This is a genomic window from Thalassospira sp. MIT121401 (assembly GCF_047125595.1).
GTDB classification, from domain to species: Bacteria; Pseudomonadota; Alphaproteobacteria; order Rhodospirillales; family Thalassospiraceae; genus Thalassospira; species Thalassospira povalilytica.
In genome coordinates, this window is sequence record NZ_CP138926.1 from 3,232,400 (window position 1) to 3,432,500 (window position 200,101).

The window sequence follows — 200,101 nt, forward strand, 5'->3', positions numbered from 1 at the left end:
GCAGCAAAAACAATGCGATCGCAAGTCTTGCGAGTTTTTGAAAACCCGAAGACAACGAAGCAGATCGCACATGGGAATATGTGTTTGCATGCGGTGAATTCATCTGTCGTGCTTGTGCCTGGTTACCCTGCCAAAGGTGAGATAGTCGCTTATAGCAATGCGTTGGTTAACGGGCAATTGACCAAAGCAAGAAGTTCCAAAGACGCGTTTTGCCGCCTTTGTCCCATCCCGTTAAATCGCCAACCGGGCAAAAACATCGCGTTTTCATGGATTTGCCCGCATTTAATCGCCAAAGGCGAAACTGCGCGGAATTCTTCGCCTTTTGACGGATCACTGTCAGAAAGTCGTCATATGATGCAACAAAACTGTTTGTCGCAGGCGAATAAACCGGATATGTTGCACCCGAGATTCCTATGCTTTGTGGTATGAAACTTAAACGCCACCAGGCTGAGGACGCGACTAGACCAGTTCTTACGGTCGGTGTCTCGGTGACGCGGCAATTCCCGCTCCCGATAGAGCCCTCCTGAAAAAGGCTGCCTTGGCGCGCTCGAAAATACGCAACCTATTTTTGTTTCAACATCAAAACCAGGTCCGAACCGGAAGAGCAGCCGACACGCGATGAACCAGAGACATACAGGACATATCGCGACCCTATTGGACGGCGCCTCCGGTCACGCCGGTTTGTTTGCATATCAGCGCAGCAATGCGCGTAGCATTGAACTGGCGGGGCCTCCAGGAACAGGTTCCGAATGGTTAAACGCATGCTTATCGATGCAACGCACGCGGAAGAAAGCCGCGTCGTTGTTATTAATGGAAATCGCCTAGAAGAATACGACGTCGAGACATCGACCAAAAAACAGATCAAGGGTAACATCTATCTCGCCAAAGTGACGCGAGTAGAACCGTCGTTGCAGGCGGCCTTTGTTGACTATGGCGGAAACCGCCACGGTTTTCTTGCCTTCAGTGAAATCCATTCCGACTATTACCAGATCCCGGTTGCCGACCGCGAAGCCCTGAGCCAGGGTGGCGCACAGGTCAAGGACGCCGAAATTGTCGAAGACAATATTGGCGAAACCGACGACAGCCCGAAAAAAGAAAAGAAATCGACCCGTTCGCGTTCGCGCCGCAAACCGCGCGCAAAGGACAAGGACGAAACCCAGGACGCATCAGAATCAGATGCGACTGATGGGGAAACCGTGGTTGATGCCGATGCAGCCAATCCGACGGATGGCGCATCTGAGGGCTTGGTTTCTTCTGATGAAGAAGAAACCAAGCCGCGCCGCCGTCGCACGCGCAACCGTCGCAAAAAATCCGACGATGCCGACGCACAGGCAAGCGATGCGTCTTCTGACGAAGCAGCATCGGGTGATGCCAATGCAGACGCCGATGGCGGTTCTGATGACGACAATTCCCCGTCGGGTGGCAATGCTGCCATGTCGGCGGACGTCGCAGAACTGAGCGTTGATGTCGACGCCGACGGTGACGACAACGAAGAAGACGCACCGTCTGCTGATGCCGGCACCGAAGAAGAAGAGATCGAAGATCTTGGCGGTGACGACACCGACGAATTCGTTGAGTCGCACAGCCGTCAGCTTCAGAAACGCTACAAAATTCAGGAAGTCATCAAACGCCGCCAGATCATTCTGGTTCAGGTCGTCAAGGAAGAGCGCGGCAACAAGGGTGCTGCCCTGTCGACCTTCCTGTCGCTGGCTGGCCGTTATTGCGTTCTGATGCCCAACACCCCGCGTGGTGGCGGCATCTCGCGCAAGATCACCAACGCCAAGGACCGCAAACGTCTGAAATCGATTCTGGCCGAGCTGGAGATTCCGGACGGCATGGCCGTGATCGTTCGTACCGCCGGTGCCGAACGGACCAAGGCCGAGATCAAGCGCGACTTCGATTATCTGATGCGCCTGTGGGATCGTATTCGCGAAACCACCCTTCAGAGCCAGGCACCTTGCCTGATCTACGAAGAAGCCGATCTGATCAAACGTTCGATCCGCGACCTTTATGCGCGTGATGTGGATGAAGTTCTGGTCGAAGGCGACGACGGTTACCGGGTCGCCAAAGACTTCATGAAAATGCTGATGCCGTCGCATGCCAAGCGTGTGCAGCCCTATAAGGATCAGGGCGTGCCGCTGTTCCACCGTTTCCAGGTGGAAAGCCAGCTTGATGCGATGCTCAATCCGGTCGTACAGCTTAAATCCGGTGGCTATATCGTCATCAACCCGACCGAAGCACTGGTCGCGATTGACGTGAACTCCGGCCGTTCGACCCGCGAACGCAATATCGAAGAAACCGCTTACAAGACCAACCTTGAAGCAGCCGAAGAACTGGCGCGCCAGTTGCGCCTGCGTGACCTTGCCGGTCTGATTGTTGTCGACTTTATCGACATGGAAGACCACCGCAACCAGGCATCGGTCGAGCGCAAGCTGAAAGAAGCCATGCGCAATGACCGTGCGCGTCTTCAGATCGGCCGTATCAGCCCGTTTGGTCTGCTTGAAATGTCGCGTCAGCGCCTGCGTCCGTCGCTTGTTGAAAGCGCGTTCGAGGTTTGCTCGCATTGTCGTGGTGTCGGCCTTGTCCGTTCGATCGAAAGTGCAGCTCTGCATCTGCTGCGCGTGATCGAGGAAGAAGGCATGCGTCGCCGGTCCGGTGCGCTTACCGTTCATGTCGCAAGCGAAGTTGCGCTTTATATCCTGAACCGCAAACGTGATTCGCTGGCCGAAATCGAACAGCGTTACGGCTTTACCGTCATGATCTTTGGCGATGACAGCCTGATTTCGCCAGATCACCGCATTGAACGCACCCGTGCGAAAAAAGGTGACGAACAGGAAGAAGCTGCACCGGTTCTCAATACCGACAGTGTTTCCCTGACGGCGATTGAAAGCCCGGTTGAAGCCGACGACGAAGAAGAAGAAACCGTCCGCGGTGACGATGACGATCAGGGTGGCAAACGCCGCCGCCGCCGTCGCCGCCGTCGTGGTCGTAACGATGATCGTGATGATCGCACCGAAAACCAGCAGGACGCCGCAGATAGCGAGGCCGAAGATGCTGATGGTTCGGATCGCAACGGATCTGATGATGATGACGAAGACAGCAACCGCAAACGCCGCCGTCGCGGCAAGCGTGGGGGTCGTCGCCGGTCGCGTCGTCAGGACTTTGACGGTAACCGTACCCGGTCGCCCAATGATGATCCGGCCCTGACGGCAGCACGCCGCAACCGTGATCACGAAGCACCGGACGGTTCCGAAGAAAACACCGTGATCGACGCCGAAAGCGAAGGTCAGGATGCTGACAGCTTTGATCAGGAAGGTGTCCGCGCCGGTCGTACCCGCAGCACCACCGCCCCGGCCCCGGCCCGTCCGCGCCGCGATCGTAACGACAACCGTCGTAACCGTCGTGACCGCAACAGCCGTCCGGAACGTGGCGAAGGTAGCAACGAGCGCGGCGATGTCAAAAACATCCCGATCCAGACCGGCCCGGCACCCGAAGCGGTTGCTGAAAGCAAACCGGACGTCGCAGCGGCCACGGCCAGCGCACCGGCAGAAGTAACCGCACCGGCCCCGAAAACCGAGGCACCAAAGGTTGAAGCCCCGGCTGAAAAGCCGGCAGCACCGAAACCGGTCGAACCGGCCAAAACCGAGGCACCGGCTCCTGCGCCCGCCCCGGCCCCGGAAGCTGCCCCGGCGGCTGAACCGGCCAAGGACGAAAAGCCGAAGCCGAAAAAACGCGGCTGGTGGAGCCTTGGTCGCTAAGACCTTAGCTACAGACAAATAAAAAGGGCTGCCCATCAGGCAGCCCTTTTTCGTTACAGGCGTTATGCGGTTAACGTTTCCAGTTCTGCAACGCCTTGACCGCACCAATCATGGTTACTTCGCTGTGCGCAAACGAGAAGCGCACATAGCCCTTGCCGCGCATCCGGTCGAAATCGGTGCCCGGTGTGGTGGCGACGCCGGTTTCTTCGAGCATCTGGCGACAGAATACTTCGCTGTCTTTGGTCAGTTCGCGCACATCGGCATAAAGATAGAACGCACCATCCGCCGGGGCGAATTTGGTGAAACCGGCCTTGGGCAGACCATCAAGCAGGATTTCACGGTTGCGCGCATAGGCCGCGATATTGGCCTGAAGTTCGTCTTCGCAATCAAAGGCCGCGACAGCCGCGATCTGAGACAATGCAGGGGCTGAAATAAACAGGTTCTGCTGCAAGCATTCGACTGCCCGCATCAGGTCCGGCGGCACAATCGCCCAGCCCAGACGCCAGCCGGTCATGGAAAAGTATTTCGAGAAGCTGTTGATGATGATCGCCTCATCCCCGAATTCAAGGGCGGTACATTCGGCAACATCGCCAAATGAAATGCCCTGATAGATCTCGTCACTGATCAGGCGAATGCCGTTTTCGCGGCAATAGGCCGCCAGTTCGCGATAGGTTTCAACATCAATCATGCTGCCAGCCGGATTGGACGGGCTGGCAACGATCAGACCATCAATCGGCTCGTCGAGATCACGCAGCATCTGCACGGTCGGCTGATAATGGGTTTCCGGTCCTGCGGGCAGATTGACTGTTTCAATGCCAAGCGCGCTTAGGATGTTGTGATAGGCCGGATAGCCCGGCGCGGCCATCGCCACCCGATCCCCGGCATCAAACGCCGCAAGGAAGGCTAGAACAAAGATTGATGACGATCCGCTGGCAACGCATACACGCGATGGATCAACCGACACGCCGAATTTGGTTTTGTAATGCCCGGCGATGGCTTCGCGCAGGGGATCAATGCCCATCGCATTGGTATAACCGATCAGATCGGCATCAAGTGCCCTGGCGGCTGCTTCGCGTACCTTGCGTGGTGCGGGTGTCCCGGGCTGGCCGACTTCAAGATGGTAAACAGCTTTTCCTTCGGTTTCGCGCGCATTGGCGGCACGCATCACATCCATAACAATAAAGGGCGAAATTGCCCCGCGCTGTGATTGTTTCAAAGCCATTATGTGGGGTCCTGGATATTGATCAAAAGCCACAGGGCAGGATGACCCTGCCCTGTGGAAATGGTGTGGTTAGCGCACGCCCGCCATACCGCCGCCGGCGGGATCGGCAACAAACTGGCAGCTTTCGGGATGGGGTGGCACCCCTTCAAGACAACGAATGACATTGACCGACGATGTGCCACTGGAATTCAGCGCAACACCCGATGCAGCACCGGCACCGATCAGGTCTTCTGCCATGGTGGCAATCTGTTTGGTTGCACCGGCAGGCGTCCCGGTTCCGGCAATGCCGTAATAATATTCCCAGACAAAGGGGTTCACCATCAAAGCCGGCCCCATCAGCGGCGTTGCCGCCTGTGCCGCATCACCGGCAGCAAGGTTCAAGCCAAAGGCATCGGCACCAAGTCCGGCACCAAACGGCGTGTTCATGGTGGTCATGCAGGCCACGGCATTGGCCGCGCGGTCAACAACGACAAAGCCGCTGCGACCCGACATCGGCTGTCCGGCCATGTTTCCGGCATCAATATCGGCAAGATAACGATTAAGGATATCGGCCACATCACTGCCACCTGAAATCACCGCCGGTGCCGTCGCCGCACGTGGCGGATAGGCCAGATACAGGATTTCGTTACCGTGTTTGACCTCGGTCGCCGATTTCCATTCCGGGCGATAGTTACGCAAATCATCAGCCGTCAGCGTACCACCGGCATTCTGGACCGCCGCGGCAATATCGGCACCAAGCGCCCCGTTATAGAAATCCCCCGGCCCCTTGACCCGAAGCGACGTCAGCAGGGCCGCAAGGTTCACAGACCGGATGCGATCACCAACTTCGAGCAATTTACCATTCGGCATAAAGGTTTCGCGCAAGGCCGGGCTTGCTTCGATGCGGTCGCGATTGGCTTCGATGTCATTGACCAGCGACCGTGAAACCGGCACGCCAAGGCGGGCATATTGTTCCGCCGCACTCAAAAGCGACGCCCATTGCAAACGCCCGAAACGCGCACTAAGCGCATAAAGACCGCGCGGCACGGCCGGGATCGTCGTTGCGGTCTGGCCTGCACTGGTGCGCGTGCCCGGACGGGGCCAGAAATCAAGAACTTCGACTTTTTTGGCTTCGCGTTCATGCACGACACATACCCCGCCACCGCCGATCCCGGCGACCGACGGTTTGGTCACGGTCATGGTTGCGTAAAGCGCAACAGAGGCATCCGCCGCCGTCCCGCCAGCCGACAGAACATCCCGTGCAACCCGGACGGCGCGTGGCTCATCTGCGACCACACCACCGAAATATCCGGTCACTGCCCCTATTTGACCAAGATTTTCTGTATTAGTACTACTGCAGGCAGCAAGACCGGCAGTCATTGCGATTGCGAACGCGATCCGCCATGATGGCTTGCGCGTCGGCATTGAACCGACATCAGTCGAACGAAAACATGGAACGCACATTTTGCTCAGACGCATTATTACTCTCACTGCCATTTTCCTTGTTGCCCTGCCTAGCACGGTTTTGGCGCAGGGTCGTTCTTTTATCCGCGATACCGAGATCGAGGAAACCCTTCGTCTCTATGCTACGCCAATCTTCAAAGCGGCGGGGCTCGATCCGAATGGTGTGTCCATTTATATCGTTTCTGACAACAGCTTGAACGCATTTGTTGCCGGTGGCCAAAAGCTTTTTATCAATACTGGGCTGTTGTTAAAAGCAGAGACTCCCGAACAGGTTATCGGGGTGATGGCCCACGAAACCGGTCACATTACCGGCGGGCACCTTTCGCGGGTACATGATCAGTTGCGCAACGCATCGGCAATTTCAATCCTTTCGACCATTGCGGGCGTTGCTGCCGGTGTGGCCGCAGGCCGGTCTGATGTCGGTACCGCAGCGATTCTGGGTGGACAGAATATCGCCACCCGAAACTTTTTGGCATATTCGCGAACCCAGGAAAGCAGTGCTGATCAGGCCGGTGTCAAATATCTGACGGCGGCGGGTATTTCCGCGCGCGGCATGATGGAATTCATGGAAACGCTTGAAGGTCAGGAATTGCTGAGTACGGCAAGCCAGGACCCCTATATGCGAAGCCACCCGCTGACCACGGAACGTGTCGAGTTTCTCGAAAACTATGTTGCGAATTCAACGCTGAAAGACGCCAAGGTCAGTGACGATCTGTATGAACGTCATGCACGGATGCGCGCCAAGCTTTATGCCTTTACCAATCAAAAGCAAAATACGTTGCGCACCTATCCCGAAAGCGACACCAGCGTCGCCGGGCAATATGCACGTGCCATTGCCTATTACCAGAATTCCGAACTGGCCCCTGCCCTTGAGATCATCGAAAACCTGATCGCGGTTGAACCGAACAACCCGTATTTCGAAGAACTTAAAGGTCAGGTTCTGCTGGAATTTGGCAAGGCGCAGGAAGCCATTGCCCCGCTTGAAAAATCAACAGAACTGTCAAACGGTGCGCCTTTGATCCGTCTGTTGCTGGCGCATGCGATGATTGAAACCGGCGATAACAGCTATCTCGAAGCTGCCAAAACCAACCTGATGGGCGTGTTGTCACGTGAACGCGGCAATGCATCGGCATGGCGTTTCCGCGCCATTGTCGAAAACCGTCTTGGCAATGAAGGTGAAGCATCGCTGTCGCAGGCCGAATACAGCCTTCTGACCGGCGATCGCCAGGCGGCAAGCTATCACGCCGTTCAGGCCGACCGTAAACTCGACAAGGGGTCGGCCGCCTGGTTGCGTGCACAGGATATCTTGCAGGCTACCAATCCGGACGGAAAACCCGGCAAGGACGCACCGAAGTGATCGGGCCTTGGCCGCATTTCGCGCCAATGTCCGCAATCTTCAAAACATTTCCGGTTCTCAAACGCTTTTTGGGCGTTTGGGTACTGGTGATGGCAACAAGCCAGATCACGGCCTGTGCCCTTCCGGGGGCCGGGGTTGATGTTGGTGGTGATCTGAAACTTCTATACGCGCCCTTTTCGCTTGATCATCCGCCGCGCTACTGGACCGTTGATCAGAAACCCTACGCAAGCCAGGATTTGAGCCGGCCATCGACGTCAGCGTCAGATCTACCATTGCAATGGACTGACAAGGATGGCCAGATCGCGCTGGCTGCCCGTCCGGGGCTTGGATCGTTTGAATTCGGGCGTCGGACCAATGTTATCGTTCTGGCCTCGCCATATCTGTCATTTGACTGGCAATTCAACAGCACGGCCCAGATTGGCGATGTGGAACTGGAACTCGGATTTCGCCGACAAAGCCAGGGAAGCTGGCGGGAAAATGATCTTGGATCGGGCAAACCGGCAATTGACCAGCTTGTCCGCATTCCCGTTGGACAGCCATCAGTTCAATATGGTGAATGGCAGCGCGAATATTTTGATCTTTCGACCCTTTATCGCCGGTACTGGCCAGAAGCCAGAAGCGACGAGGTTCGCCTTGTCTGGATCGGGATTGTTCCGGGTCGCGACCATAAACCTTCTGTGAGTGGGATCACCTATCTAACGCATATTTTACTTTCCCGTTAGCGGCCTGATCCCGTATCACAGAACCAACTCTTAACCGTCAGGCCATAAGCGGCCACAGTCACAGAAGGACACCCGATGAATTCCAAGATTGTAAAACGCTTCCTTGGCTGCAGCGCGATTGCCACGACCATGCTGTTTGGTGCTTCGCTTGCGCAGGCCGATGAAACGCTGAGCGATGGACAAAAAGCCGCCGTCGAAAGCCTGATTGAAGACTATCTGTTGAAAAACCCGGATGTGCTGTTGCGCGCCATCCAGAATGTTCAGGTCTGGCAGGCCACCGAAAAGGCCCGTCAGCAGGCAGAAGCCATCACCCCGGTCTGGGATGCCCTGGTGGCTGACAGCTCGGTTCCATCTTTGGGTCCGGTTGATGCCCCGGTCACTGTGATCGAGTTTTTTGACTATCATTGCGGCTACTGCAAGCGTGCCTTTGATGGCGTGATGGATATCGCCAAGGAACATGACGGCAAAGTCAGGACCATCTTTGTTGAATTCCCGATCCTGCGTGAAGAAAGTGCCACGGCCGCACGCGCCGCACTGGCCGCCGACAAGCAGGGCAAATATATGGAAATCCACGAAGCCTTCATGGCCAACCGTGGCCTTCTTGATGACACCCGCATTGACGAGCTTGCCGCGTCTGCCGGTGTCGATGTTGCCAAAATGCGCGAAGATATGCAGTCGCCCGAAATCGGCGGCATGATCGCCCAATATGCGGCAATGGCCCGCACCGTCGGCATCAGCGGAACGCCTGCCTTTATCATCAATGGCACCATGGTATCGGGCGCGGATATGGACCGCGTCAATGCGCTGGTGAAAACCGGGCTTGAAGAAGCATCCTGATTTTTGGCCCCTGCGCCATTGTGACAACATTTGCAGTCACACCGTTGCGCAGTCCGAACAAAACGACAAAGGCCCGTTTCGAAATCGAAACGGGCCTTTATTTTACGCAAATGGCATGCAGATCAGATGATCCCGGCCAGCGGGGATGACGGATCGGCATATTTCTTTTTGGGCATGCGACCGGCCAGGAAGGATTCGCGTCCGGCAATGATGGCATGCTTCATCGCGCGCGCCATGCGGATCGGGTCCTTTGCCCCGGCAATCGCGGTATTCATCAAAACCCCGTCACAGCCAAGCTCCATGGCAACGGCCGCATCGGATGCCGTCCCGACGCCGGCATCAACCAGGACCGGCACATTGGCATTTTCCTTGATCAGGGCAATATTGACGGGGTTAAGGATCCCCATGCCCGACCCGATCAACGATCCCAGCGGCATGATGGCACAGCATCCCATATCTTCGAGCATCTTGGCCTGAATGGGATCGTCGCTGCAATAGACCATGACGTCAAAGCCGTCCTTGATCAGGGCTTCGGCCGCCTTGAGCGTTTCGGGCATATTGGGATAAAGCGTCGCCTGATCCCCCAATACTTCAAGTTTCACCAGGTTCCAGCCCCCGGCTTCGCGGGCAAGGCGCAGGGTCCGCACCGCATCATCGGCGGTAAAGCACCCCGCGGTGTTTGGCAGATAGGTATATTTTTTCGGATCGACATAATCGACCAGCATCGGCTGGTTGGGATCGGTCAGATTGACGCGACGCACAGCAACAGTGACGATTTCTGCCCCGGATGCCTCGATCGCGATTTTGGTTTCCTCGAAATCCTTGTATTTGCCGGTTCCGACCAGCAAACGCGACGAGAATTTTTTACCGGCAACGACAAAACCGTCATCATCAGCGGCCGCCAGATCAGCTTCGCCCGAACCGCCACCGATGAAATGGACGATCTCAAGCTTGTCACCATCGGCAAGTGCCGTTTGCCCATAGGCTGTCTTGGGCACGATTTCGAGATTTCGCTCAACCGCGACCTTGGTTGCGGCAATGCCCAACTGGCCCAGCAGTTCTTCTACATTTGCGGCATTCTCGATAGTCCGGTCTTCACCGTTGATCGTCAGAAGCATCTTTTTCGTTCAATCCCTGTGGTATCAAAATCTTCATGATTGCCGCGCAGTATGCGCAGCTGCCCTGCCCGAGGCAAGCTGTCTTGTGATGAGCAGAGCCGGTTATGACCAGTTATGGACAAAGCCCGGCTTTGTCCATGCAGACATCCGAAGCCCCGGAAGTCATCGCAACAGCGTTCGATAATGACAAAGCAGCGATGCAATGCTGCATTGCCGATGCTTATTGCAACGTTGCGTCAGACTTTGGTCGTGTTATAAACGCAGCACCAAAAGTTGGGCGTATGGTCGGAAAACGGCCCTTGAAACGCCTGAATGGATGTCTGGGGTAAGATGACATTGCACGTGATCAAGGATCGATGTGAAGTCAATGACACGGCTGTTTGCCTTCGGGCCATCTGCCATGAAGACAACAACAAAGGTGAACTGGTTGACTGGTTTCAGGAAACCCGACAAGAAGATTCTGGCATTCTTTGCGATGCTGGGGCATATACGCACACATCGGTTGCGATCCTCGATGCGATTGGGGCATCAGATTTGCCGATGATCGAGGTCCATCTGTCCAATATTCAAAAGCGGGACGCCATAAGACTTTTGTCAAACGTCTCAAACGCTGCAAACGGTATGATCTATGGCTTTGGCGACCAGAGTTATAACCACGCCCTGGATGCCATGCGCGGATTGATCCACACACCATCATAAAAGATATCGAAATGAGCAAGTTCAACATCGACAATGACGCCATTCGCCAGCTCGCAGAGCTGCTGGACGACACCAATCTGACCGAAATTGAAGTTGCCGCTGGTGACAACCGCATTCGTGTTGCCCGCCAGGGCACCATGGTTGCAGCAGCCCCTGCTGCACCGGTTGCGGCGGCTCCGGCACCGGTTGCTGCCGCTGCTGCGGCGCCGTCTGATGCGGCATCCCATCCGGGCGCAGTGAAATCACCGATGGTCGGTGTTGTTTACTTTGCACCGGAACCGGGTGCGGCTCCGTTCATCTCGGTCGGGTCGACCGTTGCCGAAGGTCAGACCCTGATGCTGATCGAAGCAATGAAGACCTTCAACCCGATCCGTGCGCCGAAATCGGGCAAAGTGACCCAGATTCTTGCGACCGACGGCCATCCGGTCGAATATGACGAACCGCTGATCATTATTGAATAAGCCGGGGTAAGAACCGCATGTTCGACAAAATCCTGATTGCCAACCGCGGCGAAATCGCGCTTCGTATTCAGCGCGCCTGCCGTGAAATGGGCATCAAAACTGTCGCGGTGCATTCCACCGCCGATGCGGACGCCATGCATGTGCGTCTGGCCGACGAATCGGTCTGCATCGGCCCGGCAGCATCCAAAGACAGCTATCTGAATATTCCGGCCATCCTGTCGGCAGCTGAAATCACCGGCGCCGAAGCCATCCATCCGGGGTATGGCTTCCTGTCGGAAAATGCCGATTTCGCAGCTATGGTCGAAGAACACGGCTTTGTCTTTATCGGCCCGACCGCGGAACATATCCGCATGATGGGCGATAAGATCACCGCAAAGCAGACGGCCGAAAAACTTGGCATTCCGTGCGTTCCGGGTTCCGATGGCGAAATTGCCACCGTTGACGAAGCCCGCAAATGCGCCAAGGAAATCGGTTATCCGGTCCTGATCAAGGCATCGGGTGGCGGCGGCGGTCGCGGCATGAAAGTCGTTGAACGCGAAGAAGACCTTGCCGAAGCATTTTCCATGACCCGTAAGGAAGCATTGCAGAACTTCGGCAATGCTGCAGTTTATATGGAAAAATATCTGGGCAAGCCGCGCCACATCGAATTGCAGGTCATCGGCGACAGCCACGGTAACGCCGTTCACCTGTTTGAACGTGATTGCTCCTTGCAGCGTCGTCACCAGAAGGTTCTTGAAGAAGCACCGTCTCCGACCCTGACACCGGAAGAACGTGAACGCATCGGTTCGACCGTTGCCAATGCCATGATCGGCATGGGCTATCGCAATGCCGGCACGATCGAGTTCCTGTATGAAAATGGCGAGTTCTATTTCATCGAAATGAACACCCGTCTTCAGGTGGAACACCCGGTGACGGAAATGATTTCCGGTGTTGACCTTGTGCGTGAACAGATCCGCGTTGCAGCAGGTCTTGAACTGTCATTCAAGCAGGAAGACCTTGAAATTCATGGTCATGCCATTGAATGCCGTATCAACGCAGAAGATCCCAAGACCTTTGTCCCGTCGCCGGGCAAGATCAAGGAATATCACGCACCGGGCGGCCTTGGCGTGCGCGTCGATAGCGGTATCTATACCGGCTATTCGATCCCGCCCTATTACGACAGCATGATTGCCAAGCTGATCGTACATGGCCGTGATCGTGAAGAATGCATGATGCGCCTGCGCCGTGCACTGGCCGAATATGCGATTGGCGGTATCAAAACCACCATTCCGCTGCACCAGACGCTTCTGGCGAACCCGGACATCCAGAAAGGGGATTATGACATCCACTGGCTGGAAAAGTTCATGGGCATGAAGAAAACTCTGTGATCGATCCGGATACAAGCATCAAACGGGAACCTTCGGGTTCCCGTTTTTTTATGGCGCGATTTCAGATCACCCGGCATTAAATAATTAATCTTGCGCCGATAAACTTGACCATGGATCCCGTCATGTTTGATATGACACCTTGTCTGAAATGACGGCGTTCTCATATGTATTTTGACGTCAGATAGACAGGACAAAAACAATTATCACTGCGATCATGTCGAACCAGCTGACCCCTGATCTGTTGATCCGCGCCTATTCCGTCGGTCTGTTTCCCATGGCTGAAAGTCATGATGATCCAACCCTTTACTGGATCGACCCGGAATGGCGGGGTGTATTGCCGCTTGAGGGCTTCCACGTCCCGCGCAGCCTGAAAAAGGCCGTGCGCAAAGGCATCTATAAAATCCATGTCGACCGCGCCTTTCCCGACGTTATCCGTGCATGTGCCGAACAGACCGATACCCGCGACGATACCTGGATCAATGACAATATCCTTGAAGCCTATTGCGCGCTTCACAAGATGGGCTGTGCCCATTCGATCGAGGCCTGGAAAGATGGCGAACTGGTCGGCGGGCTTTATGGCGTCAGCCTTGGCAAGGCATTCTTTGGCGAAAGCATGTTTTCGCGTGCCACCAATGCATCAAAGGTCGCCCTGGTTCATCTGGTTGCCCTGATGCGCCAGGGGGGCTTCAGCCTTCTGGATACGCAGTTTGTGAATGATCATCTCAAACAGTTTGGCGTTCTGGAAATCCCGCGCGAACGATATCGCAATGAACTGGCCAAGGCATTGGCCGGACGCGCAAATCTTCCGTTCGAGGTCGAACCGGAATTTCTTGAACAAACGCTTTCGGGCGGCGATAGTTAGGGTCAGAACCCAGCGGTTCCGGATTTACCCGCCCACCACGCCACCGAACGAGCCATCAGATGAATATCCGCCTCGCAACCGAGCAAGACATCCCCGCCATTCTTGATATCGTCGCCCCGACATTACGGTCCGGGGAAACCTATGCCATCGACAGTGATCTGAGCGACGATGACGTCATCAAATACTGGATGGCCCCGGACAAGGTGACGCTGGTCGCCGAAGAAGACGGCAATGTTGTTGGCACCTATTACATCCGGCAAAATCAGGGCGGCGGCGGATCGCATGTCTGTAATTGCGGCTATATGACATCCCCGAAGGCCAGCGGCCGCGGCATCGCGCGCCGCATGTGCGAGGATTCGCTTGCCCGCGCCAAGGAGCTTGGCTATCGCGCCATGCAATTCAATTTCGTCATCGCCAGCAACGCGGCGGCTGTTCATTTATGGCCGAAACTCGGCTTTGAAATTGTCGGCCGTCTGCCCGGTGCCTTCATGCACCCGACCCTTGGCGAAACCGATGCATTGGTGATGTATCGCAAACTCTAGAGCAGGTTCTGTTCAGATTGAAATTTCCCCGGGAGTTTTCCCAAGACAGAAAAAGGGCGGGCACCATATGGCACCCGCCCCTTTTGTTTGAAATCTGATCGATGCCCGATCAGAACCTGATCAGAACAGGAAACGCACGCGCAGCGTACCGTCGATGGCAGCAAGTTCCTTGCGCACGCCGGCACCCGGTTTGATTTCCTCGTCAACTTCGACGACGACATAGCCAACGCCGCCTTCAGAACGCAGATACTGGCCGCTGATATTGATGCCACGCGATGCAAAGACATCGTTGATTTTCAACAGCACGCCCGGAACGTTGCGGTGAATATGCAGGAAACGGGTGTGGGAACGATCCTTGACCGGAAGCGATACTTCCGGGAAGTTGACCGCGCCAAGGGTCGAACCGTTATCGGAATACGTGATCAGCTTGTCGGCCACTTCGATCCCGATATTTTCCTGTGCTTCCTGGGTGGAGCCACCGATATGCGGGGTCAGGATGACGTTATCCATACCACGCAGCGGGCTTTCGAATTCTTCGTCCTTGCCAGCCGGTTCAACCGGGAACACGTCAAGTGCCGCACCCGCCAGATGACCGCTTTCAAGAGCAGCCGCCAGATCTTCGATCACGATCACGTTGCCACGTGCCGCGTTGATCAGGTGCGCGCCCTTTTTCATTTTGGCGATCTCAGTCGCCGTGATCATGTTTTTGGTCTGCTCATTTGCCGGAACATGAAGCGACACCACATCGGATTTCGCCAGCAGTTCGTCCATCGATGCACAGGCCGTCGCATTGCCCATGGCAAGTTTGTTGATCACGTCAAAATAAATGACGTTCATGCCAAGTGATTCGGCCAGAACCGACAGCTGCGACCCGATATGGCCATAGCCGATAATACCAAGCGTCTTGCCGCGGGCTTCGAACGATCCCTTGGCGTTTTTAAGCCAGCCACCGTTATGAGCCGCCGCGTTGCGCTGCGGGATACCACGCAGCAGCATGATGATCTGGCCCAGAACGAGTTCTGCCACCGAACGGGTGTTCGAATACGGCGCATTGAAGACCGGAATACCGCGCATCGCAGCAGCAGTCAGGTCAACCTGGTTGGTGCCGATACAGAAACAGCCGATCGAGGTCAGCTTGGAGGCGGAATCGATGATTTCTTCGGTCAGTTTGGTGCGGGAACGGATGCCCAGGAAGTGCGCATCGGAGACGACGGACTTCAGTTCGTCTGCGTCGAGCGCAGCAGGGTAATGGTCGACATTAGAGTAGCCGGCCTCTTTGAACATCTTTACAGCGTTTTCATGGATACCTTCGAGCAGGACGATCTTGATCTTGTCCTTCTCCAACGAAAGTTTGCTGTTCACGGCGCACCATCCTTTTCTTCGCGAGGGCGACACGGGATAATCCCCGAGCCGTTTATCAGGCCGTTCCATAACGGCCCGTGGACCAATGAAATAGGGCCTTGAAGCGCGTCCGTCAAAGGCTTTCCCTTGCGTAAATGTGCATTGCCCCTATCTTCTGAACGCATATACCGGCTAATGCGTACAAAAACAAAGACCCGCACGGGTCACCAACCGCATGACAGCCTGATCAGGGGATAAAGAATTGCCTGCCGAAATCAAAACCGTCACCGATATCCACACCATCGGCCAAGCCCAGTGGGATAAATGTGCTGGTACGGACAATCCGTTTGTCAGCTTTGCCTTTTTGTCGGCGATGGAAGACAGCGCATCAACAAATGCGCAAACCGGCTGGCAGCCGTTTCATCTGGTATTGAATGATGAAGCAGGCCGGGCGATCGGCATTGTGCCGCTTTATATCAAAGCCCATTCTTACGGCGAATATGTGTTCGACTGGAGCTGGGCCGAGGCCTATGAACGGGCGGGCGGGAAATATTATCCCAAACTGCAATCAGCCGTGCCGTTTTCCCCGGTTCCGGGGCCTAGATTGCTGGTAGCCAATGACCATCCCGATCCGGATTCCGTACGGCGCATCCTGATTGACGGGTTGGCAATGCTGCCCGAAAAGCTTGGCATGGCGACCCTGCATGTGACGTTTTGTCACGATGATGAAAGCCGCCTGATGGAAGACGCAGGTTTCCTGCGACGCAGCGGCATCCAGTATCACTGGCATAATCGCGACTATCAGAATTTTGATGACTTTCTTGCCGCACTGAATTCGCGCAAACGCAAGAACCTGCGCAAGGAACGCAAGCAGGTTCTTGAAGCCGGATACCGGTTTGAATCACTTCGCGGTGATGATCTTAAACCCCATCACTGGGACCGGTTTTACCATTTCTATCGCGATACATCCGATCGCAAATGGGGACAGGCCTATCTGACCCGGACGTTTTTTGATCTTCTGCATGAAAGATTGCGCGACCGCACGGTTCTGGTGGCGGCTTTTCGCGATGATGAAATGGTTGCCGGTGCACTTAATCTGATTGGCAACGATACGCTTTATGGCCGCAACTGGGGCACGATCGACCGCACGCCGCTTCTGCATTTCGAGACCTGCTATTATCAGGCAATCGATATCGCCATTGCCCATGGCCTTAAAACGGTGGAGGCCGGCGCACAGGGTGAACATAAAATCCAGCGCGGCTATGAGCCGGTCATTACCCACTCGGCACATCTGATTGCCGATCCGGGGCTTCGGCGCGCTGTCGCGCAGTTCCTGAGACAGGAACAAACCCATATCGCGCAGGACCGGGACTATATCCTTGCCGAACATAGCCCCTATCGCAAGGTTCAGGCCCCCGACTAATTGACGCCGGCTAATTCACGCCGACTAATTCGCGCTGATTAAATCACGCTTCCCAAATCACGCGGACCAATCCCCGCGGGCATAAGCATGCCGCCAAGAGCAGAAACGCCAAAACGAAAAAGGCGCAAGGTTGCCCTTGCGCCTTTTGAATGATCATTTTCAAGCAGGCCTAGACAGTCCGGACATCGTCCAGGAAGCCGTTGACATGTGTGCGCAACTCATCGTTGGCAGCGGCAAGTTTGCCAACACTGTCGAGCTGTCCGTTCGACAAATCACCGCTTTCCGTGGTCGCCACTGCAACGCTTTTAACCGCGTTGGAAATGGCGATATTGCCGTTTGCAGCACCTTCGACACTGCGCGAGATTTCCTCGGTCGCGGCCCCCTGCTCTTCGACGGCACTGGCGACAACCGACATCAGTTCGTCGATCTTCTGGATCGTGTCGGCAAATCCGCGCACGGCTTCGGCCGCGGCACCGGATTCACTTTGCATTTCAACGATCTTTGCCGTGATTTGCTCGGTCGCCTTGACGGTCTGGGATGCCAGGTTTTTGACTTCGCCCGCCACAACGGCAAAGCCTTTGCCCGCCTCGCCGGCGCGCGCCGATTCAATCGTTGCGTTCAGGGCCAGAAGGTTGGTCTGATCGGCGATGTCACTGATCAGATTGACGACTTCACCAACACTTTGGGCGGCTTCGTTGAGTTTTTCCACCCGTTCATTGGTCCGTTCGGTTTCACCGACCGCAATCTGGGTGATTTCGGTAACCCGGGCAATCTGCGACGAGATTTCCGAAATCGACGCCGAAAGCTGTGCGGTTGCCGATGCCACCGTTTCGATATTGGTGGATGATTCTTCGGCCTGTTCGGCCACGTTCTGGGCATCCTGATTGGCCCGAACCGCATGTGACGTCAGGATTTCGGATGCAGAACGGACTTCATCAAGGGCCGCATTCACCGAACTCAGGACATCCTGAATTTTTTCGTCAAATCCTTTGGTCAGGACACCCATTTTCTTGGTGCGGGCGACCTGGCGTTCGGCTTCGACTTTTTCCTGTTCGGCCATGCGGGCACGTTCGCGGGCATTCTCCTTGAAGACTTCAAGCGACTTGGCCATTGCACCGACCTCGTCATTGCGCTTCATATCAAGCGTTTCGATATCGAGGTTGCCCGATGCAAGACTGCCCATGGCTTCGGTCATTTTGCGGATTGGCGTTGCAATCATCCGCGACAGCGTCCCACCGAACAAGGCGGCCATCGCAATCAGCAGCACAACACCGACACCCAGTGTAACCTGGAAAATCTGCATGGCCTGATCGACCTTGCTTTCGACATCAAGCACAAGCTGGTCAATCGCCTTGGCCAGATCACCGGCAATCATGCTGACGCGATCGGACAGTTCACGCGGTTCACCCGATGCTTCGATCGCGCGAGCATGGTTCACCGTCAGATAGTGACGCATCAGCTTCGCCTGTTCGCCGGCAATCTCTTCCCAGCGGTCAATTGCGCCATCCATTTCCTCGATCAAGGTCGCGATATCGGCATTGATCGAGCTATAACCCTTAAGCACGTCGGTGCGGGTGTCGATTTCCTCAAGCGACTTCTGATAGCTGAGCAACCCTTCGCGGTCGCCGGTGGTCAGGAAATAGATCAGTTCCTGGCGGGCCATCAGATAGGCGCGGTCAAGGTTGCGATAATCACGTTCAAAGGTGGAAAGATAATCGCGCTGTTCATTGGCGTTTTTGACCTGCATGGTCGCAAACATGCCCGCGGCGGCAACCATCAGGATCACGGCAATCATGATCGCAAAACAGGTTGTCAGTTTGGCGGGGATGGAAAGATCCTTAAAGAAATTCATGGCGTTTCTCCCTACTGACTGCCGCGCCGCACGAGTTCATTCAAATTGACCTCAATGGTCACAGCGCCAATCGCCTGCTGGTTTTCGTCGCTCATGGTCATGTTGAGCTGGGAACGCCAGGAATCAGACTCTTCGTTATATTCTGCTTCGTCGATAAAGACGGCATTGGGCCCCTTGGGGAAAGTATTCTGGAACTTGCCCTCGTCGCCCTGCCAGAAGTCCGACGTGATCGAACTCTGTCCGACATTCAGTCCGACCGCATCCATGACGAAAATTTCGGCATAAAGACCGCCGGAACGGGCCTGCACCTGGGTCAGGTAACTGGAAAGCGGATTGGTAAGAATTGCCGCCACAAGGGGCTGATCATCGGCTTCGCGTTCGGCGCGCCATTGTTTGTCCGCGGCGTCAATCTGATCCTGCGTCATGTCTTTTCGCAGACGGTTCTGGGAATTGATCGACAAAGCCACGACCGGGTTTGCCAACCATCCCCGGATATCCTTGATAAGCGCATCTGTAATCAGATCATTCGGATTGCCTGGCAGCTCTGCCTTGGCCATGGCAGCCTGCGGCACAGCAAATATCGCTGCCGCAAGTATCCCTGTCAGGACCATACTTCTCGTAGACTTCATCGGTTTCCCTCCCACAGCTTTGTTTGCAGCCAAGAAAGCACTAACTAAAAGTATAGGTATTTATACCAAAGGAAAAGCATCCATACAACTTTTTGTTAGAAACAAGGCATTAGCGGAAGCGCACGGGTAGACTTCCACACGATTCAATATGTGGATTGCGGGCACATCGACAAGAGTACCAGTTACAAGCTTTTGAAATCCGGGAAAGAAAAAAGCGGCGGAAAAACCGCCGCTGAGTTTGGTTGGGACACGAGCAAACTGCAGAAGATTACGTTGTTCCAGGCGCGAAACGCGCCCCTGCAAAGAACAACTGTCCGACATGACATAAGCAGGAAGCGTGCCAACTTTTTAAATCCGTGAAAAATCGCAATTTTTAGGGATTTTTCATCGAAACCGAACCTGACCATCTGAACAGGTTTAAATGATCTTTGCATTTCAAAATGCAAAGATTGCAAAATGCAACAATCAATCTTTGCATTTTGCAAATTGCAATTCCAAAACACGCAACAGGTCCGACTTTCACCGGGCAATCAGCGGCGGCGCTTTTTCTTCTGCGCCCCGAAATTCAGCAAGGCCGGTGCTTTTTCAATGATTTCTTCAAGAATGGATTTGGCCGTTTCCAGATCATCGCGCGCGGATTCATCAAGCTGACTGATATAGCGCGGATCAGAGATCATGCGTTCTGCCTCGTATAAAGTGCGCAACTCGCTCTGAAACATTTCGCGCGCGCCAAGCGGCAGGTTTTCCTTGGCACTCATGACAAAGAAGAACTTCAGACTGGTCTTGATCACCAGACGCAGCATCAGGACCTGAAGCTTATGAAACTGGCCCTCCAGTTCTTCTTTTTTCGGATGCGACTCAAGCTTGTTCATCCGCTCTTTGATCACCAGCGACAAAGCCTTGAAGTTATCGACCTCCTCGCGGAAGGGTCGATACCCGGTAACATCCATCTTGTCGGTGGTTTTTTCCAGATTGTCGGCCAACGCAATCAGCTTGCGCGCACGCAATTCCAGCCGGGAAAGGAATTCCTCGACCTCTGTTCGATATTTTCTTTGTGCAGCCTGGCTCATCGTGTTCTGGCGTTCTTATTTTAAAATTGTGCCCGGGAACCAACATCCCGGGCACAATTTAACCGCCAATGATTAACAACACACCAAGTCCGGGTGTCGTTTTACCCTTCAACCATTTCCGGGTTCTTTTTGACGTGTTTCTTGTCATCGCCATCTTCCGGATAGCGGAAGATGACCGCATCGTCTTCAATATCGACAAGCACTGCCCCGCCTTTGGACAGCTTGCCAAACAGAAGCTCCTCGGCCAGCGGCTTTTTGACATGCTCCTGGATCACACGACCCAACGGACGCGCACCAAAGGCAACATCATAGCCACGTTCCGCCAGCCAGCTTCTTGCGGCTTCGGTTAGTTCGATCGACACATTCCGATCCGCAAGCTGGACTTCAAGCTGTAGGATGAATTTGTCGACCACCATCTTGACCACTTCGGGCTGCAGATTGGCGAACGGAATAACCGCATCCAGACGGTTACGGAATTCCGGCGAGAAGGTGCGCTTGATCGCCTCTTCATCTTCGCCGATCCGCATTTCGCGCTTGAAGCCGATGGGCGGCTTGGCCATGTCCGATGCGCCGGCATTGGTGGTCATGACCAGAACGACATTGCGGAAATCAACGGTTTTGCCGTTATTGTCCGTCAGTTTGCCGTGATCCATGACCTGAAGCAGGATGTTGAACAGGTCCGGGTGGGCCTTTTCAATTTCATCAAGCAGCACCACCGCATGCGGGTGCTGATCAACAGCATCGGTCAGAAGACCGCCCTGATCAAACCCGACATAGCCCGGCGGTGCACCGATCAGGCGCGACACACTGTGTCGTTCCATATATTCCGACATGTCAAAGCGGATGAATTCAATCCCCATGACAGTTGCCAGCTGTTTGGTGACTTCGGTCTTGCCAACCCCGGTCGGCCCCGAGAACAGATAGCTGCCAATCGGTTTTTCAGGTTCGCGCAAGCCCGCACGCGCAAGCTTGATCGCGCTTGCCACCGCCTCGATCGCCTTATCCTGGCCAAAGACAACAGTTTTCAAATCACGTTCAAGATTTGCCAATGCCTTGCGGTCATCGGTCGAAACCGATTTTGGCGGGATGCGGGCAATTTTCGCAACGATTTCTTCGACGTCGCGCTTACCCACCGTGCGCTTGCGCTTGCTTGGTGCCATCAACATCCGCGATGCACCGACCTCATCGATCACATCAATCGCACTATCAGGACGCTTGCGGTCATTGATATAGCGTGATGCCAGTTCCACCGCCGAACGCAGGGCTTCGTTGGTGTATTTGACCTTGTGATGATCCTCGTAATAGGGCTTCAGCCCCTTGAGGATCTTGACGGTATCTTCTTCGGAAGGTTCTTCGACATCGATTTTCTGGAAACGACGAACAAGGGCGCGGTCCTTTTCAAAATGACCACGGAATTCCTTGTAGGTCGTCGACCCGATGCAGCGCAGCGAACCGCTGGCCAAGGCCGGCTTGAGCAAGTTGGACGCATCCATTGCCCCGCCCGATGTTGCCCCGGCACCGATCACGGTGTGGATTTCATCGATGAACAGGACCGCACCTTCGTATTCTTCGAGTTCCTTGACGACCGCTTTCAGGCGTTCCTCAAAGTCCCCGCGATACCGGGTCCCGGCCAGCAACGCGCCCATATCAAGAGCAAAGATCGTGGCATCCGCCAGAACTTCGGGCACATCACCATCATTGATCCGACGCGCCAGCCCCTCGGCGATGGCGGTTTTGCCAACACCCGGGTCGCCCACATAAAGCGGGTTGTTTTTGGTACGACGGCACAGGACCTGAATGGTGCGCTCGATCTCGCTTTGGCGACCGATCAACGGGTCAATCTTGCCCTTCTGGGCTTTGACATTCAGGTTGACGCAATACGCCTTAAGAGCTTCACCCTCGGCCGGGCTGCTGTCGTCGCCTTCTGGCGGCATACCGGCAACCGGCTCTTCATCCGCACCGCGCGGGATGCGACGTTCATTAAGCTCGGACGCCTTGGCAATGCCGTGGGAAATGTAATTCACCGCATCAAGACGGGTCATATCCTGAAGCTGCAGGTAATAAACCGCGTGCGATTCCCGTTCCGAGAACAAGGCGACCAGCACGTTTGCACCGGTTACTTCCTCGCGCCCGGATGACTGGACATGAATGGCTGCCCTCTGGATAACGCGCTGGAACCCGGCAGTCGGTTTCGGGTCGATCAGCCGGGCGCTGATCAGGCCGGAAAGTTCGCTGTCTGCGAATTCCAGAAGGTCTGAGCGCAAGCGATCAATATCGACCCGGCATGCCTTGAGCACGGCGAGCGCATCCTGATCTTCGGTCAGAGACAGAAGAAGATGTTCTAGAGTGGCATATTCGTGGCGGCGCTCCGACGCATATGCGAGCGCACGATGCAGGCTTTCTTCAAGATTGCGCGATAGCATATGTCACTCCTTCTCTAAGGTACACTGCAGCGGATGCTGATTCTGGCGGGCCAGATCCATGACCTGGTTAACCTTGGTCTCCGCAATTTCGTACGTAAACACACCACATACTCCAACGCCCTTGCGGTGAACCTGAAGCATGATTTCGGTGGCCTCTTCCCGGCCTTTCTCGAAAAACCGTTCCAACACGTGCACAACGAACTCCATCGGAGTGTAATCGTCGTTTAGCAACAGCACCTTGTACATGGACGGCTTTTTCGTCTTGGGCCGTGTCTTTGTTACGATCCCCGTGTTTGGCAGATCAGTGCCGTCATTATCCTGTTCAGTCATCGTCTACTTACCGGAACCCTTATTTCCTGCATGAACTTCATGATAGGTCATTGCCAGGCTCTTTCAAAGGCCGCAGCTTAAAATCGTGTCACTAAATTATCGTCTATCTTCAATTCATTTAGGCTGAGAATGACACGCTGCAAGATCACCCGATAAACTTCATGCAAACCCGGCTGTCGGCACGGCCCGAAAACGGCGACAAATCACGCAAGCCCAAAAGAAAACGGGCATGACGCGATGTCATGCCCGCCTTGATCTTCATTGCAGAATACGGAAACCCGAACGTTTTGGGATCATTTCATCACGGCATTTGCTGCTTTTGACATTGCGGTGATGCTGTCGGTCATGGCCGCAAACATGATTTCCTGAACCTTTTCGGTTTCGGCAACGCTGCTATCGACATAACGCTTAAGGATTTTTGCCTGCAAATCCTGAATATCAGACAGGCTTTCGGCCTTGGCCAGGGCGTCGATATCGGCTTGTGATGCTTCGATTTCACGCTGCATCCATCCGGCAAGTTCCGTTCCGATCCCCCCGGTCTTTTCAAACAGGGCCATGGACGCCTGCAATGCCTCGCCAATGTTTTTCTGTTGTGCTTCGATGATTTCTTCGCACTGGGCCGCCATGCGCGATCCTGCACCGGAAAACACGTCCGACTGACCGGTCATGGTATCGAAAAGCTTGCTGAATGCTTCGTTGGCGACAGAAATGCTTTCCTCGATCGCATCGCTTCCTGCGGTCATGATGGCATCCATTTCTGGTGCCTTCCACAGGGCGAGATAGCTTTCCATGGCATCCTGATCCATGAACATCGCACCAAAACCGAACACATCATCATTTTTCGCTGATGGCGCAGGCGTTGCTGCGGCTTTGGCGGTATCGGTTGGTGCTGCCACGATTTTAGGGGCTGCTGGTTTTGCAACAGGCTTGCTGGCAGGCTTTGCTGCGACCGCGGCAGCGGCCTTTTTGGGGGCTGCTGCTTTTTTCGGGGCTGCGGAGGAAGTGGCTTTTTTGGCTGCTGGCGCAAACTTGCTTGTCGTACTCACGGTACTCGCCCTTTCAGTATCAGAAGAGGTAACTGGCGCGCTTGACTGTTCGGGGGCCTTGGCAACCGATCGCGGTTTTGCCTCTGCCCCGGGTTTTGCTGACGCGGATGGGGATGGCGTGGCGGATGAAGCAGACTTTTTCGGCTTCTTCACATTAGCCGACGCCGACTTTTTCGACGCCGGGGATGCCACCGGCTTGGTCTGTTTAGGGACCTCACTCTGTTTTGAGGATGGAGTCGCCGGTTGTGCCGCCGTATTTTTCACCACCGGCGCTTTTGCAGGTTCTGCGGCTTTTTCCGAACCGGATATTTCGGCTTCGGATGGCGTTTTTGATGCCTCTGCCACCGGCTTTTCCGGGGTCGCGGCGGGGGACGCAGACGAGGAATCTGATGACGTGCTTGCAGTCACCTCTGATTTTGAAACAGCAGGCTTTGCGTCAGCCTGCTTTGCGGCCGCTTCGATTTCAGATGACGTCATCACGACACGCTTTACGGCACCCTCAGACGCCACCGCTGGCTTTGAAACAGTTGTGGATTTTTTGGCGCTGCCCGACGCAGCAGGTGCCGCCTTGGCAGCAGCCGAGACCTTTTTGCCAGATCTCGCAGAGGTCTTTTGTTTTGAAACAGCCATTGCTTCTAACCTCGTTCTTGCCGGGGCAGATGCCCCAAATTCATGTTGCATTGCAACATAACCCTAGATGGAATTACCCACAAAGGTCAAGAACAGTTTGGTGACAAAACCGCGACGCAAAGCACAGCTGCCCTGATAAAATCAGCACATCACACCTGACCGACGAATTGCAGGCGATCAAAAGCACAAACCAAACAAGCATCTAACAGCTTGCACTGCGCGCACTTGTCCCACCGGGCTCACCAAAAAAATAACGGGGACGTTTTCCCAAACATCCCCGTCATCGTGATCGCATTCTGAATTTTATGGCTTAGCGCAGCATGTTTCCGCGCACCGTCCGATAAAATGTCCCGGACTCGTTATTTTGAATGGTTTGAACCTGTGCAGCGGATTGAGACCGCGCATTTTCCTTTGCCGGCGGTTCCAGCAACTTGCGGTCGATGCTTGAAAGCTCGGTCAAAACTTCCGGGAATTGGAGTGCACGCAGATCGTCAACACCCGACATCCAGGTCGCAAGCGTCACATATCCCGATGAACATCCAAGCGCGACCCAGTAATAGTCATCGGAATAAAGCCGGATACCGTCGCGATCTTTCTGGGTGCCGAATCCGTCCTGTTGCAGGGCATCGGTGATCGCGATGTAATCATCACGCCCGATCACATCGGTTGCGTGTTCCCCGCCAAACGCACCAAGGGGCGCGTTGATTTCGACATTGATTTCCTTGACCTGTGCCGGGCCGAAAACGCGAGTTGTCAGGTCAAATTGCTGATTACCGGCATGCGGATCAAGCTCGAAGACGCGTACTTCGTCGTAATAATCCGCATTATAGATGATGCGAATCCGTCCTTCTGCATCGCCAGCAGAACATGCCGTGCGCAGATCATCGGCGTTCAGATAGGAAAACCAGGCTGACTTTCTGACCAGCGGGTTGCTGATGTCGCTGTTTTGCGTATAGGAGCAACCCGCAAGCCCGATTGCAGCAACCGACAAAACAGCCAAACTGTTCAAACCGGCGCGACGCATACCTATCTTATTGAGAAATGGGGCGATTAATTTAACCATTCGATCCTCGATTTTTTGCCGATCAGGAGATATAAAAGTGACGTTCGCGCAGAAAGATGGTCACAGAATGGCCGCGTTTAGAAAAGCCGAAAAATTGACGCTCTTAAACATTTGTTTAAGGCTGGGATGCGAAACTGGTCTTATTTAGTTCTTGGGGACTACCGAAAGCCGAGCCCGAATAATGCGTTTAACGACCCCTTCCGGGCCAAATGCGTTGGCCAAGACACCGCTTGTGACACGCAACAGTTTCTTGCGTGCCTGTTTGGCTGCGTTTTTGTGTCTGACAGCAATCATGCTTTCTGCGACCCTTGTCCCGAACAAGGCCATCGCACGAACCTATACCGCCATGGTCATCGATGGTGACACTGGTGATGTGCTTCATGAATACCGTGCAGACCATAAAGTGTACCCTGCGTCACTGACCAAGATCATGACGCTCTATATGCTTTTTGACGCGCTTGATAATGGCAAGGTATCACTTTCAACCCCGATGAAAGTATCCAAACGCGCCTGGGGCCAAGCCCCGTCGAAGCTTGGTCTTCAACCTGGCGAGACCATTACGGTCAAGGACGCGATCCTCGCACTGGTAACAAAATCGGCCAATGACGTTGCGGTGGTTGTGGCAGAACATCTTGGCGGCACCGAAATCAAATTTGCCCAGATGATGACCGCCGAGGCCCGCCGCCTTGGCATGAAGCGCACGACATTTCGCAATGCATCGGGCCTTCCCAATCGCGGGCAGATGACAACAGCACGCGACATGATCACGCTTGCCGTTGCGCTTCGTAAGAATTTTGGCAGCTATTATCATTATTTCTCGACCCAGAAGTTCCGTTTTGGCAACCGTACCTATGGCAACCACAACAACCTTCTGGCGTCCTATTACGGGACAGACGGGATCAAGACCGGCTACATCAACGCATCGGGCTTTAACCTTGTGGCATCGGTCAACCGGAACGGAAAACGGTTGATTGGCGTTGTGTTTGGCGGCCGCACAGCCCGCACCCGCGATGACCAGATGAAGAAACTTCTGGATCGCGCCTATGTCGAACTGACCAAGGAAGGCGAAATTCGCGTTCCCCGGCCCCGCATCAGCCCGGAAGACAAAATTCTGCCTGCCGATGCACAGTTGCTGATGGCAAAGCGTGAAACATTGCGCGAAGTCGAAGAACCGGGCCGCATTGATACCCAAACCGTTGTGACCCGTCTGAAACCGGAAACCAATAGCGGCTGGGCAATCCAGGTTGGTGCCTTCAGCGATCAGCGCCGCGCCCAGGAAGCCGTTCTTGCCGCCGCCCGTACCGCGCCAGATGTCCTGCGCCTGACCCGTGCCGCGGTTGAGCAACAGGCCAGTGGCACCGGCGTTGTCTATCGTGCGCGTCTTCTTGGTTTTGATGGCGAGAATGAAGCACGGGCAGCCTGTGCGGCCCTGCGTCGTGAAAACCTTGCCTGTATCCCGGTCAATTCCGGTGACGCGGGCTAAGCTCCGACCAAACCCCTGATACGAAAAAAGGCTGTCAGATTTACCTGACAGCCTTTTTCTTTTGGATCGCAGTCCCGAACATTCAGATCAGGGCTTGATCGCATATTTGGTTGGATCAGAAACCTAGTGCCCGGCACCCGGCGCAAAGAAATCATCCGATTTCAGTCCGCTTTTTACCAGCTGGTCGGTGACCTGGGCCTTAAGCCGTGCGAGACCGGCATCATCACCCGCTTCACAGCGCGCAACAATTGCCGGCTGGGTGTTGGACGCCCGCAGCAACCACCAGCCGTCGTCTGTGCTGACACGAACGCCGTCAATGCCACTGACTTCGGCACCGGTTTCAGCCAGGCGTGAACGTACTTCTTCGATCAGGGCAAATTTGCGATCATCGGGGCATTCAATACGTGTTTCGGGCGTATTGACCGCAACCGGCATTGCTTCACGCCATTCCGCCAAGCTTTTGCCGCTTTGGACCAGAATGCGATACAGACGCACGGCGGCATAAGTTGCATCATCATAGCCGTAATAGCGTTCGGCAAAGAAGATATGCCCGCTCATTTCACCGGCGATCGGTGCTTTTGCCTCGATCATCTTTGTCTTGATCAATGAATGACCGGTTTTCCACATGATGGCATTGCCACCAAGGCGGTTTACCTCGTCAAACAGGGTCTGGCTGGCTTTGACATCGGCAATGATCGCTGCACCGGGTTTGCGTTCCAGCACATCAGCCGCATAGATCTGCAACAGCTGATCACCCCAAAGAACATTGCCCTTGCCATCAATCACGCCGATCCGGTCACCGTCACCATCAAAGGCAACACCCCAGTCCGCGTTATGCTTGGCAACGGCGGCCTTCAGATCAACCAGATTGGCTTCGACTGTCGGGTCCGGATGGTGATTGGGGAAAGTACCATCGACCTCGTCAAACAGCAGATGATGGGTTCCCGGCAATTGTGCGGTCAATTTGCGCACAACATCACCAGCAGCACCATTGCCGCAATCCCAGACGATCGTCATCGGGTTGGGCACATCACAATCAAGCTCCGCCAAAAGACGCGTAACAAAACGGTCTTCGACGTCGATGTCACTTACCGTGCCCTGCCCGGTTTCGAAATCACCGGCCGCGGCAATTTTGCCCAGCTCCTGGATCGCGTCACCAAAAACCGACTTCCCGGCATTGAGCATCTTGAACCCGTTATAGTTTGACGGGTTGTGAGACCCGGTCACCATGATGCCTGCATCGGTTTTTTCGTCATAAACCGTAAAATACAGCATCGGGGTCGGACCGCGACCGATACGCACAACGTCGCAACCGGTCGAAAGCAGCCCTTCTGTCAGGGCTTCGGCAAGTTCCGGGGAACTTAACCGTCCATCCCGTCCCAGGGCGACGCGCTTGCCACCGGAACGGCGCACCATGGTCCCAAAAGCCTTGCCCAATGCATGCGCATCGGCAGCATGAAGGGTCTGTCCGACCACACCACGCACGTCGTATTCACGCAAAACGGAACTGTCAAACTTGTATCCGGCGGAATTCGTCATAGCTTGGATTAGCCTCCAACAGTTGCACGTCCGACACAGGAATAGCTGAAACCGTTTTCTGCCATTTCGGTCGGATCATAAACATTTCGAAGATCGACAACGATCGGGTGCGCAAGCGCATCCTTGATACGATCAAGGTCCATACCGCGGAATTCGTTCCACTCGGTCAGGACAACCATCGCATCTGCGCCGTCGATCGCGTCATACGCACCATCGCAATATTCGATCCCGTCCAGAAGCTTCTGCGCTTCTTCCATTGCTTCGGGATCGAATGCCTTGATCCTGGCACCAGCAGCCGTCAGCGCCGGTATGATATCAAGGCTCGGTGCGTCACGCATGTCATCGGTATTGGGCTTGAACGCCAGACCAAGGATGCCAATCGTTTTGCCCTCAACCGAACCGCCACATGCTGCGATTACACGATCTGCCATCGATTTTTTGCGTTTTGCATTCACATCGACCACAGTTTCAATAATGCGCAGCGGGCTGCCATGTTCCTGGGCGGTACGCACCAGCGCCAGCGTATCTTTCGGGAAGCAGGACCCGCCATAGCCCGGTCCAGGATGCAGGAACTTCTTGCCGATACGCCCATCAAGACCGATGCCACGCGCAACGTCATGCACATCTGCACCAACTTTTTCACACAGATCGGCGATCTCGTTGATGAAGGTGATCTTGGCTGCCAAGAAAGTGTTGGCTGCGTATTTGATCATTTCCGATGTTTCACGCGTGGTGAAAACAATCGGCGTTTCAATCAGATACAGTGGACGATAAAGATCGGACATGACTTCGCGGGCCCGCTCGTCACTTGTACCGATGACAACGCGGTCCGGGCGCATGAAATCGCCAATCGCCGAGCCTTCACGCAGGAATTCCGGATTGGACACCACGGCAAAATCGGCATCCGGGCGTTTTTCCCGGATAATACGTTCCACTTCACGTCCGGTCCCGACCGGCACCGTCGATTTGGTAACGATCACGGTAAAGCCGTCCATTGCCTCGGCGATTTCTTCGGCCGCGGCATAAACATAGCTCAGGTCGGCATGTCCATCACCACGACGGGTCGGAGTCCCGACGGCGATGAACACCGCATCAGCATCCTTCACACCTTCTTTAAGATCAGTGGTAAAAGTCAGGCGCCCTGCTTTTACGTTATTTTCGACCAGAACATCCAGACCGGGCTCGTAGATTGGCATGATACCGTCTTCAAGACGGGCGATTTTTTCCACATCCTTGTCGACACAAACCACGTCTGTACCGAACTCGGAGAAACAGGCACCGGAAACAAGTCCAACATATCCGGTCCCGATCATTGCTACGCGCATGGATGTTTATTCCCAATTTAGAACGAACTGACCGAAACAGTTGTTGCCCGTTCCGGTCAGTTCTTGTTGAAATTCAATAATTATTCTGCTGCTTCGCCTTCGGCGAATTCATGAATGAGTTCGCGAACATCGTCGCGCATATCATCGCGCGCAAGCGCAAATGACATGGTCGCCTTAAGAAAGCCGATCTTGTTGCCGCAATCAAAGCGACGGCCCTCAAAACGGTATCCATAGAACGGAACGTGACCGATCATGGCTGCCAGTGCGTCGGTAAGCTGGATTTCATTGCCAGCCCCGCGCGGGATGTTTTCGAGAACTTCGAAAATACCCGGATCAAGGATATAGCGCCCGATTGCCGACAAGGTTGATGGCGCATCTTCGGGTTTCGGTTTTTCAACCATGCCGCATGCGCTGACCAGACGGCCATTGGTGCCTTCGACTTCCAGAACGCCATAGCGCTGGGTTTCTTCGCGCGGCACGTCCATTACGGCAACCATGTTGCCACCGGTCCGGCCATAACTTTCGACCATCTGCTTCATGCATGGCGTTTTGGCCTGGATAAGGTCATCTGCCAGAAGAACCACAAACGGCTCGTCCCCGACCAGAGACTTGGCACACAGAACCGCATGACCAAGACCAAGCGGATTACCCTGACGGGTATAGGTCACACGACCGTTTTCCGGGATCATGGCAAGTGCTGTTTCCAGCGCGTCGGTTTTGCCGCGTTCGGTCAGAATGGCTTCGAGTTCGGCGGAACGGTCAAAATGGTCTTCAATTGCCGTTTTACCGCGACCGGTCACAAAGATGAATTCTTCAATGCCTGCGGCGATGGCCTCTTCAACAGCGTATTGGATAAGGGGCTTATCAACAACCGGCAGCATTTCCTTGGGCATGGCCTTGGTTGCTGGCAAAAAACGGGTTCCCATACCTGCAACCGGGAAAACAGCCTTCTTGATCTTTCTCGACATTCACAACTTCCCTTTTCAACCGCTGCACGCCCCTTCGTTCAGAAAGTACAGGCAAATATGCTTCTGCCACATTTCAAGAACATCTATCAAGCGAGCGCACCAATAATTCACGCTAATCTTTACATAGCCGTAACAAAAGGCTTCGCGCGGTGTTGATTTGTGCAGCCAGATAGTCTGATCCCCCATGATCGGGGTGGACCGCCTTGATCTGGATCTTGTAAGCCCGATTAATTTCCGCGCGGGTGGCATTGGCCCCCACACCAAGGATTCGTCGAGCTTCATCTGCAGTCATGTCCGCCGTGCTGGCACTTTCGTTATTGCCCTGGCTTCTTTTGCCATTGTTGCGGTCGTTTCCCCTGAAATGCGCATCGTGATCGCCATGATCTCTCTGTGGCCATTCACGCCAACCCGAACAATCGGGCCGACGATCAAAATAGGCTTCCAGAACCGTCCGGCTTTGGTCCGTTGCACGACAACAGTCAACAAAAAGCAACTGCAGGTCGTCAACCCCCAAGCTGTCTAAATCTTTTCCGGCAAAGGATCCGGTCAGCACCGTTCCCTTCATTTGTCCGGTTTCAAGATCAAGCAGCATATGCAAAATTTCCGTGCGAATTTCAGATATTCCACCAACACCACCGGTGCTGGCAGATCCTCCGCCCATCTGTCCCGGACGCGCCCGGCGCCGGTAATGGGCAAAGACCCGACGAAACAATGGCCATAAAAAACCGAGTTTCATCATCCGCACCAAAAATGGCATTGTTACGGCCAAAGCTGCTGACATTGCGGCAATTTTACCGGTCAAAAGTAGCCAGATTGCAAGCAAGACCAGAAGCCCTACAATCAGGAACAGACCAATTTTGCGGACATCTTTCGGCTCGGCCTCAGCCAGCCAGCGGATCAGAAACCCGACAGCAACAAAGACCGCAATGCCGATTAAAACCCACTGCATCAGGAACGTTTCCGCAATTGATGGCCAAGCATCAGGACATCATCAGATCCGGTTTTCTTCTGATACAAAGACAAACCATCGTGCCCGCCGACCGCATAGCTTGCCACCGCGCCAAGCAATTTGCGAAGCTTTGCAGCAGAATGCGCATCAAACTGCATGAAGGCGCCACCCGTAATACGGGCAATTTCACCAAAGGCGAAACTGGCATCGCGGTCATTTCCTTCCTGGAACATGAAGGCCTTTACCCCCTTTAACGCCAGACGCCCGGCAATCGGCGCCAAATGGTCCGGGTTTTCTTCGATGCAGTCACCGACATAAATCAGGGCATTTATTTTGTGGGTGTCGGCTTCACGTTCGACATGGGCAAGTACACGTTCGATCTGGGTATGACCGGCATGGCAGCTGACCTTTGAAATGTAGTTGCGCAGTGTGCCGGCATTGCGACACCACCCGCTTGCCTTGCATTCAGACAGACCGCGAAAGAACACAAGCTGAATATCAAGTGCGCCGATGCCATCCACCGCGTCGAACATTTCGGCCTGAATTTCCGCCGCCCGGTCCCAGCTTGGCTGGCGGCTGGCAGTTGCATCCATGGCAAAGATCAGTCGCCCCTGCGACGGACCCGATGCCGGTGCATGCACAGCAAGATCACGCGCATTCTTAAGGAAGTCATCGACTTCCCCGCTGCTTGACGTGTCAGGGATAATATCTTTGCGGCTCACGGTGACCTGCCTGCTTTATATGTCGGTTGGACTGTGTCGGGTCCATCAAGATATAGGCCGCAGGTGGTCAGATCGGCAACTCTTCGCCCTCTGCCGGTTTGAAGCCGATCACTTCGAGCAACGATCGCACTTCCTGACGGGCAGCCATATGGGACATGCTCATCGGGATACCGACACCTTTTTCCCGCAGGTCCAGCAATGTCAGCCCCTTGAGAAACAGCTCGCGGTAAATGACACGTTCCCCGAAGCCCGGCGCCTGACGGAACCGGATGCGGTCGGCAAGCTTTTCGACAATTTCGGCGATATCGCGCTTGTTACGGGCATCAAGATGGGACAAACGGTTGCGCATGACGATCCAGTCAATGGTCCCGCCATCAATAGCCGCCCGGCGTTTGCGCGCATCCCACACCATTTCGGCATAGATGCTGGGCCCCTTGATCGCCAGACTGTCCGGATCAATCCGCGCAAGCATGTCCAGATCGATGAAGCTGTCATTGATCGGTGTAATCAATGTGTCGGCACAGGCATGGGCAAGACGCGACAGATAATTGTCACTACCCGGGCAATCCATGACCACGAAATTGCAGCTCAGAACCATTTCGCCCAACGCGGTCGTAAAGCGTTCGCGTTCGTCAAGCTTGGCCTCGTTGGCATCAGGAAGTTCGCTGCGATAGATCGGGCGATGATCGGGCACCGGAAGCTTCAGACGCTTTTTCTCGTTGAATGCCGTGCGGTTTTCGACATAACGCGTCAGGGTCCCCTGACGGGCATCGATATCAAGCGATCCAACCTTGAACCCCATCTTCATCAGGGAAACAATCAGATGCATCGCCGTGGTCGACTTGCCTGATCCCCCTTTTTCGTTCCCGATCACGATCACATGGGCGCGGTTGGACTGCGGTTGTTTGTCCGTCGCAGTCTGTTGGCCTGCGCTGTCCCCGTTGGCGCTGGTCTCTTGCACCGTCATGAATGTCTGCTCCGTTATTCAGGCTTATTGGTTGTGTCCCCAATGACCAATCACCCCAATGAGCCACTTTATCAGTAAAAATCAAGGTAAAAGAAACTCATCTCGACAATGTCGAACGACTGACCACTAGCCAATCCTTATGCACAAAGGTAAAGATAAGGGTAGCACAGCGCAAAAATGCGCCTGAAAACAAAATGAAAGGACGCGATGTGAGGTATCGGGCGGCGGTGTTTGGCGCCATATTTGCCAGCTTGGCGATTTCTGTGCCGCATGTGGCATCAGCCCAACAGGCCGGTGCATTTGAACAGATTCCCGCCGATCAAAGCCCAGTTAACTTCACAACACAGCTGGATGGGCAGACAGCCTTCCTGCGTCAGTATCGCGACAACAGCACGGTTTTTGTGGGTCGATGGTTCGCACCGCGCACCCCGAACGAGCCGCAAACAGCGGCAAGCGACCTTTATCTCGAAACCGTTTACACGACATCCGCACCCGGTTTCCGGTTCAGCACCGCCATGGCACCGGACCGTCTGCTTGACATGTTTGACGCGCTAAAGGATCGCACCGCCATCAATGGCAAGGGCTTTGTCCAGGATACGCGCTATGGTCCGGTTGCCCTGACGCCGTTTGTCCGTCAGGGGTCACAATGCGTGGCCTTTGTCGGTCAGTGGGATCCGCAAACCCAGACACAGCGTGGCAGCCGTATTCTTGGCTATTACTGCACCCCCGGCCTTGTCCAGGCCCAGGCAGGCGTGGTTTCACCGCAAAATGCATTGCCGATGATCGACGCCCAGCAATTCGCCGCCGCGTTCTTTGGCAGACTGATGATCGAACTTCCGGAAAACTCGCCAGCCACTGCCGAAGTGGCCCCGTCCGTTGATGCCGATCAGCCGGCCGGAACCACGACACCGCCACCGACAGATGGCATCCGGATCACAACCAACTGGCAAGGCGTTCGTGGCACAGGCATGCTGCGTTTTGATCAGCCATCCGGCGAAGGCACCATGATCCTTGATGACGACCAGCGCCATTGCGAAGGTATCTGGCGCCACGAAGGCGGCGCATATCAGACCGGAACTTTGCCGTTCGGCAGCTGGTATGTTTACTGCAATGACAGCAGCTTTGCCCGCGGACATTACACCAGTGAAAGTGCGGCGACCGTTACCGGTGACGGACAGGACAACCAGGGACAGGCTGTTTATTTCCGTCAGGCAAACTGACCAGACACACCATCATTACTCACCATCATTCAAATTTCCGCCCCAACGAAACGACAGAATATGACCGCAGATATCCAAACAATCGTCATTGGCGCCGGCGTCGTCGGACTGGCTTGCGCCCGTTCTCTTGCCAATACCGGCCGTGAAGTTCTGATCATTGAACAGCATGATGCAATCGGGACGGAAACAAGTGCGCGCAACAGCGAAGTCGTCCATGCCGGGATCTATTACCCGAAGGGCAGCCTGAAAGCCAAACTGTGCATTTCCGGCAAGGAAATGCTGTATCGCTACTGCGCGGAAAATGGCATCGATCACAAACGCACAGGAAAACTGATCGTCGCCACCGCCAAGGACCAGCTTGATGCGCTTGGCGGAATTGAAAAAAAGGCCCGTGAAAATGGCGTGATGGACCTTGTCTGGCTTAGTCAGGAAGAAGCCCTTGAACGTGAACCCGCCCTGAATTGCGTCGGCGCCCTTCACAGCCCGTCCACCGGCATCGTTGATTCGCATCAGCTGATGGTGACGTTGCTGGGCGAAGCGGAAAATAACGGTGCCACGCTAGCCCTCAATACAAAGGTCACATCAGTTGATCACGCAAACGGGCTTTACACGGTGACGACCCGTGATGCCGATGGCGAAGAAATGAGCCTGACCTGCGCCGAACTGGTGGTGGCGGGCGGATTGCACAGCCAGACGGTTGGTCGCAACTTTGCCGGTTTGCCATCCGACACCGTTCCGCCGCAACATTATGCGCGTGGATGCTACTTTACCCTGTCGGGCAAGGCCCCCTTTTCCACCCTGATCTATCCGGCACCGGAACAGGCCGGGCTTGGTATTCATCTGACACTTGATCTGGGTGGACAGGCGCGGTTTGGTCCGGATGTCACCTGGGTTGATCAGCCAAATTACGATGTCCCCGAGGAACGCCGGTCTGCCTTTGCCGAGGCCATCCGCAAATATTATCCTGATCTCAATGAAGATGCCCTTCAGACCGGTTATGCCGGGGTTCGCCCCAAAATTCAGGCCCCCGGCGAAGCCGCCCGCGACTTCATGATCGCCGATGAAAAGGTCCATGGTCTTAATGGACTTGTAATGCTCTATGGTATTGAATCACCCGGACTGACTGCGTCACTTGCGATCGGCGCCCGGGTAACCGACCTGATGACACAAAAAGGCGACCTCCAAGCGGCATCGTGAAGCCATTTTGGGCAACCAGCGACGGGTAAAGAATGGGAAAAGCACGCCAGAAAAATTCGGTTCGCACACAGGACAGGGCATTGCTGCCAGATGGCCCGCATCCTTCATCCACCATGTCGCGACGCCGTTTTCTTGCAAGAAGCATGTTGGGACTTGGCAGCGCCTTGATGGCGTCAAGCCCGCTTGCCCTTCATGCCCAGCAACTTGAACCATTTACCATTGCCCCGAACAGTCTCAGTTCCGGCCGCGGATCCGGGATTGATACCGGAAAGCCGAAAGTCGAATTCACCGACGAGATGCGTGACTATGTGATTGCCATCAGTCGTTGGGCAAAAAGCTATCGCAGCGACTTTTCGATTGTCGCGATGAACGGGCTTGAGCTGACCGAATATCTGGAAACCACCCTGTTTGCCGCCCGCGGCACCGCAGAACCCGCACGCGATTATTTGCGCGCCCTTGACGGCATCCTGACCGAAGCACCGTTTTTCGGTTATGACAATTACGGCGAACCGACCGAGGACGAGGAAAGCAAATATATCCTCGGCTACCTTGAACGGCTGAAATATGAAGGCCTGAAATATCTGGTCGTTGATTATACCGACAAACTCGGTGATATGCAGACCGCACGCCAACGGCTTTCGGGGTTGGACGCCCTTTATTATGCAGCCCCGCCACCGGGCATGCAGCTTTCAAGTCTTGCGAAGGTCCCAAGCACGCCGATCAATTCCAACCCGCATGTGGTCGACAATCTGCGTCAGGCCAAAAACTTTGCCATGGTTCTGGACAGTTCGCCATATGGCACCAAAGACGCCTATATCAATGCGCTGGCCCAGACCAATTACGATACGCTGATCATTGATCCGTTCCATCGGGGCACCATCCCGCTGACCTATGATGACATGAAGCGCCTGCGCTACAAAAAGACCGGCACACCGCGCACCATCATGGCCTATATCAATGTCGCGACGGCGGAAACATATCGCTATTACTGGCAAAGCAACTGGCGCGCCGGTTCCCCGGACTTTGTCGGCGAAGGCAACCTTCTGGCCCGCTGGGGTCAGGAACATCACGTCTATTACTGGAAACGTGAATGGCAAAGCCTGATTTATGGCAGCGAGAACAGTTATCTTGGCGGCATCATGAAGCTGGGCTTTGACGGCGCCCTGCTTGGGGGTCTTGATGAATATGCCTGGTGGCTTGATTACTGATCCCGTTCTACCGAAAAACGACCTTCACGCATAAATGATCGTATCGTCGTGCCTTCGCGACGACTGGCATTTGACGTCCTTGGCGGGCTTGGGCACTGTAGGGCATTGATAAAATATAATCTGCCTTGCAGAAACAGGAGGCCAACTTGTCCGAACCGATCATCCATTACTTTTTCGTCCAGTCGCCCTGGTCGTTTTTCGGTTTTCGCCGTGCCGTCGACATTGCCAAAAAACATGGCGTCGACATCATTCACAAGCCCTGCCGTGCGGCAGATGTCTGGGAACATGGTGGCGGCGTGCCCTTGGCAAAACGCCCGAAACCGCGTCAGGAATACCGTTTGGTAGAACTTAAACGCTGGTCGGAATTTCTTGATCTTCCCATCAATCTGCATCCCAAATTCTTCCCGGTCGACGAAACCCTGGCCGCGCGGACCATCATTGCAGTCCAGGAAGACGGCAAGGATGTCGCAGACCTGACCGAAACCCTTATGGGCGACATCTGGCTTCGTGAACGCGACGTTACCGATCCGGCGGTTATTCGCGATGCGCTTTCGGCAAGCGGACTGTCACTGGAGTATCTTGAGAATGCCGACCTTCCGGAAATTGCCCGGATTTACGATGACAATTGCCAGACCGCGCGCGATCGCAACATCTTTGGTGTTCCGACCTATTTCGTGGGCAATGAAATGTTCTGGGGACAGGACCGGCTTGATTTCGTTGACCGCGCCCTTGGCTAAGTCCCGGGCTTGATCGCCTGCAAAAACATCATCCACAAACGAACGGGGCGGGAAATTTTCCCGCCCCGTTCGTTTGGTTTTTGATCAGATCAGCAACCAGATTTCTTGTCCCCTCAGACAAGGCGTTTGACGTGATCGACAACAAATCCGTCAGACGACGGATAGGTGTTTTCGATCATGGCAAGGGCCTTCATCTCGTCGCAGGCTGCAACTTCACGGGTTTGCACATCCGCCCAGCGGTCGTCAAAGATATCGTGGGAACGGTTTTCCTTGACGCATTCGCGAACGGCCTGGTTGTGCAATTCAACTTCGAAAACGGTCTGGCGATGGTCTGTGAATGCAGACATTTCCGCCGATCTCCTTACTTTTTTGTCCGGCGGCGCCGCCCAGACGCCGTCGTGTCCTGAACCGGGAATCTCAACCACAAGATACCCAACCATCAGCTTACGTTTCGTGCCTTAACGAGCCGTAAATTGTCCGGTTAATTCGTATTTCACGGTTAATTGCTCCGGTTTCAAGTGCGATTTTGTCATAGCTGCATCTCCGTCAAACGCCCGGTCAGCGGTGATCAGCGCGCATAGCACGCAAAAAATCGAGACTGGAAAATTGATTGCCACAAATGCAGCTACAATACCGACCGGATCGCGTTTTTTGTGCGCGATTTCCGATCAAAAAGAATCATATTCCGCCCCCAAATGGGTCACTTCCGCGCGCCGACAACATGCTGCAGCGCACAGGTCGCGAAATAATATTTCAAAGCAAATGCGCAATGATCATAAAATTCCACGCCATCATCACGCCCCAACCGAAACGTTCTTTTTTGGCTGTTCGATGAATTTGAAATTGATCGGATCGGCAATGCATCAAACATAAAAGAATAAGCAGGCATCAGCCTGCACCAGAACAATGATGCTGCCAGGAGGCTGCAATAGGATGAACGTCTTTTCCGATACCGCATTTGATGGCCATGAACAGGTCGTGTTTGCCAGTGACGAAACCACTGGCCTGAAAACCATCATTGCCGTCCACAATACCAATCTTGGTCCGTCGCTTGGCGGTTGCCGCATGTGGCCCTATGCCAGCGAACAGGAAGCCATTCATGATGTGCTTCGCCTGTCGCGCGGCATGACGTACAAGTCAGCCCTTGCCAACCTTCCGCTTGGCGGCGGCAAATCCGTGATCATTGGCGACCCGCGCAGCCAGAAGACACCGGAACTGTTCCGCGCCATGGGCCGCGCTGTTGAACAGGTGGGCGGGCGTTATATCGTCGCCGAAGACGTCGGCACCAGCCCCGAAGACATGGAACAGATCGCAAGCCAGACCAAACATGTCGGCGGCATCAATGACGGCTCCGACCCGGCCCGCACCGGTGATCCATCCCCGTTCACGGCCTATGGCGTGTTCATTGGCTTGAAAGAAGCCGCGCGCTTCAAATTCGGCAGCGATGATCTGACCGGATTGCGGGTTGCCGTTCAGGGTCTTGGCCATGTCGGCTATCACCTGTGTCAGATGCTCCATGATGCGGGGGCCAAGCTGATTGTCGCAGACCTGAACAATAACAGCGTCACCGCCGCAGTTAATGCCTTTGGCGCCACCGCTGTTTCGGTCGACGATATCCTTGCCACCGAGGCCGATATTCTTGCGCCCTGTGCGCTGGGCGGGGTGATCAATGACAAGACCATCGAAAAATTGCGGATCGGCATCATTGCCGGTGCCGCAAATAATCAGCTCGAACATGATCGCCATGGCGACATGTTGCGCGAAGCCGGCATTCTTTATGCTCCTGATTACGTCATCAATGCCGGCGGCGTGGTAGAAGTCCACTATTGCCGCGAAGGCAAACCGGTGGCCGAAACCAACAAACATATCGAAGGCATCGCCAGCACCGTGCGCGAAATCTTTGAACGCGCCAAACAGCAAAACCTGTCGACCGGCTTTGTCGCCGACCGCCTGGCAGAAGAACGTTTTGGTCTGACCCGCAAGGCGGCCTGATCGTCAGAATCAGCAATCAAAAAGGCGGGGGAATATCCCCCGCCTTTTTTGTAACCGTATGTCGTCGCCATCGGCCCGTCATGAAGGCCCGTGTGCCTGCCCGAACAACGCGATCAGACCATCGGCAAGCGCCCCCCGCCAAACCAGATAATCATGCCCCCCGGCATATTCCCGATAGGTCACGTCATATTCTTTGGCCAGCAACACATCGCGCAGATGCCTGTTGCTTTCGAGAATACCCGCGACATCGCCACGTCCGGTTTCAAACAGCCCCGCCATCATGAAAATACGCACCGGACGTTTGTCGGTACGGGCAAGATGGTATGACACATATTCGTTCTGATCGGCCGGTGTTCCGTCTGGCGACCACCAGAATGATCCCGACATTGATAATACATTTCCGAACAATTCAGGATGGCGCATTGCGATGGTCATTGACGCCAATCCACCATAACTTGAACCGCCAATGACGATGCGATTTGATGCAAAGTTTGTCCCGAACCGCTCAAACACGACCGGCATCAGATCATTTGCCAGCACATCGGCAAAAACAGGATTTCCCGGCAATTCGCGGCCGCGCGCATCCCCGTCGGGATTGGCAATGAAAGCAACCGAAACCGGGGGTAAAACGCCCTGTTCGATCAGATTGTCAAGAATTGCCGGTGTCGGAACGGTTTCCCGATATTCACGGGAATCAAAAAGCACAAGCAGCACATTCTTTTCATTGCCCGGATCAAACCCGTAGGGACGGTAAAGCGTGATCGTCCGCTTGTTGCCCAAAACCGGACTATCAAATTCGAACTCCCACAAGGTGCCCTTGTTTGATGCGTTTCCGGCCATGCCGGGTTGCTCTGACGCATGATCAAGTTCGATCACCGATTTCTGATTGTAGATGTCAGGCGCATCGTCCGGCCACACATTCGGATTAAGCGGATCGGCCTGTGCCGTGGCAAGGATCGCGACCCGGCGTGCGCGCGCATCAGCATCAAATTCCGGAATGTCGCGGGCGATCTTGTAGGAAAGCCTTGTACTGTCTGGCACCACAAAGCTTTTGAACCAAATGTCACTATCCCCCAAACGTTCAAGGAATTCGTGATCATTGCTTGGCGCACCGAGGATACGACCATTGCGTTCAAGGCCACGGGCAACGAATGTCAGGACAACATTGCTATCCGTGCGGGGCTCGACAAGTGGTGCGCCCTGTTGCGAAACCAGCGCCCAAAAGGCGTCCGTCCCCGCTCCTGCTGCAATCGCCTTTGCCGCATTGGCAATCATCGAGCTTTGATATTCACGGGCGGGCGGGATCTGGTCTTTGCGTTCAACCAGATGGTCGAACGTCATTGTGAATGCGACACCGCTGGTGCTCTCGGCAGTGATCCGCACTTTGGGATGATCGGTTGGTGCCACAAAGAAAAACCGTATCTGACCAGAAGCATTACGCGCCAGTTCACGCATAACCTTTTCATCGGCATCCAAAAGTTCGACCGTGACCGGATCATGATCACTGTCAACCAGCCCGGCCACATAACCGCCCGAACCAATCCGGACGGCGATGTCAGTAGCTTCACCACGAGAAGCAAGCTGTCCGTGCACAGACAGTTGTTTTTCGTCAGGACCGGCATGAAGCGCCCCGGAAAATGCAAGGGTCATCAATCCCATCCCCATCAAAAATTCAAATATCCGCACACGAACAGCATTCTTCATCGGACTTACCAGTTATAGCGCAGTGTTGCAGTAACCGTACGGCCCGGACCATACCAACATGCCCAGGCAGCTCGCGTACAGGAAGCCACATAGGTGTCATCAAGCAGATTGTTGGCATTCAATTGCAATTCCATCCCGTCGAACCGGTGCGACAAGGCACCAAGATCATAGGACAGCATTGCATCAAACAAGGTATAGTCAGGAACTTCTACCGCGTTCACAGAGTCCGTCGAGACACCGGTGTAACGAACACCACCGCCGACAGCAAGACCATCAAACGTTCCGCCATCGAAGCTGTATTTCGACCACAGGGTCGCCTGTTCTTCGGGCATGTTGGCAACCTTGAGACCGATATTCGCGGCCTTGGCATCGTCAGTGATTTTGGTGTTGTTGCGCGAATAGCTTGCCAGAACACTCAGTTGCGGGGTGACTTCCGCCTGGACTTCAAATTCAAAGCCGCGACCCCGAATTTCACCGATCTGACGTTTGGTACTGGAATCATCATAGGTCACGATGTTTTCCTGGGTCAGCTGGTAAACAGTTGCCGTGACCGAAATCCGTCCATCATCAGGAGCATATTTGATGCCGCCTTCATATTGTTCGGCCTCGACCGGATCAAATGCATTGCCGTCACTGTCCGTACCCGATGCCGGTTCAAACGATGTGCTGTAACTGGCAAATGGCGAAATGCCATTGTCAAAGTTGTAAATGACACCGGCACGCCCCGTCAGGGCATGATCGCGCTGTTCTTCGGTGGTGTTGGTTTTGCGTTTGGAAATCGAACTTTCAGCCCAGTCGTGACGCAATCCCAGAACAACATTCAGACGATCAATCTTGATCTGGTCTTGCAGGTAAAGACCGGTTTGCGACGATTCTGTTTCCTGGTTGGTGCCGTCAGAAAGCGCCACATTGCCGATATAGCGCGTCAGATTACGCCAGTCCTCGTCACCAAGATTGTAGTTTCCGTAATATTCTTCATAGAGCTGATATTTGTAATCCAGACCACCGAGCACCTTGTGTTCAACGATGCCGGTGTCGAAATTGAATTCGGCCTGGTTATCAACGACATACTGATTAAGGTTGTCATCGGAATGGGTCGCAAGACGGTTGATCTGGGTGCCGCCGGCCTTGATCGAGTTCAGAATAACCTGATCAAGCGTGCTTTCGATGTCGTTATAGCGCGCATTCTGACGCAGGGTTACGACGTCATTGACCGCATGTTCAAGGCTGTAGCCAAATGAAAACTGGGTGCGTTCGTGCTTGTCGAAATCATATGCACCGGCCCAGAAATCACGCGGGAAATAGCCATATGGCGTCGGGTAAAGGGTCCCCTGCCCGGCAAGGAACGGCCGCAACCCGCCATCGGGATCGTTTTGATAGCTGGCATTGACCACAAGCATGGTGTCTTCGTTTGGTGTCCAGCTGACCGACGGTGCGATGGCGATGCGGTTCTGTTCCATTTCACCGCCGAATTCATCCTTGGTCAGGCCCTTGGCGACCACGCGGTAATCAATTCCCTTATCTGCCAAAAGCACGCCGCTGATGTCGCCACCAACCGAATAAAGGTTGTCCGTACCGACCGAAACTTCGACTTCACGCTTTGTCTCGCCAGTCGGGCGTTTGGTCGTCAGATTGACGACACCGCCCGGGTTGGCCTGCCCAAACAGGACAGAAGACGGCCCGCGCAGAAGTTCAACACGTTCAAGCAAATAAGGATCGATCTGCCCCAATGATGTCAGGCCATAATTCAAGCCATCGACATAGCGCGGCACATAGGAAAAGCCGCGTACAAACATTTCGTCATGCAGGTTCGACGTCCCGCGATATTCGGTCAGCACGCCCGGGGTATAGCGCATTGCCTCGGCAACGGACCCGGCAGCCTGGTCTTCAATCTGGTCGGCTGTGACCACACTGATCGATTGCGGGATTTCCTTGAGCGCCGTGTTGGTTTTGGTTCCACTTATCGAGCGTTTGGCGACATATCCTTCGACCGGACCGGTCGCGCTTTCGATACGCGATTCAATAACCACCGGTGCTGTCTGCGTACCGTCACTGGCCCCGGTTGCCTGATCATAGATCGTGACACTACCATCTGCGCCGCGCTGATGGGCAAGGCCGGTACCCGCCAGCAACCGGGTCAGCGCATCATCAATCAGATACGTCCCGTTAAGGCCGCTTACGGTTTTGCCAGCGGTCAGCGCGCTGGGGTAAACAATTTCAAGATTGGCCTGTCTGCCAAATGTCAGCAATGCGTTTTCCAGCGCCCCCCCGGGCACCGCAAACGTCACTTTCGCCGCGTTTTGTGTTTGCGCAGTTGCATAGCCAATTGGCGCCGCCACCATCAAGGCTGTCATCGAGACGCCTGTAATCATCAATGCCGCCAGCCCCGACCGCGCGGCAGTTCCCACCTTAGAACGATGCATTCTATTCCCCACTTCAGGATTGTTTCTGTTCAGAGCGCATCTCGTTTTGGATGCGCCTGCCCTGTAAGAGCGGGAATTCGAAAACCTCCTGACGTGCGAATGAGAATATTTTTCAATTAATTTTCATCAACAATGGTCAGAAGGCCGGTTGCGCGGGTAATTTTGATCGGCAATCTGGCCTCAAGCGATCGCAGCGCCTTATCCGGATCATTCAAATCAAAGATGCCGCTTACCTTTTGTTCGCCAGCCCGCTGGCTGATCAAAACAATGCTGCCGACCTGATATTGGTCGAGTGTTTCAAGAACCTGCCGCAACGGCTGATTTGAAAAAACAAGCTTGCCGTCACGCCAGGCGGTTTCCCGGCCTGTATCAACCTTGTGAATTGCAAGGGTGCCCTGTTCCGTTACCTTGGCGGCCTCCCCGGCCTGAAGTGTCGCAATATCATTGCCATTGCGCACCTCGACGGTGCCTTCTTCGACCTGGACATCGGGTTGATGGGAATCCGGATCAGTGTGCACGCCATAACGCGTGCCAAGCGCACGCGCACTTAACCCGTCATCCTTAACGATAAATGGGCGACCGGGATCGGGTGTGACTTCAAAAAATGCTTCGCCGCGCAAAAGTTCGATTTCACGGGCATCATCCCGATAGGAAACCCTGATTGCCGTATCGCTGTTAAGGGCCACAACCGATCCGTCAGACAGCGTGATCTGCGCAGTCTTGCCAGTCGGGGTATAATAATCTGCCTGCATCCGGTCGATTGCGCCAAGCTTCTGCGCCCCGGTCAGGCCCAGCCCAAGCACCCCGACAATCACAATCGATACACGCCGGACCGTCCGTTTTCGGGCAATCTGCCGAAGCGTATCGTCGCCCAGCGGCACATCGCGCAAATCGGACCACAATTGATCAAACTCTGCATAGGCAACCGGATGTCTGGAATCCCGTTCAAGCCATCCTTCAAACCGTTTTTGGTCATCTGTGGTGGCATCGGCCGACTGCATGCGCGCAGCCCAGCGCGCGGCTTCCCTGATCATGCTTTCCGGAAGCTGCTGCAAATCTGATTGGGCGCCCAACGTCATCGTGCTGCCCGTCCATCGACCGGACCTGACAGCAATGCGGCATCCGGTTCTTCGACAGCCAGTTTCGCACGCACCGCACGACAGGTGATAAGTGCGCGCATGATGTGCTTTTCAACCATATTGCGGCTGATCCCCAGGCGTTGCGCAATGTCACCATTGGCAAGGCCATGCAAACGGCTGAAGATGAAAACTTCCTGGCATCTTGCCGGCAGGCTTTCGATTGCCCGGGCCATGATCATCAAATATTCGCGGGCCGCGACAATGCGTTCCTGACAAGGTGCATCTTCTGCGAACTGGTCAAGTTCGTGCTCGGTTGTCATCATCTGCCGGTCAGCATGAAGACGCGCACCATTCCGGCAAGCAACAGAATTGGCAATTTTGAAAAGATATGCCTGCGGATTTTCAATTCTGGTCTTGGGTGAAAGACCAAGCCAGCGGGCAAAGGTTTCCTGGGTTGCATCCAGCGCGTCATCCTGATTGCGCAGACGTCTTGTGAAGAAGCGCTTCAAACGCCCCTCTTCCTGACGATGCAACTCTTCAAAAAGAACCTGCCTCATTGCTGCCCCGAACCGCACTACCCCAAAGGCTGTTTGGCGTCAGCCTTGCGCTTTCACACAGCAATATCGATATTGATAATGAATTGCAATATCAAAATGGAAATCATCCCGTCCCCGCCACTCGTGGCTTGATCATGACATCGGCCAAAAACCGGAAAGCAGGCATGAAAAAAGGCGATGCCCAATGGTATCGCCTTGTCAGCCGTCATTGATGTTGCTGCTTACCCGTACTGGATTACTCCGCCGCGATCGGTGCGACGTTCGCGGTTACGGCTGCTGCATCATCGCAATCACAATTGCCGCATGTTTTTGCCTGCAACAATTCGGCGCGCATATGACAGGCGCATTTGCCGCATTGTGGGGCACAGCCATGAAAACGGAAAACTTCTGCCGGACGCGAAGCACCGCCTTCTTCGGCGGCACGGCGGACGTCTTTTTCCCTTAGAGCGTTGCAGATGCAGACATACATAAGTGCGATTGCAATCAGTTATTAATTACGTGCACTCACATCTAAGGTAACTGCGAATAGTTTTCAAACACTTTCGCAAGTTTCAGCGACAAAAAAATTCCCCGCAGGGTTTAATCTCTGCGGGGAATTTTCGAAAAACTGTTTACTTACAGTAAGATCAGGCAACGCTTACATGGCTGACCACGCGCGATACACCTTTGATGCGGCGCACGATCGAAAGCACCTTATTGAGCTCCTCATCGGTCTGCGCTTCGCCCATGATATAGACGACATTCTGCACGGCCTGCCAACGATAGTTGACGGAACTCACACCTTTTTCGGCCAATAACAATGCCTTAATCTGGCCTTCGATCCAGACATCGGAAACGGACTGGGTGGCCGAATCCGCCGGCACGGCATTTTTGCCATACTCGTCTTCGGCGCGGTGATAGGCATCGATGGTTTCCTGATCGGCAATCACCAGATGATCATAGACCGTCTTGATGCGGTTATCCTGTTTGACCAGCGACATCACATCGTAATATTTGCCCTTTGAATCAACCATGCCGGTGACCATGACATTCTGTTTCCAGATGTCGATATTCACATCCATCAGATAGGTGTGATCCACTTTGGAAAACTCGCCAAGGATGCCTGACTTGATCTGGGTATCAAGCCATTGGTCGTTACCCGTGCGGTCTTCAAGCGGCATTTGAAGCGGTCCACAAGCAGCAAGCGGCGCTGCCAAAACTGCACAGACCGAAAGCGTCTTCATCACACTGCGCCAGCCTCGGTTAACCTTGATCATCAATGTTCTCCTTTTCATGCCTGCCCGGCATGGGTTCAAAAATATCGGGCGATCCGAATGTGTCGCGATCCCTCATCCATTCTGAACAAACGCGACAAATCATGATCTGTTCCTGTTTTAAAAGCCTGCTGCATCAAATCTGGTTCACCTTGCCTGGCTTCAGTCGGCCGGTTTTCCAGTGGTTCACACCGCCGGTCCGACCTTGCCCCTGCTGGCCTTCGTTTGATTTCGAACAGGGGCCGATACCGTGCAAAGTGGATCAGAATTAACGCAACGTGCTTTTGGCTCTTTCATCTATTGCAGTGAATTTTGACAAAAAAAAGCCCGCCGCAAATGCGCAGGGCCGCATAGTACATAAAATAAAATGAATGAAAGAAAAATGGACCGGAATTTTCATCCCGGTCCATGAATCTGCCACCATCGCAGGTGGATCAGTTTTCATCCATCGACATCAGCGACGCGTTACCACCGGCCGCCGTTGTATTGATGGTGATGGTCTTTTCCGTGGCAAAGCGATGCAGGAAGGCTTCATCAGGAAGCGCACCGTCATCTTCGGCACCGCTATCGGAAATCAGCGACAGAATCGCGCCATCGCGCTTTGCCAGAAGCTGTTTGAAGGCCGTAACCCGATCCAGCGGCGCGACACAGGACACACCGGCAATCGCCCCGTCATACATCGCGCCAAGACCGGTATTGGTACCAACCGATTTGACCAGCTTGTCAGGCAATCCGGCATCGACCACCAGGGCCGGAATATCGCCAAGCCACTTCTGATCACCGGCCAGAATAACCGCGTTACCAGCGGCGAGTGCGGCACCAAGATGGCGGATCACGCGGGCGGGTTCGGCATTTTTGTCGACCTGTACCAGATAGACACCGCGACCAAGGCAATAAAGGTCGTTGGTTTCACCGGTCGGGCCGGGCATCCGTTTGGGTGCGACGAAACCGTTTTCGGAAACCGCCGCGAAATTGGCGATGTGATGCGCACCAGCGACAAGTTCGGCCTTACCCGAAGCCGTGAGCTTTGCCGCAAGCTTTTCAAGAATGCGCACCCGTTCGTTACCATCAACAGCCTGCCAGGTTTCCTGCGCACCCAGCATGGCGGCATATTCGTCAGACGGAATGACATCCTTGACGATGATCGGTGAACGGTCATCAAAACCGGCTTCCTGATCGGCATTCCCGGTGACGGCAATCGGCTTGGCAAAGCGTTCGACATAGTGCGGACCACCGGCCTTGGGCCCGGTTCCGGATTTGCCCTGCCCGCCGAACGGCTGAACACCAACCACCGCGCCGATCATGTTGCGGTTCACATAGCAGTTGCCAACCCGCAATTTCTGCGAAATCTGACGCACGGTACCGTCAATACGGGAATGGATCCCCATGGTCAGGCCATAGCCCGATGCATTGATCTGATCGAGAACCTTGTCAAGATCACGCGCCTTGTATCGGATCACATGCACGACCGGACCAAAGACTTCGCGTTCAAGAACATCAAGTGACGGAATTTCAAAGCAATGCGGGGCAAAGAACGTGCCGTCCTTGCATTCCGGCAGAACATCACAGGCATGAAGCAGCTTGGCTTCCTTTTTCATGCGTTCGGCATGCGCATCAAGGGTCTTGCGCGATTTTTCATCAATCACCGGACCGACATCGATATCAAGGAATTTCGGATCGCCGACCCGCAATTCCTTCATCGCGCCAACCAGCATGTGGCACAGCTTGTCTGCGATATCTTCCTGAACAAACAGGACACGCAGGGCCGAGCAACGCTGCCCCGCTGACTGGAAGCCGGAAATGATCGCGTCCTGCACCACCTGTTCGGGCAAAGCGGTCGAATCAACGATCATCGCATTCTGACCACCGGTTTCTGCAATCAGCGGCAATGGAACGCCCGGACGTTTGGCAAGCGCCTGATTGATCACCTGTGCGGTTTCGGTCGACCCGGTAAAGGCCACACCGGCAATACGCGGATCATTGATCAGCTGGTTACCAATGACACGTCCCGGCCCGGGAAGCAGATTGAATGCGGCACCCGGAATACCGGCCTCAAGAATCAGCTCTGCGGCACGGGCCGCAACCAGCGATGTCTGTTCAGCCGGCTTGGCAATAACCGCATTCCCCGCGGCAAGGGCCGCAGTCACCTGCCCAAGGAAGATCGCAAGCGGGAAATTCCACGGGCTGATACAGACGAACACACCGCGCCCTTCAAGAACCGTTCCCTCGCGGAAGGTTTCCTCGGCCCGGTTTGCGTAGTAGCGGCAGAAATCAACTGCTTCGCGCACTTCGGCAACGCCATCGGAATAAAGCTTGCCTGCTTCGCGCTGACACAGGGCGATGAACTCGTCCATATTGTCTTCAAGCAGATCACCCAGACGACGCAACGCATTCGCCCGCTCAGATGCCGGGGTCTTGTTCCAGATTTCATAGCCCTTGACCGCCACCGCAACAGCGGCATCAACATCGGCTTCGGTTGCCTGAACAAGATCACCGACCTTTTCGCCAAGTTTTGCCGGATTGACGACATCAATCGGCGTTCCCGCGACCAGCTTGCCATCAATCAACGGCGCAGCCGACCAAGTCTTGCGCTGGAATTCTGCAAGCTTGGCATTGAGCGGAAGCAGCTTGTTGGTATCGGTCAGATCAATACCGCGCGAATTGACGCGGCCCGCCCCATAAAGATCAACCGGTGCGGGGATCTTCGGATGGGTCTTGCGCGGAAGTGCCGCCATCTTTTCGATCGGGTCGGCGATCATTTCCTCGATCGGAAGCTGCTCGTCCTGGATACGGTTGACGAAGCTTGTATTTGCACCGTTTTCAAGCAGACGACGCACCAGATAGGCCAGAAGGTCTTCGTGGGTACCGACCGGGGCATAAACACGGCACGGGACGTTTTCGCCGTCCTTGTCGACAATCTGCTCATAAAGGGCTTCGCCCATGCCATGCAGACGCTGGAATTCAAAGGTGCGGTCATTGCCCGCCATTTCCAGGATCGAGGCAACGGTATGGGCATTGTGGCTTGCGAACTGGCAATAGAATGCATCACGACGCGACAGCATCAGCTTTGCACAGGCCAGATAGGAAACGTCGGTTGATGCCTTGCGCGTGAAGCACGGATAGCCTTCAAACCCGTTTTCCTGACTGAATTTGACTTCGGTATCCCAATAGGCGCCCTTCACCAGGCGCACCATCATTTTGCGGCCCACCTTGACCGACAGATCAGCAAGCCATTCCAGAACGTAATAGGCCCGTTTCTGATAGGCCTGCACGGCAAGACCATATCCTTCCCAGCCGTCCAGTTCCGGATCGGCAAACACCGCCCCGATCACATCAAGCGACAGGTCAAGACGGTTGGCTTCCTCGGCATCGACGGTAAAGCCGATGTCATATTTCTTGGCCAGCAACGCCAGTTGTTTCAGGCGCGGCGTCAATTCATTCATGACTCGGTCATAATTGGCAAAATCATAGCGCGGGTGGATCGCCGAAAGCTTTACCGAAATACCCGGGCTGTCGATCGGGCCGCGCCCATTGGCAACCCGACCGATATCATTGATCGCGTCTTCATATGCCTTGTAGTACCGATCGGCGTCTTCCATGGTGCGGGCCGCTTCGCCCAGCATGTCATAGGAATAGCGATAGCCCTTTTCCTCGTTCGCCTTGGCACGTTCGGCGGCCTCATCAATGGTGCGGCCCATCACGAACTGGCGGCCCATGATGCGCATGGCCTGATTAAAGGCCTTGCGAATGACCGGTTCGCCCGATCGTGCGATCATGCGTTTAAGCAGCCGGCCCGGATCGGCCTTTTCCGCCTTGCCGAATTTGATGACCTTCCCGGTCAGCATCAGCCCCCAGGTCGACGCATTGACAAAGAAACTGTCGGAATGGCCCAGATGGCTTTGCCAATCCGCATCAAACAGTTTGTCCTGAATAAGCTTATCGGCGGTAACGGCATCTGGCACGCGCAGCAATGCTTCGGCCAGACACATCAGAATGACGCCTTCCTTGCTCGACAATTCATATTCATGGAGCAACGCATCAATGCCGCTTTTACCATTGTCGGCCTTGCGAACATTGGCGACCAGCTGATAGGCGCGTGACTGAACGCGCGCGGTCTGTTCGGGGGACAGGCGCGCCTTTTCGATCAGACGTTCGACGGCGGCTTCTTCGTCCGCGCGATACGCATCACGGATCTGCTGGCGGATATCGTTGGGTTGGGGCAATTCAGCGCGGAACATGTCGTTCGACCTCTCCCTGGTATTATTGACTTTGACGGGTCGCAAAACAGCACAAAGCACTGCTTTTTGAGCCTGATGGCACCTCTATGGCCTCAGACATTAGTATTTCACCCTAAAAATGTGCTGCCATTTTTCCGTAAAATACGATATATCATCCAAACAATTCGCCTTTGTGCAGTCACAAACACTGGTAAGACATTCGATATGCAGAAGAACCAAAAGAGTCTCGACAAGATCGACAAGCAGATCCTGCGTGAACTTCAAAATGACGGACGCATGTCCAATGTCGAGCTGTCCCGTCGCGTCAATCTTAGCCCGACACCGTGTCTTGAACGCGTGCGCCGCCTTGAACAGCACGGGTTTATCACCGGCTATATGGCAACGCTTGACCCGCGCAAGCTGAACCAGTCGCTGGTTGTGTTCGTCGAAATCACCCTGGACCGCACAACCCCGGATGTTTTTGATGTCTTTGCCACAGCCATCCGCAAGCTGCCGGAAATCGAGGAATGCCACATGGTGGCGGGCGGATTTGATTATCTTGCCAAACTTCGGGTTGAAGACATGTATGCCTATCGCGAGTTCCTTGAACGGCTGTCCTCGGTTCAGGGCGTCAGCCAGACTCATACATATGTCGTGATGGAAGAAGTAAAAGTCCGCCCGGGCATCACGATCCCCTGATCTGCTGTTTTTTGGTTGCTTTGCAATAGCTTAATGCCGCACTATCGAATAAAGACAAACAGGATGAAAACCTGTTTGGGTTGGTTATTGCCCAAAACAAAGCAAACAGATCAGGTGCAGGAATATGTCCGAAGTCAGCTTCTATTTCGATTTCTCCTCACCCTATGGTTACCTCGCTGCCGAGCGGATGGAAGAATTCGAATCGCGGGTTGGCGTTACGGTCATCTGGCGCCCCTTCATGATCGGTGCTGCGTTTAAGCAAACCGGGCAAAGTCCGCTTCTGAGCCAGCCGATTCGTGGCAAATATTTCCGCCATGACATGGAACGCTGTGCACGCCTGCAAGGCACACCGTTCAACATTCCGCAAAACTTCCCCTATTCCGCGCTGGTACCGACGCGTGCGTTTTACTGGCTTGAATCACGTTCACCGTCACTGGCGCGCCGCTTTGCCAAGGATATCTATCGCGGCTATTTCGCCGACGGGCTTGATATGGCAAATCCGGAAAATGTCTTTGCCGCAGCCACCCGCCATTCAATTAATCCCGGTGAAATGCGCCAGGCCGTCGAATCGCCGCGCTGGAAACAGCGCACCCGCGAAATAACCGACGAAGCCATCGTCATGGGGGCGTTCGGCTCCCCCTTCTTCTTCTATGAGGACGAGCCGTTCTTCGGAAATGATCGTCTCGATCAGCTTGAACAGTGGATTTCACTGCGCCGAAGCACGAGCGACAGTTAATCCAGCCCACCCGAATTTCCCAATTTAAAATTGGCCCCGTCACCACTGGATTTTGCAAAATCCGGAGCAACATTGATATGGCGGACCAAACTTCATCATTGCAGCGCAATGTAATGACAAACCCAAAACCCGCAGAAAACTGCGGATAACCGGTGTACGTATTGTATATATACAATTCCGGTACTAAAATACCGATTTAATATTGACGCTTACGTAAACTTACCCCATAACAACCTCATGAACGCCAACCCATCGGGCGACGGATTGCCCATAACAAACGGTGCAGACGGACAATGACGGTACTGAAATCTGCGGTGAATTCCCGCTCGGAAGAATTCCGCAACAATGCCGAACACATGGAAAAACTGGTGGCTGACCTGCGTGAACAGATCGCCGCAGTCAAACTTGGCGGCGGGGAACGCGCGCGCGAACGTCATACCAGCCGCGGAAAGCTTTTGCCGCGTGAACGCATTCGCCAGCTTCTTGATATCGGATCGCCATTTCTTGAACTTTCCCAACTTGCCGCACATGGCATGTATGGGGACGAGGATGTACCGGCTGCCGGCATCATTACCGGCATTGGCCGGGTGTCGGGGGTTGAATGCGTCATTGTCGCCAACGATGCCACGGTCAAGGGGGGCTCCTATTACCCGATGACCGTCAAAAAGCACCTTCGCGCCCAGGAAATTGCACTCGAAAACAATCTGCCCTGCATCTATCTGGTCGATAGCGGCGGCGCCAACCTGCCCCGTCAGGATGATGTATTCCCCGATCGCGATCATTTCGGGCGCATCTTCTTTAACCAGGCCACCATGTCCTCCAAGGGCATCCCGCAGATCGCCGTCGTCATGGGGTCCTGCACGGCGGGCGGTGCCTATGTCCCCGCCATGTCCGATGAAAGCGTCATCGTTCGCAAACAGGGTACGATTTTCCTGGGTGGTCCGCCGCTGGTGAAGGCCGCGACCGGCGAAGTCGTTTCGGCCGAAGACCTTGGCGGTGCAGACGTTCATTGCAAAACATCGGGTGTTACCGACCATTACGCACAGGACGACAATCACGCGCTTTCGATTGCGCGCGACATTGTCAAAAACCTGAACTGGACAAAGAACCCCGGCCTGACCTTGACCGAGCCGCGCGCCCCGGCCTACGACCCGCGCGAAATTTATGGCGTTGTGCCGACCGACACCAAGAAACCCTATGACGTGCGCGAAATCATCGCGCGCATCGTCGACGGTTCGGAATTTGATGAATTCAAGGCCCAGTACGGCACCACCCTTGTGACCGGCTTTGCCCGTATCTTTGGCTATCCGGTCGGGATCATTGCCAATAACGGCATCCTGTTTTCCGAAAGCGCCCTTAAGGGTGCGCATTTCATCGAACTGTGCGCTCAGCGCGGCATTCCGCTGGTGTTCCTGCAAAACATCACCGGCTTTATGATCGGCCGCAAATATGAAAGCGGCGGCATTGCCAAGGATGGGGCAAAGCTTGTGACCGCCGTTGCCACCGCCAATGTGCCGAAATTCACCGTCCTGATCGGTGGATCGTTCGGGGCTGGCAACTATGGCATGTGCGGGCGCGCCTATAGCCCGCGCTTCCTGTGGATGTGGCCAAATGCCCGCATCTCGGTCATGGGCGGCGAACAGGCGGCAAATGTTCTGACCCAAATTCGTGCCGATGCCGCCGAAAAGCGCGGTGAAACCTGGCCCGAAGCAGAACAGGAAGCCTTCAAGGCGCCGATCCGCGACCAATACGAAGAACAGGGCCACCCCTATTACGCATCTGCGCGTCTGTGGGATGATGGCGTGATTGATCCGGCTGATACCCGCATGGTTCTTGGCCTTGGCCTGTCGGCAGCCCTTAACAAACCGGTCGAAGAAACCCGGTTTGGCGTCTTCAGAATGTGAGGCCGTCATGACCAATGTAAACAGCAATAACATGACTGATGCCGCCATCTGCGAAATTGCGCCAAACGGTGTCGCGACCATCACGTTGAACCGCCCGGACATACACAATGCGTTTGATGATGTTCTGATCGCGGACCTGACCGGCAAGATCGAAACCCTTGATGCCGATCCGCTTGTCCGCGTCATCATTCTGACCGGGGCTGGCAAAAGCTTTTCGGCCGGGGCGGACCTGAACTGGATGAAGCGCATGGCGGGATATAGCCACGGCGAAAACCTTGCCGACTCACGTGCGCTTGCCAAACTGATGAAGGTTTTGAACTTTGCGTCAAAACCAACCATCGCGCTGGTCAACGGGGCTGCCTTTGGCGGCGGGGTTGGCCTTGCTGCGTGCTGTGACATCGTGATTGCATCTGATCGGGCAAGTTTCTGCCTGTCCGAGGTCAAGCTTGGCCTGATCCCGGCGGTTATTTCACCCTATGTGGTCGAGGCCATCGGGGTTAATCAGGCCCGCCGTTATTTCCTGAGTGCCGAACGGTTCAACGCCGAAACCGCCAAACAGATCGGACTGGTTCATGAAATCGTTGCGGGTGATGAACTGGCTGCGCGCGGCGATGAAATGGCAAATATTCTGCTGGCCAATGGGCCCGCAGCCATGCACGCCGCCAAGGACCTGATCTATGCGGTTGCCAACAAGCCGATTTCGGACGCCGTCATTGACGATACCGCGCACCGCATCGCCGATCAGCGTGCCAGCGATGAAGGCCGCGAAGGCGTTGGTGCCTTTCTGGAAAAACGTCCCGCGAACTGGAGCAAGAAATAATGCCGCGTAAATTACTGATCGCCAACCGCGGTGAAATTGCCTGCCGCGTGATCAAGACCGCCCGTCGCATGGGTATTGCAACCGTTGCCGTTTATTCCGACGCGGACGCCAATGCGTTGCATGTCAAACATGCTGACGAGGCCTATCACATTGGCGCACCGGCCCCGAAGGACAGCTATCTGCGCACCGACCGTCTGCTTGAAGTCATTGCGCAATCAGGTGCCGATGCGGTTCATCCGGGCTATGGGTTCCTGTCGGAAAATGCCGGTTTTGCCGACGCGCTTGAAAAAGCCGGTTGCGTCTTTGTTGGACCACCGGCAAGTGCGATCCGTGCAATGGGCTCCAAATCCGAAGCCAAGAAAATCATGGACAAGGCCGGTGTGCCGCTTGTCCCCGGCTATCACGGTGAAGATCAGGACCCCGACCTTTTGGCCGCGGAGGCCGACAAAATCGGTTATCCGGTTCTGATCAAGGCATCGGCCGGTGGAGGTGGTAAGGGCATGCGCGCCGTTGAAAAGGCGTCCGATTTCAAGGATGCCCTGATCAGCTGCAAACGCGAAGCCGCCAGCAGCTTTGGCGATGACCATTGCCTGATTGAAAAGCTGATTGTCAAACCGCGCCATGTCGAAATTCAGGTCTTTGCCGACAGCCACGGCAACGCGGTTTACCTGTTTGAACGTGACTGTTCGCTTCAGCGTCGCCACCAGAAAGTGATCGAAGAAGCCCCTGCGCCGGGCATGAGCCAGGAACTCCGCGCCCAGATGGGTCAGGCTGCCGTCGATGCAGCCAAGGCCATCGGTTATCAGGGGGCCGGTACGGTTGAATTCCTTCTTGATGCATCGGGCAGTTTCTATTTCATGGAAATGAACACCCGCCTTCAGGTCGAACATCCGGTGACCGAAAAAATCACCGGCGAGGATCTGGTGGAATGGCAGCTTCGCGTTGCTGATGGTGAAAAACTGCCCAAGGCACAGGAAGAACTGTCGATCAACGGCCATTCGTTCGAAGTTCGCATCTATGCCGAAGACCCTCAGAACGATTTCCTTCCGGCCACCGGCAAGCTTGTGCATATGCGCATGCCGCGCGAAACCGACCATGTGCGCGTCGATACCGGCGTGTATGAAGGTGGCGAAGTTTCGATCCATTATGATCCGATGATCGCCAAGCTGATCACCTGGGATGTTGATCGCAAATCGGCGCTGCGCCGTATGGCATCGGCCCTTGATGATGTTCAGATCGTCGGAGTCACCACCAATACCGGTTTCCTTGGCAATATTGCCCGTCATCCGGCCTTTGAACGTGGCGAAGTCGAAACCGGCTTTATCCCGCATTATCAGGATGATCTGATCCCGGCACCGGCAACACCCGACAACGAGGCCCTGGCATTTGCCGCCCTTGATATCCTGCTGACCCGCGATGCCGAGGCCGCAGCACATGCAGCCCAAAGCAACGATCCCTATTCGCCCTGGAACAGCACGGCCGGTTTCCGTCTGAATGACGATAACCACCATGACCTGATCCTGCGTCACGAAGGATCGGACATCGCGGTCAAAGTCCATTACCGCGACAGCGGTTATGTCATTGATATGCCCGATGGTAGCGCTATCATCGCGTCTGCCGATTATGATGAAAACGGCGCGATTGTTGCCAAACTTGATAATGTCCGCAAAAGGGCAACCGTCCTGCGCGATGGCAATCGTATGACAATATTCCGCACTGGTCGCGTTGATCGCCTTGATATCTTTGATCCGCTGGCAGCAGCCGGTGGCAACGAAGGTGCCGGTGGCGGTCTGACCGCCCCGATGCCCGGTAAAATCATCGCCGTGATGGCCGAACCCGGCCAGACCGTAACCGCCGGGGACAAGCTTGTCGTCATGGAAGCGATGAAAATGGAACACACCATTTCCGCCCCCGTTTCGGGCACGGTCAAGGAAGTGTTCTTTGCCGTCGGCGATCAGGTTGATGATGGTGCCGAACTGATCGCGATTGAGGAGGCCCAGTAATGGCCGCGATTTCCGATCTGCCAAACCGGGTTAAAATCGTTGAAGTCGGTCCGCGCGACGGGCTTCAGAACGAAAAGACCATGGTTGCGACCGCCACCAAGGTTGAACTGATCAACCGGCTGAATGATGCCGGACTATCGGTGATCGAGGCCACCGCCTTTGTCAGCCCGAAATGGGTGCCGCAAATGGCCGATGCGTCCGAGGTCATGGCACAGATCACCCGCAAGCATGGCGTGACCTATCCGGTGCTGGCCCCGAACCTTAAGGGGCTGGAAGCCGCCATCGCCAGCGGCGCAACCGAGGTGGCGGTATTTGGCGCAGCATCGGAAAGTTTCTCGCAAAAGAATATCAATTGTTCGATTGCCGAAAGCCTCGATCGTTTTCGCCCGGTAACGGATGCCGCCCGCGCGGCCGGCCTTGCCGTCCGCGGCTATGTGTCCTGCGTTTTGGGTTGCCCGTATGAAGGCGATATCGCCCCTCCAAAAGTCGCCGAGGTTTCCAAGGCCCTTTATGACATGGGGTGCTATGAAATCAGTCTGGGCGACACCATTGGAGCGGGCACCCCGACCAAGGCACAGGCGATGATCGACGCCGTTGCCAAACATGTGCCGGTCGAAAAACTGGCCGCGCATTTCCATGACACCTATGGTCAGGCACTGGCCAACTTGCTGGCGGTTCTTCAGATGGGCGTTGCCACCATCGACAGTTCGGTGGCCGGTCTTGGCGGCTGCCCCTATGCCAAGGGGGCCAGTGGCAATGTCGCGACCGAAGACGTTGTCTATATGCTGAACGGCCTTGGGATTGAGACCGGTATCGATCTTGAAAAGCTTGCCGAGACAGGAAGCTGGATTTGTGATCAGATAGGAAGATCAAGTGCTTCGAAGGTCAATCTGGCCTTTGCGGCAAAGCGGCAAACTTCCGGGGAATAATGAATGGGCCCGTCAAATTACAGCTTCCGACGGGCCACCCCAAATGATCTGCCAATGATTGGACGCTGGTTGCATGTCCCCGAAGTCATTCGCTGGTGGGGCAATCCGGCCGAACAGATTGAACTGATTTCCGAAGATGTCGAACTGGCCGAAATGGCAACGCTGATTGTGTCATACCGCAATCGGCCCTTTGCCTTTGCCCAGCATTACGATGCCCATCAATGGCCACAGGCGCATTTTGATCCCCTGCCCGCACAGACACGCTGTCTGGATGCGTTTATCGGGGTGCCTGACATGATGGGATGCGGGCATGGCCAGATGTTTTTGAAAACGCTGGCCCGCATGCTGTTTGAACGCGGTGCGCCAATGATCGGCATTGACCCGGATCCCGAAAACGAACGCGCCATCCGGTGTTATGAAGCCATCGGTTTCAAGGCCGGGCGGGAATATGAAACGGCGAAGGGCCCCTGTCTTTTGATGACCCTTACGCCGTCTGATCTTGCCTAGGCTGCCCGTACAGAATTCAGGAACTGCTCGACCTTGCTGCGCAGGTTTTCAGATTCCTTGGACAATTCTGCTGCGGCACTGAGAACCTGCTCGGCCGCGGTACCGGTTGAATCGGCTGCTTCATTCACGCTGACAATATTGGTGGTGACTTCGGATGTCCCAACCGATGCCTCCTGGACGTTTCGGGTGATCTCAAGGGTCGCAGCCCCCTGTTGTTCGACCGCACTTGCAATTGCTGCCGAGATTTCGCTGATCTCGGCAATCGTCGTCGAAATCGAGGCAATCGCATTCACCGCACCATTGGTTTCATTCTGAATGCCGGTGATCTGGGCTGTGATATCCTCGGTCGCGCGCGATGTTGCGGTCGCAAGGTTTTTGACCTCTGCGGCGACCACCGCAAAACCCTTGCCCGCATCGCCGGCACGGGCGGCCTCGATCGTGGCGTTCAACGCCAGAAGATTGGTCTGTTCCGCGATGTCGCTGATCAGACCGACAACATCGCCGATCTTCTGGGCGGCTTCGGCAAGACCGCGGACCTGTGCGTTGGTTTTTTCCGCATCCTCGACCGCGCGATGGGCCACTGCCGTGGACTGATTGACCTGCTGATTGATTTCAGCAATCGACGCGCTGAGTTCTTCGGTGGCACTGGCTACGGTCTGAACATTGGTTGATGCCTGTTCGGCAGCCGCGGCAACAATACCCGACTGGCGACTGGTTTCTTCGGCCGTGCTGCTCATGCCGGTTGCGGTTGCCTGCATTTCGGTCGCAGCCGACGCCAGCGTTTTCAGAACCACCGAGATATCCGCATCAAAGCCGGTGGTCAGTTCACTGATTTTCCGGGCGCGCTGTTCGCGGACCTTGACGGCCTCGGCCTCCTGGGCGGCCAGTTCATCAGCCCGGATCATGTTCTGTTTAAAGACCAGAACCGCCTTGGACATATTGCCGATTTCGTCGCTGCGATCCTGACCGGGAATTTCAACCTGCTTGTTGCCACCGGCAAGATCATTCATCGCATCGGTGATCTTGCGGATCGGACCCGAGATGCCCGCACCGATGAACCATGCCGCCGCAATCCCGAGTATGATGGCAAATCCCGAAAGGACTTCGCTGATGATGACCGACTGTTCGGCGGCCGCTGTTGCACGCGGTCCGATTTCATCCTGTTCGGCTTTGACATCAAGTTTCAGTTCTTCAAGTTCCTTGGCGACAATCGGACCAATACGATCAAGAGTATTGGTCACGATATCTGCGCGCGCCGGATCGCCAGCCGGCAATGCCACCAGCCTGTCAAACGCTTCGGAATAGATTTTAAGGTTCTCGCCCGCCAGACGCGCATCTTCCTTGCGGTCATCTTCGGTCAAAAGCGCCGCCAGCTCATCATTGAGTGCGGAAGTCGCGGCAAGGCGGTCCTTGACCCGCTGGGCGGACTGGGCATTTCCGGTCAACAGGTAATCTTTTACAGCAACCCGTGCTTCGAGAAGGTTGGCCTGCACACGACCGGCCTGGTTGGATTGCAATGCGACCTGTCGATAGCGCACAAAATCATCCCCCACACTGCCAATCGACAGCACCCCGATCATGGAGACGCCCGCCAAAAGGACAAGGATGACCCCAAAGCCACCAAACACCTTTGCCGATATTTTCAGATTGTTAAATGCCGCGATCATGAAGCGCTCCTATCGCCAAGTCGCCCGACATAGACTGGGCTTATTTAAATATAAGAAAAGCAAAGGCTTGCGTCGGATTTTGTGTGAACAATGTCACATATTACAGGTTGTATCCGCATGGCAAGCTGCAATCGATTAAATGATCCAGCTACCTAACCACCAGACATAAAAGAACAAAAAGAAAGGGCACCCGATCGGGTGCCCTTGCGCCAGAGCCACACGGCCCTGTCTTTTCGGTATGATTATCGGGCCACAGGGCCCGAAATCATGATGCTTTCTGATCCAGCGCAGCGCGACGACGTTCGCGCAGGGACTGGGCGGTGACGCGGCCGTCACCGGTCGGCTGATAATAGACCGTCATTTCCTTCAATGCGGCGCGGACCTTGGTCAAGGCGGTTTCGCCATCGACATTGAGTTCATAGGAATCAAAGCCGCAACGGTGCATATAAAGGATCTGGTCACGCAGGACGTCGCCAATGGCGCGCAATTCGCCCTTGAACCCCATCCGTTCGCGCAGAACGCGGCCATATGAATAACCGCGACCGTCGGTATAGGCCGGGAAATTGACCGTAATGATCGACAGGCGGTCAAGATCATCCGCCAGATCTTCGGGTGCGTCACCGGGGTTAAGCTGTACGCCCAAACCGCCATTGCGTCCCAAAAGGCTGTCGCGTTCTTCCTTGAACCGTGCCAGCGGCACGATCAGGTTTTCATCGCTGGATGGCAGATCGCCTTCGGCATCAACGGTGATCCATTCCTGTTCGATCACGCTGTCATTCTTAACGATCGCCATAAAGCACCTCCTTGAACGGGTCCATGCCGACACGACGATAGGTGTCGATGAAACGTTCGCCGCTTTCGCGGATTTCGATATACTTGGTCACCAGACTTTCGATGGCATCGACCACTTCGGCCTCGGAGAAACCGGCACCGGCGATCTTGCCGATCGATGCATCCTGGCTGGCATCGCCGCCCAGGGTGATCTGATAGAATTCCTTGCCGCGCTTATCGAGACCAAGAATACCGATATGGCCGACATGGTGATGCCCGCAGGCATTGATGCAGCCGGAAATCTTGATCTTGAGTTCGCCAATGTCATGCTGGCGTTCCAGATCGCCGAAACGTTCTGAAATGCGCTGCGACAGCGGGATCGAACGTGCGGTCGCCAGCGCGCAATAATCAAGCCCCGGGCAGGAAATAATATCGGTGACATAACCAAGGTTTGCCGTCCCCAGCCCCGCCGCATCAAGGGCGGTCCAAAGGGCAAACAGATCGGCCTTTTTCACATGCGGCAGAACAAGGTTCTGTTCATGGGTCACACGGACATCGCCAAAGCTGTATTTTTCCGAAAGATCGGCAACCAGTTCCATCTGGGTATCGGTTGCATCGCCCGGAATGCCGCCAATCGGTTTCAGCGACACGTTGGCAATGGCATAGCCCGGCTGCTTGTGCGCAACCACGTTCGAACGCACCCAGTTGAAGAAGCCGCGATTTTCCGCCTTGTGGCGTTCAAATTCGGCATCGTCATCAGACAGGTCTTCGAATGCAGGCGGTGCGAATTGCGCAATGTAATGTGCAATTTCTTCATCGCCGACACGCAGGGAACCGTCCTTGATCTGTTCCCATTCTTCCTCGACAAGACGGCGGACTTCCTCGACACCAAGCTCATGAACCAGGATCTTGATACGGGCCTTGTACTTGTTATCGCGACGGCCAAAGCGGTTATAAACACGCAGGATGGCCTCAAGATACGAAAACAGGTCGTTCTTGCCGATGAAGTCACGGACGGTTTTGCCAACAAATGGCGTACGGCCAAGACCACCGCCAACGATGACTTCAAAGCCGGTTTCGCCTGCGTCGTTCTGATGCATGCGAAGGCCGATATCGTGAACCTTGACCGCGGCACGGTCATTGGGCGAACCGGTCACGGCGATTTTGAACTTGCGCGGCAAGTAGGTGAATTCCGGGTGGAATGTCGACCACTGGCGGATCAGTTCGCAATAGGGACGCGGGTCTTCGATTTCATCGGCCGCGGCACCGGCATACTGGTCGGTCGTGGTATTACGAATGCAGTTGCCAGACGTCTGGATGGCATGCATCTCGACATTGGCAAGATCAAGCAATGCGTCGGGAATTTCATCAAGCTTCGGCCAGTTATACTGGATATTCTGGCGCGTGGTGAAATGGCCATAGCCCTTGTCATATTTGCGGGCAATCATGCCAAGCTGACGCAGCTGATCAGCGCGCAGCGTGCCATAGGGAATGGCAACGCGCAGCATATAGGCGTGCAACTGAAGATACACACCATTCATCAAACGCAGCGGACGGAACTGTTCTTCGGTAATGTCACCGGCCAGACGGCGTTTTACCTGTTCACGGAACTGCTCGGTGCGTTCCTGAACAAGCTGGCGGTCAAAATCGTCGTAACGATACATCGGGTCTCTCCTTATACCGCCTGATAGCCAAGGTCTTCACGGACACTCGGGCCTTTGGTGCGCAGAACTTCGCGGTATTTTGTCGGAACCAGTCCACCGTCCTGCTGTTCGACATCAATCAGATACGGCCCGACGATAACCACGTCGAGTTCGGGGGCGCTTGCTTCGGCAAGCATCGCCTCGGCGGCATCTTTTCCGTCGGCAACGCGGGCGTCATTGATGTTTTCGCTCCAACCGCCTTGTGCGGTCAAAAACACCACCAACCCATCACCAAGACGGTTTGCCGTGACAACTTGCAGGGACATTCGGTTCTCTCAGCCTGTAAATCTCTCGGGTTTGGTCCATTGATCGGACCTTTTCTGCACAAGAATTTGTCTGATTAACCAAAATTGGTCAAGTTTTTTTGTGAAATAGACTTAAATACACAAATTTATGTGTTTTATTAATCCGTCCTTGACCCCTGATCGTAGGGGTTCTAGGTCAGAACGCGGAACATATCCCTGCGACAAAACGCCCCAAAAGAAGATCACGAAATGCCACTGCATATCATCAAACTCAGCGTCGGCACGGAAACCCCGGAAGGACTGCGGGAATGGCAGACATGGTTTCAGGAAAACTATGGCCGGATTTTCCACACCACGCGCATGACGCCCAAACGCCGCGACGAGATTCTGGATGGTGGTTCGATCTATTGGGTGATCAAAGGGGCCATTCGCTGTCGCCAGCGCGTCATTGATCTTGAAGAATTCGTCAATGAAGAAGGCACCAAATATTGCCGTATCGTTCTTGATCCCGAACTGATCGAAACCCGCCCCTATCCGCATCGTGCCTTTCAGGGATGGCGTTACCTGACCGAAGACAAATGCCCGCCCGATGACAAACAGGGCGGCGGTACTGAAACGCTGCCCGATGACATGGCCGATGAGTTACGCGATCTTGGCTTGATCTGATCCGGGAACCGGCCGGGGCAGTTGCCCCGACGGCCTGATCAATCGGGTGCCATCGCACCATCTTCGTCAATTTCACGCAACGTCTGGGCAACCTCGCCCTTTAGCCAGTTCACAAACGCCTGCACCCGCGGCCGTCTGAGATGTTCTTCCGGGTAAACCAGGTAATAGGCCCCGTTTGACGCAACGGTTTGCGGAAACGGCCGCACCAGGTTCCCGGCCTTGAGATCAAGGGCAGCAAGACTGGTGCGCGCCATGCCAAGCCCCTGCCCCATAAGGGCCGCCTGAATGACCATATCACCGGAATTGAATCGCAAACCGCGACTGACATCGACGCCGCAGACACCAACACCATCAAGCCAGAATTCCCAGTCCGCTGCATGGGGATGATCCATGATCGCAGTTGCATCATGAAGCAACTGGTGACCGGCAATATCCCTAGGTGTATTCAGGGCCGGGCTGTTTGCCAGATATGCCGGACTGCACACCGGAAATGATTCGTCACGCATCAGCATTTCGCAATTCAGGTTGGGATATTTACCACTGCCAAACCGCACGGCAAGATCGATCCCCTCGGTACGCAGATCAACCATGCGGTCATCTGCATGAATGCGCACATCAATGTCGGGATAGGCTTCCCGAAAATATCCCAGACGCGGCACCAGCCATTTAACCGCAAAGCTTTGCAGAACACTGACGGTGACAACACCGGCCTCCTCGACCAGCATCAGACGTTCTATTTCATCCGATATGCGGGAAAACCCCGCAGTGGTCGCATGGGCAAGCTGGGCCCCCTCCTCGGTCAGGTAAATCTGGCGCGGCAGACGATGAAACAGCTTGAACCCAAGGTATTCTTCGAGCTGACGCACCTGCTGACTGATCGCCCCCTGGGTAACGAAAAGTTCCTCGGCCGCCTTGGTGAAACTCAGATGTCGGGCGGCGGCATCAAAGGCGCGCAAGGATTGCAGGGGTGGCAGCCGCATCGGGTTTCTCCGGTTATGGATTAGATGAACTAATCCAATTGATCAGAAATAGTCGTTTGTCGATCGCCAATCATAGCCGCAATATGGGTTTCACAGCAAACATTGCATTAGCAATATTAACCCATGGAGAAGATCATGGCTTACACGGCTTGCCCTGCTCCGACATCCCAGGAGCCACAACAAACCACCCGGCACGCGCTTTCGACCATCACCATCACCATCACGCGGCGTTTGCACCACATCCCGGGCCTGATCAACATATTGGCAGATCGTTATGCGCGTTTCGTCGCCATTCGTCGTCAACGCCGGACACTTTTGTCCCTGACGGATGCGCAACTCCTTGATATCGGCCTGACACGTGCCGATGCCGAAGAAGAATACCGGCGCTCTTTCAATCTGCTTTGATCACATCTGATCATTAAGGAACCTGTTTTGGTGCCGCCCCACGGCTTTCAAAGCCAAAACAGGCTCCCCCTTCGCGTCACCTGCACAACTTGCAATCCGCCTGCCCGACCGATCCCCCATCGGTCGGGCATTTTTATCATCGGGTCGAATTGATCCAGTTCATTGCAAATGATTGATTAATCTCGCACTGTTTCCAACATACCCTTCATACAGTGTGAAAGTTTGACAATGAATGCGGGCAAAAAATCATCCGGAAAAAAAAAGAACGGCACGTCTGAACTGCTGACAAAGGCCACACGCCGCACAGGCAAGAGCCGGTCGGCAGCCAACAGGTCATCGGCGCTGTCACAACTTGATACCGAGACCAAGGACCGGTTCTTGCTGGATTCCGAAAACATGACCATGGACTGTCTGGATGACCAGCCATCGGATCGTAACGGGATCGCCAATGCCATCGCCTATGATTTACCGCCTGACATCAATCCCGATCCCGCGGCACGGGCAAAAAAGATGCGCGGGAAGCAATATCTTGAACTGATCGCGCCGCTTCATATCGAACTTTTGAAATTGCAAAACTGGATCAAGGCCGAAAATCTGAAATCCCTGATCATTTTTGAAGGCCGCGATGCTGCCGGCAAAGGTGGCACCATCAAACGGTTTACCGAACATCTTAATCCGCGTGGCGCACGGATTGTTGCTTTGGGCAAACCCAATGATCGCGAACTGACCCAGTGGTATTTCCAGCGTTACATCGAACATCTGCCAAGCGGCGGTGAAATCGCACTGTTTGACCGGTCCTGGTATAACCGCGCCATGGTCGAACGGGTCATGGGATTTTGCAGCATGTTCGAAGTCAGCGAATTTCTGCAATCGGTTCCCGAACTCGAAAGAATGCTGATCCGGTCAAACATCCACATGACCAAGTTCTATTTCTCGGTCAGCAAAAAGGAACAGGCAAGACGCTTTCAACAGCGCAAGAATGATCCGCTCAAACAATGGAAACTCAGCCCGGTCGATCTGGCATCCCAAAACCTTTGGGACTCCTATACCGAGGCCAAACGCGACATGTTTTTCCATACGTCAACCACCGACAGCCCATGGGTCATTGTTAAGTCCGATGACAAGAAACGCGCGCGCATCAACGCCATGCGTTTTTATCTGTCGCAGTTTGATTATCCCGGGAAACGGCCGGAAATTCTGATTTATGACCGCCGCATCATCCACAGCGTCGCCGAAGAACTCGACGAAGACTAACCCCGTAAAATGACGCTGGTCTTCCAGATCGTGAAAACATTGTCGTGGTGACATTTGCCTTCATTGACATTGCCCGTCCCGCAACCTTTACTGGTGTCCATCTGTATCTGGGAGGCAAACAATGGCCAAATGTGCATTTATCGGTCTCGGTGTCATGGGATACCCGATGGCCGGTCACCTGCAAAAAGCAGGTCACGACGTAACTGTTTATAACCGTACGGCTGCCAAGGCCGAAAAATGGGTTTCCGAATATGGCGGATCGTCTGCCCCGACCCCGGCCGAAGCGGCCAAGGGGGCGGAATTCGTATTTTCGTGCGTTGGCAATGATGATGATCTTCGCAGTGTCATGCTTGGCGATGGCGGCATGTTTGCCGGCATGGACAAGGGTGCGATCCTGATCGACAACACCACCGCATCGGCAGATGTCGCACGCGAACTTTATGCTGCGGCCAAGGCACAAGGCATTTCCTTTATTGATGCGCCGGTATCTGGCGGTCAGGCCGGGGCGGAAAACGGCGTTCTTACCGTCATGTGTGGTGGCGATCAGGATGCATTTGATCGCGCAGCGCCGGTGATTGATGCCTTTGCACGCTCCTGCCAGCTGATGGGCGAAAGTGGTGCTGGTCAGTTGACCAAAATGGTCAACCAGATTTGCATCGCCGGTCTGGTCCAAGGTCTTTCCGAAGGTGTCAATTTCGGCGTCAAGGCCGGCCTTGATATGGAAAAGGTTCTTGATGTCATTTCCAAGGGTGCGGCTGGCAGCTGGCAGATGGAAAACCGTGGCAGCACGATGGTTCAGAACAAGTTTGATTTCGGCTTTGCCGTTGACTGGATGCGCAAGGACCTTGGCATTTGCCTTGAAGAATCCAAACGCAATGGCGCCCGCCTGCCGGTCACCGCACTTGTCGATCAGTTCTATGCCCAGGTGCAGGAACGCGGCGGCAATCGCTGGGATACTTCAAGCCTGATTGATCTGCTTGCCCGCGGGTAACAGCATCCGACCAAACAAGAAAAAAGCGCGACCTGCATTGGTCGCGCTTTTTTTTGTTTTCTATACGGTATCTGGTCCTACAGACCGGCACGCAACAGCGGTTCGACCTGATTGCGATATGCGGCAAGCGGACCATCATTGAAATACCCGACAGCACATTCCAGAACAGAATCCCGATAAGGATTGTCAGCGCCTTCTGTCTGGTCTTCGAGATTGTCCCGGCTGCTTTTGCCAAGGCGGGTTATTTCGATGTCCTGTTCACAGCTTTTGGCATCAAGCTTTGCCAGCGACTGACGCGGATCGCGTCGGCGGGCGGGCAAGGCATTGGCGAGATCGATTTCGCGTTCGAATTCTTCGGCATCGGCACGATTGACTTCGATGTCCGGGATCACGCCATTGCCCTGAACAATATGGTTTTCCGGCGTGGTGTAATAGCCGGTGGTGATTTTAAGTCCACCGCCCGACGTCAGCGGCATGATCCGCTGCATCGACCCCTTTCCGAATGAACGTTCCCCGATAATCACACCGCGCCCGTTTTCACGAAGGGCAGCTGCCATCAGCTCCGCACCGGAAGCCGACCCTCGATCCAGCAGAATGGCCATCGGGACCTTGTCAAAGAAATCCGCCCGGTCTGCTTCATAGCTGCGCAATTTGCGCTCTCCACGGCCTTCGGTGGCAACGATCAGCCCATCGGTCAGGAATTGATCGGCAATGTCCGCCGCACTATCAAGCAACCCGCCCGGGTTTCGTCGCAAATCAACAATTATGCCGCGCGGCTTGGCGATCTTGTCTTCCAGTTCAGACAGGTATTCCTGTGTCTGGTCCAGGGTGGTCGCATCAAACCGCGATACCCGGATGTAACCGATATCCTGGTCAATGATCGCGGCACTGACCGACGGGACTTCGATCCGTGCACGTTTGACAGTTACATCAAAACTGTCTTCGACGCGCATGATGGTCAGTGTAACCGGATCACCAACCCGTCCGCGCATTCTGCGGACCGCCTCGGAAATCGGTTCGCCTTTCATCTGATACCCGTCGATATGAGTGATGCGGTCATCGGGGCGCAAACCGGCGCGCGCGGCCGGCGTGTCATCGATCGGGGAAACAATCCGGATACGCTTGTCATCATCAAGGGCGATCACAATGCCGACACCAGCAAAACTTCCTTCGGTGCTTTCCTGAAGACGACGGAACATGTCATCTGTCATATAGGCGCTGTGCGGATCCAGGTTGTGCAAACTGTCATCAAGAACCGCCCCGACAATGCCGGTCGGCGATTTGTCTTCGGTGTCGATTTCATCAAGCATCGCGATGCTGTTTTCGACAAAGGCAGCACGGTCGATTTTCTCGACATAGGTTTCGGAAAGAACCTGAAGTGCTTCGACATACAGTTTGTCGGCATGGGCAAATTGTTCGTCAGTCGCACCAGCCGTCACGCTGTCACGATAAGCATCAAGGAATCTGCGTTCTTCGTCACTTGGCCAGGCGGGCCCGGCACAGGCGACCAACCTTGTTCCGGCAAACGAAATCAGCACCGCAAACAAAATTGGCAACAATCCTTTACGCAGCAAAAGCCCACTCCTGTCCTGTTAACTTGTCTTTCGGATACAATTCACATGCATGTCTGGCGACTATAGGTATTCCATATTGCCAATATTGCAATGCGAATGCGTCTCGACTGGGGCAAGTCTAGCCTGCCTTTATACGCTTGGCGACCCCTCGAGACCGAATTACCCGAGGATTCAGCGCACATCGCGATCAATCCCGATCAATATAGGGTGAATTCTCATATCGGAAGCATTTTGTCCATTTGCCAGTGGCAAACGCATTTCGCCCTTAAACCAATGTCGAAGTCAGAAAACAGATAGCCGTGCTGAAACAGACTCGATCTTGGTGCAATGCACCGTTATGCTGTTCCCAACAATCAAAGTCGGCAAAAAGCCGACTGTTCCGAGCGGGCGGCTCACATTTCAGGGAGACGTCTTTTTTCATGAGCGATTTTACGCCACCGGTTTCCGATTTCCGGTTTCTCATCCACGATGTCATCGGTCTTGAAACCGTTGCCGGATTACCGGCCTTTTCCGAAACAAATGCCGATCTTGTTGATGCCATTCTCGAAGAAGCTGCCAAATTTGCGGCATCAGTACTTGCGCCGTTAAATCGCACCGGCGATCAGGAAGGTGCCAAGCTTCTTGCCAATGGCAAAGTCCAAACCGCTTCTGGCTGGACGGATGCCTATAGCCAGTTCTGTGAAGGCGGATGGCAAGGCATATCTGCCCCGGAATCAGAAGGCGGCATGGGGCTTCCGATCCTGCTAGGCGCGGCTGTCGCAGAGATGTGGCAGGCATCAAATATGGCATTTGCGCTATGCCCGATGCTGACTGCCGGTGCGATCGAGGCACTTATTGCGCACGGATCGGATGCCCAGCGATCGCTTTACCTGTCACGCATGATCAGCGGCGAATGGACCGGGACGATGAACCTGACCGAACCGCAGGCGGGTTCCGATCTTTCGAAAGTGCGCAGTATCGCCGTTCCCAATGACGACGGCAGTTATGCCATTAGCGGACAAAAGATTTTTATTACCTATGGCGATCACGAGATGACGGAAAATATCGTTCATCTTGTTCTGGCGCGCACACCCGATGCCCCCGCCGGGGTCAAGGGCATCTCGCTTTTCATTGTTCCCAAGTTTCTGGTTAGCGAGACCGGTGAAATCGGCACGCGCAACGATGTTCATTGTGTATCCCTTGAACACAAGCTTGGCATCCATGCCAGCCCGACGGCGGTTCTGTCATTTGGCGACAATGGTGGTGCAACCGGCTATCTTGTTGGCGAAGAAGGCAAGGGTCTTGCCTATATGTTCACCATGATGAACAACGCGCGTCTGGCAGTTGGACAGCAAGGTGTCGCGATCTCGGAACGTGCCTATCAGCAGGCACTTGATTATGCCCTGACCCGCAAACAGGGGCGCGATCCGAAAACCGGCGAAGATGCACCGATTATTGTTCATGGCGATGTCCAGCGCATGCTGATGCGCATGAGATCCTCGACCGAAGCAGCACGTGCATTGTCACTTTATGCCGCTGTCCAGCTTGATCTGGCCCATCACCTTGACGACCCGACAGCCAAAGCTGCCGCGCAGGCGCGGGCAGATCTGCTGATCCCGCTGGTCAAGGCATGGTCGACGGATCTTGGGGTCGATAATGCGTCGCTCGGCGTTCAGGTTCACGGCGGCATGGGTTTTATCGAGGAAACCGGCGCAGCCCAGCATCTTCGTGACGCCCGCATCGCACCGATCTATGAAGGTACGAACGGCATTCAGGCACTCGATTTCATCGGGCGCAAGGTCTTGCGCGACAACGCGGCTGCACTTGCTGCGCTGATAACCGATATCCGGAAAACCATTTCTGAAACTCGCAATTCCGGCTCCGAAAGCGGCAATGACGTTCGAGATGCGGCAACGGCCCTTGAACATGCAATCAAGGCGCTTGAGCTCAGCACCGCAACAATCATTGAGCGGTGCGGCACCGATGACCGGATGATGCAGGTTCTGGCAACACCTTATTTGCGACAGGCGGCACTTTGTGTATCGGGCTGGCTGATGCTCAGATCCATGACGGCTGCGGCCAAAGCAGATATTTCTTCCGATTTCGGCGCACGCAAGATCGCTACATGCCGGTTCTTCTTTGAACAGTTGCTTCCTGAAGCAGCATTTATGGCAACCCAGATTGAAAATAGTCGCCGGGCAGACTTGCACGAAACCCAGCCACTATTTTGACAAACTCTTTGCCGAGATTGTGCTGCGCCATCGTTGCCATAAGACGACGATGGCGCAGACATTTCTAATACACGCCCTGCCCCACAGCTTTGATGCTTCTGCAAACGCCAACATTCGGAAATTCCGTACGGTTTGTCCCAATTTGGCGATAATTTCCTGTTTCGGTTTTTGATTGCTTCTCTATAATCCGCCCGATGAATCGCTTAACCCGATATATGCTTAAACAGCAGCTGATTATGATGGTGTTTGTGACACTGGGGCTTCTCTGTGTCATTTGGCTGTCGCAAAGCCTGCGTTTTGTCGAAATGATTGTGAACCGGGGTCTGTCGATCTCGGTGTTTTTGCAGCTGACATCTTTGCTGCTGCCGAGCTTTTTGACGATCATCATTCCGATTTCGTTGTTTTTCGTTATTGTCTTTACCTACAACAAACTTATCCAGGATCGCGAACTGATCATTATGCGATCGGCCGGCCTTAACCAATGGGCGCTGGCAAAGCCGGCACTGATTGTTGCGCTGCTGTCGACGGGTGTTTGTTATTTCCTGACATTGTTTTACCTTCCCTACAGCTATCAGCAGTTCAAGGAACTGCAATTCTCAATCCGAAATGACTTTTCGTCGGTGTTGTTGCAGGAGGGAAGCTTTACCGATCTTGATGGTCTGACCGTTTATGTGCGCGAAGTTGGTCGCGACAACGAGTTGCTTGGTATTCTGGTCCACGATTCCCGCGACCCCGACCAGCAGACAACAATGATGGCAAAGCACGGCGCGCTGTTGCGAACCGATGAAGGGCCGCGCATTGTGCTGCTTGATGGCAACCGGCAGGAAGTCAACGCCGAAGACGGCACGATGTCGATCCTGTATTTTGACCGCTATGCCGTTGATATCGCCCATAGTGCAGAAGACCCTACATTGCGTTATCGCGAGGCCCGTGAACGCAGTGTATTCAACCTTCTTACAGGCACGCCACCAGACATTGCATCAAACGATATCGGGGCCTTCCGGGCCGAAGGGCATGACAGGTTGATTTCGCCTCTTAACGCGATTGCATTTGCAAGCATTGCGCTTGCTGTTCTGGTATCAAGCAGTTTCTCGCGGCGGGGCCAGACCGGCCGTCTGTTGATTGCGATTGGCGTCATGGTTCTTTGTCAGGCGCTTGGCATTGCGATGAAAAACCTTGCGGCCAAGAATTCCGCCTTGATCCCGCTGATGTATGCCAACGCGTTTCTGCCGATTATTTTGGGCTTGTACTGGACATTCCGCGGGCCTCAGATCCGTGCCAAACGGGCGATCGCTGAAGAGGCAGAAGCATGAGACTGTCACCGACCCTTACATGGTATTTCGGAAAGCATGTTCTGTTTTCTATTCTGGCAGTTCTGGCACTCTTGATCGGTTTGATCCTGATTGGTGATACGATCGAACTTCTCAGACGTGCCGGCGGCAAACCCGACGCCACTGTCGGCATTGTTGTTCAGATGGCGACCAGCAGAATTCCCTTCATGACAGAAAAGGTTCTGCCATTTGCGGTTTTGTTCGGATCGATGTTCTCGTTCTGGAAACTGACGGGGAATCAGGAACTGGTCGTCACGCGTGCAGCCGGCGTTTCTGCATGGCAATTCTTGCTGCCCCCCATTCTTTGCGCACTGATCCTTGGCTCTATTCAGGTTGCGGCCCTTAATCCGTTATCTTCAATCCTGTTGCAGCGATACGAAATGCTCGAAGCGCGCTATTTGCAGAACAATGTCAGCGTGATGAATTTGTCTTCAAGCGGGCTTTGGTTGCGCCAGGGCACCCAGGATGGGCAGGCTGTCATTTATGCACGCGCGGTGCGCAGCCAGCAGGATGACCAGATTGACCTTCGCAATGTAACAATCTTCCGCTTTCAGAATTCCGATGATTTCACCACCCGGATCGACGCTGCGCGTGCCGTTCTTGAACCGGGCACCTGGCATTTTTATGATGCCTGGACCTTTACACCCGGTCAGGCCAGCCAGTTTACCGAAAGCATGAAGCTTCCGACCAACCTGACGGCGCGCAAAATCCAGGACAGCTTTGCCTCACCTGAAACCATGTCGTTCTGGGATCTCAAGCCATTCATCAATTTGCTTGAACGTGCGGGTTTCAACGCCACACGCCACCGCATTCACTTCCATAGCCTGCTGTCGCGCCCGCTTTTACTGTGTGCGATGGTTCTCATTGCGGCGGCGTTCTGTCTTAAATTTTCTCGACGCAGACGGGCATCCCTTGTTATCGGTGGTGGGGTGACAACCGGATTCATCTTGTATTTCTGTACCGACGTCATTTCGGCTTTGGGCGTTTCTGGCGGAATTCCACCAATTTTGTCAGCCTGGGCACCCGCCGGTATTTCTTTGTTACTCGGGGTTTCAACATTGCTACATCTTGAGGATGGCTAGTCAGATGGCCAGTGCGGGGGGAATGATAAAAAGACTGGCAACCGGTACCATACTGGGATGTGGCATTGTGCTTTTTGGGGGCCAGTTCGGTATTCCGTCGGCACAAGCCCAGGATGTGAATGCACAACAACCGGATCAGGACGCACCTGCTATCCTGTTTAGCGCCGATGAAGTTGATTATAACCGTGAGCTGCAAACTGTTACTGCGCGCGGTAATGTCGAAATTTCACGCGAGGGACGCATCCTTCTTGCCGATACGGTCAGTTATGATCGCAGTCAGGACGTTCTGACGGCTTCTGGCAATGTCAGTATTACAGAGCCGACCGGTGAAGTAACTTTTGCCAGCTATGTCGAGCTCAGTGGCGATTTCAAGAACGGCATTGTCAAAGATATCTATGTTCTTCTTGATGAAAATACCCGCCTGGCTGGTACCGGTGCGCGACGCAGTGCCGGTAATTTTACGGAAATCGCCAAAGCGGTCTATTCCCCGTGCAAGGTTTGCGAGGATGATGACGGCACGGCAGGAACACCATTATGGCGTATCCGTGCGGCCCGTGTGCTTCACGATGCCGAAAACAAGACCGTTGAATACGAAGACGCCAGACTTGAATTCGCTGGCGTTCCAGTGTTTTACACCCCCTACATGCAACATCCGGACCCTACTGTAAAACGGCAATCGGGACTTCTGGCGCCATCCTTTGGCAGCACAAGCTATGTCGGATCCTATTTCAGTCAGCCCTATTACTGGGCGATTGACAAAAGCAAGGATATGACCTTCACACCGACCTACACACTGGATGAAGGTGCCCTGCTGGCAACCGAGTATCGCCAGCGCTTTGATGCGGGCGAACTCGAAGCAATTGGAAGCATTACCCAGGACAGCAATGATGACTGGCAAGGTCACATTGACGCCGAAGGCCGTTTTGACATCGACCCGACCTGGCGCTGGGGCTTTGACGCCGAGCAGGCCAGTGAGAAAACATATCTGTCACGCTATGGGTTTGACTCGCCTTCAGTGCTTACCTCAAACCTGTTTACGGAGGGTTTCCGGGGCGCAAGCTACACCCGTGTTGATGGATATTATTTCCAGGGCCTTAAATCTGGTGATGACAGGGATACAACACCGATCGTCCTGCCGCATATGCAATTCCATGGGCAAACAGCCCCTGCCAAATATGGAAGCATCACGACGCTTGATGTTGACGGTCTTTCCCTGACACGCGAAGACGGGGCTGACTCGCACCGCGCTTCAGCAAAGGTCGGTTGGGAACTTCCGCATGTTGGCACATTGGGTGATGTGACAAAGCTCAGCCTGTCTGTGCGCGGCGACAGCTATATGGTCTCTGACGTGGAACGTGACAACAAAGACGACTATAGCGGATACACAGGACGGATGCTTCCATTGGCCGCGATTGACTGGCGCATGCCCTTTGTCAGCGATCAAGGGGCATATCATCAGGTCATCACGCCAGTTGCGATGGCGGCCTGGTCACCGAATGGCGGCAACCCGGAAGAGATTCCCAACGAGGATTCCCAGTCCTTCGAGCTTGATGACATCAATCTGTTTGCCCATGACCGGTTTGGTGGCATTGACCGCGCCGAAGACGGCTTTCGCGCCAGTTATGGTCTCGAATGGGGGCTCTACGGGCCGACCGGTGGCTACACAAGTGCAATGTTCGGGCAAAGTTACCGTGCAGCCGAAAATGATACATTCGCAGAAGGATCGGGACTTGACGAACAGCTCTCGGACTATGTTGGCCGCCTGACTGTTGCCCCAAACCGATACATTGACCTGACATATCGTTACAGACTGGATAAAGATGATTTCTCAGCCCACAGAAATCAGGTCGCTCTGACAGCTGGTTCAGTTGACACACTTCGCGTAAACACCACGTATGTTCACTTCACAGACGACGCTGGCAGTGAAGAATTCAACGAACGTGAAGAGCTCTATTTCCAAGCAGAACGTCGTTTTTCTGACTACTGGTCGGGCATGGCATATAGCCGCTACGACATAGATCAGTCGGACCCCTTGGAATATGGTGTCGGCTTTGTGTATGAAGATGAATGCTTTATCTTTGATGGACGGATACGTCGCACCTTCTATCAGGACCAGGATCTTGGTGAATCAGACGAATTCCTGTTCCGCCTGGTCTTCAAAACGCTGGGTGAAGTTGCCTCCGCAGCCGGATTGTAAGAAAACATGATTTCAAAAGTTTCGATTTTCAAAATATCAAATATCTGCGCTGTCGTTGGCGCGATTGCCCTGTTGGCAATGGCGGCCCCGGCAAAGGCGCAATCGCCGGTCGGCGTCGCTGCGGTCGTGAATGATGATCCGATTTCAATCATTGATCTGGTTGAACGTATCAAGCTTGTTGCGGTTTCATCCAACATCCGGATGACCCCGGAAAAAAGCAACGAGATCGCGCCGCAAATTCTGCAGCAATTGATCAACGAAACCTTGCAATTGCAGGAAGCGGAGCGCCGCGGCATCGAAGTAACCGAGGCCGATATCACCCGTGGCAAAACACTGATCGAGCAAAATGCAGGCCTGCCCGACGGGACGCTTGATGCATTTCTCGAGCAGCGCGGCATCGCGCCGGGCACAATTGAAAACCAGATCCGTCCGCAGGTTGCCTGGCAACGGCTGTTGGGTTCCATGCGCAGTCAAGTTGAGATTTCCGAAGCAGAAATTGACGAAAACCTTCAGCGCATTATCAACAACCAGGGAAAGCCGCGAAATCGCGTTCAGGAAATCTTTCTTCCGGTAGACAATCCGCAAGACAGTACACGCGTTTATCAAACCGCCCAGGAAGTTCTGGGCGCGTTGCAGCAAGGAGCTGATTTCAGTGCCCTGGCGCGTCAGTTTTCGGCGAGTGCCAGTGCGGCAAATGGTGGTGATCTTGGCTGGTTATATGCCGGCGAACTCGCAGGTGATCTGCAGCAGGCTGTAAACCAGCTTGAACCGGGCAATGTCAGTGCCCCGATCCAGACCATTCGCGGATATTATATCATCAAGCTTCTCGACCGTCGTGTCGGTGATGCAGGGGCAATTACCGATGTAAGGCTCGACCTTTATCAGTTGTTTGTTCCCTTGTCTCAGTCCATGCCAAAAGAGCAGATTGACGCCAAAGTCGCCGTTCTGCGCAACACGCAGGAAACCGCAAACAGTTGTCAGGCATTGGCAAATGTCGCTGTTGACCTTGGCTCCGAGATGAGCGGCGAAATGAAGGGCATTTCCCCCAACGAACTGTCCGGACCGGTTGCCCAGGCGATCACCAATCTTCAACCTGGTCAGCCATCCAATATTGTTCAGGTCGATGGCGGTGCCCTGCTGGTGATGATTTGCAATAAAACCGAAGAAAGCAATCTGCCCGATCGCAAGGACATCGAAAACCGTCTCATGATGGAACGTCTTGATATCCTGGCACGCCGCAAGCTGCGTGAATTGCGTCGACAGGCCTTTATCGACATCCGTATGTGATCGTGCAAAGGCAGGAACAGAATGAGCAAAATCGCACCGATTGCACTTACCATCGGTGAGCCTGGCGGCATCGGGCCAGAGCTTTGCCTCAAGGCATGGCTGCGTCGCAAGGATGAAAGCCTGTCACCATTCTGTGTCCTGTCACCGATCACGATTCTTGATCATGCGGTAAAGCAGCTGGGTGAAAATGTTCCGATCAAAGTTGTTTCGGACATCTCGGAAGCAATCACCGTTTTTGACAATGCCCTGCCCGTTCTCGCACTTGATGAATGCGATGCCATGCCGATATCGGGTACTGCATCGGCAAATACAGCCAAAGTGGTGATCGAGAGCATCACCCGCGCGGTAAAGCTGTGTGAAGATGGTTCGGTCTGTGGCGTTGTAACCAATCCTATTCAGAAAAGTGCGCTCTATGAAGCCGGGTTCAAACATCCCGGTCATACGGAATTCCTTGCCGAACTGGCAGGACCGGGAACCGTTCCGGTCATGATGCTGGCCAATTCAAAGCTTCGCGTTGTTCCACTGACCATCCATATCGCGCTGAGCGACGTCCCCAAACAACTGACGTCGGATAGCATCATTGAACAATGCGAGATTACAGCAACGGCCTTGCAACGGGATTTCGGCATTGCAATGCCGCGTCTGGCAATTGCCGGGCTTAACCCGCATGCCGGTGAAAACGGATCAATGGGCAGCGAAGAACAAACAATTATCGAGCCGGCCATCAACGCATTGCGCAAGAAGGGATTGGACGTTATTGGCCCCCTGCCCGCAGATACCATGTTCCATGATGAAGCCCGCGAGAATTATGACGTTGCATTGTGCCCCTACCATGATCAGGCCCTGATCCCGGTCAAGACACTTGATTTTCATGGTGGTGTAAATGTCACGCTGGGATTGCCATTTATCAGAACATCGCCAGATCACGGCACAGCGTTGGACATCGCCGGGAAAGGCATCGCCCGCCCCGATAGCCTGATAGCAGCCCTTAAAATGGCTGCGGACATGGCACATAAACGCCTGACAGGAGCCTGACCCACGTGTCAGAAGATAACGATACTACTGGAAAACTGGCCAATGACGGCCTGCCGCCGCTTCGTGAAGTCATTGCAACGCATGGCTTGTCGGCACAAAAGAAATTCGGGCAGAACTTCCTGTTTGACTTGAACCTGACCGGGCGTATTGCCCGTGCAGCGGCCCCGCTTGAAGACGTAACCGTCATTGAAATCGGTCCGGGGCCAGGTGGCCTGACACGTGCGTTGCTGTTCCATGGCGCAAAAAATCTGACCGTAATTGAACGCGATCCGCGTTGCCAACCGGTTCTGGAGCAAATCAGCAACCACTATCCCGGCGCCCTGCACGTCATTGATGGTGACGCACTGGACGTTGACGTCACCAAGCTTGGCCCGGCCCCGCGCAAAATTGTCGCCAACCTGCCATACAATGTTGGCACACAGCTTTTGCTGGGCTGGCTCATGCAGATCGACCAATTCGCCAGCCTGACCCTGATGTTCCAGAAGGAAGTCGCCGAACGCGTTGTCGCGGGCCCCAAAAGCAAGGCCTATGGCCGGTTGTCGGTCCTGTGCCAATATCTCTGTGACTGTGACATCCTGTTTGATGTTCATCGCAGTGCATTCACACCACCGCCCAAGGTTACATCCGCCGTCGTGCAACTGCGCCCCAAAGCCGACCGGGGGGCTGAAATCAACCTTACAAGTCTTGCCAAAATCACCCAGGCCGCATTTGGCCAGCGCCGTAAAATGCTGCGCGCCAGCCTGAAAACCCTGAACATCAATGTTGGTGAATTGCTCGACAAGGCCGGAATCACGGAAACTGCCCGGGCCGAAGAACTCAGCGTCGCGGATTTTGTCCGCCTGACACAGGTCCATGATGAAATGGCCGCTTCGTAAAGCGGCCATTTTTCATTTGCGATATCAGTCGATCAATCGGTCAGAAGCTTTTTGACGAAGCTTGGCAAGCCGGTTTGACGGCCGCGTTTGATCCGCTCGGCACCGATAATATGCTGCACATCGGCAAGACAACGTTCCAGATCATCATTGATCAGGACATAGTCGAATTCTTCCCAATGACTGATTTCTGCGCCCGCCTTGGCCATGCGCTTCATGATGACATCGTCGGCATCCTGTCCGCGATCACGCAAACGGCGTTCAAGCTCGGCCGAAGACGGCGGAAGGATAAAGACCGAAACCACGTCCGCACCGCCCTTGTCACGCAGCTGGCGCGCACCTTGCCAGTCGATATCAAACAGCACGTCATGCCCGTCAGAAAGAGCCTTTTCGACCGGGGCCTTCGGGGTACCGTAATAATTGCCGAACACTTCCGCCCATTCCAGCAATTCATCATCAGCAATCATATGCTTGAAGGCATCAACCGACTTGAAGAAATAATGCTTTCCTTCCTCTTCGCCCGGACGGGCGTCGCGCGTGGTTGCAGATACCGAAAGCGAGATCCGGTCATCTTTTTCAAGCAGCTGACGGGTAATGGTTGTCTTGCCTGCACCGGATGGGGCACAGAAAACCAGCATCACACCACGACGGTTATGTGGATCGGTCATTTTGAATTCCTTCCCTGCCCGCTTATTCGACGTTCTGGACCTGCTCGCGGAGCTGATCAATGATCACTTTCAGCTCCATGCCGCAATTGGTCAGTTCGATATCATTGGCCTTTGAGCAAAGCGTATTGGCTTCGCGGTTGAATTCCTGACACAGGAAGTCAAGCTTGCGCCCGATAGAACCGCCTTTGGTCAGCATGTCACGTGCTGCCGAAATATGTGCTTTCAGACGATCGATCTCTTCGCGGATATCGGCCTTGGTCGCAAGCAGAGCTGCTTCCTGATGCAGGCGTTCGGGTTCGAACTTTCCGGCATCGAGCAATTCTTCAACCTGTCGCTTGAGACGTTCACGAATGGCGTCCCCCCGTGCAGCTGCACAGCTTTCCGCCCGCGTCACCGTGGCTTCGATATTGTCGACATGTCCGCGCAGCATGGCATCAAGTTTTTCGCCTTCTTCCGCACGATGGGCTACCATCTGATCAATTGCATCGGCAAGGCTTGAAAGCACGGCATCGTCGCGCGCGTCGCGGGTTGCCTCGTCTTCCTGTGGTTCGATTGCCTCAAGAACACCACGCACATTCATCAGATCGGCGATGGTTCCGGCCGACAGGCTGCTGGTATTGTCGAACTCTTCGGCGATGGCGATTAATTCGGCAAGAAGTTCACGGTTTACGGCATAGGACCCGCTATCCGATGCCCGAACGACATTAAGGGTCACACCAATATTGCCGCGCTTGAAACGTTTGGACACCGCATCGCGCACCTTGGCTTCAAGCCGTTCAAACCCGCCATTCAAACGGACACGTACATCAAGGCCCTTGCCATTGACGCTGCGCAATTCCCAGGTCCAGCCGAAACCTTCCGCTGCACCGTCGGTGCGGGCAAAGCCGGTCATGCTTGATACGGTCATATTCCCATCCAGTATGATTTCATGTTTGCGCGTTTATAACGTTTGCCCTTTACCGCGCCAAGGGCCAAGGTTTCAAGGCACGTTGATAACTGCAATATGGGATCAAAATGCCCGTATTTCATAATGCTGCCCTATTGCTGCATCATGGTCCGCAAAATTCGACAAACTGTATTTCAGAACCGCATACGAGCAACCATGTCCTTTCAGTATCACGCCATTCTGATTACCGGTGCCAGTTCCGGCATCGGTGCCGCACTTGCCAGACAATTTGCCCGCACCGGCGTAACCCTGTTTATCAGCGGTCGGGATGAAACGCGCTTGCGGCTTGTTGAAAACGAATGTCGCGCAGCCGGGGCCAATGTTTATGCCGATGTTCTTGATGTCACCAATCGTGAAACCATGACCGCCTATGTCACGCATTGTGATGAGCTGGCCCCGCTCAGCCTTGTCATCGCCAATGCCGGGATTTCAGCAGGGACCGGCGGTCTTGGTGAAAGCCCCGAACAGGTCAGAGACATCTTTGCCACCAATGTTGCCGGGGTTCTCAACACCATTGATCCGGCGATTGACGTCATGCGCGTTCGCGGACGCGGTCAGATCGCATTGGTCGCTTCCCAGGCGTCCTGGCGCGGGTTGCCATCAGCCCCGGCCTATTGCGCCAGCAAAGCCGCAATCCGTGTCTATGGCGAAGGATTGCGCGGGGCACTTGCGCCAACCGGCATCAAGGTAAATGTCATTTGTCCGGGCTTTGTCAAAAGCCGCATCACCGATGCCAATGACTTTCCGATGCCGTTCTTCATGCAGGCCGACAAAGCCGCACGAAAGATCGCACGCGGGCTTGAACGAAACCGTGGGATGATTGCCTTCCCCTGGCAGATGAACATCATCATCGGCCTTCTGAAAATGACACCGCAATGGCTGATGGATTTGGTGGCCAACCGTGTGCCGCGCAAGGCATCCGCACCAGATCAGAACGCTACCAGCGAATAACACCTGCACCCCATCGAAACACAAAAGGTTGCCAATGATTTGGCAGCCTTTTCACTTATCCGTTACGTTTGACCTCTAGCGCAGGCACCCAGCCCTATTGGGCATCGCGGATACGCCGCCATTTCGCGACATTGCGATTATGTTCCTTAAGGGTATGGGCAAATGCATGGCCCCCGGTGCCATCGGCAACAAAGTAAAGTTCCTTTGTCTCTGCCGGATGCAGGACCGCATAAAACGCTTCACGTCCGGGATTGGTGATCGGTGATGGCGGCAGTCCCCCGGTAACATAGGTGTTATAGGGGCTTTCAAACCGAAGATCCTGACGCGTCAGGGCGCGTTCCAGACGTTTGTCTGGGCTGATGGCATAGGCAACCGTCGGATCGGACTGCAACCGCATATTGATGCGCAACCGATTGACAAACACCCCCGCAACCCGGGCGCGTTCGGCGGCTACCCCGGTTTCCCGTTCAACAATGGATGCAAGAACCAGTGCCTCTTCGACCGTATCAAACGGCAAGTCGGGGTCACGCCCCGGCCACAGCTGTTCGACCATTTCGTCATGAGCTGCGCGCATGCGATCAAGGATGCTCTGTTTGGTATCCCCGTAAGAGAACTGATAGGTCTCGGGCAGAAGGGTACCGTCGCTGGGTATGTCGGTGATTTCGCCGGTCAGGCCATCCACCAGATTGATACGTTCAACAATCTCGCCGGACCGAAGGCCTTCGGGAATGGTTACAAACCGTTTGACGGTTTCACCCGAAGCAAGGATTTCGGCCGCCTGACGCGGACTGACCCGTTCGGGGAAATGATATTCGCCAGCACGTAATGACCGGTCCAGCCCGCTGACGCGCACCCCCGCCAGAAAGATCAGCGGTTCATCAACAATATGTTCGCGACGGAAAATTTCGGCGATACCGCGCACACCGGTCCCCTGCGGGATAATGATGTCGCGGCCTTGTGCCAGTTTGCTTGGCGATGTGTATTGCACATAAACATACACCGCCGCCCCACCAATGGTGAGCGCGGCGGTGATGATAAGCAAGCCAAGTAAAAGCAGAAAACGCTTCAAGGGAAAACTCCCGAGGCTCGGCTATTTAAACGCCTTGAAAACCAGCGAGGCATTGGTGCCACCAAAGCCGAACGAGTTCGACAGGGCAACATTGACCTTGCGCTGTTTGGCTTCAAGCGGAACCAGATCGATCCCCTTGCAGGCTTCGGACGGATTACGCAGGTTCAGGGTCGGCGGAACGACACCTTCATGGATCGCAAGGATCGAGAACACTGCTTCAATCGCACCCGCAGCCCCCAGAAGGTGGCCGGTTGCCGATTTGGTCGAAGACATGGACAGCTTGGTTGCGTGATCACCAAACAGGCGCTTGACCGCACCCAGTTCAATTTCATCACCCAGCGGAGTCGACGTACCATGTGCGTTGACATAGTCGACGTCTTCCGGGTTCACACCAGCGTTGCGAAGCGCATTACGCATGGAGCGGAAACCACCATTGCCGTCTTCTGCCGGTGCGGTGATGTGATATGCATCGCCGGACATGCCATAGCCGCCAACTTCTGCATAAATCTTCGCACCACGTGCTTTGGCATGTTCGTATTCTTCAAGAACGACACAGCCGGCACCTTCGCCCATGACAAAACCGTCACGGCCTTCATCCCACGGACGGGATGCTTCGGTCGGGGTGTCGTTGTAACCGGTCGAAAGTGCACGGGCAGCAGCAAAACCAGCCATACCAAGACGGCAAACAGCAGCTTCTGCACCACCGGCCACCATGACGTCGGCATCGCCAAGCATGATCATGCGCGATGCATCGCCAATGGCGTGCGCACCGGTCGAACATGCGGTTACGACAGCATGGTTCGGGCCTTTAAGACCGTGTTTGATCGAAACCTGACCAGAAACCAGGTTGATCAGGCAGGACGGAATGAAGAACGGACTGACACGGCGGGTCTTGCCGTTATTCACAAGATCCGAAGCATCCGCAATTTTCGGCAGACCACCGATACCTGACCCAATCAGAACGCCGGTGGCTTCCTGATCTTCGTCGGTTTCCGGTTTCCAGCCCGAGTCAGCGAGTGCCTGATCTGCTGCGGCAATACCATAGACGATGAAATCGTCCATTTTCTTCATGTCTTTGATCGAGACATGATCTTCCGCGTTGAACAGTCCTTCACCCTCACCGCGCGGCACGAGGCCTGCGATTTTGGCAGGGATATCGGACACATCGAAAGTATCGATGCCCTTGATGCCGGATTGGCTGTTCAGCAGTTTCTGCCAAGTGATCTGAGCACCGCTAGCAAGCGGCGTTACAGCACCAAGTCCGGTAACAACTACGCGTCTCATCCCGCATTACGCCTTTATTTTATGAATCCAGCAAAGACGAAAAGGGCGCCTGAGGATGCCCTCCGGCGCCCATGTCTCACGGCAAGATTAGCCGTTCGCCTTTTCGATGAAGTCGATCGCGTCTTTGACGGTCAGAATCTTTTCAGCCGCGTCGTCCGGAATCTCGCAACCGAATTCTTCTTCAAACGCCATAACCAGCTCGACGGTGTCCAGGCTATCTGCGCCAAGATCGTCGATGAAGCTTGCGTTTTCAGTGACCTTGTCTTCTTCAACACCGAGGTGCTCGACAACGATCTTCTTCACGCGATCTGCGACATCACTCATAGCTCAAATCCTTCAATAGGTTTTCTGTCAGTTAGTGTTCACGTGGTGCCCGTTTACTCCCCCTATTGAAGGACCTCCCGGGAACCGGAAACCGACAACATACAATTGCCGATTTCAATATTTGGTATAGCGGCCCCTTTTAAACAGAAAAGAAGGCAACCCGCAACGGGTTAAATCATCGCCATTCCGCCGTTCACATGCAAGGTCTGTCCCGTGACATAAGCTGCTTCGTCACTTGCGAGATACAGAACCGCTGCTGCGATCTCTTTGCTGTCGCCCATGCGACCTGCCGGAATGCCACCCAAAAGCTTCTCTTTCTGGGCGTCTCCGAGTTCTTCGGTCATTGCCGTGGTAATGAAACCAGGTGCAACACAGTTTACCGTGATCCCGCGCGCGGCAACTTCCTGTGCCAGCGACTTCGACCAGCCGATCATGCCGGCCTTGGCAGCGGCATAGTTGGTCTGCCCCGGGTTACCGGTAACACCAACAATCGAGGTGATGTTGATGATACGGCCGTGACGGCGTTTCATCATGCCCCGCAGCGAATTGCGCGCAAGCTTGAAAGCAGACGTCAGGTTGACATCAAGAACCGCCTGCCAGTCTTCGTCCTTCAGACGCATGGCAAGCTGGTCGCGCGTGATGCCCGCATTATTGACCAGAATATCAAGCTGACCACCAAGGGCCTCTTCGGCATTCTTGATCAGACCATCAACAGATGCGGAATCCGAAAGGTTCGCCGGAACCACAACAGCATTGTCGCCGATCTCAGATGCGACTGCTTCGAGGCGTTCCTGACGGGTGCCCGACAAGGCAACTTTTGCACCGGCAGCTGCCAGAACCTTGGCGATTTCACCACCGATACCGCCGGTCGCACCGGTTACCAGTGCTGTTTTGCCTGCAAGATCAAACATTAACTTTCTTTCCCTTTTGGGTTCGTCTTTTCCCGGAACGCGATCAAAGCGCGCCGAGGAATGCTTCGATATCTGCCGGACCATTGACGGCAGTGCCGCTCAGATCACGATCAATACGACGGACCATGCCAGTCAGAACCTTGCCTGCGCCGATCTCGACCAGCTCGGTAATGCCCTGTTCTTTCATGTAAAGAACCGACTCACGCCAACGCACTGTGCCGCAAACCTGCTCCACAAGGAGTTTACGAATGGTTTCCGGATTGTCAGTTTTTTCTGCTGTGACGTTTGCAACAACCGGTTTTGCCGGTGCATTCATCGCCACAGTTCCAAGCGCCTCGGCCATACGATCCGCGGCCGGCTGCATCAGCGGGCAATGGAACGGTGCGGAAACCGGCAGCAGGACGGCGCGTTTTGCACCCTTTTCCTTGGCGATTTCAATAGCGCGTTCAACCGCGGCCTTGTGGCCCGACACAACGACCTGACCATTTGCATTGTCGTTTGCCGCCGTGCAGACATCACCCTGTGCGGCTTCTTCGGCAACGGCAACAGCATCAGCATAATCAAGGCCCAGAAGGGCCGCCATCGCACCAACACCGACCGGCACGGCAGCCTGCATGGCCTGGCCACGGATTTTCAGAAGACGGGCCGCATCCGCAATGGCAAAGGTGCCCGCAGCAGCAAGGGCGGAATATTCACCAAGCGAATGACCGGCAACCAGATCGCACTTGTCGGTCAGCGTAAAACCGCCTTCCTTTTCAAGAACACGGGTAACGGCAAGGCTGACAGCCATCAGGGCCGGCTGCGCGTTCTCCGTCAGGGTCAGTTCGTTTTCCGGCCCTTCGAACATCAATGCGCTGAGCTTCTGTGAAAGCGCGTCATCAACTTCCTGGAAAACTTCGCGGGCAACCGGAAATGCATCTGCCAGTTCCTTGCCCATACCTACCGCTTGCGACCCCTGACCGGGGAAAACGAGTGCGCGTGTCATTATCTCAAATATACCTTTGTAAGCTTATGCGAAGGCTGCGCCGTATGTCGGCCCCTCAAAATCGAGCCACCCTTGATAGCGTGCCCGCCTCCACTGTCAAGAACAGATACGGTTTTTTACTCATCGCGTGCGAACCTCGCCAACAAGGTGGCACGGAAATTCATGATTTCAAGTCAAAAGGCAGCAACCATGTATGACATGTTTGCTGCCTTTCTTGAAGGATTGCCTATCATGCATTGCACAATCGCAGCTGCGACCGCCAGGGCCTAGCCGATATAGTGCTGCATGCTCGACACCACGCTATCGGCGATGTGGGATTTCGTGATCACGCCGCAAACATCATCCTGGCGGGGGACGCCACGACATGGTTTGACCACAACTGCGGCCCGGGCCTTGCGGCGTTCCATGCGCTTGATGACGTCATACATGTTCATGTCATCGACCACGACAACAAAGTCCTCACCGATCAGCTCCTTGAGCGCCTTGTTGCCCTTGTCACCGGCCACCGAAAACAGCGCGGTCACATCCGGAATCACACCGGCGATCCGGTCCCCTTCGATGACAATCATCGGGTTGGGTTCCGGCGACGGACCGACCTTGTCGATAACTTCCGAAACCCGAAGTGCGGCATCGGCATAAAGCTGTTTGGTGGTCATGACCTCGCGCACCGGATGGACCATGAACATGTTGCTGTGGCGTTCCTTGGGAATATGACGTCCGCGCAGCACCAGTTTCGACGTATAGATCGTCTCGCTAATGATCATGCGACGGAAACCAAGCGCGATCGCCACCGCCACAATCAGCGGCACTATTATATTATAGTCACGCGTCATCTCGAAAATCATGATGATCGCCGTCATCGCCGCACCGGTCCCCGCGGCAACAACACCGCCCATGCCAACCAGGGCAAACTCGACCGGGGTAATCCCCGCATCGGGGAAAATCATGTTACCGACAACACCGCATGCCGCACCAAGGGTCGCGCCGACAAACAGGGACGGCGAAAACACCCCGCCCGATGCACCGGAACCGATACTGACCGATGTCGCGTACAGCTTGGCAAAGAACAGAACCACCAGCAGCGGCAAGGATGTCATTGTCCCGCGCAGGATATGCTGGATCGTGCCATAGCCGACACCGTCGATATAATAGTTGCCGCCCGTCAGCAGCAGCACATACATCAGAATGCCGACCGACAGCATCCCGACCGCATGACGGGTATAGTCATTGCCCGGCATCTTTTTAAAGAACGCCCCGGTAATCAGCATCGAACGGATCAGCATCCAGGCGGCAATGCCGCACAACACACCAAGAATGACATAGACAACAAGTGCCTGAAGATCGATTGCCGAAACTTGCGGAACAGCGGCAAGCGGCACCTCAAAGGCCGGCGCCAACCCGAACGAGATCCGCCCGATATAGGTCGCAGCCCCGGTCGCAATCACCACCGGAAGGAAGGTCCGCGTCGAAACTTCGGGCATCATCAGTTCAATCGCAAACAGCACCGCCCCAAGTGGCGTGTTGAAGGTTGCGGCAATCCCGGCCCCGGCCCCGGCAGCAAGAAGGGTGATGCGCTGCCCGGTCTGAAGCTTGAACATCTGCGCGATACTTGATCCAAGCGCCGAGCCGACCTGAATGATCGGACCTTCGCGCCCGACAGACGCCCCGGTCCCGATCGACAGCGAAGATGCAACCGACTTGACCAACGCCACCGTCGGGCGAATACGGCCCTGTTCGAAATAAATGGCGTTCATCACCTCGGGCACACCGTGACCTTTGGCCTCGGGCGCGAAGTTATTCACAAGAAACACAACCAGCATACCGCCAAGAACCGGCACCAGAATGACCAACGGGCCCCAGTTGCTCGGCTCGGTCAGAAGGTTCGCGTCGTAATCGATCGAAAAGACACCGAAAAAGGCGATGTTATGGATCAGCGCTACCAGTGCGCGAAAGGCAACGGCACCATATCCGGTGACAATTCCGACGCACAGCGCCAGCAAACATAAATTGAGCAACGATGCACGGCGTGAAGACGCCGCATCAATAGAAGGTTCTACCATCACTAACCACAAGTCTTGAGACAAGGTTCACGAACCGGCATTCAAGGAGTGCGTCACGCGCCCCGAACAGATCGACCATCCCTGTGGTTGAACAGAAATGACCAACAGGTCGCGCGGGTTACCGGCCCGACATATGTCAAAAGGCCTACTCTCTTGAACTTTTTGTTTCAAGTGTGAACCAGTTCACGCATATCGGCCCTCAGGAAAGCGCAACACTGGCGCAACACCCGCGAACGGGTCCGGGCCAAGACAATTCAACGCGCCGCACCGATTTCGGCACCCATACGCCCGACTGTGGAAAACTTGCATTTGGCGTTGCACTAATGGGCGAAAAGTGTATATTCCGCCGTCTCACGGCTCCTTGCCGGGATTGCCCGGCTATGCCTGCATGACATGAGGTCATGTCAGGAAGAGATAAGCCACAAGGAGTGATTAGGAGTATTATGAGCAAGTACGAAAGCGTGTTTATCGCACGTCAGGACTTCTCGACTGCACAGGTCGAAAGCCTGAACGAAAAGCTGACCCAGACCATCGAAGGTCTCGGTGGCAAGATCGCTAAAACCGAATATTGGGGTCTGCGTTCCCTGGCATACCGTGTCAAAAAGAACCGCAAAGGCCACTATACTCTCTTCCAGATCGAAGCTGAAAAAGATGTGATCGCGGAATATGAGCGTCAGATGCGCCTGAACGAAGACGTTCTGCGTCAGATGACTGTCAAGGTTGACGAGTTCGAAGAAGAACAGTCTGCCATTCTGCGTAACCGCGACGAGCGCGGCGGTCGTGGCGGTAATCGCCGTGGCGGTCCCCGTCAGCACGGCTAACAGATAGCGAGGAGATATAATCATGGCTGGACGTCGTCTGTTTTTCCGTCGTCGCAAAACCTGCCCGTTCTCGGGTGATGATGCGCCGAAGATCGACTACAAAGATGTCAAACTGCTGCAGCGTTTCGTTTCCGAACGCGGCAAAATCGTTCCGAGCCGTATCACTGCGGTTTCGGCCAAGAAGCAGCGCGAACTGGCAAAAGCCATCAAACGTGCACGCTTCCTGGCGCTGCTGCCTTACGCAGACCAGGTCTGAGGCAGTCGGCAAGAGACCCTTTTGCGGTCTCGGCCGGGAGTAAATGATGCAACGTGATACCCTCATAGCAATTGGTTCAGGACTTGGCAGTGCCGTTCTGTTCCTGTTGGTCCTATCAGGAAATCCGCTTGCTCTTTTGCTCTCATATTTCGGGCATTTGCCTTTGTTCCTGACGGGACTTTGGCAGGGACCCAAACGCCTGCTGGTTGCGGCAATTGCCGCATGCAGTGCCCTTGTTCTTTTTGGGGGACTGTTGCCTTTCACGGTCTTTGTGATCGTGTTTGCCGGACCGGCGATGTTGTTGACCCGCATGGCGCTGGTCATCCGGAAAGATGAAAATGGCAATCTTGCCTTTCTGCCGTCCGGAATTGTCGTCAGTGCCATGGCCGTCATGGTCGCAACGGTAATGATCTTCATTACCGGGACCCTGTCGGCGGAAGGTCTGGACATTCAGGATCTTATCGCAAGGTTCCTGAGCCAGATGTACTCGGAAATGGGTGTCCCTATGACATCCGATGTTCAGGGTCTGATTGGCATGTTCCAGGTTTACTTCCCGGCGATTGCTGCGGTGAGCTGGCTTTTGATGTTGTTCGCCAATGCTGCAATCGCACAGGCAATTCTGGTGCGCGCAGGCAAAAACCTGCGTCCGACACCGAAAATGGCGTCTTTCGCCTTGCCTGGCTGGTCACTGTTTGCGTTCGCCCTGGCCGGGTTTACGGTCGGCTTTGCCGATGGATCCCTGGCCTATGTGGCGCGAAACGTCGCGGTGGTGCTGGCAGTGCCGTTCCTGTTTCAGGGATTGGCGCTGGTGCATGGGCAGGCAGCCCGATGGCCGCAAAAACGTATGATACTGACGGTGTTTTACATCGTCGCGGTTCTGTCCAGCTGGTCGTTTATTGCGATCACCGGACTTGGAATTGTTGAGCATTTAATCAGGCTGCGGGGGAAAGAACCGATGACCCGTAGCAATGAGGAGGATCGGTGATGGAAGTTATTCTGCTCCAGCGGGTAGAAAAACTCGGTCAGATGGGTGACGTAGTCTCCGTCAAGCCGGGCCACGCCCGCAACCGCTTGCTGCCGCAGGGCATGGCCCTTCGTGCAACCAAAGCAAACCTTTCTGTGTTCGAAGCACAGAAAGCACAGCTCGAAGCTGACAACCTGGAACGCCGCAAAGAAGCCGAAGCGGTTGCCGAGAAGATGGGTGAACTTGCTGTTACCCTCGTTCGTCAGGCATCCGACGTCGGTCAGCTTTACGGTTCGGTTACCGCACGCGACATCGCGACCGCAGTTACCGAAGCTGGTTTCACTGTTGCCCGTACCCAGGTCGTTCTTGATCAGCCGATCAAGACCCTTGGTCTGCACCAGGTTAAAATCAACCTGCACCCGGAAGTTGCTATCGAAGTAACCGCCAACGTTGCACGTTCCGAAGAAGATGCAGAAGAGCAGCTCCGTAAAGGCGCCGCTGTTCTTGGCACCATCGAGGAAGCAGAAGCAGAAGAAGCTCTGGAAGCTGCAGAAGAACTCTTCGAAGAAGAAGTTCCGGCTGAGCTTGCTGACGAAGCTGCTGAAGGCGAAGAAGAAACCAACGCTTAATTGCGGGTTTTCTTCCAAGACCATTCGGGAAACGGCATGTCCGCAAGGACGTGCCGTTTTCTTTTGGTCCCCTTATGCCGCGACAGCGCCCGGACCGGATTTTGAGTGCACTTTCAAAAACCTGTCGGATGTGCGACCTCTGCGCTTGCGGAATACCGGCTATGAGTTATACCGATTAACTCTTTGCGACCAACCGGATGACTGATACCTTTTCCGCCCATGACAGATCCCAATCTTGATGCCCTTTTTGCTCCTCTGGATATGAACCACGGCGACGACGCCGATATGGTGCTCGAACGTATGGCTCCCCATAACTTCGAGGCAGAGGCCGCCCTTCTTGGCGCAATCCTGAACAACAACGCCGCCTATGAGCGCGTGTCGGATATCCTGCGCCCGGAACATTTCGCAGACGGGCGCCATGGCCGCATTTTCGAGGCCTGTGGCAAACTGATCGAACGTGGTCAGCTTGCCAACCCGGTTACGCTCAAGGCCTATTTCAAACAGGACGAGGAACTGGCAGAAATCGGCGGCGCGCAATATCTGGCCGAACTGTCAAACAACCTTGTTTCCGTGATCAATGCCGGGGATTACGGCAAACTGATCTATGACCTGTATCTGCGCCGCGAGCTGATCGAGCTTGGCGAAGATGTGGTCAATGAGGCCTATAAATACGAACTCGATACCGACGCCACCACCCAGATCGAAAAAGCCGAACAGAAACTGTTCTCGCTGGCGACTGCTGGGGCCGCAGAATCGGGCTTTGTTGCCTTCGGCCCGGCCCTTGCCAAGGCCTATGAGAATATCGATCACGCCTATAAGAACGCCGGGCGCGTTGTTGGTGTGACCACGGGCTTGCGCGACATTGACCGCAAGCTTGGCGGTTTGCACCCGTCCGACTTGCTGATCCTTGCCGGTCGTCCGTCGATGGGTAAAACCGCCCTTGCCATGAACGTGGCCTTCAACGCGGCGATTGCATCCCATCAGAACCGGCTGGCGGGCGAAGACACCCGCGATGAAACCCGTACCGGTGCGGTTGCCGTGTTTTCCCTTGAGATGGCGGCAGAACAGCTGGCCGGTCGTCTGCTGTCGCAGGCAGCCGAAGTCTCGGGCGATAACATGCGCCGTGGTGACCTTAACGAACAGGATTTCGAACGACTGCTTCTGGCGACCCAGGAACTCAATACCGTTCCGCTTTATATCGACGATACGCCGGCCCTGCCGGTATCGACACTTAGAACCCGTTGCCGCCGCCTGAAGCGTCAGCACGGCCTTGCCATGATCGTCGTCGATTACCTTCAGCTTCTGGCACCGCCGACCAACTTCCGCGGCGATGGCCGTGTGCAGGAGGTCTCGGAAATTACCCGTATGCTCAAGGCCATCGCCAAGGAGCTTGAAGTTCCGGTCCTGGCCCTGTCACAGCTTTCGCGTGCAGTTGAACAGCGTGACGACAAACGCCCGCAGCTTTCTGACTTGCGTGAATCCGGCTCGATCGAGCAGGACGCCGACGTCGTGATGTTCATTTACCGCGAACAATATTATCTCGAACGTGCCGAACCGGCCCAACGCCCGGAAGAAGCCACCGACAAGTTCGGTGAACGCTATGCGCAGTGGCAGGAACGTTTGAACCATGTTTACAACACCGCAGAGGTAATCGTTGCCAAACAGCGTCACGGCCCGGTGGGCAACGTGCGCCTGTTCTTTGACGGGAACTACACCAAGTTTGGCGATCTTGATCACACTGAAGAAGAATATGAATAGGGTTTGGGCCAGCGCCCATCCGTAAACGGATTCCACGGGGTATTACGAATGACCGTTCTTCCCGCCGTCGGCCGTGCTGCCGAGTGCGCGGAACTGCAGATCAATTTGAAAGCAGTTGCCGACAACTATCAACGTCTGACCAAACGCTATACTGGGCGCACCTGTGGTGCCGTGGTAAAGGCGGATGCCTATGGTCTTGGCGCCAACACCATCGTTCCGGTCCTGAAAAAACAGGGATGCCGATTGTTCTTCGTGGCACAGGCCAACGAAGCAGCCGAACTGTTCCCGGTTCTGCGCGGCGGTGGACGGATTGCCGTTCTGAACGGTGTGTTGCCCGGTGACGAAGAATTCTTCATCGAAAATGACGTGATCCCGGTGCTCAATGATCTCGAACAGATCGAACGCTGGTCCAATCTGTGCCGGGAATATGAACGTCCGGCCCCGGCATTCATCCATCTTGATACCGGCATGAGCCGCCTTGGCCTGACGCCGCTTGATGTCAGCCATCTGGTCGATCGTTATTCATCGCTTCTGTACGGGTTTGAAAAAGCCGGTTACATGACCCATCCGGTCGCCGCCGACGAGGCCGGAAACCCGATCACCAAGGAACAGTATGACCTGTTCATGAAATGGTATCGTCGCCTGCCCCCGGCACCGCGCGGTTTCTGCAATTCATCGGCGATCTTCCGTGACAATGAATATCACCTTGAATTCTGCCGTCCGGGCTTTGCACTTTGGGGCGGCAACCCGACGCCGGAAACCACCAACCCGATGCGCTCAGTGGTCACCCTTAAGGCCAAGGTCTTGCAGGTGCGTGACATTGATGAACCGCAAACCGTCGGTTACGGCGCATCCTGGCAGGCAAAACGCAAAACCAAAATCGCCACCATTGCCGTCGGTTATGCCGATGGCTGGCTACGGTCGCTTTCGAATTCCGGCAAACTTCTGATCAAGGGACATGCCGTTCCCTATGTCGGGCGGGTTTCGATGGATGCGATCACGGTTGATATCACCGACCTTCCGGGCAAGCCGCTTAAGGCTGGTGACATGGTATCGCTTCTTGATGACAAGATGACGGTTGACGATGTCGCATCTGCTGCTGGTACAATCGGTTATGAAATTCTAACTTCGCTTGGACATCGCTATCGGCGGGTTTATACAGAAAGCTGATCCATAAAAACTGGCCGAACCACCGGACAATACAATCTTGGCGGGCCGATAACAGGGGACTTCGAAGTACAGATGCCGATCTTTGCGCCGGTTGGGCAGATCTTTTTGACCTTTTTGGCCCTTGTTGGTCGCGTGACGGTGTTTGCAGGTCGGACAATTGGCCACATGGTCACCCCGCCGATCTATTTTCGCCTGATCTTCAAACAGATGCGCGAAATCGGCTATTTCTCTTTGCCGGTTGTCGCCATGACCACCCTGTTTGCCGGGATGGTTCTTGCCCTGCAATCCTATTCGGGGTTCTCGCGCTTTTCAGCCGAAAGTGCGGTTGCCACCGTGGTTGTCATTTCCATGACCCGCGAACTGGGACCGGTTCTGGCCGGTCTGATGGTGGCGGGCCGTGTTGGTGCGGCGATTGCTGCTGAAATCGGCACCATGCGCGTTACCGAACAGATCGACGCATTGGTCACGCTTTCGACCAATCCGTTCAAATATCTGGTGGTTCCGCGCGTTGTTGCGGGTCTGGTTACCCTGCCCGTGCTTGTTCTGATCGGCGATATCATCGGCGTACTTGGCGGCTATCTGGTCGGGGTCAACAAACTTGGCTTTAATGACGGCTCCTATATCCGCAATACGTTCCAGTATCTTGAACAGCTTGATGTGATTTCCGGTCTGGTGAAGGCCGCCGTATTCGGCTTTATCATCACGCTGATGGGCTGTTATCACGGCTATCATTCGCGTGGCGGAGCACAGGGTGTCGGTCAGGCCACCACCAATGCGGTTGTTTCAAGCTCCATCCTGATCCTGATTTCGAACTATATCGTCACCGAACTGTTCTTTACGCGTTAAGGGCCGGACCGCATCATGAGCAATCCCGCCAAGATATCACTGCGTAATGTCCACAAGGCATTCGGCCCGAAAAAGGTTCTTCAGGGCGTCGATCTTGACGTTGCCCCGGGGGAATCGGTTGCCATTATCGGCGGATCGGGCACCGGAAAGTCGGTAACGCTGAAATGTGTTCTGGGCCTTCTGACCCCGGACCAGGGATCGATCACGGTCGATGGCATTGATATGACCAATGCCAGTCAGGCCGAACGCGATGCGATGCTTGCCAAAACCGGGATGCTGTTTCAGGGCGCCGCCCTTTTTGATTCCCTGTCAGTCTGGGAAAATGTGGCCTTTGGCCTGATCGAAGGTCGTGGCATGAAGCCGCGCGATGCGCGCGATGTCGCCATTGCCCGTCTCGAAGATGTCGGACTGGGATCAGACGTCGCCAATATGTCCCCGGCATCGCTTTCGGGCGGCATGCAAAAGCGCGTCGGACTGGCGCGTGCCATCGCGACAGAACCGGAAATCCTGTTCTTTGACGAACCCACGACCGGCATCGATCCGATCATGGGGGATGTGATCAATGATCTGATCGTCAAATGCACCCGCGAACTGGGCGCCAGTGCGATGACCATTACCCATGATATGGCAAGTGCGCGCAAAATTGCCGACCGGGTCGCGATGCTTTATCAGGGCAAGATCATCTGGGACGGCCCGGTTTCGGAAATCGACGCTGCCGATAACCCCTATTTGCAACAATTCGTTGCCGGTGATATCGAAGGTCCGCTTGAACTTGATCTCAAGCATCTTTGATCCTGTCGCACGCGACAGCAATCGCCGTTACAGACATTTCTTTTCTTTGATCTGCGGAGCATTCTGTGGCCAAAACCCAAAGCCGTTTCATCTGTCAGAACTGTGGTGCGGAATACCGCAAATGGACCGGTCGTTGTGACGGATGCGGGGAATGGAACAGCATCGAAGAAGAACGCGTCGAAAGCGGCCCAAAGGCAGCAGGCGGCATTGCCGGCGGTGCCAAGGGCAAGACCATCGAATTCGTCGCCCTTGAAGGCGAAAGTGCCAGCCCCAAACGCATCATAAGCGGCATTGCCGAACTTGATCGCGCCTGTGGCGGGGGGCTTGTTCCGGGATCGGCCCTTTTGGTTGGCGGGGATCCGGGGATTGGCAAATCCACCATCCTGCTTCAGGCCGTCGGTGCGATGGCTGCCAAAAACAAATGTGCCTATATCTCGGGCGAGGAAGCGGTCGATCAGGTCCGCATGCGCGCCGCCCGTCTGGGGCTTGAAAAGTCCAAGGTCGATTTTGCTGCCGCCACCAGTTTGCGCGATATCATCACAACCCTTGAAGCCAGCAGCCATGACGTCGTGGTCATTGACTCGATCCAGACCATGTATGCCGACACCCTTGATAGTGCGCCCGGCACCGTGTCACAGGTTCGCGCCTGCGCGCTTGAACTGATCCGCCTTGCCAAGCGTAAAGGATTTGCGGTCCTTCTGGTCGGTCACGTCACCAAGGAAGGCCAGATCGCAGGCCCTCGTGTTCTTGAACATATGGTCGATACGGTTCTGTATTTCGAAGGCGAACGCGGCCATCAGTTCCGCATCCTGCGCGCGGTCAAAAACCGTTTTGGCGCAACCGATGAAATCGGCGTGTTTGAAATGGGTGATGCCGGCCTTGTCGAAGTGCCCAACCCGTCTGCACTTTTCCTTGCCGACCGCGAAGCGCCGGTCAGTGGTACGGCGGTGTTTGCCGGTCTTGAAGGCACCCGCCCGATGCTGGTCGAAATCCAGGCCCTTGTCGCCCAATCGGCCCTTGCGACACCGCGTCGTGCGGTTGTTGGCTGGGATTCTGCACGCATGAACATGATCCTTGCCGTGCTGGATGCGCGGTGCGGCCTGCCGCTTAGTCAGTTTGACGTTTATCTGAACGTTGCCGGTGGTTTGCGGGTTGGTGAACCGGCCGCTGACATGGCGGTTGCTGCCGCCCTGATTTCGGCTGTTGCCGATGCACCGGTTCCGGCCGAAACGGTTATTGTCGGGGAAATCGGGCTTTCGGGTGAAGTGCGCCCGGTCGGGCAGCTCGAATCGCGATTGAAAGAAGCCACCAAACTTGGCTTTGGCAATGCCTATACCCCCAAGAACGGCACCCAGGGCAAGAAGAAGCTGTCGATCAAGGGCCTGAACCAGACTGAAATCGGTCATCTTCAGGATTTGGTAAACCTATTCGGCGACGATGTCCGCGACAAGGTGCGCCCGCGCGAAGGCATGTATTAAACGCACTTTGCGATATGTGACCTGATCCCGAACACACCCGGACCGACTGACTTACAAGGTTTACGAACTGATGGATTTCTCTGCCCTCCCCGATCTTGGCGCACGCGATGTGTTTGACCTGATTGTTGTCGGTATCCTGCTTGTGTCGGGGGTGTTTGCGTTTTTCCGTGGTTTCATCCACGAAATCCTGTCGATGATGGGATGGTTGGGTGCGGGTTTGTGCGCGCTTTATGGCTATCCAATTGCGCGGCCCTATGTCCGTGATCTGATCCCGTCCGAACTGATTGCCGATCTGGCGACCGGGGTTGGTCTTTTTCTGATTACGTTTCTGATTTTCTCGTTCCTGAGCGGCCGCATCGGACGGGCTGTTCAGAATTCCGGCCTTGATAGTCTTGATAGCACCCTTGGCTTTGTATTCGGTCTGTTGCGCGGCGCGTTGATCGTTTGTATCGGCTTTTTGGCCCTGTCCTGGCTGCTGCCCGCAGATTCGCAACCCGACTGGGTCCGCGATGCCCGGACCCGCCCGGTTCTGGAAGAAGGCGCGTTCCTTATTATGCGCATGGCTCCTGACGAAATTTTCGATACCACCGCCCAAGAGCTTGAGCGCGCACAGCGTCGGGCCGATGCAAACGAGCAAACCTATCGTCAACTTCTTGGTCCGGAACCAAAAGGGACTGGACCCGCGCCCCTAAACGGGTATACAAGGCCCTCGCGCGATGATTTGGATCGCCTGATCGAGGCGACCACTAACGAGTGAGGCGTGTGGGTTTCGTAAAATTACGTTGTCCGTGCGCCACCGGCGAGAGAGCGGAACCCACTCATGCTGACCACCAATCCATTTGATGACGACAAGCTACGTGAAGAATGTGGCGTCTTTGGCGTTTTTGGTACCCCGGATGCTGCTGCACTGACGGCCCTTGGCCTTCATGCATTGCAACACCGCGGACAGGAAGCCGCCGGTATTGTTTCCTATGACGGCGAAGATTTTCCCGCTCATCGGGCCTCGGGCCAGGTTGGCGATATCTTTGGCTCCGAAGATGTGATCAAAAGCCTTCCCGGCCACCGTGCTGTTGGCCATGTCCGCTATTCGACAGCTGGCGGCAAGGGGCTTCGCAACGTGCAGCCGCTTTTTGCCGATTTCGAATTCGGTGGATTGGCGATTGCCCATAACGGCAACCTGACCAACTCGCTTGCGGTGCGTGATCGTCTGGTCAAGCGCGGTTCGATCTTCCAGTCGACCTCGGATACGGAAACCTTCATTCATCTGATTGCCACCAGCCTGTACGAGAAGATCGTCGATCGTTTGATCGATGCGGTCCGTCAGGTCGAAGGTGCCTATTCGCTGGTCGTCATGACCCAGAAGAAACTGATCGGTGTCCGTGACCCGCTTGGTGTCCGTCCGCTGGTTCTGGGCAAGCTCAATGATGCCTATATCCTGTCGTCGGAGACGGTTGGCCTTGATATCGTTGGCGCGGAATTCATCCGCGACGTCGAACCGGGCGAAATCGTTGAAATTACCGAAGACGGCCTGCGGTCGATCAAGCCGTTCAAACCGGTCAAATCGCGCTTCTGCATTTTCGAGCATGTCTATTTCGCCCGCCCCGACAGCATCGTCGAAGGCACAAGCGTCTATGACGTGCGCAAGAATATCGGTCGTGAACTGGCCCGTGAGTCCGCAATCGAGGCCGACGTTGTCGTGCCGATCCCGGATTCCGGTGTTCCGTCCGCATTGGGGTACGCCGAGGAAAGCGGTATTCCGTTCGAACTGGGCATCATCCGTAACCATTATGTCGGCCGTACCTTTATCGAACCGACCGATCAGATCCGCCATCTTGGCGTGAAGCTGAAACATAACGCCAACCCCGGCAAGCTTAAGGGCAAGCGCGTTATTCTGGTCGATGACTCGATCGTTCGTGGTACGACTTCGACCAAGATCGTTGATCTGGTCCGTCAGGCCGGTGCGGCAGAGGTGCATATGCGCATCACAAGCCCGCCCACGACCAACCCGTGCTTCTATGGTGTCGATACCCCGTCCAAAGACAAACTGATGGCGGCAAATCACGACATCGAAAGCATGGCCAAGATCATCGGCGTCGACAGCCTTGCCTTTGTCACCATTGACGGTCTGTATCGTGCGACCGGTCTTCCGGGCCGTGACAATGACAGCCCGGCATTCTGTGATGCGTGCTTTACCGGCGATTATCCGATCCGGCTTACCGATCACAATGCCGAAAACAAGGACCGCAAGCTGAGCCAGCTGGTCGAAAGGCAGTCTGCATGACCGATACAAAGCGCCTAGAAGGACGCGTAGCACTGATTACCGGTGCCTCGCACGGGATCGGTTACGCGGTTGCCAAACGTTTCGCTGCCGAAGGCGCACAGGTCATTGCGATTGGTCGCAATGTCGGCGCGCTTGAAGAACTCAGCGATGAAATCACCGATGCCGGCGGCAAGATCAGCTTGCTGCCGCTTGATCTGACCATGTTCGAAAAGGTCGATGCCATCGGCCCGACCATTTATGAACGGTTCGGCAAGCTTGATATCGTGGTTGGCAATGCGGGCCTTCTGGGCGAAATCGCCCCGGTCGGCCACATCGATACCCAGGTTTTCGACAATACGGTCGCAACCAACGTTACGTCGAATTTCCGCCTTATCCGCACGGTCGACAAGCTGTTGCAGCTTTCTGATGCCGGGCGTGCGATTTTCGTGACCTCGAACGCCTCGGCCAAGGGTCGTGCCTTCTGGGGGCTTTATGCCGCCACCAAGGCCGCGCTTGAAGCCCTTGTGCTGTCCTATGCCCAAGAGCTTGAGGAAAGCAAGGTCCGCGTCAATCTGATCAATCCCGGTCGTATCCGCACCAAAATGCGTGCCGAAGCCTATCCGGGCGAAGATCCCGAAACGCTGCCCACCCCCGACAGAATCACCGATGTGTTTGTCGATCTGGCAGAGGCCAGCTGCACCAAACATGGCGAAGTGGTCAACGCGTATTAAGCATTCCACATACCGCACCGACAAAGGGCCTCGAACAGGCCCTTTTTTGTGTTCCTGTTGCGGAATGCAGATTTTCAAAACAATTTTTATGTCCACGACATCAAGCCATTGCGCTTGAGTACCAAGGACCGATAGCATGTGCCCCCAGCAGACACTTATCTGACATAGGGACGCCGATGACACAGGCCTTGAATTTCCGCTTTATTCCATCCTTGGGCACTGTTGCGATTGCCGTTGCCATCGGGGCTGTCATCACCATCAGCACCGTCGATGATGCGCGCGCAACCGACCGTAATGGCGCGTCCATTACATTGCCTGAAATGAATGCGGCACGCGGCAAGGACCTGTTTGCCGAACGCGGCTGTGTTGTCTGTCATTCCGTCAACAGTGTCGGCGGAAATATCGGCCCAAGTCTTGATGCGTCGAACATGAATATCGCACGTGAGCCGTTTGAATTTTTTGCCAGCATGTGGCGCGGGGCCGAGCAGATGCTTCATCTTCAACAGGCAGATCTCGGATATCAGATTGATTTTTCCGGTCAGGACATTGCCGATATTTTTGCCTTTGTTCAGGACGGCGAAATCCAGGAACGCTTTACCGAGGATGACCTGCCCGACCATATCCGTGACATCATTGATAACGGCCCGTCGATCCCGCAAAACTGATCAGACAGGGCAGATGCATCAAACCGCATGACGCCCGCCAAAAACGTAGCAAAAAGCCGCCCCTGATGATCAAGGGCGGCTTTGGTCGTTCTGGGACAAGAAATCAGGAAACTAGCGTTTCTTTTTCTTGTTGGCGTATGGGTTGTCACTGCTGCGCAGATAGATACGGATCGGAACGCCCGGCATATCGAAATCTTCGCGCAGACCATTGATCAGATAACGCGTATAGCTTTCGGGCAATTCGGCCGCCTTGGAGCAGTTGATAAAGAAGCTTGGCGGACGCGATTTCGCCTGGGTCATGTAACGCAGACGGATACGACGCCCGGAAATGACCGGCGGCAAATGGCGTTCGGTGGTTGCTTCAAGCCAGCGGTTCAGCTGTGACGTCGGGATGCGGCGGCTCCAGATATCGTGGATATCAAGAACTGTCGGCATCAGACGATCGGTACCACGCCCGGTCAGCGCCGAGAAGGTCAGGACCGGAATGCCTTTGGCCTGGGCAAAGGACACGTCAAGCTTGTCACGCAGTTCCTGCATGACGCCTGCCTTGTCCTTGATCGCATCCCACTTGTTGACCGCAATGATCAATGCACGGCCTTCTTCAAGCACCATGCGCGCAATCGTCAGGTCCTGCTTATCAAGCGTGTTGGTCGCATCAAGCATCAAAACAACGACCTGTGCATAGCGGATCACGCGAAGGGTATCGGCAACCGACAGCTTTTCAACGCGGTCATCAATCTTCTTCTTGCGGCGCATCCCGGCGGTATCGACCAGACGGATCGGACGCCCTTCATAGGACCAGTCGACCGCGATCGAGTCACGGGTCAAACCTGCCTGCGGGCCGGTCATGACGCGCTCTTCACCCAGCAACTGGTTCAGAAGGGTCGATTTACCGGCATTCGGGCGGCCGACGATGGCCAGCTGGATTTTGGAGTTATCGCGTGCCCCTTCGACGATCAGTTCGCCATCTTCGTCTTCGTCATCTTCGCTGAATTCGATTTCATAGGACGGGAATACTTCGCCCTCGTCATCGGCAAAGCCATCGGGATCAATCAGATCATCGACATCGTCATCAGCTTCCTGTGCGGCATCTTCCAGTGCCTCGATCGCAGCATCGCGGGCATGTTGCTTGGCAACGCGCTGACGGTGTTTCCATTCGTCCCAATGCGGTTCAAGAATGTCATACAGAAGCTCGATCCCGAGACCATGCTCGGCCGAGATCGGGGCGACATCGCCAAGACCAAGGCCATAGGCCTCGTAAAGGCCGGGATCCTGATCCTTGCCTTCGTGTTTGTTGGCAATGACGTAAACCGGCTTGTGGCGTTTGCGCAGCCAGTCGGCAAAGTGGTTGTCAAGCGGGGTCAGTCCCGCACGCGCATCAATCAGGAACAGCGCGACATCGCATTCCTCGAACGCCTTTTCACTTTGCTGGCGCATCATGCCTTCGACGGAATCATCGAATGCTTCTTCCAGACCGGCGGTATCAATCACGTCAAAAGACATATCGCCCAGACGTGCCTTGCCATAGCGGCGGTCACGGGTGACCCCGGGCTGATCGTCCACCAGGGCCAGCTTTTTGCCGACCAGACGGTTAAACAGGGTCGACTTCCCGACATTGGGGCGACCGATAATGGCAACTTTAAGCGACATCTGACTTTCAGACTCTCGTTATAAAAGGCGTTATGCGCCGACGGCTTTCACTGCCCTCGGCGCATCGCAAATCCTGCAAGGAAACCTTGCCTAATGTTCGAACTGACTGATCAGCGATATGCGATTAGATCGGCATCCGCAGTCAGGAAGTAAAGGCTGTCACCCGCAACCGAAGGCGGCAATGTGATCGGCCCGGAAAGTTCATCCTTGCCGAGAATGTCACCGCTATAAGGGGAAACAGTCATTACTTCGCCCTGCTCGTTACCTACGATCAACCTGTCACCGACCAGTACCGGACCTGTCCAGACAATCGGCTCTTCCTGGTCTTCGGGATCGACAAAACGTGGCAGAACCGTCACCCATTTAACCTGTCCGGTCTTCCGACGCAAGGCAATCAGATCATTTGTATTGGTTAGCAGGTATACGTAATCGCCGGCCACCCATGGTGACTGGATGCCACCGGCCTCAAGTTCCCAGACGCGATAGCCGGTCCGAAGGTCAATCGCAACCGTCAGGCCCGAGTTGCTTGTGGCAATCACAAGGTCATTATCAATCACCGGAAGACCGCGGATATCAGCGATTGCCGAAACGGCATCGGTGCGCCCGGCCCCGGCAAGAGCATCAGACCAGATCACCTGACCGTTTTCCACACGCAGCGCATACATCTCGCCGGTCGAATAGGCCGAAATCACAACGCCCTGATCCACCGCCGGGCTGGCACCACCGATAAAGGCCGCACCCTCGGCTGCACCGCGATGGTTCCAAAGCGTTTCCCCGGTCAAGGCATTGAGCGCGATGGTCTGGTTATCAACAGTGATGGCAAAGACACGACCACCACGGACGGTCGGCGCAGACCGCATCGGGGCGCTGACCTGGGTGCGCCACAGAACCGTGGCACTTGGCGCATCAATGGCAATGATTTCGGCAAAGCCGGTGGTGGCATAGATAATACCGCCCTCATAGGCCAGACCGCCGCCCAGAAGCGTGCTGTCTTCTTCGTCTTCCGGTGCCAGTTCAAGCGACCAGATTCGTTTTCCCGAATTGGCCGCAAAGGCACGGACTTCCGCACTGGCATCAATGGTAAAGATCACGCCACGTGCAATGATTGCCTGATTAAGCAGAAGGTTGTCATCCATCGAACCTTCGCCGATATCAATCGACCAGTCCTGCTTAAGAACATCATTATCCAGACCGACATGGTGCAAGGCATGGCTTGGAATGCCACCATTCTGAGGCCAGTCGACCATCGGTTCGGGTTCCGGAAGAACAACACGCTGATCAGACAGATCGATATCAGGTTGAACCGTGCTTTGCAGGGCCAGAACCGAAATGCGTTCCCCGGGCAATGGCGGCTCTTCGGTGCCGCCAAGCCAACCCGAACACCCGGCCAAAAGGCCCGTCATCCCCATAACGCACAGAAGTGACTTAATACCGCGTGTGGTCAAAACCGTTTCCCCTGATTCAAGCTGTCATCACGGTGGCCGGGAAACCCGGCCAACCTTGCTGGTCGCAGTTAGGCACCAACGGCCTTGAGAAGTTCACTTGCCCGTGCGCGCATGCCCGACGGTGCTTCGTTATCGTCGGCAATTTCGGTCAGAAGCGGCTTGGCCGCATCGATTTCACCCGCGGCAATATGCAGCAGCGCAATCATTTCGCGCGCCGAGTAATACCAGGTGTTTTCCGGAACCGCGATCGGCTCAAGCCGGGTGATCAGTTCCTGGGCATTGGTTTCATTGGCGCTGTTCATGGCAATCTGAACAACGGCTAGGTCACGATAAACCTGATCGATGTCGGAATTGCCGGCAACCGCTTCAAGTTCGGTCACAGCCGACGGGGTCGCACCAGCGCGCAGATAAACAGCCGCTTTCTGGAAATGGCCCAATGCAACAAAACCGGCATTGCCTTCGGCGATGATCGCATCAAGCGCCTCAAGGGCGGCATCCTGTTTGTCTTCACCGGCATTTGCCAGTTCAACAGCATTGGCAAGGCGGGTACCATTTTCGATGCTGGTGCTGTGCTCATAGGTTTTCCAGCCTTCACGCCCGGCAACACCCAAAACAATCACAGCAGCAGTGCCGATGACATATTTCCCGTATTTGCGCCACAGCTCTTCTGTGCGTTCGCGCTTCAGGTCTTCTTCGACTTCCTGGAAAATATCAACCACGAAAACGGCTCCAATCCGGTCACAATAAAGCGGGCAACCTGCCCGCTTATCTGAATTAATTCTGGCAAGGATTTAACGCGCCAGCACGCAAGGGGTCAAGTCTGCACAAAGCCAATCCGGGCATTCGGTCGATTATTTTGCCCCATTGCCGTTTTTCAACCCGATCCGGGCGTCTTTGTCAGCCCCGTGATCGGGTAACAAAGACTGAATTTGCGGCAAAAACGCGGCGCGGTTTCAATTTCATTCCCTAAAGCGGTAAGAATTGCCTGCCAGCGCCATTATTCCCACGCATCGGCACGATATCGCCGCTCTTGCGCCGATGTGCGCGAATGCTTGACCGCACGCCGGATCCTGCATATCGCGCAGCAATGCAGGCAAAAGCCCCTGAAAACAAACCCGCCACCGCCCATATGACAAAAATGATCCTTCCTTTGGGCAATTCGGCACAGTGATTGCTTTGATAAATCCAAGGGAACAGATTTCACACTGTCACCGGTCAAATTTGCCCGGTGGATGGACGGAGACACCATGAAACGTCGTCAAAAGGTTCAAAACCGACAGGATGCCAAGCGCGTCATTCGACAGCGCATACTGGCCGGGCTGTTTGCCACTTTGCTTGGAACCGGGGTATCAGGCTGTAGCACCACCATGTCCGATGTTGTCGGGACCAGCCTGTTTACCGGCGGGGAATGGTATCTTGCCTTTGACGTTGTCAGCATCATCAACACCGACAAAACCCTGATTGACCATATGGTTTCGCTTTCAACCGGTCAGGATTGCTCAACCATTCGCAAAATTGACGGCAAGTCCTATTGCAAAAAGGACCCGGTACCGGAAACGCCGCTTTATTGCTATCGCACCCTGGCCGCTGTCAGTTGCTATCGTACGCCCGATCCCTATAACACCGGGGCACAAACCGTTGACTGGCCGCCGACCCGTTCGCGCAGCCTCTAGGGCATAATTCACTGAATTATCTGGGATAATCAAACCGGTCACAAATAGTGTGAACCGGTTTTTGTCCATTGCAACTTGAGACGCAAGGCAATCCACGCTACCGTGTCATATGGCTGTCATTTTCCGTTCCCGGATTGTAACAGCCAGACGACCACATTGCCGGAGAATCACATGGGAACACTGTTCGATTTGGCAAAATACCGCAAAGCCAAAAGCTTTGTGCATTTTGACCGGTCCGAACTGATGCGGCTCATGAATACCTATTCCCGTCAGGTTGCAAGCGGCGCCTGGCGCGATTATGCGATCGACCATCTGGACGGGATGGCAATGTTTTCGATCTTTCGTTCCACACACGAAACACCGCTTTTCACCGTGATCAAGCTGGGCAGCGAACACAAGAATGCCGGCCAGTATCTCGCGCTTCACAGTGGCGAGCGGATCAAACAAAGTTCCGATATCAGCAACGTGCTAGAGGCCATCGAAAAGCGTGCGCGCAAGGTCGTTCCGCTGTTTAAAAACAATTCCTGACACCCTTCTTCATAACAGCGGACAAAGATAAGAACGTGCGTCCTTCTGCCTTGAAGCTGGTCAGACGGCTGATGATTGCGGCCCTGATCGGCATAAGCTTTGCGGCCATCCCCCACCCCGGACAGGCGCGCCAAATGAGCCGCGACTACCAGACCGGCTATTATGCCTATCGGTCCGGTGATTTTGAACAGGCCCAAGACTACTGGCGATCGGCCGCGCAAAAGGATGATCCCTATGCGCAATATGCGCTGGGATTGCTGTATTATCGCGGGGATCTGGGCCAACCCGACTATCAGAACGCGGCAAAGTGGTTCAAAAAGGCCGCACGCACCAATCATGGGGGCGCGATCTATTATATCGGGCTTCTCTATTTTAACGGCCACGGCCTGCATTATGACCAGTTTCGTGCCACCGAATATTTCAAACGCGCGCTGAAAACCGATCCGGAAAACGGCGATGCGGCCTATTTGATCGGCACACAATATTTCCATGGGCGCGGCGCACGGCAAAACTTCATCGAAGCCGCCCACTATTTTGAAATCGGCGCCAAGGCCAACAATCACGCCGCCCAGTTCATGTATGGCGCATTGCTTGAACGTGGCTGGGGTGTGCCACAAAATCTTGCCGATGCCTATTACTGGCTGCGCCGTTCCGCAAACGGGCCGATGACCTTTCCCGAAGGCGCCAACGAGGCCGAACCACTTGATCCCCAGTCGGCCATAGACGCATTGGAACCAAGATTAAGCATCGACGAAATTCAGCAGGTCGAAAAACGCCTTGCCGGTGAAGTGCCCTGGTAAGTGATCAGCTTGGACTTGCCGGCACATAAGAAACGGGCACCTGCAAAACAGGTGCCCGCGTGATCCTATTTCGGAAGCTTGTAGGCAATCACATAATCGCCCGGCTTGGTGCCAATCGAACCATGACCACCGGCAACGATCAGCACATATTGCGTGCCATCATCGGTTTCATAGGTCATCGGTGTTGACTGACCGCCCGCCGGAAGACGGGCTTCCCAGAGCTGATTGCCATTGGTGGCATCATAGGCACGGAAATAGTTGTCAACCGCGGCCCCAAGGAAGGCAACACCACCCTTGGTCAGGATCGGACCACCAATCCCCGGCACACCAACTTCGAACGGCAAGGGTAGCGGGGTCATGTCTTCGACCGTGCCGTTTTTATGCTTATAGGCAATCTCGCCCGTGCGCAGATCAGCACCGGCCACATAACCCCACGGCGGTGCCTGACACGGAATACCAAGCGGTGACAGGAACGGTCCCATTTCCACGGCATAAGGGGCACCTTCATTTCGGTTAATGCCCATTTCACTGGCCTTTTCGCTGCCGCGCGGCGGAACGGCATCACGCGGGATCAGGCGCGATGTAAAGGCAAGATAGGTCGGCATGCCGAACATGATCTGGCGTTCGGGATCAACGGCGACACTGCCCCAGTTGAATGTTCCGAAATTGCCGGGATAGACAAGCGTCCCTTCCAGCGACGGCGGCGTATAGCGCCCTTCATATTTCAAACGATGGAACGCAATACGACATGCCAGCTGATCAAACAGGGTAATGCCCCACATATCCTTGCCCGTAAGCGGTTCGGGCATGAATGTCAGCCCCGATACCGGTTGGGTCGGTGCTGTGTGATCTTCGGGAATGGCCCCACCAGGTGCCGGCACCTCGGTTACCGGAATGATCGGATCGCCGGTACGACGATCAAGAACATAGATATCGCCCTGTTTGGTCGGCCCGACCAGTGCGGGAACGGTTTCCCCGTCTGGTGTCGTGATATCAAGCAAGGCCGGCTGTGCAGGCACATCCATGTCCCAAAGATCATGATGCACCGTCTGGCGCACCCACTGCACCTGCCCCGTTTCAAGGCTGAGCGCCACAATCGACGATGAATAGGTTTCCACATTTTCATCGCGGTTCATGCCCAACTGATCGGGAACCTTGTTCCCCAGCGGCACATAGATCATGCCAAGTTTCTCGTCCGCACTTGAAACAGACCAGCTGTTTGGTGAATTGGCGGTATAGGTCTGATCATCCGGGATCGGTTCGGTTTGTTCCGGATTTCCGGAATCCCAGTTCCAGACCAACGCGCCGGTATTGATGTCATATGCGCGAATGACGCCCGATTGCGATTTGGTCGAATAATTGTCATTCACAGCCCCGCCAATGATGATTTTGCCATCAGCAGCAACCGGCGGCGACGTCGAATAATAATACCCCGCCGGGTTATAGGGCATATTGGTTTCCAGATGCACGGTCCCTTCATCGCCAAATGACGGGCAAACTTCGCCCGACCGGGCATCAAGCGCAATCAGACGCGCATCCGATGTCGGCAGGAACACCCGTTCGGTACAAGGACCGGTTTCGGTCGTGGCCGGATCCTTGTAATAGGTCACCCCGCGACAGGTCTGATGCTGCCGGTCGGGATTTTCCGGAACACCCGGATCAAATTTCCATTTTTCCTGTCCGGTTTTAGCGTCAATCGCAATCGCCCAGCTATGCGGGGTGCAAAGATAAAGCGTCTCGCCCACCTTAAGCGGGGTCACCTGATAGGTTGTTTCAGGCACATCACTTTCGCGTTTTAAATCGCCAGTCTGATAAACCCAGGCCTGTTCGAGTGATGCAACATTCTCGGTCGTGATCTGATCAAGCGGGGAATAACGCTGCCCATACGGGGTACGACCATATTGATGCCAGTCACCATCGGGGACCCCACCGCCAAATTGCGGATTTTCCGCCACCACATCTGACGGAAGATTGCCTTCGATTTCGTTGGGATTGTTCAGCATGGAATAGACCGCAACGATAACAGCAATCACGATGCTGCCTTCAAGGACAAAGGAACGCTTCGCATTTGTTTCCGGCGATCCATTGTCCTTTGGCGCAGCAACAAGTGTTTTGCGAAACACCGGCGTTATCAGCCAAAGACCAATCACGACAATCAGCCCGCCACGCGGGGCCAGTTGCCACCAGTCAAACCCGGTTTCCCAAACAGCCCAGGCCAGACTTGCCAATAAAAACGCACCATAAAACGGCAACAGAACCGGTTTACGGGCAAAGGACAAATACGCAGCCAACAGGAATGCCAACCCGGCAAGCGCGTAATACCAACTCCCTCCGACTGCAATCAGCCAGGCACCACCAACGGAAAGTGCCAGACCGATCAGAGCCAGAAGGCCTGATGTCAGAAGATTAATCATGAGATAGCCCTCGGCTGAATGAGTTCGCCAACTGCCACAACAGACAGTGGCCGGACTGCGGGGTTTAAAAGGGGTTTAGGGATAAACGCCTGCGAACCTTACAAGTTCCTTCGCGTGACCAAATGCCCGCCATCAGCCGAGAAACGGCGGGTTTGCTTCATAACGCTGCGGTCAGAATTTTAGTGATGGGTCTCGATGATGGTGCCGGTCTTGACGACTTCGGTGATGGTCACGCCCAGGTTTTCGTCAACCACGACAAGTTCGCCGCGCGCAACAAGCCGGTTATTGACATAGATATCAACCGGCTCCCCGACCCTGCGATCAAGTTCAAGCACCGCACCACGGGTCAGACGCATCAATTGCGCAACCTGGATCTGGCTTTTGCCAATCACGGTCGAAACGCGCACCGGCACGTCATAGGCCGCACCGATTTCAGATGCACCATGTCGTGTGGAAAACGGATCTTTGTCGTCATCAGCCATGATTTTCGGGCCATCCAGTCAGGTCGGAAGAATCGGGAACCTTGTATCCTAGAGGTTAGCTTTGAAAAAAGTGTTAGCAAGCCCAATCTCCTAAAAAACTGGTGATTGCAGAAATGTATCGACACAATTTCACTGTAGTTTTTTGTATTATAATCCCCTACACAGATGCCCATTGCCGATCCGCACAGGTCGAAACCACGTGATTCAACAGATGTCAGGAACCAACATGACATATGACCGCCAATGGGTGGCAGACGCCATCAGCATGATCGAAGCTGATTTCAATCGTTCTGCCGATACACATCTGATCCGTCTTGATTTGCCAAAACTTGATGGCATCGGGCTGTATCTGAAAGATGAATCGACCCACCCGTCGGGCAGCCTGAAACATCGTCTGGCGCGGTCGCTGTTTCTGTATGGATTGTGCAATGGCTGGATCACCCGGGACACCCCGATTATCGAGGCATCAAGCGGGTCAACCGCCGTATCAGAAGCCTATTTTGCCCGTCTGCTTGGCTTGCGCTTCATTGCCGTGATGCCGAAATCGACCTCGCAGCAAAAGATCGATCAGATCGCCTTTTATGGTGGCGAAAGTCATCTGGTTGATCACAGCGGCCAGATTTACGAAGAGTCCCAGCGTCTGGCCCGTGAACTTGACGGTCACTACATGGATCAGTTCACCTTTGCCGAACGGGCTACCGACTGGCGCGGCAATAACAACATCGCCGAAAGCATCTTTGACCAGCTCAAACGCGAACCCCATCCGGTGCCGCGCTGGGTTGTGGTCGGGGCCGGCACGGGCGGCACATCATCGACCATCGGCCGTTATATCCGGTATGGGCGCACATTGGGCCAGGGGTGCGAGCTCTGCGTCGCCGATCCTGAAAACTCGGTCTTTTATGATGCGTATGAAACGGGGGACTGCTCGGTCACCGGAACGACAGGGTCACGGGTCGAAGGCATTGGCCGCCCGCGCGTCGAACCCAGCTTCAACCCGACCGTGGTTGACCGGATGTATCGCATTCCAGATGCCGCAAGTTTTGCCGCACTTTATTATCTGGAACGGCATCTTGGCCGACGCTGCGGCGGATCGACCGGCACCAACCTGATTGCGACCCTGTCACTAATCACTGAAATGAAAAAGGCCGGGCAAACCGGGTCGGTTGTGACCTTGCTGTGCGATGGCGGGGATCGTTATCGCGACACATACTACAACCCGGACTGGATCAAGGCGCAGAATATCGACCTCGCCCCATGGATATCGGCCCTTGAACAGTTTGATGCGACCGGACTTTTTGAAATGCCGCTCGATCACAAGATCGGTTATAGCAAAACCGGATAAGCACACGCTTACAAGCGACATCACATTTCCAAGGCCGGGTTGATCACGAACCCGGCCTTTTGCTTTTGCCCGAACCGGTTCGCCGGTTTCTCACAGTTTCATTGTCTCTCCGTCGGAATGCATCGCACTGAATCAAACGAGGCATGTCATGACAACAGAGAAAATTGGCGGCATAGAGCTTTATATCGAGAATGTGGACCTCGAAAATTCCGGCCGGACACAAAAGGTTTACGGGACGAATTGCGCGGATGATTTCTGGGCTTTGCTGTCAAATGAACGCTCTGCATTTGCCTATGTCGACTATCTTTGGGTGCCGCCGGACCTCAAACGCAACACATCCCAAAGCAACCGGGCCCTGTATGCATGGCGCGGAGATACACGAAGCCCCGACGAGATTTTTGGTCATGGCTTTTCACGCCGCGGCACATCCCCGGCAACGCCTGCCATTGTCTATCGCAAAGGCGATCAGGATCTTGCGCATTACACGGCCGTGTGCCTTTCGGGGACGCATGAAATCGGCGCCCTTTTCCCGCCCAAGGTTCCCGGTCAGGCGGAACCGGCTGCCGAAACTTGGGTTTATTGTGTACGATTGCAGGGATACTGGTGCCCGACTTTTTCGATCCAGCAGAACGTCTTTAACGATGCCGCTAGGTTCGGGGCAACCGAACGCCAGATGGCGCGACAGAACCTTTATGCCCGTGAACTTGCGGTTCTTAATGTCCCCTATAAGGACGTCGTTGCCGCCATACGGGTTCGCCGTGATTGGGCTGGTGCGGGATATGATGCAGGCGGCACTTTTACCTATCTCGAACTCAGAAAGAACCAGTGGGCAACAACGGAAAACAAGGCCTTTGCCGACCGCATCGGGAACTGGTTGACGAACAACCACTTGCTCAACACCCAAAGGGCGCTGCCTACCCCGTGACTAAAAACATGGCGGGTCCGGGCAATGCTGTCCGGTCCCGCCAGAAAGAATGTAACACCGGATCAGGATGCGACCAGCGCACCGGATGCAAGGGTGTCTTCAAATCCTTCGACCGATTGCTCATAGCCGCTATCGGTCTTGTTTGTACCGACCAGCTTTCCCGATAGGTCTTTGAGACTGGATAAAAGTGTCTGATCACGTGCCTGCTGTTCTTCGGCCTTCTTGCGCAGTTCTGTCTGATTGACAGCAGCCTGCCGTGCGATCCAGGCCGCATCATCCTTGGCAAGCTTTTTAGCCGTCGCCTCGCCGATGATGATCGCGCCGGAAATTTCGCTTTGCGCGACGGACACCTCTTTGCCACCTGTTTCGACTGCGGTGCAGCTTTGTGCGACACGACTGGCAATGGCGCAAAGCTGATCGGTCTGCGTTTCGGTTCGAAAAGATGCAAGATCGGCCTTATACGCCGTCGCATAATCATTGGCCAGATCGCCAAGTGTGCTGCTCATCTCAGGGTCTCCTTTGATAGTGTGAATACACCAGAAGACGGGCAGCCCGGTCACCATGTGAGGAGCCGGATAAAAAAAGACGGGCGGTAAAAACCGCCCGTCAGGCAACACAGGGAAAGCTTCTCAGGGAGGAGAGACAACACTTAGCCGCTGACAGTAATCTTGCGCGGCTCGGGTTTCTGTTCCGCTACTTTGGGGAGAGTAAGGACCAGAACACCGTTCTTGAATGATGCGGTAATGTTATCAACATCAATCGTATCATTCAGGCGGAACGACCGTTTGAAGCTGCCATAGCTGCGTTCGATGACGCGGGCACCTTCGTTTGATTCACGGGTGGATTTCTTTTCACCGGTGATGGTCAGAACACCTTCAAGGACCGACACATCAACATCATCCTGTTCCACACCGGGAAGTTCGGCGGACAGTTCGATATGATCATCGGTTTCGTGAACATCGATACGCGGGTTCAAAAGGGTTTTCGCGGCTTCGTTGTCATCGGCAAAAGCCTGTGACGCGGTTACGCGATCCCCAAAGATCGAACCGATCATGCGATCAAAATCACGGGAAATAAGCGAGAAAGGATCACCATAGGTCGGTGCAGATGCAAGACGACGTGCGGATCCATTAAGAGTCTGAAGACCAGTCATAATTACCCTCCGTTACAGACGAGTATTCTTGCGCCATCAGTCCAGACCAGGCTGCAACCTTGACGCGTATCGGGGCACCATGCCCCTTTGCAAACTTGAGATAGAGCACAGGAAATTTTCCGCAAGTGGGCCGGCACATTTTTTTGATATTTTTTGCAGCCCGCCCTGATCGCGCCCCCTGTATCATCCCCGATCGCTTCCACCTAACCCGTTAAACAGCCTGTCATTTTTGACAAAATCCAAAACAGAGACTGGCACTCCCGTGTCTGGCGGATTAGCTTCTTTGCATTGTTTGTCGGTCCGAAGACCGACCTCCCTGATAAGGATGATCCATGAGTACTCTTTTTTCACCGCTGTCACTTGGCAAGCTGGCCCTTGATAACCGCGTAATCATCGCACCGATGTGCCAGTATTCCGCAGATAACGGCAAAACCACCGACTGGCACCCGATGCATCTGGGCAACCTTGCCCAGTCCGGTGCGGGATTGCTGATCATTGAAGCAACTGCTGTCGAACCGGAAGGCCGGATTACCTATGGCGATGTCGGACTTTGGGATGACGAAACCGAAGCCGCCCTTGCCAAAACCATTTCCGCTGTGCGCAGCCATTCCGACATGCCGATTGCCATTCAGTTGGCCCATGCCGGGCGCAAGGCATCCTGTGAAAAGCCGTGGCTTGGTGGACATGCCATTGATCCCGATCATGCCAATGGCTGGCAGGTTTGCGCACCGTCGGCTGTTCCGTTCCGTGATGGTGACCCGATCCCCGAAGCTCTGAGCAAATCGCGGATTTCCGAAATCGTGCAGGCATTTGTCGAAAGCGCCAAGCGTGCTATTCGCATCGGCTTTGACGCGATTGAAATTCACGCGGCACACGGATATCTGCTGCATCAGTTTTTGTCACCGCACGCCAACAAGCGTGACGACGAATATGGTGGATCGTTTGAAAACCGCACCCGCCTTGTTCTTGAAGTCTATGACGCCCTTCGCGCTGAAGTCGGTACCGACTATCCGCTTGGCATCCGTATTTCGGCAACCGACTGGGTTGATGGTGGCTGGGATATCGATCAAAGCGTCGAACTGGCAAAGCTTCTTGAAGTACGCGGATGCGACTTTATCGATGTGTCTTCCGGTGGCCTGCATATTGATCAGAAAATCCCGCTTGGCCCGAACTATCAGGTCCCGTTTGCGGCCCGCATCAAGGCCGAAACCGGCATGACCACCATCGCTGTCGGCCTGATTACCGAAGCAGAACAGGCCGAAGCCATCATCTTTACCGGTCAGGCCGATGCCATCGCCCTTGCGCGCGGTATTCTCTATGATCCGCGCTGGCCATGGCATGCCGCGGCAACCCTTGGCGCCGAAGTCAAAGCAGCCCCGCAATATCTGCGCTGCCAGCCACGCAGCCTGAAGAAACTGTTCGGCTGATCCCCGTCGGGTAAAGCCCCATCCGCAAAAACTAGACGATCGGATAGGTTTTCTTGATGTAGGTCAAGGCTACCTATCCGACCTTTCCCCTACTTTGGCAACATTCTGAAATCATTCAAAACAGCGCGCCTTTTACACGGTGCCTGCCAATTTCTGCCAAGGACCGGGAACGTGAAATCTGTATTGCGCGCACTTGTTATCGCCTGTTGCATGACGCTGACTGTCACTGGCGCGCGCAGTGCCGAAATCCTGATTTCGACCGAAAACACTGCCGATCATTTCCAGACCATTTTCCTTCAGAAATTTGCCGCAACCCTGAATTCCGAGATATCCGAACACAGGTTTCGGGTCATTCATTCGGCCCAGGCCTTCAAGGACCGCGACGTCGCCGAGGCATTATCGACCGGACGGATCGCAATGGCCGCCCCGGGCATCTGGCACCTTGGTCGATTTTCGGCCGACCTCAATGCGCTTTTATTGCCCAGCTTCATGGGGCTCGGCTCTGCCGATGTGCGCAAGATTGTCGATGGCGATTTCGGAACGCGATTGAACCAGTCCCTTGAAAAGAACCTTAATGTCCGGGTTCTGGGAAGGTGGCTTGATCTGGGACCGGCCCATATTTTTACCCGCAACGTCGCGGTCAATCATTTCGGGGACCTTCGCGGATTGCGCATCCGTTATGCCGGGGGCGAAGGCAATGCCTTGCGGCTTAAGGCCATGGGGGCCATTCCTGTGTTGATCCCCTGGCCCAACGTTCCCGACGCCCTTGATCGCAAGGAAATAGACGGTCTTCTGACCACCACCAGCACCGTGGTCAGCGCCGCCCTTTGGAAGCACGGCATTGCCCATGCGTTTCTGAGCTATTCCTATTATCCGTTTTATGTGCCGCTGATTTCCCATGATGTCTGGGCGCGGCTGAAACCGGCAACGCGTGATATCATCTTGCAGGTCTGGGAAGATATGGTTGATGGCGGCCGGAAACTGGCGGTCACGCACCAACAGGCATCCCTGATTACCGCGGCACAAAACAATATCGACATTGCCGACCCGGGTCTGGCTGAACGCCAGAAGCAGCGCCTTGTACTGCTTGCCCATCAGGGGGAACTCGCCGCGACCGCAGGCATATCGCAATCTGCCGTTCGCACCCTGACCCAGATCGCGGGACAACCGTAATGCCGGCAAAAACCACATATCCCGGCTGGCGGCGCATCCTTGACGAACAGTTCCTGAGCGTCTTTTTGTCGATCGGATTGCTTCTTGGCGTGTTGTTCCTGATGGCCTGGCAGACGGTCTCAGAACGGCAAACCGCCCGTCAGCGTGCGATCGATACCACCGGCTTTGCCATCACCACCTATGGCGACAATCTTTCAAGCATCCTGATCAAGGCTGACAACACCGCCCTGATGGCGGCACGCGAAGCAGTGATTGTTCCCGATTTTGATCTTGAACGTCATCTGTCAACCATGATCAAGGATGACAACAATCTGGTCGGGTATATCCTGCTTGATGCGGCGGGCAGGATTGCCCATGACTTCACATTTTTTGATTTTGATAAAACCGTCCTTCCGGTTTCGGAAATCATTGCACGCCATCGCGATGACTGGATCGAACCGGCCTTTCGCGCCACATCGACCCTTGGCCTGAAATCTGGATATCTTGCTGTTGAACGCGGCATCTGGTCGCCGAACGGTACGTTTCTTGGCGTGATAGTGATCTTTCTGGCGATTGAAAACCCGTATGAGGACACGCCGCTTGAACGGTTCCTTGCCGGCTCACGGATGCGGGTTGCGACCCTCAATACCGATGATCTTCTGGCCGAAGTCCAGTCACCCCATATCGGAACCACCGACTGGTTTTCCGCCCGTCAGGAAGAAGCATTCTGGGATCTGAATGCCGACAGCGACAAGATCGATATGGGGGGTGTTGCCCTGTTTGGGGATTTTGTGCTTGCGCGCAAGAACCTTGATGGTCTTCCGATCACCATTTACATGCAGGTGCCGATCAACAGTTTCATGGGTAACTATGACACCACCCGTCAGACCGCGCTGATTGCATCGGGCGTGGTGATTGCCGTGACCCTGTTTCTGTTTTTGCAAATCCGCATTGACCGCAAGACCAAACGCCGCAATGAACGCAAGCGCCTTGAACTCGACAAGCGGCTGCAATTCGCCCTTGATAGCACCGGTCAGGGTCTTTGGGACTGGGATTTCGCCAAGCAGCAGGGATACTATTCCGATAACCTGTACCGGTTGATGGAAATCCATCACGGCGAAGTCTGCCTGACTTTTGACAGCTTCAAGGACCGCATTCACGCCGATGACCGCAAACAGTTCGATGCAGCCATCGCCGAACATATCAGCGGCAACAAACCGGCCTTTGAAATAGAAGTCCGCATGCATGTCGGATCGGAAGATCAGTGGAACTGGTTCCATCACAGCGGGTCGGTCATTGAATGGGACCGCAATCGCAAACCCAAACGGATGATCGGCCTGCTCAAGAACATCCACCATCAGAAACTCAAACGGATCGATCTTGAATTCAAGGCCCGCCATGATCCGCTAACCGGGCTTTTGAACCGCACCGCGTTCGGAGATTACGCCCGCCGTGTTCATGCCTTGTCCCTGCGCACGAACCGGCCTTATTGCATGGTGATGCTCGATATTGATCACTTCAAAAAGGTCAATGACACGTTCGGACATGATTGCGGGGATATTGTTCTGAAACGGATATGCGACATCACGTCACGCGCCCTGCGGTTTGAAGAGGAAAAGCTGTTCTTCCGGCTTGGCGGCGAAGAATTCGTGATCTTGCTGTCGCAAAATGATTGCGCTGCCGGGGCTGCTGTGGCCGAACGTATCCGGAAAAATGTTTGCGCCGAACCGATCCTGGCGGATGGCCATCACATCGACATCACCATCAGCGCCGGTGTTGCTGCCCATCGCGACAGCGAACTTCCCGACATCACGCTAAGACGTGCCGACTGGGCCCTTTATCAGGCCAAGAATACCGGCCGCAACCGGGTATGTCGCGCGCCGGGTACCACCGATGTCAGCTTCCCGGATCCCGAGACCATGCGCAACACGGTGTAGTGATCTGTTGACCTGAGCAAACGGGATTTTCCCGCCCTATAGCAAACGTCCCCTTGAACAGGTCCGTCCCCCCCCCACCCGACCAGATACTGCTTGCTGGCCCGGCATCACGCGCCGCGTTTCATACGCCTGTCTTGTCGCGAATATATGAAATTCCCCAACAAAAAAGGGCCCCGCAAATGCGGAGCCCTTCCTGTAGTGCAAGGTCGGTAGGTGTAAGGCTTAGAAGCCCATGCCACCCATGCCGCCCATACCACCCATGCCACCCATGTCAGGTGCGCCGCCAGCCGACTTGTCTTCCGGCTTTTCAGCGATCATGCATTCGGTGGTGATCAGCAGACCAGCGACCGATGCTGCGTCCTGCAGGGCAGTACGAACAACTTTGGCCGGGTCGATGATGCCAGCTTTGATCAGGTTGGTGTATTCGCCTTTCTGGGCGTCATAACCGAACTCGACGTCGTCCTGCTCAAGCAGTTTGCCAGCAACAACCGCGCCGTCTACGCCAGCGTTGGTTGCGATCTGACGAACCGGTGCCTGAAGGGCACGGCGAACGATGTCAACACCGATGGTCTGGTCATGGTTTTCACCTTCGAGACCTTCGAGCGCCTTGACCGAGTACAGCAGAGCCGTACCACCACCAGCAACGATGCCTTCTTCGACAGCCGCGCGGGTTGCGTGCAGAGCATCGTCAACACGGTCTTTACGTTCTTTAACTTCGATTTCCGAAGCGCCGCCGATTTTGATCACTGCAACGCCGCCAGCGAGTTTCGCGAGACGTTCCTGCAGTTTTTCACGATCGTAATCAGAGGTGGTTTCTTCGATCTGGGCGCGGATCTGACCAACACGTGCTTCGATCTGTGCTTTCTCACCGGCACCATCAACGATGGTGGTTTCTTCTTTGGTGATGGTGACAGATTTCGCGGTGCCGAGCATATCAAGCGAAACGTTTTCCAGCTTGATGCCGAGATCTTCGGAGACAACCTGACCACCGGTAAGGATGGCGATGTCTTCGAGCATTGCTTTACGACGGTCACCGAAGCCCGGAGCTTTGACAGCAGCGATTTTCAGGCCACCGCGCAGCTTGTTGACAACCAGGGTTGCCAGAGCTTCGCCTTCGATGTCTTCAGCAATGATCAGAAGCGGCTTGCCGGACTGAACGACCGACTCAAGCAGCGGAAGGATCGGCTGAAGCGAGGAGATTTTCTTGTCGAACAGCAGGATGTACGGAGCATCCATTTCTGCGACCATTTTCTCCGGGTTGGTCACGAAGTACGGCGACAGGTAACCACGGTCGAACTGCATGCCTTCGACAACGTCGAGTTCGGTGTGCAGGCCTTTGGCTTCCTCAACGGTGATAACACCTTCGTTGCCAACTTTTTCCATGGCTTCGGCGATCATTTCGCCAACTTCACGGTCACCGTTTGCAGAGATGTTACCAACCTGTGCGATTTCGTCGCGACCGGCAACTTTACGTGCACGGCTCTGGATGGATTCGATGACTTTTGCGGTTGCAAGGTCGATACCGCGTTTCAGGTCCATCGGGTTCATGCCGGCAGCAACGGACTTGTTGCCTTCACGAACGATTGCCTGTGCCAGAACGGTTGCGGTCGTGGTGCCGTCACCAGCCAGATCGGCGGTTTTCGACGCGACTTCGCGAACCATCTGTGCGCCCATGTTTTCGAACTTGTCGGTCAGTTCGATTTCTTTGGCGACCGAAACACCGTCCTTGGTTACGCGCGGCGCGCCAAAGGATTTTTCGATAACAACGTTACGACCTTTCGGGCCGAGCGTCACTTTGACGGCATCAGCGAGAATGTCGACACCGCGCAGCATTTTGGAACGTGCGTCGGTGGAGAATTTTACTTCTTTAGCAGCCATAATATTCTTTCCTCTCTATGAGACGGATGAACGTGGACTTAAGTCACCCAAAGGGCTGACTTATTCCATGATGCCCATAATGTCGGACTCTTTCATGATCAGCAGCTCTTCGCCGTCGACCTTGACTTCGGTGCCCGACCATTTGCCAAACAGGACTTTGTCACCTGCTTTGACGTCGAGGGCTACGACCGAGCCATCATCTTTGCGAACGCCAGAACCAACAGCGACGATTTCGCCTTCCTGCGGTTTTTCTTTGGCGGTATCCGGAATAATGATGCCACCGGCAGTCTTGGTGTCGGACTCGACACGACGTACCAGTACTCGATCATGCAGCGGACGGAACTTCATTTTAGACAACTCCGTGTTAAAGCTAAGGCTCGTTTAAAACTACGACTAACCGGGATGAGCCCGTATTAGCACTCACCCCCGGCGAGTGCTAACAGCATTTATTGAAGTGCCTGTTCAAAGTCAATAGGAAGATGCAAAAAGACGCAGAACTGTCACGATTTTTGCGCAATTATGGCCGCTTCGGGCGCGCGAAAAACCGCCATGTACGACGGGGTGGTGATCACAACATTTTCCGATCACCGACACAACCCCTTGCCGAAAAATAATGCGGGCCCATCCGATCACAATGGGCAACAGCAGAATCGCTGAAAAATATTTTTGCCTCCCTGATCAGGGTTCCCGGCGGCCTATCATTCGGGTGTGCCCTCACGTCCGGCACCGGGATCGGTCATTTCAGGTCGAAATAGCGTCCAAGCAATTCCGGCTCGTCAAAATGGCGTCGACCGACAAAGGCCGTTGCATGATGCCCCCACTGGCGCATGGCGCCGGGCTTATCAATCCCCAACGGCCACAAGATAAACCGTTCCAACCGTTCGGTGCCGGGCACAAAACCGTCTTCGTCATACAGGCTGGCAAACCCTGTCCCATCGCCAAGTGCAAGACTGCCAAGCTGCTGCTCTGCCACAAGGGCGGAGGCAACGGTGTGATGTGCCTCATATTGATCACGGGCCGTCACCGCCATCAGATAGTGACTGACGGCATCGATCCACAGAATCGGCCGGGCCAATACCGATGATGCCACCACACCAGCCGGACTTTCCGCCGTTTCGCGGATGTCGCCATCTTCGGGGGCTTCAATCCGGTGCAAAGACGGGCTTGGGAAAAACAGGTGATAACAACCACAGCCATGAATGGTATCGGCAATTAATGGCGCCCCCTTCTCATCAAGGGTCACCCGCCAGATCAGGGCATCAAGATGCCCGGCAAGAATGTCAAACATGCCCTGTGCCGGGCGCTCCGGGAACCAGACGGTATAGATGATTTGCGGATACCATTGATCATTGAACCAGGTGTGACCAAGCCGATAGAAAATCGATGGCCGATCAATATCGACATGCGCAACCGCCCCTTTGGCCGATAAGGACGGATGCCCGATCCGGTCGCTGTCAGACTGTACCCGGACGCGAAATTCCGGCGCATAGGCCCGGGCGATATTTTCAAGCTCCACCGCGGTTGGAACCAGCCGGCCAAATGCGTCCTTTCTGATGTCCTCTATGGCAAGGGTCGCGGCCCCGCCATCGTTTAGGCTGGACAGTTGATAGCTTTCCCATGCGCCAAGCCCAATCAACGCATCCGGTCCAAGGCCAAAACTGCCCAGATTGTCGCGCTTCCATCTCTCGTAACCAAAATGGGCCGCAAAAGCCGTCAACGGGTAAAACCCGGCGATCCGCTGAAAATCAAGATAGTCGTCCGGAACGAAAACCGACTTCGACAAAGCCTGATAATCAGCCATATCCAGTTGTGCTGCCATCTGATCTGCGCACTCTTCAAGACGCGCAAGTGATGACATCGACGCATCGCCAAGATTACGAAATTCCGATGCCCGCGCCGCACGATCAAGCCCGCGCATTTGCGCTACCCAGTCGGCAAAAAGCACATCAGCCGCCTGCCCGCCTGCGACCGCAGCGCCAACCTGTTTGCCCATCAGCACCGAATTACGATTTGCGCGCAAGAACGGGAACGCTGCCACTTTGCTGGTGGACGCGTTTCTTGTGCCGTAACTGGCGACAGCGTGATCAAAATCAGAAAGTTGTTGTGCGCAAACAGGTACGGATGTTGCAACATCACCCTTTTGCTGGCTTGCACATGCGCAAAGCAAGCTCAGAAGCACAATGCTCATATAGTGCGAACGAAACTTCATTTGTTTCTCCGTCACTGTTGTTGCCCACCCATTTGCGTGCCTGACCATTGGTGCGCATGAACAGGCTTGTTTTAAGGGTGTTACTTTTTCTCTTTTATACCTGATGGCAATATCAGCATGAACAGTATCTTTATCATAATGCGCAAATGCGATAAGCCATTTCGTCTGTTACGCGTCATCCGAATTGTTGCTGAATTCTGTATAAGGCCCAGTCCATGAAGTTTGAAGCCCTTGAAATTCCGGATGTAAAGGTTCTTTACCCCAAGCAGTTTGGTGACGAACGCGGGTTCTTTTCGGAAACTTATAGCCAAAATGCTTTCCGTGCTGCGGGAATTGAGGAAGTTTTTGTCCAGGACAATCACTCTTTGTCACGTGACACAGGGGTGCTGCGGGGTCTGCATTATCAGTGTCCGCCCTTCGCACAAGACAAACTGGTTCGTGTTGTGCGTGGTCGTATTCTTGATGTTTCCGTTGATATTCGCGCGCACTCAAAAACGTTCGGCAGATGGGTTGCGGTTGAAATCAGTGCGAAAAAATGGAACCAGATTTTCGTGCCAAAAGGATTTGCCCATGGCTTCGTAACGTTGGAACCTGATACGGAAGTTACCTATAAAGTATCTGCACCCTATGCACCTGAGGCAGAACGTGCCATCAAATGGAACGATATCGACCTTGCGATCAAATGGCCATTTGATGCCAGCGAAGTGATGCTTTCCACCAGAGACGCAGAAGCAATGACATTTGCTGAATATAGAAATGATCCAGCCTTTTAGGGCCGATCAAATTTGATCGAGTGTCTTGAGAACCGTCTGCAAATAGGTTTTGTAAGAGCTTACACCATAATATCCGATCAACTTCTCGAACTGATCGACCGATATCAAGCCGCTGCGTAGTGCTATTTCTTCCGGGCATGCAATCTTGAGGCTCTGACGGTTTTCTACCGTGCGGACAAAGTTTGCCGCATCAAGCATTGCACCATGCGTTCCCGTATCAAGCCAGGCATAGCCGCGCCCCATTTTCTCCACGCGAAGCTGACCACGTTCGAGATACGCCTTGTTCACGTCTGTGATTTCAAGTTCACCGCGTGCAGATGGCTTCACGGAACGCGCGATATCAACAACATCCTGATCGTAGAAATAAAGCCCGGTAACAGCATAATTGGACTTTGGCTCTGCCGGTTTTTCCTCGATATCCAGGGCAACGCCATTCCGGTCAAACTCGACAACACCGTAACGCTCGGGGTCCTGCACAAAATATGCAAAAACGGTTGCCCCTTCTTTCTGTGCCATCGCATTGGCGAGCAAATCCGTAAGCCCGTGACCAAAATAGATATTGTCGCCAAGAATAAGGCAACAATCATCATTTCCAATGAAGTCTGCGCCGACAATAAAGGCATCAGCCAAACCGCGCGGTTCAGTTTGCACCGCGTAATCCAGCTTCAATCCCCATTGGCTTCCGTCACCCAACAGTTCCTTAAATAGCGGCACATCACGAGGAGTACTGATGACAAGAATTTCTCTGATCCCCGCCAACATCAGGGTAGTCAGCGGATAATAAATCATCGGCTTGTCAAAAACCGGCTGCAGTTGCTTTGAAACCACAAGCGTTGAAGGATGCAAACGGGTTCCGGTACCACCAGCCAGAATGATCCCCTTACGCATGAAGGTTACCCTTCTCAAGATCGGTCAGCACCCGTCCGAGGCTTTCATCCAAAGACGGGAAATCGACACCAAAGACTTCTTTGACCTTCCTGTTTGACAGGGCGGAATAGGCCGGCCGCTTGGCCGCACTCGGAAATTCATCCGAACTGACTGGCGTCATCTGGCAATCAATCCCTGGCCAGTCAAATCCGAAAACATCCGCGCCGATGATCTGAATGCGACGGGCAAATGCGCACCAGCTTATTGGCTCGTCCGAAACCACATGGTAGGTGCCAGGTGTCTGAAATGCGTCTGCAACTGCAACCGGTAAAACCTGCAAGACTATGCGTGCAAGATCATATGCGCTGGTCGGGCATCCTATTTGATCATCGACAACCTTGACCTCATCGGTCTCTGCCAACAGGCGACACATCGTTTTGACGAAATTCTTGCCAAACGGGCTATAGAGCCACGACGTTCTGAAAATCAGATGTTTTGGGTTCAGATCACGAACCGCTTGTTCCCCGGCAAATTTTGTTTGTCCATATACGCTCAACGGTGCAATGCGATCCGTCTCGATATAGGGTTCTGTGGCATTTCCATCAAAAACATAGTCCGTCGAAAAATGAATGACCGGAATTGCCTGTTTTGCTGTCGTTTCCGAAATCACCCTTACAGCTGTCTCATTGACCGCAATTGCACGATCATGATCGCTTTCGGCAAGATCAACCCCGGTATAGGCGGCTGCGTTGATGACCAGATCAGGACGTATTTTGTCGATGGCGGCGGCAATGCCTGATGGACATTCAAGGTCGCAGATACGACGCCCGATGAAGATCAGTTCAATATCTGCGACTTTGGCCTGTTCTTGCGCCAGACACTTTGCCAATTGGCCGTTCTCTCCGAACACAAGTGCCCTAATCATCGCGTACCTCCACACCAAGGCCGGATCGATCAAGCGCATTTTGACGTTTTATAAACGGTTCCCACCAGGATTGATGATCGACATACCACCTCACCGTCTGACGTAATCCGGTCTCAAAACTGTATTTGGGGCTCCAGCCCAGTTCATCGCGCATTTTGCTCGGATCAATTGCATATCGCCAATCGTGCCCCGGTCGATCTTCGACGAATTCCACGACATCCTCAAACGCGACACGCGCATCGGATTGCTTGAGCTGGCTAACCGTTTCAAAAACGGTGCGAACAAGATCGAGATTTCTGATCTCGTTGCATCCACCTATATTGTATTTCTCTCCGACCCTGCCTCGGGTCAGGATGGTGAATAGTGCTTCGGCATGGTCATCGACATGCAACCAGTCACGTATATTCAATCCCTTCCCGTAAATTGGCAGCTTCTCGCCCTGCAACGCCTTGATGGTCATCAGAGGAATAAGCTTTTCCGGGAATTGATAAGGACCAAAATTGTTTGAGCAATTACTGATCAGGACCGGCAATCCATATGTCTGATACCAGGCGTACACCAAATGATCAGAACTTGCCTTACTTGCCGAATAGGGTGAGCTCGGTGCATAGGCGGTTTCTTCGGTGAAGTAACCTTCATCCCCCAGAGCACCGTAAACTTCGTCTGTGGATACATGATGGAATCGGAACGCGTTCTGCTCGGATCGCGTCAATCCTTCAAAATATGCGCGTGCCACTTCAAGCAGGGTGAAAGTGCCGACGATATTGGTCTGTATAAACGCGGCCGGGCCATCGATGGAGCGATCGACATGACTTTCAGCAGCGAGATGCATAACGGCGGTTGGTCTAAAATCCGCAAACAGTTTTTCAATTGCGCCTTTGTTGCAAATATCTTCTTTGCGGAAGCGATAATTTCCCTGTTCGGACACTGCTTCAAGGCCGCACAGATCGGCGGCGTAGGTCAACTTATCGATATTGAGAATGTCACAGTCATTGCGACCGGCCAGAAACCGACAGACCGCTGAACCGATGAACCCGGCACCGCCTGTTACAATAATCCTCATTGTGAACTCTTTGTCTGCAAGCTGCGTGTCATTCTGTGCAAGACACTGCAATCATTTATGAAATGCTTGCCAAATGTATTGCGGGGTCAATCCGTCAATTTGATGGCGCTTTCCAACGCATTCATGCCATTTTTCACGTGCAACAGCGCATTGATCAGTTTGCCGACCGAAAAGCGGCATAATAAAAAAGCCGGACGCATGAGCACCCGGCTTGATGATTCTTGTTAGTGAAAGTCGGCTTACTCAACCGTCACCGATTTCGCAAGGTTGCGGGGTTGATCGACGTCCGTGCCCTTATGGACGGCAACGTGATAGGCCAGCATTTGAACCGGGATGGTATAAAGGATCGGGGCGACGAAATCGGCGACCTTTGGCAGCTCAACCGTTGCCGATGCCATATCGCCAAGCTTGGAAAGCCCCGGCCCGTCCGAGATAAAGATCACCCGTCCACCACGTGCAGCAGCTTCCTGCATGTTTGATGCGGTTTTTTCAAACAGCTCGTCAGACGGGGCAATAACAATGATCGGAACCGACTGGTCGATCAGGGCAATCGGTCCGTGCTTCATCTCGCCTGCGGCGTAGCCTTCGGCGTGGATATAGGAAATTTCCTTGAGCTTGAGCGCTCCTTCCATCGCAATCGGATAGCCAAGCCCGCGACCGAGATACAAAACGTCCCGGGCATCGGCGATATCAAGTGCGAGCTTCTTAAGCGCCTCGTCATGATGCAGGACTTCGGCGGCATGTTTCGGCACTTCGGTCAGTGCATTGACGATGGCGGCTTCTTCGTCCTTGGCAAGGGTGCCATTTTCACGGCCAATGGTCACGGCAAGACATGCCAGAACCGTAAGCTGTGTGGTAAATGCCTTGGTCGAGGCAACGCCGATTTCCGGACCGGCATAGGTCAGAAGAACCACGTCACTTTCGCGTGCAATCGTGCTTTCAGGCACATTGACGATGGAAACGATTTTCTGGCCTTTGGATTTCGCATAGCGAAGGGCTGCCAGCGTATCAAGCGTCTCGCCAGACTGCGAAATAAACAGGGCAACACCACCCTTTGGCAGCGGCGGACAGCGATAGCGGAACTCGGATGCTACATCAACATCAACGCCAAGACCGGCATACCGTTCGATCCAGTGTTTTGCCACCAGACCGGCATAGAATGACGTGCCACAGGCAACAATCGTCAAACGGGTCGCATCGGCAAAGGAAAACGGCATATCAGGCAGCTTGATCGTCTGGGTCGCCGGGTTGATGAAGGCATGCAGGGTATCGCCAATCACGGCTGGCTGTTCGAAGATTTCCTTCTGCATGAAGTGATTGTAATTACCCTTGCCCATCATGGCGCCAGATACGGCCGACAGCTTGGTCTCGCGGGTGACATCAACATCATTTTCGTCGCGGACCTGAACGCTGTCACGGGTCATTTCGACCCAGTCGCCTTCTTCAAGGTAAATCAGCTTGTTGGTCAGATGCGACAGCGCCATGGCATCCGATCCCAGATACATCTCGCCTTCGCCCAAACCAACCGCAAGCGGCGTTCCACGACGTGCGCCAAAGATCACATCATGATGCCCGGCAATCATGATCACCAGCGCAAAGGCACCTTCGATCCGGTGCAGGGTTGCGGCAACCGCATCACGCGGTGATTTGCCCTGATCAAGGAAATCGGACACCAGATGCACGACAACCTCGGTATCGGTTTCGGTGGCAAAGACACGGCCCTTTGCCGACAGTTCCGCCTTGATATCCTGATAGTTTTCAATGATGCCGTTGTGAACAACCGCAACCTTGCCGTCGGTGTGTGGATGGGCGTTATTTTCGGTCGGCACACCGTGGGTTGCCCAACGGGTATGACCGATCCCGACATCACCGGCAAGCGGGCTTTGTTCCAGGCGGTTGGCAAGATTGATCAGCTTGCCTTCCGCACGGCGGCGTTCGATATCGCCATTGACCAGCGTTGCAATCCCGGCACTGTCATAGCCGCGATATTCAAGGCGTTTGAGGCCTTCCAGAATACGTTCGCTGACGCTGTCCTTGCCGATAATCCCGATAATGCCGCACATTTTTGTTACGTTCCTGCTTCAAATCGCTTGTCATATCATATGCACCGGTTGCACCGGCGCACGACACATTCAAATTCTGTCTGCCGGTCTATTTCTTGCCGGTCAGGGCGCGCATCTTTTCGCGAAACTTCGCAGCCCATCCGGCCTTTTCAATCCGCTCTGCCCGGGTCAGGGTCAGGGCATCTGCCTCAACCTTGCCGGTAATCGTGCTGCCCGCGCCAACAATCGCGCCATCGCCAATTTCAACCGGCGCCACAAGGGCCGAGTTTGACCCGATAAACGCACCGGCCCCGATATCGGTATGCTGTTTGCGGTAACCGTCATAATTGCACGTGATTGTCCCGGCCCCGATATTGGCCTTGGCCCCGACACGGGCATCACCGATATAGCTCAGGTGATTGACCTTGGCCCCGTCTTCGACAACCGCCTTCTTGATCTCGACAAAGTTGCCAACCTTGGCACCCGAACCGATTTCCGCCCCCGGACGCAATCGCGCATAAGGCCCGATATCAGCAGCATCGCCCACGACACAGCTTTCAAGATGACTGAACGCCCTGATCACGACGTTATCGCCAACCGTCACCCCCGGACCGAAAACCACATTCGGCTCAACAATCACATCACGGCCAAGCTTGGTATCGGCACACAGGAAAACCGACGCCGGATCAATCAGGGTCGCCCCATCATCCATCGCGGCCTTGCGCAGGCGATCCTGCATGATGGCCTCGGCAACCGAAAGCTGCGCACGAGAATTGACGCCAAGTGTTTCTTCCTCGTCGACCTCAACCGCGACACAGCGATGCCCGTTTTCACGGGCCACCGCCACCGCATCGGTCAGGTAATATTCACCCTTGGCATTGGCGTTATCAATCGCCTCAAGGGTCGCAAGCATGTCTTCGGCGCGGAAACACATCACACCGGAATTGCAGAAATTGATCGCACGCTGATCGGCGTCACATTCCTTGTCTTCGACAATCGCCAGAAGTTCACCCGATGTTGCGTCCGTCACCAAACGGCCATAGCCGGTCGGATCTTCGGGACGGAAACCAAGTACTGCTACCGCGTGATCACCTGCTTCGCGTGCGGCAACAAGCCGTTCAAGCGTTTCAGCCGTAAAAAGCGGACTGTCGGCATAAAGAACAAGAACATTGCCCGAAAGCCCAGCCAAGGCATCGCGCGCAGCCAGGACGGCATGGGCCGTTCCCAAGCGGTCTGTCTGCTCGAAAGTCGGATGCGGGGCGACCGTTTCGACCAGTTTGGGCATGTCCGGCCCGACCACAACCATGGTTTTACCGGCATTGAGCTTTGCCGCCGTATCAATCACGTGATTGACCATCGGTTTGCCGGCAACCTTGTGCATGACTTTGGGCAATGCGCTTTTCATGCGCGTTCCCATACCGGCGGCCAGAACGACAACACTTAACTCAAGTGACATTTATCAATCCGCTTGCTGCATTTTTGGTGCAGCATCCCCTGTTCGTGCTGCGCGCAGATCGCTTGTGACTGCGCGGCTATCTGATTTGCAGCAAGTCTTAGAACATATTCCATCCGGGCAAAAGCCCATAAAGAATCACGTTTTGTTACCGCCTGTTAGCGGATGTTACCGTTTGTTAATGGCATCAACTCGGTTAAGGTCCTCTGAATCTGTCGCCACAATGTCATCCCCTCGTATCGGAGCCCCAATCCAATGGCAAAATTCATTATGTTTGATCTCGACGGAACCCTGATTGACGGGGTCGATGATCTTTTGGTTGCAATGAATGGACTGCTTGATGCCCACGGGCTTGATGCACTTGGCCGTCACGATCTTGAAGCCATGCTCGGTGATGGCACATGGATGCTGACCAAGCGCGCCTTTGCCGCACGCGGTCAAACGCCGGATGACGCGACACTTGATGAACTCAATATCGACTTCAACAACCGCTATGTTGAAACCGATTACGCCTATACCCGTCTTTACGAAAATGCCCAAACCGTGCTGCGCCAACTCAAAGCAGATGGCTGGACCATCGCGCTGGCATCCAACAAGCCCGAAGGCCCGTGCAAGGCGATCCTGGCCAAACTTGGCGTCGCCGATCTGTTTACGGTCATCGCCGGTGGCAATTCATTTGAAGTCAAAAAGCCCGACGGACGCTTCCTTGAATTTGTTCTGGACAAACTCGGTTTTGACCGCTCCTCTGATACCGCCATCATGGTCGGCGACCATGCCAACGACGTCAACGCCGCCCGCGCGGCTGATATCCATGCCATCGCCGTTGCCTTCGAAGTCGATGCTACCCGTGCGAATTCACTGAGTGCCGATGCGGTGGTTACGGCTTATGAAAATCTGCCCAGCGCCATCAAATCCATCACCGGGCTTAAAGTTGCCTGAAACACCCAAGCATCAAGCTTCTTGGAGCATCCCCCATGCATTCATTCCAGCGCGTCGGGCGTTTCTGTCTGCTGATCTGTGCGGTCTTGGCATTTTCCCCGGCCGCACTTGCCCAGAAACCTGATCAGGGAAACGCGGACACGGACGGACTTGTACTGGATGGGGCATCCAGTCGCCAGGGGCAAGTTCCGGATCAAACCGTCGCGGTTGCAAACACCCCGTACCAATGGGAACTTCGCACCAGACAGGGCACCCAGACCCTGTTCATTCGCGACCGGAATAGTGGCGATGAAATTGCCGAGGAACTTGGTTGCTTCATGTGCGAAGGCGACGATGACAATTGCAATCAGGACGGCATCTTTGTTCTGACGGAACCCGGTATCAAAGACACAACCGCCTTCTTGCTGGTGTGTCATCAAGGCGCGCATTCACAACGCGCCCGACTGATTGCCCCGGCACAGCAATCCACCCCCGTCATTGATGTGACCGGTGCCTATTTCGTGGATTGGGAACTTGTCGACGGCACGCTCCTGATCACCCATGACGGTGAAGCGCCCAACAGCATCATCTGGCCATTGCCGTAATCTTAAAAGAAAACCCGGTCGACCTTTGGGCCGACCGGGCTTTGATTATCAGGGGAATTGAACCCCATGATGCCTAGTGACTGTCTTTGGGGATTTCCTTGCCACGATGACCGACAAGGAAGTCGAAGTCGGCACCGCGGTCGGCACCGATGACTGACTTGTAATACAGTGATGCATAGCCGCTTTGGGGAACCGGAATGGTGTTTTTCCATTCCTTAAGGCGCTTGGCCAGTTCCTCGTCGCTGATATCAAGATGCAGACGGCGGTTGGGCACATCAAGTTCGATCATGTCGCCATTTTGCACAACGGCAAGCGGCCCGCCTGCTGCGGCCTCGGGCGAAGTATGAAGGACCACCGTGCCATAGGCCGTGCCGCTCATGCGCGCATCAGAGATACGCACCATATCGGTGATCCCCTTACGGAGGACCTTGGGCGGCAGCCCCATATTGCCGACTTCGGCCATACCCGGATAGCCTTTGGGACCGCAGTTTTTCAGAACCATGACGCAGGTTTCATCGATATCAAGGTTCTCGTCATAGATCTTGGCCTTGTAATCATCGATGTCTTCAAACACCACCGCACGCCCACGATGGGTCAGAAGCGCCGGCGTTGCCGCAGACGGTTTAAGCACAGCCCCATTCGGGGCAAGGTTGCCCTTGACCACGGCAATACCACCGCTTTCGGTCAGCGCCTTGTCAAACGGGCGGATCACATCATCGTTCCAGTTACGGACATCCTTGACCTGATCCCACATGGTTTCGCCCGACACCGTCAGGGCATCATTGTGAAGCATCCCCGCCTCGCCCAAGGCCTTGATCACAACCGGCAAACCACCGGCATAGAAGAATTCCTCCATCAGGTATTTGCCCGATGGCTGAAGGTTCACAATGGTTGGGATATCACGGCCAAGGCGATCCCAGTCATCAAGGGTAAGGTCAATGCCGACACGTCCGGCAATGGCGAGCAAATGAATCACCGCATTGGTTGATCCGCCAATCGCGCCATTGACACGAATGGCGTTTTCAAACGCTTCCTTGGTCATGACGTCGGACGGTTTAAGATCATCCTTGACCATCTGAACGATGCGACGTCCGGTGATATGCGCCATCACGCGGCGGCGGCTGTCGACAGCCGGAATGGCCGCGTTCCCCGAAAGCGCCATGCCAAGAGCCTCGGCCATGCTGGCCATGGTCGATGCCGTTCCCATGGTGTTGCACGATCCTGGCGAACGCGACATGGCGATTTCGGCTTCAAGGAAGTCTTCGGTGCTGATCTTGCCGGCCTTGCGGTCCTCCGACAGCTGCCAAAGCGACGTCCCCGAACCGATATCCTGACCGCGCCATTTGCCATTCAGCATCGGCCCGCCGGTCACAACAATCGCCGGGATATCAACACTGGCTGCCCCCATCAGAAGCGACGGCGTCGTCTTGTCACAGCCAACCATCAGAACCACACCGTCAAGCGGCGTGCCACGCAGGGCTTCCTCGACATCCATGGCCGCAAGGTTACGGAACATCATTGCCGTCGGACGCAGCGTGCTTTCACCGGCTGAAAATACCGGGAATTCAAGCGGCAGGCCGCCTGCTTCGTAAATGCCGTGTTTGACCCGTTCGGCAAGATCGCGCAGATGGGCATTGCACGGGGTCAATTGCGACCAGGTATTGCAAATCCCGATGACCGGGCGACCATCAAACAGGTCCGAGGGCAGACCCTGGTTCTTCATCCAGCTGCGGTGATAGATATTGTCCTTGCTGGTTCCGCCGAACCAACCTTCTTGTGACCGCAAAACGCGCGGCCATGGTGCCGGTTTGAACTTCGTCATGCCCGAATTCCTTTTTGACTTATTATCGAGACGGGTCCGAAAACATGCGGCCGGGAAAACCGCATCGGGGACAAAGAACGACACATTCTGGCAACCAGCCGGCCTTGCTGGCAGATATGATCCAGAAATATGCCGTTCCGCGTCATCGTATTGTTAGGCCTTGTTCTTGTTGTAGACATCAAAGATCACAGCGGCGAGAAGCACCAGACCCTTGATCACCTGTTGCCAGTCAATACCGACACCGATGATCGACATGCCGTTATTCATGACACCCATGATCAGTGCACCAACCACAGCCCCGATCACCTTGCCAACACCGCCCGACATTGACGCGCCACCAATAAAGACCGCGGCAATAACATCAAGCTCGAATGCAAGACCGGCTTTCGGTGTTGCCGTATTCAGGCGCGCGGCAAAGACCAGCCCGGCAAGGGCGGCCAGCATGCCCATATTGGCAAAGGTAAAGAAGGTCAGGCGTTTGGTATTGATACCCGAAAGCTTTGCCGCCTTTTCATTGCCACCCAGCGCATAGATGCGACGCCCCAGGGTCGTTGAATTGGTGATAAAGGTGAAAATCGCGATCAGAAGCGCCATGATGATCAGAATGTTGGGCAAACCGCGATAGGTCGACAGCAGATAGGTAACAAACAGGATGGCCAAACCCGCAACTGCGTGTTTGACAATAAAGAATGCCATCGGTTCATCCACCGCAGCAAACTTTGCCTGTTTGGCGCGTGCACGCAGACCAAGGATCGGCAACAACGCCGCCAGCACCACACCGATGGTCATCGAAAAGACGTTAAAGCGGCCTTCGATAAACCCGTCAAAAATATCAGGCAGGAAGCCCGAAGACATTGCCTGGAATTCGGACGGGAACGGACCGACCGAAGCCCCGCCAAGCAGGGCCAGTGTCAGGCCCTTGAATACCAGCATCCCGGCAAGGGTAACGATAAAGGACGGGATGCGCCAATAGGCCACCCAGTAGCCTTGGGCGGCACCAATGATCGCCCCAACCACCAGACAGGCCGGAATGACAAAGGCCGTCGGCAGGTCCCAGTTCACAATCATCACCGCGGCAAGTGCGCCGACAAAGCCGACAACCGAGCCGACCGAAAGGTCAATATGCCCGCCGACAATCACCAGCAACATGCCAACAGCCATGATGATGATATAGCTGTTTTGCAGGAACAGGTTGGTCAGGTTGACCGGTTTGAGCATGATGCCGTCGGTCAGAACCTGGAAGAAGGCAAGAATGGCAACCAGCGCAACAACCATTCCATATTCGCGAATATGGGTGCGCAAATAGTAGCCGATTGATTTGTTATCCGTATCCGTCATTGTCCGTTCCTCACGCTTTCAGGATCATGCGCATGATTGCTTCCTGGCTTGCATCCTTTGCTGCAAGCTGCCCTTTGATCTCACCTTCGTTCATCACATAGATGCGATCGCACATGCCCAGAAGCTCCGGCATTTCCGACGAGATCATGATGACCCCCTTACCGTCGGCTGCCAGCTGGTTGATAATCGTATAAATTTCGTATTTCGCACCGACATCGATGCCGCGCGTCGGTTCGTCCAGAATCAGGACTTCGGGGGCGGCAAACAGCCATTTTGACAAAACGACCTTCTGCTGGTTCCCGCCTGAAAGATTGACGACCTTCTGCCCGACATTCGGCGTGCGAATATTGATTTTCTTGCGGTAATCCTCGGCAACGGATCGTTCGGCCCCGTCATTGAGCACCCCCCGTTCCGACACCCCGCCCAGATTGGCCAGTGTGATATTGGTGGTGATGCTTTCATCAAGGATAAGACCCATTTCCTTGCGGTCTTCGGTCACATAAGCAAGCCCCGATGCAATCGCCTTTTCAACGGTCGATACATCAACAGGTTTGCCCTTGATCAGAACGTCGCCCGAAATGTCGGTACCATAGGATTTGCCAAAGATGCTCATGGCAAGTTCGGTACGCCCTGCCCCCATCAGCCCGGCAATCCCGACAACCTCGCCTGCGGCAACATCAATGCTGACATTATCGACGACCTTGCGTTCGGGATGCAGCGGATGGGTTGCCGACCAGTTGCGGACCTCCATCAGTTTTTCCGTGCTGATATTTGGCGTCCGTTCGGGATAGCGGTGCGCCATATCGCGCCCGACCATGTCCTTGACGATATCGTCTTCGGTAATGGTGCCGGCCCGCGCATCAAGGGTTGAAATCGATTTGCCATCGCGAATGATCGTGATGCGGTCGGCAACGCGATTGATCTCATTCAGCTTGTGCGAAATCAGGATCGATGTGATGCCCTGCGCCTTGAATTCCAGCAACAGATCGAGAAGCTTCTGGCTGTCATTTTCCTGCAAGCTGGCGGTCGGCTCGTCAAGGATCAGAAGCTTGACCTTTTTGGACAGCGCCTTGGCAATTTCAACCAGCTGCTGTTTGCCAACACCGATATTGGTGACCAGCGTTGCCGGATTTTCCTTAAGCCCGACCTTGGCAAGAAGTTCGCCCGTGCGCGCAAAGGTCGCAGGCCAGTTGACCACGCCATTTTCGGCAATTTCGTTGCCCAGAAAGATGTTTTCGGCAATCGACAGCAACGGCACCAGGGCCAGTTCCTGGTGAATGATGATGATGCCGCGTTCTTCGCTGTCGCGAATATCCTTGAATGCCTGAACGCTGCCATCATAAAGAATGTCGCCTTCATAGGTCCCATGCGGATAAACCCCGCTCAGAACCTTCATCAGGGTCGATTTGCCCGCGCCGTTTTCGCCGCAAAGCGCGTGGATTTCACCACGTTCAACCTTGATGCTGACATCATCCAGCGCCTTCACACCCGGAAAGGTCTTGGTGATGTTCTTCATTTCCAGGATGGTATCCATCCGGTCCTCCCACTGCTGTCACGGGACTGACAGCACCTTTATCTACTTGGTCTTTGTTGTCCTGGATTTCAGGAAAATTCCCGGGCCCTTAAAAGGCCAGCCTTATGGGCAATCGTCCATTGAAACAGGCCGCCCGGCCACATTGCAAAGACAGTCTTTCAGACGATGGAACCCGGCGGGATGCCATCGGCACCACACCGGGTTCGACCGAAATTTTCAGACTTATTTTACTTCGTCTTCGGTGTAATAGCCCGAACCAACCAGGATTTCTTTCCAGTTGGACTTGTCGACCATCACCGGCTCAAGCAGATAGGAAGGAACAACCTTGACGCCGTTGTCATAGGTTTTGGTGTCATTGATGGTCGGCTCACGACCGGCAAGAACATCATCAACCATCGAAACGGTCACACGTGCAAGTTCACGGGTATCCTTGAAAATGGTGGAATACTGTTCGCCTGCCAGGATCGATTTGACCGACGGCAGTTCGGCATCCTGACCGGAAACGACCGGCATTTTCATATCGCCCGAACCGTAACCGACACCTTTGAGCGACGACAGAATACCGATCGACAGACCGTCATAGGGCGACAGAACGCCATCAATCTGTTCATCGGTATAATAAGCCGACAGAAGGTTATCCATGCGGGCCTGTGCAACCGCACCGTCCCAACGCAGGGTGCCAACCTTATCCATGCCCATCTGGCCGGATTTGATCACGATATCGCCGCTGTCGATCAGCGGCTGAAGAACCGACATCGCACCGTTATAGAAGAAGTAGGCATTGTTATCATCGGGCGATCCGCCGAACAGTTCGACATTATAGGGCGGCTCACCCGCAGCGGCCAGACCATCGACCAGCGAGGTTGCCTGCTGAACGCCGACCTTGAAGTTGTCAAACGTGGAATAGTAATCGACATTGGCACTTTCGCGGATCAGACGGTCATAGGCAAAGACCTTGATCCCTGCTGCTTTGGCATTTTCCAGCGCATTCGAAAGAGTGGTACCGTCGATCGCCGCAATCACCAGAACATCAACGCCTTTGACGATCATGTTTTCGATCTGGGAAAGCTGGTTCGGAATGTCGTCTTCGGCATATTGAAGGTCGGTTTTATAGCCAGCGGCTTCAAACTGTTCGACCATGGAATTGCCATCAGAAATCCAACGTGCCGAAGATTTGGTCGGCATTGCGATCCCGACATAGCCTTTGTCAGCAGCATGTGCATAGCCGCCGGAAATCATCGGGCTCATCATTGCGGCCGCGCCAAAGGCGACCCCTGCCATTACGGCACTGAGACGTTTCATTGCTATCCTCCCTACAAGACACAGCATATCAGCCATTTTTTTGTGCCCGACTTTCCCAGGCAGATTTCGCCCGAATATGTCGTGTCTTTGTTTTCAATTGATAATGCATCCCATTTCCCAAAGGACACGGCGACATTATTCAGACCCTCAACATAACAATCAAATAAGTAATTTCGAAACTTGCATATCAAAATTGATATACTAAAATCCCGGCACAGAGGGGGTGCATCATGACCGAGTTTCGCAATAACCAGCCGCTAAGTTCGGCCAAATCCTTGCTTTTCAGGTCCGGGAACCTGTTTCAGCGCGGCCTGAAACTCAGCCACCTGCGCATGATCGTCGCGATGGAGGAAACCGGACAAATCAGTCTGGCGGCCGACATGCTCAAAACATCCCAGCCCGCGGCATCACGGTTGCTGTCGGAAATGGAAACCATCCTTGAAGCCCGGCTGTGCGTGCGCAGCCCGCGGGGCATCGAAATGACCAATGCGGGGCGCGCTCTTGCGCGGCGTGCACGCAGCATGCTGATTGAAATCCGCGAAGCCGAACGCGAAATCGAAGACATCAAACATGGCGGCGGCACCGTTTTTGTCGGGGCGGTGACGGCCGCGGCTGTCGATCTGGTTGTGCCCGCCATTCGCAGTGTCCAGTCGGTCAATTCCCTGTTGGAAGCCCATGTCAGCGTTGGTCCGTCAAATTTGCTGATCAAGGATCTTCTGGCCGGTGATCATGATTTTGTCATCGGGCGTGTCCCCGAAGATATGGACCCGCGCCAGTTCAATATCCGCGAAATCCGAAGCGAGAAAATCCGCCTGATGGTGCGGACCGGTCATCCGTTACTGGATGCAACAACCCCGATCACATTGGCCCGGCTTGCCAAATTTGAATGGATATTGCCCCCGCCGGGCAACCTGATGCGGCGCACGATCGAGGATGTGTTTATTTCGCGCCATCTGCCACTGCCTCATTCAAGTCTGAACTCGGCATCATTGCTGGTGACGCTTGCGACCCTTGCCGATACGGATGCCATTGCACCAATGGCCGAAGAAGTCACAAGCCTGCTTTCAAGCGGCGGCCTGATTACCGAATTGCCATTTGACGGCATGATCGAAATCAAACCCTATAGCCTGATCACGGCGCGCGGCCACCGGTTATCCCCGTCGGCCCAGCTTGTTTCCGATCATGTGCTGGCCCGGATCGAAAAGCCGAACAGTTAAACCAATATTGTCACCCGCCCCAATCAGCGCGATATATCAACACGGCGATTGTGGTTAATGGCTGTGCGGATGTGTCAAAGTCGCGTAAACTCCTGTCACACAACAAGATACGTTCTGATCGAGAAGCATAGATGCTGCGCATTACACGAAATCCCGGGGCCCTGATCGCAATCTGCGCTGCACTTGTTGCATCGCCGGTTCTTGCATCAGGCAATGAGGAGCCGCAATCAGACGGTCCGGCCTTTGCCCTGATGGATTTGCGCGGCACAACGGCATGGGCGATCAGTACCTATCAGTGGCTTGAACCGAGCGAGGATGCACTTGATGCCGTAATCGGTTCGGTTGGCAAAGGCCCAATGCGGCTTGATCTCGTCATGGACAATATTGTCCCGTCCTATTGTGAAATGCGCCCCGATCCGCAAATCTGCGACGGGCCGGGAAATCCGGTTTCTTGGCTTGAAGATGTTCCGCAAACCATCTGCATGGAAATTCCGTCGCCGGTTCGCGCCCGTCACCGGGGGATACTGGCAAACGCCAGCCAGCTCTGTCTTGAACCGACCAACAACCTTGCCTTTCCCAAGGACTGGCCCGAAGGCACATCCTGGTCACAAATCCATCTGCATCAAACCGTGATCCCGACAAAAATCACTGTCGAACAGGATACGGCAACAATCGAACTTGTGATCTCAGATGCGATTGCCACCCGTCTGGCAACCCTGTCCGAACAGGGATACGGCCCGGTTCAGATCGGCTGGGATCAGGCAACATTGCGCAAGACCCTTGGTCCGCAACTTGATCAGTTCATTGCCGGTGACGATGAAAATTGCGCCTTCCTTCAGCGCAATCTTGATCCGTCGGGGCTTGGCTATCTGGTGCTTGATGGCAAGCTTGTGCGTGTTTCGCTTTATGCGGATGAATATGATGTGGCCACCAGTCTTGTGCGCACGTCCCAGGGCGTTTCACTGGGATCGACCCGCGAAGACGTTCATGCCGCCTTTGGCAATGCCGAACTGGTCGAAGAAGAACACGAATATCTGGGTGCGGATGCGCGCTATGTCACATGGTGGACCGATGCTGCAAAATCACGGGGCATCCGGTTTGAATTCAACGAAGACGGGGTTGTAACCGCAATCCATGCCGGGAACGAAGCCATCACCCTGGTCGAAGGCTGCTCCTGACTTTTTCAAAGGCGGCACTGGCCGACTGCCCGAAGACCCGTCATTGTTTTCCCCACCCCTAATTCATTGAAAGATCGACGCTTTTCCTTTGGCGTTGACAAGCATCCCCAACGCCGTCAAAAGCGCATTCCGCACGGCTCCTGTGCGGATCAAAAACCAACAACAATATTGCCATCACCTCGCCGCAAAGCATGACCAAAAGGCTTGCTCGCGGAGACAAACACGAATGCAAACGCCGATAACGTCCAACCTTGTTGTCATTACCGGGGGTCCCGGTTCTGGCAAGTCCACCCTGATCGAATATCTTCATGCACAGGGCTATGATATCTGCCCTGATGTGGCGCGCCCGCTGATTGCCGAACAGCGCGAACGCGGCGGCAATGCCGTGCCCGGCGAAGATGATGATGCCTTTGCCGGATTGATGACCCGGCGGGCCATTCGCGCCTGGCAGAACGGCATGGAATGCCACCCGCGCACCGTTTTCTGTGACGGCGCACTTCCCGATATTCTGGCCCATCGCCGGCTGGCAAAACTGCCCGATGATGCCGCCCTGATGCGGACGATCAAGATGTATCGCTATCGGCGCTGTGTCTTTGTCCTGCCGCCATGGTCGGAAATTTATCATACCGATGAAATCCGGACACAGGACTTCGCCAGAAGCGTCAAAACATATGTCCGCCTGTGCCAGGCCTATATCGAATGCGGTCATGAATTGATCGAAATTCGCAAAGGTCCGGTTCAACAGCGCGCCGCCCAAATTCTGTCCCGACTGAAACTCTAAGCGATATCTGATGACCAAATCCCGCCTTTACCCTGCCCTGAAGATCAACCACATCCCTGCTATCATCGGCATGACCACAATGATCGCAACCACCCTGCTCGCCCCAATGGCACAGGCTGCGTGCTATGACTGGCCTTTGCGGGAATACCGTGGTGAATTTGCCTATGACGGTGACACCATCTATGTCGCCATTCCGGGTCTTCCGGGCGAAATTGCCAATATGTCGGTGCGCGTGCGCGGGGTTGATACGCCCGAAATTCGCGGCAAATGCGAAAGTGAAAAACAACTGGCCCAGCAGGCCCGCGATTATGCGCGCAAGCGCCTGAAAACCGCCAAGGCCGTTGAATTCTGCGAACCGGAATGGGGACGCTATGGCGGGCGCGTGGTGGCATCGGTCCGCATTGATGGCAGCCCGCTTGATCTTGAACTGATCGATAACGGACTTGCCCGCCCCTATGACGGCAAAACCAAACGCCAGCCATGGTGTCAGGGCTAAGTCCAATTTGGCCTGTCAGACCGTCACATTGGTGTGAAGCCACTGGACAATCGCGATAATCCGACCATCTTTGGGGACAAGAAATCAAACATCCCGACGACCAAAGATGTGAAGTGACCGAATATGAGCAAATATCACAAAGACCCGGATGCGATTGCCGATCTGTCCCCGGAACAATATCACGTGACACAGGAAAACGGCACCGAACCGCCGTTTCGCAATGATTTCTGGGATCACAAGGAAGACGGGCTTTATGTCGATATCGTATCGGGCGAACCGCTTTTCACATCGCGCGACAAGTTCGATAGCGGCTGTGGCTGGCCCAGCTTTGTGAAACCGGTCGAAAGCGACCATATCGTCGCGCGCGAAGACAACACCCACGGCATGCGCCGCATCGAAGTCCGGTCAAAACATGGCGACAGCCATCTGGGTCATGTCTTCCCCGATGGGCCACGTGATCGTGGCGGATTGCGATATTGCATCAATTCGGCGTCGCTTCGCTTTATCGCAATCGACGATCTTGAGGCCGAAGGATATGGCGATTACCGCCATCTGTTCGAATAATCAGACAAAAAAGACCGGTGCAAAGCCGGTCTTTTTATTTGTATGATAAATAGCTCGCCCGGTTAAAAATCACCCGGCGCACATTGCAGGCATGTCAGGCCCATATCGCGCCATTTATCAACAACGCGCCTGCGATCATCCACCACCAGCCACGGATTGAACCCATCGGCAATGATTTGGGCCAGAAGGTCTTCCTTGACCTCCTCATCACTGCGATGATCGGCATCGATGGGGCGCAGATACATGCCGTCAAACGGGATATTATGGGCACGAAGCCAGGCTTCGGACCGGTGTTGCCAGCCCGCCGGGCGGCCAGAACAGATCACGATCGCATGCCCGGAAGCATGAAGAATGCGCAACAGCCGTTCGATATTTTCAATCGGTTTGGCATGGTCCATCGCATCGAAAAACGCATCCCACTGTTTTTCCACACCATGAACCAGATGCCCCAATTCATCGGCATCGAAATGCGCCAGTGTTCCATCCATGTCAAACACCACCGCATCGCGCAGATCGGCTGAATTCGGGCGGGTTTGATGCGCATCGGCCTGTGCCATATTCACGCGGAGATCTCCTTGATCAGGGTTTCGGTCAGATTTTCATATTCCCATCCGGACTTGACCGGACGGAACAGGATCGGGGTGGCATTGGGCACGCGTGGCCCGTCGGCCTCAAACCCGGTCATGTAAAGGATGCAGCGCGCCACCCCGGAATGGGCAACAATCACCGTGAGCTCGTCGCTGACTTCTGCCAGTGCCTGTTGCATGGCAAATGAAACACGCTGACACATGGCATCAAATCCTTCGCCATTGGGCGGGGTGTCAAAGCGCGGGCACAGCTCGGCAATCGGGCGACCTTCAAGATCGCCCCAATGACGTTCGCGCAAACCGTCAAGCACCCTGGCCTCGTAATCAGGCAGAACAAGGTTGGCGGTTGTGCGTGCACGGTCTTGCGGGCTGACATAAACTGCGCGCCAGCTTGCCTGTGCCATCAATGGCGCAATGGCAAGAGCCTGTTCGCGGCCGGTTTCATTGAGCGGCGGCTCGTTCGATCCGGCAATGATCCCTGCGCGGTTGGCATCGGTTTCTCCGTGCCGGATGAACACAAACGGCAATTTCGGAAAATCGAACTTTTCAGCAGCATAAATCATGATCAGGCATCACCCGTTTGAACGTCGAAATGGATCGCAACCCATTACAAATAGAACCGATCAGCAAGCTGTAGCCGCCCGTCGAACCCGTCGACAAGACCAAAATCCTCGGGACAGCTGGTAAAAAGCGGCACGACCTGCATGGCGTGGCACTGATTGGCAAGCTCGATCACGTGCCCGGCCAATGGATGCACGTTCCAGCGCCGGAAATGCGCATGGCCCTTTTCAACCATCTTGCGGGCCTCGATCGGCATGAACCCGGTAAAGATCACATGCGCACTTGATCCCAGCCGTCCAGCATCACGCCATTTGTCAATCAGTTCACGCGCCTTGCCAAATGTCGCGCACGGCGCATGACACAACAGCAATCTGGCATCCGGATTGAAATGCTTTGCCTTGTCCTTAAGCGCGCGCAAACGGCGGATCGCATCGCCATTCACATAGTCCGAACCATGGGTATCAAGCACCTGCTTGACCTGCCCGTAACACCGATCATCCATCGACCAGTCGGTCAGACCGTGGCTTTCAAACAGCAAGGCCATTTCGGCGGCCCGGCCGCTGGGCGGTACGGGAAACAGGATCTGCCCGTCAAGCTTGGTCATGGTGGTCAGAAGACTGTCGATGCGGACCTGCTGGGTCAGTTGTTCCATGCCATAGGATGCATCAAGCATCACGGTCGCCGCATCGGGCGGCGTGTCATACAGGAAATAATCGGACTCATGGCAGAAATCGCCGGAATACAGCACCCCGCCGCCCAGTTCGAAATGCAGCCACACCCCGCCAAATGAATGGCCGGTGCGCCCGGTGGTGACGGTAACCCCATCAACCTGGATTTCCCCGCATGGCGGCAATGGAATGACTTTCGCGCCCTTTGGCAGGGAACGCGCGGTGACTTCGGTACAATAGATCGGCAGTCCCGCCGCGACTATTTCTTCGGCCGCACCGATATGATCGATATGGTCATGGGTGATGAAAACGGCGTTAACTTTATTAAGCCAGGCCGGATCAAATCCCTGATCACTTTCGGGACCAACCCCGCAATCAAGCATCCAGCGCCGGTTAAAGAATTCCAGTCGCAAACAAGCCGGGCCCTTTTCACCAAGACCCGAAAGAACACGCATCCGGGCTGACATCAGGCGACCTCACCGGCAAGGCGGTCAAAGACCCAGCCATCGGCAACCTTGAGCCCGACCGGCTCCCCGACCCGTGCCCGACGATTGGCATATACCGGCAGGGTATGCTCATCATCAATGCGCACCGAAAGCCGGAACCGCCCGCCCAGATAAACGCAATCCTCGACCTTGCCGCGCAAGGGGGCCTCATCTTCGACCCAGACATCTTCGGGACGCAGGCAAAGGCCCGCCTGCCCGTTGATATGCCCGCTACTGGCCAGTTTCGGGCATACGCGTGCGGCAATGCGGGTATCGCCAAGCTTCACCGAACATGTGCCACCATTTTCGACCTCAACCCCGGTGATCGGCAAAACCGACCCGGCGCCGACAAAACCCGCAACCATGCGATCGGCCGGTTCGCGATACAGGGTTTCGGGGGCGGCCATCTGGCGAATATGGCCCTTGTCCATCACCGCGATCCGGTCAGCCATTGCCATGGCTTCGGCCTGATCATGGGTGACGTAAATCATCGTTGCCCCGGTACGGCGATGGAAATCAAGAAACGCCTGCTGCATGGTTTCGCGCAAATGAACATCAAGGTTCGCAAGCGGCTCATCAAGCAACACCGCACGCGGTTCCATCACCAGACAACGTGCCAATGCCACACGCTGACGCTGCCCGCCGGAAAGTTCGGCGGGGCTGCGATCCGCAAACGGGCCAAGGGCCACGATATCAAGTGCCTCGGCAATGCGGCGATCGCGATCTGCGCGGTTCATGCCACGTACTTCAAGCGGATATCCGACATTGCGCGCAACCGACATATGCGGCCACAGGGCATAGGATTGAAACACGATGCCAAGATTGCGGTCCTCGGGACTGACCATCACGCCCTTGGCCGGATCGGCAACCACCTGCCCGCCGATTGATATCTGCCCCTCGCCCGGTTCTTCAAATCCGGCCAGCAATCGCAATAACGTGGTCTTGCCACAGCCCGATGGCCCCAGAAGGGCAACAAATTCCCCATCCGAAATATCAAGCGATACCTGATTAAGCGCACGATAATCGCCAAAGCATTTGGTAATGCGCGAAAGATTTATGTCTGCCATGGCACAACTCCCTTGGGCAAACGACGCGATGCAAGCTGAAAACAGCTCATCAACGCGATCACAACCAGCACGACCAGTACCGCCACGGCGGATGCCAGAACGGTGTCGCCACTGTCATCAAGATTGAAAATCAAAACCCCCAGCGTCTCGTTGCCTGCCGACCACAAAAGGGCCGAAACAGTCAGTTCGTTAAACGCAGTGAGGAAAACCAGCAAAGCCCCGGCTGCTGCGCTTGGAGCGGCCAAGGGCAACAACACATCGCGCAAGCGACGGCCAAGACCGGCACCGCAGGCTTGCGCTGCTTCTTCAAGGGCCGGGTCAAGCTGGGTAAAACTGTTCATCACCGGGCGCAACGCAATCACAAGAAAGCGCGCCAGATAAGCGATGAAAATAATGCCAAGCGTGCCATACAGGCTGATTTCAATCACCGGGATCTTGATGAACAGCAGGATGCAAGCAATCGCCAGAACCACACCGGGCAACGCATAAGGCACTTCGATCAGAAGGTTGATCAGCTTGGTCAGTTTCGATGGTTTGCGCACCATCACATAGGCCAGCGGCAAGCACACCAGAACAAGCATCACCGCCGCGCCCACCGACAACAGGAAACTGTTATGGAATGCGCGGATGGTTGATGGCTGCACAAACAGCACCTGGTTAAAGGCATCAAAGCTGAAATTGGTGAAATCAAGCTTCACGCCAAAGGCCGGCACCAGTGAGGTTGCAATCAACGCCATCAACGGCACGACAAGAATTGCAATCAGAACCGCCCACAGGATGGTTTCAACCAACGAACGGCGCGCCCCCAGACGGATATCAAGCGGACGTCCGACCATCCCCATCAAACGGTAATCGCGGTTGGCAAGCAGCCGGTGATGGATGGCCACACCGCAAATGGCAATCGCGCCAATCAGCATGGCAAGAACCGATACCTCGCCCAGAACCGACGGCCCGAACCCGGCCAGTTTCTGATAAATCAGGGTCGGCAATGTCGGGTAATTGGCCGGAATGCCCAGCATCGCCGGGATACCAAAATTGCCAAGTGCCGTGACAAAGGCCATCGCCGTTCCGGCAATCAACCCGGGGCTGGTCAGTGGCAGGATGATCTGCCACCACAAACGCCCGCCGCGCGCACCGGCAAGCCGGGCTGCTTCGATCTGTTCACGCGGGATCATACGCAGATTGGCGCGAAGGGTCAGAAAAACGATCGATGCGTGCTGGATACCCAGCAAAAGCGCAATGCCCTCGGCGGAATAAAGCGGCTGTGGCGATCCCATGGGGGGTGCCATGCCAAAGGCATTTAAAAGCGCACTGCTTGGCCCGGTCAGTTGCACCCAGCTAAGGGCGGTGATCTGTGGGGGGATCATCATCGGGATCATGAAACAGAAAACCAGTGCGGCCTTGGCGCGCACATCGGTCAGTGCGACCAGAAAGGCAAACGCCCCCCCGATCAAAAGCGAAATGATCGTTCCAAGCCCTGCGGTATAAAGGCTATTGGCGGTTGCCTGCCATGTTGCGCCCGATCCCAGAACATCGCGGAAATAATCAAGCGACGGCACGCCACCGACAAACACGCCTTCAAATGCCAGGCGGACAATCGGCAGAATGGAAATCACGAATACCGGCAACAGCAACCAGTAAAGCAACCGGTCCGAAGACCGGTTGCCTGTGGATCTGGTCATGATGCCAGGCAGAGCGCCGCGAAGGCGACCTGTTGCCTGCATTACTCAGCCCCGAAGATATCAGCGAATTTCTTTTTGTTCGCTTCGGCCTGTTCAAGGGCGATGGCCGGGTTGAAGTCCATCAGTTTGATGTCCTTACGCGCCGGGAAACCTTCCGGCAGGGCCATGTCGTTACGGGCCGGGATATAACCCATATCAAGAACAAGTTTCTGACCGGCATCGGACAGAACGAAATCAACGAACTTGTGCGCGGCATCAACGTTCTTGGCGTCTTTCATGATCGCGACCGGCTCGGTCACATAGGTCACACCTTCTTTCGGGAAGACAAAATCAACCGGCGACCCTTTGGCTTTGCCACGGATGGCAAGGAAATCAACAACCACGCCGTACGGCTTTTCACCCGATGCAACCGCCTTGAAGACACCACCGTTACCGCCCTGAGCGCGGGCTTCGTTGGCGGCCAGTGCCTGATAGTAATCCCAGCCCAGATCCTTGTTCTCGGTCAGGGTCGAAAGATGGATCAGGGCCGCACCGGAATAAAGCGGGCTTGGCATGACAATCTGGTTTTTCGCCGATGCATCCGAAAGATCCTTCCAGGAGCTCGGTGCCTTGGCTGCGGTATTGTAAACAATGCCGGTCGTGATCAGCTTGGTCGAATAGTAATAGCCTTCGGCATCATAAAGCGCGCCTTCATAGGCCTTGGCTTCCGGCGATTTGTACGCTTGCAGCAGGCCTTCCTGCTTCATACCTTCCAGCGTTACCGTATCGGCAATCAGAAGAACATCCGGGCGCGGGTCGCCAGCGGCGATCTCGGCGCGCAGTTTCGCCATCAGTTTGGTGGTGCCGTCACGGACCCACTCAACTTCGATATCCGGGTTGGCAGCCATAAAGGCATCAACAGTGGTCTGGGCATCCTGGTTGGGCTGGCTGGTATAGACAACAAGCTTTTCCGCAGCCTGGCCAACAACCGGCAGCATCATCGCCGCAGTCGCGACAGCAGCAAGAAGAACGTTACGCATGATCGGCATCCCCTAGTCGGAAAGAAGGTTTCGTTCGAAAACATTTCGATCCGGAAGCTATATGGATTTCGATAACAGTTGTGTGACAACACCAAGAATTAAATGTTTCAACAGGAAAACCGGGCTTTTCAGTTACAATCCGGCCTGTCTATACTCGGAACACAAACGAAACCATGCCTTTCGAACGAAAGAAATAAACGTGTCCGAGATCCCAGATCCTGTTCCGCTTGACCGTCGTCGTGACCGTATCGTCGCCCTTGTGAAATCCTGTGGCTTCATGGCCGTCGAAGAACTTGCACGCCGGTTCAATGTATCGGTCCAGACCATCCGCACCGATCTGCGCGATCTTCAGGAACAGGGGCGCGTGTTTCGCCGTCATGGCCTTGCAGGCCCCGCACCTGATCCGGATAACTCTGCCTATGAAAAGCGTGAAGTCTGGAACCGGTCGGGCAAGATGGCGATTGCTGCCAAGATCGCCGAACTGATCCCTGAGGGCTGCACGATTGCGATTGGCACCGGCACCACCGCCGAACTCGCCGCTCAGCATCTTTCATCGCATCGCAATTTGACCGTACTGACCAACAACCTGCATGTGGTGCTGACCCTGCAAAATGCGCCCAATGTCACGCTTAGGCTTGCCGGTGGCACGGTGCGTACCCGCGATCTTGATATTATCGGGGCCGATAGTGCTGATTTCTTTGGCGGGCTTCGCGCCGATTACGGAATTGTCAGTGTCGGCGGCATGACCGATGACGGCGACCTGCTTGATTTCAACATGGATGAAGTCCGCGCAAGGCGCGCACTTGTCGGCTGTTGCGACCACGCGATCCTGATGATCGACGAAAAAAAGGTCGGCCGCAAAGCCCTTTGTCGTGACGGCCACGCCAGCGATTTTCAGACGGTGCTTCTCAACAGCGCCCCCGGCGATGCCCTGCAACGCGCGCTGGTCAAGGCGCGGTCTCAGATTGTCGTGGTAAACTGACGCCGAAACAAAGTTGCTTTATTGGCACGCCATGGTTGCTTCCTCGCTCACCACCAGATCACCTTCGACATGAAGGGTATGGTTCGGTGCGACAGCGGCCCAGCTTTCAGTATCGGTATCAAGCGGTTCGGATACGACAATCACGTGGTCGTCGCGTTTGCGCCAGTAAAGGGATGGCGGTTTGTCGTCGCTGGCGTGGCGGATGGCGCAGACGCTTTTACCGTTTGACAGGCAAGCGGTGAAACGGAACGGGGCGCTTGCGCCGCGTGCCTTCATTTCATTTTCGACGACTTCGATGGTGCGACGGATCGCGCGGTGCGGGTCTTCTTTCAGGCCAAGTGTCAGCATCAGGCAAAAGATCAGCTCGCTATCGGTGGATCCCTGCCGACCGGCATAGAATTCATCCTCGATCATGTTTTCAAGCGATCGGCGCACCAGCGGGTAATCGCCGATCTGGCCATTATGCATGAACAGATATTTGTCATGGGCAAAGGGATGGCAATTGGTGCGGCTGGTATGCGTGCCGGTCGAAGCCCGGACATGGGCGAAAAACAGCCCCGATTTGATGTGATGGGCAAGCGACCGCAGGTTCGGATCATTCCAGGCCGGAAGAATTTCACGATAAAGCCCCGGGGTCGGACGTTCGTCATACCAGCCAATGCCAAACCCGTCGCCATTGGTCGGCGTTTTGGCCTGTTCGGCATGAAGGCTTTGTTCAACAAGGGAATGGCGCGGCTCGAACACCAGCTTTTCAAGATAAACCGGATCACCAACATAGCTGAGCCAACGACACATAACCTGCCCCCAAAGCATGAATTCCAACAGCACGCATCTAAGCCGCATAATTACAGTACGGTCAATGTGATATTATCTATTGCCGGTTTGATTTTAAGGCATGGCTGCGCCCGAAAGGCTTGTTGGGAAAAAGAACAATAAAGCACTTGCCAAGCTTGGTGATTGTCCGTATTTTCCGCGCCACAAAATGAATCGTGCTGGTGTAGCTCAGCTGGTAGAGCGGCGCATTCGTAATGCGTAGGTCGTAGGTTCAAATCCTATCACCAGCACCATTTTGTAAAACCCAAGACCCGCCAAGGTACAGCTTGCTGCACTTTCGGCGGGTTTTGTGTTTTTCGGGCCTGAAAAAGCTTGCGACATTCGTGAATTTTCGCGGTCTTTTGCACACGGGATTTGCGCCTCAAAGGCCCGTATCGCCCCATTGTACAGAGGCAATATTTTCACATTCCCGCCCTTTGAACGTCTGAATGCACGGAACCGTTTAAATCCTTGTGGTCAATTCGGCCGCCATTTCGGCCGCAAAATCCACCACAAGGGCAACACTGGGGAATGCATGCATGACAGACAGTGACGCGCCCAAACCAGATCCGGCCAAATCCGCATCAAGCCCGTCTGATGGCAGCAGCAATCTGCACGAAGCAGGCCCCGCCGCGGCAGAAAAAGGCTTAAAAGAGCCCACCGAGGCCTCTTTTGCGCCCCAGCCCGGCCCATTGAACGAGCCGCAGGCCGCACTCGATATCATGACCGCCCTTTGTCAGGAATTCGGCCTGATCGACAGCCCCGCGATCAACAGTCCCGGCGGATCATCGCGGCCAGCCAACCCGAAAAGTGGCCAAATCAGCGAGCCCGGTGAAACCGCCTTTGAAATCATCCAGCGTTTTCTGTTCGACGGGCCGGGTACGCCCCGTTCAGGCGCGCCAAAACCGAATTTCAACAGCGCCATACCCGATCCGACCCACGTCATCGCCCAAGCAGCACAAAGCCCCCGGACGACCGGCAGAACAGGAAACAGCGAGGCCTCCGCAATGAGCAGCTCCTTCTTTGACAGCACAACTTCTTCTGAAAGCACCTCGCAAGCGCAGTGGGGGGTCACCATCATCAATAAGGATGGGAGCAAAACCGATCTTCAGGGGGCCGTAATCGCCGATGACATGTTCAGAACTGCCATGCCCAGTCTGCACGGGAATGCCAGCAGCGATGCCGACACCCCGGACTGGACCATCACAATGGCACAGGGATACCCGATGTCATCGGGCCGCACGACCGCCCAGACCGCGATCGGTGCACGGTTGATTGCCGATGAAAGCCCCGAAAGCCTCAAAAGCTGGAAATTGCATGTCGGCCCGTCTGCCGATGCGCAATCCGAACTGTCGGTCTCGGTGCCGACATCAGTACCCTCACAATTGCGCGCGCTTTTGTTTGACAGCTCCGCACAGGATGACACCCTGCCACAAACATCGGAAGTCCCGGTCTATAGCGGCGGCCCCTATGCCCTACATCTCGAACAGGCCGTCGGTTCAATCCCCGGTGACGCTGCCCCCAACCTTGCGCTGATCCGGTTGATCTTTGCCGACCGTGCGCCGATCCCGGTGCAGTTTGAATATACCGGAACCTTGCCAAGCCCGATTGTCGGGGGAAACATCCTGGCCGGGCCGAACTATACCATTCCGTTCTGGGTCCAGATCACCCCGCCCAGCGAAGGCGACAAGGGCGCAAGCCTTGTCACCCTTGTGCGCTATGACCAGGAAACAAGTTTCAATGTCACTGCACAGCTTCTGACCGATACGCGCAGCTGCACGCCGACCGCCATCCTGACATGCGCGGCACAAAGCGATAATGCCGCCTGCAAGGCTGCAAGCATGGTGTCTAACAACAATGGACGCCTTGAAACCAGCCTGACCGGTGTTGCCGCAAGCCCGACCGAGGATGATCTGGCGACGTATGGCTTTGTTCTGCCGTCCAGCACCGATGACACCACACCGGCAAAACCGGCCTCCGCCAAAACCGGCGGAACCAAAGCCGGTGGCGCAAGCTCCGATGGATCGGCCGATCAGGATGCCCCGGCATCCGGTGAGGATACCGGATCGGACGGTTCGGCATCGACCAAGGGATCGTCGCGCACCACCAAAGGCAGCACCCCGAACAATTCCACCAAGGGAGGCACCTGATGTCTGGTCAGGCGCATAAGGATGTTACCACCGCCAGCGATCGCAAGGATGCTGTGCGCAAGGCATTCAATCAGGAATATCTGGCCACCCAGAAAGCCATGACCCAGGCCGCCGAGCGCGCCCGCGAGCAGGTTCTTGATCAGCGATACACGATTTCCAATCACGCCGAACAGGTCAAATCGGGCGTGACCGCCCCGCTGCCCCCGCGTCCGGGCAGCGGGCACCCAACAGGTTATCCAGCACAAGGTGCTCCGCAAATGACATCATCGGCAAACCACCATGGCGATCAGCAGATCATGTTCGATATCGCCACGGAAATTCGCAACATCATCACACGCGAAATCGATCTCAGGATGCAGTTGCTTTCCGACAAGGTCGAAACGGCACTTGCCAATGCTTTTCCCGCACAGGATTCAAACGAGCCGGCGCCACCGGCCGGGGACAAGGAAAGCCCCAGGAATTCACAGCCTGCAAAAACAGGTTGATCCGGCACAGGTCGGGAACCGCCATGGGCATCTGCCCATCGCATCCTGACCGAACCGGCACGCGTACGGATCAAAGCAAAGATCCCGAAAAACAACAGCACAGTCAGAAAAACTACGTGCACGACTACTCTCTTGGCCCGAATGAAGCAGGCTGTGAAGATACGCGCCGTGATGCAACTTAAAATTGTGCAATAACTTTTATTCACAATCACTTAGAAATCACGTCATAATAAACGTCGCACAACTTAATCAGCCTATGGTTGCAATCTATCAACTGGAGGGGTCCATAGTGCAGAACGAAAAAAACAACCAACAGGAAGAGGCGGGCCTGACAGAGGCCGAGCTGCATTTCGTTCAAAGCCTTGATCAAACTCTTAGCCAGGCGATGGAAGATGGCGATAACGTCACTTCCATCTGGTCGCGATTGAAACCCGACCAGCGCGCCCGCATTGCCGAAGATTATCTTAGCAGGCTTGCGGTTACCGACGCGTTGCTCGGCACAAACAGCGAAGCCGGGACCCGAAATCCGGCCCCGCCCGACCGCAACCTTTCAGACAGTTCAGGCACCCCTTCCCTGGCACTGGATGCGGCGTCAATCATTCAGCACGCAGCCCACATTTCCACTGATCTTGCGGCCCCGTCCGAACGGCCGGGGGAAAACCGGTCCGACCTTTCAAACGGACAAACCCCGCCCCCACAATCGCACAATGCCCAGTCCGATGCGCCGCAACCGGCAGCATCCGCCCAGCCCACCAACCGATACAGCCCGCCACCAGGCTATCCGGCGGACTTCAATCCGCTTGCCGGTTTCCCGGGGCTCGAACCATCACGCAACGGCCCGCGCCCGGAAGATATTATCGCAGGCGCCCTGCCGGGTTTTGGCAACACGTCCGGCCTGTCCCCGATGGATGTCTTGCACGGCATTTTACCGACATCCCCGGAAAGCACGGATCTGCGCCAGCCGGTTCCGGGCATGCGCGATATGCCGCAAGCCCCGGACACCCCGACCTACCCCCCTGCCCAAGACATCCCGTCAGAAGATGCCGGCAACGCCGCCTGGCCCAACCCGACCCGTGCGCATGAAACCGCACTTGATCCCCAAACGGGCCCCGCGGCACCGAATTTCTGGCCGCTGTGGATCGATCAGCAAGACAGTCTTTTGAAGCAATGCCTGAAACTGATGTCCGGCAATATGGATGACGCCCAGGACGCCCTGTCCGAGGCAATGGTCAAGGCATCGACAAAATTCGAAGATTCCATGGACGAAATCCGCAACCATCGCGCATGGCTGTCGCGTATTGTCCATAACGCCTGCATCGATCTGCATCGTCAGAACCGGCGCAAGGCGGAATATCGCGAAGAAACCCACGGCAGTGCCGATACCCCGGCATCCCCGATGACCGCCCCGGTCATTCCAAGCCCCGAAGAATCATTCCTTGCTGGCGAACAGCTTGACCAGCTTGAAACAGCCTTGATGGCAATGCAGGAAAAACTGCGCAAACCGCTTTTGATGCGGTGCGTCCAGGATCGCAGTTACGACGAAATTGCCGAGGCATTGGGACTAAGCAATTGCGCCGTGCGCAAACGTGTCCAGTTGGCGCGCGAACATCTCAGAGGGGCAGGCATCCAGTAATCGGCCTGCCTGTCCTGGCCCGGACTGCGCCATCAAGGCACAGCCGGGCATCCCCTGGTATCCCCGGGCATCATCGAATGCAAAAAACAACAGATAAAATGAAAAGACGCGTCACAACCCAATATGGCCAACGTCTTTAGACTGAATACGGGACGGCGAAACCCCGTCAGATCACAACAGCAAGCAGCACACAGCACAAGCACACGAAGGAGACTTTACAATGGCGATTCCGACCCCGGTCAATGGTCAGATCACTGATGCAGTCACCCAGGCTAACGTGAAAGTTCTGGGCGACGCCCCGGCAATGGCAATGGGCTCGATCTTCCAGTCCCTCGCACATTCCACCGGCATTCTTTATGAAAACGCCGTCAGCGCACAGCAGCAGATCGGCATCACCTCGCAGGCCGCCACCAACCAGGGCGTCATCCAGATCTATTCGGTCGATACGATGGCAGATTCGGTTGCGACCTCCAAGATTGCCAAAAGCGATGTTCCCGACAACATGCTTTCGCTTCTGACCGCGCTTCAGGCCGTCAAAAGCTGATATCTAATCCCTGTATCCCCAAGCAGGTCTTCATTAAATCGGGCGGTTGCAACCATCAGCGACCGCCCGATTTAGGTTGGGGATCCAGGCCGGCCCGACCCGTCAAGTTTTTCTGCGCTTTGCGTCACAACACCCCGCGGCCCCCGTCAAAAGTCTGACCGCAAGACATGCGGAAAGGGCCGGTTGCGAGGGTCAATTTCCTTCCGGCACTTCTTTAGGCAACCAGGAGATACACAATGGCTGATAACACTCCGGTCAATGGCATGATTACCGACTCAGTCACCCAGGCCAACGTAAAGGTTCTGGGCGATGCGCCGGCAATGGCCATGGGCTCGCTTTACCAGTCGCTGGCGCATTCTCATGGCATTCTCTACGAGAACGCCGTCAGTACCCAGCAACAGGTCGGCATCTCTTCCCAGGCAGCCACCAATCAGGGCGTCATTCAGGTTTATTCTGTCGACACCATGGCTGGTGCGGTTGCAACTTCGAAACTGGCCGCAAGCGACGTGCCCGACAACATGCTGTCGCTTTTGACGGCACTCAAAGCAACGACCGGAACATCCGTGTCGTAATTCCATATTGGTTTCGCCGCCGACCCCGCCCGGCATGCGCAAGCTTGCCGGGCTTTTTCTGTCACAAAGTCGGCGTTCGCACGTCATACCGGTAAGTACAAATTACGCCAGCCAAGGAGACGGACATGCCAGCGACACCATCTGCGCAAGACGACGACAGTTCACAGCAGACCCAAGCGGCTGCTGCGGATGAACAGCATCTCTGCGCTGTTTCTGATCAGATCACGGACTGTGTCGCGCTGACCAATGTTGCAACATTGGGGGCCGGGCCGGGTTATGCCGCCCTGCAATCGATGCTTGGTCAGACCCAGTCACAGAACATTTTGATGGCGAACATGGTTTCCGCCCAAAAGCAAAACGCAATGATCGGCATGACCACCATGACCCAAAGCGTGATGCAGATGATGAATCGTCGTAACCAGTAAGGATCACCGTGATGAGCACTCCCAACGAAGTCGACGAACAGATTACCGACAGCGTCACCCAGACCAATACCTCGGTCATTGCCAATGGTCCAGCAATGGGGGCAATGCAATCCTATCTGTCGCAGGCCCAGGCACAGGGCATCCTGTTTGCCAATATGGTCAATGAACAGCAACAGCTTGCCGTTGCCAGCCTTGCAACCACGATGGAGTGCGCCAAGGCCACCCTGTCCGTACAGGACAGCAAACCAAATTTTTTTACACAGGCGCTTCAGGGCAAGGGCCCGAACCCCAACAACAAAAGCTGAGTGGGGAAAGCCCGCTGCCGCCGCCTGAGCAACAGGGCGTCGCGTCCAAGAAAAGCGCGTTCTGGGATGACGAAACCGACTGGGGTGATCTTGACCGGATGTTTCTTGGCAACGGCACCCAGGACGGGGAAGACGGTTCGGACGATACAAACGAACAGTCCCAGGAGTCCGGTGAATAAAAAGAGGACGTACCATGAGTGATATCGTCAATCCGCAAATCACCGATGCCATTACCCAGACCAACGTCAAGGTTCTGGGCGAAAGCCCGGCACAGGCGGTTTCCATTGCCCTGCAATCGCATTCGCATGCAACCGGTCTTGCGATGGAAAACGCCACCCTGACCCAGGGAAACATGCAACAGGTCGTCAATACCGCCACATCGAAACTGGTGGCGCTGATTACCGCCCAGGCCGGCTAACCGACATTTCGCAAGCCCCCCTTTTAAAAAGGCTTTCGAACCCGGTCACAAAACTTCGCATTACGCGTCTAAAGATGTGCGGTCACCCGGACCGCCTTTTCGGAGGATATCATGGCTATTCCAACCCCGGTGAACGGTCAGATTACCGACGCAGTTACCCAAAGCTCGGTCAGTGTTCTTGGATCTGCACCCGCCAATGCGATGGGCTCGATCTATCAAAGTGCCGCACATTCGACTTCGATCCTGTTCCAGAATGCGGTGCAGGCCCAGCAACAGGCATCGATCTGTTCGCAGGCCGCCACCAATCAGGGCGTGATGCAGCTTTATTCGGTCAATACCATGGCCGGCGCCCAGGCCACCGCCAAACTTGGCCGGTCTGACAACGCCGACGCCTTGTTGACTCTTCTGGTTATTTTGGCAGCAACCCGCCGCTAGGCACCTGACCAGCCCGGTCTTTCTGCGGCCAGGCAACGGTCCAAACATGAGGGCGTGAAATGGCAGACAACACCCCTGTAAATGCACAAATCACGGACGCCGTGACACAGACCAACGTCAAGGTCCTTGGCGAGGCGCCCGCACAGGCCATGGGCCTTGTGTATCAGACGATGGCCCATTCCATCAGTCTGTCGATGCAAAACGCCATGCAAACCCAGGGCGGGCTGCAACAGATTGGCAATGCCGTCACATCAAGCGCGTGTCGCATGATCCTTGACAGTACCGGCGGCGGCATGGGCGGCAAAGGTGGCGGCGGCACCTGATCGGTGCCCGCAGGATCTGATGCCCACGGTTAGTGACAACAACGGCGCATTCATTCGCCCCGCAAGAGGTTCATGATGGCAGACGACGACAACACAAATCCCGACGCATCCAAAACCACAGATGCCGACAAAAACGCCGATACCGGTCAGGACAGCCAAAAGGACGGAAATCCGCCCGCCGGCGAAAATGGCGGCACAAAGGCCGCCGGTGACACATCCGCAGGCGACAAGTCCGCAGACGGCGGATCGGGCGATGATGGTGACAGCTCTGACAAGGGCGGTTCAGGGGGCACAAACAACACCCCACCGCTGAGTACCGCACTCAATCCCCAGATCGTTCAGGCAGTGGGCACCACAAACCATGCGGTTCTGAACGGTGCATTTCCCGGTGCAAACGGCGTTGCCTATCAGAAAGTCGCCCAGGCCGCGGCCTATGCGGTTCAGGATTCCACCGATTATCTGCGCAACATCATGTCGATGGCATCCGCGACGACCGGTGTCGCCATGCAACAGATGCTGGTCAAAAAGGAAGTGTCGCCCTATGCCGATATCATCAAGGCTGCGACACAGGCGGTAACTGATGCCCAAAAGACATTTTCCAATGTCGGCGAATCAGCAAGCAGCGTTGTCAAGGATTTCGACAGTCTTGCCTGACAACGTTCCATCCGGGGAAAAAGACAAAGGCCAGTTCATCACGCGGATGTACCGGCCTTTTTCATGTTCGCATTCGGGCGGGCCTAGCCCGCGCGCATCAATTCGATCCGGTGGCAGGCTTCGGCGAAATCCGGGGCAAACAGCTTGACGCTGACACCGGTTCCTTGCAGTTCATAAGCCCCCATTTCCTGTGTCGGACAGGAAATGAACCGCGCGACGGTCTGACTGACCAGAACACGTTTGCCAAGCTGCTTGGTCAGTTGTTCGATCCGGGCGGCTTCGTTGGCGGCCTGCCCGACCACGGTGAAATCAACACGTTCGGACACACCGACATTGCCGTAAATCACATCACCGACATGCATGCCCAGTCCGTAATCAAAGGGCGGCTTGCCTTCTTCTTCGCGCTTGGCATTCAGGGTATCGATATTGATCTGGGCTTCGGCGGCGGCATAAAGGGCCGCAAGACAGGCTGTTTCAAGATTGTTTTCATCATCGCCGATCGGGAAAATCGCCAAGGTCGCATCCCCGATATAGCGCAACACCTGCCCGCCATGTTTAAGCACCGCCCCCGCCGTTGCGGAAAAGAAATCATTCATTTCACCCAGAAAGGCATCATCGCCAACATGGGTGGCAATCGAGGTCGAATTGCGCATGTCCGAGAACCAGATCACCGCCCGGGTTTTGGTGCTGTCACCCAGTTTGATCTGACCGTTGCGCACCCGCGCACCGGCATCAGATCCCAGATAGGTTTCAAGAATGGTGCTGGTTTCTTCGTGGTTGATCCGCATTTTGCACGACACGGCAAAGCGGCGCTGGATACCCGACAAAATTGCCAGATCCTCGTCCGAGAAACCGCTGGGTCGACGCGTAAGATAGGTCATGAAGATACGGTTGCTATCAAGCGTGCTGTCGCGGTCTGTGACAAACGGGGTCATCAGTGCGTAATAGTCCGTGCCGCGATTGCGGCGGAAACTTTCAAGAACCGGGAAATCGATCACCGAACTTGGCCCGATCAGATGGCGACGCATGAAGCTGACATCGTTATCAAGCATCCATTTCATCGGGCTTTCGGCCCAGTCCTGATCCTGATCGCCCACCCCCATATGGGTTGAGCGTTCGACCTGACCGCTTTCCTTGTTCCAGATATAGGAAACCCCTTCGTAAAGGGGATGAAGCGTTTTGAAAGCAACCATGACACGGTCAATCGGAATGCCCGATGCGACAAGGCGACTGACCATCCCAGCAAGAAGTTCGCTGATGTCGGTATCATCAAGCGCGCATTCCATCAGCCAGTCATTGACCGAACGCACAAAACCGCGCGCGGCCTGGGCCGAATTGGTCCCTGGCAGCGACGTCACGACCGCTGAATCCTGCTGGTTATTGTTCATTGTTCGCTCCGTCCGTTTACACGCTTATTTTTGCATCGCCAGGGTTGCACTTCATCCAAAGGCCAGATTGATCGCCAAACTGTTTGATCCGACCTGCTTGAAACCTGTCGGCCGTCAAAGCCGTGTTTTGCCCGGATGCATCGGTTTTATCGCGGGCACGAACAGCATCCTATCATCTTTTGACGGCTCTGACGTCATCTTTGCCATTGGATCAAGTGCAAACCCTACATAGAACAGCAATGCCAATTCGCAATTATTGATTTGGAAACAATCTATTTCCCGGCACACAAATGACTATTGGTCATTAAAAACGCAAGGGCAAATTGTCAAAAATTCTTAACCCTCTGAAACCACTTGGATTACCGGCTGCCCGATTGTGATTTACACCCCGGTTTCGGTTCGCGCCGGTGGCAGATAGATACGGGCCAGAAGCCCACCTTTTGGCGCATCTTCAAGATATATCTCCCCGCCATGGGCCCGGATCGCTGTTCGCGCGATTGCCAGACCAAGCCCGATACCGCCAGTGTCACGATTGCGTGATTCTTCAAGCCGGAAGAACGGTTCAAACACCTGTTCGCGTTTTTCGACCGGAATGCCCGGTCCGTCATCGGCAATTTCAATCCATAAGCCGCCATCATCGGCATCACACACGGTCACTTCGACATGCTTGCCAAATCGCAGGGCATTGGACACCAGATTGCCAAAGGCCCGTTTGACCGATAGCGGCCGACAGGGATAAACCCGTGGCGCCCCATCCCCGACAAACGAAATCGCCCGCCCGGTTTCGGCCAGATCTTCGACCGCGGATTCCACAAGTGCGGTCATATCGATCTTGCGGGTGTCCTCGTTTGCCGTTTCCTCGCGGGCAAAGGCCATCGCGGCTTCGACCATTTGCTCCATCTCATCAAGCGTTTCGATGATCCGCGCCCGGTTTTCAGGATCGTCGACGAATTCGGCCCGCAATCGAAGCGACGTGATCGGTGTACGCAAATCATGTGAAATCGCCGCAAGCATGCGTGTGCGATCCTCGACAAAGCGTTTGAGACGCGCTGTCATACGATTGAAGGCCTTGGCCGCCCGCCGGATTTCAATCGGTCCGGTTTCAGGCACCGGTTCGGGATAATCGCCGCGCCCCACCCGATCGGCTGCACGCGCCAGAAGCGCCCAGGACCGGGAAATCCGCCGGGTGATAAAGAATGTGATCACGGCAATAACAAGGGCCGACAAGGCAACCCGCAACACATTGTCAAAAACGAACCAGGGCGGAGGCATCACCCCGCCAATCATCGCTTCAAGCCAGACTTGCGGCCGGGCGTTATCCGAACGGTTTTGCGAAGGTACGATTGTGGTCGGGGCATCATCAATCATACCGTCTTCCGACGTTGATCCGACCGCGGTGAAAATCGGCACGGCGATCTGCATCACCGGTGCGACATGGCAGTCAAACCGTTCCATATAGCGCAATTCCCAAGGGGCCGCGCGGTCGTCATGGAAATGATAATCGCCATTCTTGCCCGATGGGCGTGCCGGGTTCTGATCGCGTTTCTGATCAAGAAAGGCTTCCTTGGCGTTGCGCAATGTTTTGCGTTCACGCCAGCATTCGTCTTCGGTCAGGATTTCCACCTGGGCGGGTACAGGTGCCTGCGTTCCCGAACCGGTGGCAAGGAATTCATTCAACCGGCTGGTCAGGCTGTCGGGAATGTGCCCGTCCGAGGCCACAACCCCGGTCTCATCAACCAGCCGCAAACGGGTTTGCGGTGACTGGGCAACCCGCAGCACATCACGCCAGTTTTCATGCGGCGTGGTGGTCAGAATGCGCGAAATCGCCGCCACACGCGACAGCGCATTGCCCCGGCGTTCGGATGCCAGCGCATCACGACGTTCATCGGCCAGCATCACGCCCAGCACGATATGGGTCAGAATGATCGCACCCAGCAACAGACAGACAAGCTGTGCCGTCAGGCTTTGCGGCCAAAGACGTTTAAGCAGGCGGCGCTTGGTCATTTTTCGACCACCTCGCAGGTGAACATATAACCGCCACCCCACACCGTTTTGATCAGGGTCGGATTTTTTGCATCTGCCTCGATTTTCTTGCGCAGGCGACTGACCTGATTATCGATGCTGCGATCAAACGGTACGGCTTCGCGCCCGCGCGTCAGATCCAGCAACTGATCCCGGTTAAGCACCATGTTGGGATGTTCGACAAAGGCGCACAGCAACCCGAATTCCCCGGCACTCAGCGGCAGCACCACGTCATTGGCATCGCGCAATTCGTGCCGTGTACGATCCAGAACCCAGCGGTCAAACCGTACTTCACCGCCCGGAAGCGGCCCCTTGCGCCCGACAGGAAGACTTTGCGCCCGGCGCATCACCGCCTTGATCCGGGCTAACAATTCACGCGGGTTGAACGGCTTTGCCAGATAATCATCCGCCCCCATTTCAAGCCCGATGATCCGGTCGGTTTCTTCGCCAAGTGCCGTCAGCATCACCACCGGCACATCATAATTTTCACGCAGCCAGCGGCACAGGCTAAGCCCGTCTTCCCCCGGCATCATCAGATCAAGAACAATCAGATCAGGCGAAACATCATCAGCCATCATCTTGCGCAACTCGCGCCCGTCCGATGCCAGCGACACCCGGTATTCGTGCTGACGCAAATAACGCCCCAGCAAATCGCGAATATCGCGGTGGTCATCGACAACAAGAATGTGGGGCTGGTCGCTCATATGCGGTCCTGTTATTGCAACGGTTCTCTCAGCTTACCTTAGCGCGTTGGCATTTAGGGCAAAAACGCCAATTTGTATCAAATTGTCGCATTTCCCGGTTTTGGCAAATCTTGCGACCAATTTGATGTTTACCGGGGATCATTTCGCGACAATCATCGGTGATAACGGACCTCAGCAAACGATCCCCCAACGACACGAGGTTTACGATGAAACGTAACAACAAACTCAAACTTGCAGCCGTCCTGATCGCATCTGGTGTGATCGCAACCCCGGTTGCCGCCGCCCAGGCTGGTCAGGGTGGCCATGGTGGCCCGGGTGAATGGTCCATGTTTGGTGGTGATCATCATGGTGGCAAATTTGATGGCGACCGCGGTGATCATCGCAAAGGCGGAAAATTCGACCGCGAAAATCGCGAACGCGCAGTTCCCCTGACCCCGGCCGAGGCGCGCATTCTGATTGATGCCATGCTGCTTAAAACCGGCACGATTGATCTTAAGACCGGTGATGCCCTGATGGCAGAAGAACCGGGCAAGATCGACGTCCTTGTAGTCAATGCACAAGGCGGCGTGGTCGAAGTGGTCAAGTTTGATGCCAAAACCGGGCGCATGGACCGTGATGAACGTCATGATTTGCGCAAACTGTTGCCGCGCCCGGACAAGGCCGAACGTTACAATCGCAAATTCACCGCCGATCAAATGAACCTTCTGGCCAGTGCCATGGTGATCCGGTTTGGCAATGGTGAACTGAAACTGGGCGGTCTGGCTGAAACACCGCGCGGCACCTATACCGCGACCGTAACCAATCAGGCCGGCGACATCGTTCGTGAAATGGAACTCAGCAGCGTGACCGGCCGCCCGATCAGCTAAGCCGTACGCAGATAACGACCCCACCCCGGTCCGGGGCCTTCATTCCCAACCGATGCTCCGGACTTCCCCAGCGCCCCCAAGGTTTCCCCCTTGGGGGCGTTTCCTTTTTTACATTGATCTGTAACGGTTTTGCATTTGACCGCCATTGATAACGCCCCCATTGTTGCCAATTAGAAACTGCGCCCCGAAAGAACCACCATGACAACCACGACCCAAACAACCCAAACACCCGCCCCCGCAGCCAACCCCAAAGCCGCCCCGAGAACCGCAACACTGGAAGACATTCCCGCCCTTACGCAGCTTTGGCAGGATACCGGGCTTTATCGCCCCTATAACCCGCCGGCATGGGATGTGCGATTTGCGATCGAGGCAACGGACGCGACACTTTTCGTCTGGGAAGATAACAGCAATAACATCATCGGTTCGGTAATGGCCGGTCATGATGGTCATCGTGGCTGGGTATATTATCTGGCGGTTGCCCCGTCCGTTCAGAAATCGGGACTTGGCCGCAAATTGATGGATATCGGCGAAGGCTGGTTGCGCGATCAGGACGTCTGGCGCATGCAATTGATGGTGCGTTCGGAAAACAGCAGGACACAGGATTTCTATCGCCATCTTGGCTATCGCGCGCTTGATGTCACGGTGATGCAAAAGGACATCGACACCCCGCCGATCGAACGCCCGGAACTGTAACCGGGCGGTTTGACCCGACCAAACCGTGATCAGAATGTTTCAGGCAATGTGACCGTTGGCGGTGATTGCCCATCATCGCCAGCAGCCTTATGTCCGTCGAGCCCCGAAATCGTGACATGGGCGATGCGGCATGCCCGCTGAAACAGCCGGTTGATCCGTTCAACCAGTGCGACATTGATGCGATAACACCGGATATCGACATCGCGCGGCCCGATCGCATCGCTGATCCGGTGCAATGTCACTTCCATCTTTGCGCCAAATTCCTGATCACGGGCCAAAACCGCCCTTGCAGTTTCCATATCGTCACCCGAATAGGCAGTCAGCGCCTGTTTCAGGCAATTTTCGGCAATTTCGAACAGTTCCGTGATCTGGGCCCGGCGTTCTTCGGACGGAATCTGGCGCAAATCCATCAGTTCGGACACCAGTTCGACCATTTCCTCGGCGACAAGATCGCCAACCGCTTCAAGATGGTTGCTGACTTCAAGCTCGTTCTGAAGCCGGTCAAGTTCACCGGGCAAAAGTTCGGATCGGCGCATTTTGCTGGCAAACAGGGCAATCGCGTCCTGCAGGCTGTCCACCCCGTCGTCAAGTTCGGCAATTCTTTGCAATTTCTTGCTGGTCGGCTTGCGCATGTTTTCGCGCCCGCGTCGCACCACATCGGTCACGATATCGCCCATATGGATGACCTCGTTGCGCAATAGTGCAATCGCGGCGGCCGGTGTATTGGTGACTTCTGCCATCAGATATTTCGGGCTGGGATCAAGGGGCGGATCAATCACCGTTTCCGGTGGCACGATCTTTTCGATCAGACGGGCGATCCATGGCACAAAGGCGATCATAAGGATCACATTGGCGATATTGAAAATGCTGTGCGCATTGGCGATTTCGCGTGCGATGTCGGTTTGCCCGCCATTGGTCGCAAATGAAATATCCGTCACAAATTCGGACAATTGCGCAATAAACGGAAGCCACAAGAAAACACCGCCGAAATTGAACAGAACATGGCCGATGGCGGTACGCAGGGCATCGCGCCCCTTGCCGATTGTCACCAGAAGTGCCGTAACACAGGTGCCGATATTCGCCCCGAAAATAAGGGCAATGCCGCCATCAAGTGTCACAAGTCCCTGCCCGGCAAGAACGATGATAATGCCGGTCGTCGCCGCACTGGATTGAACAAGGGCGGTAAAGAACGCCGCAACAATGATTGCCAGAACCGGGTTTTGCATCTCGGCCATCAGATCGATGAAGGGCCCATAGGTGCGAAGCGGTTCCATCGCATCGCTCATCATGCCCATGCCGAAAAACAGCATCCCGGTGCCAAGGATCGCCTTGCCCGCCATCGCAACGCGTTTGCGGGTTGCCATCATGGTCAGTCCAAACCCGATGGCCATCACCAGCGGCGCAATCGCATCAACCCGAAAGGCAATGATTTGCGCGGTCAGGGTGCTGCCGACATTGGCCCCCATGATCACGGCAATCGACTGGGCAAAGGGCATCAGGCCCGCGGACACAAAGCCCACTACCAAAACCGTGGTCACACTTGACGACTGAACAAGACCGGTAACCAGTGCACCCGAAAGCACCGCCATAAAGCGGTTGCGCGTCATTTTCGACAGGATAAATCGCAACCGCGCCCCAGCAAGGGTCTTGAGCGCGCTTGCCAGATGGTCCATCCCGTACAGAAAAAGTGCCAGCCCGCCAACCAGCCCGACCATCATTGCCCCGGTTTCCAGCGGCACAAAATCGGCTGCGGCCTGTGCGACCGGAATGGTCAAAAGAAGCAGGATCGCACTTGCGATAACGGGTTTGAACAATGCTGTCATCAGGGGACCGGTCAAGGTAATCGGTTGAAAACAAACCGACCATACAGCAGATTATTCACACTGTCAGGTGCCAGCACGACCAGTGAAGACATGCCCAACGCGATGTGCACGCACAATCCCGAACAAAGGAAAACCATGCGCAATATCGGTCCAACATCGTCACGTGAACTGCGCGAAATCGGGATTGAAAACCGCGATCAGCTTATCGCGACCGGCATCGTCGAAGTCACGCGCCGCCTGCTGTTTCGCTTTGGCAGTGAAAGGAAAATCAGCCTGAACTACCTTTATGCGCTTGAAGGTGCGATCCATGACCGGGACTGGCGGGATATCAAGCCTGCCCGCAAACAGGTATTGCGCGCGTTGCTCGACACATTGCGTGAAGAACTGTCAAACGCGCAGTCCTGATATCCGCCTTTGAAGCCCGTCCTATTCGGCTGCGACCGACTTGGGATCGGCGTCAATCTGTGCCAGACGGTTTTCAAGCGCGGCAATCTGTTCGGAAGACAGACGCAGGCCAAGTTTGGACCGCCGCCAGATCAGGTCATCAATCTTGCGCACCCATTCATGATCAATCAGATAGCGCAATTCGGCTTCATACAGGTCATGGCCGTAACAGACACCAAGATCATCGATCTTTGTCGCAGTACCGATGATCATCTCGATGCGTGTGCCATATGCGCGCAGCAGGCGCTTTAACAAACCGTGATCCATCCAGTCATATCGTTTGGCATAATGGGCAAATGCATCATCAAAGGATGCATTGGGGAAATCCCCGCCCGGAAGCGGTTCTTTGGCCGTCCAGGGCGCATCGCGGGTGCCAAGCTGGCGGGTAATGATCTGAAGCGCATGTTCGGCAAGCTTGCGATAGGTGGTGATTTTGCCGCCAAAAACATGCAAGGCCGGGGCCGCACCACTATCGGCTTCGAGTTTCAGGGTATAGTCACGCGACACCTTGGACGCATTTTCACTTTCGCCATTGCCGGCATAAAGCGGCCTTACCCCGGAATAGGTCCAGACAACATCGTCGGATGCCACCTGCTTTTTGAAATAGCCGCTGGCCAGTTTGCACAGATAATCGATTTCGTTCTGATCAATTTTGACCTTGGCCGGATCGCCGGTGAAATCAACATCGGTGGTGCCAATCAGGGTAAAATCATCCTGATAGGGAATGGCAAAGACAATGCGCCCGTCGCCATTCTGGAAAATATAGCAATAATCATGATCAAACAGCTTGGGCACCACAATGTGACTGCCCTTGACCAAGCGGATATTGGCGCTGGTTTTTGATTGCACCACACCATTGTCCGGATTGATCAGGTCGGCACACCACGGGCCCGCCGCATTGACCAGCATCCGCCCGGAAACCTGGCGTTCCTGACCGCTTTGCTGATCACGCAGGGAAACCTGCCAGTGCCCGTCGGTCTGTTTTGCGCCGACACATTCGGTCCGCGTCAGGATTTCAGCCCCGCAATTTTTGGCATCAATGGCATTGAGAACCACCAGACGCGCATCATCAACCCAGCAATCGGAATAGACAAAACCCTTGGTCATCCCGTCCCGCAGCGGTGCACCGGAAACGTGATTGGCAAATGAAATGCCTTCGGACGCCGGAAGTTTTTTACGGCCGCCAAGATGGTCATACAGGAACAAGCCAAGGCGGATCATCCAGGCCGGACGCAAATCATCGCGATGGGGCAGAACAAAGCGCAACGGCCAGATGATATGCGGCGCATTGCCAAGCAACACTTCACGTTCGGTCAACGCCTCGCGCACCAGACGGAATTCATAATGTTCGAGATAGCGCAACCCGCCATGGATCAGCTTGGTGCTGGCCGATGATGTTGCACTGGCAAGATCATCCTTTTCACACAGCAAAACCTTAAGCCCGCGCCCCGCCGCATCACGCGCAATACCGGCACCGTTGATGCCGCCACCAATAATGATCAGATCGTAATGTGCAGTCTCAGCCATGCGGGGCCTCTTTCAGCAAAAAGGAATCTCTTTCCCGCTAAAATATTTCATTTTCGAAAATTTTCAAGTTTCGAATTGTGACATTTATTCGACGCAGCCATGTTCGAGAAACATGACACCGCCACATTGCCCGGGACAGCCAATGCAAAATGATCAAAAGTTCATTTTTGAAACAAATTGAAAAACCCCGCCTGAAATTCAGGCGGGGCGTTCATCAAAGATTGGATACGGGATGCGGGAAATGATCGTTCGATCAGGCCAGCCAGCGTTTCTGCCAGTCAGACAGCATGGAGATCGTCCAAAGCTGATGGCCCCAGTTGCGCTTGCCGCTCATATGTTCCTGCTGCAATTTTTCGATCTGGCGACGATCAAGGCCGAAATCGTTATAAAGCGCGTCATTGGCCAAAAGATCGCCCATCCATTCGCGCAACGGCCCGCGAAGCCACTGTGCCAGCGGCACACCAAAACCGGTTTTCGGCCGGTCGATCATTTCGCGCGGCACATATTTATACAGGATCTGACGCAAGGCATGCTTGCCCACCGATCCGTTCATTTTAAGCCGTGCGGGCAACCGCCAGCCAAATTCAATCACGCGATGATCGATAAACGGTACGCGGACCTCAAGCGAATTGGCCATTGATGCCCGGTCCACCTTGGTCAGGACATCATCGACCATATACATCATCGTATCCATGACCTGCATGGACGAGACATAATCAAGATTGCGGTTGCGACAGAATTTTTCGCCCGGCACGCGGAATTTCTTACGGGTGGAACGGCTGCCCAGAAGTTTGTCGGTATCAAACAATGACAACAGCGCATGATAGCGATCAATATCATCACGGATCGCCAAAAGCGGTGCCGCCTTGTGGATTTTATCGCCAATCGCGCTGGTCGAAAGTTTGCCGGGCACCAGCCCGACCAGATTGTCCCACTGTTCGGGCGACAGCATGGTCAGCCCGCGCGACACCAGCGATGCCCCGAACGGAATACTGCCCGCCGCCGCACTAAGCTGTTTGGCCCAAAGATAGCGCGTATAACCGCCAAATGTTTCATCGCCGCCATCACCCGACAGGGCAACCGTGACTTCCTTGCGCGTCAGGGCCGAAATCAGATAGGTCGGGATCGCCGAACTGTCAAAGAACGGCTCGTCATAGGTTTCCGAAAGTTTCGGCACCAGATCCAGCGCATCCTGGGGCGTGACATAAAGTTCCGTGTGATCGGTCTTGAGATGGCGCGCCACTTCCCCGGCAAAGGCCGCCTCGTTAAAGGCTTCGTCCTCGAACCCGACCGAAAATGTTTTAACCGGTCGATCCGAGACCGACTGCATCAGGGCAACGATGGTCGATGAGTCAATCCCGCCGGACAAAAACGCGCCAAGCGGCACATCGGCCACCATGCGACGCTGAACCGCATCGCGCAGCAAATCTTCAAGTGCATCGATCGCACTTTGATCATCGCCGCTCCAGGCATGCTTCTGCCCGTTCAGAACGGCGTCTTCGACCGACCAATAGGCAAATTCGGTTGCCTGATCATGCGATGACACTTCCAGAATGTGACCGGGTTTGAGCATCTTGGCATGCGAATAGACCGAAAGCCCCGACGGCACATAGCCAAACCGAAGGTAGGCTTCCAACCCCGAACGATTGACTTCGCGTGAAATCGCATTGCCCGCCAGAAGCGCCTTTACCTCGGATGCAAAACCGATATTGCCTTCATAGCGCGACCAGTAAAGCGGCTTGATGCCAAGCCGGTCGCGCACAAGGGTCAGCTTTCTGGTTTGTTTGTCCCAAAGTGCGATGGCAAACATGCCAATCAGGCGTTTGACCGTATCGCGCACCCCCCAATGGGCAATGCATTCAAGGATTACTTCGGTATCCGAATGCCCGCGCCAGGCGACCTGGATATTGGCAGCGGCAAGTTTTTCACGCAGTTCGGGCGCGTTATAAATTTCGCCGTTATAGACCATGACATAACGGCCATTGGCCGAATGCATCGGCTGTTTGCCGGCATCGGAAAGATCAATGATTGCAAGACGGCGCTGCCCCAAGGCCAGCCCGTTTTCCTGATCAACCCAGACATCGCCGCCATCGGGACCACGATGATGCAACGCAGTGTTCATGCGCGATACAGCATCGCCCAATCCGCTTGCGTCACTCTGTCCAGACAGCCATAAACCGGCAATTCCACACATAAAACAATCCTGTAAAACCCTGCCGATACTTAAAACAATAACGGCCCATTCTACAATCAAAACATTTGGATATTGACCGGAAATGATCGGTCAAAACCGTTTTTGCCATTGCCTCCTATTCCACAGGGTGAAAACGGCAAAACAGACTGTGCAATGACGACGCAGAGTTATGATATCGTCACCGGACCTACAACCAATAATATACTGCCATCCAAACGCACGCGGTCACGTCGACATAGAATTGAAGCCTGAAAAAAAAAGATGACCCGGCAGAGATAGCAGATCATGGAGTAACGTCCGGATGAACGCTTCGAAGAAACAGGTGTCGCTTTCACTTGGCCAACGACAGATCATCAGCTATGTCGCGATCCTTGCACTTATGAGTATCCTGACAACGATTTCCGTCGTTCTTGTAAATCAGATCAACACATCCTTCACCCAGATCACCGACATCAACGGGGTCAAGCAACGCTACGCCATCAATCTGGGCGGCAGTGTGCAGGACCGCGCCATTGCCGTGCGCGACATGGCACTGGTCGCAAGCCAGGATGAGGTTGACGCCACAGTCGCCATCATCAATGAACAGGCCGCCATTTACGCCGAAGCCGCCCAGGGCATGGCGGAAATCCTTTCTGCCGAACAAACATCATCGGATGAGGAACAGCAACTTTTTGCTGAAATTCAGGCGATTGAAGAACGCGCAGCCCCGATCATCGAAAAGGTCGTCGGCCTTCGCAAGGCAGGTGAATTTTCTTCGACAATCAACCTGATCAACGCAGAAGCCGCACCGGCCTTTGCCGACTGGCGCGCCAGCATCGATGCACTGATCGAACATGAAGAAGCCAAAAGCCAGTTGATTTCCGTATCGGCCAGAACCGTCGCCAGCAACTTTTCGATTGTCATGATCGGCATGCTGGTGGCCTCGCTTGCGATCAGTATCGTCTTGATCATCTGGAACATCCGGGCCATTGCCCCGCTTCGCGGACTGACCACCGGCATGCTTGAAATTGCCGAGGGCAAGCTTGACACCGCCATTCCTGAAATCACCCGGCGCGACGAAGTCGGCGATATTGTCACAGCCGTCAAGGTATTCCAGAAAAACGCGATCGAGCGTCGCGAAATGCGCGCCAAGGAGGCAGAACTTCAACGCGCCCAGGCACAACGTTCCGAACTTATGGAAAAGCTGACCAAGAACTTTGAAAACACGACCGGCGATCTGTTGGCCGATGTTGGAATGGCCCTTGAAAAGCTGCGCAATTCCGCATCCACACTTGGCCGCACCGCGGAAACAAGCAAGGCACGCGCAAGTGATGCTGCATCTGTTGTATCGGAAGTCGCCCATAATGCGGAATCTGTTGCGTCTGCTGCCGAGGAACTTACCGCATCGGTATATGAAGTCAGCCAGCGCATTGCCCAGTCACGCGAAACCATGTCGCGGGCACAAAACGAAGCCAACAGTACCAATGAAAAAATGTCTGTCCTGGAAACATCGGCTGACAAGATTGGCGAAGTCGTCAAACTGATCACTGATATTGCCGGACAGACCAATTTGCTTGCACTGAACGCCACCATCGAAGCCGCACGTGCCGGTGATGCCGGCAAGGGCTTTGCCGTTGTCGCCAACGAGGTCAAGAACCTTGCGTCGCAGACCGCACGCGCCACCGATGAAATCTCCGAACAGATCGCCACGGTCCAATCGGAAACCCGTGATGCGGTTGCCGCCATCCGCGAAATTGTCGAAACCATTGGCGTGATCAATGACGACACGGCCGGCATTGCCGATTCAATCAATCAGCAAAGCAACACAACGACTGAAATTTCGTCGAAAATTTCAAACGTTGCGCAAAATACCCGCGACGTTGCCAGCAACATTCAACAGGCAATGGATGCCGCCGACGAAACCGATGCGGCTTCCGGTGATGTCAGGGCCGCCACCGCAAGCATGGAAGAACGCGCTCAAAAGCTCGATCATTCGGTAAAGCAGTTCTTGCGTGATATTGCCTGACATCATTGGGGGACACTGAAAACGAACGGTCAGGATATCAGGGCATCGTGCCCTATCCTGACCGTTCTATTCCCAGTCGCGCCATGCGGCGATAAAGCGTGTTGCGCCCGATGCCAAGTGCCTTGGCCGTGTTGCTGATATGCCAGTGATGACTTTCCAGAAGCTGGCGCAAGGCCGCCTGTTCGGCCTGCTCGATACTGTCGCGGGCCGACAATACGGGTTTTACGACCTCAACCCGGAAATCATCGGGCAAATGGTCACGTTCAATAACGCCATGGTCGGCAAAGACGCTGGCATATTGCAATACATTGATCAGTTCACGCACATTGCCCGGCCATTGATGACGGGTCAGAAGATCAATCACCGCGTCAGAGCACTGCACATAGTCGTTCGATAACCCGGCCAGCAACCGCCCGATCAAGTCAACAAGATCACTGCGTTCACGTAACGGCGGCACGGCCAGGCGCGCCCCCTTGATCCGATAGAGCAAATCTTCGCGGAATTTCCCGTCCGCCACCGCTTGGTTCAAGTCGACATTGCTGGCACAGATCAGACGGAAATCGACTGCTACCGACTTGGTACTGCCAAGCGGTTCGACCGTGCGGCTTTCGAGAACCCGCAATAACCGCCCCTGTGCAGAAAGCGGCATATCCCCGATTTCATCAAGGAACAAGGTCCCGCCATTGGCTTCGCGGATGCGCCCGCCAAACCCGTCGCGCGCTGCCCCGGTAAAGGCCCCGCCCGCATGACCAAACAGTTCGTTTTCAATCAATCCTTCGGGCAGTGCGGCACAATTGATGGCGACAAAATTTCTGGATTTTCCAAGGGTTGCTTCATGGATATGGCGCGCCAGATATTCCTTGCCGCTGCCGGTTTCGCCCGACATCAGGATATTGATATCGCGCGCATGAAGGCGCACACCGATATCGTAAATCCGGCGCAACGCCGGATCGCGATCGGCAATCTGTGCGGCCGGTTTTGCTGCCTTTGGCGCCCTTGTCGTGATCGGGGTCGACCGCCCGACATAGCGGCGGCGCATCCGTTCGGGCATGGTGACAGACCCGAACAAAACCCCGCCCCCGGAAATATTCAACGCGGTCGCCAGGGCCGCCCCCTGACCCTGATTGGCAAATTTCGACAACAGGTCATCCACATCCATTTCAAACATCTGCGCAATGTCTGTGGAATTGTTTGCTGCCGCCAGAATACGGCGTGCGGTTGACGTCGCACCGCTGATCGTGCCATCGGGTGCGATCGATATCATCGCATCACGGGTTGATCCGACATGGCGTGCTTCTGGATGAAGATGCAGGATCACGTCACCTGCCCGTTCATCAAAAAACAGGATACGTTCAAGCGCATCGGCATAATCGGCCACCATGCCGCGCACGCGCAGGCAATCGGTGCGTTTGATATCATCGCGTACTGCCGACACATCAAGAACCGAACAGACCTTGCCATCCGGGTCAAAAACCGGGGCAGCCGTGCAGGTCAGCACCGAATGCTGGGACAGGAAATGCTCGTCCTTGTGGATGGTGATCGGGCGGCCTTCGACGATACAGGTGCCGATACCGTTCGTGCCTTCGCGTTCCTCGCTCCAGACAGCGCCGGGCAAAAGCCCGTTGGTCCGAAAGGACGGCAACAGCGAATGGGCGGCAACACTGTCAAGGATCACGCCACTATTATCGGTCAAAAATACCGCATAGCCCGACGCATCAATCTTGCGATACAGCGTGCGCACCAGATCATGGGCATGATGATAAAGCCGCCCGTTGCGATCACGCAGTTGCCGGGTCTGGCTTTCGGATATGACTTCGGGACGGCGCAAGGTGTCATGAGCCAGCCCGAACCGTTGTTCACACCGTTGCCAGCTTTCAAGCACCGCACGATTTTGCGCACCACCGCTGAGTTGCAGTGCCGCTTCTATCCGTCCGCCGGGAATGTTTCCTGACATAGACGCTATCTCCCTTGTGTCGGTGTTTTGATCCGGAATTTTCCGGTCGCGCGGCTTTTGCCGCATCCGATCACAGAGGCAATCGTACCATATGGCGGGGCCCCTACGCCAAACAGTTTCGCTGGAAAAATACCCCGCAATCAGCAGTGTTCCATTTTTGGAACATTTTGCGCCACCTGTTCGCGACTGTTCCGCGATCCCGCAGCCGTGCATCCCGCCCCCGGATACAGACAACCGACTGAAATAAGGCACTTTCCACAAAGTCCTGGCGGTTCGGATCGAAGTGGCACGACCTTTGCGGATAAGGCGGCGTCACAATCAAAAAGCGGGCGAAAAAATCGCCTGTCGATCTCGGAGGAACCAAAATGATCTACAAGAATCCAAATGACGCCGGCAGCCCGGTCAGCTTCAAGGGCCGTTATGAAAACTTCATTGGCGGCGAATGGGTCGCCCCGGCCAAGGGCCAGTATTTTGAAAATGTGTCGCCGGTGAATGGCAAACCGTTCTGCGAGGTCGCCCGTTCCAGCGCCGACGATATCGAAAAGGCGCTTGATGCCGCCCATGCCGCTTTCCCGGCCTGGGGCAAAACATCGGTGACCGAACGCGCCAACATGCTCAACAAAATTGCCGACCGCATGGAAGCCAATCTGGAAATGCTGGCAGTTGCCGAAACCTGGGACAATGGCAAGGCGGTGCGTGAAACGCTGGCGGCTGACATCCCGCTTGCGATTGACCATTTCCGCTATTTCGCCGGCGCCATCCGTGCACAGGAAGGATCGCTGGGCGAGATTGACGACAACACGGTCGCCTATCACTTCCACGAACCCCTTGGTGTGGTCGGGCAGATCATTCCATGGAACTTCCCGATCCTGATGGCGGTCTGGAAACTGGCCCCGGCACTGGCTGCTGGTAACTGCGTTGTCCTGAAACCCGCAGAACAGACCCCGGCATCAATATGTGTTCTTTTGGAACTGATTTCCGATCTGATCCCGGCGGGCGTGGTCAACGTCGTTCAGGGCTTTGGCGTTGAAGCAGGCAAGCCGCTTGCGCAAAGCAACCGCGTTGCCAAGGTCGCCTTTACCGGTGAAACCACCACGGGCCGCCTGATCATGCAATATGCATCGGAAAACATCATTCCGGTGACCCTGGAGCTGGGTGGCAAATCGCCAAACATCTTCTTTGAAGACGTCATGGCCGCCGATGATGATTTCCGTCAGAAAGCCGCCGAAGGCATGGCGATGTTTGCCCTGAACCAGGGTGAAGTTTGCACCTGTCCGTCGCGCGCCATCATTCAGGAAAGCATCTATGACAAGTTCATGGATAACGTTCTGTCGCGCGTTGCCAGTATCAAACAGGGCAACCCGCTTGATACCGATACCATGATCGGTGCACAGGCCTCGACCGAGCAGATGGAAAAGATCATGTCCTATCTCGACATCGGCAAGCAGGAAGGCGCACAGGTTCTGTGTGGTGGCGACAAGGCCGATCTTGGCGGCGATCTTGCCGGTGGTTTCTATATCCAGCCGACCATCTTCAAGGGTCACAACCGCATGCGGATTTTCCAGGAGGAAATCTTTGGCCCGGTGGTTTCTGCCACCACGTTCAAGGACGAAGCCGAAGCCCTTCACATCGCCAATGACACACTTTACGGCCTTGGTGCCGGTGTCTGGACACGCGATGCAAACCGTTCCTACCGCTTTGGCCGGGAAATCAAGGCCGGTCGCGTCTGGACCAACTGCTATCACCTGTATCCGGCCCATGCGGCCTTTGGCGGGTATAAGCAGTCGGGCATCGGGCGTGAAAACCACAAGATGATGCTGAACCATTATCAGCAGACCAAGAACCTGCTGGTTTCGTATGATCCGAAACCGATGGGCTTCTTCTGATCGCGCAATGATCGCGGCCGGGCGCATGGCCTCCCCTGTGCGTCCGGTCATTTTTCGCGACCAAGGAGGTCCCCATGACCGGATCAGAAACCATCCCCGACCGGGTTACCGCAACCGATGCGGCGATTGAACTGATCAGGAAGCTTAAATCCATCCATGGCCCGGTGATGTTTCATCAGTCGGGCGGCTGTTGTGACGGCAGTGCGCCGATGTGCTTCCCGGACGGGGAATTCAAAACCGGCGATCAGGATGTGCTTTTGGGCAAGATCGAAGACAGCCCGTTCTATATCGGACGTGCCCAGTTCGAATATTGGCAACATACCCAGCTGATCATTGATGTGGTGGACGGGCGTGGCGGGATGTTTTCGCTTGAAGGGCCCGAAGGCAAACGCTTCCTGACCCGATCCAGAATATTCAGCGACGACGAATGGAAGGCCCTTAAAAAGGCCGAGGAGCAAAACCCGCTAATCCCCGAAACCTGATTTCTGTGTGTTACCCGTGGCGTTTCGCATCCGGTGTCATCCCCCATGATGCCCACTCCCCGAAACGCCGGAAGATGCTGACGGTTTTCCTACCCTTTCCGTGGCTTCTTCTTCCTTGCCCGCTGCCTTTACCCATTCGGGCAGCGGGTATTTTTTTATCCGGATGATGGCTGGGTAATTTCTATGCCGTGCCAAGCAGCACGATCACAAACCCGCTTAGCATGCAAAGCACTGCAAGCGACATCAGGGCCGCCATCACAACCCGCCCGCCGACATGCATGACGTTGCGGATATCAACACTTAATCCCAATGCCGCCATGGCAAGAATGGTCAGGAACGAAGACACGGTTTTCATGCCACCAAGGGCAAATTCCGGCAACAGCCCGAATGAACGGGCCGTCATCATGACGATAAAGCCGATAATGAACCATGGCACGACCTGCGCAATCGGAAGACGGGTTTCCCGCGCCCGCCCGCCAATCAGCGCCAAACTGAAAATCACCGGACCCAGCATCAAAACCCGGATCAGCTTGACCAATGTACCGACCTGCACCGCCAATGCGCCGGCCGGTGCGGTTGCGGCCAGAACCTGTGGGACAGCATAAACCGTCAGGCCCGAAAAAACCCCATATTGAGTGGCCGATAATCCAAGTCCGGCATGCAGCATCGGCAGGATGAAAACAAACAGAACGCCAAGTATCGCCGTAAAGGAAATCGATGCCGCCACATCGTCCGACCGTGCGTCAATCACCGGTGCGGTCGCGGCAATCGCCGAATTGCCGCAAATCGAATTACCACACGCCACCAGCATCGCAAGATGCCTGGTCAGTCCAAGCGCACGCCCGATATGATAGCTGACAAACAGGCTGACACAGACAACGGCAATGATTGCCGCCACCAGCCCGCCCCCGGCCGATCCAATGGCCTGTGCACTGATCGACCCGCCCAGCAACACGATGGCAATTTCAAGCACCGTCTTGCCACAAAACCGCACCCCGGCGAAATAACGAGGCGCCAGACCGAACACGGATCGCACCACCACCCCGATCAGAATGGCAAAGACCAGACTTTCCACCCAGCCACGCCCCAGCAGAACACGTTCGGCATGCTCGATAAGCTTGGCGGCAAGCGCGACCATAAGGGTCACGGCAAGTCCGGGCAGGATCGGTTTGATGCGGGTGTTAAAAAACATAATTTTCCTGTGCTTTGATCACAGTCGGAAAATCTCACTCTCAACCATTTACTTCCATCGAATAAAAATTCATATTTTATTCGATTAAATCGAATGATTAAGGCAAACTCCCCCGTCAGGCGGCCCCGTCATCCCGAACAGCCCAGTGCGCGGTGCAGGACTCTGCCCCGCGTTTAAAGTCCCCCGGCATGGGCGGGAAAGACGCCAGACCACAGTTGAAGATACCAACGCCATGATGACGCTTGAACAATTGCAGATCTTCGTTGCCGTCGCCGAACGCGAACATCTGACCCGCGCGGCCGAGGCCATTGGCCTGACCCCGTCTGCGGTCAGTTCGGCAATCAAGAACCTGGAAGGCTTTTATGGCGTGGCGCTGTTTAACCGGGTCGGACGGCGGATCGAACTGACCCAGACCGGACGCCTGTTTTTGGATGAAGCCAAATCAACATTGGCACGCGCCCGTGCCGCCGAACTGACACTGGCCGAACTGGGCGGCATGCAACGTGGTGATTTGAACGTTTATGCCAGCCAAACGATTGCAAGTTACTGGTTGCCACCGTTCCTGATGAAGTTTCACGATCAATATCCCGGCATTGAAATTCACCTGACAATCGGCAACACCAAAACCGTATCGGATGCGGTGCGCGGCGGGGCGGCTGATATCGGCTTTATCGAAGGCGACATTGATGAACCCGCCCTTGCCAAGCGCGAAGTTGCCGAAGATGCGCTGGTGATTGTGGTTGGCCCCAAACACCCGTGGGCCGATGGCAGGCCGCTAACCGCACAGGCCCTGATCACCCAGACCAACTGGATCCTGCGCGAAGCCGGATCGGGCACCAGATCGGAATTTGAAAGCGCGCTGCGTGATCTTGATGTTGATCCGGCGCGCCTTAAAACCGCCCTCGTCCTGCCCAGCAACGAGGCCGTGATTACCGCGGTTGAAACCGGCACAGCCGCCACCGCCGTTTCACAATTCGCGGTCAGTTCCCTGATCGCGCAGGGCCGACTGGCCCGCGCAAGTTTCCCGATCCCGCCACGCAAATTCATGGTCCTGCGTCACAAGGAACGCAAACAGACGCAAAGTTCGCTGGCGCTGGAAAAGCTGTGTCTGGATCAGGGCAGCTGATGTTCATGGCCCGGAAATTGGAAATTTTCCAAATGTAAATTGCGAATGCGCAATGCAGCATTTCTCGCAAACTTCTATCGATTTCCTTATACAGACCGGCTCCTGATTGGCTGTTAAAGCCCGTCAGGTCAATCAATGAACGGTTTCGCATTGCGGTGAAACACGGGGTCGGACAGGAAGGCTTTGCCTGATAGAAGGACCAACGCCAATGCTTGATGCAGAAATATTGGCACGCATACAGTTTGCTTTTACCGTTTCATTCCACATCATTTTCCCGTCATTCACCATCGGGCTTGCGAGCTTTTTGTTCGTGCTTGAAGCGATGTGGTTGCGCACCCGTGATGACACCTATCTGGCACTTTACAAATTCTGGCTGAAAATCTTTGCGCTGGCCTTTGGCATGGGGGTCGTGTCCGGGATTGTGATGTCCTATCAGTTTGGTACGAACTGGGGACCGTTTTCGGAATTTACCGGCGGCGTGATCGGCCCACTGATGGCCTATGAAGTTCTAAGCGCCTTCTTCCTTGAGGCCGGCTTCCTTGGCATCATGCTGTTTGGCTTAAACCGTGTCGGACCAAAGCTTCATTTCCTTGCTACCACCATGGTTGCGGTTGGAACCCTGTTTTCGGCCTTCTGGATTTTGTCAGCCAATAGCTGGATGCAAACACCTGATGGCTATGTGATTGAAAATGGTCGTGCGGTTGTCACAAGCTGGATCGATGCGATTTTCAATCCAAGTTTCCCCTATCGTCTGGTTCATATGGTGCTGGCCGCCTATCTGACCACCGCCTTTGTCGTGGGTGCCGTCGGGGCGCTGCATTTGTTGCGCGATCGGGAAAACCGGGCGGCCCGCATCATGTTTTCCATGGCCATGTGGATGGCGGCCATTGTCGCCCCGATCCAGATCGTCGCAGGCGATATGCACGGGCTTAATACCCTTGAACATCAACCGGCCAAGGTTGCCGCGATGGAAGGCCATTTTGAAACCCGCGAAGGCGCACCGCTGATCCTGTTTGGCCTGCCCGACATGAAGGCCGAGGAAACCCGTTATGCGATAGAAATCCCCAAGCTGGGCTCGATGATCCTGACCCATGACTGGGATGGCAAGATCACGGGGCTTAAGGATTTTGCACCAGAAGACCGCCCGAATGCCCCGATCGTTTTCTGGACATTCCGGATCATGGTCGGCATCGGGGTATTGATGGCCTTGCTTGGGATCGCAAGCCTGATCGCCCGGTTCCGGCACAAGCTTTATGACTGCAAGCATTTGCATCGCTTTGCACTGGTCATGGGGCCAAGCGGCTTTGTCGCCATTCTGGCAGGCTGGTTCACCACCGAAGTCGGGCGACAGCCATGGGTGGTTTATGGATTGATGCGCACATCCGAGGCCGGATCACCTGTCACCGCCACGGCAATTGCCGGATCGCTGATCGCCTTTGTTGTCGTCTATTCCATCGTGTTCGGGGTGGGGACGGCCTATATCCTGCGCGCCATGAACCATGATCCGCGTAACGCGCATGTGCCCACCGGTGAATTCCTTCGCGCCGGGGGCCGTCAATTGGCCGCACATAACAATCCGCAGGCAGGAGAATGATCATGGATTATCAACTGATCTGGGTTCTTTTGATCGCGGTTGCGGTTTTCGCCTATGTCACGCTCGACGGTTTTGATCTTGGAATCGGCATTCTGTTTCCCCTGATCAAGGACCCGGTCAAACGCGGCCGCATGATGAATACGGTCGCCCCGATCTGGGATGGCAATGAAACCTGGCTGGTGCTGGGGGGCGGCGGGCTTTATGCAGCCTTCCCCAAGGCCTATTCACTGCTGATGACCGCATTTTACATTCCGGTTTTTGTCATGCTGCTTGCCCTTGTGTTCCGGGGGGTGGCGTTTGAATTCCGGTTCAAAAGCAAGAACCATCAGAAACATTGGGATATCGCTTTTTCCACCGGATCAATCATTGCAAGCGCCATGCAGGGTGCGATGCTCGGTGGTTTTATCGAAGGCATTGCCGTTGAAAATGGCCGCTTTGTTGGCGGGGCGTTTGACTGGCTCAGTCCGTTTTCGATCTTTTGCGCCACGGCGGTTGTTGTCGGCTATGCCCTGCTTGGTACCGGCTGGCTGATCATGAAGATGGAAGGCGATTTTCAGGGTAATCTGCGCCGCCTTGCCAAACCGGCCGTGATCTGGATGGCGGCGAACCTTGCTGTGGTGTCGCTGATGACCACTTACGTCAATCCGGCCTATGCCGAACGCTGGTTTGCAATGCCCAATCTGGCCTTTCTGGCCCCGATCCCATTGATCACGGCCGGGCTTTTATTCTGGTTGTGGCGGGCGGTTTCGCATCGGGAAAAGACGGTCTTTGGCATTACGCTTGGCATCTTTTTCCTGTGCTACCTGGGTTTTGGCATCACGCTTTATCCCAATATCGTCCCACCAATGATCACGTTCCGCGATGCGGCGGCACCGCAAAACAGCCTTGCCTTCATGCTGGTCGGGGCCGTGATCCTGTTGCCGGTGATCTTTGCCTATACCGCTTATGCCTATTGGGTGTTTCGCGGCAAGGTCAGTGACGAGGGGTATCATTAATGCCGCAAATCACTTCGGAAAGAACCAGACGTCTGCTTTGGTTTATCGGGCTTTATATCGGCGGGATTGTCGGGGTCGGGCTTGCGGCCTTGGTGCTTAAGGCAATGCTGGGTCAGGCATAAACATCCCCCAGCACTTATGAAATTGCCTGTCATAATCCCCCGGACAGGCAGTCGCCCGGCAGCAAAATCCCCCACCCTGCTGCCGGGTTCTTTTTTTCTACTGGTTGTCCTTGCGCCGGATCAGATCGGCAAGCCGTTCGATCCCGGCGCGAATGCGTTCGGGCTTTTCGGTGGCGAAGCTGAACCGGGCGGTGTTGCGCCCCGACTGGTCACAGAAAAAGGCCTGACCGGGGACAAAGGCGACCCTGGCATCTTCCATTGCCTCGACCAGAAGGGCGCGGGCGTCAATATTGTCGGGCAATGTTAACCATACAAACATGCCGCCCCTGGGCCGGGAATAGCTGACATCATCTGGCATGAATTCATCCATCGCGCCCAGCATCGCATCGCGCTTGGCGCGGTATGCATCACGCAGGGTTTCAATATGGGCCGGGAACAGCTTGCTTGCGGCACGCAGCGCTATTTCCTGATTGATGGTTGAAACATGCAGATCGCCCGCCTGCTTCATCAGAACCAGTTGGCGGATCACCGGGCGCGGTGCGGTTACCCAACCGATGCGCAAGGCCGGGGCCAGCGTTTTGGAAAACGTGCCCAGCTGAATGACGCAACCGGCATCCGGATTACTGCCCGCTTCATCAAGTGCCAGAAGCGATGGCAGAGTTTCGCCTTCATAGGACAGCTTGCAATAGGCGGCATCTTCGATAATCACCGCGCCATATTTGCGCGCGGTTTCAAGAACCGCCATCCGGCGATCCAGGCTATAGGACCGACCGGTCGGGTTCTGGAAATCGGGCGCCAGATAGGCAATGCGTGCACCATTGGCAAAGGCCGCATCAAGTTCGGCAATGATCGGGCCGTCTTCGTCCATATTGATGCCGACATAGCTTGGCCGACGCATCGAAAAGGCCTGCATGGCGCCAAGGTAGCTTGGCTTTTCCAATACGATCTCGCGGCCGGGCTCCAGCAACAGGCGGGCTATCATATCAAGTGCCTGCTGCGCCCCGCAGGTGATCAGGATATTGTCGATATCGCGGGTCGCACCCGACTGGGCCAGATCATCGGCAATCCATTGCCGTAATCCCGGCAGACCTTCGCTGATCGAATATTGGAGGCTGCGACGGCCGGCCGTTTCATCACTGGTCAGGCCATCAAACATGTCATGAAAATCAGACAACGGGAAAAGATCCGGGTCCGGCACCCCACCGGCGAACGAGGTAATTTCCGGGCGTTCGGCAACCTTCAGCAAATCACGAATTTCCGACGCCCGCAAAGCACGGGCATCGGGCACAATCATCTCGTTCCATTGGATCGTCATGGCATCCTCATTAGGTCAGTCTTCTTGACATTATTTGGCAAGCAACACTGACCTAAATCAAGTTTATTTTTATATAGGCGACAATTTTGAAATAAAATTACCTAAAGCACCAATCCGCAGCCGTTAGTTTGTTCGCAGACAAACATCAGATTTTGGTGCTATTTCAACGAGATGACAAAGGCACGGACAAAAATCACTGAAAGAAGCATCGAGACAAAGCAGGCAATCACACCAGCAGCAAGCGCCCGAACACCCAGAACTGCCACATCGGCAGGAATCCCGAGCACATGAAAAATCGCCACCATTTGTCCGATCACCGGCACGATCAGGGTCGAGATAACCGGTAAGAAAAGCAAAACCGCAACCAACCGCCAGATCACATACAGGAAGGTCCCCCTGCCCCGCTGCCAGGTTTTACGCATTGACCTGTCCGCACCAGCAAGAACTGCGGGAAACCAGTTTGCGCCAAGGGCAATCACACCAAGAAATCCAACAAGGATAAATGCCCCGATCAAAAGCCGTCCCGAATGCGACGGTTCACGACTGCTGCCGAGCAAGGCACGTATGATGTCAGCCACAAAAAATTGCTGATAGACCAGGACCATCGCAATTGTCAGCACCGCCAGCCCCCACATCCCGACACTGCAACAAAGAACAGCTTTGCGGTTCGCAGCCAAAATAGCACCCCAACCACCCTGCCGGGTCAAACATGACAGTTGGGCTAAAATGCCAACGACAATCAACGCCACCGCATCAACCAATGCACGCACGACAAACCAGCACGTGCCGCCCAATGACAAAACCCCATCCGGACCAAGCAAGGCCGGATGGGGTACAATCGCGTCAAATACAGCAAACAGCGCCAACCATGAAACTGCTGCTGCAACCACCGAACGGTTTAACCAAAGAACATCAAAAACATCCTGAATAATCCAGGATTTGAATTTCACGCATGATGGCTCATTCTTTGGCATCGCGCCCTGGCTGCTGGATGAAACAGATCAATATATGGCGATGAAGAAGATCGTGGTTCAATCCTTATTGCTTCGCTATTGACACGCGGGCCTGAAAACGCAACGGCGGCAGCGGCAGCGAAATCATCAAACTGTCAAACGTTTTTCACCAAGGTGATAGGCACGCGATACGATCACAACAATCATGGCAACAACGACAATATATTGAAGACTGCTTACCACCATTGTTATGACTGAGGTTGCGTTAAAGGCCAGCGCGCCATCGCTTGATATCAGCGGTTGCCCACCTGCTGTCTGAACCAGATTTACAATCATCGAGCCCAGAAACAGCATCAACACAGGACCCAGCAAAACCCGTCCTGTAACGTACCATACAGTCTTCCGTCCTCTCGCAACCGCACGTCCCACGCCACTTCCATCGCCGATAAGGGCCGCGGGCAACAATGTTGCAAAGAACACCAGAACGATCCAAAGAACCACAAAGGTAAAGATGCTGGTAATGCCTATGGCAGACAGGTTCTCGATCTTGGCCATGTCTTCCGGCGACAACATGAAATGGCCGGTCAGGACAAACAGCCCCAATGATGCGGGCAAAGTATCAAGAAGTTGCAGGACAATAAAACGCCCTGAAAAAAGCCGGACACGCGACGCATCAAATTCCTTGAATGCCGCAATGCCTGCATACCCATTTAGCAACCAAGCAAACAGCGACAGCGCAAAATATCCCCAGATGACAAGTCCAAGCACATAGATGACATAGACCTGGCCGGAAAAAGGTGCTGCGAACTGCCAGAAAGCCATTGCCAGCATCAGGATGGCCACAATTAGAGTGCTGGCCCAGCAGCGCAAAATCGCAACAAAACTGGTCTTCCAGATACCTGGCTGTTTGGGGCCGGTTTGGACGGTCTCTTTATCTTGCGCCATTTCAGATTGCCTCTGCCTGTTTGAGTTCGGTTGCCGGTTGGCTTGCATCAGCCAGACGCGCCTCGCCAAGCTGATAGGCACGTGACAGGACCACGGCGACAAGAACAACGCCGGTTGCCCATACCACATAGGCCAGACCGCTCATGGCTATATCAAACGGCACAAATTGCAGTTCGCCTGCGTGAATGGTGTATGTGCGAACGGCTTCGGAAAACCGCCCGGGCAACAGGAACACGGTTACCAGGAACAATACGATATTGGCACCCGGTCCGACGATCAGGCGTGACGTCACATAGCCGATCGTTTTGCGACCGCGTGCAAACGCCCGCCGGATCGACGAACCGTCGGCCATGATTGCTGCGGGCAGCCAGGTTCCCACCAAACCAAGTGCGATCAGCATCGCCACCCCGTAAAAGACAAGCACCGCAACCATCACCAGGAAAAACCGAACGTCTTCCGGTGCCGCCTTGATTTCGGGGACCGCCAAAATTGGAACCATCACGAAAAGTGCCGGGATAAACGTCACCATGGCCACGGCAAAGCCGCGCATGAAGAACTTGAAGAAAGCGCTTTTTTCAAGTGCACCCACCGCGGAAAACCCGCTGACATTGCGCAAAACCGTCATGTGACAGGCAATGGCAAGATACGCGCCGACAAAATAGGTCGGCAAATCCGGTGATTCCATATCAGGCCGCAAGGCATAAATCACGATATCCATGATCCACAATGCCGCAACCGCCGCAGTAAAAACCACGATGTTTTTGCGAATGACGTCTGTGGCTTCGCCCCAGATCGTAATGTCGAATTTCATGCCTGTCCCCCAAGCGCGTTTAACGTGAATTCCCTTCTGGTAATGCTACTTTTCCCGCATGGCGTTTCCTGTGACTTCTGTCACACCTATCCGCCTGTGACAGGCCCCCTCCTTATGAACAGTGCCTGCTGAGATTGCTTTGGCGTGCCGGACTTTTTGCTATTGGCAATTGCGGCAGCGGCCGATAAATTAAACACACGGGGAATGTGAAATATAATTGGACCACAAAAATTTGTGTAAAAATAGAAATCACACTTGCGTTGCGGCGCATTCCATATTACCCATCAAAGCCAAGTGAAATACAATTATAAACACAAAAATTTGTGTTAATTGCCACAGTTTTGATTGATCGGCAGGAAAGAGAATGCAGCCCAATCTGACCCATCTCCGCCAGCTTGAGGCAGAGAGTATCCATATCATCCGCGAGGTTGCGGCATCGTTTGAACGGCCGGTGATGCTTTATTCCATCGGCAAGGATTCATCGGTTCTGCTGCATCTGGCGCGCAAGGCGTTCTATCCCGCACCGCCGCCCTTCCCGCTGATGCATGTTGATACCACCTGGAAATTCCGCGAAATGATCGAATTTCGCGACCGGATGGCGGCGGAATATGGTTTTGATCTGATTGTTCATATCAATCAGGACGGTGTCGAACGCGGCATTGGTCCGTTCACCCATGGGTCAAGCCTGCATACCGATGTCATGAAAACGGAATCGCTCAAACAGGCGCTGAACAAATACAAGTTCGATGCCGCCTTTGGCGGGGCGCGCCGTGACGAGGAAAAGGCACGCGCCAAGGAACGCGTATTTTCCTTCCGTACCGAAACCCATCGCTGGGACCCGAAAAACCAGCGCCCGGAATTGTGGGATATCTATAACGCCCGGATCAACAAAGGCGAAAGCATCCGTGCTTTCCCGATCTCGAACTGGACCGAGCTTGATATCTGGCAATACATCTATCTCGAACAGATCCCGATCGTGCCGCTGTATTATTCGGCAAAACGTCCGGTGGTCGAACGCGATGGCATGCTGATCATGGTTGATGACGACCGTATGCCGCTTAAACCGGGCGAAAAGCCGGAAATGAAGTCGGTGCGTTTCAGAACGCTGGGCTGCTATCCCCTGACCGGTGCCGTTGAGTCCGAGGCAGCGACCCTGCCCGAAATTATCCAGGAAATGCTTCTGACCCGTTCAAGCGAACGTCAGGGCCGTATGATTGACCATGACCAGGCCGGGTCGATGGAGAAGAAGAAGCAGGAAGGTTACTTCTGATGGCGCATAAATCTGACCTTATTGCTGATGACATCCTTGGCTACCTCAAAGCCCAGGAAGAAAAAAGCCTTCTGCGTTTCATCACCTGCGGCAGTGTCGATGACGGTAAATCGACCCTGATCGGCCGTCTGCTTTGGGATTCCAAACTGATTTTCGAAGACCAGCTGGCGGCGCTGGAATCTGACAGCCGCAAGGTTGGCACCCAGGGCGGCGAGATTGATTTCGCCCTGCTGCTTGATGGTCTGCAGGCCGAACGCGAACAGGGCATCACCATTGATGTTGCCTATCGCTTCTTCTCGACCGACAAGCGCAAATTCATTGTCGCCGATACGCCGGGCCACGAACAATATACGCGGAACATGGCAACCGGTGCCTCGACTGCCGATGTTGCCGTGATCCTGATTGATGCGCGTAAAGGCATCCTGACCCAGACCCGCCGTCACAGCTTCATCACGTCCCTTCTGGGCATCAAGCACGTGGTTCTGGCCGTCAACAAGATGGACCTGATCGATTATGATCAGTCCAAATTTGACGAAATCGTCGCTGCTTATAGCTCGTTCGCAGCCCAGCTGAATTACAGCTCGATCACCGCGATCCCGCTATCTGCCCTTCGCGGCGACAACATGATTGAAGCCAGCGCCAATACGCCGTGGTATTCCGGTCCGACGCTTCTGGCACATCTTGAAGACATTCAGGTCGAACAGGACGCGATCAACAAACCGTTCCGTCTTCCGGTGCAGTGGGTCAACCGCCCGAACCTTGATTTCCGCGGGTTTTCCGGCACTGTTTCATCGGGTCGGGTCAAACCGGGTGATGAAATTGTTGTCACCGCATCGGGTCAGACCAGCAAGGTCAAAGAAATCGTCACCTTTGATGGCAACCTTGATGAAGCCATCGCCGGTCAGGCCATCACCCTGACTCTTGAAGACGAGATCGATATTTCGCGCGGTGATGTTCTGGCGGCATCCGATGCCAAACCGGAATTCGCCGACCAGTTCGAAGCCCGCATCATCTGGATGCATGAAGATCATCTTCTGCCCGGTCGCCCCTATCTGATCAAGATGGGCGCACAGGTAACAAGCGCGCAGATCAGCGACCTTAAATACAAGGTCAATGTCAATACGCTCGAACATGTGGCGGGCAAAACGCTTGAACTGAACGAAGTCGGGATTGCCAATATCTCGGCGGACAAGGCGCTGGCCTTTGACCCCTATGACGAAAACCGTCATTCGGGCCGTTTCATCATCATTGACCGCTTCACCAATGCGACTGTTGGTGCGGGCATGGTCAACCATTCCCTTCGCCGTGCGACCAACATCAAATGGCAGGAAATGGACATCAACAAACAGGCACGTGCCTATCAGAAAGGCCAGAAATCGGTCGTTCTGTGGTTCACCGGCCTGTCGGGTGCGGGCAAATCAACCGTCGCCAACCTGGTGGAGAAAAAGCTCCATGCGCTTGGCAAGCACACCTACACCCTTGATGGTGACAATGTCCGTCATGGCCTGAACAAGGATCTTGGCTTTACCGATGCAGACCGTGTCGAAAACATCCGCCGCGTTGGTGAAACCGCCAAGCTGTTCGTTGATGCCGGTGTGATCACGCTGGTGTCCTTCATCTCGCCATTCAAAAGCGAACGCCAGCTTGCCCGCAGCCTTGTTGAAAAAGACGAATTTATCGAAGTCTTTATCGACACCCCGCTGGAAGTCTGTGAACAGCGCGATGTCAAAGGCCTTTATAAAAAGGCGCGCGCCGGCGAGATCGCCAATTTCACCGGGATTTCAAGCCCCTATGAGCGGCCCGAAAATGCCGAGATCGTGGTCAACACCGCCGATCAAAGCGCAGAAGAAGCCGCCGAACAGATTGTCGCCAAACTCGAAGAATTTGGCGTTCTCGGGGCCTGGTATCCCGACATCTGATGGCCTGCCCGATTTGATCAACGCAAAACCCGACAGTTCCGACTGTCGGGTTTTGTTTTATTCCGGGTCCGATATTCTTGCATCGCCCCAATCTTCACAAGGCCAGCCTGATTACAGCCCCACCTGCGACCTTGTAAAATACCAGCCTGCAGGTAACATCAAAACAGGACCCGGAACGGAGGTACCAATGCGGTTTTGCCCGCGTCTGGATGTCGATACATGGCTTTTGTCATTTGTGGCCATTGCGCTGTACCTGTTTGTGCCAGATCCCCTTTTGGCAGAGGAAACAGGTTTTCGCATTGGCGCGCATGTATCGCTTAACAACCAGTGGGCCCGATATACCACACCGGCCAACCGCAATCTTGCCGCCGCCCTTCAGGCCAGAACGTCGTCGGGGTCGATCGAAACCCTTCCAAATGATCGGCTTTTCCATCTGTATCGTTCCGGTGAACTTGATTGCATTCTGACCGGTGGCTGGCCCCATGATGATCCGCAACTCGTTTCAAAACATGCACTAAGCTTCGAAGTCCGGCTGTTCATCCGCAAAGATGTTGACCTTGCCAGCAAGGATCAGGTTCTGGTTGGCCGCCTGAAACAGTTTCCCCCGCCGCCATTGCCCCTGCCCGATACGATGATTGACTGGGTGGCCTTGCAAAATCTTAAACAGGGCTTTGATCTGTTGCGGGCCGGGCGCATTGATGCGCTGCTTGCCGATCCGTCCCATGTGCAAAATGCCCCTGGCGCCCCGCATGACGGCATCGTTGCCGCCGACCTTCCGCCTGTTAGACGCTTTGACGTGCCGCTACTCTGTCATGACAATGAACGCAATCGACAATTCCTTGATGTCCTTGATCAAACCTCCCTGACCCAGTGACACGGGCCCGCCGATTGGCCCCACCGGTTTGACAAAACTGGCCCTTGTCGACGGGACCGATTTCAGCAAATCTGGCTTTCCACTGTTCGTTGTCAGGAAGAAAAATGACCTCGCCCCACAAAGATGTTTTTGGAAAACCGGTTGGCCATCCCGTTGAAAATTGGACCGGATGCGCCATGCCGCCACGCAGCGACATGGTCGGCCAGCATGTGATCGTCAGCCCGCTTGACCTTGCCCGTGATGCCAGGCACCTGTTTGATGCCAACACCATGGCACAGGACGGGTCGCGCTTTACCTATCTTTCGACCAATGCGTTCAACGATTTTGCCAGCTACAAGGCGTGGCTGGAAACCATGGCAGGTCAAAGTGACCCGATGCTTCATGCCATCATCGACAAAACCCGCAATTCGGCGGTTGGCGTTGCGGCCTTTATGCGCATTGATGCCGCCAATGGATCGGTTGAAATCGGCAATATCAATTATTCCCCGGCATTGTCGCAAACCATTGGCGGGACCGAGGCGATGTATCTGATGATGCGGCGCGCCTTTGACGAACTTGGCTATCGCCGCTACGAATGGAAATGCGACGATCAGAACGCCCCATCCCGCGCCGCTGCCGCCCGGTATGGCTTTACCTATGAAGGCACGTTCCGCAACCATATGGTCTATAAGGGCCGCAATCGTGATACCGCGTGGTTTTCCATCACCGCCGAAGAATGGCCCGCTATTCGCCACGGGTTCGAAGCATGGCTGTCACCGGACAATTTTGACGCCAATGGCAAACAACGCCAGCGACTGGAAGACCTGCGCCCCTGACTTGCCGCGCGGCGCGCATATCCGCGGGACCGGGCATCAATATCTGACGGCTTACGAACTGGTGATTTTGATTTGTTCAACCTTGCCCCTATAGTCGGGCCAGGCTTGACCAACCAAAACGAGTTGCTGATGTTTGATGCCCGCCTGCGCCCGCTGATCGACATACCGCTTAATGCGGCTGCCCGTACCCTGTCGGGCACGGGGATCACCCCGAATGCCATCACCGGCATCGGCTTTTTGTTCGGGGTCCTTGGCGCGGTGTTTCTTGCCGTCCAGCTTGATTACGCGGCCCTTGTGATGATCTTGTTGTCGCGGATCATGGACGGGCTTGACGGTGCCGTTGCCCGTCATGCAGCCCCAAGATCACGCCACCCCGGTTCCAAAACACAGGAAAGCGACCTTGGCGGCTATTACGACATTGTCGCCGATTTCCTGTTTTATTCCGGCATCATTCTGGGATTTGCCATCGGGCGTCCGGAACATGCGCTTATGGCGGCCTTTCTGATTTTCTGTTTTGTCGGCACCGGGTCAAGTTTTCTGGCCTATGCGATCATCGCAGCCAAGCAGAACCGCAACCATGACAAACAGGGCAAAAAAAGCTTCTATTTCCTGACCGGCATTACCGAAGGCAGCGAAACCATCCTTGTTTTGTGCCTGATTTGCGTCTTTCCCGGCTGGTTCCCCCAGATTGCTGCAATCTTCGGGGCCTTGTGCCTGATAACGACATTCGGCCGCGTCTTGCAAGCGCGTCGCGATTTCGGCTAACGGCCGGAAAAGACGTTGTAACTTCTTGAAGTCCCCGACCGTCACAACCATATCGGCAGTAGCACACAAGGTCGTCATACTACCGGTCGCCCCCAACGATGACCTGCAAAGAAACCAGTGTCAGCATCCGTTGACCCGATGGTCCTGCACCGTCAGATCAATACCGCCTGACCTTAAAAACCGACAGGAACATTATGCGGCCAGTCTCGAATGTTTTTGCTTTGATTTTCGCGTGCTTTCTCGTTGTTGCCTGTGACCAGTCAGGCCCGATCAAGATCGGTTTCATTGCCGGATTGTCCGGACCGGGTTCGGATACCGGAACCGATGCACTCAATGCGCTGAAGCTTGCCGCCCAGCAAGTCAATAACGATGGCGGCATCAATGGCCGGATGGTTGAAATCCTGCCGCGGGATGATGAAAAATCACCCGAAGTCGCCCAACAGCATGTCCGCGAACTTTCCCAACTTGGTGTGGATGCCATTGTCGGTCCCATCATCAGTTCGATCGGCATGGCGATCCTGCCGGTTATCAACGAACTGGGCATCGTGACCGTATCACCAACGGTATCGGCCGCCGAATTTGCCGGTTTTCGCGACTATCTTTTCCGTATGAACACCACCACACGTGAAAATGCGCGCGCCTATGCAAAACGCAGCATCGAGCTTGACCGAAAACGGGTGTCCATCGCCCTTGATGGTCAAAACGAAGCATTCGCCGACAGCTGGTATCGTGAATTTCTTCTGGAATTCGAAGAACTTGACGGCCGGGTGATTTCCAAAAACTGGATCAACACCAGTCAGGCCAGCAATGCCGACATCGCCAGACAACTGGTTGATGATGCCCCCGATGCGATCGTGCTGGTCGCCAACAGTTCCGACAGTGCCAATCTTGCCCTTGAAATCCGCAAACTGTCCAAGGACATCCCGATTTCTGCTGCGGAATGGGCCGGAACGGATTTGCTGATTGAAATCGGCGGAACCGCGGTCGAGGGCATGGAACTTGTCCAGGCTTATGACCGCTATGACACCAATCCGCGCTTCCAGCAATTTGTTGCCGATTACGAAGCCATGTTTGATCGCCATCCGGGGTTCAGTGCTGTTCTGGCCTATGATGCGGCAACGGTTCTGTTTACCGCGCTCAAGACCAAACACCCCGATCAGAAACTGGCCAATGCCATGACCGATCTGCCCCCGCAGATGGGTCTGCATCAGGAACTGAAATTCGATCAGTATGGGGATGGCAATCGCGACGTCTATTTCGTGACAATCCAGAACGGCAAATTCATCCGCGTGAAATAGACCCGTATCGCCGCACTAAAAAACAAAAGCCCTGCTTGTGCAGGGCTTTTTCTTGTCGGCATCGGGGAATGAATTCCCGAAATCCTAGTGATCGCTTTCTTCAAGGAAATGGTCGCCAAGACCGGTATCGTATTCCATACCTTCCTTGGTCAGAACGATGCTGCCCGGATAGCCTTCCTTGACCAGTCCCTTGCGGGTCAGCGCAACCCAGACTGCCGGGTTTTCAAAGCCGCTGGCGTCACGGGCCGCAACGGTGAATTTGCCGACATGCACATGGTCACCATGGGCATGGGGCACACGCAGAAGGGTTGCCTCACCGCTGGCTTCGTCGATCTTGCCCGAATTCGGGTCTTTGGCGATGACCTGTGCCAGGACAAGGGTGCGAAGCTGCAACTTGTTGAGTTTCAGCGGGTTTTTGCGAACGAATGCCATATCTGGTGTTACCCCGGTTTCAATGGATTGATTGCAAGGACATATCTGTTACTTGGCGCAATGATGCAAGCCCTGTTTTGGCCGGGCGCCTTGCAGCAATTGCATTGCTTGGCATCCGTTTCCTTGCCAGGCAGCAAAATTTCAGCCGCATAACGGTCCGGGTCAAGCCCGACAGACCGCGCTAGCCACCCGCCAGCATCTTGCGCAATTTGCGGTCCCGCTTAAGGTGCCATTCCCGGCTCATAGCCTGACCGAAGGTGCGGAACCGTTCAACATAAACCAGCTCCCACTGCCGCCCGCGCGTGGTCTTAGCCCCTTTGCCACTATTATGTGTCACCAGCCGCGCCTCAACATCGGTTGACCAGCCGACATAAGTCCTGGGCAGCTTGACCCGAACATTTGCCGCCGGATCAAACCCCAATTCACGCAGCACATAGACAAAGGTGAATGACGCCATTTCCGAAGCTGTTTCAATACGATGTTACATCAGGTGTGGTGAGGTTCGCGGCCTCGCATGACGAAAATGGCCGCTTTCGAGAACCGGCGCGCTGCGTACCAAAGTACATGAGCACCGGAAGCACAGAAAGCGACCATTTGCAGCCCATACAGGGCAAATTAAAGGGTGGAGTTAAACGCGCCACCGTCCAGCAGGATATTCTGGCCGACCATGAATTTCGCATGCTCGCTGCACATGAAGGCACAGGTCGCACCGAAATCAAGCGGATCACCAAAACGACCGGTCGGAAGACCTGCCTGGGTTTTGGTGCGCGCTTCATCAAGGCTGATGCCTTCGGCCTTTGACTTGTTGGTCATCAGGGCGTTGATGCGGTCGGTGTCATGCTGACCCGGAAGCAGGTTGTTCATGATCACGCCATCCTTGGCGACCTGACGCGACGTTCCGGCAACAAACCCGGTCAGACCGGCGCGCGCCCCGTTCGAAAGACCAAGATGGGGGATCGGCGATTTGACCGAACCCGACGTGATATTGACGATACGGCCCCATTTGCGCGAAATCATGCCCGGTAGAACCGCGGTCGCAAGCAGGATCGGCGTCAGCATGTTTGACTGAACCGCGGCTTCCCATTCGGCCTGTCCCCAATCGGACCAGATGCCCGGGGGCGGACCACCGGCATTATTGACCAGAATGTCGGGCGCACCCTGTGCGGCAAGGACCTTGTTGCGGCCTTCCTCGGTCGTGATGTCACAGGCAACCGTTGTGACATTCACGCCATATGTATCACGGATATATTCCGCCGTTTCATTCAGCGGCCCTTCGGAACGTGCATTAAGCGTCAGATCAACACCGGCTTCTGCCAGTTTGATGGCGCAACCACGGCCAAGCCCCTTGGACGAGGCACATACAATAGCCTTGCGGCCTTTAATTCCCAGATCCAATGGATCCTCCCATCTTGGAGTTCGTCTAATGGCAGGAATTTAGACCGGGCATGGCCGTCTGGTCAAACACCGTTCCACGATCTGGAACGATTAATCCAGATCACCGGCATCTGCAAAATCACCGGTTGATCACGCCCCGAACACCGCGTCATGTGCCGCGACATAGGCAAGGGCCGCCTTTGAAACATCGGCCACCGACATGCCGGGTTTGTAAATCCCAGACCCCAGACCAAACCCGTCACACCCGGCCTTGGCATAGGTTGCAAAATCATCCGGACCGACGCCCCCGACCGCATAAACCGGCATCTGTGCCGGAAGAACCGCGCGCATGGCCTTGATGCCATCAGCACCAATGATGCTGGCCGGAAAGATTTTAAGCCCGTCTGCCCCGGCCTTGATGGCAGCAAAGCATTCACTTGGCGTCAGCACACCGGGCCAGGACCCCATGCCAAGCTCCTTGGTTTTGGCGATCACGTCGATATCGCAATTGGGCGAAACGATAAATTCACCCGAAGCCTTTTTGACATTGGCCACGTCATCGGGCGTCAAAACGGTCCCTGCCCCGATCATCGCCGCATCCCCGACCGCTTCCTTCATCGCGCTGATGCTTTTAAGAGGGTCTGGCGAATTAAGCGGCACTTCAATCATGCTGATGCCGGCATCGACCAGCGCGCGCGCCATATCGGCCGCCTCATGGGGTTGAACCCCGCGCAGGATCGCAATCAGCCGGCGGTGTTTTTTGCCGCTGCGCGCATCGGTAATCTGTTCTGCAACATATGGTGCCATGGTCTTAAATCCTTTGTGATGCGTGCGATAAGGTCTGATAGGCCTGGCTCAATCCGGCAAGGGTGATGGCACCGCCATCCATCGCCAGCGCAGTTTGGCCATGCACGGCCAGTGCTGCCTGATAAAGGGATGCAAGCTTGCCTGCACCGACCAGTGCAATGGTTTCACCATCCTGCAACCGATCCAGAATATCGGCAATTTCCAGACCGATCACACTGCCTGACAAAACCGCCGCCCCGGACGGGACGTCTGCGCTGTTCAAGGCAACAAGGCCCGCGGCACGCACGGTAAACAGCTGATGCAAAAAGCTGCCGGGCTGCGTTTTTGCCGCCCGAACCGCCCCGGCAAAGGCCGCATCATCCCAATCATCGCCAACCGAATGGCGCAGGATTGATTGGCGGGACAAAAGTGCAAAGACCTCGCCACTCATATAGGTCCGAAAGGCGGTGATTTTTCCGTCCGCAACCCGCGCCCATTTCGAATGGGTTCCGGGCAGGCATACCCAACCGGCAAAATCCGGGTTTTGGTTCATAAAGCCGACAAGCTGGGTTTCCTCGCCGCGCATGACATCGGCATCGCCCGATATTTCGCCAACGCCTTTGGGACGCTGACACAATCCGGGCAGGATCGAAACCGCCACCCGCGGGTCGGCCACCGTCGGGCTGACCGCGCCGGATGCCAGATCGCACGGCGCAACCGGCACCTCGCAATACGGGGCTTCAAGCCATCCCTGCCGCGCCCCGGCCATGCCGCAAATCACCACCGGCACATTGAGTATCGCCGGGTCAAGCCAACGGTCAATCAGCCCGATCAGAACCCCTTCGAAGCTCAGCTTATCGTCCCCGGCAATCGCATTCATGCCAAGCGGGCTTTCCGCCATCGCCAGGATGTTAGCGCTATCATCCATTGCCCAGACGCGCAAATTTGATGTGCCCCAATCAACCGCGATCCAGCTTGGTGCCTGGGCCGGGGTGCCCGAAAGATGTGATGAAGCCGTCAACGCCCTGCCCTTCTATGCTTGTCGGCACAGGTCCCGAACCGGGATCAATGCCGCCTGTTTGCATTCCTCATACTATTGGGCGCATGAATGGTCAATCCATCGCGCAGGAAATCACCGCGCACGCTCTCAAATGCACCACGCCGCGGCGACCACCCCGATATCAGACCTGCGGGGCCGGTACATCGGGATCAAGCAGGCTTTGATGCGATTTCCAGTTTTGGGCTTCGATAAACACCTTGGATACTTCGGGGATGGCAGCACGGATATCGATCTCAAGGCGCGACACGGCGGCTTCGACCTGTGGCGATCCGATCTTGTCATCAAAATCGACACTGACACAGACAATCACGCTTTGCGGTCCGTGATGCAGCGTGATGATTTCATTCACGCCCAAAATGCCCGGAATGCCCGCAACCATCCGCGCGATCTTTTCGCGGCTTTGCGCATTGGCACTTTCCCCGATCAGAAGCCCCTTGCACTCGACCGCCAGGAAAAAGGCCGTGACCGCCAGAATAAGACCGATCATCACCGATGCCAGCCCGTCAAGCACCGGCATATCAAGCAAATAGGCCGCCGCAATCCCGACAAACGCCACCAGCAAACCGAGCAAGGCCGCTGAATCCTCAAACAGGATCACAAACACCGTCGGGTCCTTGCTGCTATGCACGGCCTTGATGATCGTCTTGTCGGGGTTCTGGGCCCGAAACGCCCGATAGGCTGTGCGGAACGCTGCCCCTTCAAGCACCACGGCAATGATCAGGATCGTGAACACGACGTGATATGTCCGGATATCAAACCCGCCAAACGATGCCACCACATGGATATCAAGCGCATGGGGATGAAGGATCTTGTCCACCCCTTCCCAGATCGAAACACCGGCCCCCAATCCGAAAATCATCACCGCAACCAGAAACGACCAGAAATAGGTCTCCTTGCCATAGCCCATCGGATGACGTTCATCAGGCTCCTGGGTCGAAAGCTTCAACCCCAAAAGCAAAAGCCCCTGATTGCCCGTATCGACCAGCGAATGGATGCCTTCGGACATCATCGCCGCAGAACCGGTAATCGCCGCCCCGGCAAACTTGGCCACAGCAATCAGCAGATTGGCCGTCGCGGCCATGTAAATGGCCCCTTTTGAGGAATGAGACATATACGCGCTATCCATTCTGAACGATCGGTGATGTGTGCCTGAACCGGGCATCTGAAAAAACCCCGTCAGGCAAATGACTTAGCCCAGTCTAACTGCTTTTGGCCGAATGTCACGGTCTGTCACGGCCTGTGCCACCGGTTTGGCCCCGCCGCCCAAAGAAATCGAAAAAAGCTATCAAAGATACATAAAATAACTATTTCACCTATTACGCATCAAATTGTTAGGCTCTTCAAAGCGATGGGGAAACCCATGGTTTCGGAATTTGTGACCACGTTCGTTGCGATCTCTGAGTTGAACATTATCTGCAACATGAAAGCTTCACGTAGAAATACTGGCGCACTCATACTGGTTTTGTTTAAATCACATCTCAGGGAACCCAACCATAAGGCGACATGAAACAGCAGATCGGGACTTGCTGTTTTGCCCCGGTCGCCTTTGGCGCAAAACGAAACGGGTCAAGGAGCTGTTTTAAAAACATCTCAGCCACTACGGAGAGAGAAAAATGGACGGAAAACATACCGCAGGGAAATGTCCGGTAATGCACGGCAGCATGACCGAGACCGGCACCACCAACACCGACTGGTGGCCCAAAACCCTTAATCTTGACATCCTGCATCAGCACGACACCAAATCCACGCCCTATGGCAAGGACTTCAACTATGCAGAAGAGTTCAAGAAACTTGATCTCAACGCTGTCAAAACCGACCTGAAAAACCTCATGACCGACAGCCAGGACTGGTGGCCGGCGGACTGGGGTCATTATGGTGGTCTGATGATCCGTCTGGCCTGGCACTCTGCCGGTTCCTACCGTCTGGCCGATGGCCGTGGTGGCGGCGGCACGGGCAATATCCGCTTTGCCCCGCTGAACTCGTGGCCTGATAACGCCAACCTTGACAAGGCACGCCGTCTTCTGTGGCCGATCAAAAAGAAATATGGCAACAAGATTTCCTGGGCTGACCTGATCATTCTGGCCGGCACCATGGCTTATGAATCGATGGGCCTCAAAGTCTTTGGCTTTGCCGGTGGTCGTGAAGATATCTGGCATCCGGAAAAAGACGTTTACTGGGGTGCGGAAAAGGAATGGCTGGCACCGTCTGATTCCCGTTATGACGATGTCACCAAACCCGAAACCATGGAAAACCCGCTTGCCGCCGTGCAGATGGGTCTGATCTATGTGAACCCGGAAGGTGTCAACGGGCAGCCTGACCCGATCAAGACCGCCGCCCAGGTGCGCGAAACCTTTGCCCGTATGGCAATGAATGACGAAGAAACCGCTGCCCTGACGGTCGGGGGTCATACCGTCGGTAAAACCCACGGCAATGGCGATGCCGCCCTTCTGGGCGAAGCTCCCGAAGGCGCTGACATCACCGAACAGGGTCTGGGCTGGAACAACCACACCACGCGCGGCATCGGCCGTGACAGTGTGACCTCGGGCATCGAAGGTGCCTGGACCACCCATCCGACCAAATGGGATAACGGTTATTGCAAGCTTCTTCTGGGCTATGAGTGGGAACTCAAGAAAAGCCCGGCCGGTGCCCATCAGTGGGAACCGATCAATATCAAGGAAGAAGACATGCCTGTTGACGTCGAAGATCCGTCAATCCGTTGCATGCCGATCATGACCGATGCCGATATGGCCATGAAAATGGACCCGACCTATCGTGCAATCATCGAGAAATTCGACAATGACTTCGAATATTTCTCCGATTGCTTTGCCCGTGCATGGTTCAAGCTGACCCACCGTGATCTCGGCCCGAAAGCCTGCTATCTCGGTCCGGACGTTCCGGCCGAAGACCTGATTTGGCAGGACCCGATCCCGTCGGTTGACTACACCCTCTCGGACGCCGAAATCGCCGACCTCAAGGCCAAGCTGCTGGCATCCGGCCTCACCTCGGCCGAGCTGATCAACACCGCCTGGGATAGCGCACGTACCTTCCGTGGTTCGGACAAGCGGGGTGGTGCCAATGGTGCCCGCATCCGTCTCGCCCCGCAGAAGGATTGGGAAGGCAACGAACCGGCCCGCCTTGCCAAGGTTCTTGGCACCCTCGAAGGCATTCAGGCCGGCCTTGCCAAGAAAGTCTCGATTGCTGATCTCATCGTTCTGGGTGGTACGGCTGCGGTTGAAAAGGCCGTCAAGGATGCCGGCTTCAACATCACCGTTCCGTTCGCACCGGGCCGTGGTGACGCCACCGACGAGATGACCGATGCCGAAAGCTTCGAGCCGCTCGAACCGCTGGCCGATGGTTTCCGCAACTGGGCGAAAAAGGACTATGTTGTTCAGCCCGAGGAAATGCTGCTCGACCGCGCACAGCTTCTAGGCCTGACCGCCCATGAAATGACGGTTCTGCTCGGTGGCATGCGTGTTCTTGGCACCAACTATGGTGGCACCAAACACGGCGTGTTTACCGACCGCGAAGGTGTTCTGACCAACGACTTCTTCGTCAATCTGACGGATATGTCCTATAGCTGGAAACCGGCGGGCAAGAACCTTTACAACATCGTTGATCGCAAATCGGGCGAAACCAAATTCACCGCCACCCGCGTTGATCTGGTGTTTGGTTCAAACTCGATCCTGCGTGCCTATGCTGAGCTCTATGCCCAGGACGACAACCAGGAGAAGTTCGTTAAAGACTTCGTTGCGGCCTGGACCAAGGTGATGAATGCGGATCGGTTTGATCTGGCGTGAGGCTTACGCCTTTAACGTGATGTGAGTTGGAGCTTTGGCGCTCTGAAATAAGAACACCCCCGGTCGGTTAGGCCGGGGGTGTTTTGGTTGAGTTTTGGTCTGATCCACCGGCTCTTCCGTTTTGCTGACAACTGACAAATGACAACTGTATATTACCTGTAGTAGATTCCAGCAAACCACTCACAATCTAACAGGACATGTCATTTTGAAGAATTTTAAGATGAACTATGTCGAGTCATTGGCTCTAAACTCTTTTCGCTTAGGCCAATCATTCTCCTTCGCGCAAATCTCACTTCCCAGTGTCTTTAAATACTGCCACATCCGGGGGAACTTTTTATCTCACGTCCTAAGTGCGAAGAACGATTACATCGAAAAAATACAAATTTACAATACCTATATAGACGGAAAAATAGAACTACACTTTCAGAAATTCACTCCGCCAATAATTATAACGGGATGCACGATAAACAGTGAAATAAAGATAACTCACAGCCAAATATCTACAGTATGCCTGCAACACTGCCATATTAACAAACTTTCCCTTGATGAAACGGAAATTTCAGGTGCACTAATACTAAGAAACTCGAAATTTGCATGTGGGATCAGCTGCAAGTGGACACAAATATCCCACTCAATAAATTTAGACTCAGCTCAACTTGGAACGCACAAGGTTGATGGCTACGAAGTATCCTTCAATGGAGACGGCTTATCTGTCGGCGGCGGTGCTACTTTCAACAGTAATTTCTCGGCTTCTGGTCAAGTAAGGTTGATCGGGGCTGATGTAGGATTCCTAGACCTTGAACAATCTAAGATAACGTGCAAGAACGGCCCCGCATTGGTATGCAATCAATTACGTTGCAAAGGATATTTCCTGTTAAACTCGGCTACCATAGAAGGAGCATGTCTACTTGAGTCAATGAACGTAAACCAAATTGAAGTTGGAAACTCTTCATTTACAGAAAACTCACCAAATAACTCTGACCCATCTATATCACTAAACAACTCAATTATTTCAAACAGTCTGAATTTCACTTCCCACACCTATTGCATCGGTCACTTGTCAATGCTGGGAGTCAAAATAGGGGACTGCCTCACCTTTCGCTCTGTCCATCTTCAATTAAAGAATGCTGAGCTAACTTCACGAACGCTGTCGCTAGACCGCTCACAAATAGCGGGACTGCTCCATTTCTCCGATAACACCATTATTCTTGGAGAAGCCTCTCTACGTGCTGTTGAAGTCGCTGGCCAGCTAATGATCGAAAACTCAGAATTTGAAGCTCAACAGACACCCGCGTTTTCGATGCAAAGCGGGGTCATAAAACAAGAAGCCTTGATTCGCAGCTCATCTTTCAACGGAGTATTAGACTTATCCAACGTTACAGTTGGACTAGATTTGGAGTTCGCCGAGAGTATTGTCGTAAACCCCGACGCACCGGCTTTTGTCGCGGAAAACTTAGTTGTCAAAAACACCTTGAAATGGTTTCCGGCCAAAATTGATGGGGCTATAGGTCTACACGGGGCTAGCGTACGATCATTGGCTGATAAAGAACTAAGCTGGCCGACAGAGTCACAAGTGGACTTAAATGGGTTTAGCTATCAGAGTCTATCTTGGGCCGCCCCCATCTCATCCAAATTCAGGCTAGCTTGGCTTTCGCGGCAATTTGATGGCTTCAAACCTCAACCATATAGCCAACTTGCTCGAACGCTCCAAACCGCAGGAGAGTTCAAAGAAGCCAGAATAATTCTATATCACCGAGAAGAGCAAAGACGCAAAAACGCACTTCGACTGGAATACCTG

179 protein-coding genes, 1 tRNA gene and 1 pseudogene (2 of these 181 cut by a window edge) are annotated in these 200,101 nt (G+C 54.9%); 96 read left to right on the forward strand and 85 right to left on the reverse strand.

Annotated features, from left to right (window positions below; genetic code table 11):
• On the reverse strand, positions 1–7 hold the start of the coding sequence (locus SIB88_RS14935; protein WP_412558388.1) for an N-acetylmuramoyl-L-alanine amidase. It extends 1,181 nt beyond the left edge of the window; only the first 7 of its 1,188 coding nucleotides appear in the window; the start codon lies at positions 5–7; its stop codon lies off the left edge, out of view.
• 742 nt (positions 8–749) lie between these two features.
• Between SIB88_RS14935 and SIB88_RS14940 the strand changes: the two genes are divergently transcribed.
• Positions 750–3,758, forward strand: coding sequence for an Rne/Rng family ribonuclease (locus tag SIB88_RS14940; RefSeq protein WP_412558389.1), 3,009 nt, complete (start codon positions 750–752; stop codon positions 3,756–3,758).
• Between the two features lie 70 nt (positions 3,759–3,828).
• Here the strand turns inward: SIB88_RS14940 and SIB88_RS14945 are convergent, their stop codons facing one another.
• Both SIB88_RS14945 and SIB88_RS14950 read right to left on the reverse strand, forming a co-directional pair.
• Positions 3,829–4,980 carry a pyridoxal phosphate-dependent aminotransferase gene (locus SIB88_RS14945; protein ID WP_412558390.1) on the reverse strand — a complete coding sequence of 384 codons (1,152 nt, stop codon included), beginning with the start codon at positions 4,978–4,980 and terminating at the stop codon, positions 3,829–3,831.
• 69 nt (positions 4,981–5,049) lie between these two features.
• Positions 5,050–6,276, reverse strand: coding sequence for a gamma-glutamyltransferase (locus tag SIB88_RS14950; RefSeq protein ID WP_231856709.1), 1,227 nt, complete (start codon positions 6,274–6,276; stop codon positions 5,050–5,052).
• 148 nt (positions 6,277–6,424) lie between these two features.
• Here SIB88_RS14950 and SIB88_RS14955 point away from each other — a divergent pair, with 148 nt between their 5' ends.
• From SIB88_RS14955 to SIB88_RS14965, 3 genes are all read left to right on the forward strand, one after another.
• The gene (locus SIB88_RS14955; protein WP_068518548.1) at positions 6,425–7,780 is read left to right on the forward strand and encodes a M48 family metalloprotease; all 1,356 of its coding nucleotides are present in this window, start codon (positions 6,425–6,427) and stop codon (positions 7,778–7,780) included.
• Between the two features lie 26 nt (positions 7,781–7,806).
• Entirely contained in the window at positions 7,807–8,502 is a 696-nt protein-coding gene (locus SIB88_RS14960) for a hypothetical protein (protein ID WP_412558391.1), read from the forward strand.
• A gap of 75 nt (positions 8,503–8,577) precedes the next feature.
• A complete protein-coding gene (locus tag SIB88_RS14965) occupies positions 8,578–9,339 on the forward strand; it encodes a DsbA family protein (protein WP_068518549.1) in 762 nt (253 codons plus the stop codon).
• Between the two features lie 122 nt (positions 9,340–9,461).
• Here the strand turns inward: SIB88_RS14965 and SIB88_RS14970 are convergent, their stop codons facing one another.
• Both SIB88_RS14970 and thiS read right to left on the reverse strand, forming a co-directional pair.
• On the reverse strand, positions 9,462–10,244 hold the full coding sequence (locus SIB88_RS14970) for a bifunctional sulfur carrier protein/thiazole synthase protein (RefSeq protein WP_228196695.1): 783 nt from the start codon (positions 10,242–10,244) through the stop codon (positions 9,462–9,464).
• 27 nt (positions 10,245–10,271) lie between these two features.
• A pseudogene (thiS, locus tag SIB88_RS14975) lies at positions 10,272–10,457 on the reverse strand (sulfur carrier protein ThiS); the annotation flags it as partial.
• A gap of 312 nt (positions 10,458–10,769) precedes the next feature.
• Here thiS and SIB88_RS14980 point away from each other — a divergent pair.
• From SIB88_RS14980 to SIB88_RS15000, 5 genes are all read left to right on the forward strand, one after another.
• Positions 10,770–11,156, forward strand: coding sequence for a type II 3-dehydroquinate dehydratase (locus SIB88_RS14980; protein ID WP_101247671.1), 387 nt, complete (start codon positions 10,770–10,772; stop codon positions 11,154–11,156).
• 11 nt (positions 11,157–11,167) lie between these two features.
• Complete coding sequence (gene accB / locus SIB88_RS14985; RefSeq protein ID WP_101247672.1) at positions 11,168–11,617, forward strand: acetyl-CoA carboxylase biotin carboxyl carrier protein; 450 nt, start codon at positions 11,168–11,170, stop codon at positions 11,615–11,617.
• Positions 11,618–11,634: 17 nt separating this feature from the next.
• A complete protein-coding gene (gene accC, locus SIB88_RS14990) occupies positions 11,635–12,984 on the forward strand; it encodes an acetyl-CoA carboxylase biotin carboxylase subunit (RefSeq protein WP_068518554.1) in 1,350 nt (449 codons plus the stop codon).
• Positions 12,985–13,198: 214 nt separating this feature from the next.
• Positions 13,199–13,846 (forward strand): leucyl/phenylalanyl-tRNA--protein transferase, encoded by a 648-nt coding sequence (gene aat, locus SIB88_RS14995; RefSeq protein WP_068518555.1) that lies wholly within the window; start codon positions 13,199–13,201, stop codon positions 13,844–13,846.
• Between the two features lie 59 nt (positions 13,847–13,905).
• Positions 13,906–14,388 (forward strand): N-acetyltransferase family protein, encoded by a 483-nt coding sequence (locus SIB88_RS15000; RefSeq protein ID WP_412558392.1) that lies wholly within the window; start codon positions 13,906–13,908, stop codon positions 14,386–14,388.
• Between the two features lie 120 nt (positions 14,389–14,508).
• Here SIB88_RS15000 and serA read toward each other — a convergent pair whose 3' ends face one another.
• Positions 14,509–15,819 carry a phosphoglycerate dehydrogenase gene (gene serA / locus SIB88_RS15005; RefSeq protein WP_318271676.1) on the reverse strand — a complete coding sequence of 437 codons (1,311 nt, stop codon included), beginning with the start codon at positions 15,817–15,819 and terminating at the stop codon, positions 14,509–14,511.
• 172 nt (positions 15,820–15,991) lie between these two features.
• Between serA and SIB88_RS15010 the strand changes: the two genes are divergently transcribed.
• Entirely contained in the window at positions 15,992–17,152 is a 1,161-nt protein-coding gene (locus SIB88_RS15010; protein ID WP_412558393.1) for a GNAT family N-acetyltransferase, read from the forward strand.
• A 169-nt stretch (positions 17,153–17,321) separates the two neighbouring features.
• Here the strand turns inward: SIB88_RS15010 and SIB88_RS15015 are convergent, their stop codons facing one another.
• The 6 genes from SIB88_RS15015 to SIB88_RS15040 all read right to left on the reverse strand — a co-directional run bounded on the left by SIB88_RS15015 (position 17,322) and on the right by SIB88_RS15040 (position 24,262).
• Positions 17,322–19,004 (reverse strand): methyl-accepting chemotaxis protein, encoded by a 1,683-nt coding sequence (locus tag SIB88_RS15015; RefSeq protein WP_068518559.1) that lies wholly within the window; start codon positions 19,002–19,004, stop codon positions 17,322–17,324.
• Positions 19,005–19,015: 11 nt separating this feature from the next.
• Entirely contained in the window at positions 19,016–19,633 is a 618-nt protein-coding gene (locus tag SIB88_RS15020) for a hypothetical protein (RefSeq protein WP_068518560.1), read from the reverse strand.
• Between the two features lie 530 nt (positions 19,634–20,163).
• A complete protein-coding gene (locus SIB88_RS15025; protein ID WP_068518562.1) occupies positions 20,164–20,703 on the reverse strand; it encodes a hypothetical protein in 540 nt (179 codons plus the stop codon).
• A gap of 101 nt (positions 20,704–20,804) precedes the next feature.
• Entirely contained in the window at positions 20,805–23,126 is a 2,322-nt protein-coding gene (gene clpA, locus SIB88_RS15030) for an ATP-dependent Clp protease ATP-binding subunit ClpA (RefSeq protein ID WP_068518563.1), read from the reverse strand.
• A 3-nt stretch (positions 23,127–23,129) separates the two neighbouring features.
• Positions 23,130–23,456 (reverse strand): ATP-dependent Clp protease adapter ClpS, encoded by a 327-nt coding sequence (clpS, locus tag SIB88_RS15035; RefSeq protein ID WP_008890601.1) that lies wholly within the window; start codon positions 23,454–23,456, stop codon positions 23,130–23,132.
• Positions 23,457–23,749: 293 nt separating this feature from the next.
• A complete protein-coding gene (locus SIB88_RS15040; RefSeq protein ID WP_412558394.1) occupies positions 23,750–24,262 on the reverse strand; it encodes a phasin family protein in 513 nt (170 codons plus the stop codon).
• Here SIB88_RS15040 and SIB88_RS15045 point away from each other — a divergent pair.
• Positions 24,261–25,193 (forward strand): hypothetical protein, encoded by a 933-nt coding sequence (locus SIB88_RS15045; RefSeq protein WP_412558395.1) that lies wholly within the window; start codon positions 24,261–24,263, stop codon positions 25,191–25,193. The two genes, SIB88_RS15040 and SIB88_RS15045, sit on opposite strands and share 2 nt — an antisense overlap.
• Before the next feature lie 249 nt (positions 25,194–25,442).
• Here the strand turns inward: SIB88_RS15045 and SIB88_RS15050 are convergent, their stop codons facing one another.
• Positions 25,443–26,156 (reverse strand): hypothetical protein, encoded by a 714-nt coding sequence (locus SIB88_RS15050; protein ID WP_412558396.1) that lies wholly within the window; start codon positions 26,154–26,156, stop codon positions 25,443–25,445.
• A gap of 331 nt (positions 26,157–26,487) precedes the next feature.
• Here SIB88_RS15050 and SIB88_RS15055 point away from each other — a divergent pair, with 331 nt between their 5' ends.
• Complete coding sequence (locus SIB88_RS15055; RefSeq protein WP_228196562.1) at positions 26,488–27,678, forward strand: D-alanyl-D-alanine carboxypeptidase family protein; 1,191 nt, start codon at positions 26,488–26,490, stop codon at positions 27,676–27,678.
• A gap of 123 nt (positions 27,679–27,801) precedes the next feature.
• Here the strand turns inward: SIB88_RS15055 and pgmG are convergent, their stop codons facing one another.
• The 6 genes from pgmG to SIB88_RS15085 all read right to left on the reverse strand — a co-directional run bounded on the left by pgmG (position 27,802) and on the right by SIB88_RS15085 (position 34,148).
• Entirely contained in the window at positions 27,802–29,217 is a 1,416-nt protein-coding gene (pgmG, locus tag SIB88_RS15060) for a phosphoglucomutase/phosphomannomutase PgmG (protein WP_412558397.1), read from the reverse strand.
• Between the two features lie 8 nt (positions 29,218–29,225).
• Positions 29,226–30,542, reverse strand: a complete 1,317-nt coding sequence (locus SIB88_RS15065; RefSeq protein ID WP_101247680.1) for a UDP-glucose dehydrogenase family protein — start codon at positions 30,540–30,542, stop codon at positions 29,226–29,228.
• Positions 30,543–30,622: 80 nt separating this feature from the next.
• Positions 30,623–31,510 carry a UTP--glucose-1-phosphate uridylyltransferase GalU gene (gene galU / locus SIB88_RS15070; RefSeq protein ID WP_068518570.1) on the reverse strand — a complete coding sequence of 296 codons (888 nt, stop codon included), beginning with the start codon at positions 31,508–31,510 and terminating at the stop codon, positions 30,623–30,625.
• A gap of 112 nt (positions 31,511–31,622) precedes the next feature.
• Positions 31,623–32,333, reverse strand: coding sequence for a molecular chaperone DnaJ (locus SIB88_RS15075; RefSeq protein ID WP_341651017.1), 711 nt, complete (start codon positions 32,331–32,333; stop codon positions 31,623–31,625).
• A gap of 125 nt (positions 32,334–32,458) precedes the next feature.
• Positions 32,459–33,181, reverse strand: a complete 723-nt coding sequence (locus SIB88_RS15080) for a VWA domain-containing protein (RefSeq protein ID WP_412558398.1) — start codon at positions 33,179–33,181, stop codon at positions 32,459–32,461.
• Between the two features lie 67 nt (positions 33,182–33,248).
• The gene (locus SIB88_RS15085) at positions 33,249–34,148 is read right to left on the reverse strand and encodes a division plane positioning ATPase MipZ (protein ID WP_068518573.1); all 900 of its coding nucleotides are present in this window, start codon (positions 34,146–34,148) and stop codon (positions 33,249–33,251) included.
• A 194-nt stretch (positions 34,149–34,342) separates the two neighbouring features.
• Between SIB88_RS15085 and SIB88_RS15090 the strand changes: the two genes are divergently transcribed.
• The 4 genes from SIB88_RS15090 to SIB88_RS15105 all read left to right on the forward strand — a co-directional run bounded on the left by SIB88_RS15090 (position 34,343) and on the right by SIB88_RS15105 (position 38,510).
• A complete protein-coding gene (locus SIB88_RS15090; RefSeq protein WP_412558399.1) occupies positions 34,343–35,368 on the forward strand; it encodes a hypothetical protein in 1,026 nt (341 codons plus the stop codon).
• 60 nt (positions 35,369–35,428) lie between these two features.
• Positions 35,429–36,565 (forward strand): NAD(P)/FAD-dependent oxidoreductase, encoded by a 1,137-nt coding sequence (locus SIB88_RS15095; protein WP_412558400.1) that lies wholly within the window; start codon positions 35,429–35,431, stop codon positions 36,563–36,565.
• 32 nt (positions 36,566–36,597) lie between these two features.
• Positions 36,598–37,773 (forward strand): hypothetical protein, encoded by a 1,176-nt coding sequence (locus tag SIB88_RS15100; RefSeq protein WP_412558401.1) that lies wholly within the window; start codon positions 36,598–36,600, stop codon positions 37,771–37,773.
• 146 nt (positions 37,774–37,919) lie between these two features.
• The gene (locus tag SIB88_RS15105; RefSeq protein WP_412558402.1) at positions 37,920–38,510 is read left to right on the forward strand and encodes a 2-hydroxychromene-2-carboxylate isomerase; all 591 of its coding nucleotides are present in this window, start codon (positions 37,920–37,922) and stop codon (positions 38,508–38,510) included.
• A 113-nt stretch (positions 38,511–38,623) separates the two neighbouring features.
• Here the strand turns inward: SIB88_RS15105 and SIB88_RS15110 are convergent, their stop codons facing one another.
• The gene (locus tag SIB88_RS15110) at positions 38,624–38,857 is read right to left on the reverse strand and encodes a hypothetical protein (RefSeq protein ID WP_068518736.1); all 234 of its coding nucleotides are present in this window, start codon (positions 38,855–38,857) and stop codon (positions 38,624–38,626) included.
• Between the two features lie 586 nt (positions 38,858–39,443).
• On the opposite strand from SIB88_RS15110, the gene SIB88_RS15115 reads away from it, so the two are divergent.
• Positions 39,444–40,502, forward strand: a complete 1,059-nt coding sequence (locus tag SIB88_RS15115; RefSeq protein ID WP_412558403.1) for a Glu/Leu/Phe/Val dehydrogenase dimerization domain-containing protein — start codon at positions 39,444–39,446, stop codon at positions 40,500–40,502.
• Between the two features lie 78 nt (positions 40,503–40,580).
• Here SIB88_RS15115 and SIB88_RS15120 read toward each other — a convergent pair whose 3' ends face one another.
• The 7 genes from SIB88_RS15120 to putA form a co-directional block, all read right to left on the reverse strand.
• On the reverse strand, positions 40,581–42,152 hold the full coding sequence (locus SIB88_RS15120) for an alpha/beta hydrolase-fold protein (protein ID WP_412558404.1): 1,572 nt from the start codon (positions 42,150–42,152) through the stop codon (positions 40,581–40,583).
• Positions 42,153–42,211: 59 nt separating this feature from the next.
• A complete protein-coding gene (locus SIB88_RS15125) occupies positions 42,212–44,629 on the reverse strand; it encodes a TonB-dependent siderophore receptor (protein WP_412558405.1) in 2,418 nt (805 codons plus the stop codon).
• A gap of 116 nt (positions 44,630–44,745) precedes the next feature.
• Entirely contained in the window at positions 44,746–45,708 is a 963-nt protein-coding gene (locus SIB88_RS15130; protein WP_412558406.1) for a FecR family protein, read from the reverse strand.
• On the reverse strand, positions 45,705–46,265 hold the full coding sequence (locus SIB88_RS15135; RefSeq protein ID WP_412558407.1) for an RNA polymerase sigma factor: 561 nt from the start codon (positions 46,263–46,265) through the stop codon (positions 45,705–45,707). The genes SIB88_RS15130 and SIB88_RS15135 overlap by 4 nt, the downstream gene beginning before the upstream one ends.
• Before the next feature lie 235 nt (positions 46,266–46,500).
• Positions 46,501–46,734: a bacterioferritin-associated ferredoxin gene (locus SIB88_RS15140; RefSeq protein ID WP_068518577.1), complete on the reverse strand. Its 234-nt coding sequence runs from the start codon at positions 46,732–46,734 to the stop codon at positions 46,501–46,503.
• 157 nt (positions 46,735–46,891) lie between these two features.
• Positions 46,892–47,521 (reverse strand): BON domain-containing protein, encoded by a 630-nt coding sequence (locus SIB88_RS15145; RefSeq protein WP_412558408.1) that lies wholly within the window; start codon positions 47,519–47,521, stop codon positions 46,892–46,894.
• A gap of 431 nt (positions 47,522–47,952) precedes the next feature.
• Complete coding sequence (gene putA / locus SIB88_RS15150) at positions 47,953–51,756, reverse strand: bifunctional proline dehydrogenase/L-glutamate gamma-semialdehyde dehydrogenase PutA (RefSeq protein ID WP_412558409.1); 3,804 nt, start codon at positions 51,754–51,756, stop codon at positions 47,953–47,955.
• Between the two features lie 204 nt (positions 51,757–51,960).
• Between putA and SIB88_RS15155 the strand changes: the two genes are divergently transcribed.
• The 7 genes from SIB88_RS15155 to SIB88_RS15185 all read left to right on the forward strand — a co-directional run bounded on the left by SIB88_RS15155 (position 51,961) and on the right by SIB88_RS15185 (position 59,333).
• Entirely contained in the window at positions 51,961–52,434 is a 474-nt protein-coding gene (locus SIB88_RS15155) for an Lrp/AsnC ligand binding domain-containing protein (protein WP_412558410.1), read from the forward strand.
• Positions 52,435–52,558: 124 nt separating this feature from the next.
• A complete protein-coding gene (locus SIB88_RS15160; RefSeq protein ID WP_412558411.1) occupies positions 52,559–53,170 on the forward strand; it encodes a 2-hydroxychromene-2-carboxylate isomerase in 612 nt (203 codons plus the stop codon).
• 293 nt (positions 53,171–53,463) lie between these two features.
• Complete coding sequence (locus SIB88_RS15165; RefSeq protein WP_412558412.1) at positions 53,464–55,074, forward strand: carboxyl transferase domain-containing protein; 1,611 nt, start codon at positions 53,464–53,466, stop codon at positions 55,072–55,074.
• Between the two features lie 7 nt (positions 55,075–55,081).
• Positions 55,082–55,894 carry an enoyl-CoA hydratase/isomerase family protein gene (locus SIB88_RS15170; RefSeq protein WP_206928439.1) on the forward strand — a complete coding sequence of 271 codons (813 nt, stop codon included), beginning with the start codon at positions 55,082–55,084 and terminating at the stop codon, positions 55,892–55,894.
• Positions 55,894–57,897 (forward strand): acetyl/propionyl/methylcrotonyl-CoA carboxylase subunit alpha, encoded by a 2,004-nt coding sequence (locus SIB88_RS15175; RefSeq protein ID WP_114113595.1) that lies wholly within the window; start codon positions 55,894–55,896, stop codon positions 57,895–57,897. Before SIB88_RS15170 ends, SIB88_RS15175 begins: the two co-directional genes overlap by 1 nt.
• Positions 57,897–58,826 carry a hydroxymethylglutaryl-CoA lyase gene (locus SIB88_RS15180; protein ID WP_412558413.1) on the forward strand — a complete coding sequence of 310 codons (930 nt, stop codon included), beginning with the start codon at positions 57,897–57,899 and terminating at the stop codon, positions 58,824–58,826. Before SIB88_RS15175 ends, SIB88_RS15180 begins: the two co-directional genes overlap by 1 nt.
• A 3-nt stretch (positions 58,827–58,829) precedes the next feature.
• On the forward strand, positions 58,830–59,333 hold the full coding sequence (locus tag SIB88_RS15185; protein ID WP_114113593.1) for a GNAT family N-acetyltransferase: 504 nt from the start codon (positions 58,830–58,832) through the stop codon (positions 59,331–59,333).
• Here the strand turns inward: SIB88_RS15185 and SIB88_RS15190 are convergent.
• From SIB88_RS15190 to SIB88_RS15205, 4 genes are all read right to left on the reverse strand, one after another.
• Positions 59,330–61,000, reverse strand: a complete 1,671-nt coding sequence (locus tag SIB88_RS15190) for a methyl-accepting chemotaxis protein (protein ID WP_412558414.1) — start codon at positions 60,998–61,000, stop codon at positions 59,330–59,332. The two genes, SIB88_RS15185 and SIB88_RS15190, sit on opposite strands and share 4 nt — an antisense overlap.
• 265 nt (positions 61,001–61,265) lie before the next feature.
• Entirely contained in the window at positions 61,266–61,793 is a 528-nt protein-coding gene (locus tag SIB88_RS15195) for a DUF934 domain-containing protein (RefSeq protein WP_068518589.1), read from the reverse strand.
• Positions 61,780–63,435: a nitrite/sulfite reductase gene (locus tag SIB88_RS15200; protein WP_412558415.1), complete on the reverse strand. Its 1,656-nt coding sequence runs from the start codon at positions 63,433–63,435 to the stop codon at positions 61,780–61,782. The genes SIB88_RS15195 and SIB88_RS15200 overlap by 14 nt, the downstream gene beginning before the upstream one ends.
• 11 nt (positions 63,436–63,446) lie before the next feature.
• Complete coding sequence (locus SIB88_RS15205; RefSeq protein ID WP_068518591.1) at positions 63,447–63,740, reverse strand: DUF2849 domain-containing protein; 294 nt, start codon at positions 63,738–63,740, stop codon at positions 63,447–63,449.
• Positions 63,741–63,968: 228 nt separating this feature from the next.
• On the opposite strand from SIB88_RS15205, the gene SIB88_RS15210 reads away from it, so the two are divergent.
• Positions 63,969–64,385, forward strand: a complete 417-nt coding sequence (locus SIB88_RS15210; protein WP_114113592.1) for a DUF1489 family protein — start codon at positions 63,969–63,971, stop codon at positions 64,383–64,385.
• A gap of 38 nt (positions 64,386–64,423) precedes the next feature.
• On the opposite strand, the gene gcvA is transcribed toward SIB88_RS15210, so the two are convergent.
• Positions 64,424–65,365 (reverse strand): transcriptional regulator GcvA, encoded by a 942-nt coding sequence (gene gcvA, locus SIB88_RS15215; protein WP_412558416.1) that lies wholly within the window; start codon positions 65,363–65,365, stop codon positions 64,424–64,426.
• Between the two features lie 135 nt (positions 65,366–65,500).
• On the opposite strand from gcvA, the gene SIB88_RS15220 reads away from it, so the two are divergent.
• The 3 genes from SIB88_RS15220 to SIB88_RS15230 all read left to right on the forward strand — a co-directional run bounded on the left by SIB88_RS15220 (position 65,501) and on the right by SIB88_RS15230 (position 68,015).
• Positions 65,501–65,770: a DUF1127 domain-containing protein gene (locus SIB88_RS15220; RefSeq protein WP_412558417.1), complete on the forward strand. Its 270-nt coding sequence runs from the start codon at positions 65,501–65,503 to the stop codon at positions 65,768–65,770.
• 228 nt (positions 65,771–65,998) lie between these two features.
• A complete protein-coding gene (gene ppk2 / locus SIB88_RS15225) occupies positions 65,999–67,024 on the forward strand; it encodes a polyphosphate kinase 2 (RefSeq protein WP_412565918.1) in 1,026 nt (341 codons plus the stop codon).
• Between the two features lie 121 nt (positions 67,025–67,145).
• Entirely contained in the window at positions 67,146–68,015 is an 870-nt protein-coding gene (locus tag SIB88_RS15230) for an NAD(P)-dependent oxidoreductase (protein WP_289079009.1), read from the forward strand.
• A gap of 77 nt (positions 68,016–68,092) precedes the next feature.
• On the opposite strand, the gene SIB88_RS15235 is transcribed toward SIB88_RS15230, so the two are convergent.
• Entirely contained in the window at positions 68,093–69,589 is a 1,497-nt protein-coding gene (locus SIB88_RS15235) for a S41 family peptidase (protein WP_412558419.1), read from the reverse strand.
• A gap of 419 nt (positions 69,590–70,008) precedes the next feature.
• On the opposite strand from SIB88_RS15235, the gene SIB88_RS15240 reads away from it, so the two are divergent.
• The 7 genes from SIB88_RS15240 (at position 70,009) to rsmA (ending at position 79,606) form a co-directional block, all read left to right on the forward strand.
• Positions 70,009–71,799, forward strand: coding sequence for an acyl-CoA dehydrogenase (locus SIB88_RS15240; protein ID WP_412558420.1), 1,791 nt, complete (start codon positions 70,009–70,011; stop codon positions 71,797–71,799).
• A 194-nt stretch (positions 71,800–71,993) separates the two neighbouring features.
• The gene (gene lptF / locus SIB88_RS15245) at positions 71,994–73,112 is read left to right on the forward strand and encodes an LPS export ABC transporter permease LptF (RefSeq protein WP_412558421.1); all 1,119 of its coding nucleotides are present in this window, start codon (positions 71,994–71,996) and stop codon (positions 73,110–73,112) included.
• Positions 73,109–74,212 (forward strand): LPS export ABC transporter permease LptG, encoded by a 1,104-nt coding sequence (gene lptG / locus SIB88_RS15250; protein WP_101247701.1) that lies wholly within the window; start codon positions 73,109–73,111, stop codon positions 74,210–74,212. The genes lptF and lptG overlap by 4 nt, the downstream gene beginning before the upstream one ends.
• A 67-nt stretch (positions 74,213–74,279) precedes the next feature.
• Positions 74,280–76,409, forward strand: a complete 2,130-nt coding sequence (locus SIB88_RS15255) for an LPS-assembly protein LptD (RefSeq protein ID WP_412558422.1) — start codon at positions 74,280–74,282, stop codon at positions 76,407–76,409.
• Between the two features lie 6 nt (positions 76,410–76,415).
• Positions 76,416–77,696: a peptidylprolyl isomerase gene (locus SIB88_RS15260; protein WP_412558423.1), complete on the forward strand. Its 1,281-nt coding sequence runs from the start codon at positions 76,416–76,418 to the stop codon at positions 77,694–77,696.
• Between the two features lie 21 nt (positions 77,697–77,717).
• Positions 77,718–78,731, forward strand: a complete 1,014-nt coding sequence (gene pdxA, locus SIB88_RS15265; RefSeq protein ID WP_412558424.1) for a 4-hydroxythreonine-4-phosphate dehydrogenase PdxA — start codon at positions 77,718–77,720, stop codon at positions 78,729–78,731.
• A 5-nt stretch (positions 78,732–78,736) separates the two neighbouring features.
• Entirely contained in the window at positions 78,737–79,606 is an 870-nt protein-coding gene (gene rsmA, locus SIB88_RS15270) for a 16S rRNA (adenine(1518)-N(6)/adenine(1519)-N(6))-dimethyltransferase RsmA (RefSeq protein WP_412558425.1), read from the forward strand.
• Positions 79,607–79,638: 32 nt separating this feature from the next.
• Here rsmA and gmk read toward each other — a convergent pair whose 3' ends face one another.
• Positions 79,639–80,271 (reverse strand): guanylate kinase, encoded by a 633-nt coding sequence (gmk, locus tag SIB88_RS15275; RefSeq protein ID WP_068518603.1) that lies wholly within the window; start codon positions 80,269–80,271, stop codon positions 79,639–79,641.
• A gap of 22 nt (positions 80,272–80,293) precedes the next feature.
• The gene (locus SIB88_RS15280; protein ID WP_412558426.1) at positions 80,294–81,178 is read right to left on the reverse strand and encodes a YicC/YloC family endoribonuclease; all 885 of its coding nucleotides are present in this window, start codon (positions 81,176–81,178) and stop codon (positions 80,294–80,296) included.
• 195 nt (positions 81,179–81,373) lie between these two features.
• Here SIB88_RS15280 and SIB88_RS15285 point away from each other — a divergent pair, with 195 nt between their 5' ends.
• A complete protein-coding gene (locus SIB88_RS15285; RefSeq protein WP_412558427.1) occupies positions 81,374–82,168 on the forward strand; it encodes an SDR family NAD(P)-dependent oxidoreductase in 795 nt (264 codons plus the stop codon).
• Positions 82,169–82,262: 94 nt separating this feature from the next.
• Here the strand turns inward: SIB88_RS15285 and mltG are convergent, their stop codons facing one another.
• The 6 genes from mltG to SIB88_RS15315 form a co-directional block, all read right to left on the reverse strand.
• Positions 82,263–83,237, reverse strand: coding sequence for an endolytic transglycosylase MltG (gene mltG, locus SIB88_RS15290; protein ID WP_068518606.1), 975 nt, complete (start codon positions 83,235–83,237; stop codon positions 82,263–82,265).
• 21 nt (positions 83,238–83,258) lie between these two features.
• Positions 83,259–84,521, reverse strand: coding sequence for a beta-ketoacyl-ACP synthase II (fabF, locus tag SIB88_RS15295; RefSeq protein WP_068518607.1), 1,263 nt, complete (start codon positions 84,519–84,521; stop codon positions 83,259–83,261).
• Between the two features lie 87 nt (positions 84,522–84,608).
• Complete coding sequence (locus SIB88_RS15300) at positions 84,609–84,845, reverse strand: acyl carrier protein (protein WP_007090351.1); 237 nt, start codon at positions 84,843–84,845, stop codon at positions 84,609–84,611.
• A 170-nt stretch (positions 84,846–85,015) separates the two neighbouring features.
• Positions 85,016–85,756 carry a 3-oxoacyl-[acyl-carrier-protein] reductase gene (gene fabG / locus SIB88_RS15305; RefSeq protein WP_101247709.1) on the reverse strand — a complete coding sequence of 247 codons (741 nt, stop codon included), beginning with the start codon at positions 85,754–85,756 and terminating at the stop codon, positions 85,016–85,018.
• Positions 85,757–85,799: 43 nt separating this feature from the next.
• Entirely contained in the window at positions 85,800–86,741 is a 942-nt protein-coding gene (fabD, locus tag SIB88_RS15310; RefSeq protein ID WP_068518609.1) for an ACP S-malonyltransferase, read from the reverse strand.
• A gap of 266 nt (positions 86,742–87,007) precedes the next feature.
• Positions 87,008–88,801 carry a chloride channel protein gene (locus SIB88_RS15315; RefSeq protein WP_068518610.1) on the reverse strand — a complete coding sequence of 598 codons (1,794 nt, stop codon included), beginning with the start codon at positions 88,799–88,801 and terminating at the stop codon, positions 87,008–87,010.
• 443 nt (positions 88,802–89,244) lie between these two features.
• Between SIB88_RS15315 and rpsF the strand changes: the two genes are divergently transcribed.
• The 13 genes from rpsF to SIB88_RS15380 all read left to right on the forward strand — a co-directional run bounded on the left by rpsF (position 89,245) and on the right by SIB88_RS15380 (position 101,171).
• Entirely contained in the window at positions 89,245–89,622 is a 378-nt protein-coding gene (gene rpsF / locus SIB88_RS15320; RefSeq protein ID WP_068518611.1) for a 30S ribosomal protein S6, read from the forward strand.
• 16 nt (positions 89,623–89,638) lie between these two features.
• Positions 89,639–89,878, forward strand: a complete 240-nt coding sequence (gene rpsR / locus SIB88_RS15325) for a 30S ribosomal protein S18 (RefSeq protein WP_197460813.1) — start codon at positions 89,639–89,641, stop codon at positions 89,876–89,878.
• A 46-nt stretch (positions 89,879–89,924) separates the two neighbouring features.
• Complete coding sequence (locus tag SIB88_RS15330) at positions 89,925–90,863, forward strand: DUF2232 domain-containing protein (protein ID WP_068518739.1); 939 nt, start codon at positions 89,925–89,927, stop codon at positions 90,861–90,863.
• Entirely contained in the window at positions 90,863–91,471 is a 609-nt protein-coding gene (rplI, locus tag SIB88_RS15335; RefSeq protein ID WP_068518612.1) for a 50S ribosomal protein L9, read from the forward strand. Before SIB88_RS15330 ends, rplI begins: the two co-directional genes overlap by 1 nt.
• Before the next feature lie 219 nt (positions 91,472–91,690).
• On the forward strand, positions 91,691–93,229 hold the full coding sequence (locus SIB88_RS15340) for a replicative DNA helicase (protein WP_068518613.1): 1,539 nt from the start codon (positions 91,691–91,693) through the stop codon (positions 93,227–93,229).
• Positions 93,230–93,277: 48 nt separating this feature from the next.
• Positions 93,278–94,399: an alanine racemase gene (alr, locus tag SIB88_RS15345; RefSeq protein WP_068518614.1), complete on the forward strand. Its 1,122-nt coding sequence runs from the start codon at positions 93,278–93,280 to the stop codon at positions 94,397–94,399.
• 72 nt (positions 94,400–94,471) lie between these two features.
• Positions 94,472–95,245 carry an MlaE family ABC transporter permease gene (locus SIB88_RS15350; protein WP_101247713.1) on the forward strand — a complete coding sequence of 258 codons (774 nt, stop codon included), beginning with the start codon at positions 94,472–94,474 and terminating at the stop codon, positions 95,243–95,245.
• A gap of 15 nt (positions 95,246–95,260) precedes the next feature.
• Positions 95,261–96,037 carry an ABC transporter ATP-binding protein gene (locus SIB88_RS15355; protein ID WP_412558429.1) on the forward strand — a complete coding sequence of 259 codons (777 nt, stop codon included), beginning with the start codon at positions 95,261–95,263 and terminating at the stop codon, positions 96,035–96,037.
• 65 nt (positions 96,038–96,102) lie between these two features.
• On the forward strand, positions 96,103–97,515 hold the full coding sequence (gene radA / locus SIB88_RS15360) for a DNA repair protein RadA (RefSeq protein ID WP_068518617.1): 1,413 nt from the start codon (positions 96,103–96,105) through the stop codon (positions 97,513–97,515).
• A gap of 70 nt (positions 97,516–97,585) precedes the next feature.
• A complete protein-coding gene (locus SIB88_RS15365) occupies positions 97,586–98,272 on the forward strand; it encodes a CvpA family protein (RefSeq protein ID WP_068518618.1) in 687 nt (228 codons plus the stop codon).
• Between the two features lie 63 nt (positions 98,273–98,335).
• Positions 98,336–99,796, forward strand: coding sequence for an amidophosphoribosyltransferase (gene purF / locus SIB88_RS15370; RefSeq protein ID WP_068518619.1), 1,461 nt, complete (start codon positions 98,336–98,338; stop codon positions 99,794–99,796).
• On the forward strand, positions 99,793–100,506 hold the full coding sequence (locus SIB88_RS15375; protein ID WP_287466525.1) for an SDR family NAD(P)-dependent oxidoreductase: 714 nt from the start codon (positions 99,793–99,795) through the stop codon (positions 100,504–100,506). Before purF ends, SIB88_RS15375 begins: the two co-directional genes overlap by 4 nt.
• Positions 100,507–100,682: 176 nt before the next feature.
• Positions 100,683–101,171, forward strand: a complete 489-nt coding sequence (locus tag SIB88_RS15380; RefSeq protein ID WP_412558430.1) for a c-type cytochrome — start codon at positions 100,683–100,685, stop codon at positions 101,169–101,171.
• A gap of 111 nt (positions 101,172–101,282) precedes the next feature.
• Here SIB88_RS15380 and der read toward each other — a convergent pair whose 3' ends face one another.
• The 3 genes from der to SIB88_RS15395 all read right to left on the reverse strand — a co-directional run bounded on the left by der (position 101,283) and on the right by SIB88_RS15395 (position 104,985).
• The gene (gene der / locus SIB88_RS15385) at positions 101,283–102,821 is read right to left on the reverse strand and encodes a ribosome biogenesis GTPase Der (protein WP_114113582.1); all 1,539 of its coding nucleotides are present in this window, start codon (positions 102,819–102,821) and stop codon (positions 101,283–101,285) included.
• A 110-nt stretch (positions 102,822–102,931) separates the two neighbouring features.
• Complete coding sequence (locus SIB88_RS15390) at positions 102,932–104,266, reverse strand: PQQ-like beta-propeller repeat protein (protein WP_228196610.1); 1,335 nt, start codon at positions 104,264–104,266, stop codon at positions 102,932–102,934.
• 68 nt (positions 104,267–104,334) lie between these two features.
• Positions 104,335–104,985 carry a tetratricopeptide repeat protein gene (locus SIB88_RS15395; RefSeq protein WP_286886392.1) on the reverse strand — a complete coding sequence of 217 codons (651 nt, stop codon included), beginning with the start codon at positions 104,983–104,985 and terminating at the stop codon, positions 104,335–104,337.
• Positions 104,986–105,513: 528 nt separating this feature from the next.
• Here SIB88_RS15395 and SIB88_RS15400 point away from each other — a divergent pair.
• The 3 genes from SIB88_RS15400 to SIB88_RS15410 all read left to right on the forward strand — a co-directional run bounded on the left by SIB88_RS15400 (position 105,514) and on the right by SIB88_RS15410 (position 107,267).
• Complete coding sequence (locus tag SIB88_RS15400; protein WP_068518624.1) at positions 105,514–105,939, forward strand: hypothetical protein; 426 nt, start codon at positions 105,514–105,516, stop codon at positions 105,937–105,939.
• A gap of 171 nt (positions 105,940–106,110) precedes the next feature.
• Positions 106,111–106,467: a DUF2794 domain-containing protein gene (locus tag SIB88_RS15405; RefSeq protein ID WP_068518625.1), complete on the forward strand. Its 357-nt coding sequence runs from the start codon at positions 106,111–106,113 to the stop codon at positions 106,465–106,467.
• Between the two features lie 35 nt (positions 106,468–106,502).
• On the forward strand, positions 106,503–107,267 hold the full coding sequence (locus tag SIB88_RS15410; RefSeq protein ID WP_412558431.1) for a tetratricopeptide repeat protein: 765 nt from the start codon (positions 106,503–106,505) through the stop codon (positions 107,265–107,267).
• Positions 107,268–107,332: 65 nt separating this feature from the next.
• On the opposite strand, the gene SIB88_RS15415 is transcribed toward SIB88_RS15410, so the two are convergent.
• Together SIB88_RS15415 and fliN are read right to left on the reverse strand one after the other, a co-directional pair.
• Positions 107,333–109,681, reverse strand: a complete 2,349-nt coding sequence (locus SIB88_RS15415; protein WP_412558432.1) for a glucose/quinate/shikimate family membrane-bound PQQ-dependent dehydrogenase — start codon at positions 109,679–109,681, stop codon at positions 107,333–107,335.
• A 179-nt stretch (positions 109,682–109,860) separates the two neighbouring features.
• Positions 109,861–110,163, reverse strand: coding sequence for a flagellar motor switch protein FliN (gene fliN, locus SIB88_RS15420; protein ID WP_068518627.1), 303 nt, complete (start codon positions 110,161–110,163; stop codon positions 109,861–109,863).
• A 226-nt stretch (positions 110,164–110,389) separates the two neighbouring features.
• On the opposite strand from fliN, the gene SIB88_RS15425 reads away from it, so the two are divergent.
• Complete coding sequence (locus SIB88_RS15425; protein WP_412558433.1) at positions 110,390–111,505, forward strand: PLP-dependent cysteine synthase family protein; 1,116 nt, start codon at positions 110,390–110,392, stop codon at positions 111,503–111,505.
• 148 nt (positions 111,506–111,653) lie between these two features.
• The gene (locus SIB88_RS15430) at positions 111,654–112,430 is read left to right on the forward strand and encodes a hypothetical protein (protein ID WP_412558434.1); all 777 of its coding nucleotides are present in this window, start codon (positions 111,654–111,656) and stop codon (positions 112,428–112,430) included.
• A gap of 62 nt (positions 112,431–112,492) precedes the next feature.
• Here the strand turns inward: SIB88_RS15430 and SIB88_RS15435 are convergent, their stop codons facing one another.
• Together SIB88_RS15435 and SIB88_RS15440 are read right to left on the reverse strand one after the other, a co-directional pair.
• Complete coding sequence (locus SIB88_RS15435) at positions 112,493–112,936, reverse strand: hypothetical protein (protein ID WP_114113577.1); 444 nt, start codon at positions 112,934–112,936, stop codon at positions 112,493–112,495.
• Between the two features lie 143 nt (positions 112,937–113,079).
• Positions 113,080–113,583 carry an Hsp20/alpha crystallin family protein gene (locus SIB88_RS15440; RefSeq protein ID WP_101247719.1) on the reverse strand — a complete coding sequence of 168 codons (504 nt, stop codon included), beginning with the start codon at positions 113,581–113,583 and terminating at the stop codon, positions 113,080–113,082.
• A 332-nt stretch (positions 113,584–113,915) separates the two neighbouring features.
• Here SIB88_RS15440 and SIB88_RS15445 point away from each other — a divergent pair, with 332 nt between their 5' ends.
• The 3 genes from SIB88_RS15445 to SIB88_RS15455 all read left to right on the forward strand — a co-directional run bounded on the left by SIB88_RS15445 (position 113,916) and on the right by SIB88_RS15455 (position 118,099).
• A complete protein-coding gene (locus SIB88_RS15445; protein ID WP_101247720.1) occupies positions 113,916–115,010 on the forward strand; it encodes an NADH:flavin oxidoreductase/NADH oxidase in 1,095 nt (364 codons plus the stop codon).
• A 171-nt stretch (positions 115,011–115,181) separates the two neighbouring features.
• Entirely contained in the window at positions 115,182–116,183 is a 1,002-nt protein-coding gene (gene dctP / locus SIB88_RS15450) for a TRAP transporter substrate-binding protein DctP (protein WP_412558435.1), read from the forward strand.
• On the forward strand, positions 116,183–118,099 hold the full coding sequence (locus tag SIB88_RS15455; RefSeq protein ID WP_412558436.1) for a GGDEF domain-containing protein: 1,917 nt from the start codon (positions 116,183–116,185) through the stop codon (positions 118,097–118,099). Before dctP ends, SIB88_RS15455 begins: the two co-directional genes overlap by 1 nt.
• A 222-nt stretch (positions 118,100–118,321) precedes the next feature.
• Here the strand turns inward: SIB88_RS15455 and groL are convergent, their stop codons facing one another.
• The 3 genes from groL to SIB88_RS15470 all read right to left on the reverse strand — a co-directional run bounded on the left by groL (position 118,322) and on the right by SIB88_RS15470 (position 122,186).
• Positions 118,322–119,977, reverse strand: a complete 1,656-nt coding sequence (gene groL, locus SIB88_RS15460) for a chaperonin GroEL (RefSeq protein ID WP_068518635.1) — start codon at positions 119,975–119,977, stop codon at positions 118,322–118,324.
• A 60-nt stretch (positions 119,978–120,037) separates the two neighbouring features.
• A complete protein-coding gene (gene groES, locus SIB88_RS15465; RefSeq protein WP_068518636.1) occupies positions 120,038–120,325 on the reverse strand; it encodes a co-chaperone GroES in 288 nt (95 codons plus the stop codon).
• 388 nt (positions 120,326–120,713) lie between these two features.
• Complete coding sequence (locus SIB88_RS15470; protein WP_412558437.1) at positions 120,714–122,186, reverse strand: hypothetical protein; 1,473 nt, start codon at positions 122,184–122,186, stop codon at positions 120,714–120,716.
• 215 nt (positions 122,187–122,401) lie between these two features.
• Here SIB88_RS15470 and rfbC point away from each other — a divergent pair, with 215 nt between their 5' ends.
• Positions 122,402–122,959 carry a dTDP-4-dehydrorhamnose 3,5-epimerase gene (gene rfbC / locus SIB88_RS15475; protein WP_412558438.1) on the forward strand — a complete coding sequence of 186 codons (558 nt, stop codon included), beginning with the start codon at positions 122,402–122,404 and terminating at the stop codon, positions 122,957–122,959.
• Positions 122,960–122,965: 6 nt separating this feature from the next.
• Here the strand turns inward: rfbC and rfbA are convergent, their stop codons facing one another.
• The 5 genes from rfbA to glmU form a co-directional block, all read right to left on the reverse strand.
• On the reverse strand, positions 122,966–123,847 hold the full coding sequence (gene rfbA / locus SIB88_RS15480) for a glucose-1-phosphate thymidylyltransferase RfbA (RefSeq protein WP_412558439.1): 882 nt from the start codon (positions 123,845–123,847) through the stop codon (positions 122,966–122,968).
• Positions 123,840–124,751 carry a dTDP-4-dehydrorhamnose reductase gene (rfbD, locus tag SIB88_RS15485; protein WP_250284111.1) on the reverse strand — a complete coding sequence of 304 codons (912 nt, stop codon included), beginning with the start codon at positions 124,749–124,751 and terminating at the stop codon, positions 123,840–123,842. Before rfbD ends, rfbA begins: the two co-directional genes overlap by 8 nt.
• On the reverse strand, positions 124,744–125,814 hold the full coding sequence (rfbB, locus tag SIB88_RS15490) for a dTDP-glucose 4,6-dehydratase (RefSeq protein WP_250284113.1): 1,071 nt from the start codon (positions 125,812–125,814) through the stop codon (positions 124,744–124,746). Before rfbB ends, rfbD begins: the two co-directional genes overlap by 8 nt.
• A 239-nt stretch (positions 125,815–126,053) precedes the next feature.
• On the reverse strand, positions 126,054–127,877 hold the full coding sequence (gene glmS / locus SIB88_RS15495) for a glutamine--fructose-6-phosphate transaminase (isomerizing) (protein WP_101247724.1): 1,824 nt from the start codon (positions 127,875–127,877) through the stop codon (positions 126,054–126,056).
• Between the two features lie 88 nt (positions 127,878–127,965).
• A complete protein-coding gene (gene glmU / locus SIB88_RS15500) occupies positions 127,966–129,312 on the reverse strand; it encodes a bifunctional UDP-N-acetylglucosamine diphosphorylase/glucosamine-1-phosphate N-acetyltransferase GlmU (RefSeq protein WP_412558440.1) in 1,347 nt (448 codons plus the stop codon).
• A 252-nt stretch (positions 129,313–129,564) separates the two neighbouring features.
• Here glmU and SIB88_RS15505 point away from each other — a divergent pair, with 252 nt between their 5' ends.
• Together SIB88_RS15505 and SIB88_RS15510 are read left to right on the forward strand one after the other, a co-directional pair.
• Complete coding sequence (locus tag SIB88_RS15505) at positions 129,565–130,248, forward strand: HAD-IA family hydrolase (RefSeq protein ID WP_412558441.1); 684 nt, start codon at positions 129,565–129,567, stop codon at positions 130,246–130,248.
• 35 nt (positions 130,249–130,283) lie between these two features.
• The gene (locus SIB88_RS15510) at positions 130,284–130,832 is read left to right on the forward strand and encodes a hypothetical protein (RefSeq protein WP_412558442.1); all 549 of its coding nucleotides are present in this window, start codon (positions 130,284–130,286) and stop codon (positions 130,830–130,832) included.
• 73 nt (positions 130,833–130,905) lie between these two features.
• Here SIB88_RS15510 and araD read toward each other — a convergent pair whose 3' ends face one another.
• The 4 genes from araD to chvE form a co-directional block, all read right to left on the reverse strand.
• A complete protein-coding gene (gene araD / locus SIB88_RS15515) occupies positions 130,906–132,654 on the reverse strand; it encodes an L-arabinonate dehydratase (protein ID WP_068518650.1) in 1,749 nt (582 codons plus the stop codon).
• Between the two features lie 153 nt (positions 132,655–132,807).
• A complete protein-coding gene (gene mmsB / locus SIB88_RS15520; RefSeq protein WP_250284122.1) occupies positions 132,808–133,992 on the reverse strand; it encodes a multiple monosaccharide ABC transporter permease in 1,185 nt (394 codons plus the stop codon).
• Between the two features lie 10 nt (positions 133,993–134,002).
• Positions 134,003–135,526 (reverse strand): multiple monosaccharide ABC transporter ATP-binding protein, encoded by a 1,524-nt coding sequence (gene mmsA / locus SIB88_RS15525; protein WP_412558443.1) that lies wholly within the window; start codon positions 135,524–135,526, stop codon positions 134,003–134,005.
• Between the two features lie 222 nt (positions 135,527–135,748).
• A complete protein-coding gene (gene chvE / locus SIB88_RS15530) occupies positions 135,749–136,828 on the reverse strand; it encodes a multiple monosaccharide ABC transporter substrate-binding protein (protein WP_068518653.1) in 1,080 nt (359 codons plus the stop codon).
• 230 nt (positions 136,829–137,058) lie between these two features.
• Here chvE and SIB88_RS15535 point away from each other — a divergent pair, with 230 nt between their 5' ends.
• The 5 genes from SIB88_RS15535 to msrB all read left to right on the forward strand — a co-directional run bounded on the left by SIB88_RS15535 (position 137,059) and on the right by msrB (position 141,064).
• A complete protein-coding gene (locus SIB88_RS15535; protein ID WP_068518654.1) occupies positions 137,059–138,045 on the forward strand; it encodes a LysR family transcriptional regulator in 987 nt (328 codons plus the stop codon).
• A gap of 131 nt (positions 138,046–138,176) precedes the next feature.
• A complete protein-coding gene (locus tag SIB88_RS15540) occupies positions 138,177–139,223 on the forward strand; it encodes a hypothetical protein (protein WP_412558444.1) in 1,047 nt (348 codons plus the stop codon).
• A gap of 226 nt (positions 139,224–139,449) precedes the next feature.
• Positions 139,450–140,004, forward strand: a complete 555-nt coding sequence (locus tag SIB88_RS15545; protein WP_068518656.1) for an AAA family ATPase — start codon at positions 139,450–139,452, stop codon at positions 140,002–140,004.
• A gap of 10 nt (positions 140,005–140,014) precedes the next feature.
• A complete protein-coding gene (locus tag SIB88_RS15550; RefSeq protein ID WP_412558445.1) occupies positions 140,015–140,500 on the forward strand; it encodes a thermonuclease family protein in 486 nt (161 codons plus the stop codon).
• A 123-nt stretch (positions 140,501–140,623) separates the two neighbouring features.
• Positions 140,624–141,064 (forward strand): peptide-methionine (R)-S-oxide reductase MsrB, encoded by a 441-nt coding sequence (msrB, locus tag SIB88_RS15555; protein ID WP_068518657.1) that lies wholly within the window; start codon positions 140,624–140,626, stop codon positions 141,062–141,064.
• 62 nt (positions 141,065–141,126) lie between these two features.
• Here msrB and SIB88_RS15560 read toward each other — a convergent pair whose 3' ends face one another.
• From SIB88_RS15560 to SIB88_RS15585, 6 genes are read right to left on the reverse strand one after another with little or no spacing between them, the layout of a single operon-like run.
• Positions 141,127–141,621, reverse strand: coding sequence for a polynucleotide kinase (locus SIB88_RS15560; RefSeq protein ID WP_068518658.1), 495 nt, complete (start codon positions 141,619–141,621; stop codon positions 141,127–141,129).
• Between the two features lie 2 nt (positions 141,622–141,623).
• The gene (locus tag SIB88_RS15565) at positions 141,624–142,214 is read right to left on the reverse strand and encodes a histidine phosphatase family protein (protein ID WP_250284131.1); all 591 of its coding nucleotides are present in this window, start codon (positions 142,212–142,214) and stop codon (positions 141,624–141,626) included.
• A gap of 44 nt (positions 142,215–142,258) precedes the next feature.
• On the reverse strand, positions 142,259–143,347 hold the full coding sequence (locus tag SIB88_RS15570) for an MBL fold metallo-hydrolase (protein WP_412558446.1): 1,089 nt from the start codon (positions 143,345–143,347) through the stop codon (positions 142,259–142,261).
• Positions 143,347–144,432 carry an ABC transporter ATP-binding protein gene (locus SIB88_RS15575; protein WP_412558447.1) on the reverse strand — a complete coding sequence of 362 codons (1,086 nt, stop codon included), beginning with the start codon at positions 144,430–144,432 and terminating at the stop codon, positions 143,347–143,349. Before SIB88_RS15575 ends, SIB88_RS15570 begins: the two co-directional genes overlap by 1 nt.
• Positions 144,420–146,114: an ABC transporter permease gene (locus SIB88_RS15580; RefSeq protein ID WP_287466660.1), complete on the reverse strand. Its 1,695-nt coding sequence runs from the start codon at positions 146,112–146,114 to the stop codon at positions 144,420–144,422. Before SIB88_RS15580 ends, SIB88_RS15575 begins: the two co-directional genes overlap by 13 nt.
• A 41-nt stretch (positions 146,115–146,155) precedes the next feature.
• Positions 146,156–147,133 (reverse strand): ABC transporter substrate-binding protein, encoded by a 978-nt coding sequence (locus SIB88_RS15585; protein ID WP_181848962.1) that lies wholly within the window; start codon positions 147,131–147,133, stop codon positions 146,156–146,158.
• 199 nt (positions 147,134–147,332) lie between these two features.
• On the opposite strand from SIB88_RS15585, the gene SIB88_RS15590 reads away from it, so the two are divergent.
• The gene (locus SIB88_RS15590) at positions 147,333–148,115 is read left to right on the forward strand and encodes a DeoR/GlpR family DNA-binding transcription regulator (RefSeq protein WP_289079097.1); all 783 of its coding nucleotides are present in this window, start codon (positions 147,333–147,335) and stop codon (positions 148,113–148,115) included.
• An 18-nt stretch (positions 148,116–148,133) separates the two neighbouring features.
• Here the strand turns inward: SIB88_RS15590 and SIB88_RS15595 are convergent, their stop codons facing one another.
• Positions 148,134–148,910: a class II glutamine amidotransferase gene (locus SIB88_RS15595; RefSeq protein WP_412558448.1), complete on the reverse strand. Its 777-nt coding sequence runs from the start codon at positions 148,908–148,910 to the stop codon at positions 148,134–148,136.
• Positions 148,911–149,106: 196 nt separating this feature from the next.
• On the opposite strand from SIB88_RS15595, the gene SIB88_RS15600 reads away from it, so the two are divergent.
• The 12 genes from SIB88_RS15600 to SIB88_RS15655 all read left to right on the forward strand — a co-directional run bounded on the left by SIB88_RS15600 (position 149,107) and on the right by SIB88_RS15655 (position 156,872).
• Positions 149,107–149,182: transfer RNA gene (locus SIB88_RS15600), tRNA-Thr, on the forward strand.
• 285 nt (positions 149,183–149,467) lie between these two features.
• Positions 149,468–151,078 carry a hypothetical protein gene (locus SIB88_RS15605; RefSeq protein WP_412558449.1) on the forward strand — a complete coding sequence of 537 codons (1,611 nt, stop codon included), beginning with the start codon at positions 149,468–149,470 and terminating at the stop codon, positions 151,076–151,078.
• A complete protein-coding gene (locus tag SIB88_RS15610; RefSeq protein ID WP_068518665.1) occupies positions 151,078–151,563 on the forward strand; it encodes a hypothetical protein in 486 nt (161 codons plus the stop codon). Before SIB88_RS15605 ends, SIB88_RS15610 begins: the two co-directional genes overlap by 1 nt.
• 289 nt (positions 151,564–151,852) lie before the next feature.
• A complete protein-coding gene (locus SIB88_RS15615) occupies positions 151,853–153,196 on the forward strand; it encodes a sigma-70 family RNA polymerase sigma factor (RefSeq protein ID WP_412558450.1) in 1,344 nt (447 codons plus the stop codon).
• 220 nt (positions 153,197–153,416) lie between these two features.
• Positions 153,417–153,740: a RebB family R body protein gene (locus tag SIB88_RS15620; protein WP_068518667.1), complete on the forward strand. Its 324-nt coding sequence runs from the start codon at positions 153,417–153,419 to the stop codon at positions 153,738–153,740.
• 236 nt (positions 153,741–153,976) lie between these two features.
• On the forward strand, positions 153,977–154,312 hold the full coding sequence (locus tag SIB88_RS15625; RefSeq protein WP_068518668.1) for a RebB family R body protein: 336 nt from the start codon (positions 153,977–153,979) through the stop codon (positions 154,310–154,312).
• A gap of 125 nt (positions 154,313–154,437) precedes the next feature.
• A complete protein-coding gene (locus tag SIB88_RS15630; protein ID WP_412558451.1) occupies positions 154,438–154,737 on the forward strand; it encodes a RebB family R body protein in 300 nt (99 codons plus the stop codon).
• An 11-nt stretch (positions 154,738–154,748) separates the two neighbouring features.
• Positions 154,749–155,042, forward strand: coding sequence for a RebB family R body protein (locus tag SIB88_RS15635; protein ID WP_068518670.1), 294 nt, complete (start codon positions 154,749–154,751; stop codon positions 155,040–155,042).
• 193 nt (positions 155,043–155,235) lie between these two features.
• Positions 155,236–155,460, forward strand: coding sequence for a RebB family R body protein (locus tag SIB88_RS15640; RefSeq protein ID WP_068518671.1), 225 nt, complete (start codon positions 155,236–155,238; stop codon positions 155,458–155,460).
• A gap of 111 nt (positions 155,461–155,571) precedes the next feature.
• Positions 155,572–155,895: a RebB family R body protein gene (locus SIB88_RS15645; protein WP_068518672.1), complete on the forward strand. Its 324-nt coding sequence runs from the start codon at positions 155,572–155,574 to the stop codon at positions 155,893–155,895.
• 59 nt (positions 155,896–155,954) lie between these two features.
• Positions 155,955–156,218 carry a RebB family R body protein gene (locus tag SIB88_RS15650; RefSeq protein ID WP_068518673.1) on the forward strand — a complete coding sequence of 88 codons (264 nt, stop codon included), beginning with the start codon at positions 155,955–155,957 and terminating at the stop codon, positions 156,216–156,218.
• Positions 156,219–156,290: 72 nt separating this feature from the next.
• Positions 156,291–156,872: a hypothetical protein gene (locus SIB88_RS15655; protein WP_412558452.1), complete on the forward strand. Its 582-nt coding sequence runs from the start codon at positions 156,291–156,293 to the stop codon at positions 156,870–156,872.
• A gap of 83 nt (positions 156,873–156,955) precedes the next feature.
• Here the strand turns inward: SIB88_RS15655 and SIB88_RS15660 are convergent, their stop codons facing one another.
• The 3 genes from SIB88_RS15660 to SIB88_RS15670 form a co-directional block, all read right to left on the reverse strand.
• On the reverse strand, positions 156,956–158,260 hold the full coding sequence (locus SIB88_RS15660; RefSeq protein ID WP_114113552.1) for an adenylate/guanylate cyclase domain-containing protein: 1,305 nt from the start codon (positions 158,258–158,260) through the stop codon (positions 156,956–156,958).
• Between the two features lie 381 nt (positions 158,261–158,641).
• Positions 158,642–160,264, reverse strand: coding sequence for an ATP-binding protein (locus tag SIB88_RS15665; protein ID WP_412558453.1), 1,623 nt, complete (start codon positions 160,262–160,264; stop codon positions 158,642–158,644).
• Positions 160,261–160,986, reverse strand: a complete 726-nt coding sequence (locus tag SIB88_RS15670; protein WP_412558454.1) for a response regulator — start codon at positions 160,984–160,986, stop codon at positions 160,261–160,263. The genes SIB88_RS15665 and SIB88_RS15670 overlap by 4 nt, the downstream gene beginning before the upstream one ends.
• A 206-nt stretch (positions 160,987–161,192) precedes the next feature.
• Here SIB88_RS15670 and SIB88_RS15675 point away from each other — a divergent pair, with 206 nt between their 5' ends.
• Positions 161,193–161,852, forward strand: a complete 660-nt coding sequence (locus tag SIB88_RS15675) for a hypothetical protein (protein ID WP_412558455.1) — start codon at positions 161,193–161,195, stop codon at positions 161,850–161,852.
• 198 nt (positions 161,853–162,050) lie between these two features.
• Positions 162,051–162,545: a GNAT family acetyltransferase gene (locus SIB88_RS15680; RefSeq protein ID WP_287466651.1), complete on the forward strand. Its 495-nt coding sequence runs from the start codon at positions 162,051–162,053 to the stop codon at positions 162,543–162,545.
• 29 nt (positions 162,546–162,574) lie between these two features.
• Here the strand turns inward: SIB88_RS15680 and SIB88_RS15685 are convergent, their stop codons facing one another.
• Positions 162,575–164,368 carry a Na/Pi cotransporter family protein gene (locus SIB88_RS15685; RefSeq protein WP_412558456.1) on the reverse strand — a complete coding sequence of 598 codons (1,794 nt, stop codon included), beginning with the start codon at positions 164,366–164,368 and terminating at the stop codon, positions 162,575–162,577.
• A 135-nt stretch (positions 164,369–164,503) separates the two neighbouring features.
• On the opposite strand from SIB88_RS15685, the gene SIB88_RS15690 reads away from it, so the two are divergent.
• Positions 164,504–164,773, forward strand: coding sequence for a TfoX/Sxy family DNA transformation protein (locus SIB88_RS15690; protein ID WP_412558457.1), 270 nt, complete (start codon positions 164,504–164,506; stop codon positions 164,771–164,773).
• A 21-nt stretch (positions 164,774–164,794) separates the two neighbouring features.
• On the opposite strand, the gene glpD is transcribed toward SIB88_RS15690, so the two are convergent.
• Both glpD and asnB read right to left on the reverse strand, forming a co-directional pair.
• Positions 164,795–166,339 carry a glycerol-3-phosphate dehydrogenase gene (glpD, locus tag SIB88_RS15695; RefSeq protein WP_412558458.1) on the reverse strand — a complete coding sequence of 515 codons (1,545 nt, stop codon included), beginning with the start codon at positions 166,337–166,339 and terminating at the stop codon, positions 164,795–164,797.
• Between the two features lie 253 nt (positions 166,340–166,592).
• On the reverse strand, positions 166,593–168,533 hold the full coding sequence (asnB, locus tag SIB88_RS15700; RefSeq protein ID WP_412558459.1) for an asparagine synthase (glutamine-hydrolyzing): 1,941 nt from the start codon (positions 168,531–168,533) through the stop codon (positions 166,593–166,595).
• Positions 168,534–168,834: 301 nt separating this feature from the next.
• On the opposite strand from asnB, the gene SIB88_RS15705 reads away from it, so the two are divergent.
• On the forward strand, positions 168,835–170,538 hold the full coding sequence (locus SIB88_RS15705) for a methyl-accepting chemotaxis protein (RefSeq protein ID WP_068518683.1): 1,704 nt from the start codon (positions 168,835–168,837) through the stop codon (positions 170,536–170,538).
• A gap of 52 nt (positions 170,539–170,590) precedes the next feature.
• On the opposite strand, the gene SIB88_RS15710 is transcribed toward SIB88_RS15705, so the two are convergent.
• Positions 170,591–172,492 carry a sigma-54-dependent Fis family transcriptional regulator gene (locus SIB88_RS15710; protein ID WP_412558460.1) on the reverse strand — a complete coding sequence of 634 codons (1,902 nt, stop codon included), beginning with the start codon at positions 172,490–172,492 and terminating at the stop codon, positions 170,591–170,593.
• Between the two features lie 365 nt (positions 172,493–172,857).
• Between SIB88_RS15710 and adh the strand changes: the two genes are divergently transcribed.
• Together adh and SIB88_RS15720 are read left to right on the forward strand one after the other, a co-directional pair.
• A complete protein-coding gene (adh, locus tag SIB88_RS15715; protein WP_101247754.1) occupies positions 172,858–174,378 on the forward strand; it encodes an aldehyde dehydrogenase in 1,521 nt (506 codons plus the stop codon).
• A 74-nt stretch (positions 174,379–174,452) separates the two neighbouring features.
• Positions 174,453–174,860 carry a DUF779 domain-containing protein gene (locus SIB88_RS15720; RefSeq protein ID WP_412558461.1) on the forward strand — a complete coding sequence of 136 codons (408 nt, stop codon included), beginning with the start codon at positions 174,453–174,455 and terminating at the stop codon, positions 174,858–174,860.
• A 181-nt stretch (positions 174,861–175,041) separates the two neighbouring features.
• Here the strand turns inward: SIB88_RS15720 and SIB88_RS15725 are convergent, their stop codons facing one another.
• Entirely contained in the window at positions 175,042–176,052 is a 1,011-nt protein-coding gene (locus SIB88_RS15725) for a YeiH family protein (protein WP_412558462.1), read from the reverse strand.
• Positions 176,053–176,284: 232 nt separating this feature from the next.
• On the opposite strand from SIB88_RS15725, the gene SIB88_RS15730 reads away from it, so the two are divergent.
• The 4 genes from SIB88_RS15730 to SIB88_RS15745 all read left to right on the forward strand — a co-directional run bounded on the left by SIB88_RS15730 (position 176,285) and on the right by SIB88_RS15745 (position 179,889).
• Positions 176,285–177,178, forward strand: coding sequence for a LysR substrate-binding domain-containing protein (locus SIB88_RS15730; protein WP_318271672.1), 894 nt, complete (start codon positions 176,285–176,287; stop codon positions 177,176–177,178).
• 208 nt (positions 177,179–177,386) lie between these two features.
• Positions 177,387–178,772 (forward strand): cytochrome ubiquinol oxidase subunit I, encoded by a 1,386-nt coding sequence (locus SIB88_RS15735; protein WP_412558463.1) that lies wholly within the window; start codon positions 177,387–177,389, stop codon positions 178,770–178,772.
• Positions 178,769–179,767, forward strand: coding sequence for a cytochrome d ubiquinol oxidase subunit II (gene cydB / locus SIB88_RS15740; protein WP_412558464.1), 999 nt, complete (start codon positions 178,769–178,771; stop codon positions 179,765–179,767). The genes SIB88_RS15735 and cydB overlap by 4 nt, the downstream gene beginning before the upstream one ends.
• Positions 179,767–179,889 (forward strand): hypothetical protein, encoded by a 123-nt coding sequence (locus SIB88_RS15745; protein ID WP_412558465.1) that lies wholly within the window; start codon positions 179,767–179,769, stop codon positions 179,887–179,889. The genes cydB and SIB88_RS15745 overlap by 1 nt, the downstream gene beginning before the upstream one ends.
• A gap of 97 nt (positions 179,890–179,986) precedes the next feature.
• Here SIB88_RS15745 and SIB88_RS15750 read toward each other — a convergent pair whose 3' ends face one another.
• From SIB88_RS15750 to SIB88_RS15765, 4 genes are all read right to left on the reverse strand, one after another.
• Positions 179,987–181,204: a PLP-dependent aminotransferase family protein gene (locus tag SIB88_RS15750; protein WP_068518691.1), complete on the reverse strand. Its 1,218-nt coding sequence runs from the start codon at positions 181,202–181,204 to the stop codon at positions 179,987–179,989.
• 158 nt (positions 181,205–181,362) lie between these two features.
• Positions 181,363–182,154 (reverse strand): hypothetical protein, encoded by a 792-nt coding sequence (locus tag SIB88_RS15755; protein ID WP_068518692.1) that lies wholly within the window; start codon positions 182,152–182,154, stop codon positions 181,363–181,365.
• Between the two features lie 150 nt (positions 182,155–182,304).
• Positions 182,305–183,204, reverse strand: a complete 900-nt coding sequence (locus tag SIB88_RS15760) for a hypothetical protein (RefSeq protein ID WP_412558466.1) — start codon at positions 183,202–183,204, stop codon at positions 182,305–182,307.
• A complete protein-coding gene (locus SIB88_RS15765; protein ID WP_412558467.1) occupies positions 183,104–183,913 on the reverse strand; it encodes a hypothetical protein in 810 nt (269 codons plus the stop codon). The genes SIB88_RS15760 and SIB88_RS15765 overlap by 101 nt, the downstream gene beginning before the upstream one ends.
• Positions 183,914–184,277: 364 nt before the next feature.
• On the opposite strand from SIB88_RS15765, the gene cysD reads away from it, so the two are divergent.
• The 6 genes from cysD to SIB88_RS15795 all read left to right on the forward strand — a co-directional run bounded on the left by cysD (position 184,278) and on the right by SIB88_RS15795 (position 190,854).
• Positions 184,278–185,183: a sulfate adenylyltransferase subunit CysD gene (gene cysD, locus SIB88_RS15770; RefSeq protein ID WP_068518695.1), complete on the forward strand. Its 906-nt coding sequence runs from the start codon at positions 184,278–184,280 to the stop codon at positions 185,181–185,183.
• Positions 185,183–187,102, forward strand: coding sequence for a sulfate adenylyltransferase subunit CysN (gene cysN / locus SIB88_RS15775; RefSeq protein ID WP_412558468.1), 1,920 nt, complete (start codon positions 185,183–185,185; stop codon positions 187,100–187,102). Before cysD ends, cysN begins: the two co-directional genes overlap by 1 nt.
• A 187-nt stretch (positions 187,103–187,289) precedes the next feature.
• Positions 187,290–187,976 carry a hypothetical protein gene (locus tag SIB88_RS15780; protein WP_412558469.1) on the forward strand — a complete coding sequence of 229 codons (687 nt, stop codon included), beginning with the start codon at positions 187,290–187,292 and terminating at the stop codon, positions 187,974–187,976.
• 176 nt (positions 187,977–188,152) lie between these two features.
• Entirely contained in the window at positions 188,153–188,791 is a 639-nt protein-coding gene (locus SIB88_RS15785; protein ID WP_412558470.1) for a GNAT family N-acetyltransferase, read from the forward strand.
• Positions 188,792–188,896: 105 nt separating this feature from the next.
• The gene (locus SIB88_RS15790; RefSeq protein WP_412565919.1) at positions 188,897–189,556 is read left to right on the forward strand and encodes a CDP-alcohol phosphatidyltransferase family protein; all 660 of its coding nucleotides are present in this window, start codon (positions 188,897–188,899) and stop codon (positions 189,554–189,556) included.
• A 194-nt stretch (positions 189,557–189,750) separates the two neighbouring features.
• Positions 189,751–190,854, forward strand: a complete 1,104-nt coding sequence (locus SIB88_RS15795; RefSeq protein ID WP_286887717.1) for an ABC transporter substrate-binding protein — start codon at positions 189,751–189,753, stop codon at positions 190,852–190,854.
• 84 nt (positions 190,855–190,938) lie between these two features.
• Here the strand turns inward: SIB88_RS15795 and SIB88_RS15800 are convergent, their stop codons facing one another.
• From SIB88_RS15800 to SIB88_RS15825, 6 genes are all read right to left on the reverse strand, one after another.
• Entirely contained in the window at positions 190,939–191,286 is a 348-nt protein-coding gene (locus tag SIB88_RS15800; protein WP_068518701.1) for a hypothetical protein, read from the reverse strand.
• Between the two features lie 181 nt (positions 191,287–191,467).
• Positions 191,468–191,743, reverse strand: a complete 276-nt coding sequence (locus SIB88_RS15805) for a GIY-YIG nuclease family protein (RefSeq protein ID WP_068518702.1) — start codon at positions 191,741–191,743, stop codon at positions 191,468–191,470.
• A gap of 158 nt (positions 191,744–191,901) precedes the next feature.
• Positions 191,902–192,681 carry an SDR family oxidoreductase gene (locus tag SIB88_RS15810; protein ID WP_068518703.1) on the reverse strand — a complete coding sequence of 260 codons (780 nt, stop codon included), beginning with the start codon at positions 192,679–192,681 and terminating at the stop codon, positions 191,902–191,904.
• 129 nt (positions 192,682–192,810) lie between these two features.
• Complete coding sequence (locus tag SIB88_RS15815) at positions 192,811–193,467, reverse strand: 2-dehydro-3-deoxy-6-phosphogalactonate aldolase (RefSeq protein WP_412558472.1); 657 nt, start codon at positions 193,465–193,467, stop codon at positions 192,811–192,813.
• A 4-nt stretch (positions 193,468–193,471) separates the two neighbouring features.
• A complete protein-coding gene (locus SIB88_RS15820) occupies positions 193,472–194,467 on the reverse strand; it encodes a 2-dehydro-3-deoxygalactonokinase (RefSeq protein WP_412558473.1) in 996 nt (331 codons plus the stop codon).
• A gap of 160 nt (positions 194,468–194,627) precedes the next feature.
• A complete protein-coding gene (locus tag SIB88_RS15825; RefSeq protein ID WP_412558474.1) occupies positions 194,628–195,617 on the reverse strand; it encodes a cation diffusion facilitator family transporter in 990 nt (329 codons plus the stop codon).
• Positions 195,618–196,119: 502 nt separating this feature from the next.
• Here SIB88_RS15825 and katG point away from each other — a divergent pair.
• The gene (gene katG, locus SIB88_RS15830; protein WP_412558475.1) at positions 196,120–198,303 is read left to right on the forward strand and encodes a catalase/peroxidase HPI; all 2,184 of its coding nucleotides are present in this window, start codon (positions 196,120–196,122) and stop codon (positions 198,301–198,303) included.
• Positions 198,304–198,523: 220 nt separating this feature from the next.
• Positions 198,524–200,101, forward strand: partial view of a hypothetical protein gene (locus SIB88_RS15835; RefSeq protein ID WP_412558476.1) — the 5' portion only. The gene runs 456 nt beyond the window's last position; only the first 1,578 of its 2,034 coding nucleotides appear in the window; its start codon is at positions 198,524–198,526; its stop codon lies beyond the right edge, outside the window.

What these genes read in the sequence shown, in the direction of transcription:
- pdxA (WP_412558424.1), top strand. Translation starts at nt 77,718, where the DNA reads ATGAGCAAAATCGCACCGATTGCACTTACCATCGGTGAGCCTGGCGGC.
- fabD (WP_068518609.1), bottom strand. Translation starts at nt 86,741, where the DNA reads ATGACACGCGCACTCGTTTTCCCCGGTCAGGGGTCGCAAGCGGTAGGT.
- SIB88_RS15355 (WP_412558429.1), top strand. Translation starts at nt 95,261, where the DNA reads ATGAGCAATCCCGCCAAGATATCACTGCGTAATGTCCACAAGGCATTC.
- ppk2 (WP_412565918.1), top strand. Translation starts at nt 65,999, where the DNA reads ATGAATGCGGGCAAAAAATCATCCGGAAAAAAAAAGAACGGCACGTCT.
- SIB88_RS15655 (WP_412558452.1), top strand. Translation starts at nt 156,291, where the DNA reads ATGATGGCAGACGACGACAACACAAATCCCGACGCATCCAAAACCACA.
- SIB88_RS15415 (WP_412558432.1), bottom strand. Translation starts at nt 109,681, where the DNA reads ATGATTAATCTTCTGACATCAGGCCTTCTGGCTCTGATCGGTCTGGCA.
- SIB88_RS15240 (WP_412558420.1), top strand. Translation starts at nt 70,009, where the DNA reads ATGAGCGATTTTACGCCACCGGTTTCCGATTTCCGGTTTCTCATCCAC.
- SIB88_RS15220 (WP_412558417.1), top strand. Translation starts at nt 65,501, where the DNA reads ATGGCTTACACGGCTTGCCCTGCTCCGACATCCCAGGAGCCACAACAA.
- SIB88_RS15685 (WP_412558456.1), bottom strand. Translation starts at nt 164,368, where the DNA reads ATGACAGCATTGTTCAAACCCGTTATCGCAAGTGCGATCCTGCTTCTT.
- SIB88_RS15535 (WP_068518654.1), top strand. Translation starts at nt 137,059, where the DNA reads ATGACCGAGTTTCGCAATAACCAGCCGCTAAGTTCGGCCAAATCCTTG.
- SIB88_RS14960 (WP_412558391.1), top strand. Translation starts at nt 7,807, where the DNA reads ATGTCCGCAATCTTCAAAACATTTCCGGTTCTCAAACGCTTTTTGGGC.
- accC (WP_068518554.1), top strand. Translation starts at nt 11,635, where the DNA reads ATGTTCGACAAAATCCTGATTGCCAACCGCGGCGAAATCGCGCTTCGT.
- SIB88_RS15610 (WP_068518665.1), top strand. Translation starts at nt 151,078, where the DNA reads ATGTCTGGTCAGGCGCATAAGGATGTTACCACCGCCAGCGATCGCAAG.
- SIB88_RS15170 (WP_206928439.1), top strand. Translation starts at nt 55,082, where the DNA reads ATGACCAATGTAAACAGCAATAACATGACTGATGCCGCCATCTGCGAA.
- SIB88_RS15285 (WP_412558427.1), top strand. Translation starts at nt 81,374, where the DNA reads ATGTCCTTTCAGTATCACGCCATTCTGATTACCGGTGCCAGTTCCGGC.
- SIB88_RS15800 (WP_068518701.1), bottom strand. Translation starts at nt 191,286, where the DNA reads ATGGCATTCGTTCGCAAAAACCCGCTGAAACTCAACAAGTTGCAGCTT.
- cydB (WP_412558464.1), top strand. Translation starts at nt 178,769, where the DNA reads ATGATCATGGATTATCAACTGATCTGGGTTCTTTTGATCGCGGTTGCG.
- SIB88_RS15545 (WP_068518656.1), top strand. Translation starts at nt 139,450, where the DNA reads ATGCAAACGCCGATAACGTCCAACCTTGTTGTCATTACCGGGGGTCCC.
- SIB88_RS15190 (WP_412558414.1), bottom strand. Translation starts at nt 61,000, where the DNA reads ATGATCGCGGCATTTAACAATCTGAAAATATCGGCAAAGGTGTTTGGT.
- SIB88_RS15510 (WP_412558442.1), top strand. Translation starts at nt 130,284, where the DNA reads ATGCATTCATTCCAGCGCGTCGGGCGTTTCTGTCTGCTGATCTGTGCG.
- SIB88_RS15670 (WP_412558454.1), bottom strand. Translation starts at nt 160,986, where the DNA reads ATGAGCGACCAGCCCCACATTCTTGTTGTCGATGACCACCGCGATATT.
- cysN (WP_412558468.1), top strand. Translation starts at nt 185,183, where the DNA reads ATGGCGCATAAATCTGACCTTATTGCTGATGACATCCTTGGCTACCTC.
- SIB88_RS15145 (WP_412558408.1), bottom strand. Translation starts at nt 47,521, where the DNA reads ATGATCAAGGTTAACCGAGGCTGGCGCAGTGTGATGAAGACGCTTTCG.
- SIB88_RS15140 (WP_068518577.1), bottom strand. Translation starts at nt 46,734, where the DNA reads ATGTATGTCTGCATCTGCAACGCTCTAAGGGAAAAAGACGTCCGCCGT.
- purF (WP_068518619.1), top strand. Translation starts at nt 98,336, where the DNA reads ATGCTGACCACCAATCCATTTGATGACGACAAGCTACGTGAAGAATGT.
- lptG (WP_101247701.1), top strand. Translation starts at nt 73,109, where the DNA reads ATGAGACTGTCACCGACCCTTACATGGTATTTCGGAAAGCATGTTCTG.
- SIB88_RS15330 (WP_068518739.1), top strand. Translation starts at nt 89,925, where the DNA reads ATGCAACGTGATACCCTCATAGCAATTGGTTCAGGACTTGGCAGTGCC.
- SIB88_RS15730 (WP_318271672.1), top strand. Translation starts at nt 176,285, where the DNA reads ATGATGACGCTTGAACAATTGCAGATCTTCGTTGCCGTCGCCGAACGC.
- SIB88_RS15540 (WP_412558444.1), top strand. Translation starts at nt 138,177, where the DNA reads ATGCTGCGCATTACACGAAATCCCGGGGCCCTGATCGCAATCTGCGCT.
- SIB88_RS15660 (WP_114113552.1), bottom strand. Translation starts at nt 158,260, where the DNA reads ATGAACAATAACCAGCAGGATTCAGCGGTCGTGACGTCGCTGCCAGGG.
- SIB88_RS15365 (WP_068518618.1), top strand. Translation starts at nt 97,586, where the DNA reads ATGGATTTCTCTGCCCTCCCCGATCTTGGCGCACGCGATGTGTTTGAC.
- SIB88_RS15125 (WP_412558405.1), bottom strand. Translation starts at nt 44,629, where the DNA reads ATGCATCGTTCTAAGGTGGGAACTGCCGCGCGGTCGGGGCTGGCGGCA.
- SIB88_RS15585 (WP_181848962.1), bottom strand. Translation starts at nt 147,133, where the DNA reads ATGCGTAACGTTCTTCTTGCTGCTGTCGCGACTGCGGCGATGATGCTG.
- SIB88_RS15405 (WP_068518625.1), top strand. Translation starts at nt 106,111, where the DNA reads ATGGGAACACTGTTCGATTTGGCAAAATACCGCAAAGCCAAAAGCTTT.
- pgmG (WP_412558397.1), bottom strand. Translation starts at nt 29,217, where the DNA reads ATGACGAATTCCGCCGGATACAAGTTTGACAGTTCCGTTTTGCGTGAA.
- SIB88_RS15135 (WP_412558407.1), bottom strand. Translation starts at nt 46,265, where the DNA reads ATGAGGCAGGTTCTTTTTGAAGAGTTGCATCGTCAGGAAGAGGGGCGT.
- SIB88_RS15100 (WP_412558401.1), top strand. Translation starts at nt 36,598, where the DNA reads ATGGGAAAAGCACGCCAGAAAAATTCGGTTCGCACACAGGACAGGGCA.
- SIB88_RS15795 (WP_286887717.1), top strand. Translation starts at nt 189,751, where the DNA reads ATGCGGCCAGTCTCGAATGTTTTTGCTTTGATTTTCGCGTGCTTTCTC.
- rplI (WP_068518612.1), top strand. Translation starts at nt 90,863, where the DNA reads ATGGAAGTTATTCTGCTCCAGCGGGTAGAAAAACTCGGTCAGATGGGT.
- SIB88_RS15750 (WP_068518691.1), bottom strand. Translation starts at nt 181,204, where the DNA reads ATGACGATCCAATGGAACGAGATGATTGTGCCCGATGCCCGTGCTTTG.
- fabG (WP_101247709.1), bottom strand. Translation starts at nt 85,756, where the DNA reads ATGTTTGATCTTGCAGGCAAAACAGCACTGGTAACCGGTGCGACCGGC.
- SIB88_RS15180 (WP_412558413.1), top strand. Translation starts at nt 57,897, where the DNA reads ATGGCCGCGATTTCCGATCTGCCAAACCGGGTTAAAATCGTTGAAGTC.
- SIB88_RS15650 (WP_068518673.1), top strand. Translation starts at nt 155,955, where the DNA reads ATGGCAGACAACACCCCTGTAAATGCACAAATCACGGACGCCGTGACA.
- SIB88_RS15630 (WP_412558451.1), top strand. Translation starts at nt 154,438, where the DNA reads ATGCCAGCGACACCATCTGCGCAAGACGACGACAGTTCACAGCAGACC.
- SIB88_RS15575 (WP_412558447.1), bottom strand. Translation starts at nt 144,432, where the DNA reads ATGGCAGACATAAATCTTTCGCGCATTACCAAATGCTTTGGCGATTAT.
- SIB88_RS15200 (WP_412558415.1), bottom strand. Translation starts at nt 63,435, where the DNA reads ATGTATCGTTACGACGATTTTGACCGCCAGCTTGTTCAGGAACGCACC.
- SIB88_RS15665 (WP_412558453.1), bottom strand. Translation starts at nt 160,264, where the DNA reads ATGACCAAGCGCCGCCTGCTTAAACGTCTTTGGCCGCAAAGCCTGACG.
- SIB88_RS15570 (WP_412558446.1), bottom strand. Translation starts at nt 143,347, where the DNA reads ATGTCAGCCCGGATGCGTGTTCTTTCGGGTCTTGGTGAAAAGGGCCCG.
- gcvA (WP_412558416.1), bottom strand. Translation starts at nt 65,365, where the DNA reads ATGCGGCTGCCACCCCTGCAATCCTTGCGCGCCTTTGATGCCGCCGCC.
- glmU (WP_412558440.1), bottom strand. Translation starts at nt 129,312, where the DNA reads ATGTCACTTGAGTTAAGTGTTGTCGTTCTGGCCGCCGGTATGGGAACG.
- SIB88_RS15120 (WP_412558404.1), bottom strand. Translation starts at nt 42,152, where the DNA reads ATGACCCTTGCATTTTCCGGGGCGCTTCATGCCGGTCCTGACGAAAAA.
- SIB88_RS15160 (WP_412558411.1), top strand. Translation starts at nt 52,559, where the DNA reads ATGTCCGAAGTCAGCTTCTATTTCGATTTCTCCTCACCCTATGGTTAC.
- mmsA (WP_412558443.1), bottom strand. Translation starts at nt 135,526, where the DNA reads ATGGATACCATCCTGGAAATGAAGAACATCACCAAGACCTTTCCGGGT.
- SIB88_RS15065 (WP_101247680.1), bottom strand. Translation starts at nt 30,542, where the DNA reads ATGCGCGTAGCAATGATCGGGACCGGATATGTTGGACTTGTTTCCGGT.
- accB (WP_101247672.1), top strand. Translation starts at nt 11,168, where the DNA reads ATGAGCAAGTTCAACATCGACAATGACGCCATTCGCCAGCTCGCAGAG.
- SIB88_RS15115 (WP_412558403.1), top strand. Translation starts at nt 39,444, where the DNA reads ATGAACGTCTTTTCCGATACCGCATTTGATGGCCATGAACAGGTCGTG.
- SIB88_RS15230 (WP_289079009.1), top strand. Translation starts at nt 67,146, where the DNA reads ATGGCCAAATGTGCATTTATCGGTCTCGGTGTCATGGGATACCCGATG.
- rpsF (WP_068518611.1), top strand. Translation starts at nt 89,245, where the DNA reads ATGAGCAAGTACGAAAGCGTGTTTATCGCACGTCAGGACTTCTCGACT.
- SIB88_RS15095 (WP_412558400.1), top strand. Translation starts at nt 35,429, where the DNA reads ATGACCGCAGATATCCAAACAATCGTCATTGGCGCCGGCGTCGTCGGA.
- SIB88_RS15165 (WP_412558412.1), top strand. Translation starts at nt 53,464, where the DNA reads ATGACGGTACTGAAATCTGCGGTGAATTCCCGCTCGGAAGAATTCCGC.
- groES (WP_068518636.1), bottom strand. Translation starts at nt 120,325, where the DNA reads ATGAAGTTCCGTCCGCTGCATGATCGAGTACTGGTACGTCGTGTCGAG.
- SIB88_RS15780 (WP_412558469.1), top strand. Translation starts at nt 187,290, where the DNA reads ATGCGGTTTTGCCCGCGTCTGGATGTCGATACATGGCTTTTGTCATTT.
- der (WP_114113582.1), bottom strand. Translation starts at nt 102,821, where the DNA reads ATGTCGCTTAAAGTTGCCATTATCGGTCGCCCCAATGTCGGGAAGTCG.
- adh (WP_101247754.1), top strand. Translation starts at nt 172,858, where the DNA reads ATGATCTACAAGAATCCAAATGACGCCGGCAGCCCGGTCAGCTTCAAG.
- SIB88_RS15045 (WP_412558395.1), top strand. Translation starts at nt 24,261, where the DNA reads ATGAACATCGCACCAAAACCGAACACATCATCATTTTTCGCTGATGGC.
- SIB88_RS15040 (WP_412558394.1), bottom strand. Translation starts at nt 24,262, where the DNA reads ATGGATCAGGATGCCATGGAAAGCTATCTCGCCCTGTGGAAGGCACCA.
- SIB88_RS14980 (WP_101247671.1), top strand. Translation starts at nt 10,770, where the DNA reads ATGGATGTCTGGGGTAAGATGACATTGCACGTGATCAAGGATCGATGT.
- asnB (WP_412558459.1), bottom strand. Translation starts at nt 168,533, where the DNA reads ATGTGTGGAATTGCCGGTTTATGGCTGTCTGGACAGAGTGACGCAAGC.
- SIB88_RS15300 (WP_007090351.1), bottom strand. Translation starts at nt 84,845, where the DNA reads ATGAGTGATGTCGCAGATCGCGTGAAGAAGATCGTTGTCGAGCACCTC.
- SIB88_RS15625 (WP_068518668.1), top strand. Translation starts at nt 153,977, where the DNA reads ATGGCTGATAACACTCCGGTCAATGGCATGATTACCGACTCAGTCACC.
- SIB88_RS15055 (WP_228196562.1), top strand. Translation starts at nt 26,488, where the DNA reads ATGCTTTCTGCGACCCTTGTCCCGAACAAGGCCATCGCACGAACCTAT.
- SIB88_RS15085 (WP_068518573.1), bottom strand. Translation starts at nt 34,148, where the DNA reads ATGACGGTGCAAGAGACCAGCGCCAACGGGGACAGCGCAGGCCAACAG.
- SIB88_RS15435 (WP_114113577.1), bottom strand. Translation starts at nt 112,936, where the DNA reads ATGAGCAGCACACTTGGCGATCTGGCCAATGATTATGCGACGGCGTAT.
- rfbA (WP_412558439.1), bottom strand. Translation starts at nt 123,847, where the DNA reads ATGCGTAAGGGGATCATTCTGGCTGGTGGTACCGGAACCCGTTTGCAT.
- mmsB (WP_250284122.1), bottom strand. Translation starts at nt 133,992, where the DNA reads ATGACGGATACGGATAACAAATCAATCGGCTACTATTTGCGCACCCAT.
- fabF (WP_068518607.1), bottom strand. Translation starts at nt 84,521, where the DNA reads ATGAGACGCGTAGTTGTTACCGGACTTGGTGCTGTAACGCCGCTTGCT.
- SIB88_RS15605 (WP_412558449.1), top strand. Translation starts at nt 149,468, where the DNA reads ATGACAGACAGTGACGCGCCCAAACCAGATCCGGCCAAATCCGCATCA.
- SIB88_RS15185 (WP_114113593.1), top strand. Translation starts at nt 58,830, where the DNA reads ATGGGCCCGTCAAATTACAGCTTCCGACGGGCCACCCCAAATGATCTG.
- SIB88_RS15825 (WP_412558474.1), bottom strand. Translation starts at nt 195,617, where the DNA reads ATGTCTCATTCCTCAAAAGGGGCCATTTACATGGCCGCGACGGCCAAT.
- SIB88_RS15090 (WP_412558399.1), top strand. Translation starts at nt 34,343, where the DNA reads ATGAAAGGACGCGATGTGAGGTATCGGGCGGCGGTGTTTGGCGCCATA.
- SIB88_RS15315 (WP_068518610.1), bottom strand. Translation starts at nt 88,801, where the DNA reads ATGGTAGAACCTTCTATTGATGCGGCGTCTTCACGCCGTGCATCGTTG.
- msrB (WP_068518657.1), top strand. Translation starts at nt 140,624, where the DNA reads ATGAGCAAATATCACAAAGACCCGGATGCGATTGCCGATCTGTCCCCG.
- SIB88_RS15195 (WP_068518589.1), bottom strand. Translation starts at nt 61,793, where the DNA reads ATGGCGATCGTTAAGAATGACAGCGTGATCGAACAGGAATGGATCACC.
- rfbC (WP_412558438.1), top strand. Translation starts at nt 122,402, where the DNA reads ATGAAGTTTGAAGCCCTTGAAATTCCGGATGTAAAGGTTCTTTACCCC.
- putA (WP_412558409.1), bottom strand. Translation starts at nt 51,756, where the DNA reads ATGTTCCGCGCTGAATTGCCCCAACCCAACGATATCCGCCAGCAGATC.
- clpA (WP_068518563.1), bottom strand. Translation starts at nt 23,126, where the DNA reads ATGCTATCGCGCAATCTTGAAGAAAGCCTGCATCGTGCGCTCGCATAT.
- SIB88_RS15645 (WP_068518672.1), top strand. Translation starts at nt 155,572, where the DNA reads ATGGCTATTCCAACCCCGGTGAACGGTCAGATTACCGACGCAGTTACC.
- SIB88_RS15580 (WP_287466660.1), bottom strand. Translation starts at nt 146,114, where the DNA reads ATGACCAGATCCACAGGCAACCGGTCTTCGGACCGGTTGCTTTACTGG.
- SIB88_RS15430 (WP_412558434.1), top strand. Translation starts at nt 111,654, where the DNA reads ATGACAACAGAGAAAATTGGCGGCATAGAGCTTTATATCGAGAATGTG.
- SIB88_RS15175 (WP_114113595.1), top strand. Translation starts at nt 55,894, where the DNA reads ATGCCGCGTAAATTACTGATCGCCAACCGCGGTGAAATTGCCTGCCGC.
- SIB88_RS15210 (WP_114113592.1), top strand. Translation starts at nt 63,969, where the DNA reads ATGCCACTGCATATCATCAAACTCAGCGTCGGCACGGAAACCCCGGAA.
- chvE (WP_068518653.1), bottom strand. Translation starts at nt 136,828, where the DNA reads ATGAAACGTCTCAGTGCCGTAATGGCAGGGGTCGCCTTTGGCGCGGCC.
- SIB88_RS15425 (WP_412558433.1), top strand. Translation starts at nt 110,390, where the DNA reads ATGACATATGACCGCCAATGGGTGGCAGACGCCATCAGCATGATCGAA.
- SIB88_RS15550 (WP_412558445.1), top strand. Translation starts at nt 140,015, where the DNA reads ATGACCAAATCCCGCCTTTACCCTGCCCTGAAGATCAACCACATCCCT.
- SIB88_RS15155 (WP_412558410.1), top strand. Translation starts at nt 51,961, where the DNA reads ATGCAGAAGAACCAAAAGAGTCTCGACAAGATCGACAAGCAGATCCTG.
- SIB88_RS15025 (WP_068518562.1), bottom strand. Translation starts at nt 20,703, where the DNA reads ATGAGCCAGGCTGCACAAAGAAAATATCGAACAGAGGTCGAGGAATTC.
- SIB88_RS15705 (WP_068518683.1), top strand. Translation starts at nt 168,835, where the DNA reads ATGAACGCTTCGAAGAAACAGGTGTCGCTTTCACTTGGCCAACGACAG.
- SIB88_RS15000 (WP_412558392.1), top strand. Translation starts at nt 13,906, where the DNA reads ATGAATATCCGCCTCGCAACCGAGCAAGACATCCCCGCCATTCTTGAT.
- aat (WP_068518555.1), top strand. Translation starts at nt 13,199, where the DNA reads ATGTCGAACCAGCTGACCCCTGATCTGTTGATCCGCGCCTATTCCGTC.
- SIB88_RS15445 (WP_101247720.1), top strand. Translation starts at nt 113,916, where the DNA reads ATGAGTACTCTTTTTTCACCGCTGTCACTTGGCAAGCTGGCCCTTGAT.
- SIB88_RS15560 (WP_068518658.1), bottom strand. Translation starts at nt 141,621, where the DNA reads ATGGCACAGGCCGATGCGCATCAAACCCGCCCGAATTCAGCCGATCTG.
- SIB88_RS15640 (WP_068518671.1), top strand. Translation starts at nt 155,236, where the DNA reads ATGAGTGATATCGTCAATCCGCAAATCACCGATGCCATTACCCAGACC.
- SIB88_RS15280 (WP_412558426.1), bottom strand. Translation starts at nt 81,178, where the DNA reads ATGACCGTATCAAGCATGACCGGCTTTGCCCGCACCGACGGTGCAGCG.
- SIB88_RS15735 (WP_412558463.1), top strand. Translation starts at nt 177,387, where the DNA reads ATGCTTGATGCAGAAATATTGGCACGCATACAGTTTGCTTTTACCGTT.
- SIB88_RS15020 (WP_068518560.1), bottom strand. Translation starts at nt 19,633, where the DNA reads ATGAAGTCTACGAGAAGTATGGTCCTGACAGGGATACTTGCGGCAGCG.
- clpS (WP_008890601.1), bottom strand. Translation starts at nt 23,456, where the DNA reads ATGACTGAACAGGATAATGACGGCACTGATCTGCCAAACACGGGGATC.
- galU (WP_068518570.1), bottom strand. Translation starts at nt 31,510, where the DNA reads ATGTCGAGAAAGATCAAGAAGGCTGTTTTCCCGGTTGCAGGTATGGGA.
- SIB88_RS15565 (WP_250284131.1), bottom strand. Translation starts at nt 142,214, where the DNA reads ATGATTTATGCTGCTGAAAAGTTCGATTTTCCGAAATTGCCGTTTGTG.
- SIB88_RS15815 (WP_412558472.1), bottom strand. Translation starts at nt 193,467, where the DNA reads ATGGCACCATATGTTGCAGAACAGATTACCGATGCGCGCAGCGGCAAA.
- SIB88_RS15745 (WP_412558465.1), top strand. Translation starts at nt 179,767, where the DNA reads ATGCCGCAAATCACTTCGGAAAGAACCAGACGTCTGCTTTGGTTTATC.
- groL (WP_068518635.1), bottom strand. Translation starts at nt 119,977, where the DNA reads ATGGCTGCTAAAGAAGTAAAATTCTCCACCGACGCACGTTCCAAAATG.
- rfbD (WP_250284111.1), bottom strand. Translation starts at nt 124,751, where the DNA reads ATGATTAGGGCACTTGTGTTCGGAGAGAACGGCCAATTGGCAAAGTGT.
- SIB88_RS15725 (WP_412558462.1), bottom strand. Translation starts at nt 176,052, where the DNA reads ATGTTTTTTAACACCCGCATCAAACCGATCCTGCCCGGACTTGCCGTG.
- SIB88_RS15505 (WP_412558441.1), top strand. Translation starts at nt 129,565, where the DNA reads ATGGCAAAATTCATTATGTTTGATCTCGACGGAACCCTGATTGACGGG.
- SIB88_RS15455 (WP_412558436.1), top strand. Translation starts at nt 116,183, where the DNA reads ATGCCGGCAAAAACCACATATCCCGGCTGGCGGCGCATCCTTGACGAA.
- lptF (WP_412558421.1), top strand. Translation starts at nt 71,994, where the DNA reads ATGAATCGCTTAACCCGATATATGCTTAAACAGCAGCTGATTATGATG.
- alr (WP_068518614.1), top strand. Translation starts at nt 93,278, where the DNA reads ATGACCGTTCTTCCCGCCGTCGGCCGTGCTGCCGAGTGCGCGGAACTG.
- SIB88_RS15260 (WP_412558423.1), top strand. Translation starts at nt 76,416, where the DNA reads ATGATTTCAAAAGTTTCGATTTTCAAAATATCAAATATCTGCGCTGTC.
- SIB88_RS15015 (WP_068518559.1), bottom strand. Translation starts at nt 19,004, where the DNA reads ATGAATTTCTTTAAGGATCTTTCCATCCCCGCCAAACTGACAACCTGT.
- rfbB (WP_250284113.1), bottom strand. Translation starts at nt 125,814, where the DNA reads ATGAGGATTATTGTAACAGGCGGTGCCGGGTTCATCGGTTCAGCGGTC.
- SIB88_RS15675 (WP_412558455.1), top strand. Translation starts at nt 161,193, where the DNA reads ATGAAACGTAACAACAAACTCAAACTTGCAGCCGTCCTGATCGCATCT.
- cysD (WP_068518695.1), top strand. Translation starts at nt 184,278, where the DNA reads ATGCAGCCCAATCTGACCCATCTCCGCCAGCTTGAGGCAGAGAGTATC.
- SIB88_RS15380 (WP_412558430.1), top strand. Translation starts at nt 100,683, where the DNA reads ATGACACAGGCCTTGAATTTCCGCTTTATTCCATCCTTGGGCACTGTT.
- SIB88_RS15690 (WP_412558457.1), top strand. Translation starts at nt 164,504, where the DNA reads ATGCGCAATATCGGTCCAACATCGTCACGTGAACTGCGCGAAATCGGG.
- SIB88_RS15720 (WP_412558461.1), top strand. Translation starts at nt 174,453, where the DNA reads ATGACCGGATCAGAAACCATCCCCGACCGGGTTACCGCAACCGATGCG.
- SIB88_RS15595 (WP_412558448.1), bottom strand. Translation starts at nt 148,910, where the DNA reads ATGTGTCGTTGGCTCAGCTATGTTGGTGATCCGGTTTATCTTGAAAAG.
- SIB88_RS15375 (WP_287466525.1), top strand. Translation starts at nt 99,793, where the DNA reads ATGACCGATACAAAGCGCCTAGAAGGACGCGTAGCACTGATTACCGGT.
- SIB88_RS14965 (WP_068518549.1), top strand. Translation starts at nt 8,578, where the DNA reads ATGAATTCCAAGATTGTAAAACGCTTCCTTGGCTGCAGCGCGATTGCC.
- SIB88_RS15350 (WP_101247713.1), top strand. Translation starts at nt 94,472, where the DNA reads ATGCCGATCTTTGCGCCGGTTGGGCAGATCTTTTTGACCTTTTTGGCC.
- glpD (WP_412558458.1), bottom strand. Translation starts at nt 166,339, where the DNA reads ATGGCTGAGACTGCACATTACGATCTGATCATTATTGGTGGCGGCATC.
- SIB88_RS14940 (WP_412558389.1), top strand. Translation starts at nt 750, where the DNA reads ATGGTTAAACGCATGCTTATCGATGCAACGCACGCGGAAGAAAGCCGC.
- SIB88_RS15470 (WP_412558437.1), bottom strand. Translation starts at nt 122,186, where the DNA reads ATGAAGTTTCGTTCGCACTATATGAGCATTGTGCTTCTGAGCTTGCTT.
- SIB88_RS15620 (WP_068518667.1), top strand. Translation starts at nt 153,417, where the DNA reads ATGGCGATTCCGACCCCGGTCAATGGTCAGATCACTGATGCAGTCACC.
- SIB88_RS15110 (WP_068518736.1), bottom strand. Translation starts at nt 38,857, where the DNA reads ATGTCTGCATTCACAGACCATCGCCAGACCGTTTTCGAAGTTGAATTG.
- glmS (WP_101247724.1), bottom strand. Translation starts at nt 127,877, where the DNA reads ATGTGCGGCATTATCGGGATTATCGGCAAGGACAGCGTCAGCGAACGT.
- gmk (WP_068518603.1), bottom strand. Translation starts at nt 80,271, where the DNA reads ATGACCGATCCACATAACCGTCGTGGTGTGATGCTGGTTTTCTGTGCC.
- SIB88_RS15130 (WP_412558406.1), bottom strand. Translation starts at nt 45,708, where the DNA reads ATGACGTTGGGCGCCCAATCAGATTTGCAGCAGCTTCCGGAAAGCATG.
- SIB88_RS14945 (WP_412558390.1), bottom strand. Translation starts at nt 4,980, where the DNA reads ATGGCTTTGAAACAATCACAGCGCGGGGCAATTTCGCCCTTTATTGTT.
- araD (WP_068518650.1), bottom strand. Translation starts at nt 132,654, where the DNA reads ATGACGAAGTTCAAACCGGCACCATGGCCGCGCGTTTTGCGGTCACAA.
- katG (WP_412558475.1), top strand. Translation starts at nt 196,120, where the DNA reads ATGGACGGAAAACATACCGCAGGGAAATGTCCGGTAATGCACGGCAGC.
- SIB88_RS15340 (WP_068518613.1), top strand. Translation starts at nt 91,691, where the DNA reads ATGACAGATCCCAATCTTGATGCCCTTTTTGCTCCTCTGGATATGAAC.
- SIB88_RS15785 (WP_412558470.1), top strand. Translation starts at nt 188,153, where the DNA reads ATGCCGCCACGCAGCGACATGGTCGGCCAGCATGTGATCGTCAGCCCG.
- SIB88_RS15440 (WP_101247719.1), bottom strand. Translation starts at nt 113,583, where the DNA reads ATGACTGGTCTTCAGACTCTTAATGGATCCGCACGTCGTCTTGCATCT.
- SIB88_RS15680 (WP_287466651.1), top strand. Translation starts at nt 162,051, where the DNA reads ATGACAACCACGACCCAAACAACCCAAACACCCGCCCCCGCAGCCAAC.
- SIB88_RS15400 (WP_068518624.1), top strand. Translation starts at nt 105,514, where the DNA reads ATGAAACGTCGTCAAAAGGTTCAAAACCGACAGGATGCCAAGCGCGTC.
- fliN (WP_068518627.1), bottom strand. Translation starts at nt 110,163, where the DNA reads ATGGCTGATGACGACAAAGATCCGTTTTCCACACGACATGGTGCATCT.
- SIB88_RS15805 (WP_068518702.1), bottom strand. Translation starts at nt 191,743, where the DNA reads ATGGCGTCATTCACCTTTGTCTATGTGCTGCGTGAATTGGGGTTTGAT.
- SIB88_RS15765 (WP_412558467.1), bottom strand. Translation starts at nt 183,913, where the DNA reads ATGAAATTCGACATTACGATCTGGGGCGAAGCCACAGACGTCATTCGC.
- SIB88_RS15050 (WP_412558396.1), bottom strand. Translation starts at nt 26,156, where the DNA reads ATGCGTCGCGCCGGTTTGAACAGTTTGGCTGTTTTGTCGGTTGCTGCA.
- serA (WP_318271676.1), bottom strand. Translation starts at nt 15,819, where the DNA reads ATGGAACGGCCTGATAAACGGCTCGGGGATTATCCCGTGTCGCCCTCG.
- SIB88_RS15635 (WP_068518670.1), top strand. Translation starts at nt 154,749, where the DNA reads ATGAGCACTCCCAACGAAGTCGACGAACAGATTACCGACAGCGTCACC.
- SIB88_RS15205 (WP_068518591.1), bottom strand. Translation starts at nt 63,740, where the DNA reads ATGTCCCTGCAAGTTGTCACGGCAAACCGTCTTGGTGATGGGTTGGTG.
- SIB88_RS15710 (WP_412558460.1), bottom strand. Translation starts at nt 172,492, where the DNA reads ATGTCAGGAAACATTCCCGGCGGACGGATAGAAGCGGCACTGCAACTC.